Here is a 222,716-nt window from a genome sequence, read left to right on the forward strand (position 1 = left end):
CTTCGGTTTGATAGATGTCCGCGCCTTCGGCGTATTTCACGACCGAGGTGAAGGCCTGCCCCGGCGCGGGGGCCAGCGTGGTCATCCAGTACTTGTCGGTAAAGCCGACCCAGCCGTTGCTTGTGACCTGCGTCACTTCGGCGCGGCCTTCCCGGTCCACCGGGTCGAGTTCGGCGATATTGTCGTATTTCAGTTCCTGCAAGGTGCCGTCGGCCATGCCGACCGCGCCTTCGTGCAGCACGAAGAAATTCTGGGTATCGGGCTGGCCATGCCGGGCGATGATGCCATAAGGGGCCGCGGTAAAGGCCGCGTCGCCGTTGTTTTGCAGGCTGTGGCCGACGGTGAACAGGTAATTGTCATCGACCTGGAAGGTGCGGCGGAAGATCTGGCCCGCGCCGTTGTCCCAGACCAATGTGACCGGCTCTCCGGGGGCCAGCACCTCGCCCGATTCCACCGACCAGACGGTCGAGGGGCCGGGCACCAGCGACGGATCGATGCCCGGACCGGGGGTCCAGCCATAGACGGCATAGTAAGGCTTGGCCGCGCCGGTCTGGATCGTATCGGTCGCGGTGGCCGAGGATGGCGACAGCAGGCGGACGTTGGGCGAATTGTCGTCCAGCGTCTCTCGGTACCGGGTCAGCAGCAGGTCGTCGATCCGCCCGCCCGCCAGAGAAATAGAGCCATTGAGCGCGGGCGTCTGGATCCGCACCCGTCCCGCCTGCGGGGCGGCATCCGCAGGGGCGGCACCCAGGTCGGCAGGCACCGTGCTGCTTTCGGGATTGGCCAGCGGCACGTCCTGGGTCTGGCTTTCCACGGCGACCGGCTGGTCCTGCGTGGGGGCCGGGGGGTCGGGCGCGAAGACCGTGTACCAGACCAAGATCACCAGGAACGACAGCACCGTCGCCAGGATCAGATTGCGGTTGTTGTCTTCCATGCCAGCACCAGCCTTCTCGCGTCCGTCGCGCCGCTTCAACAGAAGGGCCGACCAAAGGTCAAGCGGATTTGCCCGAACGGGCCAGCCCCCGCATGGGTCTGCTAGGCGTCGCGCAGGCGCGGAACCCCGTTCTGGGGCGCGGCCGGACCGCCGGGAAACAACGACGCGAAATCGAACAGATTCGGATCCAGCAGATGCGACGGGCGCACGTTCATCAGCGCCCGGAACATCACCTGCCGCCGCCCCGGCGTGCGCGATTCCCACTCGTCCAGCAGCCGCTTGACCTGCACCCGCTGCAACCCCTCCTGGCTGCCGCACAGGTCGCAGGGGATGATGGGATAGTTCATGGCGCGGGAAAACCGCTCGCAATCCGCCTCGGCCACATAGGCCAGCGGGCGCAGCACGGTCAGGTCGCCGTCCTCGTTCAGCAGCTTGGGCGGCATGGCCGCCAGCCTGCCCCCGTGGAACAGGTTCATGAAGAAGGTTTCAAGGATGTCGTCGCGGTGGTGGCCCAGGACCACGGCGGAGCAGCCTTCCTCGCGTGCCACGCGGTACAGGTTGCCGCGGCGCAGGCGCGAACACAGCGAACACATCGTGCCGCCCGGCGCGATCTTGTCGGTGACGATGGTATAGGTGTCCTGGTATTCGATCCGATGCGCCACCCCGCGTTCGGTCAGGAACTGCGGCAGAACGGTCGCCGGAAAGTTCGGCTGGCCCTGGTCCAGGTTGCAGGCCAGAAGATCGACCGGCAGCAGGCCCCGCCATTTCAATTCGTGCAGGACGGCCAGCAGCGTGTAGCTGTCCTTGCCGCCCGATAGGCAGACCAGCCAGCGGTCGCCGGGGCGGACCATGCCGTAATCCCCGATCGCGGCGCGGGTTTCGCGGACCAGCCGCTTGCGCAGCTTGCGGAATTCGGTCGAGGACGGGGCGCCCGCGAACAAGGGATGGATTTCGGTCGGCTCGTCGGTGTCATCCAGCATCGGACAGCCCTTCATGGTCGGGATCGGCGCCGGGCACCGGGTCATAGCCCGCGCCGCCCCAGGGGTGGCAGCGCCCGATGCGCCGCGCGGCCAGCCATGTGCCCCGGATGGCGCCATGCCGTGCCAGGGCATCCAGGGCATAGGCCGAGCAGGTCGGTTGGAACCGGCAGCCATGCCCGACCCAGGGCGAGGCGACCAGCCGATAGCCCCGGATCGGCAGCGCCAGCAGACGCGCCAGCGGGGTCATGGGTGAATCTTTCGTAGCGCGGCAGTCAGGTCGCGGCACAAATCCGCAAAGGGCCGCGTCACCGTGGCCTCGGGTCGTCCCACCAGCACATAATCCCAGCCGGGTCGCGCGCCCTGGGGCAAATGCAGGCGGGCGATTTCGCGCAGGCGCCGCTTGGCCCGGTTGCGCATCACCGCATTGCCGATCTTCTTTGAACAGGTGAAGCCCACGCGGAACGGGTTGCCGTCGCCACGGTCGCGCGCCTGCAACAGAAAGCCGGGCGTTCCCTGGCGCGCGGCCCGCGCCGCCGCCAGGAAATCCGCCCGTTTCGCGATCACCACGGGCATGGACATGCGAAATGCCGCCGTGCCGCCATCCACAGGTCGCGTATCAGCAACGGGATGGGGCAGGGGCGGCATGTCAAGGGCCATGTGTCGGGCGGGACCGGCCCGCCATGCGGGAATCAGGCCGACAGGCGCTTGCGGCCCTTGGCGCGGCGGCGGTTCAGCACCAGCTGGCCGCCTTTGGTCGCCATGCGGGCGCGAAAGCCGTGACGGCGCGCACGAACGAGGTTCGAGGGTTGGAAGGTGCGCTTCATGGTCAATCTCCGGGGTCGTCTTTTGCGGATGGCGGCCGACAGGTGTGGAATGACGAATTCCACCCTGCACGCGGACGCGCCGGTTGTTCGAAGCCCGCTGGATAGATCACGCCACCCGATCCGTCAACCGATAAGGTGGCAAACGGGAAAATCCGCGTCCAGTCCTTGCCGGAACCGGCAACCGATCACATTCGTTTGATGTGCAAACCGGGACCGCGGGATCGAAACACGGGTCCGAAACATGCGCATCCGTGCGCCTTGATCAAGAACAGATGCGACTGAACACGATCTCTGGCCGATTCGCCGCATTGACGATCATTTTCGTCATGCTGGCTGAAATACTCATCCTGCTGCCCGCGCTGGCCAGCTTTCGCCTGGACTATCTCTATTCTCGGCTGGAACGTGCCCAGATCGCCACCCTGGCTCGGCTGGCGTCCGACGACACGCTGGCCGACGACCTGGAATCGGAACTGTTGCAGAACGCCGGGGTCTTCAACGTGGTGCTGCGGCGCCCCGATCTGCGCCAGCTTGTTCTGTCCTCGCGCCTGCCGGGTCCGGTGGTCGAGACCTATGACCTGCGCGAGGATGGCCTGGTGCAGACGATCGACGATGCCGTGGGAACCTTGATGAACCGGCGCAACGACGTGATCCGGGTCATCGGTTCCCCGTTCAACCAGACGGACCAGTTGATCGAGATCACGATGGATACTGCATCCCTGCGGACGGCGATGATCGATTTCGGACTTCGTCTGCTGCTGCTGTCGGCGGCGTTTTCGATTCTGACGGCGATTCTTTTGAACCTGGCAGTGCAGCGGGCGGTTCTGGTGCCGATCCGGCGGGTGATCCGCCACATGGTCTCCTATGCCCAGGCGCCCGAGGATCCGCGCCATATCATCATTCCCGATGCGCGCCTGGCAGAGCTGCGCGATGCGGAAACCGCGCTGGAAGCGATGCAGAAGACCGTCACCTCATCGTTGAAGCAAAAGGAACGCATGGCGCAACTGGGTCAGGCGGTGGCCAAGATCAGCCACGACCTGCGCAACATTCTGACCACGGCCCAGCTTTTCGCCGACCGGCTGGAAGACAGCGGCGACCCCAAGGTCAAGCGCGCGGCGCCCAAGCTGGTCAATTCGATCAGCCGCGCCGTGAACCTGTGCGAAACGACCCTGGCCTTCGGCAAGGCCGAGGAGCCAGCCCCCACACTGTCGCGCTTTTCCCTGGCGCATCTGGTGGCCGAGGTGATCGAGGCCGAATCGCTGGCCCTCAAGGCCGCGCAGGTCGAATTCCTGATCGACATTCCCTCCACCCTGACCATCCGGGCCGACCGCGACCAGCTCTACCGGGTTCTGGTGAATCTGACCCGCAATGCCCGACAGGCCATCGAGGGCACCGGCCAGCCCGGCACGGTCGAGATCGGCGCGGGTGAATCCGACAGCGAATGGTGGATCCGGGTGGGCGATACCGGACCCGGCCTGCCGGACAAGGCGAAAGAATACCTGTTCAAGCCGTTCTCGGGCAGCGTTCGAAAGGGCGGCACCGGCCTGGGCCTGACCATCGCTGCGGATCTGGTGCGGGGCCATGGAGGACAGTTGAATCTGGTGCGCAGCGATGGCGAGGGCAGCGAATTCATGATCCATATTCCCCGCGATACCGTGATCCTGCCGGTGCGGCAGGCGATGGCGGCCCTGTAAAAAGAAAAAAGGAGGCGTTTTTGCGCCCCCTCCCCTTGCATCCTTTGAAACGCGGGGATAGATCACCGCCCTACGACGGACCCGTAGCTCAGCTGGATAGAGCACCAGACTACGAATCTGGGGGTCGGGCGTTCGAATCGCTCCGGGTCCGCCATTTTTCCAGCCTATTGCCAGCGTGTTGAATTCGACGGCGCGATCAGAAAATCCCGGTCAGATACAGGATGATGATGACGATGACCGGCACGCCGAGCCACCAGGCGACAAGACCTTTCATGGGAACCTCCTGAATCGATACGGTTGTCAAGGCAACGTCAGGTGATCTATTCGGTTCCGCGTCGTTCGGCCGACCTTCATGCGGCCGGTTCCATCCGCTATAGCAACGCCATGATTTATCGTGCCGGCGCCACCATCATCGAAAAGGCCCTGCGTCTGCGTGCCTTGCCGCGCGGGCAGGACGGATTGCGGCAACGGTTGGCCTTGGACGTGGCCCTCGTGCCGTCGGCCGAAATCTGGGTTCATGGCGCCTCGGTCGGGGAACTGACCTCGGCGCGGCCCGTGATCCGGGCGCTGGCGCGGACGCACCGGATCCTGGTCACGGCCAACAGCGTGACCGGGCGCGACATGGCGGCAGGCTGGGGGCTGCCCGCGCGGCTGGCCCCGCTGGACGTGCCAGGCGCTCTGGCGCGGTTTCTGGACGCGGTCCAGCCGCGCCTCCAGGTCACGATCGAGGCCGAATTCTGGCCGCTTCGTTCGCAGGCCCTTGCGGATCGCGGCATCCCCCAGGCCGTGATCGGGGCGCGCATGTCGCAACGCTCGGCCAACCGATGGGCGCGGCTGCCCCGGATGATCGGGCCGGTGCTGCGGCGCCTGACGGCCCTGTCCGCCCAGGATCCCGGCAGCGAGGTGCGGCTGCGGGCGCTAGGCCTGCCGCAAGGCGCGGGTCTGCCCCGGCTGGACCTGAAGCTGCTGTCCCCCGCTGGCGTCGTCCCGCCCGTCCCGTCGCCCGACCGCGACCGGACCGTGCTTGCGGCATCCACCCACGACGGCGAGGAGGCCGCGGTCCTGGACGCCTGGATGGCGGTCCGACAGCGCCATCCCGGCCTGCGGCTGATCCTGGCGATCCGCCATCCGCCGCGTGGCGATCAGGTGGCCGCGCTGCTGGACCGGCGCGGTGTCGTGTTCGAACGACGTTCCGCCGGCGGGGCCGGGGGCGACGTTCTGCTGGCCGACACCATGGGGGAAATGGACCGCTGGTATGCCGCCTCGGGGATCTGCCTTGTCGGCGGGTCGATGGCCGACCGGGGCGGGCACACCCCGTGGGAGCCCGCCGCCCATTGCGCGGCGATCCTGCATGGTCCCCATGTCGGCAATTTCGCCGATGCCTATGCGGCGCTGGACGGCGCGGGGGCGGCGCAGCCGGTCGATGCGGCGACGCTGACGGGGCACCTGGCGCGCCTGATCGGCGATCCGGCCGCGGCGCGGCGGATGGGGCAGGCCGCGCGCGGGGTGCTGGCGGACCGCGCAGGCGATCCCGGCGCGCTGATCGACCGGCTGCGCCAGCTTGCGGGATCGCCCCCGGATCCCAATATGGGGAATGGATGACGGAAGGGCCGAAATGATGATCCGCTATGCGCTGCGCTGTGAACAAGGGCACGATTTCGACGGCTGGTTCCGGTCGTCGGATGCTTTTGACACGATGCGGTCGGCGGGTCATGTCGCCTGCACCCGCTGCGGATCGGCGACGGTTGAAAAGACGCTGATGGCGCCGTCGGTGCCGGCGAAATCGGCCGCCAAGCCTGCCGGGAACCCGGTCGAGACGGCCCTTGCCGCCCTGCGCCAGCAGGTCGAGGCGAATTCCGATTATGTCGGACTGAAATTCGCCGACGAAGCCCGCGCCATGCACGAGGGCCGCACCGCCAGCCGCGCGATCCACGGCGAGGCCCGCCCCGAGGAGGCCCGCAAGCTGATCGAGGACGGTGTTCCTGTGGCCCCCTTGCCGTTCATCCCGCGTCAGAAAACCAACTGACGCCACGGACGTTTTCGCGGCAGCACACGCCGTCATCCCCGTTCCGCCCTTGCGGTTTCCCGGCCCCGCCCCTAAAAGCCGCGCCGAATGGCAACCCCCAGGCTGGAGGCCCGCGATGCCGCTTCTGGTGATGAAATTCGGCGGAACGTCCGTGGCCGATCTTGACCGGATCAAGAACGCCGCGGCCAAGGTTCAGCGCGAGGTCGAGCGCGGCCATGACGTCATCGTCATCGTCAGCGCCATGTCGGGCAAGACGAACGAGCTGGTCGGCTGGGTCGAACAGACCTCGCCCTTGTTCGACGCGCGCGAATACGACGCCGTGGTCAGTTCGGGCGAGAACGTGACGGCGGGGCTGATGGCGCTGACCTTGCAGGAAATGGGCGTGCCCGCGCGGTCCTGGCAGGGCTGGCAGGTGCCGATCAACACGACGGCGCAGCATTCGTCCGCGCGTTTCGTGGACATCCCGCGCGCAAATATCGACCAGAAATTCGCCGAGGGCTTCAAGGTCGCCGTCGTGGCGGGTTTCCAGGGGCTGGGCCCGGACGGGCGCATCACCACGCTGGGCCGGGGCGGGTCGGACACCACCGCGGTGGCCTTTGCCGCTGCCTTCGCGGCCGAACGTTGCGACATCTATACCGATGTGGACGGCGTCTATACGACCGACCCGCGCATCACCAGCAAGGCCCGCAAGCTGGACCGGATCGCCTTCGAGGAGATGCTGGAACTGGCGTCCCTTGGCGCCAAGGTGCTTCAAACCCGGTCGGTCGAACTGGCCATGCGCTACAAGGTGCGGCTGCGCGTGCTATCCTCGTTCGAGGATACGGACGAACATTCGGGCACGCTGATCTGTGCCGAGGAGGAAATCATGGAATCGAAAGTCGTCAACGGCGTCGCCTCGTCGCGCGACGAGGCCAAGATCACCCTGGTCACGGTCGAGGATCGGCCCGGCATTTCCGCCGCCATCTTCGCGCCGCTGGCCGAAGCGGGCGTGAACGTGGACATGATCGTCCAGAACATTTCGGAAAAGGATTACGAGGACCATCCGGGGTCGGTGACGGACATGACATTTTCGGTGCCCATCAACCAGGTCGAACGCGCCAAGCGCGCGATGGAGGACGCCAAGGCTGCCGGCCATATCGCCTATGACGAACTGGTCGTGGACACCGAGGTCGCCAAGGTCAGCGTGGTGGGCATCGGGATGCGCAGCCATGCGGGCGTCGCCGCGCGCATGTTCAAGGCGCTTGCCGATGAAAACGTCAACATCAAGGTCATCGCCACCAGCGAGATCAAGATTTCGGTCCTGATCGACCGGAAATACATGGAACTGGCCGTGCAGGCGCTGCATGATGCCTTTGGCCTGGAAGCGGCCTGACAGGCCTTGACGGCTCCGCCCAGGGGCAAGAGGGGTCATCGAAAAGCAGGGCGGGCAGGCGATGCAAGACCGAAAGGACAGCGACTCTCGCAAGTTGCTGCAACGGTTGAAGGAAATCCTGGGAGCTCCCGGCGGCGGCCAGGACCGGCTGGATCAGATCACCCATCACATCGCCGATTCGATGGGTACGCAGGTCTGTTCGATCTATCTGTTCCGCGATGCCAGCACGCTGGAACTGTGCGCGACCGAAGGGCTGCGTCCCGAATCCGTCCACCGCACCCGCCTGCGCCTGGGCGAGGGGCTGGTGGGCCGGGTGGCGCGCGCCGGGCGCAACATCAACACCGCCGAAGCGCCGTCCGAACCCGGTTTCCGCTTCATGCCCGAAACCGGCGAAGAGGTGTTTCCCAGCTTCCTGGGGGTGCCGATCCAGCGGGTCGGGGAAAAGCTGGGCGTTCTGGTCGTGCAATGCCGCGAGGCGCGGCTGTTTTCCGAGGACGAGATCTATGGCCTGGAAGTCGTGGCCATGGTTCTGGCCGAGATGACCGAACTGGGCGCCTTTCAGGGCGGCCAGGCCGACGGGATGCCGCCCGCGCACCGCTTTCCCCTGATGATCCGGGGTTCGACCGGCCAGGAGGGTGCCGCCGAGGGACGGGTCTGGCTGCACGAGGCGCGGGTGGTGGTCACCAATCCGGTGGGCGACGATCCGGACCGGGAACTGGTGCGTCTGCACGAAGGCGTCGCCATGCTGCGCAGCACCGTGGACACCATGGTCGCCGCCGCCGACATGGGCGGCGAGGGCGAACACGCCGCCGTCATGGAAGCCTATCGGATGTTTGCCAATTCGCGCAGCTGGCTGAAGCGGATGGAGGAGGATATTCGTTTGGGCCTGTCGGCCGAAGCCGCGGTGGAAAAGGAACAGTCCGCCGCTCGCGCCCGGCTGGAAATGGCCGCCGACCCGTATCTGCGCGACCGGCTGCATGATCTGGATGATCTGTCGAACCGCCTGTTGCGCATCTTGACTGGGCAGGGGACCGATACCGGGGCGGCGATGCCTGACAACCCGATCCTAGTGGCCCGCAACATCGGTCCAGCGGAACTGCTGGAATACGGCCGCCGCCTGCGGGGGGTGGTGTTGGAGGAAGGATCGGTCGGCAGCCATGCGGCCATCGTGGCGCGCGCGCTGGCGATTCCGCTGGTGATCCATGCCCCCCGCATCACCGCCGAGGCGCTGAACGGCGACACGCTTCTGGTCGATGGCGACCAGGGCATCGTCCACCTGCGCCCCGAAGAATCGGTGCACAAGGCGTTTCTGGACAAGATCGCCATGCAGGCCGAGGCGCAGAACCGGTATGCCAGCCTGCGCAACCTGCCCGCCACCGGCACCTGCGGCACGACCATCCAGCTGTACATGAACGCGGGGCTGATGGCCGACCTTCCGTCCCTGGCCGGATCGGGGGCCGAGGGCGTGGGCCTGTTCCGCACCGAATTGCAGTTCCTGATCCGCAACCATGTTCCCCGCCGGGGCGAACTGGCCGGACTGTATCGTCGCGTGATGGACAATGCCCAGGGCAAGCCGGTGATGTTCCGCACCCTGGACATCGGATCGGACAAGGTTCTGCCCTATATGAAGCCGCAGGACGAACCCAACCCGGCGATGGGCTGGCGGGCGATCCGGGTGGGCCTGGACAAGCGGGGCGTGCTGCGGATGCAGTTGCAGGCGCTGATCCGGGCATCGGTCGGACGCCCCCTGCATGTGATGTTTCCGTTCATCGCCGACATCGGCGAATACGAGGCTGCCTATCGCATCCTGATGCAGGAACTGTCGCGCGAACAGCGTGTCGGCCATCCGATGCCCAGCGACATCCGGGTCGGCGCCATGCTGGAAACGCCGTCGATGGCCTTTGCCCCCAACAGGTTCTTCGAGATGTGCGACTTCATCTCGATCGGCGGCAACGATCTCAAGCAGTTCTTCTTCGCCGCGGACCGCGAAAACGAACGCGTGCGCCGCCGTTACGACACGCTGAGTTCGTCGTTCCTGCTGCTGCTGCGCCAGATCATCGCGCGCTGCGAGGATGCCCGCGTTCCCCTGTCCTTTTGCGGCGAGGACGCGGGCCGCCCGGTCGAGGCCCTTGCCTTCGCCGCCCTGGGGATTCGGCGGCTGTCGATGCGCCCGGCCTCTATCGGGCCGGTCAAGCACCTGATCCGCCATGTCTCGATCACCGATCTGCGCAAGGTCATCGACGACGCCCTGGATTCGGGCCAGCCCAACCTACGGCGCCTTGTGACCGAGTGGCTGGCGCGCCAATAGGCGAAAGGCCGCGACATCGGGCAGAATCCGCCTGCCAAAGACGGCGGCGCACAACCCTGGCGGGCATGGCCATCGTCGGCTTGCGCCTTGCTGCGGCACCGCGGCACACCTATAGTGAAACGGTTTTTGGCAACCATCACCCGATATGAAGCGCCGTCAATTTCTCAACGCAGCCACCGCCCTGGCCGCCGGAGGCTCGCTTGCCGCCATCCCCGCGCAGGCGCAGACCCTTACCGACCAGGCCACGCCGGCCGGGGCGGGCGATGACGATCCGCCTCCGGCGGAATCCACCGCCTTCGGCTTCGAGGAGGTCGCGTCCCTTGCGGCAGAGCGCGCCACGCGGGTCTATGAGCAGCCGGTGTCCGAACAGGTCGGCAGCTTTGCCGACCTGAACTATGACCAGTACCGCGCCATCCGGTTCCGCCGGGACCGCGATCCGCTTGCGGGCAATCCGCTGTTCGGCATGGACCTGCTGCCGCCGGGATCGATCTTCTATGAACCCGTGAACATCAGCGTCGTCCGCGACGGGGTGCCTTATCCGATCCGCTTCGACCCCTCGATGCTGGAATTCGATCCGTCGCAATTCCCGGACGGTGTCGATATCCAGACGGTGGGCGACATGGGCTGGTCCGGCTTTCGGATGCGCACCATCCTGAACCGGCCGGGCGTCATGGACGAATTCCTGGTATTTCAGGGGGCGACCTATTTCCGGGCCGTGGCGCGGGGCACGATATACGGCCTGTCGGCCCGCGGCCTTGCCATCAAGACCGGCAGCCCGGACGGAGAGGAATTCCCCCTGTTCACCGATTTCTGGATCCAGGAACCGGCGGACGGGTCCGAATGGGTCCGCATCTATGCGCTTTTGGACAGCAAGTCGGTCGCGGGCGCCTATCAGTTCGACATCAACCCTGGCGCGGTCAGCATGGTGCGCACCCGCGTCGCGTTGTTCCCGCGGGTGGATTTGCAGAACACCGGGCTTGCGCCGCTGACCTCGATGTTCTGGTTCAGCCCGGCCAGCCGCCGCGAGGTGGACGATTACCGCCCCGCCGTCCATGACAGCGACGGGGTGCAGATGCACACGGGCGCGGGGCAGGCGCTGTGGCGGACGCTGGGCGCGCACAAGACGCTGCAAATGTCGTCCTTCGTGGACAACAATCCGCGCGGCTTCGGTCTGATCCAGCGCAACCGCGATTTCGCCGATTACGAAGACCCCGAGGCGCTGTATCATCTGCGCCCCTCGGCCTGGATCCAGCCCGAGGACAACTGGGGCGAGGGCGAGGTGCGGCTGGTCGAGATCCCGGTCGAGAACGAGTTCAACGACAACATCGTCACCTGCTGGGTTCCCAAGGAACCCTTGGCGCGCGACAGGCGCCACGATTTCCGCTATCGCCTGTCTTTCGCCCCGCTGCCTGCCAACGACCTGCCCCTAGCCAAGGTAGTGCAGGCCCGGACGGGACAATCGATCAATTCCCAGGCGGCGCGCAGCATCATCGTCGATTTCGACCTGTCCCTGTTTTCCGACGCGCTGCCTGAATCCAGGGTCACGACATCGGCCGGAAACATCGTCCACGCTTATCTGAAACCCTTGCCGCAACAGGGCGTGCTGCGTCTTGCGTTGGAATTCGAACCGGGCGACGCAACCCTGGCGGACCTTCAGGCCCTGCTGACCAGTCCCGACGGCGTCGCCCAAAGCGAAACCTGGCTGGCCCGCTGGACCGCATGATCGCGATGGACCAGCCTTCCGAAGCCCTGGCGGCGATTCCGGCGACACCGCCCGAATCGCCCCTGGCCATGCCGGTGCAGGATTTCGGCGCGCGGCCCCGTCAGGCCTTTGCGCGGCACCGCAACGGCGGGCGGGTCTGGATGGCGCGGCTGGTGGCCTTTGGCGGCATGGCGGTCATCGCCGCCATTGGCTTTTTGCAGATGCTGCGAACCTTTGGCGACGACCCGACGCCGATGCAATGGGCGCTGCTGGTGCTGTTCGTGCCGACCTTCGCCTGGGTGGGATTTTCGTTCTGCAACGTGCTGGCGGGGCTGTTCGCATCCGATCCGACAACGCCCGACGGCCCCAACGATGCCCGCGTGGCGGTCGTCATGCCGATCTATCACGAGGACGCGCAGAAAAGCATCGGCCTGCTGACCGCCCTGGCGCGTGAGCTTGAGCGCGAGGGGATGGCCCATCGGGCCGAGATCTTCGTGTTGTCCGACAGCCGCGATCCGGCGATCGCGGTCAACGAAACCCTGGTCATCGACGCGGCCCGCCGCCTGTCGCCCCTGCCCATCTGGTATCGCCGCCGCATCACCAACGAAGACCGCAAGACGGGCAACATCGGCGAATTCATCCGCCGCTGGGGCGGGCGCTACGATCAGATGGTCGTGCTGGACGCCGACAGCATCATGACCGGCGCGACGATCCGCGACCTGTCCGCGCGCATGGCCGCCGATCCCCGGCTGGCGCTGATCCAGACCATGCCGATCCTGGTGGGGGGCGAGACGATCTTTGCCCGACTGACCCAGTTCGCGGGCCGCGTCTATGGCCCGATGATCGCGCGCGGCGTGTCGGCCTGGTCGGGCGATACCGGCAATTTCTGGGGCCACAACGCCATCATCCGCCTGGCGGCCTTTGCGGGGGCCTGCGGACTGCCGCGCCTGCCGGGCAAGCCGCCCTTTGGCGGCACCATCCTGTCGCATGATTTCGTCGAGGCCGCCGCCCTGTGTCGCGCGGGCTGGAAGGTGCGGCTGGACCATGACCTGCGCGGCAGCTTCGAGGGCTGCCCGCCGACCCTTCTGGACATGGCCGCCCGCGAACGCCGCTGGGCGCAGGGCAATCTGCAACATTCGCGCCTGTTCGGGATGCGCGGCGCGCGGGCCATCACCCTGGCCCATTTCGCCATCGGCATCCTGGGGTTCGCCATGAGTCCCCTGTGGCTGGCCCTGATCCTGGTGGGGCTGGTCCTGTCAGCGACGGTGCTGCTGTCCACGCCCGAATATTTTCCGACCGCCTATCAGCTGTTTCCCGACTGGCCGGTCTTCGACGCGCGGCGCATGTTCTGGCTGTTCGTGGCGGCCATGGCGCTGTTGCTGCTGCCCAAGCTGATCGCCACCTTTCGCGCCTGGATGCGTCCGCTGGCGCGGAATTCGGGTGGTCCGGTCCGCATCTTTGCCAGTTCCCTGTTCGAAATCCTGCTGTCCGCGCTGATCGCCCCGGTGCAGATGCTGATCCAGACGCGCCAGATCTATGACATCCTGCGGGGGCGCGACAGCGGCTGGAACGCGCAAGTCCGCGCCGGGTCCATGCCGGATTGGAATGTCGTGATCGCGCGGCACTGGGTGCATGTGCTACTGGGCATCGGAACAGTGGTCGTGTTGGCGCAGTTCTCGCCCGCGCAGCTGATCTGGCTGTCGCCGATTCTGGCCGGGCTGATCCTGTCGCCCGTGACCTCGCGCTATTCTGCCAGTCCGATCTTCGGGCGCTGGGCGCGGATGCGCGGCCTGCTGGTCACGCCCGAGGAACGCGATCCCCCCGCGATCCTGTCCGAGGCGAACGCAGTGGTCCGCTCCATGCCCCGCCCGCTGAAGGGTTCGGACGGCCTGCTGCGGCTGGCCGACGAGGCCGGAGCGATCGACCGCCACATCGCGCTGCTGCCCGTCGATCCCGACCTGCCCCAGGACAAGCGTCTGGCCCGGATCACGGCCGGCGCCAAGATCGCCCATGCCGAAACCCGGTCCCAGGCGCTGGGCTTTCTGACCCGCGACGAAACCGACGCGCTGGTTTCCGATCCGGCCCTGTTGCGGCAATGGAGCGTTCTGGCTTCATGAACCGGCTTATCGCCCTGGACATGCTGCGCGGCTATGCGCTGGTCTGCATCATGCTGGACCACATGCCGGTTTCCGAACTGCGCTGGTTCACGCTGGCCAACTTCGCGATCTTCGATGCGGCCGAACTGTTCGTGCTGCTGTCGGGCTTTCTGGTCGGCATGGTCTGGCAGTCGGTCGAACGCAAGGAAGGCCGCCGCGCCGCCCAGTGGCGGTTTGCCCGCCGCGCGTTCGAAGTATGGCGCGCGCTGGTCTTTGGCGGCCTGCTGATGGCGCTGGTATCGGCCGGGCTGCTGGCGCTGGACATGGACCACACGGCGATCTGGCATCAATACGCCGTCTGGGTGCTGGAAAATCCGCTGGGCTTCTTTGGCGTGCTGGCCAGCATGTGGTTGCAGCCGAACCTGCTGGACGTGCTGGCGGTCTATGTCATCCTGCTGGCATCGGTCCCGCTGACGATACCGCTGCTGCTGCGTTATCCGCTGGGCTTTGCGGCGGCATCCTTTGTCCTGTGGTGTTTCGCGCCAGTGCTGAACGCCTTTGTGCCAAACCACCGCCTGGGCGGATTGCTGTTCAATCCTTTCGGCTGGCAGATGCTGTTCTTTTCCGGCATCGCGATGGGGCTGTTCCGGCGACAGGTCATGCCGGTCCTGATGCAGCACAGGCGATTGCTGACGATCCTGTCGGCAGGCATGTTCCTGTTCGGAACCGCCATCATCGTCGGTGCCAAGATCGGCGAGCCCGCGCTGCCCTTCCGCGACGCGCTGCGCCTGATCTATGGCGGAGAGATCGGCAAATGGGATCTGGACGGCACGCGCTACATGGCGATCATGGGCGCAAGCTGGCTGGTTGCCGTTCCTTTGGCCGGCATCATGGAGCGCATGGCGGCAAGCCGCCTGGGCGTCGCCTTGCAGCAGATCGGGCGCGGCGGGTTGTTCTCGTTCCTGGCCTGCGTGCTGCTGTCGGTCCTGGGCGATGCGTTCCAGATGAATCCCGCAGGCCAGGGCATCGCGCGGCGCATGGCGGTCGATGTCTGGGCCATTCTGGCGCTGTGGTGGATTTCGGTATTGTGGCTGACCTATGGCGCGCCGTGGCAGGTATCGATCCGGCTGCGCAGGCAGGCCAAGGCCTGATCCGCGGCGATACGCCCTGATCGAAGGGGAAGGATGGAGGCGGGTACCGGAATCGAACCGGTCTTCACGGATTTGCAATCCGCTGCGTAACCTCTCCGCCAACCCGCCGGAGCCTCGCGTTTGCTAAGGTTTTCGGTCGTGGGGGTCAAGGGGGTTATCACTCCTGTTATCACTTTCACGTTCTGGCCCTGTTCCGTTCTTTGTCAGGGCCGCTTGGCGCGGGCTTGCTTGGCCCGCATGATCTGCCGGGCTTCCCCGGCATACATTCGCACCATCGCCTTGGTGGCATGTCCGCTGTAGGACATGATCTCGTCGTCGTCGCAGCCTGCCCAAGCCAGTTCCATGACGCCCCGGTAGCGCAGGGCGTGAAGGTCATAGGCTTCCAGGTTCAGCCGCCGCCGCTCGGCCAGCATCACCTCGGCCATGCGCCGATAGTCCATGCGGCTGCCGTCCTGCTTGGTGATGATGTGGCGGGCGGGCAGGGGGGCGAAGGGTAGGGCCGCTTTGGCCGCGTCCAGCGCCGCCTTCAATGCCACCGTGCAGGGCAGGACCAAGGCCACATCTGTCTTGTTCTGGCGCAGGCGCAGCGTTCCGTCGCCTGTCGGGTCATAGTCGCCCCAGGTGAAGCCTACCCAATCGCTGGGCCGCTGGACGCTGCCTACGCCAATCTCGAAGATCAGCCGTTCCAGCGGTCCAGCCTCGGCCCGCCATTTGGCGACGGCAGCATCAGGCCAAGGGATGTGCGGTTGCTTCCGGTCCTTCGGCACGGCCAAGCGTTCGATGCCCTTAGCCGGGTTATCGTTCATCCAGCGCCGCCGAATCACCTCTTTCGCGATCATGCTGATGGCAACGGGGATATAGTTGGCGAAGCGGACGCGGTGCTTGTTCTTGTCCATTGCCGCGTAAATGTCCGCCTGCGTCAGCCGTGCCACATCGCGCTTGCCGATCTTGTCGATCAGGTAGGTCAGCACGGGTTCAAGGTCTTGGCGATAGCGGACGGACTTCGCGGCCCAACGATCCGACTCGCGAAGGATCTGGATCGCAGCAGCCCAGGACCGCTTGGCCTCTGCCTTTTTGCCGGTCATGACCTCCCAATACTGGCGGTCGAATTCTTCGGTGTTCTCGGGGGCGGTGAAGCGATGTAGGTATTTGCCGCCACGGTAGAAATAGAGGAAGCCCGGCTTCACCTCGCGGACATAGGGCTTGCGGCCTGCTTTCCTCACCAGCTGATCCCCCCGTCAATGGCTTCGCCGCGCCCGATGGCGCGCAGATCGTCAGCGTTCCAACGGACTAGGCCGGGGGCTATCTCGCGACCACGCGGCAGATGCCCATCCGCGACCAGCGCCCGAAACTCGCAGGGCTTCATGTCGAGAAGCGATGCCGCAGTTTTTTCGCTGGCCCAGAGGGGCAATGCCTTGGTCATGTGGATCAATCCTCACCAATCACGGACGCAGCTTCTTCGATCGCATGGACGATCCGGCCGCGCAGGTAGTGGAAGTTGAACACCTCGACGCTGACCACATCGGGATCGAGGTTGCTAAAGCCGCGCAGGTGCTGCTCCTTCACATCGAAGTCCGGCAACAGGTAGCCTTCGCGATACTGGCCCTTCTCTGCATCACCGTCATCAAACGCTGTTTTGACGATGTAAACCTGATCTGCCTCTGGATACTGACGCAGAAAGTCACGGACAGAGCAGGCTTTGCTTCCGGCCATCTTTGCGCTCATACCGCCGTCTAGGAACCGCTGATAAAGGCGCAACGCGATGATGTCGTTTACATCAAAGCTGCGGGCCCGCCCCGGCGTCGTCTCGGGGGCACATGGATAGAAGCCTGCGTGAATGGCCTCGTTGAAGCGGTCGGTTTTTACACCGGCGATGGTGCAGGCCAGCTTAGTCGCTGCCTTAAAGCGGGTTGTTTTAGGGAATTCAGTCATAGCGCACCTCTTGCGTTTTCCCAAAGGTAGCACACAAATTGGGATTTGCAATAGGTGTAATTGATTTTTTCAAGAGGTCGCCCGCGACTGGGCTGATCGCGGGCGGTCTGTATCATGCCGCTTCCCCTTCTAGGCCAAGCTCCTCTAAGGAAATTGCTTCGCCGCGCCGGTATCGTTCAAAATGATCGGTCAATCGGTCGAGGCACTGTTGCAGCGTGATCTGCCGCTCGGCTAGTGCCTTCACAGCGCCGTGGAAAATTAGTTTCTCCACCTCGTCCATTTCGGCCATGAGCGTCAAAAATTCATGTTCCTTGTCGTCCCGCGTAGTAGGGCGAAGGGTATCATTCGCGCAGGCGCGTTGTTCGGTCATCATCATTTCCTCCAATGGTTAGGCCGTCGCGGCCTCTTGACGCTCCATCCGTTCGCGGACGGCGCGGATCACTTCGCTGTTCTGGCTCGAACCATTGAGCCGGGCTTGATCCGACAGCCATGCCTTCACATCGGCGGGGAAGCGGATCGGCAGTTGCTTCATTTCTGACATAGCAGTCCTCGATACCAGCACAATGCTATAACAGCATAGTGCTGGTATTGCGTCAATGGTAAAAAGTAGCATTGTGCTGGCATGTGATAGCGTGGGGACTACATGTCTAAGCCGCCAGCCCGTGAGCAGGCCCAGGTCAACATTCGGATGCCTGATGATCTGCGCGACCGGATCAAGGCCGCCGCAGATGCAAACAATCGCAGCATGAATGCTGAAATTGTAGCTTCGCTTGATGAAGCATACCCGGCAGGACCAAGCGAATTTGATCTGGCGTTAGCAGCGACAATGAAAGATGGCGTGTCCAGGCGGGCTACATTTGCGGGCAGCTTAGTCGTCTTAGAACGTAGCGACGGCGGGGTGTCCATAAGACGAGAGGATGGGCAGCCGTTTGTGCCAATGTCTGGCTGACCTAAAAAGGTTGGGCCGAGTCTTATAGTGAGCCGCCGCTTGTAACGCCTGATGAGGAAGCCGCCAAGCGGCTTAGGCTGTTGTGGCAAGGTGTTGCACGCACTTAGCTTTAACGAAATTTTAAGGCACAGATGCAAAATTTGTCTATCTCAAATAGATAAGGAACGAATCAAATTTGAGGTTATTATGAGTGATGTAAGTCCAGGACGGCTTTACTACTATGCTCTGAGGTCTGAAGCGAGAAGCCGTGTACAGACTGCTCTGAATGCTAGGATCCTTCGTGAGCCAGGAAGCCTAGCGCGGTTCGACCGCCTGACCTTATCCTCAATTTTGTCGCCTCAGATGCCTAGTTCCCTAGAGTTTGCCTCTACTGAATGGCCAAAGCACTATGGGGAAACAACTTTCATGGGCTTTTCAAAGAGTTGGGCAGACATTGTCATGCCTGCGTATCAAGATCCAGAAATTTTTGACTTGGCAATTTGGCAAGAAGTTGAGGGGGTTCAAACGCTTGCGGCGCTTGCGCTAGGCAGTCCTTCTCATGCTCGAACTCACCTTACTGTCAAGTGGGTGGAACGTTACTATGGGCGTACTTATGTACAGGGCCGGGTGCTGATGATTGTGTTGGCGTGTGCTGAGGAGTATGCGAAACTTCTTGGGTCAGAGAGAGTTCTAATCAAAGACCCACTTGCGCCGCACAAGTACGAACGATACGGCTATAGAAGCTACCGGCACCCTTACGTGCCACATGGTGGCAATTATTTGGCAAAGGAACTGTGACCATGGCAGACGAGACGAAAATCGCCTCGCTCCCGGTGATGAACGAGAGCATTCAGGCCGAACTTCAGGCCGCGTTCGCGCGCATTCAAAGTGTCCCTGTCAGCCGCACTCTGATTGATCTGGTAGATGCTGACCTCTGGCTTAACGGTGTGGATGGTCCCATTGAAGCGGGGTCTGACCAAGTTGATGCCTTGTTGGATGGCTTTGACCAGCCCCATGCGATGATTGCCTAACAGGCAACATAAATCAGGTTTTTAGCCCCGCCTAGTGCGGGGCTTTTTCTTTGTTATGCAAAGCGGAGCCGGGCGCGCAGTTCCCCTGTGCCATCCCGGCCCCTGTCCCTCTACGGAGGGGATGCCCTTGCTCGGGCATGTGACAAGCCCCGGTGTCGCCGTGCCTGCCCGCGCCGCGCCCCCAGAAAGAAAAGGCCGCGCCTTGACGGGGTTTAGGCTCCCAAAAGCCGGGCACTCGCCGTCTAATCCCAGATGCTTCGCGGTGGACATGATCCGCAGGGCGCATCCCGGCCCTATGCTTGTGCCAGCATTGCCAGCGTTCGCCGCCCTTGATCCGGGCGGGGATCCTCTTGGATTTCAAAGGTCCGTCCATCCACCTTCACGCGCCATTCGGAGGTGATGGCCCGCGCCTGGACAGAGTGCCGGATGGTGATGATGGCCGGGTTTTTCGACTGCAACCGCGCCTGCATGACGGCCTCGGAGCCGCGCAGATACAGGACATGCGCCGCCAGGGTGAACCGCAGGATCCAGTCCTGCACGATCATCCCGTCATCGTCCCTATCTTCGACAGGCTCATAGAAGGCGGCAATCCGGTTCAGATCGGCTGCGGTCGGGGTTTCCATCAGTCTGCCCAATCAATGAATTGCAGCGCGTCCTTGACGGTCGCGTCGTCAAGCCCGGCCTCTTTCGCCTGCGCCATGGCTTGCAGCATCGCGCTAAAGGCCCGCGCCTTGCCGCCGTGGTCAAAGGCTTGCATCGGCCTAACAGCGTCGATTGCCACGGGTGCGCCTAGCTTCTCGGTCGCTTCCTCGGCCATCAGATTGCAAATCGGTTGCAACACAAGCTGCGCCAGGTGCCGCTGCGCCTCGCGCACAAGCGGCCCGGTCGTGGCGGGGTTGTGCAGGCCGGGCAGGATGCCGAACGCGCCGAAGATCGCGCCCTTGGCATCGGTCAACAGTCGGTCGGCCAGGGTCTTGGACAGGTCAGGGCTAAGCTGATCCGGTGACTTGCCGATGTTCGGGTTCATGCCCGCCGCCGTCGCCTGCGCCACGCCCTCGATCACCAGAGCCGCCCCACGTCGCCCCCGGAAGCTGCGCCGCATTTCGGCCATGTCATCCGCGCTGCCCTCGGGAACGGGGATAATCTGTGAACCGATAGGCGCATCCTGGTAAACGTCGCGCAAGGCGGTTTCGATGGCTTCCAGAAGCTGCGCCGACAGCTTGGCCCGGCCAAGGGGTGCAGAGCCTGCCCAGGGGGTGACAGCATCGCAGCCAATGCGGAAGTGCAGCACCTCGCCCGCCAGCACGGTTTCATTCCGTCCGCCGCCGATTTCTGGCAATCCCACGCGATAGGCGCGCGGCATTCCGTAGCGGGTCGATATGTCCCAATCGGTCGCCGGGATCAGCCGGTCACGGATCAGGAAAAGGCATTCGCCCCGCAAGGCCAGGGCGCGGGCGGTGATCGCCATGCTGCGCCGGTCTAGCAGGTCAGTGCCGGTCACATCAGCCAGGGACAACCCGGCTTCCCAGAGGCTAACTGAAGTCTGCACAGCCGCTGTCACCTCGCCCAGGCCGGATGCGCCGGAAATCCAAGCCTCGCGGGCTGCCATGAGCGATGCGGTATAGCCCGGTTGGATGGCGCGGGTTTCAACCGTTGCCGCCTCCAACGGTTTGCGCCGGAATAGATCCATAAAGCCCATCAGACCCTCCAACGGTTCAGGTGATAGGCCGGACCGCGATAGGGCAGCCGGTCCCAATGGGTTTCCCATGCCCGCGCCTCGATCTGCGCCGCAGGATAGGCAGGCCGGGTGACGGCCGATAATTCAAAGAGCGCCGCGCGGGTGATGGTGCGCAGGACGCCCGCGCCCCGCCGTTCGATCCGTTCCCCCTCGGGGGTGACGCGGAACCCAGGCGACAACCCACGGATCAACCCACTGGCATGGGCTGCCAGGAAGTCGCGCGCCCAGGTCGTGCCGCCGTCAATCTCGGCCTCGATCGTCAGCGCGTCGTCGCTGTCGCGCAGGGACAGGTTGCCCGCCGTGGTCGATGCCAGCGGGCGGTTGTAGTCGTGACCGGATAGTAGGTGGATTTCGCCGCCTTCCTCGATCCGGTCAGCAAAGGCGCGCGGGGCGATGACTTCACGCCGCCCCGGTGCCAGTTCAGTTTCCGCGCCATAGGGGAACGTCGCCCGCAGGCGGGTTGCCCCGCCGTCGCTGCGCAGTTCCAGTGCGCCGAGTGACGCCCCCCACAGCATCAGGGTTCACCAATGCCGGTCAGGATGCGGGTCTGCATCCCGCGCGGGACGGTGAAATCAGCCGTCACAAGCCCGGTCAGCACCAGCTGGCCCGAGTGCGCCTTGGTGTAGGGATCGCGGATCAGGTCAACGCCGCCCCAGATGCCCAGATAGCCCGGCGCGATGCCTTGCACGGTCGCGGTCATGATCGCGGTTTCTGCCGGGATCACGTTCGAGATTGCCGGGGTGCCGACATGCTTGGTCAGGCGGTCCCATTCCGAAACAGCCGTGCCGGTGATCAGCGCGTCGTCCAGTTCGGCCCAGATCGCCGGGTCAAAGCCCAGGTTCACCTGATTGGCTGCCGTGATAGCGTTGTCCTGCATGAACGCCACGATCTGCGCCCGGAAGGCTGCCCAGGTCGCGGTTGCACCAACGGCGGTCGAGGGGATGCCATAGGTTGCCGCGCCGGGGATCATGCCCAGAGGTTCGCCAGCCGTGCCGCTGCCGTTCACGACAACCCGGTCCAGTTCCGCGCCGATGGCCGCGTTCATGTCGCGCCGAATGGCCTGTTCCAGACCCTCGCCGGCCTGTTTCAGCGCCTTGCGGCTGATGACCATTTGAGCGCCCCCGGTATGATCCGGGTTCAGGCTGCGTTCGGAGGTGTCGAAAGCGGAAGGCCCGCCCACGTTGCCAAGTTCGGTCGTCTGCCAGCCGAAGATGGCGCCAGCGGTCGCCACGGGAAAGGCCAGTTCGCCCGCCGTGATGTTGATCCGCTGGATCCCGAGACGCTCGGCAACCGAGTTCGGGAAAATGCGGTCGATGATCGGGCGGATCGTCTTGGGGTTCGGCACGTCAGCCGCGACGGTTTCGCCCGCACGGGTTTCCAGAGCCGCCAGGGGGATCGGGATGCCCTGATAGCCGCCTTTGGCGCGCAGTTCCTGCACAACCTCGGCAGTCGCGCCAGAGAGCGCCCGGCCTTCGTCCAGCGACAAGGCCACCTGGCGCAGTTCAAAGCGCCCAATCAGTTCGGCAAACTCGCGGTCGGAGCGGGTTTCCAGATCGGCCCCGGCCTGGCGCCGTTCGGTATCCTCGGCAATCAGCGCCGCGCGATACTTCACCTCATTGTTGCGGTATTCACCGTCCAAGGTTTCCATCTGGCGGGTTTCGTCCTCGGTCGGGCTTTCCTTGCCGACCAGGCCAGCGAGAGCCTGCCGGATTTCCGACTGGCGACGGCTGATTTTCACACTATCCAGCATTTCGATTTCCTCATGTTGCCGGGTTGGGGTTTGTCGCCAGATCGGCAACGAGTTGCCCCCAGGCTTGCCGCTCGGGGGTGATGATCGGCGCGGGATGCCCGCACTCGATCCGGGTTTTTTTCGTGTGGCAGGAAGGGCAGCGGCTGGCGCAATTCGCCGGGTCAAAGGCCAATTCGGGATGCGTCCGCACGGGCTTTTCATGGTCGATTTCCAGCCGCCCGCGCCGGGTGCCGCAGTCCACGCAAGCCCATCCGTCCCGTTCCAGCACGATATGGCGCAGAACCTGCCAGCGTTTGGTGGAGGTCACGCGCTTTGAATGCCGGTGCCAGTCGCGCATCATGCCCATGCAACCCTCGCTTTTCGCAGGGGTGCCGCCTTGCGCCGCTGGCCCTCGGCAACTGCCAGGATGGAGGCTGCGATTGCGTCAATGCGGCCCAGGCTTCGCGCCTTGGTCAGCTTGGCGTTCATGGCGTCATCGACCACGACAAGCGCGTCAGCCGCCGCAGAGCGCAGCAGCAGGGACGCCGTAACCTGCACTTCACCGTCAAAGACAGCCTTGCGGAAGCCTTCCACGTCCTGCCCGCCATCGCGGAAGCCTTGCCCCCGAAAGACGACAGGAACGCGGATGCCTGCCGCTGTCAGAGCGTCCAGCAGTTCGGCTTGGCGGTATCGGTCACAGACAAGCGCCCGCACGTCTGCGCCCTGAACCAGATCGTCCCAGACTTGCCGCAGCCAAGGCCCGACTTGCACAGTGCTTTCGCCGGTCGTCAGCAGTTCGCCACGCTCGGCCATCGTGACATAGCGGTCCTTCACGCCGTCAGCTTCGCCACGATCCGCAAGGCCGGGTTTCTGGGGGAATGCCCCCTGAACCTCCAGACGGCCTGTTAGCGGCCAATACAGCGCCACGGCGGACATGCTGCGGCTGCCGCCAAGGTCCAGGCCAATGATGCAATCGCCGTCGCGCGCCGGAAGGTCTGTCACCTCGCAAGCCTGCCATTCGTCAGCCGTCACAAGCTGCGCCTTGCCCACGTCCGAGACGCGTTGATTAAGCGAGTAGAGCCGGAAGCCGGTCAGAGCCTGCCCGCCCCGCTGGATCGCCACACGGGCTTGATCTTGCAGCCATTGCAGGGACGGGCCGATGCCATGTTCCGCGCCGGGGTTCGCAGCCTTGATGCCGTCCAGGTCGTCGGCAGGCTGGCCCAGAGGTGCGCGGCATTCGATGATGAAGGAATGAGGCGGGGGATTGTCCAGCATCTGCGAAAACGGGTGTGTGTCGTCGCTTGCAGAAGTCGAGATAACGATAGTCTTGGCCCGCCGCTTGCCTGCCGAAGTCTCTAGCGCCGCGTGAAGCTGCATCCCCTTGTCGGGGTGCCAGTGTCCAAATTCATCCTCGATGATGAGCGTCGGAGACAGGCCCAGAAGGTTCTTGGCATCCGCAGCCACAGCCCGGATCATGCCGCCGCCGTTGCCGTCATAGCTGATTTCCAGCCGGGGTGCCTGCCGAAAGGTGAACAGCGCCTGTTCTTCCTCGGGCAGTTGCAGAACGATGGCCTGCACATATTCCCAGGCAATCCGCGCCTGTTCCTTCACACGGGCCGCGATAATCACCTGCCGCCTTGGCTGATCGTCAGACACGCCCATCAGGTGCGCCAGGGCCAGAGCCGCAGACAGCATCGACTTGCCTTGCCCCCGGCCAACGGAAAGCATCGCCGTCATTGTGTCCGGTGCCAGAACGCCCCGAATGAAGTCCTCTTGAAAGGGTGCCAGGCTGAAATTCTGCCCGTGCAACGGCCCCTCGGGGATCCGCAGGGACCGGATGAAGTCCAGCGTTTTGGCCGCTGGATCGTCAGAACGCGCGCGAAGAACAGTCCGCCGCCGGTCCTTAGGCTTTGCGGAAGTCCGGGCATTGGGACCAGATGCAGCCTGCCCCTTGCGCCCCTTCGCCTTGGTCGCTGCCGCCGTCACACCGCCACCCTGCGATAGCGGGCTGCGATGCGGGACGCTGCTAGTGATAGCCCCTGCGCGGCCTCGGCATCGCCGCGCACGTCATAAGTCCGTAGCGTCTGATCCATGATCGCCAGTTGCAGGTCAGCCGGGATGCTGTCTGCCGTATCCCCAAAGCCCGCCTCATAGACCACGACAGCAGCGCCGCGCATATCATCGGGCAGGTGCAGCACGGGATAGCGCCCGCCGGTCAGGCCAGTGACCAGAGGCAGCCCGTCCACCGTCACTGTTGCATCGGACAGGGCAGGACCGCAGGGCAGGGGGATAGCCTCGCCCTCAGCTTCAACTGTTACAGTGATCAACTGCCGCAGCAGGGCCAGTTCCGAATGCGCCTCAATCTCACGGGCAGCGGCGCGGGCCATCATCGCAAGCGCCGCGTCGTCGTGGGTGCCGTCAACGCGGACATGGTTCTTCACCGCGTTCAGGTCGAACGGGTCAGCCGTGGCGATTGGGGTGCGAGTGTAACGCATGATCTGCTTGTCCTCGGTTTGTTCTAGTGTAGTCTAGTTGCGAATGGTTCGCAACTGTGCGAGAGGCAATAGCCGGTCCCCGCTACTGTCCCCCCGACATGCAGAGGACAGACATTCGGCTTCCTCGATCCGTATCCACGCGATGCCCGATGACGGGGGCCAGCCGCTGTCCCGCAGGCTTTGATCCTGCCCCGGTGGGATGCCTCCCTGTCCGGTCCCCGGTCAGCTTCCTTGCCGCATTGGCTTGGTCCCATGCCGGTGGGTTAAGTGTCGCGTTTCTGGCAGGGCCTAGAATGTGCCGGTGTCCTGCCGGGTTGGGGTAGTCCCCGGATCGTCATTCCCCGCTGATTTCGCTCGGCGGTCAGAAGCTAGGGCGGATGGTGGAATATGCCCGGCTCATGGTCCGGTCTGCTTCGATGGATTGAAGCCCCCGCGCCGCGCCCGTGACGCGGGGGCAGGGGTTTGTCAGTCCTCGATCAGCGGGAAGTCGTCAGTGCCGTCGAAGTCGCCACGGTCCCGATAGACCTCGTTCACCATGCGCATCATCAGCGCATGTTGCTTGGGGCTAGGCTTCCAGTTCCTGCGCTTGGACTGCTTGGCGATGGACAAGGCGAAGCCCCTTGCCCATTCGTCCTTTGCCGCCTTGCAAACGGTCGGCCAGGACCACATCAGTTCGTCAACCGATGGCAGGGTTTGCGTGTTCATGCCGCTGCCCTCCGATTGATATGTTCGAGGAAGGCAATCTGATCGCGCCCGCTCATGGCCTCATAGCAGGCCAGGGCATAGGCTTTCAGTTCGGCGCGGCTGGCCCAGGCTGCCCAATCTCGGGCTGATGCCATGATGCCCATAAAAGGGGGCAGGGGATCGCCGGGCCGCATGGCCTCGATGAACCGTTCCATCAGCGGGATGCGGTCGCGCGGGTCGCAGGCCAGAACGGCCTCCATCAAGGATCTTGCCGCCGACTCGCGTTGAATGTTAAGATCAACCCATTCCAGCCAGGAATGCAGATCAGCCCCGGATGCGCCCGCCAGCGCGCCGGGGTTTTCGTTTGTGTCGATTTCAAGGCTGGAAAGGCCGTTATCACGTTCACCGCCCGTTCGCGGTTTGTCTTGATAACGATTTTCAGGGAAGCGGTTGATTTGGCGGGAAACCAGCGGGGCTTTGCAATCCGCTGCGTAACCTCTCCGCCAACCCGCCGCCGGTAAGGTCCGCATGGCATAAAGGATCGGCCAACCGCTTGCAAGACGGGAACGTGCGGCGTTGCCCGCGCCCTGGAATCGTGCGAATAAGCCATAGAACAGCTTGCAGAGGTTCCCCGAAATGAGCGATTTCGCCGCGCGGCGCACCATGATGGTGGACACCCAGGTGCGCCCGAACGACGTCACCAAATTCCCCGTGATCGAGGCCATGCTGGCCGTCCCGATGGAGGATTTCGTGCCCCCGTCGCGCCGCGCGGTGGCCTATTCGGGCGAAAACCTCGACTTGGGTGGCGGCCGTGTCCTGCTGGAACCTCGGACCTTGGGAAAGATGATCGACATGCTGGATCTGCAACCCGACGATCTGGTTCTGGATCTGGGTTGCGGTTATGGCTATTCGTCGGCGGTCCTGGCGCGTCTGGTCCAGGCCGTGGTCGCCTTGGAAAGCGACGCCGACATGGCGGCCGAGGCCGAGCGCCGGCTCGGCGAGGGGGGCGTCTTCAATGTTGCCGTTCTGAACGGACCTCTGGTTCAGGGTGCGCCCGAACAGGGACCGTATGATGCCATCCTCATTGGCGGCGGGGTCGAGGATGTGCCGCAGGCCATCCTGGACCAGTTGAAGGACGGGGGGCGGATCGCCGCGCTGTTTCTGGAAGGCGTCCTGGGCATCGTCAGGATCGGCCATCGCATCAATGGGCGCGTCAACTGGCGCTATGGCTTCAACGCCCAGGCCCCGCTGCTTGCGGGATTTGCGCGCGAACGGGGATTCGCCCTATGACCAGCTTGCGCCGTTTTGCGGGTGTCGCCGCCCTTGCGCTGACCGTGTTCGGAGGCGGGGCTGCGGCGGCCGAGTCGCTGGCCGACACGATGGTCGCGGCCTATCGCCATTCCGCGCTGATCGAACAGAACCGCGCCGTTCTGCGGGCCGCCGACGAAGACGTGGCGGCCGCCATCGCCCAGTTGCGCCCGGTGGTGGATTGGGTGGCCAGCCACAACGTCAGCCGCAGCGAAGGGCTTGCCGGATACACCACGGCGCGCTCGACCTCGTTGCAGATCGGCGCGCAGATGACGCTGTATGACTGGGGCCGGGGGCAGCTTGCCATCGACGGCGCCAAGGAACAGGTGCTTGCCACGCGACAGGGTCTGGTGGCCGTTGAACAGGACATCCTGCTGGCGGCGACGGTGGCGTTTTTCGGCATCAAGCAGGCGACCGAGCGTGTCGCCTTGCAGCAGAATTCGGTCGAGGTTCTGTCCCGCGAACGCCAGGCGGCCCAGGACCGTTTCGACGTGGGCGAGATCACCGTGACCGACGTGGCGCTGGCCGATGCCTCGCTTGCGGCAACGCAGGCGGCGCTTGCCTCGGCCCAGGGGGATCTGGAGATCGCGCGCGAAGGGTATCGTGCGGCGACCGGCCGTTTTCCGACCGGCCTGAACCCGCCGCCGCCGCTGCCCCGTCTGCCCGCCTCGGTCGACGAGGCGCGGGCCATCGGGCAGCGCAACCACCCGCTGATCGCGCAGGCACAGCGCCAGGCGGCGGCGGCCGAACTGGGCGTCGCGGCGGCGGCGGCCGAACGCAATCCGACCCTGACCGGCAATCTTGGGGTCGGCGTGACGCGCAGCCCGCAAACCCAGCTTGGCGGCGATTACGAAAACCGCAACAGCGCGTCGGTCGGGTTGGAGTTGAGCCAGACCCTGTATTCCGGCGGACGTCTGCCCGCCGCGCATCGCCGTGCCATGGCACAGCGCGACCAGGCCCGTTCCGCATTGCTGAACGTGTCCCGCCAGATCAGCCAGCAGGTCGGCGAATCCTGGGCCAACATCGACGTGGCGCGCGCCCAGATCGGCGCCATTGACGAACAGATCTCGGCCGCCCAACAGGCCTATGACGGCGTGCGCGAGGAGGCGTCGCTGGGCGCGCGGACCACGCTGGACGTGCTGGACGCGGAACAGTCGCTGCTGGAGGCGCGGGCCGACAAGATCACGGCGGAAGCCAACCTGCAATTAGCACATTATCAACTTCTGGCTGCTATGGGTCGTCTTACGGTAGAACACCTGAACCTGGGGATTCCGACCTATGACCCTTCGCAATACTACAACGCCGTGCGTGACGCGCCTTATACCAGCAAACAGGGCGAAAGCCTTGATCGCGTGCTTCGCGCCCTCGGACGCGACTGATGCCCTGAACGACGGGGGCATCCATGGCTGATCCCCGCCTTTCCCAGAATGCCGCGCGCCTTTCGGAAGAAATCGGCGACGTGCTGTCCGCCATTCGCCGGATGATCGCCGACGATGAGGCGCTAGCGGCGGCCCATGCTCCTGCCCCCTCGGACGGCGCCGGACTGGTTCAGGACGACGCGGGGGAATTCCTGGCCCGCCGCTATGGCGGCAACGCCGCCCTGGCGCGGCGGATGGTCGAATCGGCGGGCCGCCCGGCGCTGAACGTCGTTCCCGCCGCGGCCGTATCATCCCTGCGGCCCGACGCGGAACAGCCGATGGCCAAGCCGGAGGCGCCGAAACCCTCGGGCTGGCGCGCCGGAACGCACCCTGCGGCAAGCGGATCCCGCATGACGACGGACCTGAAACCGGCGGCCGTCCCGACAAAATCCGGCGCAGCGATTGCGGATATTGCCGACGATGGCGACGATTTCGCCGAGGCGTTCGACTGGAAAGCCCGAATGCGCCCCGAATCGGACATGCCGATCGTCGCGGCAGAAGCCAAATCTGCCGAACAACGCCAGTCCGGCTGGGTGCTGCCGCCCAAGCCCGTTCGGATCGATCAGGTTGCCCAGCTGGCCGCCGAGGCCGAGGCGTTCGACGCGGACGCGCAGGCCCAGGCGATGATCGGCGGCACCGACCATGGCATTCGCGACCTGGTGCGCCGGATGGTGCGAGAGGAACTGAACGGAGAGTTGGGGCAGAAGTTTTCGGCCAACCTGCGCGCGGTCATCCGCCGCGAGGTTGCGGCCGCGATCGATGCGCAGATGGACCGATTCTGACCTTGCATCGGGCAGCGCCGGGAACGCGCGCTGCCCGCAACCGCCGTCAGGCGCGCGCGCCCTGCAATGTCTTGGCCCACCACGTCAATTCATCCAGCATCGACTTCAGCGATCCTTCCAGATTGCCCTCGATCTCGGACATCGGGGCATTGGCGCCCAGCGGGGAAACCTTGAAGAAATCGCCTGCCGCGATATGGACCGCGTTGCGCAGCGGCACCATCTGAAGCTCGATCCCGATCAGCCGCAGGTGTTCCAGCGCGCGGGCGCCGCCCAGGCTGCCATAGGCCAGGGCGCCGAACGGTTTGCGATTCCATTCCTTGTAGGCCTGGTCCAGCGCGTTTTTGAGCGCCCCGGTGATCGAACGGTTGTATTCCGCGACCACAAAGACAAAGCCGTCAAAGCCCGCCAGCTTTTCCTGCCAGGCCACGGCATCAGGATCGCTGGACGGCATCCACAGGTTGGACGCGGGTTCGTTGAAAAAGGGCAGGTTCTGGTCGCGCAGGTCGATCAGTTCGAACTCCAGCTCGGGGTGGTCCTTGACCTTGTCCATCAGCCAGCCCGTCGGCTTGTCGGCAAAGCGGGTGTCGCGGGTGGAGCTGATGATGACGCCGATGCGGGGTTTGGTCATGTCGGATTGTCCTTTCAGAATGACTGCGCCAACCCTAACGCCGTTCGCACGACTTGGATCAGCGGTTTTTCATGGCGCGACCGCACAGGCATACCCGTGTTTTCGCACAACGGTCTTGCCTGACCCGCCTCGCGATGGTCTACCGATCCCATGAAAAAGTCCGACAACCCCGCCGACCCGTTCAAGAAGGCCCTGTCCGAGGCGACGCGCGCCCTGGCCGACGATCGCGACCTGAACGTGACCTTCAGCGCCGATCCGTCGGGCGTGGCGGGCGATACGATGCGGCTTCCGCAGGTCAGCCGCCGCATGGGCCGGGACGAGGTGTTGCAGGCCCGCGGGACCGCGGACGCGCTGGCGATGCGGATGCGCCACCACGATGCGGCGACCCATGCCCGCTTTGCCCCCGCCGGTCCCATGGCGCGCGAGCTTTATGAAGCCATGGAAACCGCACGCTGCGAGGCGCTTGGTGCACGCGACATGCCGGGCGCCTTGTCCAACATCGACGCCCGCATCGGCGCGGATGCGGACAAGAAGGGCTATGGCCAGATCAAGGCGCCCGCCGACGCGCCCCTGGCGGTCGCCGCCGGATACATCGTGCGGGAGGCGGCGACGGGCCGCGCGCTGCCCGGCGGCGCGCAGCATGTGGCCGACCTGTGGCGTCCCTTCGTGGAACAGCAGGCGGGCGGGTCGCTGTCCCATGTCAACGATGTGCTGGCGGATCAGGCGGCGTTTTCGCGCCTGTCGCGGCAAGTCATCAGCGATCTGGGCTATGGCGATCAGTTGGGCGACGATCCCGACCAGCCCGAGGAGGACGACGCCGACGAAAACGCCGAACAGGACGAGGAAGCGGGCGATAACCAGTCGCGCGACCAGGACGACAGCGAGGATACGGACGCATCGGCCGAACGGTCGCAGGATCAGCAGCAGGACGAACGGCAGGCCCAGGTCAGCATGGACGACCAGTCCGACGAGGAACTGACCGACGAGGCCGAGATGCCGGAATCGGAGACCCCGCCGGACCTGCCGCCCCCGGTCAGCGAGGCGAGCGCCGATTACGCGGTCTTTGCCCAGACCTGGGACGAGGAAATCCGCGCCGAGGATCTGGCCGATCCGGCCGAACTGGAACGGCTGCGCGCCTATCTGGACAAGCAGTTGGAACCCCTGCGCGGCGCGGTGTCGCGGCTGGCCAACAAGTTGCAGCGTCGCCTTCAGGCCCAGCAGAACCGCAGCTGGGAATTCGACAAGGAGGAAGGCGTTCTGGATGCGGGCCGTCTGGCGCGCGTGGTGGCGAACCCGACGACGCCCCTGTCCTTCAAGGTCGAGAAGGACACCGAATTCCGCGACACGGTGGTCACGCTGCTGATCGACAATTCGGGATCGATGCGCGGCAGGCCCATCAGCATCGCGGCGATCTGCGCGGACGTCTTGGCCCGCACCCTGGAACGGTGCAGCGTCAAGGTGGAGATCCTGGGTTTCACCACCCGCGCCTGGAAAGGCGGGCAGGCGCGCGAAGCCTGGTTGCAGGCGGGACGGCCCGCTCAGCCGGGGCGTCTGAACGACCTGCGCCACATCATCTATAAACCCGCCGATGTGCCCTGGCGACGGGTGCGGCCCAACCTCGGGCTGATGATGAAGGAAGGCTTGCTCAAGGAAAACATCGACGGCGAGGCGCTGGAATGGGCGCACAAGCGTCTGGTGCGGCGGACCGAGGCGCGCAAGATCCTGATGGTGATTTCCGACGGGGCGCCGGTGGACGATTCGACCCTGTCGGTCAATCCGGCGAATTACCTTGAAAAGCACCTGCGCGACGTGATCGCCATGGTAGAGAAAAAGCGCATGGTCGAACTGCTGGCCATCGGCATCGGCCATGACGTGACGCGGTATTACGAACGCGCGGTGACGATCACCGATGCCGACCAGCTTGCCGGTGCGATCACCGAACAGCTGGCCGCGTTGTTCGACGCCGATCCGCGCAAGCGCGCGCGGGCCTTGGGGATGGTGGCGCGCCGGGTGTGATTCCCGCGTTCCGCGGTCGCTTCTTCCCCACCCCCCGAGGATATTTCAGGGAACAAGATCAGGCAGGACGGCACGCAGCTTGCCGACGCTGCCGGGTTGCCAGCCAAGCGTGCGCAGCCGGTCGCATCGCTGGATGCGCAGCGGTGTCGGATCGGCGCGGACGGGCAGGGGATGGGGGCAGCCGGTCAAGGCCCGCACCTCGGCCAGCAGGTCGTGGCGATCCAGGATCAGGTCGCCGCAATTGACCTGTGCGGGCGGATTTGGATCGGCCAGCAGCAGCAGGATCGCGGCGGCAAGATCGTCGCCGTGAACCTCGGTCGCGACGCGGGGCGGGATGGGGCGGCCCGCCAGATAATCGCCGAACAGGCCGCGCCATTTGCCGGCAACTCCGTAAACGCCGGTTGCGCGGATTGCCGTGCCCTTGACGGGAAGGCTTGCAAGATGGGTTTCGGCCTCGGCCTTGACCCGGCCGTACAGGTTGGCGGGCCGGGCGGGCAGGTCGTCGGGCAGCACCATTCCGGGGGGATGACCATCATGGACGGCGCGCGACGACAGAAAGACGACCCGGCCGACGCCGTCCCGGACAGCCGCGTCGAACAGGCGGCGGGTGCCGTCGCCGTTCAGGCGCAGGAAGGTTTGGGGGTCGTCGCCCTCGCCCCCGCGATAACGACCGGGCGCATGGGCAAAGGCGCAATGGACCAGGGCCTCATGGCCCCCCAGGTCAGGAGCATCGCCCAAGTGAAATCCGGTGCTGCGGTCCAGACGCGTGACCTGATGCCCGGCCATTTGCGCCGCGCGCAGCACGAAGCCGCCGACGATGCCCGAGGCGCCGGTCAGGGCGATGCGCATCAGGCGGCCGGACGGGCCTGCGCGGCAAGGTCGGGGACCGGCTGGCCTTCGGCGATGGCACGCCACAGATCGATCAGCGGGCGCAGCGCGTGAACCTTGTCGTGATCCTGCCACGGCTTTTCGTATTGGAAATGCAGGATGCGGATGTCTTCCCAGCTCCACAATTCGGGCATGTTGATCCAGACGTATTGCAGCATGTTGTGATGGATCGACAGCCCGTGCCAGTCGGGGAAATAGTCTTGCAGGAACGTCTGGTCGGTGCGCCGCCAGAACACGCCCGGCCGGTCCAGATGCGCCATCATCGTGTTGAAGGTGCGGATGTCGGGCCGCGCCGTGAAGACGCCCGAATTCATGCGGTGAAACCCGTCCAGCCCGTCATACACATTCGGCGCGGCGCAGAATTCCGGCAGGTCGAACAGCTTTTCCACCGATCGCAGCACCACCGCATCGGCGTCGATGAACACGCAGCGTTCGTAATCCAGTTGCCACAGCCGCAGCTTGACGAAATTGTCCAGGGGCGTGTGGAAATCGGGCTTGCCGCCCTGGGTGAAGGCCGCGCGCTTGTGCAACGCGTCGCGGGCATGGGTGCGGTCGAACTGATGGGACGTGGGCAGAAGATCCGCAGCGATCAGCCGGGCACCGTGGACGCGCAGCCGCGCCAGATGGGCGGGCAGCAGCCCGCGATGCATCACCACCAGGTCGGCGCGCGTGCCGGTCAGACGCAACGACCGCAGCAGCGCCTCGGCCCCCGGCAGGTAATCGGGGTTCGTCACCAGCGTCACATAGGCGCGATCGGACCGTGCTGATGTTTCGGCCCGCAGGCCGTCGGGCAGGGGGGTGGCGCCGCCATGCGGTGCGGTCGGGTACAGCGGCGAAATCCGGGTCGTGTCCATCGGGTATCCTGGGGCAGGCGAAACAAGTCTGGCAGCGGTTCGGCGCGACGATATGGCGTTTTTGTGAACCGTTAATGACAGAACGCACGGGGCTTTGCCAAGGTTCAACGACAGGCTAACCTGCCTGCGACAGCCAAGGAAACGATCATGAGCCTGCCAGACCCGCTTTGCGACCGCCTGCGTGGCATCCTGGGAACACGTTTGTCCCAAACGGCGGCGGACCGCGATCACCATGCGCAGTCGGAAAGCTTTCACCGATCGCCCCCGCCCGACGCCGTGGCCTGGCCAGAGACGCCCGAGGAGGTGGCGGCGATCCTGGCGGCCTGCAACGACGCACGCGTGCCGGTGGTGGCCTGGGGAACCGGAACCTCGCTGGAGGGACACGCGCTGCCGGTGCGCGGGGGGCTTTCGCTGGATCTGTCGCGGATGGACGAGGTGGTCGGGATTCGGCCCGAGGACAGGCAGGCCAGCGTCCAGCCCGGCGTCACGCGCGAGGCGCTGAACCGCGAGCTGCGCGCGACGGGGCTGTTCTTTCCGGTCGATCCCGGCGCCAATGCGTCCCTGGGCGGGATGGCCGCGACACGGGCCAGCGGCACGACGGCGGTGCGGTATGGGACGATGCGCGACAATGTGCTGGGCTTGCAGGTGGTGCTGGCCGACGGGCGCATCATCCGCACCGGCACGCGGGCGGCGAAATCCAGCGCGGGTTACGATCTGACCGGGCTTTTCGTGGGGTCCGAGGGCACCTTGGGCGTCATCACCGAACTGACCCTGCGCCTGCATGGCCAGCCCGAGGAGGTGGCGGCCGCCCTCTGCGCCTTTGAGACGCTGGATCAGGCCGTCGAATGCGTGGGCGCCACGATGCAGTCGGGCATACCCATGGCCCGGATCGAATTCGTCGATGCGGCGTCCGCGCGGGCCTTCAACCGCCATTCGGGCAGCGCCTTGCGGGAACAGCCGCACCTGATGATCGAATTCCACGGCAGTCCGGGTGCCGTTCAAGAGGACGCGGCCCGGTTCGGCGACATCGCCGCCGAATTTGGCGCCCAGGATTTCGACTGGGCCACCACCGCAGAGGATCGCGCCCGGCTGTGGCGGATGCGTCACGGCGCCTATCATGCCTGTCTGGCGCTGCGTCCCGGCGCGTCCGGGCTTGTCACCGATGTCTGCGTGCCGATGTCGCATCTGCCGGCCGCCGTCGCGGCCGCCACGGCGGACATTGCGGCCGAGGGGCTGATCGGCCCGATCCTGGGCCATGTCGGCGACGGCAATTTCCATTCGCTGCTGCTGGTCGATCCGGCCAATGCCGACGAAATCGCGGCGGCCAAGCGCGTCGCCACCCGCATGGCCGAACGCGCGCTGGCGGTGGGCGGCACGATCACCGGCGAACATGGCATCGGCATCGGCAAGCGCGGGCTGATGCGCGCGCAGCACGGCGACGGCTGGCAGGTGATGGGACAGGTCAAGGCCGCTCTGGATCCCCATGATATCCTCAACCCCGGAAAGCTGGTACCGGACAGGAACTAGGCCCTGTCTCCCGCCGTTGCCTTGCCAAGTTCTACGGAGAAAGCCCATGTCCCATAACGACAACAACGCAGAGCGTTCCGCCAGCCGCCACAGGCCTGCCCTGATCGCCATTGCCGTCGCCCTGCTCGTGGCGCTGATCGCCTTTCTGGTCTTCATGCCGGGAACGGACGAACAGAACGAAGGCATCGCCACAACGCCGCCCCCCGCCGACACGCCGATCACCGATGCCGAGGGGCTTGAAGAAGGCCAGCCCACCGCCGTCGCGCCCGAAGGCCAGCCCGCGCCGGGCGATGCGGTGGAAGGTCAGGCCGCCCCTGCCAACAACTGACCTCGCAGGTCCGCGCATCTTGCCACCCCGGCCCGACAAGGCCGGGGTCGTTCCTGCCGGTTTGACGCACTCGTGACCGTCACATCCGGATGACTTTTCCTCACGCCCTTGCGATAAGCGGTCCAAAGGGCGCGCCAAGGCGCCCGCGGCAGGATCAAAGGGGCAGGATGCGGATTTTCGGCAAATTTCTGATGGGGCTGATGCTGGTGCTGGCGGTTGCCTGTTCACGCACCCCCGAACGCGGCGGGTATCGCCCGGCACCCGGTCCGGGCGCCAACCCGCAGTTGGGCGATTCGGCACCGCATTCCTGGGACGGCCGCGGCCCTTATGGCCAGCAGGTCCATGGGATCGACGTGTCCCGCTGGCAAGGCGACATCGACTGGGACCGGGTGCGGGGGGCAGGGATCAGTTTTGCCTTCATCAAGGCGACCGAGGGCGCCGATCACTACGACCCCAGCTTCCAGCGATACTGGAGAGAAACCGCGGCGGCGCGCATTCCCCGCGGCGCGTATCATTACTTCTATTTCTGCCGCTCGGGGGCCGAGCAAGCGGCATGGTTCATCCGCCAGGTGCCGCGCGAAATCGGGTCGCTGCCGCCAGTGATCGACCTGGAATGGACCAACTCCCAGACCTGTCCCTATCGCCCCCCCGCGCAGGACATAAAGCGTCAGGCCTCGATCTTCATGGACATCGTCGGGCGGTATTACGGTCAGCGGCCGATCATCTATACCACCGTCGATTTCTATCGCGACAACCGGCTGGGCGACATGCAGGCCGAATTCTGGCTGCGGTCGGTGGCGAACCATCCCAGCGTGCCCTATCCGGGGCAGCGGTGGGCGTTCTGGCAATATACCGGCACCGGCATCGTTCCGGGCATTCGGGGCGATACCGACCTGAACGCCTTTGCCGGAACCCGCGCGGATTGGGTCCGATGGTTGCAGGCCCGACTGACGCGGTAAGGCCACGGTTCTGGCTGGGCGTCGAATTCACGGCGCTGTATGGCGCGGCCCCCTTGGCCATGGCGCTGTTCATGCCGGGCCACCTGCTGTTCGCGGCACTGGCCGTGTTTTCCCTGATCGGTCTGCTGCTCTTGTGGCGGACCGGCGGTTTCGGCTGGCGGTCGCTGGTGCGCGGCTGGCGCCGGACCCCGGTGGCCGAGGTCGCGGGCATCGTCCTGGCCGTCCTGATCGCCGGTGTCGCCATCCTGTGGATTGCCCATCCCCAGCGGTTGTTCGACATGCCCCGCAACCGGCCCGAAATGCTGGCGGTGATCTGGGTCTTTTACCCGTTCCTGTCGGCGCTGCCGCAAGAGCTGGTCTTTCGCCCGCTGTTCTTTCACCGCTATGGCGCGCTGCTGCCCGCGGGGCAGGGGGCGATCGCCTTGAACGCGGCGGTCTTTTCCTTTGCGCATCTGATGTACTGGTCCTGGATCGTGGCGGCGATGACCTTCGTCGGCGGCTGGATCTTTGCCCGCGCCTATCTGCGCCACGGCTTTCCGGCGGCCTGGATCCTGCACGCAGTGGCGGGCAACGTGCTGTTCGCCGTCGGCATGGGCGCTTATTTCTGGACCGGCAACGTGGTGCGCCCGTTCTGACCGGTTGACTTCCCAGCCCCGCCACGCTTGATGCAGGGCGGATTATTCGGGGAACGACCATGCACGCCTATCGCAGCCATACCTGCGGCGATCTGACCGCCGCCCATGCGGGCGAAACCGTCCGCCTGTCGGGCTGGGTCCACCGGGTCCGCGACCATGGCGGCGTGCTGTTCGTGGACCTGCGCGACCATTACGGCATGACGCAGGTGCTGGCCGACAGCGACAGCCCTGCCTTCGCCGCCATGGACAGGCTGCGCGCGGAAACCGTGGTGCGCATCGACGGCCGGGTCAAACTGCGCGATGCGTCGCTGGTCAACGCCAAGCTGCCCACGGGCGAGATCGAGGTCTATGCCACCGATCTGGAGGTTCTGGGACCGGCGGACGAACTGCCCCTGCCGGTCTTCGGCGACCAGGAATACCCCGAGGAAACGCGGCTGGCCTATCGCTTCCTCGACCTGCGCCGGGAAAGCCTGCACGACAACATCATGCTGCGGAGCAAGGTGATCCGGTCGATCCGCAACCGCATGTGGGATGGGGGCTTCACCGAATTCCAGACCCCGATCATCACCGCGTCGTCCCCCGAAGGCGCGCGCGATTTCCTGGTGCCGTCGCGCCTGCATCCGGGCAAGTTCTATGCCCTGCCGCAGGCGCCCCAGCAGTTCAAGCAGCTCATCATGGTGGCGGGCTTCGACAAGTATTTCCAGATCGCGCCGTGTTTCCGCGACGAGGATCCGCGCGCCGACCGCAGCCCGACCGATTTTTACCAGCTGGACCTGGAGATGTCCTTTGTCGAGCAGGAGGATGTCTTCGCGGCGATCCAGCCGGTGATCCAGGGGGTGTTCGAGGAATTCGGCAAGGGCCGCCCGGTCGATGCCGACTGGCCGCGCATCCCCTATGCCGAGGCGCTGCTGAAATACGGCAGCGACAAGCCCGACCTGCGCAACCCCATCGAGATGCAGGTGGTCAGCGAGCATTTCCGCGGCTCGGGCTTCGGCATCTTCGCCAAGCTACTGGAGCAGGAAGGGACCGAGGTTAGGGCGATCCCCGCGCCGGGCGGCGGGTCACGCAAGTTCGCGGATCGGATGAACGCCTTCGCGCAGCGCGAAGGATTGCCGGGGATGGGCTATATCTTCTGGCGTAAACGCGGTGACTTAGGTGAAGAGAAGCAGCATGAAGTTTCAACTCAACTGAAAGAATTTTTCGAAGCCAAGATTGCCCAGCAGCAGGGCGATGACACGCTTTGGTCTGAGTATGTCAATAACTACGCTACTACCGACTTCTTAGATCAGCCTGCACTCGAGCAGGCGATTAGATCATGCGTTCAGTCGGGTGATGATGTCAGGCTTAATCTCTTGCGTGGTGCATATCTATCCGGACATGAGGCAGCAGGCCCAATTGCAAAGGCTCTTGGCCCGGAAAAAACAGAGGCGATCCGCCAGCAGCTTGGCCTGGGCGAGGGCGATGCCGTCTTCTTCCTGGGCGGCAAGCCCGAGCAGTTCGAGGCCGTCGCGGGCCGCGCCCGCAACGAGATCGGGCGCGAACTTGGCCTCACGCAGGAAAACCAGTTCAAGTTCGCCTGGATCGTCGATTTCCCGATGTATGAGAAAACCGACGACGGCCGGATCGACTTCAGCCATAACCCGTTTTCCATGCCGCAGGGCGGGCTGGATGCGCTGAACGGCGATCCCTTGCAGGTGAAGGGCTACCAGTACGACCTCGCCTGCAACGGTTATGAACTGATTTCCGGCGCCATCCGCAACCACAAGCCCGAGATCATGTTCAAGGCCTTCGAACTGGCGGGCTATCCGGCCAGCGAGGTCGAAAAACGGTTCGGCGGCATGGTCAAGGCCTTCCGCTATGGCGCGCCGCCGCACGGGGGTTGCGCCGCCGGCATCGACCGGATCGTGATGCTGCTGGCCGACGAGGCGAACATCCGCCAGGTCATCATGTTCCCGATGAACCAGCGGGCCGAGGATCTGATGATGGGCGCGCCCAGCGAGCCCACCAACGACCAGTTGCGCGACCTGCGCCTGCGGCCCCTGCCGAAGGAATGATCGATCCGCTCCAGCCCCCGGCGCAGGCCGCGTCGGGGGCGCGGCTTGCGATCACAGGCTGGCGACGCGGGACAGCCGTTCCTGCACCAGGCCGCTGATCCGCGCCAGATCGCTGGCCAGGGCATGACCGGCATCGCGGTCGCGTTGCAGGGCGGTGGCCGCGGCCTCCAGCACCGGGTCATGGGCGGACCGGGCGATTCCCGCCAGGAAATGCGCGATGTAATCGACCGCCGCCGTGTCCTGGGCGCTTGCCAGGATTTCGGCGACATGGGCCAGATCGTCGCGCAGGCCCGAAGGGTCGGGTTGGATCACGTCGTCCGGCAGGATCCGCAGGCCGTGGCCCCGCATCTCGACCGGCAGGGCCGACAGGATCGTCTGCTGGAACATCGCCAGGCTTTCGATGGGTTTGGCCAGAAACCCGTCCGCCCCCGCCGACATTGCCAGATGCGCCAGGTCGGGGTCGCCCGAAATCCCCAGCAGCACCTGCACCCGAGGTTCGGTCCCGGCGATCTGCCGGATCAGGTCGGCGCCATTGCCGTCGGGCAGGCCCAGATCGACGATCACCACCGCCGGGCGATAGGTTTGCAGATGCCGCGCCGCCGACCGCAGGCAATCCGCACGCCGGATCCGTGCGCCCGACCGCAGGCACAGCAGACGCACGGCTTCGCTGGCGAACCGCGAATCTTCGACCACAAGAACGGTCAGCCCGGTCAGCGGGCGGTTGGGCAGCGATACCCGCCACATGGGCAAAGCATCGACCACGTCGGATGCGATGTCGTTCTGCATGCCATTTCCCCTTGCCGATGTTTCCCTCTCAGTTAGCGGGCGATTCGCTAAGAAGCGGTTAACGCCGCAGGGTTTTCCTTTCGTCCCGGACGCGAAGGCCCTAGAACACCGCAAAACCGGAGGACATGATGATCGGACGTCTCAATCACATTGCCATTGCGGTTCCCGACCTGGCCGCGGCGCAGGCGCAGTATGCCGGGACGCTGGGGGCCAGGGTGGGCGCGCCGCAGGATGAACCCGACCATGGGGTGACGGTGGTCTTTATCGAGTTGCCCAACACCAAGGTCGAACTGCTTCATCCCCTGGGCGACGACAGCCCGATCAAGGGGTTTCTGGACAAGAACCCCTCTGGCGGGATCCATCACATGTGTTTCGAAGTGGAGGATATCCTGGCCGCCCGCGACCGTTTGAAGGCGGAAGGCGCGCGGGTGCTGGGCGGCGGCGAACCCAAGATCGGCGCCCATGGCAAGCCGGTGCTGTTCCTCCACCCCAAGGACTTCAACGGCTGCCTGATCGAGTTGGAGCAGGTCTGATGAATCTGACCGGAGGCATTGTCCTGTTTGCCGTCCTGTGGTTCCTGACGCTGTTCATCGTGGTGCTGATCGGCCAGCGCAGCCAGCAGGATGCCGGAAAGATCGTGCCCGGCACCCCGGCGGGCGCACCGGCAGATCTGAGGCTGAAGGGAAAGCTGATCTGGACGACCGCGATCACGACCGTGATCTGGGCCGCCATCGCCTATGTGATCCTGGGCGGGTTGGTCACGCGCGCGGATATCGCGAACTTTGACCGGTTGTTCCGCTGACAAGGTGGAACAGGTGCGTGAATGCCGCCGCCGCCAGCAACGGCACGGTGATGTTGACGACCGGGATCGCCAGGGCCATCGCGACCAGCACGCCCGCCATCGTCACCCGCCCTGCATTGGCCTTGCGCAGGGCGGTGGCCTGCGGTTCGTCCATGTGACGGCGCGCGGCCATCTGGAAGAATTCGCGCCCCAGCAGCCAGCCGTTCGCGCCGAACAGCAGCACGGGCGCCAACGGTCCCAGAAACGGCGTCAGGAACAGCGTCAGGACCGCCACCGCCAGCACCGCCAGCACCACGGCGACCGATTCCAGCAGCCCGTCCAGGAAATCCAGCGAGCTGCCGCGCCGGGCGGGATAGTGCATCTCCTCGACCACCTCGGCGACGCGTTCGGCGAACAGTCCGGCAAAGCCCGCCGCCACCGGCGCCATCAGGAAAAACCCCATCAGCGGAAACAGCGCCAGCGATCCCCAGGACAGCGCCGATCCGACATCCAGCGGACCGATCAGGGGCAGCGACAGGTTGCCTGGAACAAAGCTGCGGACGGCCCAGAACAGCGCCGATTGCAGAACGACGAACAGCAGGATCGTCAGCGCGACGCCCGCCAGGGCCAGCTTCAGGATGCGCGGGCGGAACAGATCCAGCCAGCCCAGGATCAGGGCGCGGGTGACGATCATTCCAGCCAGCGTGTCTTGGCCGCGATGTCGGGGCGGGGGCGTTCGGGCGGCGTCTCTCCCCGGCTGCCCAGATGCACCAGCCCGACGATGCGTTCGTGTTCCGACAGGCCGAGGTGATTGCGCCCGAAGGTTTCGTCCAGCACCGCCGGACCCGTCAGCCACGCCGCCCCCCAGCCCGAGGCGAGCGCCGCGTTGACCAGCCCCAGGCAGACCGCGCCCGCCGACAGGAACTGTTCCCAGCCCGGCACCTTGTCGCTGGCCACCGGCGCCGACACCACCGCCACGATCACCGGCGAATCGAACGCTGACGCCGCCTTGTCCGCCACGGCCTGATCCTGCCCCGACGCCAGCACCTGATCGCGCAGCACCGGCGCCAAGCGATCCAGGGCGGCCCGTTCCAGCACCACGAACCGCCACGGTTCCAGCTTGCCGTGGTCGGGGGTGCGCGCGGCCAGGGTCAGCAGGCGCAGGATCTCGGCCCGGTCGGGGGCGGGCTGGCGCAGCATCTTGGGCGGATGGGACCGGCGCGCCGCCAGGAAATCCAGCGCGGCATCGTTGCGATAGGTCATGGAAATCTCCTTTCCGCCCGTTCTTTCCGAAACCGCCGCCTCGCGCAAGCGAAGCCCCTAGCCGCGTTCGATCCGATAGTTTCCCTCGGGCAGGTTCAGGGCAAGGCGCAGTTCGGTCAATTGGTGCATCGACAGGGTGATGCGGACCAGTTCGTCGTCGGGACCGATCTGTTCGACGATGACCCGATCGTCAAAGGACAGGATCACGACATCCTCGTTCAGGGGGCCGCTGTTCGGATCGGTCTCGTCGATCAGGGTGATGACGGTGGCGTCGAAATCATGCTCGATGGTGAACATCGCGAAACTCCTTTTGTTGGGCGACATTCGCGTGATGTTCCCGCCGGGGCAAGCGGGCAGGGTTTGCACGGCATTTCGCGACAGGATAAGATCGGACCCGAACAAAGGGCAACGACCGCATCGCGAACAAGATGCGGCATCGGTCAAGGGGCGGACGATGAGGCAGGTCACAGCGATTCTGGGCGCGGCGCTTCTGGGCATGGCGGCCTGCGCACCCGCGCCGATGGATCAGGCACCCAGTCCGACCGGCCCCTATTCGGCGCCCGCACCCGCGTCCGCGCCGACCCTGACCAACGACGGCAGCCCGCAGTCCACCGCCCGCATGTTCGTGGCCGTGATGCAGCGGATGGAACCGGCGGTCGAACGCGAATGCCTGCAACGGCGCACCCAGCCGATCAACTGCGATTTCCAGTTCGTGGTGGATGACCGCCCCGGACAAGAGGCCAATGCCTTTCAGACCATCGACCGCAACGGCCGTCCGATCATCGGGTTCACGCTGTCGCTGATCGCGCAGACCCGCAACGGCGACGAGGTGGCCTTTGTCGTGGGCCACGAGGCCAGCCACCATGTCCTGAACCATCTGGACCGCAAGGCGGGCGCGGCGGCGGCGGGGGCCGTGATTCTGGGCAGCATCGCTTCGGTCTATGGCAACAATCAGGACGCGATCGAAACGGCGCAGCGAATCGGTGCGTCGGTGGGATCGCGCTATTATTCGCGGGACTGGGAACTTCAGGCCGACTATCTTGGGGCCATCATGACGCTGAACGCCGGCTTTGATCCGATCCGCGGATCGCAGTTCTTCGAACGAATCCCCGATCCGGGCGATCATATCCTGGGAACGCATCCGTCGCGCGCGGCCCGTCTGGAACAGGTCCGCCGCGCGGTCGATGATGTCCGCAGCGGTCGTGTGCGTTAGCAACGATTGCGGCGGCATTCGGCCTGTATGATATTTTTGCCACAGTCCGGCTGCGCGAAACCATTCCTTGTGGAACCCGGACCGTGAAAAATTTCACAGATCTCGGAAAACCTTCCTGAACCTCGGGCCGTTGCTGAAAATATAGTCCAAAAATGGCAAATTCGTTTGAAATCGGCGAAAACCTGTCAAAAAAAAGCTGACCAATTGGCGGAATTTTGCTTTCGTCATATTAACCATGCACATATGGTAGATATGAATTTGACGTGATGAGCGATGCCCGAGGGTGTCCGGTTGGAGATGGGAATGATCGGCGTCGTCGTTTGGAGCAGTGCGGACCGCGAAAAGGCTGTCATCTGGTGTGAGGATCATGCCGCACTGGCTTATTTGCAGGGTCGGGACAATCTGAGCCATGCCGCGTGCTGGCCGCAGCCCGGCGATCTGGTAGAGCTGGAAAGCGAAATCGTGGGCCCGCTTCGCCATGCCCGCCGCGTCACCATGCTGTCCGAACAGGAATTCCCGCACCTGCCCGCCATGCTGCGAAACAACGCCGCCCCGTCCGATTCGCATTTGCGAATCGTGTCCTCGACCTCTCATCCCGAATCGCGGGACAGGGCAACGGCCGAACCCGAACGCCGGGCGGCCGCCGCAGGCTGATTCCCGATCACATGCCCCGCGACAGGGCGGCAACACCGGTCCGGGCCAGATCGCCCAGGCCAAGGGGCCGCATTAGGTCGGCAAAGGCATCCAGCTTGGTAGGCGTGCCGACCAGTTCGAAGACAAAGCTTTCCAGCGTCGAATCAACCACATTGGCGCGAAAGATCTCGGCGATCCGCAGGGCCTCGACCCGTTTTTCGCCTTGGCCGCGCACCTTGAACAGCCCCAGTTCCCGTTCGACCGCCGGCCCCTCGACCGTCAGGTCATGGACCTCGTGAACCGGGACGATTCGGCCAAGCTGCGCCTTGACCTGGGCAATAACGGCGGGTGTGCCGCGCGTGACCAGGGTGATTCGCGACCGATGGCCGGTATGATCGATTTCCGCCACGGTCAGACTGTCGATGTTGTAGCCGCGGCCGGAAAACAGCCCGATCACGCGGGCCAGCACGCCCGGCTCGTTTTCGACCAGCACGGCCAGGGTGTGGCTTTCCTCGACCTGGGCGTTCGGGTCGCGCAGGTCATAGGCCGAATGGCTGGTCGCGCCCTTGTGGATGTTCAAAGCGTTCATGGTCCTGCCTTCATCTTGGCATAAAGGTTCCGGGGGATATGGGGGCATCGCCCCCACCGGCGGTCACACCAGCACGGCGCCTTCGGATTCGATCACGCCAAAGGTGGCGGCCTCGCCCAGCAGCATTTCGTTATGCGGCTTGCCGGACGGGATCATCGGAAAGCAGTTCTCGTGCTTCTCGACCAGCACATCCAGGATGAACGGCCCGTCGTAATCCAGCATCTGCTGGATCGCGTCGTCCAGGCCCTTGGGGTCGCGGACCACCGCGCCCTTGCAGCCGAAGGCCTCGGCCAGCTTGACGAAATCGGGCAGGCTGTCCGACCAGCTTTGGCTATAGCGTTCGCCGTGCAGAAGCTGCTGCCACTGGCGGACCATCCCAAGCCGTTCGTTGTTCAGGATGAACTGCTTGACCGGCAGGCGGAACTGCACGGCCGTGCCCATTTCCTGCATGTTCATCAGCCAGCTGGCATCGCCCGCGACGTTGATGACCAGGGCATCGGGATGGGCCATCTGCACGCCGATGCTGGCGGGCAGGCCATAGCCCATCGTTCCCAGCCCGCCCGAGGTCATCCAGCGGTTCGGCCCTTCGAAATGCAGGTATTGGGCAGCCCACATCTGGTGCTGGCCCACCTCGGTTGCGATGTATCGGTCGCGCCCCTTGGTCAGCGCCTCCAGCCGTTCCAACGCGTATTGCGGCTTGATGACCGTGTCGCTGTTCCGATAGGCCAGACAGTTCTGGGACTTCCAGCCTTCGATCTGCTGCCACCACCGGCCCAAGGCCGCGCTGTTGACCCTGCGGCCGCGCGATTTCCAGACCTTCAGCAGGTCTTCAAGAACGTGGCCGACATCGCCGACGATGGGGATGTCCACCTGGATCACCTTGTTGATGCTGGACGGGTCGATATCGATATGCGCCTTGACCGAATGCGGGCTGAAATCGGCGATGCGGCCGGTAATGCGATCGTCAAAGCGGGCGCCGACGTTAATCATCAGGTCGCAGCCATGCATCGCCAGGTTGGCTTCGTAAAGCCCGTGCATCCCCAGCATTCCCAGCCAGTTCCTGCCCGATGCCGGATAGGCGCCCAGGCCCATCAGGGTCGAGGTCACGGGAAAGCCCGTCGCATCCGCCAGTTCGCGCAGCAACTGGCTGGCACCGGGGCCAGAGTTGATGACCCCGCCGCCCGTGTACAGAATCGGACGCTCGGCCCCTTCGATCAGTTCGACCAGGCGGGTGATGGCGTTGATGTCCCCCTTGCGCACCGGCTGATAGCGGGCCGGCTCGATCTGCTTCGGCCCGACATAGGCGTCGGTCGCGAACTGCACGTCCTTCGGGATATCGACCAGCACCGGCCCCGGCCGCCCCGAGGTCGCGACCTGGAACGCCTTGTGGATCGTTTCCGCCAGCTTGCCGGTATCCTTGACCAGCCAGTTGTGCTTGGTGCACGGCCGGGTGATGCCCACCGTGTCCGCCTCTTGGAACCCGTCGGTGCCGATCATGAAGGTCGGCACCTGGCCCGACAGCACGATCAGCGGGATCGAATCCAGCAGCGCGTCCGTCAACCCGGTCACGGCATTCGTGGCGCCCGGACCGGACGTGACCAGCACCACCCCCGGCTTGCCCGTGGACCGGGCATAGCCTTCGGCCATGTGGACCGCGCCCTGTTCGTGGCGGACCAGAACATGGGTGATGTCGTTCTGCTGGAACAGCTCGTCATAAATGGGAAGCACCGCCCCGCCCGGATAGCCGAATACCGTGTCAACGCCCTGATCGCGCAGGGCTTCGACAACCATTCTTGCACCCGTCATCATTCGGGACATCGTTTCTCTCCATCACAGACAAGCCGTCGCAGGGGGAATCCCGCCAGCGCGTCGGCGCAAACTATGGACAGGGCAACGCAGGGTCAATGGGGTGGGCCGGAGAAAATGACGCCGCCAGGGCAAAATTTGTAATTTTCTTTCGCCGATCATCGGTCAAATTGCGGCAACGCGATTCGGGCGACCTGTTCGACGATCGGATCCACCGACAGGGGATGGGCCTCGTTCGAATGGTCCTCGGGGTCGCCGATGGGCTGCCAGACACCGCCCTTGTAGATCTCCAACGCGGAAAAGCGCGCCTTGTAATCCATCTTGCGGCTGCCCGGCACCCAATAGCCCAGATAGATGTAAGGCAGCTTGGCCGCCCTCGCGATCTCGATATGGTCCAGGATCAGATAGGTTCCCAGGCTGGCCGGTTGCAGGATCGGGTGGTAAAAGCTGTAGACAAGGCTGAGGCCGTCATCCAGCACGTCGGTCAGGCAGACGGCGGCCAGGAAATCGTCGCCTTGGGCCACCCGTTCGGGACGGTCGGCGCTGCACCGGTATTCGATGACGCGCGTCTTGACGGGCGTTTCCTCGATCATGGCGGCGAATTCGAAGATGTCCATGTCGGCCATCCCGCCATCCGCGTGGCGGCTGTCCAGATAGCGGCGGAACAGGTCGAACTGTTCTTCGGTCGCCCAGGCGCTGGTGGCCAGCCGACGCAGGCCCGCGTTGCGGCGCATCAACCGGCGCTGCGTGCGCGAGGGCTGGAAATCCGCCACCCGGATGCGCGCCGACATGCAGGCCACGCAGCTTTCGCAACTGGGGCGGTACAGAACGTTCTGCGACCGCCGAAAGCCTTGTCGGGACAGGGCATTGTTCAGATCGGACGCGTTGTCGCCATGCAGCGCCGTGAACAGCTTGCGTTCGGCGCGGCCATGCAGATAGGGGCAGGGTTGGGGGGCCGTGACATAGAATTGCGGCGCATGGGGCAGCGTATGGCGCATCAGCGTCGGCCCTTGTGACGGGATGTCGTTTCAGAACTGATCATGCGCCAAAAAGGATCCGTCTGCCCGGTTGTGGATTTGGACGAAAGCCTAGCAACGATTGCGTGACACGCCAAGCGGGGAAAGACCGAAAGCTTGAACGGCCGCGGCCCGCCGGGCGTTGACGGGGCAGGGGCCATGGCTAGTCTGCCCCCATGGATTTCGCCGCACGCATCGTCCGCCATCCGCTTGCCGCCGACCCCGACCGGGCGCGCCATGTCCTTGGCCGGTTTCCGCCGCTGGATCCCGCGCTTGCCGCCCTGATCGGCGGCGCGGCAGGATGCAGCCCTTATCTGGCAGGCCTTTTGCAGTCCGAATCCGACTGGCTGCCCGGCGCACTTGACCATGACGATGTGGTGGCGCGCGAAACGGCGGGTTCCGACGATCTGGACGCCGAGGCGCTGTCGATCGCCCTGCGCCAGGCCAAGCGCCGGATCGCCCTTTACGCGGCCCTGGCCGATCTGGGCGGTGTCTGGACGCTGGAACAGGTGACGGGCGCGTTGTCCGATCTGGCCGACCGCGCGGTCGATCTGGCCTTGCGGGTCCATGTCGCGCAGGAACGACGGCGCGGCAAGCTGCCCCCGTCCGACGCGGATTCGGGCGGGCTGTTTGCCCTGGCCATGGGCAAGGGCGGCGCGCGCGAGTTGAACTACAGTTCGGACATCGACCTCATCGTGCTGTTCGACGAGGCGGCCTATGACGACGCCGACCAGCACGATGCCCGCGCCGCCCTGATCCGCGCCACCCGCAAGACCGCGGCCATGCTGTCCGAGGTGACGGCCCACGGCTATGTCTTTCGGACCGATCTGCGGCTGCGGCCCGATGCGGCGGTCACCCCGGTCTGCATTTCGACCGCCGCGGCCCTGGCCTATTACGAGGCCGAGGGACGGACCTGGGAACGCGCCGCCTTCATCAAGGCGCGGGCGGCGGCGGGCAACATCGCGGCGGGCGAACGCTTTCTGCACGACCTGCGGCCCTTTGTCTGGCGCAAGCACCTGGATTTCGCGGCGATCCAGGACGCCCACGACATGCGGCTGCGGATTCGCGACCACAAGGGTTTGGGCGGACGGATGGAGATTCCGGGCCACAACATGAAGCTGGGCCGGGGCGGCATCCGCGAGATCGAGTTCTTCACCCAGACCCGCCAGCTGATCGCCGGGGGCCGCGATCCCGGCCTGCGCCAGCGCGATACCGTGGGGGGCTTGGCCGCACTGGCCGACAAGGGATGGATTCCCCGCAACGTGGCCGCCGATCTGATCGATCACTATCGCCAGCACCGCGACATCGAACACCGCATCCAGATGGTCAACGACGCCCAGACCCACAGCATTCCCAAAGAGGCCGCCGGGGTGGCGCTGATCGCCGCGATGATGGGCGAATCCGATGCCGTGGGGTGGTCGGCCCGTCTTCGGGCGCGCCTGGACCATGTGCACGATCTGACCGAAACTTTTTTCGCGCCGGCCGAGGCCAGCCAGCGTCCTTCGATCTCGCCTGAATCGCAGGCGATCATCGACCGCTGGCAGACTTATCCGGCGCTGCGGTCGGCCCGCGCGCGGCAGATCTTCAAGCGGGTCGAGCCGGAACTTCTGTCCCGCCTGGCCCGGATCGGTCACCCGACCGAGGCCCTGAGCCGGTTCGACGGCTTCCTGTCCGGCCTGCCCGCGGGCGTGCAGATCTTTTCCCTGTTCGAGGCCAATCCTCAGCTGATCGACCTTCTGGTCGATATCTGCGGCAGCGCCCCCGGCCTTGCCGCCTATCTGACGCGGCATTCGGCGGTGCTGGACGCGGTGCTGGGCGGCAGTTTCTTTTCGCCCTGGCCGGGCGCCGCGGGCCTGCGGGCGGACCTTGATCGGCTGCTGCAATCCGCGCAAACCGGGCCGGGCGGCGGATACGAGGCCGCCCTGGACGCCGCCCGCCGCTGGACGCACGAATGGCATTTCCGCGTCGGCGTCCATCACCTGCGCGGTCTGATCGATGCGGACGAGGCCGCCGTGCAATACGCCGACATCGCCGATGCCTGCATCGCCGCGCTGTTTCCCGTGACCGCCGCCGATTTCGCCCGCAAGCACGGCGCGCCGCCGGGCCGGGGGGCCGTGGTTCTGGGCATGGGCTCGCTGGGCGCCCGCACGCTGAACGCGGCATCGGATCTGGATCTGATCGTGATTTACGATGCGGCCGGCGCCGAGGGGTCGGACGGGCCGCGCCCCCTGGCCGCGCGGCCCTATTACGCGCGGTTGACCCAGGCCATGATTACCGCCGTTTCCGCCCCTACTGCCGAAGGGCGGCTGTACGACGTGGACATGCGTCTGCGCCCGTCGGGGCGGCAAGGCCCGGTCGCGACCGCCATCGAAAGTTTCGAAACCTATCAGCGGACCGAGGCCTGGACCTGGGAGCATCTGGCCCTGACGCGCGCCCGCGCGGTGGCGCGGGCCGGTGCGGGGGCCGAGGCCTTGGGCAACGATGTCGAGGCCCTGCGGCTGGCGGTGTTGCGCGGCCGGGGCACCGACGATCGGGTGCTGCCGGATCTGGCCGACATGCGCGAACGCATCTTCGCGGCCCGACCGATGGACGGCATGTGGGAAGCCAAGGTGGGTCCGGGCCGGTTGCAGGACATCGACCTGCTGGCGCAGTCCCTGGCGCTGCGGGCGGGCGATCCGGCCCGTGCGACCTTGGCGCAGTTGCGCGCCGGGCGGCGGGCCGGGCTGATCGAGGGGGCGGATGCCGACCGGCTGGCCTCGATCTGGCGATTCCTGTGGCGGTTGCACGCCTCGGGGCGGCTGCTGACCGCCAAGCCGCTGAAGATGGAGGAGATCGGCCTGGGTGGGCAGGATTTCCTGCTGCGCGAAAGCGGCGCCGGATCGATCGGCGACCTGGCGGTCCGGCTGCGCGATTTCTGCGCCGAGGCCACCGCGCTGATCGACGCGGCCTTGCCGGCGGATGCGTGCTAGGCGCTTTTCCGGACAGGAATTTCGGTGGCGATACCTTCCTCCAGGACGATGGTTTCGTGCATGGGCATCGGCATGGGCGTGGCCCTGGGCCTGCTGTCGCCGATCTGGCCCAGCACCGGCAGGGATACCGTGCCGTCGGCAGGCAGGACAACCGCGTCGGCCGCGTCATAGATGCCGTGCGCTGTCTTGTCCCAGTAAAAGGGCTTCACGACCACCTCGTAGATCGCCTTCCACCCGGCCAGGCAGCCCAGCGGGAAATACAGGTGCAGGCTGGGCACCCAAGCCATCAGATGCCGGTGCTTGTCGGCGCGCACCGCCCACATCCCTACCCCGATGGACAGCAATTCCGACAGAACGAAGGTGCCGAACAGCGCGGGGATCGCATAGCCGCCCCAGACCCCGGCCAGGGGTTCGCGCAGCGGATGGGGCAGGCCAAGGCTCAGCAGCCAAAAGCTCCACAAAACGGGGGCCAGCAGGTATTGCGACAGGCTGCCCAGGAACTGGACTTGGAAACCAATGAACCGGCGCGGCCCAAGTTCGCGCCACAGGGCGCGGGGATTTCGCATGTGGACGCCCCAGGTCATCGCATAGCCTTTCAGCCAGCGGGACCGCTGCTTGATCCAGGGCAGGGCGCGGCAGTTCGCCTCCTCGTCCGTGGTGGTGTCGATGATCCGGGTCCGCCAGCCGCGCCGGGCCAGGCGCACGCCCAGATCGGCGTCCTCGGTCACGTTCCAGGCGTCCCAGGCGCCGACCTGTTCCAGCGCGTCGCGGCGGAAGAACAGCGTGGTCCCGCCCAGCGGCACGACCAGTCCCATCCGCGCGACGCCGGGCAGGATCACCCGGAACCAGGCGGCGTATTCGATGGTAAAGCAGCGCGCCAGCCAGTTGGTGCGCGGATTGTAGTAATCCAGCGCCCCTTGCAGGCAGGCCACATCGGGGGCCGCGAAATGGAACCCGCGCGCAACCTTGTGCAACTGGTCGGGATCGGGCCGATCCTCGGCGTCCCAAACGCCAATGATCGCGCCGCGGCAAAAGTTCAGGGCATAGTTCAAGGCGCGCGGCTTGGTCTGGACGGGGCCATTCGGAACCTCGACCACGCGCAGCCAGCCGGGCAGGCGCGCGTTTTGCAGGGCGTTGCGTGTCACCCGGTCGCTGGCCTCGATCACCAGCAGGACGTCCATCAGTTCGCGCGGGTAATCCAGCCGCGACAATCGGCCCACCAGCTTGCCCGCGACATCGCTTTCGCGGAACAGCGGAACCATGACCGAGATCACGGGCAGCGGCCCGGTCATCTCGGCCCGCGCCGTCCTGCCGCTGGCCAGATCGTCGGCCAGGGCACGATCTTCGGCATGGACCCGGCGGGTGGCCAGGACGGCCAGCAGCTTCAGCGCGCTTTGCGCCAGCAGCGACACCGTAGCCCACAGCGTCAGCAGCGACAGCACCGCGACCGGGACCAGCCACAGACCCAGGGCCAGCCCGGCCATGGCGCCCAGCGCGATGCGGCCGGTTCGCGCCTCGTTCCGGGACCGGCAGGATTCAGCGGCAGGCACACGCATTTCGGCGTGTCGGATCATGGCGATGCGGCGCGAGGCGAGGATCGCGGCCTGAATGTCATCCTCGTTGCACAGCAGCATCCGCACCTGCCCAAAACTTGCGGGAAGGGCTGGGATCAGATCGGCGAACAGTTCAGGACGGGCGGTGGCGATCCAGGTGACGCCGCCGATGCGGCGCCAGGGCAGGATGGCCTGGGCCAGGCAGACATCCGCGCCTACAGCATCGATCAGGCGGGGATCGCCCGGCGTCCGGGCGGGATCCAGGACAGTGGTGCGCCATTGGCGCGACAGCGCGCGCATCAGCGCATCAGACGTGACCCAGCCTTGCGACAGAAGGATCTGGCCCAGGCGGCTGTCCTGCCGTGCCCGCATCACGCTGGCCTTCAACAGGTTGCCCGGATCGACCGCGCCATCTTCCAACAGCAATTGACCCAAGGGAAGCTGGTTCCGGGGCGCCAGGGTCGGGGCCGGGGTTTCAACCCAAGGACGAACAACAAAATTTGCACTGGCCATGAACGATTCCCTGACGGATCGTCCATGGGTCGCACGAAAGCGGTTAAGAAGGCGTTAAGCGCCGGTTCGGCGATTGCGCATCGCGTCAGCGAACCGCCGGAACAGATACAGGCTGTCCTGCGGTCCCGGCGCGGCCTCGGGATGGTACTGGACCGAAAAGACGGGCTTGTCCTGAACCCGGATGCCGCAGTTGCTGCCGTCGAACAGGCTGACATGGGTTTCGACCACGCCCGCGGGCAAGGTCTGGCTGTCCACCGCGAAGCCGTGGTTCATGGATGTGATCTCGACCTTGCCCGTTTCCGTGTCGCGCACGGGATGGTTCGCGCCGTGATGGCCGTGGCCCATCTTGACGGTCCGCGCCCCCAGCGCCAGCGCCAGCATCTGGTGGCCCAGGCAGATGCCAAAGATCGGCATGTCGCGGTCCAGCAGCCCCTGGATCATCGGCACCGCATAGGCGCCGGTGGCCGCTGGATCGCCGGGACCGTTCGACAGGAACACGCCTTCGGGATCATGGGCCATCACTTCCTCGGCCGTGGCGGTGGCGGGCAGGACGGTCACATCGGCGCCATAAGCCACCAGCGACCGCAGGATGTTGCGTTTCGCGCCGTAATCCAGCGCCACGACCTTGAAGGGCTTGTCTTCGGGTGAGGTTCCGAACCCCTTGCCCCATTCCCAGGCGCCCTGGTCCCAGCGATAGCTTTGGCGGCAGGTCACGTCGCGGGCCAGATCCAGCCCGACAAGGCCGGTCCAGTCGCGTGCCCGTGCGATCATCGCGGCAATGTCGAACGTGCCGTCGGGGTCGTGGGCCAGGACCACATGGGGCGCGCCCTGTCGGCGGATCGCGCGGGTCAGGCGGCGGGTATCCACGCCGCCCATGCCGATGCGCCCGCGACGCGCCATCCAGCCGGCCAGATCGCCCGCCGCCCGCCAGTTCGACGGATCGGTCGGATCCCAGCGCACGACGATGCCGCTGGCTACGGGGTCGGGGGCCTCGTCATCTTCCGGGGTGATGCCGGTGTTGCCGATATGGGGAAAGGTGAAGGTCACGACTTGGCTGGCATAGGACGGATCGGTCATGATCTCCTGATAGCCGGTCATGGCGGTGTTGAAGACCAGTTCGGCCACCACCTCTCCGGGCGCGCCGAAGCCCTGGCCATAGAAGACGGTTCCGTCGGCAAGCGCGAGGCAGGCGGTCGGTTTGTTGGCCATGGCACGAAACCCTTTGTCTGAAACCTGCCGGTGAATAGGGGGCAGGGCGGGCAAGGTCAAGAAGCCGCCCCGACTTGATTTGGGCGCGGCATTGGACTAGATCGCATCCTTTCGCGACCAGAGGAACGACCATGGACCTGCGAGCCACGCTGCAAGCCGCCACCAAGGACGCCATGAAGGCCAAGGACAGCGCCCGGCTGTCCACCCTGCGCCTGATCGGCGCGGCCATCAAGGACCGCGAGATCGCGGCCCGCGTGGGCGATGGCGACGGCACGCTGAACGATGGGGATCTGATCGCCATTCTGTCGAAGATGGTCAAGCAGCGTCAGGAATCGGCCAAGGCCTACGAGGAGGGCGGACGCCTGGAGCTGGCGCAGAAGGAAGAAGCCGAAATCGGCGTGATCCAGGAGTTCCTGCCCCGGCAGCTGTCCCAAGCGGAAACCGCGGCCGCCGTCGATGCGGCGATCGGCGCCCTTGGCGCGACCGGCATCCGCGACATGGGCCGCGTGATGGCCGAACTGCGCGACCGTCATGCCGGGCAGATGGATTTCGGGGCGGTCGGACCGATGGTCAAGGCCCGTCTGCTGAACTGAATTGCCCAAAGCGCGTTGGTAGGCAGGAGGTATCCGCCATGCCCGCCACGTCGAAAGCCCAGCAGAAAGCCGCAGGCGCCGCCCTGTCCGCCAAGCGCGGCGACACAAAGGTCAAGGATCTCAAAGGCGCGTCCAAAGAGATGTACGACAGCATGAGCGAAAGCCAGCTGGAGGAGTTCGCCGGGACAAAGCACGCCGGCAAGCCCGAGCATGTCCAAAGGGACTGATATCAGCGCAGGCTGGCCAGCCGGCGTTGCAGATCGTCATGCAGGCTGCGCCGTTCATCGGGCGTCAGAAAGACGCCAAGCTCGATTTCCCGCTGACCGTCGGTGAGGGTCAGATAGGCCTCTACCGGGCCGCGCCGCAGCGCCGCCCGCAACCAATAGCTGTTGGTGGTCCATTCGCGCATGGCCCCGCCCGGATCGCGGCGGATCACCTGTGCGGTCTTGCGGTCCAGCAGCAACTCCTCGGTCGTTTCGCCCTGCCGGTAGCTGCGCTGGATTGCATACCATACCCCTCCGATCACCAGCAGGCCAAAGGGCAGCAGGCCCCACAGGACTGCCGTGCCCAGCATGGCTATCAGCGGCAACGCCATGAATGCGGCGGTCAGTCCGATGAACCAGACGAACCCCTTGCGCGGCAACGACTGATAGGGCCACAGCCGCAGCCGATACGACAAGGCCCCGGAGCGATCCGGGGCCGTATCGTGCCATTCGTAGGGCATCAGTGGGCGCGGCTGTGGTCCCAGTCCTCGCGCTTGGGCAATTGCTCGAACGTGTGTTCGGGCGGGGGCGAGGGCAAGGTCCATTCCAGCGTGTCGGCGTATTCGTTCCAGTAGTTGTTCTCGGTCACGCGTTTTCCGGCGAACAGGGTATAGAACACCACGCCGATGAAGAACAGGAACGAGGCGAAGGACAGATAAGCGCCCAGCGAACTGATGTAGTTCCAGTAGGCGAATTCGACCGGATAGTCGATATAGCGGCGCGGCATCCCCTGGCGGCCCAGGAAATGCTGGGGGAAGAAAGTCAGGTTGGCGCCGATGAACATCATCCAGAAATGCAGCTTGCCCGCCCATTCGGGATACTGGCGCCCTGACATCTTGCCGATCCAGTAATAGATGCCCGCAAAGATCGCGAAGACCGCGCCCAGCGACATCACATAGTGGAAATGCGCCACGACGTAATACGTGTCATGATACACGCGGTCCAGCGGCGCCTGCGACAGGACCACGCCGGTCACGCCGCCCACGGTGAACAGGAACAGGAAGCCGAAGGCCCAGAGCATCGGCGTCTTGAACTCGACCGAGCCGCCCCACATCGTCGCGATCCACGAGAAGACCTTGATGCCCGTGGGCACAGCGATCGTCATCGTGGCCAGCATGAAATAGGACTGCTGGGTCAGCGACATGCCGACGGTGTACATGTGATGCGCCCAGACGACGAAGCCCAGCACCCCGATCGCCGCCATCGCCAGGACCATCGGCAGATAGCCGAAGATCGGCTTTTTCGAGAAGGTCGAGATGACGTGGCTGATGATCCCGAAGCCTGGCACGATGATGATGTACACCTCGGGGTGGCCGAAGAACCACAGGATGTGCTGGTACAGGATCGGATCGCCGCCGCCGGCCGGGTTGAAGAAGTTCGTGCCGAAGTTGCGGTCCATCAGCAGCATGGTGATGGCGCCGGCCAGCACCGGCAGGGCCAGCAGGATCAGCCAGGCGGTGATGAACACCGACCAGGCGAACAGCGGCACCTTGAACAGCGTCATGCCGGGGGCGCGCATGTTCAGGAAGGTGGTGATGATGTTGATCGCCCCCAGGATCGAGGACGCGCCCGACACGTGGACGGCGAAGATCGCCAGATCCATCGAATAGCCGGCCTCGGTCGTGGACAGCGGGGGATACAGAACCCAGCCCACGCCCGAACCCATCTGGTCCGAGCCGCCCGGCGCCAGCAGCGAAGCGATGCCCAGGGCCACGCCCGCCACATACATCCAGTAGGACAGGTTGTTCAGGCGCGGAAAGCTCATGTCCGGGGCGCCGATGTGCAGCGGCATGAAATAGTTGCCAAAGCCCCCGAACAGCGCCGGAATCACCACGAAGAACATCATCAGAACGCCGTGATAGGTAATCATCACGTTCCACAGATGGCCGTTGGGCGTGCATTCCGCCGTCGCGTCGGCGATGAAGCGCGCGCCCTCCAGGCACATGTACTGCACGCCGGGGCTTTGCAGTTCCATCCGCATGTAGACGGTGAAGCTGACCGAGATCAGGCCCACGATCCCTGCGGTGAACAGGTACAGAATGCCGATGTCCTTGTGATTGGTGGACATGAACCATCGGGTGAAAAACCCACGTTGGTCGTGATGGTCGTCGTGGCCATGAACGGCTGCGTCTGCCATACCCGAACTCCCTCAGATACAGTGATCCGGTCCGGCAGACCGGCAATTGCTTTGGGCCGTTCTAGACCAGCCGTGCCGACCCGGCAATGCCCTAAAGGACGGCGCAGGCGCAGCGTTTGGTCGCAGGCGCCACACGCCGAGGTTGCGTGTCAGCGATAGACCAGCACCGGAATCTTCGAATGCGTCAGGATCTTCGCGGTCTGGCTGCCCATCACCGCCGCCGCCACGCCGCGCCGCCCATGAGAGGCTATCGCAATCAGGTCGCATCCGTCGGCAAGGGCGGCGTCGATGATCGCCCGAGAGGGGTTGTCGTGCCAGAGGTGGCGGGTCTGCACCGACACCCCCGCCGCCGATCCCTTGTCGCAGGCGGCCTTCAGGATCTTTTGCGCATGAGCCGTGGCATCGCTGTCATAGCTGGCGCGGGTGCCTTCCACCTGCATCGTGCCGGTGCTGAGAATATGAAACGGTCCGGTCACGGTAACGACCGTCACGTCGGCGTTCGTCGCCCCCGCCAGGGCAATGCCCTTGTCCACCGCCTGCGTCGCAAGATCCGACCCGTCGGTCGGGATCAGGATATGCCTGAACATCGTCGTCCTCCGATGATGCGACCGTGCGAAGGGGTGGCGACGGCCGGGTTGCGGGGACAGGGTGGCATGGGGCCGGACATGCCGGAATGATCTGAATCAAGCGGGGCCGGTCCCATCGGACCGGCCCCGTATCGGCATCGGGCGCGGCCTGCGTTATTGTGCCGCAGGCGAGGCGCTGGCCAGGTAGGCGGCGATATCGGCCTGCCCCTTGTTCAGCTTGAAGGTCATCTTCGTGCGCGCCGACGAATCGCCGGTCTTTTCCTGAACGAACTTGTTGGGGTCGGTGATGTAGGCCGCCAGATCCTCGGGCGTCCAGACCTCGCCCGAGTCCTTGAGCGCGATCAGCGCGTCGGAATAGTTGTAGCCTTCCTGGCTGCCGGCCGGCCGGCCCATCACGCCGTACAGGTTTGGTCCGACCGCACCGCCCTTGACCACATCCTCGCCTTCGGGCGACTGGATCATGTGGCAGGCTTTGCATTTGCGGAATTCTTTCTCGCCAGCGGCCGCATCGCCGGCTTCCTGCGCCAGGACGGGTGTGGCCAAGGCGGCACTCAACAGGGCGCCGATGATCGCAAATCTCATTACTTTCCTCGCTTTTCCAACAGGATTGGAAATCCCGCAGGATTTTTACAAGGAAGATCGAGCATTTGCCAGCCGTCAGAAGGTCGCATTCGACAAATGTGATGGGCCGAAGATGGCGTCGAACCGGTGGCGCAGGGCCAGATCCAGATCCGTCATGCCGACGGGCAGGCCCAGATCGATCAGGCTGGTGACGCCGTGCCCGCTGATCCCGCAGGGCACGATGCCCGCATAATGGGACAGGTCGGGTTCGACGTTGATGGCGATGCCGTGAAAGCTGACCCAGCGGCGCAGCTTGACCCCGATGGCCGCGATCTTGTCGTCACGGACGCTGCCGTCGGGCAGGGGCGCCTTGTCGGGACGCGGCACCCAGACGCCCACGCGCCCTTCGCGGACCACGCCGGCCACGCCGAATTCGGACAGCGCGGCGATGACCCAGGCCTCCAGCCTGCCGACGAAGGCGCGCACGTCGCGGCCGCGCCGGTTCAGATCCAGCATGACATAGACGATCCGCTGGCCCGGCCCGTGATAGGTGTATTGCCCCCCCCGCCCGGCGGCATGGACGGGAAAGCGCGCGTCCAGCAGGTCGGCGTCCCTGGCGCTGGTGCCTGCGGTATAAAGCGGGGGGTGTTCGACCAGCCAGACGGCCTCGGCCGCGCGGCCGTCATGGATCGCGGCCACCCGCGCCTCCATCACGGCCAGGGCCGCGTCGTAATCGGTCAGCCCGTCCGTCGTGATCCAGTCCACCATGGATGCGGTCTGGACCGGCGCGCGGGGATCGTCAAGCGGGCGCACAGAAACCCCCTTTTCAATCCCACCGGCCTCGGCTATCACCCGCCGCACTGCCCGGATGCGGTCGTGGCGGAATTGGTAGACGCGCAGCGTTGAGGTCGCTGTTCCTTAACCGGAGTGGAAGTTCGAGTCTTCTCGACCGCACCATCCTTCCCTTACATCGTCATCGTGGCAAAATCGGGCGCAGCCCATTGCGGAACGAGGATGCGATGAAGATTGCCGTTGCCGGTCTCGGCTATGTGGGTTTGTCGAACGCGGTGCTGCTGGCGCAGCATTCCACGGTGGTGGCGCTGGACATCGACGAGGCCCGCGTGGCGGCCGTCACTGCCCGCCAAAGCCCCATCGAGGATGCCGACATCGTCCGTTTCCTGGCGGAACGTCCGCTTGACCTGACCGCGACCACCGAAGCGCGGCTGGCGCTGTCAGGCGCCGATTTCGTGATCGTCGCCACGCCCACCAATTACGATCCGCGCACCAACGGGTTTGACACCACCTCGGTCGAGGCGGTGATCGCGCTGGCCCGCCGCCACGCCCCCACCACGCCGATCATCGTCAAGTCCACGGTTCCGGTGGGCTTCACCAGTCGCCTCCGGTCCGAGACCGGGTTCAACGGCATCATCTTCTCTCCCGAATTCCTGCGCGAGGGGCTGGCGCTGCACGACAACCTTTATCCCAGCCGCATCGTGGTGGGTGACAAGGGCGAGGCCGCGCGCCGGTTCGCGGATCTGCTGGCCAGGGGCGCGATCGCCCAGGACGTCCCGGTCCTGTTCACCGATTCGACCGAGGCCGAGGCTATCAAGCTGTTTGCCAACACGTTCCTGGCGATGCGCGTGGCCTATTTCAACGAACTGGACAGCTATGCTTTGATGCACGGTCTGGATCCGCGCGCCATCATCCAAGGCGTGGGGCTGGATCCGCGCGTGGGCGATTACTACAACAACCCGTCCTTCGGGTATGGCGGATACTGTCTGCCCAAGGATACCAAGCAGTTGCTGGCGAATTATTCGGCGGTGCCGCAGAACCTGATCGCGGCCATCGTGGAATCGAACCGCACGCGCAAGGATTTCATCGCCGACCAGATCATCGCCCGCAATCCCCGCACGGTGGGGGTCTATCGCCTGGTGATGAAGGAAGGGTCGGACAATTTCCGCGACAGCGCCATCCAGGGGATCATGAAGCGGATCAAGGCCAAGGGCATCGCCTGCGTCGTCTATGAACCGGCGCTGGACGCCGACGATTTCTTTCATTCGCCGGTCGAACGGGATCTGGACGCCTTCAAGGCCAAATCCGACCTGATAATCGCCAACCGCCGCCACGACGACCTGGCCGATGTCGCGGACAAGCTGTTCACCCGCGACCTGCTCCAGCGCGACACCTGAGCGCCGATGACGCCCGGCGCTCGCATATCGGCCGCGATCGAGGTTCTGGACCGCATCCTGGCGGGCCAGCCTGCCGAACAGGCGCTGCTGCGGTGGTCGCGCGCCAGCCGGTTCGCGGGATCGGGCGATCGGGCGGCGGTGCGCGATCTGGTGTTCGACGCGCTGCGCTGCCGGACCAGCCATGCGGCCCTTGGCGGCGCGCTGACCGGACGGGGCCTGATGATCGGCGGGCTGATTGCCGCCGGGCGTGATCCAGGAACGCTGTTCACGGGCGAAGGTCATGCGCCGCCGCCCCTGGCCCCGGACGAAGGGAACGGTTCCGCGGATGGCCGGTCCGATATCCCCGACTGGATCCGGCCGTTGTGGGATCGGTCCCTGGGGGACCAGGCGGCCGCGGTGGCGCAGGCGATGCGGCATCGGGCGCCCGTCTGGCTGCGGGTCAATATGGTCAAGGCCACGCCGGCCGAGGCGGTTGCGGTTCTTGGCGACGATTCCATCGCCGCCGTGCCCGATCCGCGTCTTCCGACCGCCCTGAGGGTGATGGAAAACGAACGCCGCCTGACGCAAAGCCATGCCTATCGGAACGGGTTGGTCGAATTGCAGGATCTGTCGCCGCAACTGGCCTGCGCGGCTTTGCCGGTCGGGCCGGGGATGCGCGTTCTGGATTATTGCGCAGGCGGCGGCGGCAAGAGCCTGGCCATCGCCGGGCAGGCGGACGGCCTGATTCTGGTGGCCCATGACGCCGATCCCGCCCGGATGCGGGATCTGCCGCGACGGGCCGAACGGGCAGGGGTCAAGGTGCACATCGATTCCTCTCCATCGGGCAGTTTCGATCTGGCGATCGCCGACGTGCCCTGTTCGGGTTCGGGAACATGGCGCCGCGCGCCGGATGCCAAGTGGCGCCTGACGGACGCCGACCTTTGCGCCCTGCTGTCGGTCCAGGCGGCGATCCTGCGCAAGGCGGCGGCGCGGGTCCGTCCGGGGGGGCATCTCGCCTACATGACCTGCTCGGTTCTGGACGCGGAAAACGACGGTCAGGTGCGGGCGTTCCTGGGCGATGACCCCGGTTTTTCGCAGATGGCACGTCATCTGTGGACGCCGCTGGACGGCGGCGACGGGTTCTTCCTGTCCCTGCTGGTCCGCAGATGAGGCTCTGCCGGGCCATTAACGCTATCTTAAGGTCTGTGCCGCTATCCAGAATCCTTGACAGCATGAAAAGGGCTTGGCGCATGACGTTCGGGGATACGCAATCGGCCTTGTCGCGCAACGCCGCAGTGGCGCTGCCCTTGCTGATGTTTCCGGTGGCGGTTTCGGCCATTGTCGCCCTGGCGGCACCGCAAAGCAATTATGGCGCCGTGGCCCTGGTGGTCGGAACGGTCGCGGTGGCCTGGTATATCCTGGGCGGCGTCATCTCGCTGGGGTATGTTCTGGACCGGCTGGCGGCGCGGCGGGCGCTGGCCGCGATCCGGCACGAGGTCGCGGCGGCACCCGATCCGGTCTGGATCTGCGATTCCGACGGGCTGGTGATGATGCAGAACGATGCATCCCGCACCGGCTTCGGCGATATCGCGGGCCAGAACATCCTGCGCGTGATGTCTGAACTGCGGGCCGACGCGGCCGAGGATCTGGCGGCGCTGGTGCGCCGCGCGGGCTATGCGGGCTGCGCCGATCTGGCGCTGGGGACGGGCGATACGCTGACTGTCAGCCGGGCCGAGGATGCGCCCCTGCAGATCTGGTCCTATCATCGCCAGGGCGCCGCGATCCCCCCGTCCCCGATCGACGATGACCCCCAGGACGCCGACGATTTCGAGGCTATACCCGTGGCCCTGCTGCGCATCACGCCCGGCGGCCACATCCGCCGCGCCAATGCCGCCGCGCGCAGGCTGCTGGGCAATCGCCTGCCCGAGGGGTCCGAGCCTGTGCATGTCGGTACCCTTCTGGACGGGCCGGGCCGGGCCATCGGCGAATGGATCGCCGAAACCCATGCCGCGCGCCGCACCGAAAGCCGGGGCGAGGTGTTGCGCCTGCGGTCCCCCGACGATGCCGCCAGGGAACAGCATTTCCAGGTGACGCTGGCCATGGATCCGGTGGAACAGGCGGGCCTGATCGCCGTGCTGCACGACGCCAGCGCGCTGAAAACCCTGGAGGCGCAGTTCGTGCAAAGCCAGAAGATGCAGGCCATCGGACAGCTCGCAGGCGGGGTCGCGCATGATTTCAACAACCTGCTGACGGCGATCCGCGGCCATTGCGACCTGCTAATGCTGCGCCACGACAAGGGCGATCCCGATTATGCGGATCTGGACCAGATCGGACAGAACGCCAACCGCGCCGCCGCCCTGGTGGGCCAGCTCTTGGCCTTCTCCCGTCGCCAGCAGCTGAAGCTGGAAACGCTGGATCCGCGCGACGTGCTGGCGGAACTGACCCATCTTCTGAACCGCCTGGTGGGGGAAAAGATCACGCTGACCATTACTCACGACCCGGTTCTGCGCGCGATCCGCGCCGACAAGCGGCAGTTGGAACAGGTCATTATGAATCTGGTCGTGAATGCGCGCGACGCGATGACGTCGGGCGGCACCATCGAGATCTGCACCGATGTCGAACGGATCGGCGGGGATGGCTCGCGCGGCAAGGTGTCCCTGCCCAAGGGCGATTATCTGCGCATCCGCGTCACCGACGAGGGCTGCGGCATCGAGCCGGCCCTGCTGGACAAGATCTTCGAGCCGTTCTTCACCACCAAGCGCGTGGGCGAGGGCACCGGGCTTGGCCTGTCCACGGCCTATGGCATCGTCAAGCAGACCGGCGGCTATATCTTCTGCGACAGCGAGGTCGGCAAGGGCACCTGCTTCTCGCTGTATTTTCCGGCCCAGGCAGGAAGGGCGCCGGCAGCCCGTCCCGCTCCGGCCCCGGCCCCCGTTCCCCATTCCGAACGTCGCGCGACCGTTCTGCTGGTCGAGGACGAGGCGCCCGTCCGCGCCTTCGCCGCCCGCGCCCTGCGCCTGAAGGGCTATGACGTTCACGAGGCCGCCAGCGCCGAGGAGGCCTTGTCCGTGCTGGAAGGCACGCTTGCCGTGGACATCTTCGTGACCGATGTCGTCATGCCCGGCATGGACGGCCCGACCTGGGTCCGCATGGCCTTGCAGGACCGGCCCGGAACCAGGGTGATCTTCGTATCCGGCTATACCGAGGACATCTTCGGGGAGGGCCATGCCCCGATCGAGAACGCGACCTTTCTGGCCAAGCCCTTTACCCTGAACGAACTGGCGCAATGCGTCGCCCGGCAATTGCAGGATCCGCCGCGCCGCCCGGATGCATGAACGGTTTGTTAAGGATTGATCGTTCAGCATGGTTAAGAAAATGCGAATCGCGGCAGCGGTTTGCGCTTGAAAAGAGTGGTCCGAACGCGCATCTATCCACAGGAACAAGAAGTGAACATCAACCTCCGGGGCCGGCCGATTGCCGTGTCGGCCGGGCTGTGAAATAACGGTGAGGACATATGGCACAGGCGAGCATCTTCGACATGAACGACAAGCGAAGCGCGGACAAGCAGAAGGCGCTGGACAGCGCCCTTGCCCAGATCGAACGCCAGTTCGGCAAGGGTTCGATCATGAAGCTGGGCAAGGACAATCCCGTGGCCGAGATCGAGGCGACCTCGACCGGATCGCTGGGCCTCGACATCGCCCTTGGCATCGGCGGGCTGCCCAAGGGCCGCATCATCGAGATCTTCGGGCCGGAAAGCTCGGGCAAGACGACGCTGACGCTGCATGTCGTGGCCGAGGAACAGAAGAAGGGCGGCGTCTGCGCCTTTGTCGATGCAGAGCACGCCCTGGATCCGCAATATGCCCGCAAGCTGGGCGTGAACCTGGACGAACTGCTGATAAGCCAGCCCGACACGGGCGAACAGGCGCTGGAGATCGTGGACACGCTGGTACGATCCGGCGCGGTCAGCCTGGTCGTCGTGGATTCGGTCGCGGCGCTGACGCCGAAATCGGAAATCGAAGGCGACATGGGCGACATGCAGATGGGCAGCCAGGCCCGCCTGATGAGCCAGGCGATGCGCAAGCTGACGGCCAGCATCGGGCGCAGCAACTGCATGGTGATCTTCATCAACCAGATCCGCATGAAGATCGGCGTCATGTTCGGAAACCCGGAAACGACGACCGGCGGCAACGCGTTGAAATTCTATGCCTCGGTCCGGTTGGACATCCGCCGCACCGGCGCCGTCAAGGACCGCGACGAGGTGATCGGCAACACCACCCGCGTCAAGGTCGTCAAGAACAAGGTCGCGCCGCCCTTCCGCCAGGTCGAATTCGACATCATGTATGGCGAAGGCATCAGCAAGGTCGGCGAGTTGATCGACCTTGGCGTCAAGGCCGGCGTGGTCGAGAAATCGGGCGCCTGGTATTCCTATGGCGACGAGCGGATCGGCCAGGGGCGGGAAAATGCCAAGCAGTTCCTTCGCGACAACCCCGACCGGGCCAATGAGATCGAGGACAAAATCCGTGCCAGCCATGGCCTGGAGTTTGGGGTCGAGCCGGGCGAGGATGAAAGCCTGACCGAAGAATGATCGCACCCGCAGCATGATGGGAAAGGGGCGCGCCAAACGGCTGCGCCCCTTTTCCCCTGCCGATCGGTCTAGAAGATGAGGGACAGGATCCCGATCACCACCAGCAGGCCGATGATGAAGATGATGCCGACGGTTCCGCCGATGAATTTGAGCATGTGAATTTCTCCTTCTGTGCAGGGGTAACGGACGCTGCCGAAACTTGTTCCGTATCCGTCGCCGGGGCATAGCCATCGCTGGACAGGGCGTCGCGTGCCCGATAGACCAAGCCGGCCCGGTCCCATCCGGTTCGCGATCCAGCTATGAAGGCCCGCCATGCCCAGTCTGAACGACATCCGATCCACGTTTCTCGGCTTTTTCGAGCGGAACGGCCATCGCGTCATCGACTCGTCACCGCTGGTGCCACGCAACGACCCGACGCTGATGTTCACCAATTCGGGCATGGTTCAGTTCAAGAATCTGTTCACGGGGGTGGAAACCCGCGACTATAAACGTGCGACCACCGCGCAAAAATGCGTCCGCGCGGGCGGCAAGCACAACGACCTGGACAACGTGGGCTATACCGCGCGGCACCATACGTTCTTTGAAATGCTGGGCAATTTCAGCTTTGGCGACTATTTCAAGGAACAGGCCATCCCCTATGCCTGGGAACTGCTGACCAAGGATTTCGGGATTCCCAGGGACAAGCTGCTGGTCACTGTCTATCACACCGACGACGAGGCCGTGAGGATCTGGAAAAAGGTTGCCGGTCTGCCGGACGACCGGATCATCCGCATTCCGACCAGCGACAACTTCTGGCAGATGGGACCGACCGGACCCTGCGGTCCCTGCACCGAAATCTTCTACGACCACGGCGACCACATTTGGGGCGGCCCGCCGGGTTCGGCCGATGAGGACGGAGACCGCTTCATCGAGATCTGGAACCTTGTCTTCATGCAGAACGAACAGTTCGCGGACGGGTCCATGCGCGCGTTGGACATGCAGTCGATCGACACCGGCATGGGGCTGGAACGGATCGGCGCGCTGTTGCAGGGCAAGCACGACAACTATGACACCGACCTGATGCGGTCTCTGATCGAGGCGTCGGCCAATGCCACCAGCAGCGATCCCGACGGACCCGGCAAGGTGCATCATCGGGTGATCGCCGACCATCTGCGGTCCACCAGCTTTCTGATCGCGGACGGGGTGATGCCCAGCAACGAAGGGCGCGGCTATGTCCTGCGCCGGATCATGCGCCGGGCGATGCGGCACATCCACATGCTGGGCGCGCAGGATCCCGTTATGCACACGCTGGTGCCTGCCCTGGTCCGCCAGATGGGCGCGGCCTATCCCGAACTGGCCCGCGCGCAGGCCATGATCCAAGAAACCTTGCGCAGCGAGGAGACCCGGTTCCGCCAGACGCTGGACCGGGGCCTGCGCCTGCTGGACGACGAACTGTCGCGCCTGCCCGATGGCGCCAACCTGCCCGGAGAGGCGGCGTTCAAGCTGTATGACACCTACGGCTTTCCGCTGGACCTGACGCAGGACGCGTTGCGCGAACAGGGCCGGTCGGTCGATACGGCCGGCTTCGACGCCGCCATGGCCGAACAGAAGGCCAAGGCCCGCGCGGCCTGGTCGGGGTCGGGCGAATCCCGCGACGCCGCCATCTGGTTCGAGTTGGCGGAAAAGCACGGTGCGACCGAATTCCTTGGCTATGACACCGAGGAGGCCGAAGGCCAGATCCTTGCCATCGTGGCCGACGGCGCCGATGCGGCCCAGGCGACCGAAGGTCAGCCGGTGCATCTGGTCGTCAACCAGTCCCCCTTTTATGCCGAAGCGGGCGGGCAGGTCGGCGATACCGGGCTGATCCGCACCGAAACCGGCGCGGCGCGCGTCACCGACACGAAAAAGGTCGCGGGGGTTTTTCTGCATGTGGCCGAGGTGACGCTGGGCACGATCAGCCGCGGCCAGGGGGCCATCCTGTCGGTCGATCGCGCCCGTCGCGGCGCCATTCGGGCCAACCATTCGGCCACCCACCTGCTGCACGAGGCGCTGCGCCGCGCGCTTGGCGATCATGTCGCGCAGCGCGGCAGCCTGAACGCGCCCGACCGGCTGCGCTTCGACTTCAGCCACAACAGCGCCGTGTCGCCCGACGAACTGGCGCGGGTCGAGGCCGAGGTGAACGACTTCATCCGCCAGAACAGTCCGGTGGAAACGCGGATCATGACGCCCGACGACGCGCGCGGACTGGGTGCGCAGGCGCTGTTCGGTGAAAAATACGGCGATGAGGTGCGCGTGGTGTCGATGGGCACCCTGGCCGACAGCGGCAAAGGTGCGGATGGCGCAACCTATTCGCTGGAACTGTGCGGCGGCACGCATGTCGTCCGCACGGGCGACATCGGCGCCTTTGCCCTGCTGGGCGACAGCGCCTCCAGTGCGGGCGTCCGCAGGATCGAGGCGCTGACCGGGCCGGCGGCCTTGGCGCATCTGCGCGCGTCGGACAGCCAGCTGTCGGAAATCGCCGGTATCCTCAAGGCGCAGGCGGGCGATGTCGTCAATCGCGTCAAGGCCCTGGCCGACGAACGCAAGGCCCTGGCCAACGAGGTCGCGCAGCTCAAGCGCCAGCTTGCCATGGGCGGTGGTGGCGGTCAGGCCGCCAAGGAGATCGGCGGCGTCCGGTTCATCGGCCGCAAAGTCGAGGGCGTTGGCGGCAAGGAACTGGGCGCATTGGTCGATGAAATGAAATCGCAGCTTGGCAGCGGCGCCGTGCTGGTTCTGGCGGAAACCGAAGGCAAGGCCACGGTCGCCGCCGGCGTGACGCCCGATCTGGTGGACCGGATCAGCGCCGTGACGCTGGTGCAGACCGCCACCGCCGCGCTGGGGGGCAAGGGCGGCGGCGGGCGGCCCGACCGCGCGCAGGGCGGCGCGCCCAGCCTTGCCGACGCCGATGCAGCGATTGCCCAGGTTGAAAAACTGATCGAGGAAACAGCATGACCGCTCTCTGGATTGCCCATGTGACCGTCACCGATGCGGACGCTTACGCAAAATACGCGCAAGCCGCCGGCCCTGCCATTGCCGCCCATGGCGGGGTTTTCCTGGCGCGGGGCGGGCGTTTCCAGCAGATGGAGGGCAACGAACGCCCCCGCAACGTGGTCGCCCGCTTTCCCAGCTTTAACGCGGCCGTTGCCTGTTACAACAGCAGCGCATACCAGGCGGCCCTGGCCCATGCCAAAGGGGCGTCCGAACGCGACCTTGTGATCGTCGAGGAAACGCCGCCCCCTGCGAAATAGTCTATGCCTGTTATCCTTTCGTGGTATTTCTGACGCAAAGACGTCGAATGCGAAGGGACAGCGCCATGTGCCGTTGGGCCGCCTATGTGGGCCAACCGATCTTCCTTGAAGATATCGTCAGCCGCCCGGATCATTCGCTGATCCGGCAAAGCCAGGGCGCGCAGCGTTGCCATACGCCCGTCAACGCCGACGGCTTCGGCATCGCCTGGTATGGTGACCGGCCTGAACCGGGGCTTTACCGCGATGTCATGCCCGCCTGGTCGGATCCGAATCTGCACAGCCTGGTTCAGCAAGTCCGGTCGGGGCTGTTCATGGCCCATGTCCGCGCCTCGACCGGCACGGCCACCAGCCGCAACAACTGCCACCCGTTCGTCGCGGGCCGGTGGAGCTTCATGCACAACGGCCAGTTCGGCGGTTATGACGCCTTGCGCCGGGACGCCGATTTCATGATCCCCGACGCCTTCTATCCCTATCGCAAGGGCGCCACCGACAGCGAGGCGCTTTTCCTGATCGCCTTGGGCGAAGGGCTGGACCGCGATCCCAAGGGGGCCATGGAGCGGGCCATCGCGCGGCTGACGGATCTGGCCGTCCGCCGGGGAATCGCGCCTTTTGTCCGGGCGGCCTGCGCCTTTTCCGACGGGCAGCGGCTTTACGCCATCCGCCATGCCAGCGACGATCATGCGCCCAGCCTGTTCCATCGCTGGTCCAGAACCCGCAATGGCCGCGCCGTCGTATCAGAGCCATTGGAGACCGATGAAGGGGATTGGACGGAAATCCCTCCGGGCAGCTTTTGCGTCTTTGATCGGGACAGGGTGACGATCCAGCCTTTCGCACCCCCTGCGCAGGCCGTCGCGGCCTGATTAGGTCTGGGCTGGCGCGGCGCGGGGGGGCGGCGGCATTGCGTCGTCGTCCGGCGACGGGGATTTGGCGGGGGGGCTGGCGACGGGGTGGTTGCTTTGCAACGGCGCGGCGGCCTGGGGCAGGACCGGAAGCGGTTCCGGTTCGCGCGCGGGCGAGGCCGCGGCGGGATATTCCGGCTGCGGCGGGCGGGCTATCGCCGCAGCGGCCGGCGTGCTGATCGTGCGGCGGAAAACCAGCAGGTTGTGATAGACGGTGCTGCGCCCCGTCAGGCCGCTGCGTTCCTCGCTGGGCAGGACATCGGCGCGCACGTATTCCCAGCCATCGCGCGCCATGCGGTTCAGCTCTCCGGTCAGCGCCACCGAATAACGGTCGGACGGGGTCTTGGCGTCTCTGGCCTTTTCCCCGCGCGTGGGGGCGGGGATGACGCGGTATTCGAACTGGCTCATGACAAGGGTTCCTTCCAGGCGGGCCGCGTTCGGCCTGCGATAACCAGAGTTGGGCGCGGCGGTTCCGCCGCAACCCGCAGGATCACGTCCCCAGTTTCCGGGCCACCAGATCGTTGACCGCCGCCGGATTGGCCTTGCCGCCCGTAGCCTTGAGAACCTGGCCCACGAACCAGCCCGCCAGTTTCGGATTGGCCCGCGCCTTTTCCACCTGGGCCGGGTTGGCGGCGATGATGTCGTCCACGGCCTTTTCGATGGCGCCAAGGTCGGTCACCTGCCTCATGCCGCGCGCGTCCACGATCTGCGCGGGATCGCCGCCCTCGGTCCACAGGATCTCGAACAGATCCTTGGCGATCTTGCCGGAAATGTCGCCCTGGGCGATCAGGTCGATGACCTTGCCCAGCTGGTCCGCGCCGACCGGAGAGGTTTCGATCGACAGCCCCTCGCGGTTCAGCCGCCCGAACAGCTCGTTGATGACCCAGTTCGCGGCCTGCTTGCCGTCCCGGCCCCCCGAATTGCCGCCAGCGACCACGGCTTCGAAGTAATCCGCGTTCTCGACCTCGGCCGTCAGCACGCCCGCGTCGTATTCCGACAGCCCCATGTCCTGCACGAAGCGCGCCTTCTTTTCATCCGGCAGTTCGGGCATGGACGCGGCGATGTCGTCCACCCAGGCCTGCTCGATGTCCAGCGGCAGCAGGTCGGGATCGGGGAAATAGCGATAGTCATGCGCCTCCTCCTTGGACCGCATCGACCGGGTTTCGCCACGGTCGGGATCATAGAGGCGGGTTTCCTGCACCACCGTCCCGCCATCCTCGATGATGGCGATCTGGCGGCGGGCCTCATGATCGATGGCGGCCTGGATGAACCGCAGAGAGTTCATGTTCTTGATCTCGCAACGCGTGCCCAGGTGGGAAAAATCCTGCGTTTCCTGGTACCGTTCATAGGCGCCGGGCGGGCAGACCGAGACGTTCACGTCGGCGCGCAGGTTGCCGTTCTGCATGTTGCCGTCGCAGGTGCCCAGATAGCGCATGATCTGGCGGAGTTTCGCGACATAGGCCGCCGCTTCCTCCGGTCCCCGGATGTCGGGGCGGCTGACGATCTCCATCAGGGCGACGCCGGTGCGGTTCAGGTCCACGAAGGACATGTTCGGATCCATGTCATGGATCGACTTGCCCGCATCCTGTTCCAGGTGGATGCGTTCGATGCGGACGCGGCGGGCGACGCCGGGGGCCATGTCCACGATCACCTCGCCCTCGCCCACGATGGGGTGGTAAAGCTGGCTGATCTGATAGCCCTGCGGCAGATCCGGATAGAAATAGTTCTTGCGGTCAAAGGCGCTGCGGCGGTTGATCGCGGCCTTCAGGCCCAGCCCCGTGCGCACGGCCTGGGCCACGCAGAATTCGTTGATGACCGGCAGCATCCCCGGCATCGCCGCATCGACAAAGGCCACATGGCTGTTCGGTTCGGCCCCGAACCCGGTCGAGGCGCCGGAAAACAGCTTGGCGTTCGAGGCGACCTGGGCGTGGACCTCCAACCCGATGACCAGTTCCCAGTCGCCTTTCGCCCCGGCGATGGTCTTGGGCTTGGGGGCGGTGAAGGACAGGTGGTCAAGCATCGGGAACCTCGGGGATCGTCGGGCCATTGGGCGTGTGCAGGTCTTTTAGGTCAGCGCGGCGGCGATGTCACGAGGGCGCTCGAACGCAATCGGCGCCGGTGCAAGAACCCTGGCGAATCGTCCCCTTGGCACACATGCGCGTGTGGATCGTCAACACCGGGCATGTGCGGGCGACCATAGGCGGATTTCCGACCATCGGAAATCGCAGCCTTGGCGTCTTGCCGCCGATCAATCCGGCCCGGCCTTGCGGGATTTTCCAGCCCGGCTATGGGGATGGGGGACGAAACAATCCCCCGAGGACCGGATGCGCGCTGCGCTGTTGACCCTTGCCGCCCTGGCGTTTCTGGCCGCGTGCCAGTCCACCGCGACCCCTCAAGCCGAAAGCAAGGCTGCGGTCGACGCTCAGCAGATGCAATTGGCAAGCCAGCCGCCGATGCGGTGGGGCCAGGCCGCGGGGTCGGACCAGTGGACCCAGGCCACCCTGTCGGCCCTGGACCGGGAAGGGGTGACGATCCTGTCGCGGGTGCCGGGCGACATCGATGCGTATTGCCCGAACTATGCCCAGTTGAACACCACGGGACGCAAAGCGTTCTGGGCCGGCTTGCTGTCGGCGGTGGCCAAGCACGAAAGCACCTACAACCCGCAGGCCAGCGGCGGCGGCGGGCGGTGGCTGGGCCTGATGCAGATCGCGCCGGCGACCTGGCGCAACTATGGCTGCGACGGCAACATCAAGAACGGCGGCGACAACATGTCCTGCGCCGTCAAGATCATGGCGCGGCAGGTGGGCCGGGACAATGCTGTGGCGCGCGACGGCAGCGGCTGGCGCGGCGTCGCGCGGGACTGGGCGCCGATGCGCAACGCGTCCAAACGGGCCGACATCGCCGCCTGGACCAGCAGCCAGAGCTATTGCCGGCCGCAGGCCTGATCGTCGCGGCCGCCGAATAAACAGGGCGGGGTTGTCCCCGCCCTTTGCCATGTCAGCGCAGCGCCGCCAGGATGCGCGCCCAGGACCGCGCGCCCTTGGCGAAACTGTCCACGTCGTATTTCTCGTTCGGGGAATGGATGCGGTCGTCGTCGCTGGCAAACCCGATCAGCAGCGTATCCATTCCCAGGATCCGCTTGAAATCGCCCGCGATGGGAATCGATCCGCCCGCGCCGATGAACGCCGCCTCGCGGCCCCATTCCTGGGTCAGCGCGGCCTTGGCCTGGGCGAAGGCCGGGTCCGAAATGTCCATCACGCTGGCCGGGCTGGCGCCGTGGTCGTGAAATTCGACCCGGCAATCGCCGGGAACGAAGCGGCGGACGTGATCCTGGAACGCCCGCCGAATCGCCTGGGGATCCTGCGTGCCGGTCAGGCGGAAGCTGACCTTGGCCCGCGCCGTCGCGGGCAGCACGGTCTTGAACCCCTTGCCGGTATAGCCGCCCTCGATGCCGTTGATCTCGGCCGTGGGCTGGTTCCAGACCATCTCCAGCGCGGTGCGGCCCTGTTCGCCGACCGGGGTGGACAGGCCGACGCGCGCCAGGAATTCCGCAGCGTCGAAATCCAGCGCCTGCCAGTCGCGGGCCAGTTCCGGCGGCAGGTCCGCGACGCCGTCGTAGAATCCGGGCAGGGAAATGCGGCCCCGGTCGTCTTTCAGCGCCGACAAGGCCTGCGCCAGGATCATGATCGGATTGGCCGCCAGTCCGCCGAAGGCCCCGGAATGCAGGTCGCGGTCGGCGGCATGGACGACCACCTCTTGCCCGACAAGGCCACGCAGCTGCGTGGTGATCGCCGGGCGGCCATCGGCATAGAGTCCCGTGTCGCAGATGATCGCCAGCGATGCGCGCAATTCGTCGGCATTGTCGCGCAGGAACGGCCGCAGCGAGGGAGAGCCGGATTCCTCCTCGCCCTCGAACAGCAGGATCAGATCCGACGGCAGTTCGCCATGCACCTCGCGCCAGGCCCGGAACGCCTCGACAAAGGTCATCAGCTGGCCCTTGTCGTCGGACGCCCCGCGCGCGCGGATGACGCGGCCGGACGGCGTGTCCTCGATCTGCGGATCGAAGGGCGGGCGGTTCCACAGGTCCAGGGGATCGACCGGCTGCACATCGTAATGGCCATAGAACAGCAGGGGGCGCGCGCCGCCCGCCTGCGACCGCGCGACGACCATGGGGTGGCCCGGCGTGTCGCGGACGGCAGCCTGAAAGCCAAGGCCCGCCAGTTCGTCGCGCAGCCATTCCGCGGCCCGGCGCACATCGCCCGCATGGGCCGGATCGGTCGAGATCGAGGGAATGCGCAGAAACCCGGCCAGCCGGTCCAACGCAGCGTCCAGTCCGCGATCCAGACTGTCCAGAACGGCACTCACTGTGGTATCATCGGCCATATTCATTCCTGTTTTCCGAGTGGTTTTATAGGTTTTCGAAATGGTCCTTTGGTCGCCATGCGACATTTTTGACCTGTCATATTCGGTATTTGACATGTATCAACACAAGACCGCGCGCGATCTGACAATGATTGCCCCCAGCCAGCTATGCAAGGGAACGCCCGCAATGAATTATGATGCCGCTTTGGACCAGGCCATCGGTCGGCTGCACGAAGAAGGGCGTTATCGCACCTTTATCGACATCGAACGGGTCAAGGGCCAGTTTCCCCAGGCGGTCTGGACGCGCCCCGACGGGCGGAAACAGGACATCACGGTCTGGTGCGGCAACGACTATCTGGGCATGGGGCAACATCCGGCCGTCCTGTCGGCCATGCACGAGGCGTTGGACGCGGCGGGCGCCGGGTCGGGCGGCACGCGCAACATTTCGGGCACCACCGTCTATCACAAGCAGCTGGAATCCGAACTGGCCGACCTGCACGGCAAGGAGGCGGCACTTGTGTTTTCCAGCGCCTATATCGCCAACGACGCCACGCTTTCGACGCTTCCCAAGCTGTTTCCCGGCCTTGTCATCTATTCGGACGAGCTGAATCACGCGTCCATGATCGAGGGGATCAAGCGCAACGGCGGGGCCAAGCGCGTCTTCCGGCACAACGACCTGGCCCATCTGCGCCAGTTGCTGGAGGCTGACGATCCGTCCGCGCCCAAGCTGATCGCCTTTGAGTCGATCTATTCGATGGACGGCGATTTCGGCCCCATCGCGGCGATTTGTGATCTGGCCGATGAATTCAACGCCCTGACCTATCTGGACGAGGTTCACGCGGTTGGCATGTACGGCCCGCGCGGCGGCGGCGTGGCCGAACGCGACGGGCTGACGGACCGCATCGACATCGTGAACGGCACGCTGGGCAAGGCGTTCGGGGTCTTTGGCGGCTACATTGCGGGCAGCGCGCGGATGTGCGACGCGATCCGGTCCTATGCGCCGGGCTTCATCTTCACGACATCCCTGCCGCCTGCGGTGGCCGCGGGGGCTGCGGCCTCGATCCGTTTCCTGAAGGGCGCCGAAGGCCAGCGCCTGCGGGATGCGCAGCAACTGCACGCCCGCATCCTGAAGATGCGGCTCAAGGCGCTGGGAATGCCCATCATCGACCATGGCAGCCATATCGTGCCGGTTCATGTGGGCCATCCGGTCCACTGCAAACAACTGTCCGACATGCTGTTGCGCGACCATGGAATCTATGTCCAGCCGATCAACTTTCCAACCGTCCCGCGCGGCACGGAACGGCTGCGCTTTACCCCCTCGCCGGTCCACGACCCGCGGCAGATCGACCGGCTGGTCACGGCGATGGATCGGTTGTGGTCGCATTGCGCACTCAACCGGCAGGAAATGAGCGCCTAATCAAAACGGTGGATGAACTGCTCTCGCCTGCGTGATAAACTCTCGTTAAAGAACAAAAGATATTGTCTGATTCGGCAATATCGGCATGGGCGATGAGGCAGGCGAGACATGAGCAGGCTGCGGGCTGATTACCCGGCAGAGGAAAGTTTGCAGGTGGGGGAAATGGACCATTTCCTCGATGACGACACGCGCCTTGGCGACATCATGCGGGGCGAACGGGCCACATTGGGCAAATCGCTGCTGGATGTGCAACGCGAATTGCGCATCCGTGCGTCCTATGTGGCCGCGATCGAGAACTGCGACATCACCGCATTCGACACGCCCAGCTTCGTGTCGGGTTACGTCCGGTCCTATGCGCGCTATCTGGGCATGGATTCCGACTGGACCTTTCGGCGGTTCTGCCTGGAATCGGGTTTTCAGCCGACGCATGGAATGGCGCCCACCGCCGCCGGGCCAAAGCCCGCGCGCCGCCCGTCCGATCCGGTCGATGCCCTGGCCAATCCCAAGGCGCTGTTCATCCCGCAGAAGGAGAGTTTCTGGTCCGACATCGAACCCCGCGCGATCGGCGCGGTGCTGGTGCTGATCGTTCTGGTCTGCGGCCTTGGCTATGGCGGCTGGGCGGTCCTGCAAGAAGTTCAGCGCGTGACGCTGACGCCAGGCGACACCGCGCCGGGCGTGGTGACGGCCCTGGATCCCGTCGATGGCCTGGGCATGGCCGAACCCGCGCTGGATCTGTCGGACCCGGCCGAACTGGCCGAGAACCTTCCCCAGCCCGAAGGCCTGGACCGCCTGTACCGGCCGCAAATCCTGGAAGCTCCGGTCCTGACCGCGCGCGACGGTCCGATCGCGGCCATCGATCCCGGCCTGGGTCAGGCGCCCGCCGCCGATGGCGCGGCGGTGGCGACGGCCGAGGCGGAAACCGCGACGGCCATCCAGCAGGCCCTGGCCGAGGCCGCGCAGGCCCCGTTCGGCCCGCCCATGCCGGATCAGACCGCAGCCGCGATCACGGTTGCCCCGGACGCCTCGGCGCTGGAACTGCTGGCGGCGCGGCCTGCCTGGGTCCGCGTGACCTCGGCCGAGGGAACGGTTCTGCTGGAAAAGATCATGGACGCGGGCGAACGGTTCATCCTGCCCGCGCTCGAGGAGCCGCCGGTGATGCGCACGGGCAATTCCGGCGCGATCTATTTCGCGGTCAAGGGCCAGACCTATGGTCCGGCGGCGCCCGGTCCCCAGGTCGTCAAGAACGTCAGGCTGTCACCCGAGGAGGTGACCGCCCTCTACGCCTTGGCCGATCTGAACGCCGATCCCGAACTGGCGCAGATGGTCGCGGTCGCGCAGGCGTCCCCGTCTGCGGACATGCCGGCGACGACTACCGAATAAACCGTCTGCATCCTGCGAGTGCTGGGGGATCTTGCGTCCCCCAGGCCCCCTTGCAGGATATTTGCGCCACGGCAATGCAGGCGTCATTCGCCCCAGGTCCGTTCCAGGAGGCCGATCCAGTTTTCGCTGGCGATCCTGCGGATCAGCGCATCGCCATAGCCGTGGTCCCGCATGGCGGCCAGCAGAGCGGGCAGGGCGGCGGCATCCGCCAGATCGCGGGGCATCAGCGCGCCGTCGAAATCGGATCCCAAGGCCACGCCCTCTTCGCCCAGGATCGCCAGCAGGTGATCCAGATGCCGCAGCATGGTGGAAAATCCTTCCACCGGCAGGCGGCGCCCGTCTTCGCGCAGAAAGCTGGACGCGAAGTTGAGGCCGACCAGCCCGCCGCTGTCGGCGATCAACCGCAATTGCCGGTCGGTCAGGTTGCGGCTGCTTTGGCTCACGGCATGAACGCAGCTGTGGCTGGCGACCAGGGGCGCATCGGACAGGGCTGCGACATCGTTGAAGCCCGCCTCGTTCAGGTGGGACAGATCCAGCATGATCCGCAGGGCATTGCAGTCGCGGACCAGTTGCCTGCCCGCGTCGGTCAGCCCGTCGCCGGTGTCGGGCGAGGACGGAAAGGCGAACGGCACGCCGTGGCCATAGGCCGTGGGCCGCGACCAGACCGGACCCAGCGATCGCAGCCCTGCTGCGTGCCACAGGTGCAGCCCGTCGCTGTCGGGGATGGCCTCGGCCCCCTCCATGTGCATGACGGCGGCGATGCGCCCCCCTGCCAGCGCCGCGCGGATGCCGCGGGCCGAGGTGACGATATCCAGCGTCCCCGTCCGCTCCAACGCCTTGAGCGCGGCGGCCTGGGCAAAGGCGTGGGGCAGCGCCTCGGCAAAGGGGATCGGGTCGGGCAGGGCCATGGCGAAGGGCGGATTTTCCATCAGCGCCACGGCGGCCGCGTCGTTGGGATTGAGCGGCGCGGGAATCCAGATCGCGAAGAACCCGCCGACCAGGCCGCCCGCGCGGGCGCGCGGCAGATCCAGGTGGCCGGTGCCGTCGCCGTCCAGCCAGACGGGGGGGCCGGATGCCACGACGCGTTGCAGGAAATCGTTGTGGCCGTCGAATACCGGGATCATCGGGTTCTCCTCGTGTGCTGGGGCGACCATGCACATCTGGCAGCGGCGGGCAATGGCCGCGCTTGGCGCCCGCCGCGATTCGGCCTTAGGCTGTTTGCGGCAAGCCAACGGAGACAGCCATGCCCGACATCCGCCCCGATTTCGACGGCCAGACCGTCATCACCACCTTCGAGGTAACGCCCGGCAGCGCCCACGACGTGCTGGACATGCTGACCGATGCTTGGGACCGGGTGATCCGCCGCCAGCCGGGTTTCGTGTCGGGTGCGATCCACCTGAACGACGCCCAGACCCGGATCGCCACCTATTCGCAGTGGCGCGACCGCAAGGATTACCAGGCCATGCTGCGCGAGCCCGAGATGCGCCGCCGCAACCGCGAAATCCACGGCATGTGCAAAAGCTTCGAGCCGGTGATGTACGAAGTCCAGGCCGTTTTCGACGACTGATGCTGCGGCTGCAAAAAGGCCGTGCAATCATGCGGCGGCCTCGCTAACCTTTCCAGGCGGCGACGCGGCAGGAGGGGCGATGACGGGCAGGATCATCACGGTCGCGCAGCAGAAGGGCGGATCGGGCAAGACGACCCTGGCCGTCAATCTGGCGGTCAGCCTGCATGAACGCGGCCATTCGGTCGCCCTGATCGACACCGATCCGCAGGGCAGCATGGGCCGGTGGTTCGTCGAACGGATGCAGAAGCAGGGAGAGGACGAGGCGATGGATTTTTCCACCTCGTCCGCCTGGGGGGCCAGCTACGAATCCGAAAAGCTGAAGCGGCGGTTCGATTTCGTCATCATCGACACGCCCCCAAAGATCGACAGCGACCTGCGCCCGGCCCTGCGGGTGGCCGATCTGGTGCTGGTGCCTGTGGCGACCAGCCATGTGGATCTGTGGGCGACCGAGGGCGTGCTGGATCTGGCGCGGCGGGAAAAGGCGCCGGTTCTGGTGGTCCTGAACCGCACCCGCCCCAACACGCGCTTGTCGGTCGAGGTGGCCCAGAAAGCCGCCGAACTGGGCGCGCAGGTCGCCGATACGCAGGTGGCCAACCGCGTCCTTTATGCCGAAACGCTGGGCGAGGGCGTGGGCGCCCTGGAACGTGCCCGCAGCGGACCGGCGCGCGACGAGATCGCCCGCCTGACGGACGAGGTTCTGGCCGCGATCGGCTAGACCGGCAGGATCGCCGGGCCATCCGGCGTGTCCACCCGGCGCACCGTGATGCCAAAGGCGCGGGCCAGCAGATCGTCGCGCAATACCGCGTCAACGGAACCGTCGGCCAGCACATGCCCCTCCGCCAGCAGCACCAGGCGCGAACAGAACCGCGCGGCCAGCCCCAGATCGTGGATCGAGGCAAGAACCGTGCGCCCTTCTGCCGCCAGTTCGCGAAACAGGCGCAAGCAGGCCAGCTGTTGGGCAGGATCCAGCCCGGCAATCGGTTCGTCCGCGATCAGCAGGGGCGTGTCCTGCGCCAGGGCGCGGGCGATCAGCGCGCGGTTCTGTTCGCCTCCCGACAGACGCTGGGCCGTGCGTTTGCGGTAAGGTTCCAACCCCATCCGGGCAATGGCCGCGTCGATGGCGATCCGGTCCAGGCCGCCGCGTCCGCCGCCGGGCCAAGGGATGCGGCCAAGGGCCACCAGATCCTCGACGCTGACGGGCCAGGCGATGTCGCGGGACTGGGGCAGATAGGCGGCGTGGCGGGCACGCTGGGCAGGGGGCATCGTGGCCAGGCTGGAGGTGCCCGTGCACGGGATCAGGCCAAGCGCGGTCTCCATCAGCGACGATTTGCCCGCGCCGTTCGGGCCGATCAGGCCCACGAATTCGCCGGGGTTCAGGGACAAGCTGACGCCATGCAGCACCGGGCGGTTGCGGCGGGTGACGGACAGGCCGGAAAGCCGCAGCACCATCAGACGCGGCCCCCGCTGCGGGTTTTCCAGATCAGGCGCAGAAACAGTGGCGCCCCGACGATGGCGGTCAGCACCCCCAGCTTGAGGTCGCGTTCCGGCACGATCAGCCGCACCGCGATATCGGCGGCCAGCAGCAATACCGCCCCGCCCAGCGCCGAGGCGGGCAGCAGCGCCGATGGCCGCGCGCCGACCCACGGGCGCAGGACATGCGGGACGACCAGACCCACAAAGCCGATGGCCCCGGCCACGGCGGTCGCGGGGCCGACGGTCAGGGCGATCCCAGCGATCAGCCGCCAGCGCAGCGCGACGGCGGATACCCCCAGCGATTGCGCCGCGGCCTCGCCCAGGGTTAGGGCGTCCAGGGCGCGGCGGGTGGGCAGGATCAGCGCCGCGCCCAGGACCATCGGCGGCAGGGCCAGCCAGACATGCAGCAGGGACCGGTCGGCCAGCGACCCCATCAGCCAAAACACGATCTCGTTGGCGGCATAGGGATTGGGTGACAGGTTCAGCACCAAGGCCGTGCCCGCCCCCGCCAGGGCGGATATGGCCACGCCCGCCAGGATCAGCGTCACCGACCCGCCGCGCGGCCCGGCAAGCGCCGCCAGCAGGCCGACGCCGGCAGCCGCCCCCGCCAACGCGGTCAGGGGCAAGGCCAGGGGGGTGGCCAGCGACAGGCCGGTCTGGATCGCGATCACCGCGCCAAGGGCCGCCATCCCCGATATGCCGATCAAGCCCGGTTCCGCCAGCGGGTTGCGCAGATAGCCCTGCAAGGCCGCGCCCGCCAACCCCAGCCCGGCGCCCACGACCGCCCCCAGGATCGCGCGCGGCAGGCGGATGTCGCGCATCACGATGGGCAGGGGACCATCGCCGCCCCATGCCAGGGCATGCAGGGATTCGGACATGCCAAGGCCCGCAGGCCCGGTCAGCAGCGACGCCAGGGTCAGTGCCGCGACCAGCGGCGGCAGGGCGACCGACAGCCACCTCATTCCAGGGACCGGATGGCGTCGATGACAAAGGGGATGCCGCAGATCCAGGTGCGGTCCGTCACCCGCGCCATGCCCGGCAGGGCGGCGGCCAGCGCGGGATGGTCCAGAATCGCCTCGGCCTGCGACCGGCCGGGCCATTTTGCGCCGGTAATCAACTGATCGGGCTGGGACATGACCAGCAGTTCCATGGGCAGGGGCGCGGTGGCGGCGATGCCGTGATCGGAGGCGACGTTGGCGTAACCGGCCGCATCCAGGATGGCCCCCGCCAACGTGTCCGGCCCCGAGGTGTAGCCATTGGCGTAATACAGCGCCGCGCGCCCGCGGGGAGCGGGGCGGCGCACCGCAGCCAGATCCGCATCAAAGCGGGCCAGCAAGGCGCGCGCGGCGTCCTGACGTCCCAGCAGGTCGCCCATGCGGATGATCTCGGCCCGGATCTGCGCCAGGCTTTCGGCGGGGGGCGGGGCCTCGACCCGGATTCCAAGGCCCCGCAGCATGGCCACCGTTGCGGGCGGGGTATAGGTCCCCGCGATCACGAGATCGGGGCGCATCAGAAAGATTTCCTCGGCCCGTCCGCTATTGGGGACATAGGCCGCCGCCCGGTCCGCCATCGGCGACAGGCGCGGATCCTGCGCCAGACCGCTGACCGAGATCAGTTGACCGGGCGCGGCCAGCATCATCGCCAACTGGTCGCTGCACAGATTCATCGACACCACGCGCTGCGGGGCGGCCCCGGCGGGCAGCGCGGCGGCGATCATCACCGCCGCCGCCACGACGGCCCTAGAACGACGCACGCAGCCCCGCATAGAACGCCCGCCCCGAGGTGCCATAACCCCGGACCCACTGATAATCCTCGTCAAAGACGTTCTCCAGCCGCAGATAGGCATCGGCATTGTCGCGGACAGGATGGCTGACCAGCAGATCGACGATGGTGAAATCGTCCAGGCCCGCCGTCCGACCGGCGACATGTTGCAGGTCGATCCGTGCGGTGGTGCCGGTCGCCAGGGTCGTTTCCGCCCCCAGGTTCAGGACGCGTTCAGGCACCCTGGCCCAGTCCACATCGACCTGATTGTCGATGAACGTATAGCTGGCGGTCAGCGCGTGGCCCGCGCCAAAGGCATAGCGTCCGTCGATTTCCACCCCACGGCGGCGCGCGGTCCCATCGACCTGGGCATAGCACCCGAAGGGCTGCCCGCAGGCGGTGGCGGCGAAGTCGAAGCCGATCAGGCTGTCGGCCCTCAGCCAGAAGGCCGTCGCGCGCAGATGGCTGTCGCCCCATTGCTTTTCGACGCCGATTTCATGGGTGCGGCTGGCCTCGCGCCGCAGGGTCGGGTCGCCGTAATCGCCGAACAGTTCATACAGCGACGGCGCGCGGAAGCCGTTGCCGATGGCCGCCCGGAACAGCAGGTCGCCCGGCGCGCGATAGACGGCGGCCACCCGGCCCGAGGTAAAGCCGCCAAAGCGCGAATGGTCGTCGCGGCGCAGCGAGGTGGTGATGTCGATCCGGTCGCCCAGAGCCGTGGTCGTTTCCACGAAGACGCCGTTCAGGCGGGCCTCGCCGTTGCCTTCGGATACCTCCTTTTCGGTATCGGCGCCGAACACGGCGCGGACGCCTTGGCCGATGTCGGCCGCGCCCTGCCAAGACAGCTTGGTGCGGGTGCCGGTAAAGGGGCTTTCGAATCCGTCCGAAACGCTGGTGCGGTCGATGCGATAGCGGGTCAGGGCGATGTCGTGATCGATCGCGCCGGTCGCGAACCGGGCAAAGCCGCGCAGGCCATAGCTTTCGCGTTCGCTGTAGTCGTCGCCCGGCGTGCCCGCGACATCGCCCAGAAAGTCGTCGAAGTCGCCGGTGCTGTCTTCCCAGAAACCATTGAAGCCGATGACGGCGCCGTTCTGCAATTCCTGCGCCGAATAAAAGGACAGGCGCGTCGCCTCGTAGCCGTCATCCTCGGAATTGCCGTCGTTTTCATCCAGGGCGGAAAAGCCGTCGGTGCGGACATGGCTGACCTGGAAGGCCAGATCGGTGCCATTCCGGCGCAGCGTTGCGCCATAGCTGGCCGTCAGCGTGTCATAGCTGCCGGCCTCGATCCCGAAATGATGGCGCAACCCGTCTTCGGTCGGGCGCAGCGATTGCAGCGACAGCACGCCCGCCACCGCGCGCGATCCATACAGCGCCGATTGCGCGCCGCGCAGCAGTTCCATCCGGCCGATGCCCTGGCCGATCTGCCCGCCCATGTCGTAATAGGGCTTGGTCGCGGCCGGGTCCGACACCTCGATCCCGTCGATCAATACGGGCAGGTATTGGGCCGGCGCGCCGCGCAGTTGCAGCGCCCCCAGCGTGCCCAGCGGTCCCTGCTGGCTGAGCGTCACGCCCGGCAGGCGCGTCAGGCTGCGCGACAGGGGCTGGCCTTCCAGCCCGTTCAGCGCGTCGCGGGACAGCACCGACACCGAACTGCCCGACCGGCTGAGTTCGATCGCCTCGCGGTTGGCGGTCAGGGTGATGCCGCCCAGAACATAGGGGGCCTGCGCCCCGTCCTGCGCGGCGGCAGGCAGGGCGGTCGTCAGGGACAGGGCGGCAATTAAGGTAGGCGGCAAGGTCAGGAAAAAGGGTCTGCGAGTCACGAAGGACGTCCTTCCAGAAACCCGGCGTCAGGCCGGGCGCGATGCGGTTCGACCGGGGGGATCGTCCCGACCCGGACAGCGACACCACCACGACGGAAGTTTCCGTTTCCGGCGCGCCCCTCGCGCGCCGTCAGGGTGATCGCGTTCGGCAGGTCTCCTGACTTGCGGGTCGTCGCTTGGCCGGGCCTTCCCATCCCCGATGCGGGGGACAGTGGCGTTGATCCGGCCTCGCTCTCCGCTGACAGTTGCGGGGGCAGTCGCGGATTTGCACCGCGTTCCCTTTTAACCGGGGGCAAACCCGGAACCGAGGCAGGGCTGCCTTAGCTTACGGCCCTACGGTCAGGCAAGCGCAATCAGACAAGCGAGACCGCCCATTCCGGCACCGTGCGGCTGGCCGGTCCGGTGATGCGATGGTGAAAGTCGCGCGCATTGGCGCTGGCATCCAGGTTCAACTCCACGCACTCCACCCCGCGCCGCCGGGCGTGTTGGGCAAAGCCCGCCGCCGGATAGACGTTGCCCGACGTGCCGATGGCCGCGAACAGGTCGGATTGGTCAAGCGCGTTCCAGATCCGCTCCATGTGATAAGGCATTTCTCCGAACCACACGATGTCGGGGCGGGTCGCGGGACGGCCGCAGGCGGGGCAGGGATCGCCGGGGCACATCACCGGGGGCGCGGGCCAGCGATGCCCGCAGGCCGCGCACAGCGCGCCGGTCAGCGTGCCGTGCATGTGGATCACGTCCGGGCTGCCCGCGCGTTCGTGCAGGTCATCGACGTTCTGCGTCACCAGCGTCAGGTCGTGCCGCCGCGCCAGATCGGCCAGGGCCAGATGGGCGGCATTGGGCTGTGCCGCCGCGGCGTTCGCCCGACGCATGGTGTAGAAGCGGTGGACCAGCGCCGGATCGGCGGCGAAACCCTCGGGCGTCGCCACATCCGTGATCCGATGGCTTTCCCACAGCCCGTCGCTGGCGCGAAACGTGGCAAGCCCGCTTTCGGCGGAAATGCCCGCGCCGGTCAGGACGGTGATGCGCAAGCCCGCCTACCGGCAATAGGCCTCGGCCTGGCCCGCGAACCGCTTGTAGCGCGCCCAAAAGGCGTTGTCGGCATTGCTTTTCGACATCCGGACCTCTTGGGCCTGGTTCGGGTTGCGGAAAAACGACGCGGCGCGGCGCTGATCGGACCGCGACAGGGTCTGGTTCGCGACCTGTTGAATGCAGCCGCACAGGGGCGCGTTGCCCCGTGCGCGGTCGGACCGGACGCAGGCGCTGTCGATGGGGCCGGCCACGGCCAAGGGCGCGGTCATCATGATGGCCGCCGCCGCAATGACGATGCGGTTGAGCATAACACTGTCTCCTCGATTATGGTGATGCGGGGGCCGGTTGTCCCGGTCTGCGATGCCCGTCCTGCCGCGATGCTAGCAGGAAGGGACCGCCCGCTCAATCATTCGGTGTGTCGCCGGGTCAAGGCCTTGGCGCGTCAGGCGGCGGCGATCTCGTATCCCGCGGCGCGAATCGCCTCGGCCGCGCGGGCCTGGTCCAGATCCTGGACCGTGACGGTTTTCGCCGCCAGATCGACGGTGGCGCGCCCGCCTGCGTCAGCAATGGCGGCTTCGATGGCGGCCTTGCAATGGCCGCAGCTCATGCCGGGAACGGTGAAGGTCATGGCGATCCTTTCAGGAGGTTTGACAAGTCGGATGCAGCATGATCCTGCATGGCGGCAACCGCAAGACGGGGGATGCGATGATCGAGGCGATCGGGCTGGATGCCGACGACACCCTGTGGGAAAACGAAACCTTCTTTCGCGTGACCGAAGGCGAATTCGCGGCCCTGCTGGGCGATCACGCGGACGGTGCCGACATCGCCGGCCGCCTGCTGGACGTGGAACGCGCAAACCTTGCCCGATACGGTTTCGGCATCAAGGGCTTCATGCTGTCGATGGTCCAGACCGCCATCGAACTGACCGACGGGCGCATCGACGGGCGCGCCATCGGACGCATCCTGGAACTGGGACAGGACATGCTGGCCCACCCCGTCGATCTTTTGCCCGGCGTGCCGCAGGCGCTGGACGCGCTGGAGGGCCGTCGCCTGATCCTGATTACCAAGGGCGACCTGATGGACCAGGAACGCAAGATCGCCGCATCGGGCCTGGCCGACCGCTTCGACGCGGTCGAAATCCTGGCCGACAAGACGCCGGAATCCTATGCCCGCGTGCTGTTCCGCGCCGGTGTCGCGGCGGATCGGTTCGCGATGGCCGGCAATTCGATGAAAAGCGACGTGCTGCCGGTCGTGGAACTGGGCGGGCAGGGCATCTTCATTCCCCACGGCATGGCCTGGGCCCTTGAACATGCCGATGCTCCTGACCACCCCCGCGCGCACCGGCTGGACAGCATCGCGGACCTGCCCGCTCTGGTCGAACGGCTGGAGGCGCGCGATGCATAACCTTCGCGCCGCCATTCTGATGGTTGTGGCCATGGCCGCCTTTGCCGCCGAAGACGCTTTGTTGAAGGGCCTGTCGGGCGGCGTTCCCACCGGGCAGCTGCTGGCGGTCGTGGGATTTGGCGGAATGGTGGTCTTTGCCCTGTGGGTCGCCCTTGGTCCCGAGGGGATGCGTCCGCGCAACCTGCTGCGCCCGGCCGTCATGCTGCGCAACCTGTGCGAAGGCGTCTGCGCCATCACCTTTGTCACCGCGCTGGCGACCGGCGATCTGTCCGTCGCATCCGCCATCCTTCAGGCGCAGCCCCTGCTGATGACGCTGGGGGCCGCGCTTTTCCTGGGCGAACAGGTGGGCTGGCGCCGCTGGCTGTCCATTGCCGCGGGTTTTGTCGGCGTCCTGATGATCGTCAAGCCCGGCACGGCGGCGTTCGAATTCAGTTCCGTCCTGGCGATCATCGCCGTGATGACGCTGGCTGTCCGCGACCTTGTGACCCGCCGTCTACCGCCCGAGGTCGGATCGGGCCTGCTGTCCGCCGGGGCCTTCGGATCCATGGGGATCGCCGGGCTGGCGCTGATGATTCTGGGCGGGCAAGAGGGCGTGGCGCCGTCTGCGGGGCAGGGGGCGCTGATGGCCGCGACGCTGGGTTTCGGCATCGCGGGCTACATCACCATGGTCATCGCCACCCGCATCGCGGAAATCGCCGTGATCGCGCCGTTCCGGTATTCGCGCCTGCTGTTCGCGCTGCTGCTGGCGGTGACGATCTTCGGCGAACGCCCCGATGCCCTGACCCTGGCCGGGGCCGCGCTGATCGCGGGCGCAGGCATCTATTCCATGTGGCGCGAAGCGCGGCTGCGGCGCGCGCGTCTGGTCGCCGCATAGGCGCAGATCCCCCTTCCCGCGCAGCCCGCGCCCTTGTATAGCCCGGCCATGACCGAGCTTTCCCTGATCCGCAATTTCTCGATCGTGGCCCATATCGACCACGGCAAATCCACCTTGGCCGACCGGCTGATCCAGTCCACGGGCACCGTCGCCGACCGCGATATGAAGGCCCAGATGCTGGACAGCATGGACATCGAACGCGAACGGGGCATCACCATCAAGGCCAACACCGTCCGCATCGTCTATCCCGCGCGCGACGGCCGGACCTATGTGCTGAACCTGATCGACACGCCGGGCCACGTGGACTTTGCATACGAAGTCAGCCGGTCCATGCGCGCGGTCGAAGGGTCGCTGCTGGTCGTGGACGCCAGCCAGGGGGTCGAGGCGCAGACGCTGGCCAACGTCTATCAGGCCATCGACGCGGGCCACGAGATCGTGCCCGTTCTGAACAAGATCGACCTGCCCGCCGCCGAACCCGAGCGCGTCAAGGACAACATCGAGGAGGTGATCGGCATCGACGCCTCGGACGCCATTCCCATCAGCGCCAAGACCGGCCTCGGCATCCCCGAGGTACTGGAGGCCATCGTCACCCGCCTTCCCGCCCCCAAGGGCGACCGCGACGCGCCGCTCAAGGCGATGCTGGTGGATTCGTGGTACGACGCCTATCTGGGCGTGGTGGTCATGATCCGCGTCATGGACGGGGTGATCCGCAAGGGCGACCTGGTGCGGATGATGCAGACGGGCGCGGTCTATGGCATCGACAAGCTGGCCGTGCTGACGCCGCAGATGGTGGACATCCCCGAACTGGGGCCGGGCGAGATCGGCGTCTTCACCGCATCCATCAAGCAGGTCCGCGACACCCGCGTGGGCGACACCATTACGCACGAGAAAAAGGGCGCCGACGTGGCCCTGCCGGGCTTCAAGCCCGCGCAGCCGGTGGTGTTCTGCGGCCTGTTCCCCGTGGACGCCAACGATTTCGAGGCCCTGCGCGACGCCATCGAAAAGCTGGCCCTGAACGACGCCAGCTTCAGCTATGAGATGGAAACCTCGGCCGCGCTGGGCTTCGGTTTCCGCTGCGGCTTTCTGGGGCTGCTGCATCTGGAGGTCGTGCGCGACCGTCTGGAACGCGAATACGACCTGGACCTCATCACCACCGCGCCGTCCGTGGTCTTCAAGCTGCACATGCGGGATGGAGAGGTCCGCGACCTGCACAACCCCGCCGACATGCCCGACCTGACCCATGTGGACCACATCCAGGAACCGCGCATCAAGGCCACGATCATGGTGCCCGACGAATACCTGGGCGACGTGCTGAAGCTGTGTCAGGACCGCCGGGGCATCCAGCTGGACCTGACCTATGCGGGCAGCCGCGCGATGGTCGTCTATGACCTGCCGCTGGCCGAGGTCGTGTTCGACTTCTACGACCGCCTGAAATCCGTGACCAAGGGCTATGCCAGCTTCGATTACCAGATCAGCGAATATCGCGAGGATTTCCTGGTCAAGATGTCGATCCTGGTGAACGACGAACCCGTGGACGCCCTGTCGATCATGGTCCACCGCGACCGCGCCGAGGCGCGCGGCCGGGTGATGGTGGAAAAGCTCAAGGAACTGATCCCCCGGCACATGTTCAAGATCCCGATCCAGGCGGCCATCGGCGCGCGGGTGATCGCGCGCGAGACGTTGAGCGCGATGCGCAAGGACGTAACGGCCAAGTGCTATGGCGGCGACGCGACGCGGAAGAAAAAGCTGCTGGAGAAGCAGAAGGCCGGCAAGAAGAAGATGCGCCAGTTCGGGAAGGTGGAGATCCCGCAGACGGCGTTCATTCAGGCGTTGAAGATGGAATGAGGAAATGAGCAGCACGGATATAATTGCGCTTGCAAATACAATTTCTGCTGAACGAAACGCTGCTGTTATAGTTTATAGTGGTAGAATAGATACGGAAGGATTCGGAAAGCTTTTAGAAGCCCTTCAAATCTCCGAAGCGCAACCGCAAAGAGAAAATGTTCTTCTAATCCTTACTACTAATGGTGGGTTAGCTAACGCCGCATACCAAATCGCACGCTTGCTCCAGCAATCATTCACAAAATTTGAAGTCTTCGTCCCGTCGTACTGCAAAAGTGCAGGCACCCTGATCACGTTGGGGGCCCACAGCCTTATAATGGAAGTTATCGCTGAGCTTGGGCCTTTAGACGTGCAGCTGTTTCAGAAAGATGAAATAGGACAGCGGCGTTCTGGCCTGATTCTGCGAAATGCGTTTGATGGATTGTCTCAAGAGACAATGCAAACGTTTGAGAAGATCATGCTGGGGATTAAAATAGCGAGTGTGGGTACGGTTAGCTTCGAAACAGCATCTCGCATTGCAGCTGCTATTGCGTCGCAAGTGATGGCTCCTGTTTACGCCCAAATCAGCCCTGAAGCCCTCGGGAACGACCTAAGGGATCTCAACGTTGCTACGCAGTATGGACAACGTTTAGTAGCTGATGGGAAAAATGCCAAACCAGGTGCCGTTGAGGCACTTGTTCATAGCTATCCTGCTCACGATTTCATCATTGATGGTGAAGAAGCCAAGCTATTGTTCGAATCGGTGGAGTCACCAGATGTTAACCTTTCGAAGCTTATGCAGTCTTTAGGGTCGTTGGTTTATTCCGTGCAAAATCCGCAGTTGGTGATACGCTTGGATAGAGAGAAGGGAGAAAATACCGATGAATCAAAGGTCACAGAAGAGGACGAGAAAAGTCTCTCCATCAAGGCCGAACCAGCCGAAAACAGTGACTTGGTTGTCGGACGCGAAGGTGAGAGGCAGTGCGATCCGACAAGAGGCTCAAGTAGCGAGAGCAGAATCGGAGAGCTTAGCAAGGGGGGAAATGCCGAAGCGTGATCTCATCCACACTCGTGCTGTTGCACCTATGTTATCGTTCTAACTTGCAACCATAGCAAGCGTAGGGTGCGTGCTTGCACGCACCACTTCCTTGCTACCCGCGCAATGGTGCGTGTAAACACGAACCCTACAAGTTGCGCTTCGTTCCGACTGTTGGTCCGGCTTGATGCCCGCGCCCCCGACTTCCGCCCTGTGATCGCATGGTGCGTGTGAACACGCACCCTACGCCACCTTTCCGGCGGCGTTGTCTCGGCGGAATGACGAATACGGCCAATCCTCAGGCCGTTCCGCGAACCCGTGCTTCACCGGGTTCCACCAAGAATACCGCATGTGCGCCGCGTGACCTCGTCATTGCGGATGTGATGCTTGTAAAACCGCCGCTGCAAGATGCCGCGTTCCTGCCGGAACACATGGCTGTCGCGCAGCGGTCCCGCCGGCAGACCGCGAGAAAACCGCGCCGTGATCGCGCCCCATCGCACCGAACAATCGCAATCCCATCCGGCAGCCGCCAAAGGCATTGCAGGTGATCCGGCAGCACCACACACGCCTCGAACCTGGACGGCCGTTCCGCTGTCGCGGCGCGGGCATTCGAATGAATAAAAACAGACGCATTTCCGGCGCCATCCGCGAGGCCCCTCGTGATACCGTGGGATCCTGTCGTTTAACGAGGATGCCATGACCGCCCGCACGCCCGCCCTTTCCGCCGCCGCAGCAAACCCTGCGCATCACGCCGCCATCCAGAACTCTCTGGACACGGTGCGCGAAACCCTGGGGATGGAGGTCGCCTATCTGTCGGAATTCGTGGACAGCCGCGCGGTCTTTCGCGCCGTCAGCGCGCCGGGGCTGGAAGCGATGATCCAGCCCAGCCAAAGCATGGATATCCGAGAGGTTTACTGCAAGCACATCATCGACGGCAACCTGCCGCGCCTGATGCCGGACACCAGCGTTCACAAGATCGCCACCGATCTGCCGATCACACAGATGATTCCCATCGGCAGCCACCTGTCCGTGCCCGTCCATCGCCCAGATGGCAGCGTCTTTGGCATGTTCTGTTTTCTTAGCCGCCACCCGCGCCCCGATCTGAACGACGACGCGCTCGATCTGGTGGAAACCCACTGTGCGATGGTCACGAACCGGCTGGACAGCATCGGCTCTCAGGCCGCCTGATCCCGATATCCGTTCGTCGGGCGGCCGGGCGGGAATGCGCGGCCTCCCATGCGCCGCGCGTTCCATCACTGGCGCTATCGGCCGGATTTGCCGCCGGGCAGCCACATGCCCATCCAGGCGTCCATCCAGGACCGTTGCCAGTCGTTCATCATCTGGGTCTGCATCCTGCTCATCTCGGCCAGCATCTGACCGCGCGCGGCGCCGGTCATGCTGTTGGTGGCCGACAGCCAGGCGCTCATCCATGGGTTTTTCATGCTGTTATCCTCAAAGGGTATGTCAGACCTGACGCCCGACCGATGAATGGGTTCCCGAAAAACGTCGTTCAATCCCAAGGCGGGACGATGATCCGGCAATAATTGCCTGCCGCCATCGCCACGGAGACAGACCCGTCACGCGGCCCCGCGCCGAATTGGGACAGGCCCGAACCGGGTGCCTGCCGGGCTGGATCCAATGTAAAGACGATGCCTTCCCCGGCGCCGCGCGGCTCTGGCGATGCGCGCCACAACCGGGTTCGCCCCGGCAGGCCCAAGGCGCGTTGTGCAAAGTCGCCCGCCGCACACCAGTAATCGGTATCGCCGCGTTTGACCTCGTGCAGGACAGCGATTTCGGTGGGATTAAGCTGGGTGGCGGTCATGCCGTTCTGTGCCGTGAACGCGGCCGCAGGCAACGGCAGCAACGTCATCATCGCCAGAATGATGGTACGCATCCGCCCCGTTCCCTGTATCGTTTCCCCGATCCTGACAACGCCCGGCATTCCCTTGTGACGGGCCTTGTTGACTGGCTTTGGGGGGCAGGACATCGGACGGATCCTCCAAGGCATACAACCGAACGGTCCATGCCAGGCTGGGCAGAGGCGGCCCGCCAGGACCGCCTCTGGCACGTCACATTGCCTCGGCGCTTTCCTGCTGGATCACCTGGCCCGCGGTCGATACGTCCTGACCGAAACCCTGCGCGGTCTGGCAACCGGCAAGGGTCAGCATCGCAAGGATCGCGCCAAGGCCGATAAGGGTCTTCTGCATCCGTCCTTCTCCTTTGTCATGATCTGCGCACCGAACGCCGTTCCCCGCGCCCGGTTCCGCCGTCAGAACGCCACCCCCGACCACAGGGCGACATTGGCATAGGGCGTGCATTCGCCCGTGCGCACGATAGCGCGGGCATCGCGGGTCAGGGCCTTGAACGTGTCATGGTCCACGGTGCCGGTCTGGCCCAGGGCGCGGGCGCGCAGGTCGCGGGCCAGGCCGGCCGAAGCCTCGCTGGCCCAGGCAGATCGTTCCACCGTCAGTTCGGCCAGCACGGCATCCAGCACGTCGAAGAACCGGGGCACGCCGCGCGTGACGGCCAGGTCGATGCAGCGCACCCCCGGCGGCACCGGCAACCCCGCGTCGCCGATCACCAGCAGGTCGCCATGACCCATCGCCGCCACCAGGCCGGACAGTTCGGAATGCAGCAAGGGGGTGCGTTTCATCGCTCAGCCTTCGGGAAGGGTTTCGGAAAGATAGCGGATCATGTTGGTCCCCATGATCTTGGTGATCTGCGCATCCGTCAGGCCCGCATCCAGCAGCGCCTGGGTCAGGGCCGCCAGGTTGGCCGCGTCAAAGGGCACCCCCACCGACCCGTCATAGTCGGACCCCAGCGTGACCTGATCCTCGCCCACCAGGGCAATGGCTGCGACGATGGCGCCGGCGATGTCGGACGGTGTCTCGCCGCAGACCACATCGGCCCAGAAGCCGAGGCCGATCATGCCACCCTTGGCGGCGATCGATCGGATCAGGTCATCGTCCAGGTTGCGACGGCTGCCGCAATGGCTGCGGATTCCGGTATGGGACAGGATCGGGCGCGAAACGGAGATGGCCAGCACGTCCTGCACCATCCGGGGCGAGGCATGGGCAAGATCGATCACCATGCCGCGTGCGATCATGCCGTCCACGACCTGACGCCCGAAATCCGACAGCCCGGCGCCGGTGCCGCCTTCGCCGTGCAGGCTGCCGCCCAGTTCGTTGTCAAAGAAATGCGTCAGGCCCAGCAGCCGGAAGCCCGCATCATACAGCACGTCCAGGTTGGCAATGTCGCCTTCCAGTGGATGCGCGCCCTCGGACCCCAGCACCGCGCCCAGCACGCGCCGCCCGCCCGCCCGCGCGTCCAGCACCGCTTGCAGGTCGTCCCGCGTGCGGATCAGGCGCAAGCGGTCGGGCGCATCCTCGGCCGCCCGAGCCAAGGCCTCGGCCTGCACCAGGGCGCGCTCGCGGAGCGAGAACCAAGACCGCACGGGGCGCAACTGGCCCATGAACAAGGGCGTGATGTTGTCGGGGGCCTCGGCGCTGTTCTGGTCGTAATTCTGGCCGCGCGGGCTTTTGGTGACGGTGGTGAACACCTGCACGGCGACATTGCCGTCCAGCAGGCGCGGCACGTCCGTATGGCCCCGGTCGGCGCGGTCCAGGATGTCGCGGTCCCACAGCAGCGCGTCGGAATGCCAGTCGGCGATCGCCAGCCGGTCATGCAGCGCCTGCGCCCGCTCGGTCACCGGCCAGCCCTGGGCGGGCATCCGCAGCGGGTTCAGCGCCCGTTCGACATAGCCCGGCGCAAGGATGAAGAACGCCCCCGCCGCCAGAACGAACAGGATCGCAATGCCCGCGAGGATGCGTTTCCGCATTCCTGCCTCAGGCTTCCAAGGCTTCAAGCTCGTCGATGAAGCCTTCGATCATCGACAGGCCCTTGTCCCAGAATTCCGGGTCCGAGGCATCCAGCCCGAAGGGCGCCAGCAATTCCGAATGGTGCTTCGATCCGCCCGCCGCCAGCAGGTCGAAATACTTGGCCTGGAAATCCGGCAGTCCGCCTTCATAGGCCGCATACAGCGCATTCACCAGCCCGTCGCCGAAGGCATAGGCATACACGTAGAAGGGCGAATGCACGAAATGCGGGACATAGGTCCAGAACGTCTCGTATCCCGGCATGAACGCGAACACCGGGCCAAGGCTTTCGTGCTGGACCGCCATCCACAGCGCGTTGATGTCGTCGGGGGTCAGTTCCCCTGCCGCCCGCGCCGCGTGCAGGCGACATTCGAAATCGTAAAAGGCGATCTGGCGGACGACGGTGTTTATCATGTCCTCGACCTTGCCGGCCAGCAGCGCCTTTTTCTGCACGGGATCGGTGGTCCGGGCCAGCAGGGCGCGAAAGGTTAGCATCTCTCCGAACACCGATGCGGTTTCGGCCAGCGTCAGCGGGGTGGACGACAGCAACTCGCCCTGGCCCGCCGCCAGCCGCTGATGGACGCCGTGGCCCAGTTCATGGGCCAAGGTCATCACGTCGCGCGGCTTGCCCAGATAATTCAGCATCACATAGGGATGCACGGTCGTCACGGTCGGGTGGGCGAATGCGCCCGGCGCCTTGCCGGGCGTGACGGCGGCGTCGATCCAGCCTTTGTCGAAAAACGGTTCGGCCAGTTCCGCCAGGCGCGGCGAAAAGCCCTCATAGGCGTCCAGCACGGTTTCCCGCGCCTCGTCCCAGCCGACCATCTTGTCGGATGCGGTCGGCAGGGGGGCGTTGCGGTCCCAGATCTGTAACCTGTCCAGCCCCAGCCACCTTGCCTTCAAAGCGTAATAGCGATGCGACAGGCGCGGATAGGCGGCGGTGACGGCGTTGCGCAGCGCCTCGACCACCTCGGGTTCGACATGGTTGGACAGATGGCGGCCGTGCTGGGGTGTGGGCATCTTGCGCCACCGGTCCTCGATGGCTTTTTCCTTGGCCAAGGTGTTGTGGATGCGGGCGAACAGCTTGACGTTCTTTTCGAACACGGCGGCCAGGGCGCGGGCCGCGGCCTCGCGCCGGGACCGGTCGTGGTCGGTCAGCAGGTTCAGCGTGGCCTCCAGGCCCAGCGTCTCGCCCTCTACGTCGAATTCCAGGGCGGCGGTGGTTTCGTCGAACAGCCGGTTCCAGGCGGCGGCGCCGACCACGGATGCGTCGTGCAGGAACTGTTCCAGTTCGTCCGACAACTGGTGCGGCCGCATGGCGCGCATCCGGTCGAACACGGGCTTGTAGCGGGCGGGACCGTCGGGCGCGGCAAACACCGCATCATAGGCCGCGTCGGGAATGCGGTTGAATTCCAGGCTGAAGAACACCAGCGGCGTGGTGATGTCGGTGATGCGCCCTTGCAGGTCGCCCATCATCTTGGCCCGCGCCGCATCGGTGGTGTTCTGGTAATACCGCAGTCCCGCATAGGACATGATCCGCCCGGCGGTGATGTCGATGCGCTGATAGGCCTCGATGCAGGCCAGCATCTCGGCCGGGGACAGATCGGCCAGGTTGCCCTGATAGCGGGCGGCGAAATCCGCGACCTCGGTTTCCAGCAGGGCGATGTCGGCGGTTAGTTCGACCGAATCCGGCGCGGGATACAGATCGGTCAGATCCCAGGCGGGAAGATTGCCAAGGTCGCCGCCCACGGTCGGGTCAGCGGCGTCGAAGGTCGGTTGTCCTGCCATGGGGGATCCTTTCCGTGCTTGCGTCCCAGATGTAACCGGCAGGGGCCGGGACGCAAGGCCGCGCGGCCCCTACAGCGTCACAAAACCGGGCGCGTGTCGGATCGGGCTGCCCTTGGGCAGATCGCCGATCATCTGCAAGGCCAGACCCGCATAGGGCGAGGAAAGGTCCGCGTGCTTGAAGCCCAGCGGCCCGTAATAGGACGGCGCCCCCAGCACGACGACCGCCGCCGCGTCGGCCCAGGTCACGGCCCCATGCACCAGGGCCGCGCCGATGCCCAGGCGCTGCGCCTTGGGCGCCACCGACAGCGGGGCAAGCGCGAAGGCCGGGCCGTCCGCGCCCAAGGGCGACAGGGCGACATGCCCGGCCAGGGCGCCGGCCGCATCGGCCACCAGCGACAAGGCCAGGTCGCCGTCCTGGCGCAGCTTGCGCACGATGCGTGCTTCGTCATTGCCGCCAAAGGCATCGCGCATCAGGGCGTCGATGGCATCCAGATCGTTGCGGGTTTCATGCCTGATGACCGGAATCACGTCATGGCGCTGAAAGTCACGCCCGATGCCCGTGCTCTGCCGCCCCCATTCGCTGTCTTTGGTCCGCGCGGCATGGGCCGCGAAGGCGTCGGCATCGATGAACAGTTCGGACAGGTTCCAGATCAGGGGATCCTCGTCCTGCCACAGGTCGAAACGCAGGCAGCCGGGTTCCTCGCGGCTGAGCCGGCTGTGTTCGGGCAACAGCGCCAGCGCCGTCATCATCTGGTCCGCATCCTGACAGATCAGCCGCCCGGTCAGACCGACCATCGGCGCGGGCAGGGCGATCGGCGTTCCCCCGGCATCATGGTGATGGCGGGGGGCATGGTGATGGCCGCAGGCGCAGGTCATGATGATCCTTTCGGGCAACAGGAAACAAGGAACGTGCCGGGCTTAACGGTCGATCATTCCCACTCGATCGTGCCCGGCGGTTTCGAGGTGATGTCATAGGTGCATCGGTTGATGCCCTTGACCTCGTTGATGATGCGGGTTGCCGTCTCGCCCAGGAAATCGTGGGTGAAGGGATAGTAATCCGCCGTCATGCCATCGACCGACGTGACCGCCCGCAGCGCGCAGGCATAGTCATAGGTGCGCCCGTCGCCCATCACGCCCACCGTGCGCACGGGCAGGATCGCCACGAAGGCCTGCCAGATGTCGTCATACAACCCATGCCTGCGGATCTGGTCGATGAAAACGGCATCGGCCTTGCGCAGGATGTCCAGTTTCTCGCGGGTGATCTCTCCGGGACAGCGGATGGCAAGGCCGGGGCCGGGAAAGGGATGGCGGCCGATGAATTTGTCCGGCAGGCCCAGCTCGCGGCCAAGGGCGCGCACCTCGTCCTTGAACAGTTCGCGCAGCGGCTCGACCAGCTTCAGGCCCATCTTTTCCGGCAGGCCGCCGACATTGTGGTGCGACTTGATCGTAACCGACGGCCCGCCCGAAAAGCTGACGCTTTCGATCACGTCGGGATACAGCGTGCCCTGGGCCAGGAATTCGGCCCCGTCGATGCCGGATGCGTAACGCTGGAACACGTCGATGAACAGCCGCCCGATGGTCTTGCGCTTGACCTCGGGGTCGCTGACCCCCTCCAGCGCGCCCAGGAACAGGTCGCTTTCGTCGGCATGGATCAGCGGGATGTTGTAGTTGTCGCGGAACATGGTCACGACTTCCTCGGCCTCGTTCAGGCGCAAAAGGCCGTGGTCCACGAAGACGCAGGTCAACTGGTCGCCGATCGCCTCGTGGATCAGGACGGCGGCAACGGAACTGTCCACGCCGCCCGACAGCCCGCAGATGACCTTGCGGTCGCCGACCTGTTCGCGGATCTTGCGGATCGCCTCGTCGCGGTATCCGGCCATGGTCCAGTCGCCGGTAAAACCCGCCATGCGGACAAAATTTTCCAGCATGATGCGGCCGTTCGGGGTGTGATGCACCTCGGGGTGGAACTGGACGGCATAGAAGCGGCGCGCCTCGTCCGCGATCATCGCGAAGGGCGCGCCCTGCGAGGTGCCGATCACCGCGAACCCCGGCGCAAGGGCGGTCACGCGGTCGCCATGGCTCATCCAGACTTCTTCGCGGCCCGTGTCGAACAGGCCCGCGAAGATGCCGTCGTTCTTGTGGCCGGCGGCGGGCGCGATGAAGGCGCGGCCGTATTCGGCGTGATGCCCGGCCTCGACCGCGCCGCCCAGCTGTTCCATCATCACCTGTTGGCCATAGCAGATGCCAAAGACCGGCACGCCCAGGCCGAACACCGCCTGCGGGGCGCGGGGGCTACCCGCGCGCGTCACGCTGTCCGGGCCGCCCGACAGGATCACGGCCTGCGGGTCCAACCCGCGCAGGATATCGTCGGTCAACAGGTTGTAGGGGTGGATTTCACAAAAGATGTTCAACTCGCGCAGGCGGCGCGCGATCAGCTGCGTGACCTGGGATCCGAAATCGATGATGAGAAGGCGCTGATGCTGGGTCATGGGTTGCGCTTTAAGCGCGCCCATGCCGCCGCGCAAGGGATTCGGGGGGCGGAACCCCGTCTTGCAGCCATGCGTTTTCAACCGCATCGCCCGAGGTTTTCATGTCCGTCTTCCGTCATTTCGCCGCCGCCGCCAGTCTGGCCGTGCTTGCCGCCTGCCAGCCGGGGATCGGATTGGAGATGCCTTGGGGGCGCGCCGCCGCCCCGGCGGAACAGTCGCTGGCCGCGCAATGCGCCGTCAACCCCGCCATCGTCGCCCGGCTTGACGGCGCCGTCAACGCCGCCCGGCAGGCCGAAGGCAAGAGAGTGCTGGACAGTGCCCCGCTGCTTGCCCAAGCCGCCCAGAGCCACGCCTGCGACATGGCGCGAACCGGGCGCGTCGATGTCGAAGGCTCGAACGGGTCCAGCGTTGTGGATCGGGCGCGTGCCTTGGGGTATCCGGCCTGCGGGGTGGTCCAGCTTGTCGCCCGCAGCGACAGCCCGGCCATGGCCGTCATGGCCTGGATGGGCGGCGAGGCGCAGCGGACCGAGCTTCTGGGCCAGACCAGCCGCCAGGTGGGCAGCGGTTTCGCCCCAGGACCGGACGGGCAGGGCTATTACAGCGTCGTGCTTGGCAATGACTGCGGCTGAAAAGGGGCCGTTCAGCCCCTTTGCTATTTTTCGGGCACCAGGCCGCGCGGGGCAAAGCGCAGCACCAACAGCAGGACCAGCCCCATGGCGATGAACCGCATGTGCGGCGCGCTGCCCAGAAGATGCGCCTTGATGTCGCCGTCGGGCAGGGGGCCGACCAGGACGCCGATCAGGTTCGGACCCCAGACCTCGACCTTGATCCACAGGAACCAGATCAGGATCGCGCCCAGCACCGATCCCCAGTTGTTGCCGGATCCGCCGACGATCACCATCACCCAGATCAGGAACGTATAGCGCAGCGGGTTGTAACCGTTGGGCGCCATCAGCCCGTCCAGCGTTATCATCATCGCCCCCGCGATGCCGATCACCGCCGATCCCAGAACGAAGATTTGCAGGTGGCGGGCGGTCACGTCCTTGCCCATCGCCTCGGCCGCGACCTCGTTGTCGCGGATGGCGCGCATCATCCGCCCCCAGGGCGATTTCAGCGCAAGCTGCGCCAAAAGGATGATCGCCAGCAGCACCACCAGGAACAGCGACAGGTAGCACAGCTTGACCCAGATGCCCGACGCCTCGGCCACCCCCAAACCCCAGCGCCCGGCAAAATCCACAAAGGCGGGGTTCTGCTGCAAATCGATCTCATAAGGCACGGGGCGCGGGATCGAGGCGACGTTCTTGACGCCGCGCGCCAGCCAGTCCTCGTTGCGCAGGACGGCCACGATGATCTCGCCGATGCCTAGCGTGGCGATGGCCAGATAGTCCGACCGCAGCCCCAGCGCGACCTTGCCCACGGCCCAGGCGGCGGCTGCGGCAAAGGCGCCGCCCACCAGCCAGGACAGCAGGACCGGCAGGCCCAGCCCGCCGATGTTTCCGGTGCGGGCGCTGTCATTGGCCTCGATCGCGGAAACGGCGGGGTCGAACAGCCAGCGATAGGCGACAAAGCCCGCGATCAGCACTAGGGCCACCGCCCAGGCGCGGCGGGTGCGGGTATAGACGATCTTGGCCAAGGCCAGCGTGCCCAGGCCCACCAGCAGCGACCCGATCAGGCGCGGCCCGCCCGCGGCCCATGCGCCCTCGACCGGGGGCAGGGACACCAGCACCGGGGCCAGCCCGCCGATGGCCAGAAAGCCCACCACGCCGGTGTTGAACAGCCCGGCATAGCCCCATTGCATGTTCACCCCAAGCGCGGTGATGGCCGAGATCAGCCCCATGTTCAGGATCGCCAGCGCGGTGTTCCAGGATCCCGAAAACAGGCCGTTGCGGACCGTGCCCTCCAGCACGAACAGGATCGCCAGGACCGCGAACAGGATGGGCGCGCGCCAGGGGCTGGATGCGGCGGCTTGACGGTTGGATGACATGGCGGATCCCCCTTACACCGACTTGCCGCGGAACAGCCCGGTCGGGCGGAACAGCAGAACCACGATCAGGATGACGAAGCTGACGGCGAATTTGTATTCGGTCCCCAGCAGTTGCAGCAGCCCGCCGGGTTCCCAGCCGGGGAACAGGTATCCCGCGACCTTGACCCAGGGGTATGTTACCGCGACCTCGGAAAAGGCCACCAGGAATCCGCCCGCGATCGCGCCGACCGGACTGCCCAGGCCCCCCACGATGGCGGCGGCGAAGATCGGCAGCAGGATCTGGAAATAGTTGAAGGGCCGAAAGGACTTGTCCAACCCGTAGAGCACGCCGGCAATGGTCATCAGCGCGGCGGCGATGATCCAGGTCAGGCGCACCACGCGTTCGGGATCGATGCCCGACAGCAGCGCCAGATCTTCGTTGTCGGAATAGGCGCGCATGGCCTTGCCCGCCTTGGTGCGGTTCAGGAACCAGAACAGCGCCGCGCAGACGATCGCCGTGACCACCACCGTCAGCGCCTGGGTGGATCGCAGGGCCAGTCCTTCGGCCAGGCCGGACCATTCGCGGAAATCGCGGACCGCGATGATGAAGCGCGCGCCGTCGTCGAAACGCTGTTCATCCACGCCGATGACCAGCCGCGTCAACCCGTTCATCACGAACATCACCCCGACCGAGGCCATCACGAAGATGATCGGCGCGGCCTTCTGGACGCGATAGAACCGGTACACGGCGCGGTCGGTGCCCAAAACCAGCAGCGCCGTGGCGGCGATGCCCACCGGCAGGGCCAGCAGCGCCGTCGGCAACGGTCCCAGGGATATGCCCAGCGACTGCATCCCCCAGGTGGTCAGGATCGTGATGGCGGTGCCAAAGGCCATCGTGTCGCCATGGGCGAAGTTGGAAAACCGCAGGATGCCATAGATCAGCGTCACCCCCAGCGCGCCAAGCGCCAGTTGCGCCCCATAGGCGGCGGCAGGGATGAAGACAAAGTTCAAAAAGGCCACAAGGGCGTTGAGGATGTCCACGTTTCAGCCCCCCAGGAAGGTTCGGCGGACCTCGGGGTCGGCCAGCAGGGCCTCTCCGGTGTCGGTATAGCGGTTGGCGCCCTGGACCAGGACATAGCCGATGTCGGCGATCTCCAGCGCCTGACGGGCGTTCTGTTCGACCATCAGGATGGAAATGCCGGTGCGCGCGACCTCGATGATGCGGTCGAACAGTTCGTCCATGACGATGGGGCTGACCCCGGCGGTGGGTTCGTCCAGCATCAGAAGCTGCGGCCGGGTCATCAGCGCGCGGCCCACGGCGACCTGCTGGCGCTGGCCCCCGGACAGTTCGCCCGCCGCCTGACGGCGCTTTTCGGCCACGGCGGGGAACAGGTCATAGACCTGCGCCAGGGTCTGGCGCACGTCGTCGTCGCGGATATAGGCGCCCATTTCCAGGTTTTCCTCGACCGTCATGGTCGGGAAGATGTTGTGGGTCTGCGGCACGAAGCCCATGCCCTTGCGCACGCGCTCCTGCGGCGACAGGGCGGTGATGTCCTGACCGCCCAGGGTCACGCGGCCCTCGCGCAGGGGCAGCATTCCGAAGACGGCCTTCATGGCGGTGGATTTGCCCGCGCCGTTGGGGCCGACGATCACGGCGATCTGGCCCTGGTCCACGGTCAGGGTGCAGCCGTGCAGGATGTCGGCCTTGCCGTATCCGCCGCGCATCGCCTGGGCCGACAGGAAGGGCTGCGTGGTTTGCGGTTGGGACTGGATCACAGCGCACCCCCCGCGGCCTTGACCTTGTTCTTCAGGCCGGTGCCCAGATAGGCCTCGATCACGTCCTCGTTCTGCATGATGTGGGCGGCGTCGCCCTGGGCCAAAACTTTGCCCGCCGCCATCACGATCACCGGGTCGCACAGCCGGCCGATGAAATCCATGTCGTGTTCGATGACGCAAAAGGTATAGCCGCGCTCACGGTTCAGCCGCACGATGGCGTCGCCGATGGTGCCCAGCAGGGTGCGGTTCACGCCCGCGCCCACCTCGTCCAGGAACACGACCTTGGCATCGACCATCATCGTGCGGCCCAACTCCAGCAGCTTTTTCTGCCCGCCCGACAGGTTGCCGGCCTTTTCGTGGGTCAGGTGGCGGATGGTCAGGAAATCCAGAACCTCGTCGGCGCGGCGGCGCAACTCGGCCTCCTCGCGCTCGATCCGGCCGCGTTGCAGCCAGGTCTTCCAGATCGTCTCGCCCGATTGGGCGCCGGGCACCATCATCAGGTTCTCGCGCACGGTCATCGACGAAAACTCGTGCGCCAGCTGGAAGGTGCGCAGCAGGCCCTTGTGGAACAACTCGTGCGGGGGCAGGCCGGTAATGTCCTCGCCATCCATGAAGACGCGGCCCGACGTGGGCGGCAGCACGCCCGCGATCACGTTGAACAGCGTCGATTTGCCCGCGCCGTTCGGTCCGATCAGCCCGGTGATCGATCCCGTCTCGATGGTGACGCTGGCGCCATCGACGGCGCGGAAGCCGCCGAAATGCCGGTGGAGGTCTTCGACCCGTATCATTTCCGTACCCCGTCTTCACGCCATTGGTGAAGTGTGACCGCATTCAGCGGCTTTTGTCATGAAAAATGGCCCGGCAACCGCACAGGCTGCCGGGCCGTATCATGTCCCGTGTCTCAGCGATAGCCGACGACGGTCATTTCGCCGTTGTCGAAGGACACCTCGCGATAGACGCCTGCGGTTTCGCCCGCGCCCACCATCTCGATGGAGGAGGCGCCGACATAGTCGATGTCGCCGCCGCCGTTCAGGATCTCCAGCCCCTTGGCCAGTTCACCCGGCAGGATCTTTTCGCCCGGCTCGTTGGCGACATCCATGACGTTGTTCTTCCAGACGTTGGGATCGCTGGACTTGGCGGCGGCCATGGACAGCAGCATCAGCGCGGCCGCGTCATAGGCCTCGGCGGAATAGGCGCTGGAGCCGTCGAAGCCGGCTTCTTCGGCCATCGCCAGGAACTTTTCGCGGCCCTCGCCCTCGGCCGCGGGGTTCTGGCCGAAACTGCCGCTGATCTCGTCGCCAAAATTGTCGACCAGGGCCTGGCCCACCATGCCGTCGGGGAACACGAAGGTTTCGAAGGCGCCGGTGTCCAGCGCCGCGCGCACCACGCCCGAACCGCCCTGGTCCACATAGCCCACGACCACCAGCGCATCGCCGCCCGCCGCCGCCAGGGCCGCGACCTCGGCCGAATAGTCGGCCTTGCCGTCGTCATGGGCGGAATTGACGGTCACGGTGCCGCCCTTTTCGGTGAAGGACGCGGCAAAGGCGTCCGCTAGGCCCTTGCCGTAATCGTTGTTGGTATAGGTGATGGCGGCGTTCTGGATGCCCTTTTCCATCATGATCTCGGCCATCACCTCGCCCTGGCGGGCGTCCGACGGCGAGGTGCGGAAGAACAGGCCCTGATCCTCGATGGTGGACAGCGCGGGCGACGTGGCCGAGGGCGAGATCATCACCACGCCGTTGGGCACGGCGACGTTCTGCAAGGACGCGATCGCCTCGCCCGAACACATGCCGCCGACGATTCCCTTGACCCCTTCGGCGGTAATCAGGCGTTCCACGGTGGCGGTGGCCGCCGCGGCGTCGATGCAGGTGGAATCCCCCTGGACGGGAACAACGGTCGAACCGTCCAGCAGCAGGCCGGAATCGCTGACCTCCTTCATGGCCAGTTCGGCGCCCGAGGCCATGCCCGGCGCCATGGATTCCAGCGGGCCGGTAAAGCCCAGCGACATGCCCATCTTGATTTCTTCGGCGCTGGCGGCACCGGCCAGCAACGCCCCGGCGGCGGTGGCCAGAAGAAGCTTTTTCATGTGATTGTCTCCCCGTTGGAACAATGTCCTGCGCGACAGGTTAGAAGCGCCTTTTGCAAAAGAAAAGCAGGATATTGCGGGAAAACCCTGCCTTTTCGGGCGGGTGACGCGGGGTCAGCGCCAGCCCAGGCGATCCCGGCGGCGCCCCAGGAACAGGCCGGGCAGGGTTGTCAGCAACCATCCCAGGACCAGCCCGATGCCGGCCGCCCACAGGCCCGCAACCGTCACGGGCACGGCAGGGCGAAAATCGCCCCAGGTCGCGGCCAGGGTTTCCGTGTCGCGCAGCCGATGCGGCAGCAGCATCCGTTCCAGCGGCCCTGCGATGCGCAGCATCTGCAAATCCGCGCGCGCCCGGTCCAGGCGAATGAAAACGTCGCGCATGTTGGACTGGTGTGCATCGCGGAAGGCGCTGCCGGACAGGTCGTCCAGGGCCTGATCCCGCGTCAGGCCCGCACCCTCGGCGCTGGCGTCAAATTCGGCGGCCATGCGGGCCAGCGCATCGACCTGTCCGCCCAGCCGCTGGACATACTGGTCCGAAAAGGCCGGGAATTGCGACAAGGCGGCAGCAAAGCACACCGCCACCGCCAGCCGCAGCATCCCGATCATTTGTCCTGCACCGTCAGGCCCAGCACGGGCGCATAGATCTGTTCCAGCCGGGCGATGGCGTCCTTGGGCGACATCTCCTCGGTTTCGCCGGTGCGGCGGCTGGTCAGTTCGACTTTGTTCGCCGCCAGCCCGCGCGGCCCGACGGTGATCCGCCAGGGCAGGCCGATCAGATCCATGGTGGCAAATTTCGCCCCCGCCCGGTCGTCGCGGTCGTCGTACAGCGGGTCCATGCCGCGCGCCTGCAATTCCGCATAGATCGCGTCGCAGGCGCTGTCGGTGGAATTGTCGCCCTGTTTCAGGTTGACGATGCCCACGTGGAACGGGGTCACGCCCTCGGGCCAGATGATGCCGCGGTCGTCGTGGCTGGCCTCGATGATGGCGCCCAGCAGGCGGGACACGCCGATGCCGTGGCTGCCCATTTCGACCGGCACGCGGGCGCCGTCGGGACCGACGACGGTGGCGCCCATGGCCTCGGAATACTTGGTGCCGAAATAGAAGATCTGGCCGACCTCGATCCCCCGCGCGGTGCGGCGGCGTTCTTCCGGCACCTGGGCGAAGACCGCCTCGTCATGGGTCTCGTCGGTGCGGGCATAGCGGCTGGTGAACTCCTCCAGCACGGCCTGGCATTGTTCGACGCTGTCATAATCGATCTGCCGATCGCCGAAGGTCAGGTCGGTGATCTGGCTGTCATAGAACACCTCGGATTCGCCGGTGTCCGCCAGCACCAGGAATTCATGCGTGTAATCGCCGCCGATCGGCCCGCCGTCCGCGCGCATCGGGATGGCCTGCAAGCCCATCCGTTCATAGGTCCGCAGATAGCTGACCAGATGCCGGTTATAGGCGTGCAGCGCCGCGTCCCGCGTCAGGTCGAAGTTGTAGCCGTCCTTCATCAGGAACTCACGCCCGCGCATCACGCCGAAACGGGGGCGGATCTCGTCGCGGAACTTCCACTGGACGTGGTACAGCGTCAGGGGCAGATCCTTGTAGCTGTTCACATGGCTGCGGAAGATGTCGGTTATCATCTCCTCGTTCGTGGGACCGTACAGCAGGTCGCGCTTGTGGCGGTCCCGGACGCGCAGCATCTCCTCGCCGTAATCGTCATAGCGGCCCGACTCGCGCCACAGGTCCGCCGGTTGCAGCGTCGGCATCAGCAGGGGGATGTGGCCCGCGCGGCCCTGTTCCTCGTGGACGATCCGCTCGATGCGTTTCAGCACCTTGTATCCCAGCGGCAGCCAGGAATAGATGCCCGCGGCCTGCTGCTTTATCATGCCCGCGCGCAGCATCAGCCGGTGGCTGACGATCTGCGCCTCTTTCGGGTCTTCCTTGAGGACGGGCAGGAAATAGCGCGACAGACGCATGAGGATACCTTCCTTCGTTTGCCGCTTCGTGTAGGGCAAAGCGGGCGGCCGGGGCAAGATGGCTGATGGACGGCCATTCCCCCGGCGTTTAGGCTGTGCGCGAAAAGGGGGATCCTGATGTCCGCGCCCGTTTTCCTGCCTGGCTGGTTCCCGCAGCATGATTGCGCCGTGATCGTCGCCTGCGATGCGGCCTATCTGCCCTATGCCGCCGTCGTGGCGCGGCAACTGGCCGACGGCGCGCCCGCCTGCGACGTGCTGATCGGATCGCCCGACCCGCTGGATCTGCCCCATGTCCTGCGCGGGGCGGGCATCGGTCATGTCGCGGCCCGGATGCCGCTGATCGAATCCGTCCTGCCGCTGGACGACCGGCGCAGCCTGGCGGCCTATATGGGGGTGTTCCTGGCATCGGCCCTGGGCGGCATCTATCGCCGGATACTGGTTCTGGACGCGGACATCCTGTTCGAACGGGGCGATCCGGCGCGGCTGATGGCGGCCGGCATGGGCGGACATGCGGTGGCGGCGGTGCGGGACAACCGCCAATGGCGCAGTCCGGCCAAGCGGGTGCCCGATTTTCGCCGGCTGGGCTGGGCTGCGGCGCCCTATTTCAATTCCGGCGTGGTCATGTACGACCCCGACAGCTGGGTCGCGCAGGATCTACCCGCCCGCTGCGCCGCCTTTGCCCGCCGGCACCTGAAGGGCCTTGGCCGAGACCAGGCATTGCTGAACGGAACCCTGCACGGCGACTGGGCCGAGATCAGCCCGTTGTGGAACTGGCAGTTCACCTGGGCGTCCAGCCATCTTGCCGCGATGGCCGATCCCTGCCTGGTCCATTTCATCGGCCCGGTAAAACCGTGGCTGGACCGGTCCGAAGGAATCGTGCCGATGCGGTGGCGAATGCCCTATGGCGCGTTTCTGGCCGACCATTTCCCGGCGGCCGCGCGGCCAGGCCGCCCCGGAATCCGCCACTGGCCGGGACGGCGCCACCTGGGACGCAGCCTGCTGCGCCAGTGGCGGGCCTCGGCGCCGATGCTGGATTACCTTGGCCGCTTCGCCGACGAATACACGCTGCTTGATCCGCGCTGATCCCGCCCGGTCGTCATGGGTTCTTGCAAGTCGTCCTGCGACGGGTCAGACAGAAATCAAACCCCCCGGAGGCAGGATGCGCATACCGATACACAAGCAGTTGATGTGGTGGGGCATCGCGGCGGTGACGCTGTTGCTGGCGATGTGGCTGCTGGGCAATGCGATCCTGCCGTTCATCCTGGGGGCGGGCGTGGCCTATCTGCTGGATCCGGTGGCCGACCGGCTGGAACGCGCGGGTTGCAGTCGCGTCATGTCGGTGGTGGTGATTACCGTGGCCGCCGTGCTGGTCTTTGTCGGGGTCGTGCTGCTGGTCGTGCCGGTGATGCTGCGGCAGGCGACCTCGCTGATCGAGACCGCGCCCGCCATGCTGGAACAGGGCCGCCTGTTCCTGTCCAACCGCTTTCCCGAACTGCTGCCCGCCGACGGCGACATCGGCACGGCCCTGACCGACCTGGGCGCAAGCATGGGCGAACAGATGGGCACCCTGGCCTCGCGCGTGCTGTCGTCGGTGGGCGGCATCATCAGCGCCATCGCGATCCTGGTCATCGTGCCGGTGGTGGCCTTCTATCTGCTGCTGGACTGGGACCATCTGGTCGAACGGGTGGACACGCTGCTGCCGCGCGAACACGCCCCCACCCTGCGCCGCATCGCGCGCGAGATCGACGAGGCTTTGTCGGGCTTTGTCCGGGGGCAGGGGCTGGTCATGCTGATCCTGGGGACATGGTACGCCATCGGGCTGATGATCGTGGGCCTGCCCTTCGGGTTCTTCATCGGCGTGATGGCGGCGCTGCTGTCGTTCATCCCCTATGTGGGCGTGCTGATCGGCGGGGCCACGGCCATCGGGGTCGCGCTGTTCAGTTTCTGGGGCGATCCGCTGTGGATCGGGCTGGTCGTCGCGATCTTTGCCATTGGCCAGGTGGTCGAGGGGAATTACCTGCAACCCAAGATCGTCGGCCACCATGTCGGCCTGCATCCGGTCTGGCTGCTGCTGGCCTTGTCGGTCTTCGGGATGCTGTTCGGTTTCGTCGGCATGGTCATGGCGGTGCCGCTGGCCGCCGCGCTGGGCGTGGTCGGCCGTTTCCTGACGCAGCGGTATCAGGACAGCGCGCTGTTCACCGGCCAGGCGCTGCCCCCCGATCCCGGCCAGCCCATGCTGGTCGAGATCGTGCCCCCGGGCACCGTCGCCAATTCCATCCGCGAGGCGCGCATCCGCGCCGACCAGAACCGCGCCCTGGACCAGATCGCGATGATGCGCGAGGAAATCGCCCGCAGGCATCCCGAAGCCCAATAGACCGATGGCCACGACATCCCGCCAGTTGACGCTGGATCTGACAACCGCCCCGGCCCATTCGCGCGGCGATTTCCTGCCCGCCCCGGCGAACCGCGCCGCCCTTGCCGCCCTGGATGCGCCGCAGGACTGGCCGCAGGGGCGGATGCTGCTGATCGGGCCGGAAGGCGCGGGCAAATCGCATCTGGCGGCCTTCTGGGCGGCGGAAAACGGCGCCCGGCGGTTGAAGGCCGCCGCCCTGCGCCCGGATGCCGCCGACGGGCTTGCCACCGAAGGCGGCGCCCTTGTAATCGAGGACGCGGACCGCGCGGGCCGGGCGGCGGGGGCCGAACAGGCGCTGTTCCACCTGTGGAACCTGTGCCCGCCGCGCGACTGCCTGCTGATGCTGACCGCGCGCACGCCGCCGCGCGACTGGGGCCTTGTGCTGCCCGACCTGCGGTCGCGCATGGACGCGATGCCGCAGGTCCGGCTGGGGCCGCCCGACGAATCCCTGCTGGCCGCCGTTCTGGTCAAGCTGTTCGCCGACCGCCAGCAGGCCGTGCCCGCCGACCTGATCGACTGGCTGGTGCTGCACATGCCCCGCGACCTGGGGCTGGCCCGCCGGCTGGTCGCCGCGATGGACCGCGCGGCCATGGCCGACAAGCGCCCGATCACGCGCCGCATCGCCGCCGAACTGCTGGACGGCCTGTCGGAGCCTGATCCATGATATACCCGCCATCCCCAAGGCCAGGACCATGACGCAAGCAGATTTCCTTCGAACCCCGTTCCCCGAGCCGCAGGACCTGCCCGGCGGCGTTCCCCAGAACGGCGCGCGGTTCTTCAACCGGGAAATAAGCTGGCTGTCCTTCAACTGGCGCGTCCTGGACGAGGCGCGCAACCCGCGCGTGCCTTTGCTGGAACGGTTGCGCTTCGTGTCGATCAGCGCCACCAACCTGGACGAATTCTATACCGTCCGCGTCGCGGGCCTGCGCGAACTGGTGCGCGAGGGGAACGCCACACCGTCCGACGACGGCCTGACGCCCGCCGAACAGCTGGCGATCATCAATTCCGACGCCCGCCGCCTGATGGGCGCGCAGCAGGGCGTCTGGAACCGCATCCGCCGCGAGATGGAGGAGGCGGGCATCGTCATCCTGTCCCGGTCGCGCCTGACGCGGGCCGAGGAGGAGTTCCTGCACGACCATTTCGAACGCAAGGTGTTTCCGGTCCTGTCGCCCCTGGCCATCGACCCGGCCCATCCGTTCCCCTTCATCCCCAACGCCGGTTTCTCGCTGGCGCTGGAACTGGCGCGCGAACGGGACGGCCAGCAGATGCAGGCGCTGCTGCCCATCCCCGCGCAACTGACCCGCTTCATCCCCCTGCCGGGGGGCGAACGGTTCCTGCGGCTGGAGGATTTGTTGCTGATGCACCTGTCCAGCCTGTTCCCCGGCTATCGCGACGTGGGCCATTGCGCGTTCCGCGTGCTGCGCGACAGCGACCTGGAGGTCGAGGAGGAAGCCGAGGATCTGGTCCGCGAATTCGAGACCGCCCTGAAACGCCGCCGCAGGGGCAGCGTGATCCGGCTGAAGATCACGCGCGGGGCGCCGGACCGTTTGCGCCGCCTCATCATGGACGAGCTTGAGGTCAGCCCCGACGAGGTGATCGAGGTCGAAGGGCTGCTGGGGGTGGCGGATCTGTCCGAACTGGTGCTGGACAAGCGCCGCGACCTGCTGTGGCCGGCCTTTACCCCCCGCGTGCCCGAACGCGTGCAGGACCACGACGGCGATTTGTTCGCAGCCATGCGGCAAAAGGACATGCTGCTGCACCACCCCTATGAAACCTTTGACATGGTGGTGCGCTTTCTGGCCCAGGCCGCGCGCGACCCCGACGTGCTGGCGATCAAGCAGACGCTGTACCGCACCAGCCGCGACAGCCCCATCGTCGATGCCCTGTGCGAGGCCGCCGAATCCGGCAAGTCGGTCACGGCCCTGGTCGAACTCAAGGCCCGCTTCGACGAGGCCGCGAACATCCGCCAGTCCCGCCGCCTGGAGCGGGCGGGGGCGCATGTCGTTTACGGCTTCGTGAACTACAAGACGCACGCCAAGATCAGCACGGTGGTGCGGCGCGAAGGCGACAACCTTGTCACCTATACCCATTACGGGACCGGCAACTATCATCCGATCACCGCGCGCATCTATACGGATCTGTCGCTGTTCACCTGCGATCCGGCGCTTGGCCGCGACGCTACCAAGATCTTCAACTATCTATCGGGCTATGTGCAGCCGGCGGGGCTGGAAAACATCTCGATCTCGCCCATCGACCTCAAGGACCGGCTGCTGTCCCTGATCGCGCGCGAGGCCGAACTGGCCCGACAGGGCCGCCCCGCCGCGATCTGGGCCAAGCTGAATTCCCTGATCGAAAAGGACGTGATCGACGCGCTGTACGCGGCCAGCGCGGCAGGCGTGAAGATCAGCCTTGTCGTGCGCGGCATCTGCGGGATCCGGCCCGGCATCCGGGGGCTGTCGGACAACATCCGCGTGAAATCCATCGTCGGGCGGTATCTGGAACATTCGCGCATCGTCTGTTTCGGCAACGGCCACGGATTGCCGTCGAAGCGCGCGCGGGTCTTCATCAGCTCGGCCGACTGGATGGACCGCAACCTGAACCGCCGCGTCGAAACCCTGGTCGAATGCGTGAACGACACCGTCAAGGCCCAGATCGTCAGCCAGATCATGGCCGCCAACATGGCCGACGAGGCGCAAAGCTGGCTGTTGCAACCCGATGGCCGGTTCGTGCGCTATCTGCCCGAAGGACGCGACGACCTGTTCAACTGTCACCGCTTCTTCATGGACCACCCGTCGCTGTCGGGGCGGGGCACGGCGGGGGCCGGGGACGTTCCGGCGCTCACCCATTCGAACGATTGACGCCCCGGCCGGGCCGGGTCATTAACGGCGCGATGCGAAAGGCAGGAGTGGCGGCGATGAACGGCTTGCGGACGACCACCGGCCAGAAGGTCGAACCTTTCGGCAAGATGTTCGAAAAACTGCCAAAGCGCGCCCTGTCGCGCGTGGGCGTGGTCGATGTCGGCTCGAACTCGATCCGGCTGGTGGTGTTTGACGGCGCGGCACGCTCGCCCGCCTATTTCTACAACGAAAAGGTCATGGCCGGGCTGGGCGCCAAGATGGCCCAGACCGGCCGCCTGAACCCCGAGGGGGTCGAGCGCGGGTTTGCCGCCCTGCAACGCTTTGCGGCCTTGGCCCGCGGCATGGACATCGAACCCCTGACCTGCGTGGCCACCGCCGCCGTGCGCGAGGCCGAGGACGGCCCCGCGTTCCAGGCCCGCGTCGAACGCGAGATCGGCATGAAGATGTGGGTCATCGACGGAGAGGAGGAGGCCCGGCTGTCCGCGCAAGGCGTGCTGCTGGGCTGGCCCGACGCCAGGGGCCTGGTCTGCGACATCGGCGGCAACTCGATGGAACTGGCCGAGGTCGCGGACGGCCAGATCGGCCGGCGCGTGTCATCGCAACTGGGACCGTTCCGGTTGCAGCAGGTGTCCGGCGGCAAGGATGGACTGCGCAAGTACATCAAGAAGACCATGGGCGATCTGGCCCGCGTGATGGGTACGGACCACGAACGCATCTATCTGGTCGGCGGCAGCTGGCGCGCCATCGCCCGGCTGGACATGGAGCGCGTGTCCTATCCCATGACGGTTTTGCACGAATACCGTATGACGCCGCAGGCCGTGGCCGACACGGTGTCCTGGATCGGCGACAGCGACCTGAACGACCTGCGGGGCCGCGTCGATATTTCCTCCTCGCGCATGGAACTGGTGCCGCTGGCTTCTCAGGTCCTGTCGCAACTGGTGGAAACCTTTGCGCCCTCGGAACTGGCCGTGTCCAGCTATGGCATCCGAGAAGGGCTGCTGTACGAACAGATGTCCGAAGGCCTGCGCAAGCGCGACCCGCTGATCGAGGCCGCGCGGTTCACGGAACGCCAGATGGCCCGGATGCCGGGGTCGGGCAAGAAGCTGTATCAGTTCCTGCAACCCGTGTTCGGGGACGTGCCCCCCGAACGCGACCGCCTGATCCGCGCCGCCTGCCTGTTGCACGACACAAGCTGGCGCGCCCACCCCGACTATCGGGCCGAGGCCTGTTTCGACAACGTGACCCGCGCCAACATGGCCGCGCTCTCCCACCCCGAACGGGTGTTCCTGGGCCTGGCGCTGCTGCACCGCTACAAGAACAGCCGCGCCGGGTCGCCCATGGCGCCCCTGTTCAAGCTGCTGACGGACGATCAGATCGGCGATGCCGAAATCCTGGGCAAGGCGATGCGCTTTGGCGCGATGCTGGCCCTGGACGATCCGGCCGATGCGGGCAGGCTGACCCTGGACGGCGGGCAGTTGCTGCTGGACCTGACACCCACCGGCCGCAAGCTGATGGGCGAGGTTGCCGCGGCGCGTTTCAAATCCCTGTGCGGGGCCTTGGGCGTGGACGGCGTCGTCAGCGGCTGACCGCCGCGGCTACAGCGGCTCCTCCTCGGGGGCGGCGCCGATCGTGACGGCGCCTTCGACATAGATGTCGTCGCCCGCAAAGCCCGATTCCTGCCCGCCGCCATCGCCGGTCCAGTCCTCGTCCGGTGCCGAGGCGCCGGGATCGTCGTCCGGCTGGACCCGGCCCAGGGGTTGCGCCACCCAGCCATCGGCGCAAAAGGTGCTGCTCGCGTTCGGGGTGCAAGCCTGCGCGGACCCGTTCAGCCCGGCGATGACCCAGAACAGGACCGCGACGACACGAATCATTGATTTCCCCTGCGACCCTGCTGCCGGTCTGGATAGCAGGCAATCGTCAAGGCAAGGTTAGCAGGGCTTCGCAGACCGTCCCGGACCGCAATGCGGTCGGGCAACGAAAAAGGGCGCCCCGAGGGACGCCCTTTCTGCCGCAGGGACAGGGATGATTACATCATCCCGCCCATGCCGCCCATGTCGGGCATGCCGCCGCCGCCCTGGCCCTTCGGCTCGGGCTTTTCGGCGATCATGGCTTCGGTGGTAATCAGCAGACCGGCGACCGAGGCTGCGTCCTCCAGCGCGGTGCGCACGACCTTGGCCGGGTCGATCACGCCGAACCGGAACATGTCGCCATATTCTTCGGTCTGCGCGTTGAAGCCAAAGGTCTTGTCGTCGGATTCGCGCACCTTGCCGGCAACCACGGCGCCGTCGACGCCGGCATTTTCGGCGATCTGGCGCATCGGAGCCTCGAGCGCGCGGCGCACGATGGCGATGCCCGCTTCCTGGTCGCTGTTGGCGGCCGTCAGGCCTTCCAGGGCCTTGCCGCCCTGAACCAGGGCCACGCCGCCGCCGACGACCACGCCTTCCTGCACGGCCGCACGGGTCGCGTTCAGCGCGTCGTCCACGCGGTCCTTGCGCTCTTTCACTTCGACTTCGGTCATGCCGCCGACGCGGATGACGGCAACGCCGCCCGCCAGCTTGGCCACACGCTCCTGCAGCTTTTCCTTGTCATAGTCCGAGGTGGTTTCCTCGATCTGCTGACGGATCTGGCTGACGCGGGCCTCGATCTCGGACTTCTCACCCGAACCATCGACGATGGTGGTGTTGTCCTTGTTGATCGTGACCTTTTTCGCGCGGCCCAGCATGTCGATGCCGACGTTTTCCAGCTTCATGCCCAGATCTTCGCTGATGACCTGGCCGCCGGTCAGGATCGCGATGTCCTGCAACATGGCCTTGCGCCGGTCGCCAAAACCCGGCGCCTTGACGGCCGCGATCTTCAGGCCGCCGCGCAGCTTGTTCACGACCAGCGTGGCCAGGGCCTCGCCTTCCACATCCTCGGCAACGATGACCAGCGGCTTGCCCGACTGGATCACGGCTTCCAGCAGCGGAACCATCGGTTGCAGCGAGGACAGCTTCTTTTCGTGCAGCAGGATGTAGACGTCTTCCAGATCGGCGATCATCTTGTCGGGGTTGGTCACGAAATAGGGCGACAGATAGCCGCGGTCGAACTGCATCCCCTCGACGACTTCGACCTCGGTCTCCATCCCCTTGTTTTCTTCGACGGTGATGACGCCCTCGTTGCCGACCTTCTGCATCGCGTCGGCGATGAAGCGGCCGATATTGGCCTCGCCGTTCGCCGAAATCGTGCCGACCTGGGCGACTTCGTCGCTGTCGGTCACGGGACGCGAGGCGGCCTTGATGGCTTCCACGACCTTCAGGGTCGCAAGGTCGATGCCGCGCTTCAGATCCATCGGGTTCATGCCGGCGGCGACCGCCTTCATGCCTTCCTTGACGATGGCCTGGGCCAGGACCGTGGCGGTGGTGGTGCCGTCGCCGGCCTCGTCATTGGTGCGCGAGGCCACTTCGCGGACCATCTGCGCGCCCATGTTCTCGAACTTGTCGGACAGTTCGATTTCCTTGGCGACGGTCACACCGTCCTTGGTGATGCGCGGGGCGCCAAAGGATTTGTCGATGACGACGTTGCGGCCTTTCGGACCCAGCGTCACCTTCACGGCATCGGCCAGGATGTTGACGCCTTTCAGCATCCGGTCGCGGGCGTCCGTGTTGAACTTGACTTCTTTCGCAGCCATTTGAATCTCCTGAATTTATGATTGAAAGAATGCGATCAGGCGATGACGCCCAGGATGTCGCTTTCCTTCATGATCAGCAGCTCCTCGCCGTCGATCGTGACTTCGGTGCCCGACCACTTGCCGAACAGCACGCGGTCGCCCGCCTTGACCGAGGGGGCGATCAGTTCGCCCGAATCCTTGCGCGCGCCTTCGCCGGTCGAGATGACCTCGCCCTCGGCGGGCTTTTCCTTGGCGCTGTCGGGGATAATCAGGCCGCCCTTGGTCTTTTCGTCCGACTGGACGCGGCGGACCAGAACGCGGTCATGCAAAGGGGTGAATGCCATGGTGAACACTCCGTGTTTCAGGTTGCAGTGTTGCGGTGTTGGCACTCGGGGCAAGTGAGTGCCAATGGCGGTGATCTAGGGCATGGGGTGGGGGTCTGTCAACGGCGGGCTGTCGCAAAAATTTGTCCCGGCCGCGGGTGGCCAACAGGGCGGGGCTGTGCCAGCCTTTCGGCGGCAGAGTGCGGGAGACTGGAAAATGCGTGTCCTTCTGGCAGGATTTCTGACGCTGTGGGGCGCTGCCGCGACCGCGTCCGAATGCGTGGGCACCAATCTGTTCGATGCCATGACTCCCGCCCAGCGGTCCGAGATCGACGCCGCGGTGGCCGATGTTCCCTTTCACAAGGGGCTGCTGTGGCGCGCCAGCCGGGGCGATCGGTCGATCACGCTGGTCGGCACCTATCATTTTGGCGATCCGCGCCATGATGCGATGATGGCGCGGCTGGAACCCCTGATCGCCCAGGCGGCCACGGTTCTTGTCGAGGCAGGCCCGGTCGAGGAACGGAAACTCTCCGAAGCCCTGGCGGCCGATCCCGCGTTGATGGCCGATCCGACCGGGCCGACTTTGCCCGAACGGCTGAGCGGCCGGGACTGGGCGCTGCTGTCGGCCGCGATGGCGGACCGCGGCACGCCTGCCGTCGTCACCTCGACGCTGCGGCCCTGGTATGTGGCGATGATGCTGGGGATCAGCCCCTGCATGATGCGGCAGATGGCCCGCGACGGCGCGCAGGGGCTGGACCGCCGCCTTGTCGACCGAGCCGTGGATCTGGATGTTCCCGTCCGGGCGCTTGAACCCTGGGACACCGTCTTTTCCCTGTTTCGCGGCCTCACCCCGCAGCAGGAGATCGGGATGATCCGCGCGGCGCTGCCCGCCGCCGCTTATGCCGACGATTATGCCGTCACGCTGACCGACGCCTATTTCGCGGGCGACATCTGGGCGATCTGGGAATTCGGCCGGTTCGATGCCTATCGCAATTCGGGGCTGTCGCGCGGTCAGGTCGATGCGCAGATGGATCTGGCGAAGGCACGGCTGATGGACGGGCGCAACCGGGCCTGGATCGCGCCGCTGACGCAGGCCGCGACGGATGCGGCCCGGCAGGGCAGGGGGATCGTCGCGGGGTTTGGCGCGCTGCACCTGCCCGGCGACGGGGGCGTTCTGCGTCTGCTGGAAAAGGACGGCTGGTCCATCGAACGGCTGGACGGCTGATCCTTACCGGCCGCCCAGCACCGACAGCGCCTGCTGCTGCCCGCTTTTGACAAAGGTGATGCGGCTGTCGCCGATGTCGGTGATCGTGCCGCCGTTGATCCGGTCGCCCAGCCGCAGAGTCAGCACCCGCCCGTTCGACAGGCGCACCAGGGCGCGGCTGGCCTTGCCCGCACCGATGGTGCCGATGATCTGGGTGCGGTTGATCTGGATGCCGTCCTTGACGGTCGCCGCAGTTCCGGCGGTGGTGGGCGTGCGCCCGTCGGGAATGCTGGCCACGACGTCGGGTTCGTCCTCGGCCTCGGGCGGGGCATAGCGCTGCTGGCGGGATGCGGCGGCGCGGGCCTCGGCCTCGGCCTGGGCGCGGGCGCGGGCTTCGGCGGCGGCGCGGGCCTGTGCCTCGGCTTGGGCGTCGGCGGCGGCGCGGGCACGGGTGCGGGCTTCCGCCTGGGCCTGCAATTCGGCATCCAGGCGGCGCTGTTCCGTCAGGGCGGCTGCCTCGGACTGGGCCTGGGCCGCGGCGCGCAGATCGTCGGGCGTGGGCGCCAGCGGGGCGGCGGCGACGGCGGCGGCCACCGCGGCGGCTCCGGCGCCCGCCGCGCGGCGTGGCGGGACCGCAGATGAACGAAGCGCCGTCAAAGCGACGGCGCCGGATGGAAAGGACGGTTCTGAAACGGCTGCCGCAACGGCCTGCTCGATGGCGCCGCGCGACAGGCTGGCATTGCCGGGGCCAGGGTCGCCTCGGGCGGCTGTCTGCGATCTGCCGGGACGGGCGGCGGGCCGGGCCGATCGGCCAAGCCCCGCGGCCGATGGCGCGGGGCCGCGCGGCGCGTCCGCCACGGCCGCGGCCACCGCGTCCCGGACCGCGCGCTGCGAGGGGGCGGCGATCGCCACCGGCTTGCGGATCGGACGCGCCTCGGCAAGGCGGATCACCGCACCGCGTTCCGCATCGCTCAGCCCCGTGGCCCCTGCCTGGGCCGTACGCAGATCGCGCAGCAGCTTGGTCAGATCGCGCGCTTCCGTCGCCGTCAGGCGGGTCGGCTGGTCCTCCTCGCGGCGGCTGCCTTCTTCGATCCGGCTTTGCCGGTCGGGACGCGACGGGGGCCGCGCCGAGGATACGGCGGGCCTGACGGCGGGAACCGACGCCGCCGCCGGACGGGCCGCCCGTGTGATCGAGGCGGGCCGTTCCGCGGGCCGCCGCACCGAAGGAACCGTTTGCTCGGCCTGTGCGCGTTCCCGATAGGGCGGGGGATTGGCCGGGACTGCCGGGCGTGCATCGGTGCGGACCGGGGCGGCCGCCCGGACGGGTGCCACGCGCGGCGGACGGGCCGACGTGGCCAGCGACCGCGCCGCGGCGGTTGCCGCCGGGGACGCCGCCGGCGCGGCGACCTGGGCGGCCGGCGGGGCGGCCGGCGCAGGGGTTTCGGCAGGCTCGGCCACAGCCGCCCGCGATGCGTCGGACAGACCGTTCCCCATCGTGGCGGCACGGGTCGGCGCCTGCGCGGCTGCGGTTGCAGTTGCGGGCGGTGGGGCATTCAGCGCCTGGCCCAGCGGATCGTCGCCCTGCGCGGCGGCGGCTGCGGCGGGAGCGGGCGCGGGCAGGGCGCCCGCAGGATCGGCAGCGGCCTCGGCAACGGCATCAGGCGTCCGAGACGGGACAGACGGGGTCGCGTCACCCGTTTCCATCGGCCGGGGTGTCGCCGCCGGACCGGGCGAGGCAGGCGCGGCCGGTTGTTGCGCACCGATGGTCGCCGTTTCGGCCGCCGGTTCCGCCACCGCCGGCGGGGCAACGGTTCCTGCCGAGGCGGCGGGCGGGGTTGCGGCGGCATTGGTCGCGGGGGCCGGGGCGGACAGGATTTCCACTGGCTGGGGGGTGGGCACGGTCGCCGCGACCTGGGCCGGGGTCACGGCCTCGTCCGAGGGGCGGGCACCAAAGAAAGCCAGCACTACCAGCAGGCCCAGGACCAGCAACCCCATCATCATCGGCAGGCGGCCCGGATCAAGTTGCCGCAGCCGGGCCAGCAAGGCCGGGACGGGCGCTTTGCCGTCGGCTGCGGCATCACGGCCCGCGCGGGCCGCGCGGGCGCGGTCGTGCACGGCCTGGGCGCGCGGCGGCATCGGCCGGGGGGCGGCCGGGGCTTTGGAATCGCCATGCCGGATCACGCCCGGAGCAGGGGCCGCGACGGGGGCCGTAACGGGGGCCGCGACGGGCGCCGCAGCCAAGGCGGGCCCCGCATGTTCCACGGGCGATTCTACCTCAGGTTGCGGATCGGCATGGGGCAGGATCACATGCGGCACGATGCGGGACACGACAGGGGCCGCCCCCTGCGGGGCGGGCGCCGCCGGGGCGATCGGGTCGGACAGGACCGGATCGGTCACGCGGGCCTGGGTCAGGTCCGGTTCGCTGAAGGGTTGGCGGGTGAAACGGTCGTCGGCCAGACGGCTTTGCCCGAAATCCGGCTGGCCGTCGAAACGGCCGTCATCGGGGCGCGAGACGAAGCCCGACGGGCGGAACCCCTGGGCACGGGCAAAATCCTCGGCCTCCTCCAGCGTGCGGCGGGCGACGGCGGCGACGCGCAGGGTTTCAATGTCGCCGTTTTCGGACGGGCACCAGTCGAAGGCCAGTTCGTCGGCCGCGTAAGGCGTCATCGACTCCAGCGCGCGGGCGATGGCGGTGGGTGTGTCGGACCCCACCGGCACGGTCAGGACGGTATACAGAACCTGGTCGTCGGGAATCACCAGAACCGTGTCCAGGGCGCCCGGCACCACGCCCGCCCCGTCGCGCAGGGCGGCAAGGCGGGCGGTCATCTCTCGGCCGGCGAACGGGGCCTGTCCCAGCGGACGCCAGCCGTGCCCGTCGCGATGTTCCAGAAGAACCGCCTCGGACGTGAAGCTCATGGCGAATTCGGGCGGTGCGATATGTCTGTTCATGGGTTGGATCACTGCTCGGATTACGATCGCGTGTTGTGGGTCCGCGACTTGGTGGGATTGCGCCAGATCTACCGGAAATTGCGGGACGGGGAAAGACAAACTGGCGCAGCCGTGAACGGATTTGCGTTGAACCTTGCCCGTGGTGGCGGTGTTAGATGCGAAACGGGAATTTTCGCAAAAAGGACGGCACCATGATCCAGATTTCGCGCGGGCTGACACGGGCCGCCCTTGCCGCATCGACCGTTCTGGCGCTGGGCGCACCGGCGATGGCGATGCACGGAAAGGGCGGCCAATCCATGTGCCGCCCCGGCATGTCGCGCCTGACGGTGACGGGCCAGGGCGAGGCACGGGTCGCACCCGACATGGCCTCGATCCAGTTGGGGGTGACGACCCAGGCCGCCAGTGCGGCCGAGGCGATGGCCCGGAACGCTGAACGCCAGACCGCCGTGATCGCCGCGCTGCGCGACGCCGGGATCGAGCAGGCCGACGTGCAGACCTCGGGGCTGAGCCTCAATCCGGTGATGGATTACGGCGAAGGCCGGGCGCCGACCGTGACCGGCTATCAGGCCAGCAACATGGTGACGGTCCGGGTCGCCGACGTGCCCCGCCTGGGCGAGGTGCTGGATGCCATCGTCGCGGCCGGCGCGAACGAGATCAACGGCATCAGCTTCACCCGCGACGACAGCGCCGCCACCGAAGACGAGGCCCGCCGCGAAGCCGTCGCGGATGCCCGGCGCAAGGCCGAGGTTCTGGCCGAGGCGGCGGATCTGACGCTGGGTCCGGTTCTGGTGCTGCGCGATTCCCCCGCCCCGGAGGGTCCGCGCCCGATGATGATGGAAGCGCGCGCGGCGTCGGATTCGGCGGGCGTCCCCATTGCCGCAGGCGAGGTGGCGATGACCGCCATGGTTGAAATGCAATTTGCCCTGACCGGCCAGGATTGTGGCCCGATGGGCGGCAAGGGCCGCCATGGCGGCGACCATGGCCGCATGGAACAAGGCGCTCCGGCGATGCCGGACAACGGCGCCCCGGCCCCGATGCCGCATCACGGCGCGCCCGATCCGACGGGCGGCGGCGCCCAGTTGCCGCCCGGCCATCCGCCCGTTCCGGGCATGGAAGCCCCCTCCCTCGAGGGGGAACCCGCGTCCCCTTCGTCCCCGCCTGCATCCGACAGCGACCCGGCAGCCACCGCGCCGGGCGATCTGCCGCCGCCGCTGGGCACCGATACCGGCGCCCCCGAACCCGACGAACCCGTGGTGCCCCTGGGCGATGACCCGGCAGGGGGGGATGCCCCGGCGGCGCCGCCTGCCGGGCAGGCCCCGTCGAACTGAACGGGCGATCGGACGGGGGGCCGTCAGGCCCCCTGCCTCAGGCGACCGCCGCCGCCAGGGCCTGATCCAGGTCGGCGATCAGATCGGCCGGATCCTCGATCCCGATGGACAGGCGCAGCAGGTCGGGGGCCGCCCCGGCGGCGCGCTGCTGTGCCTCGGTCAATTGCCGGTGCGTGGTCGATGCCGAATGGATGACCAGCGACCGCGCATCGCCCAGGTTCGCCACATGGCTGAACAGCTTCAACGCGCCCACCAGCTTGACCGCCGCGTCATAGCCGCCCTTGACCGAAAACGTGAACAGCGCCCCCGCGCCCTTGGGATACAGCCGCTGCGCCGTCGCGTTCCAGGGCGAGGATGCCAGCCCGGCATAGGTCACGGCGGTCACGCGCGGATCGTTTTCCAGCCAGTCCGCGACGGTCTGCGCGTTTTCGACATGGCGGGCCATGCGCAGGCCCAATGTCTCGATCCCCATCAGCGTGTAATGGGCGCCCTGCGGGTTCATGGTCATGCCCAGGTCGCGCAGCCCGATGGCGATGGAATGGAAGGTAAAGGCCGCCGGGCCGAAGGTTTCGTGGAATTTCAGCCCGTGATAGGCGGGTTCGGGGTCAGACAGGCTGGGAAACTTGCCGGACGCCGACCAGTCAAAGGCACCGCTGTCCACCACGGCGCCGCCCGTCACCGTGCCGTTGCCGGTCATGTATTTCGTCAGGCTGTGGACGACCAGGGTTGCCCCCATCCCAAGGGGCTTGCACAGATACGGGGTGGCCAGCGTGTTGTCCACGATCAGCGGGATGCCTGCGGCGTCCGTGATCCCGGCCACCGCCGGGATGTCGGTGACATAGCCGCCCGGATTGCTGATCGATTCGCAGAACACCGCGCGGGTGTCGCCGTCGATGGCGGCAGCCAGGGCGTCCAGGTCGTCGAAATCGACGAACTTGGCCGACCAGCCGAACCGCCGGATCGTGTGGCTGAACTGCGTGACCGTGCCACCGTACAACCGGGTCGAGGCGACGATGTTGCGCCCCGGCGCCATCAGCGGAAACAGCGCCATGATCTGCGCGGCATGGCCCGACGAACAGCAGACCGCGCCCGCGCCGCCTTCCAGCGCGGCGACGCGGTTCTGCAACGCGCCGACGGTCGGATTGGTCAGGCGGGAATAGATATAGCCGACCTCTTGCAGCCCGAACAGGCGGGCGGCGTGGTCGGTGTCCCTGAAGACATAGGATGTCGTCTGATAGATCGGCACCTGCCGTGCGCCGGTCGCGGGATCGGGCGCGGTCCCGGCATGGATCGCGGTCGTGTCAAAGCCCTGTGTCATCGTGCCCCCCTTTGGCCGTCTTGGCGCAAAGTCTAGGCCGACGGGGCTAAGCCTCGCAACGTCAAAGAAATCCTGATGGCGGGGCTTGGCCGCAGACCCTTCTACAGGGGCCGGTTATAGCGGATGAAGGGCGTGCGCACGCCGACCCGGTCATACAGCGTCCGCCCCGCATAGTTGAATTCCTGGGTCAGCCAATAGACGCGCGGACGGCCCGCCGCATCGGCCGCGGCATAGACCCCTTCGATCAGGGCGCGCGCCACGCCCCGGCCTCGTGCCTGGTCCGCGGTGAACAGGTCTTGCAGATAGCAGACGCCTTCGGGAAACCACATGTGCGGATGAAAGACGTAATGGGTCAGGCCCAGCAACCGGCCGTCCTCCTCGGCCACTAGACCGTGAAAATCATCCGGCCTGTCCGCCGCAAGCCGGTCGAACACCGCGTCGAAGAAATCCTGCGGCAGGTCGGGGCGATCGTAGAACCGGTGATAGCCGTCATAGAGATGCTGCCACTGTTCCCTGTCCTGGGCGGCCAGGGGACGGACGATCATCGCTGTCTCCGTGCCATGAAGGCCAGCTTTTCGAACAGGGCTACGTCCTGTTCGTTCTTCAACAGGGCGCCGTGCAGGCGGGGCAGCATGGTGTGCGGTTCGCGGTGCAGATCCTCGGGCGCCAGATCCTCGGCCAGGATCAGCTTCAGCCAGTCCAGCAGTTCGCTGGTCGATGGCTTTTTCCTAAGCCCCGGCGTGTCGCGCAGATCGAAAAACTGGTGCAGGGCCTGATCCAGCAGTCCGCGTTTCAGGCCGGGATAATGGACATCGACGATGGCTCGCAGGGTGTCGGCATCGGGAAAGCGGATGTAATGGAAGAAGCAGCGGCGCAGGAAGGCGTCCGGCAGATCCTTTTCGTTGTTCGACGTGATGACGACCACCGGGCGATGCGCGGCCCGGATCGTTTCCCCTGTCTCGTAAACGTGAAATTCCATCCGGTCCAGTTCCTGCAACAGGTCGTTCGGGAACTCGATATCGGCCTTGTCGATCTCGTCGATCAGCAGGACGACCTTCCGCGGCGCCTCGAACGCCTGCCACAGCTTGCCCTTGCGGATATAGTTCGACACGTCATGAACCCGCTCATCGCCCAGCTGGCTGTCGCGCAGACGGGACACGGCATCGTATTCGTAAAGGCCATTCTGCGCTTTGGTCGTTGATTTGACGTGCCATTCGATGATCGGCAGATCCAGGCTGGCGGCGATCTGCCGGGCCAGTTCCGTCTTGCCGGTTCCCGGTTCCCCCTTGACCAGCAACGGCCGCTCCAGCGTCACGGCGGCGTTGACCGCCATCGCCAGGTCGGGCGGGGCGACGTATCGGTCGGTGCCGGTGAACTGCATGAAAACTCTCCTTTCGGGTGAACCGCTTGGCTGAAGGCAACGCACAGGATCATTTGTGTTCAATCTGTCGTCGTTTCGCCTAGTGACAAGCAGGACGTCATACTTTAAGGGGGCGCGCAAGGTGTCGGTTTCCGTTCCAGCCCGGCGCCGCCGGAGAGAGTTTATGAAAGCCCAGACCTTTCTGCCCCAGGACTATCGTCCCGCCGAGGATGAGCCGTTCATGAACGATCGGCAGCTTGAATACTTCCGCCGCAAGCTGGAAACCTGGAAGCAGGAACTGCTGGACCAATCCGCCGAAACGCTGGAAGGGCTGCAAGACAGCGCCCGGTCCGTTCCCGATCTGGCCGACCGCGCGTCCGAGGAAACCGACCGCGCCCTGGAACTGCGCACCCGCGACCGCCAGCGCAAGCTTGTCAGCAAGATCGACGCCGCCCTGCGCCGGATCGAGACCGGTGAATACGGCTATTGCGAGAGGACCGGCGAACCGATCAGCCTGCGCCGGCTGGACGCCCGCCCCATCGCCACCATGACGCTGGAAGCGCAGGAGCGTCACGAGCGCCGTGAACGGGTCCATCGCGACGATTGACGCCCCATGACCGGCGCGCTGAACGGTCGCCCGGTCGTCATCGTCGGCGGCGGCGTCGCGGGCCTGACCGCTGCCCTTGCGCTGCGGCAGCGTGGTGCCGACGCGACCGTGCTGGAACGTGCGCCCGCCTTGGCCGAGGTCGGGGCAGGGCTGCAACTCTCTCCCAATGCGATGCGGGTTCTGGATGCCCTGGGCCTTGTCCCGGCGCTTGACGCCGTGTCATTGCCCAGCCGTGCGGTGCGGCTGCGCGATGCGCAGGGGGCGGATGTCGTGCGGCTGGATCTGGCCCGCCACCGGCCGGGCGCCCGTTTCCGTTTCATCCACCGGGCGCGGCTGATCGAGGTGCTGGAGCAGGCGGCACGGCAGGCCGGGGTGCGGATCCATCTGGCACAGGACATCGCGGCGCCCCCCGATGCGCCGCTGCTGATCGGCGCTGACGGCCTGCACAGCCGTATCCGCGCTGCCCTGAACGGGCGCGAGGTTCCCTTTTTCACCGGCCAGACCGCCTGGCGCGCGGTGATCGCGGATGGCGATCAGACCCCCGAGGCGCAAGTCTTCATGGGGCCGGGCCGCCATCTGGTCAGCTATCCGCTGGCGGGGGGACTGCGCAACATCGTGGCGGTCCTGGAAACCCGCGACTGGCAGGACGAAGGCTGGTCGCGCCCCGACGATCCCGTCAACCTGCGCGCAGCCTTCGCGGGTTTCCGGGGGCCAGTGCCCGCTTGGCTGGCACGGGTGGACCGGGTCCATGTCTGGGGCCTGTTCCGCCACCCGGTCGCGTCCCGCTGGCAGGATGGCCGCATGGCGATCCTGGGCGACGCTGCCCATCCGACGCTGCCGTTCATGGCCCAGGGGGCGTGCATGGCGATCGAGGACGCCTGGACTCTGGCCGCCTGCCTGGATGAGGCGCCGGACCAGACCGCCGCCCTTGCGCGCTGTGAAACCCTGCGCATTCCCCGCGCGACGCGCATCGTCGCGGCGGCGAACGACAACGCGCGCAATTATCACCTGACCGGGCCGAAACGGCTGGCCGCCCACGCGGCCCTGCGGATCGGAGGCAAGGTCGCGCCAGGGGCGATCCTGTCACGCTTCGACTGGATCTACGACTTCGATCCGGTGGCGGAAAAGCCCTGAACCCTTTGCCTTGGCAAAAATATCCTGCGGGGGTCCGGGGGCGCAAAGCCCCCCGGTATGCCTCAGGCCGCCTTTTCCACCGCAGCGACGATCCCGTCCACGACCTCGCGCAGGACAGTTTCGTTCTCGGCCTCGGCCATGACGCGGATCAGGGGTTCGGTGCCGGACTTGCGGATCAGGACGCGGCCGGTCCCCGCCAGACGCGCCTCGGCCTCGGCGATGACCGTGCGGACCTCGGTTGCCGACAGCGGATCGGCACCGGCGGCATAGCGGACGTTCTTCAGCATCTGCGGCACCGGGTCGAACTGCGCGGCAAGGCGGCTGGCGCTGTCGCCCGTGTCGGCCATCGCGGCCAGAACCTGCATGGCGGCGATCAGCCCGTCGCCGGTGGTGGCGTAATCGGTCATCACGATATGGCCCGACTGTTCGCCGCCCAGGTTGAAGCCCCCTTCGCGCATCCGTTCCACCACATAGCGGTCGCCGACCCTTGTGCGTTCCAGCCGCAGGCCGCGCCCGGCCAGGAAATGCTCCAGCCCCAGGTTTGACATCACCGTCGCCACCAGGGCATTGCCGCGCAGCCGTCCCTGTTCTGCCCAGCGGGCGGCCATCAGCGCCATGATCTGATCGCCGTCGGCCACGCAGCCCTTTTCGTCGACGATGATGACCCGGTCGGCGTCGCCATCCAGGCTGATGCCCAGATGCGCGCCATGGGCCAGGACCGCGGCCGCGCAGGCCTCGGGATGGGTCGATCCGACGCCCGCGTTGATGTTGAAGCCGTCGGGCTTGACGCCCACCGGGATCACCTCGGCGCCCAGTTCCCACAGCACGTCGGGGGCGGCGCGATAGGCCGCGCCGTTGGCGCAATCGATCACCACCCGCAGCCCGTCCAGCCGCTGGCCCGCCGGAAAGGTCGTCTTGGCGTATTCCACATAACGCCCGCGCCCGTCGTCGATGCGCTTGGCCCGGCCGATGTTGGCGGGCTGGGCCGGGGCGATGTCGCCCGCGACGATGGCTTCGATGGCGGCCTCGGCCTCGTCGGACAGCTTGAAGCCGTCGGGACCAAAGAACTTGATGCCGTTGTCTTCCGCCGGGTTGTGGCTGGCGGAAATCATGATGCCCACATCCGCCCGCATCGACCGCGTCAGGTATCCCACGGCGGGGGTCGGCACCGGACCCAGCAGCAGCACGTTCATTCCGGTGCTGGTCAGCCCCGCCGTCAGCGCGTTTTCCAGCATGTATCCCGACAGGCGCGTGTCCTTGCCGATCACGACGCGGTGCGCGCTGTCGTCGCCCGCGCGCCGGAAATACCGCCCCGCCGCCGCGCCCAGCCGCAGCGCCATGTCCGCCGTCATGGGATGGGTGTTGGCGCGGCCCCGCACGCCGTCCGTTCCGAACAAGCCTCTGCTCATCGTTCTGCCTTTTCGTCGTTATTGACGGCCTGCCACAGCCGCATTGCCTGAATCACGTCGCGCACATCGTGAACGCGGTGAATCTGCACCCCCTGGGTCATCGCCGCAAGGGTCAGCGCCACGGTGCCGGGCGCCCGACCGGCGGGATCGTCCGCCTTGCCGATAGCGCCGATGAACCGCTTGCGCGACACGCCCAGCAGGATCGCGCAGCCCAAACCGTGATACAGCGAAATCCGCCGCAGGATGGCCAGATTGTGCGCCTGGGTCTTGCCGAAACCGATGCCTGGATCGACGACGATCCGGGCGCGGGGGATGCCTGCCGCCTCGGCCCGCCGGATCCGCGCGTCAAGCGCGTCATAGACGTCCAGCAGCACGTCGCCATAGCGCGGATCGTCCTGCATGGTGGCGGGCAGTCCCTGGGCGTGCATCAGGCAGACCGGGATCTGCGCCTGGGCCACGAGGGGGGCAAGGTCCGGGTCGAAGTCGAACCCCGACACGTCGTTGACCATTGCCGCCCCGGCATCCAGCGCGGCCCGCGCCACGGCGGCCTTGCGGGTGTCGGCGGAAACGGGGGCGCTGCCGGACAGCGCGCGGATTGCCGGAACGATGCGGTCGATTTCATCGGGCACCGGCACCTCGGCCGCGCCGGGGCGGGTGGATTCGCCGCCGATGTCCAGAATGTCAGCGCCATCCCCGATCAGCTGTCGGCCATGGGTGGCGGGGTCGTACAGCCCGCCGTCGGAAAAGCTGTCGGGCGTGGCGTTGACGATGCCCATGACGCGCGGCCGGTCCAGCGGCAGACCGACCAGATCGGCGCGGGGCGCGGTCAGCGCGGCCAGCACCGGCGCCGGAACGTCGTCGCCGATCCGGGGGGGCCGGCCGCGTTCCAGAACCTCGACCTGCGAAAACCGCGCCCATCCTCCTGCAAGAAGGTGACGGCCATGGGAAATGGGAAGGGGACGATAATAAAGCGTCATTCCGCCCCCCCGTCGACACGACCGACCTGCGCGGCCAGCCCATCGGGCGGAAAGGGCAGGGCGGCGGCTGTCGTGAAATCGACACGCTTCGCCCGCAGGCGCGCGGCTAGCCAGAAGGCCAGGGCGCCGGCCTCGACCGGGACAGCCGGGGCTTCGACCGCCAGACGCGCGGGCGCCCAGACCACAGGGCGTTCGTCATGGATGGCGGCGTCCAGTTCGGTCCGGGTCTCGGCGACCTCAAGCCCCAGAACGCCGGCCAGGCCCCATGCCGCCTGATCGAAACCCAGCAGGGCGATGCGCCGGGCGTCGCCGCCCGAAGGCAGCGGCCGGACAGGATCATGGGGCAGGACGATGACCCCCCCCGGCGGCAGAACCGCCGGACGGCCGACGACGATCCGCACAGGCCAGTGTTGCGCCGCGACCGCCACCCGTCCCGCGTCGCGACGGATGGTGATGCCCAGGGCGCCCGGTCCGCGATCCAGCTTTTCCACCGTGACCGTGATGGCGGCGGCCTGGGGATGGGCCAGAACCTCGGCCGCAATGCGTTCGGCCAGGGTCTCGACCAGATTATAGCGTTGATCGGCCAGGGCTGCATCGACCGCTTGGACCAGCACGTCATAGGACAGGATCCGGTCGACCTGATCGTCCCCGGCATCCACCGGGTCGCGCAGATCGACGGTCAGCGCAAACCGCAGGCGCTGTTCGTGTCCGCGTTCGGACTGAAAGGCGCCTATGTCGGCCTGGAGGATGTGGTCGCGCAGGTGGATGCGGTCGGGCTGGATCATGCCAGCCATTCACAGCAAATCCGCGCGGCAGGCAAGCCCGGCCTAGTTCGACGCGACCCGCTGGCCCCCCGGACGATAGAAGATGTGCTGTCCGATCTGCACGGTCCGCTGGAACCGGCGCGACCAGGAGGGGCGGACGGCGGGGGTGTGGAAATAGGTGGCGCCGCCGGTCAGGATGCGGGGCGCGCCGGCCAGGGCGTTGCGGGCGATGTCGCGCGCGCGCAGATAGGCGGACTTGTTGCGGATCGGCTTGGCCCCGCCGATGGTATAGCTGAACTGGCTGGGCTGGTTCACCACCCCGCAAACCGACGACGCGAACTGGTTGCTGTCCACGCGGTTCAGGATCACCTCGGCCACGGCCTGCTGGCCACGCGCGCTTTCGCCCCGCGCCTCGAAATAGATGGCCTCGGCCATGCAGTTCAGGTCGCGTTCGTTGAACCGGCCGCGTTCGGTGCGGGCCGTGCTGGCCAGAAACAGGTTCGCATCGGAATTTTCGGCGACGGCGGGGATTTCCGTCTTCACAGGTTCGTCACCCGTGTATAGAAGCGGCGTCGGACGGGCCGCCTGTCGCGTGGCCTGCGCCGCGCCGAACAGCCCGCCATCCGAGGAGAACAGGGATCCGTTGCCGGCGCTGGCGTTTGCGGCATTAAGGGTCAGGGCGGCGGCGCACAGGCAAAGAGGCGCCATCCGCTGAAGCAGCGTTTTCATATCGTTTCCTATAACCGGACCGGATGGACAGGTCGTTAAGATCACGGCGCTTCCAGGGCAGGTGGGCGCCGCAGCGATCGGTGGAATGATTACGGTTTTAGCGTTCCACGCTGCCATGGAACTTTTCCGTCAGATGCCAGGATCCGGCAAAACCGGCCTTTTCCGGCAGCATCTTGCCGACATCCGGCGGCCCGACCGGCGGAATCTGGCAGAATAACAACTGTCGGGCGTATAGGGGGCGGACCGCAACACGCTGTCCAGACGCGATTTATTCGCAGGACGGCGTGGCGAATCGATCAGCCTTCCTCGTGGCGCCGGCGCGCGCGCAGGGCCGATTGGGCCGCCGCCAGCCGGGCCACGGGCACCCGGAACGGCGAACAGGACACATAGTCGAAGCCCGCATCGTGGCAGAATGCGATCGATTCGGGATTGCCGCCGTGTTCGCCGCAGACCGAGATGGTGATCCCCGGATGCTGCTGGCGCGCGCGCTGCGCGCCGGTCAGCAACAGCTCGCCCACGCCGTCCTGATCCAGGCAATGGAACGGATCCTCGGCATAGACGCCCTGGCCGACATAGGTGCCCATGAATCGGCCCGCGTCGTCGCGCGACAGGCCATAGGTCATCTGCGTCAGGTCGTTCGTGCCAAAGGACAGGAACGCGGAATGGGCCGCGATGTCGCCCGCCCGCAGGCAGGCGCGCGGCGTTTCCACCATAACCCCCAGGCGATAGGCAAAATCGGCATGACGGTCGTTCCGGACGGCGGCGGCGACCGCGTCGATGCGGTTCTTGACCAGCTCGACCTCTCGCATGGCGCTGACCAGGGGGATCATGATTTCCGGCACGACCGGATCGCCCTTGCGGCTGGCCTCGACCGTGGCCTCGAAGATGGCGCGGGCCTGCATGTCATAGATCTCGGGGACGGTGATCCCCAGCCGCACCCCGCGCATTCCCAGCATCGGGTTGAATTCGGTCAGCGCCTCGACCCTTCGGGTCACGTCGGACAAGGGCAGGTCCAGGGAATCGGCCAGCTCGCGCAGGCCTTCGCGGTCTTGGGGCAGGAATTCGTGCAGGGGGGGGTCGAACAGGCGGATGGTGACGGGCAATCCGGCCATGATTTCGAACAGCGCGGTGAAATCCTGGCGCTGCATGGGCAGGATGCGATCCAGGGCCAGGCGGCGGTCCTGGGGGCTGTCGGCAAAGATCATCTCGCGCATGGCGGGCAGGCGGTCGGCGTCGAAGAACATGTGTTCGGTGCGGCACAGGCCGATGCCCTGCGCGTTGAAGCGCCGCGCGGTCATCGCGTCCTCGGGCGTGTCGGCGTTGGCGCGCACGCCGATGCCGCCGGCCGCGTCAGCCCAGTCCAGAAGCTGGGCGAAGTTGTCGTCGAGCGCCGGTTCCAGCAGCGGCACGCGGCCCGCCAGAACCTCGCCCGAGGATCCGTCGATGGTGATCTCGTCCCCCTCGCGCAGGGTGGCGCTGCCTGCGCGGAGGGTCCGATGGCGCGTGTCGATGCTGATTCCCGTGGCGCCGACGATGCAGGGCAGGCCCATGCCGCGCGCGATCACCGCCGCATGGCTGGTGGTGCCGCCGCGTTCGGTCAGCACGCCGACGGATGCGTGCATCCCGCGAATGTCCTCGGGGACGGTTTCGCGCCGCACCAGGATGCAGGCCTCGTCGCGCGCCGCGGCCGCCTGGGCTGCGGCGGCGGTAAAGACGATGCGCCCGGTCGCCGCGCCGGGGCTGGCGTTGATGCCGCGCGCGATGACGTCGCGCGGCGCGCGCGGATCGACCTGCTGGTGCAGCAGATCCGCCAGCGCGCGGGGTTCGACCCGCATCACGGCCTCGGATTCCGGGATGATGCCGTCGCGCGCCATCGCCACGGCGATGCGCACGCTGGCGCGAGAGGTCCGCTGGACGCGGGTGGCGTCGATGATCCAGACCCGGCCATCCACGACCACAAACTCGATCTGCATTTCCTCTCGCAGCCGTTCGCGGGCAGCGACGCCGAACCGGATCAGGTCGGCAAAGACCTCGGGCGCGGATTCCTCCAGCGATGGGCCGCGTTCGTCGCGGGTCAGGAACTGCGTCTCGGCCCCGGCGCCTTCGGCTCCGCCGTGATGCTGGCGCTTGAACCGGCCCGTGACGCGCGGGGTGCCGGTCACGGAATCGACGAACTGGATGCTGCCCGATCCGCACAGGCCCGGCCCCAGCCCCAGGGCCATCTGCTGCACCACCAGCCCCAGCGGCGCGTCGGGGGGGGCGCCCTTGGCCTGCCGCAGCAGGCGGGCGGTGGGGCCGTCCCAAGCCCGCGCCATGGACCGCAGCACCTCGGCCAGCTGGGCGGCGGGATCCTGGGGGAAATCCTCGTCCGTCTCGTCGCGATAGCATTGCAGCGCCTCGGCCAGGGCATTGTCGCCGTCTTGGGCGAACATGTCGGGGTCAAGGCGCGCGATGTGGATGGCATAGCCCTGGACAAAGCGGCGATACAGCGTGTCGGCATTGGCCTGGCCGATCCGGTGGGCCAGCCGGTCGCGGGTACGATCGTTGATGCCCACGTTCAGAACCGTGCCCGGCCCGCCCCAGTCGGGCATCATGGCCGAAGGGCGGACGCTGACCAGTCGGTCGCCTTGGGCGAACAGATCGGCCAGCTTGGCCAAATCGACCGGCCTGCCCGTGGCAATGGCCTGCACCGATTCGGAGGGGATGGCAAAGCTGCGCGGCACGGGCAAGCGCATCCGGACCAGCCGTTGCAGGCATTTCGCGCGCCAGCCATGACAGGCGCGTTCCACCCCGGCCGAGGGGGTGATTTCGGTCACGTCGGGAAGGTCGCGCGGTTCCATGACGCGCGAACGATAGGCGCGCCACCGTCGATGCTGCAAGTGCGAAAAGAACGGGGGGCCTTGGCCCCCCGTCCATGTGGCCTATTCGACGATCGTGACCTTGGACATGTAATCGGGCGCCTCGACCGTGCCGTTGGCGTTCGCGTCGCCCATCTTGATCTGGGTCAGCACGTCCCAGCCTTCGACCAGTTGACCCACGACGGTATATTGCCCGTCAAGAAAGGTCGCCGGGGCCAGATCGATGAAGAACTGGCTGTTGGCGCTGTTCGGATCCTGCGCGCGGGCCATGCCCACCGTGCCCGCCTGGAACGAGACATCGTTGAACTCGGCTTCCAGGTCGGGCAGGTCGGATCCGCCCATGCCGGCCATGGCCGCACTGGCGCCGCCCTGTTTGCCGTGTTCGACATCCCCGGTCTGCGCCATGAAGCCGTCGATGACGCGATGGAAGACCACGCCGTCATAGGCGCCCGCCTTGGCCAGTTCGACCAGGCGCGCGACATGGTTCGGCGCCTTGTCGGCCAGCAGGTCCAGCGTGATGGTGCCCTTGGGGGTGCCGTCGGCGGCCGCCACCTCGATCACCATGTTCGGTCCGGGGCCGTCCTCGTGCGCGGGTGCCGGAACCTGGGCCTGCGCGGCGGATGCCGCCAGCAGGGCGGCGGGGATCAGCGCCTTACGCATCGGCGGCCACCTTGACCGAGATCATGCGGTCGGGATTCGCCGGCGGCTCGCCCTTGGCGATCTTGTCCACATGCTCCATCCCCGAGATGACCCGGCCGTAAACGGTGTACTGGCCGTTCAGGAAATGGTTGTCCTTGAAGTTGATGAAGAACTGGCTGTTGGCGCTGTTGGGGTTCTGCGACCGCGCCGCCCCCAGGGTGCCGCGTTCATGGGGCAGCTTGGAGAATTCGGCCGGAAGATCGGGAAGGTCCGATCCGCCCGTGCCCGAACGGCCGGGGTTGTAGCCGTTTTCCATGTTGGCGTGCTGCACGTCGCCCGTCTGGGCCATGAAGCCATCGATCACGCGGTGAAAGGCGACGTTGTCGTATTTCCCGGCTCGGGCCAGTTCCTTCATGCGCGCGGCATGTTTGGGCGCCACATCGGACAGCAGTTCGATGACCACGGGGCCATCCTTCAGTTCGATGATGATGGTGTTCTCGGGATCCTTGATCTCGGCCATGCGGCCCTCCTTTGCCACGTTCGGTCCCTGATCTAGGGCTTTGCAGCCCCAAGGGCAACGCGCAAACCCCTTCACGCCGCGATCACCGTTATGCGACTGTTGACGCCGCTGCCCCCATGCGGGACAAGCCGATACCGAAGCCCCCATGCCCGAAAGGACGACGCGATGGCCGATTTCAAGACGATCGATGATCTGGACATGGACGGCAAGGTCGTCCTGACCCGCGTGGACGTAAACGTTCCGGTCGAGGACGGCCGTGTGACCGATGCGACGCGGATCGAAAAGATCGTCCCCACCGTCAAGGACATCCAGGCGCGGGGCGGCATCCCCGTGCTGCTGGCGCATTTCGGCCGCCCCAAGGGCAAGCGCGTCGAGGCCATGAGCCTGAAACAGATCGTGCCCGCGCTTGAGGCGGCGTTGGAACAGCCCGTGGTCTTTGCCGACGACTGCATCGGCGGCCCGGCCAAGCGGGTCGTGGCCGGGCTGAAGCCGGGCGATGTGGCGCTGCTGGAAAACACCCGGTTCCACGAAGGCGAGGAAGCGAACGATCCGACCTTCGCGGCTTCGATCGCGGCATTGGGCGGGGTCTATGTGAACGACGCATTTTCGGCGGCCCATCGCGCCCATGGGTCCACCGAAGGGCTGGCGCGCCTGCTGCCGTCCGGCGCGGGGCGGCTGATGGAGGCGGAACTGAAGGCGCTTGACGCGGCGCTGGGCACGCCGCAGCGCCCGGTGATGGCGGTCGTCGGCGGGGCCAAGGTGTCCACCAAGCTGGATCTGCTGATGAATCTGGTGGACAAGGTCGATCACCTGGTGATCGGGGGCGGCATGGCCAACACATTCCTGGTGGCCAAGGGGGTCGAGGTCGGCACGTCGCTGGCCGAACGCGACATGGCCGACACCGCCCGGCAAATTCTGGAAAAGGCGGACCAGGGCGGCTGCGTGATCCATCTGCCGCTGGACATCGTGGTGGCGCGCGAATTCAAGGCGGGCGCGGAATCGCAGGTTCTGCCGGTCGATCAATGCCCGGCGGATGCGATGATCTTGGATGCGGGTCCGGCGACCGTGGATGCGTTGCGCACCGCCCTGGCGGGTTGCAAGACGCTGATCTGGAACGGCCCCCTTGGCGCCTTCGAGATCGAGCCGTTCGACCGCGCCACCAACGCGGCGGCGCAGGCGGCCGCAGGATTGACACGCGACGGCAGGCTGATCTCGGTCGCGGGGGGCGGCGATACGGTCGCGGCCCTGAACAAGGCGGGCGTGGCGGGGGATTTCACGTTCCTCTCGACCGCCGGAGGGGCGTTCCTGGAATGGATGGAGGGCAAGGAACTGCCCGGAGTCGCTGCGTTGAAAGACACCGCGCACCACTGACAACGACAGGGGGGCGCTCGCGCGCCCTCTTGCGGTCTGACGACCGCAATTCACCCCCGAGGATACTTGCGTGAAGAAGAATCAGCCGCGCAGGCCGGTGCGTTTCAGCAGTCCCCGCCGCTTGGCCTCATCATAGTAGCCGCGCGAATACCACATGACGGTTTCGTCGGGATCACCGTTCGCCACCATCCAGGCCCCGCGCAGATATCGGACGCCATAGCGCAGGTTGGTATCGGCATCCAGCAAGGCGGCGGGCGAACCGCGATGGCCCATGGTGCGGGCGGTTTGCGGGTTCAACTGCATCAACCCGTAATACGGACCATTGCGCGCGCCGGGCCGGTGCTGGGATTCCCGCAGGATGATCCGCTGCACGATGGCGGGCGGCACGTCATAGTGATCGGCCCAGAAGTTGATGCGCGACCGCAGCTGCGGCGTTTCGTTGGGGTAAAGCCCGTTGCGTCCAAGCCCGCCGGGCAACTGCCGGTCGTCTCTGCCCCCACCGCCGCAAGCGGCAAGGGCCAGCGTCGCCAGGATCAGGCCCCGGCGGCCCGAATCAGGCATGGATCGCCCCGTCGCCGCAGGCCAAGGCCGCCTCGCGCACCGCTTCGGATGTGGTCGGATGGGCGTGGCAGGTCAGCGCCAGATCCTGTGCGGCGGCGCCGAATTCCATCGCCACGCAGACCTCGTGGATCATTTCGCCCGCATTCGGGCCGATGATGTGGCACCCCAGGATCCGGTCGGTATCCGCATCCGCGATCAGCTTGACGAAGCCGTCGGCCTGCATCATCGCCTTGGCCCGCGCATTGCCCATGAAGGGGAACTTGCCGACCTTGATCTTGCGGCCATCGGCCTTGGCGGCGTCCTCGGTCAGGCCGACATTGGCGACCTCGGGGGTGGTGTAGATCACGCCGGGGATGATGCCGTAATCCACATGGCCATGCTTGCCCGCGATGATCTCGGCGACGGCCGTGCCCTCGTCCTCGGCCTTGTGGGCCAGCATCGGGCCGGGAACCGCGTCGCCGATCGCATGGATGCCCTTGACGCTGGTCTGCCAACGGTCGTCCACCTGGATGAAGCCGCGATCAGTCATCTTCACGCCCAAGGCGTCAAGGCCAAGACCTTCGGCATAGGGGCGGCGGCCGGTGGCGACCAGCACGACCTCGGTTTCCAACGCCTGCGCGCTGTCGTCCTTGCGCAGGGTATAGTGGACCTTGGCCCGGCCATCGGCCGTGTCGACGCCCGACACGGCGGCGCCCAGGATGAAGGACAGTCCCTGCTTTGCCAGGATCTTCTGGAACTGCTTCTGCACCTCGGCGTCCATGCCGGGGGTGATGGCATCCAGATACTCGATCACCGTGACCTTGGTGCCCAGGCGCGCATAGACCGATCCAAGTTCCAGCCCGATGATGCCCGCGCCGATCACCACCATGGATTTCGGGATCTTCGGCAACGCCAGGGCGCCGGTCGAATCCACCACCAAGCCGGCGTCGTTGTCCACCGTCACCCCTTTCAGCGACGACGGGACCGAGCCGGTAGCGATCACGATGTTCGTTGTCTCGTGGATCGCGTCGCCGACCTTGACCCTGCCCGGCGCCTCGATCACGGCCCAGCCTTTCAGCCAGTCGATCTTGTTCTTTTTGAACAGGAACTCGATGCCCCTGGTGTTGCCGCCGACCGTCTCGGCCTTGTAGTCCTGCATCTTCTGCCAATCGACCGTCACATGGGCGCCCATCAGGCCCATCTTTTCGAAATTCTCGTGCGCCTCGTGCGCCATGTGGCTGGCGTGAAGCAGGGCCTTGGACGGGATGCAGCCGACGTTCAGGCAGGTGCCGCCCAGGGTTTCGCGCCCCTCGACACAGGCGACTTTCATCCCCAGTTGCGCCGCGCGGATGGCGCAGACATAACCGCCCGGCCCGGCGCCGATCACGATCAGATCATAGGTGGACATGGCTTGTTCCTTCTTGTCCCTCGTGGGCCGCGACCTAGACCAGCGCGGCCAGTATCATCAACATCGTCGCCGCGAAGCCTATGCCCCAGATGGCCGAGCGCCAGGGCACCCAGCCAAGGACATAGGCCGGGACATACAGGATCCGCGCGGCAAGATAAATCCAGGCGCAGGCGGCGGTCACGCCGCTGGCCTGTCCGCCCAGCGTCACGACGACCACCGCCAGCGTGAACAGGGTCAGCCCTTCGAAATGGTTGTTCAGCGCGCGTTGCAAGCGCCCCGCTGTCCCCGTCAGATGGGGCGGCTTGTCGCGCGGCCCCATGGCGACCTTGGGGCCGACCTGAAGATTGGCGGCAACGGAAAACGCGGCGAACTGCATGGCCTGCAACAGCGCCGCCAGCGTCAGGACGGTCAGTTCGGTGGTCATCATCTCAGGCGGTTTCCAGAAAATGGAAGTCCGTCGCGCTGACCCCGGCCTGCGCGTCGAACGCCGCGGCACCGCCCGACAGATAGGCCCGCGCGGCCTTGGCGTCGTTCACCTGATACAAGGCCCAGGAATTGCGGTCGTCCTCGCGCCACAATTGCAGCAGCGAAAGGCCGTTCATACCCCGATCCTCGGCATCGGCATCAAAGGCGGCGCGGAAGGCGGCAGGGTCGGCGATGGTGTAATGGGCGATCAGTTGCATGGGCTGTTCCTTTGACGGGAATGGCACCGCCGTGCGCGCGGCGGTGCCAGCGATCTCACAAATCCATCAACAACCTGCGCGGATCCTCCAGCGCCTCCTTGACGCGGACCAGGAAGGTCACGGCGCCCTTGCCGTCCACGATCCGGTGGTCATAGGACAACGCCAGGTACATCATCGGCCGGATCACGATCTGGCCGCCCATGACCATCGGACGGTCCTGGATCTTGTGCATTCCCAGGATGCCCGACTGCGGGGGATTCAGGATGGGCGACGACATCAGCGAGCCATAGACCCCGCCGTTCGAGATGGTGAAGGTGCCGCCCTGCATTTCCGCCATGGTCAGCTTGCCGTCGCGGCCCTTGGCGCCCAGGTCGGCGATTTCCTTTTCGATCGCGGCAAAGCCCTTTTGATCCGCGTCGCGCACGACCGGGACCACCAGGCCCGACGGGGTGCCCACGGCCACGCCCATGTTGACGTAGTTCTTGTAGACAACCTCGGTGCCGTCGATCTCGGCGTTGACCTCGGGGACTTCCTTCAGGGCGTGGCAGCAGGCCTTCACGAAGAACGACATGAAGCCCAGCTTGACCTTGTGCTTCTTTTCGAAGGCGTCCTTGTATTCGGTGCGCAGCCCCATGATGCCGCTCATGTCGGCCTCGTTATAGGTCGTCAGCATCGCCGCCGTGTTCTGCGCGTCCTTCAGGCGCCGCGCGATGGTCTGGCGCAGGCGGGTCATCTTGACGCGCTCCTCGCGCGCGGCATCCTCGGCCGGGCGGGGGGCCGCCGGGGCTGGGGCGGCAGGCTTGGGTGCGGACTGCGCCTTGGCCACGTCCTCCTTCATCACGCGGCCGTCGCGGCCCGAACCCGTGACCTGATCGCGGCTGACGCCCTTTTCGGCCATGGCCTTTTTGGCGGACGGGGCGTCCTCGATGTCCGTGCGGGGCTTCATCTCCTCGGGTCCGGCACCGGGAGAGCCGACATCGCCGGCGCTTGTGCCATCCTCGGCCCCCGAGGCCGATCCGACCGGCGCAGCCTTGGCGCCCGCATCCTCGGACTTGTCCGGGGCGGGCGTGGTCGCGCCACCGGCGGCGCCTTCGGTGATGATCGCCAGGCGTGCCTTGGCATCGACGGTCGCGCCTTCGGGGGCCAGGATTTCGGCCAGGACGCCGGCGGCGGGGCTGGGAACTTCGACCGAAACCTTGTCGGTTTCCAGTTCGCACAGCATCTCGTCGGCGGCGACGCGATCGCCGGGCTTCTTGAACCAGGTGGCCACGGTCGCCTCGGTCACGCTTTCCCCAAGCGCGGGCACCATCACGTCCACGGTCTTGCCGCTCATGTCATTCTGTCCTTCCGGGGTCTTCTGGGCCGTTTCGGGTCCGGCCTGCGGTTGTTCCTTGGGGGCCGGGGCGGTGCCCGCCTCGTCGATTTGGGCCAGCAGGGCGTCGGGGCCGACGGTGTCGCCTTCGGCCGCGACGATCTCGGCCAGCACGCCGGCGGCGGGGCTGGGCACCTCGACCGTGACCTTGTCGGTCTCCAGTTCGCACAGCATTTCGTCCAAGGCCACAGCGTCGCCCGGTTTCTTGAACCAGGTGGCGATCGTCGCCTCGGTGACGGATTCGCCCAGGGCGGGCACGCGGACTTCGGTGGGCATCGTCTTATCCTTCAAGCGACAAGGCTTCGTTCACCAGGGCTTCCTGTTCGGCCTTGTGGCGCGAACCCAGACCCGTGGCGACCGAGGCGGCGGCGTTGCGGCCGACATAGCGGGCGCGGTTGTGGCGCGCGCCCAGCCGGTCGAGGCACCATTCCAGGTAAGGCTCGACAAAGCTCCACCCGCCCTGGTTCTTGGGCTCCTCCTGGCACCAGATCACCTCGGCATCCTTGAAGCGGGCCAGTTCCTTGACCATCGACTGCGCGGGGAAGGGATAGAACTGTTCCAGCCGCAGCAGATAGATGTCGTCGATCCCGGCCTCGTCGCGGGCTTTCAGCAGGTCGTAATAGACCTTGCCCGAACAGATCACGACGCGGCGGATGCGGTGATCGGGCACCAGCGTCACGTCAGACGATCCGCGCTGGGCATCGTCCCACAGCACCCGGTGGAAATAGCTGCCGGTCTGGAAATCCTCGGCCCGGCTGACGGCTTTGGGGTGGCGCAGCAACGATTTCGGCGTCATCAGCACCAGCGGCTTGCGGAACCGGCGGTGCATCTGGCGGCGCAGGATGTGGAAATAATTGGCGGGGGTCGTGCAGTTGGCGACGATCCAGTTGTCCTCGGCGCACATTTGCAGGAACCGTTCGAGGCGCGCGGAACTGTGTTCCGGTCCCTGGCCCTCGAACCCGTGGGGCAGCAGCATCACCAGGCCCGACATGCGCAGCCATTTCTTTTCGCCGCTGCTGATGAACTGGTCGAACATGATCTGCGCGCCGTTGGCGAAATCGCCGAACTGCGCTTCCCACAGCACCAGGGCGTTCGGTTCGGCCAGCGAATAGCCGTATTCAAAGCCCAGAACCGCGTATTCCGACAGCATCGAATCGATGACCTCGTAATGGGCCTGGCCTTCCGCGATGTGGTTCAGGGGATAATAGCGATCCTCGGTCCTTTGGTCGATCAGCGACGAATGCCGCTGGCTGAAGGTGCCGCGCGTGCTGTCCTGCCCGGCTAGACGCACGGTCTTGCCTTCCAGAACCAGCGATCCGAAGGCCAGGGCCTCGCCCGTGGCCCAGTCGAAGCCCTCGCCCGTGTCGAACATCTGGCGCTTGGCCTCCAACAGCCGGCCCACGGTCTTGTGCAGGTTGTAGCCCTCGGGAACGGTGGTCAGCGCGCGGCCCACCTGGGCCATCGCCGAAGCGTCGATCCCGGTTTCGCCCGACACGTATTCGGCGCCCTCGCGGTCCAGGCCCGACCACTTGCCGTCCAGCCAGTCGGCCTTGTTGGGCTTGTAGTTCTTGCCGACCTCGAACTCCTCGTTCAGGTGGTTCTGGAAGGCGGCCTTCATGTCCTCGATCTCGCCCTCGGGGATCAGGCCGTCGGCGACCAGACGTTCGGTATAGAGTTGCAGCGTGGTCTTGTGGCCCTTGATCCGGGTGTACATCGCCGGGTTGGTGAACATCGGCTCGTCGCCTTCGTTGTGACCGAAGCGGCGATAGCAGATGATGTCCAGAACCACGTCCTTGTGGAATTTCTGCCGGAACTCGATGGCCACGCGGGCGGCATGGACCACGGCCTCGGGATCGTCGCCGTTCACATGAAAGATCGGCGCCTCGACCATCAGGGCGATGTCGGTCGGATAGGGCGAGGTGCGGCTGAAATGCGGCGCGGTCGTGAAGCCGATCTGGTTGTTCACCACGATATGGATGCAGCCGCCGGTGCGATGGCCCCGGATGCCGGACAGTTGCAGGCATTCGGCCACGACGCCCTGGCCCGCGAAGGCCGCGTCCCCATGCAGCAGGATCGGCAGGACCGAGGTGCGGTCGTGGGTGTCGCCCAGCTGATCCGATTTCGCGCGCGCCTTGCCCAGCACGACCGGATTCACGGCCTCCAGGTGGGACGGGTTGGCGGTCAGCGACAGGTGGACGGTGTTGCCGTCGAATTCCCGATCGCTGGACGCGCCGAGGTGATATTTCACGTCGCCCGAACCGTCCACATCCTCGGGCTTGAAGCTGCCGCCCTGGAATTCGTGGAAGATCGCGCGATAGGGTTTGGACAGCACGTTGGCCAGCACCGACAACCGGCCCCGATGGGGCATCCCTACGACGATTTCCTTGACCCCCAGGGCGCCGCCGCGCTTGATGATCTGTTCCATCGCCGGGATCAGCGCCTCGCCCCCGTCAAGGCCGAACCGCTTGGTGCCCATGTATTTGACATGCAGGAACTTTTCAAAGCCCTCGGCCTCGACCAGCTTGTTCAGGATGGCGCGGCGGCCTTCCTGGGTGAACTGGATTTCCTTGCCATAACCCTCGATCCGCTCTTTCAGCCAGAAGGCTTCCTCGGGGTTGGAGATGTGCATGAACTGGATCGCGAAGGTGCCGCAATAGGTCCGCTGCATCAGTTCGGTGATCTGGCGGATCGACGCGATCTCCAGTCCCAGCACGTTGTCGATGAAGATCGGACGGTCCAGGTCGCCGGGGCCGAAGCCATAGGTGGAGGGGTTCAATTCGCCATGATCCGGCACGGTGCGCAGGCCCAGCGGGTCCAGGTTCGCATGCAGGTGGCCCCGAATCCGATAGGCGCGGATCAGCATCAGCGCGCGGATCGAATCCAGCACCGCCTGGCGCATCTGGTCCTCGGTCAGGCCGACGCCCCTTTCCTCGGCCTTGGCGGCGATCGTCTTCATCGCGGCGGTGGCCTCGGTCCGCGATGCCTGGGGCCATTCCCCGGTCAGCGCGGCGGTGTTGTCGTCCGACGGGACCGGCGGCCAGTCGGCCCGCTTCCAACTGGCGCCGCCGGCCTCGCGGGCCGCATCCTCTCCGGCGTCGCCCAGACTGCGGAAAAAGGCGTCCCAGCCCGCATCGAACGCCTGCGGGTTCTGCGCCCACTGGCCGTAAAGCTGTTCGATATAGGCGGCATTGTGCCCTTGCAGAAAGGACGAATCATGAAAGTCGGCGTTGTCGGGTTGTTCGGTCATCTGATCTCGCGTCCTTGACGCCATGGAGAAACGGGTTTTGCCGCGTCAGGCGGCGGTGCAGGTGACGATCATCATCTGGACGCCGGGCATGGCGCTGCCCGCGCCCGGCGCGTTGGTGCGGCTGCCCGCCACGTCGCGGCCCGCCCCGCGGCACAATTGCGCGGGCGCGGCACTGATCTTGCCCGCGTCGGTCTGGGCCGGGCGGAACAGCACGGTGAACCGGCTGTCGGCATCGCCGGTGATCGCGATCACGGATGCCTGGTGCAGCCCGCTGCGCCCGTCGACCGGACCGGATGCGACCGGCGGCACGGGGGGGGCGGGAACCGGCGGGGCCACGGGCACGACCGGAACCACGGCACGCGGCACCGCCGGGGCGGCGGGCACGGACGGGGGCGGGGCGACCGGGACCGGCGCGGTGGCGGTCTGGACGCATCCGGCCAGCAATCCGGCGGCAAGGATGGCGGTCAGTCGGGGCAGGGACGGGATCGTGCGGACAGGAAGGAAAGACATGGATGGCCTCAGGCACAGAAGATGTCGATGATGGCGGCGCCGGGATCGGCCAGCGGATCGATGCGCGGCACGCGTTCGATCCGCGCGACGGGACGCCGTTCCAGACCGCACAGCGCGCGCGCCGCGCCCTGATCGGCCCCGGCGGGCGCGCGGGCGGGGTGATAGATCAGCCGCCAGCCGAAATCGCGCCGCGCCACGGTGCGGACCGATTCCGGGGGCAGGGTGCTGGCCTGGTGCAGGTTGGTCATCGCCGGAATGCCGCCGCGCAGGATGTCGTCGGTAGGAGCGCGGTCGCAAGCGGCCAGCGTCAACAAGACCAGGCCCGCAGGCGCGACCCATCCGCCGATCCGGGCAAGACCGCGGATGGTCGGAAAGGCTGCGGCTGGCTGCGGCTGATGGTCCACGTCATACCCTTGGCTTGGCCCGCGCCCCAACGCCAGGGGCACGGGCTGTTACATCCGTCACGAACAGGTGACGGTCATCCGTTGCACACCGCCGCTGGCATATTGGGGCGTGGTCGTGTCGACCGGATCGGCCGTGAACACGGTCGATGCGGTGTTGGCGCAGATCGTTGCGGGGGCTGCGGCCACCTGTTCGGCCGTCACCGCGTCGCCGCGATAGAACACCGTGTACTGGCTGCCGGTCCGGGTCACGCCGACCACGGCATCGGCGGGCAGGCCGGTCGCCGCGCCCAGGGCCTCGGTATCGACCGCGCTGGTGGTGACAGTGGTTTCGACGCGGGTGATCGGCTCGGGCGCGCAGGCCCCCAGCACAGCAGTCGAGGCGATGACGGCAGCGGAAAGCATCTTCATCTTGATTCTCCTGTTGTTACGAGCAGAGCAGGTGCTCAACCGGGGGAACGCGCGCCGCGCAGGCCGGGTTCAGTGTCAGCCCCTGATGGCCTTCAGCACGGCCTCGCCCAGGCCCGCCGGGCTGTCGGCCACGACGATGCCCGCGCGCTTCATCGCCTCGATCTTGGATTCCGCGTCGCCCTTGCCGCCCGACACGATGGCGCCCGCATGGCCCATGCGCCGGCCGGGAGGGGCGGTGCGGCCGGCGATGAAGCCCGCCGTGGGTTTCCACTTGCCCTTGGCCTTCTGCTCGGCCAGGAACTCGGCCGCTTCCTCCTCGGCCGAACCGCCAATCTCTCCGATCATGATGATCGAGGTGGTTTCGTCGTCGTCCAGGAACATCCGCAGCACGTCGATATGCTCCATCCCCTTGATGGGATCGCCGCCGATGCCCACGGCGCTGGACTGGCCCAGGCCCACGTCCGAGGTCTGCTTGACCGCTTCATAGGTCAGCGTTCCCGACCGCGACACGACGCCCACCGACCCGCGCCGGAAGATGGACCCCGGCATGATGCCGATCTTGCATTCGTCCGGCGTCATGATGCCGGGGCAGTTCGGCCCGATCAGGCGTGATTGCGACCCTTGCAGGGCGCGTTTCACCCGCATCATGTCCAGCACCGGGATGCCCTCGGTGATACAGACGATCAGTGGGATCTCCGCGTCGATGGCCTCCAGGATCGAATCCGCCGCGAAGGGGGGCGGGACATAGATCGCGGACGCGGTGGCCCCGGTTTTCGCCACGGCCTCGTGGACCGAGTTGAAGACCGGCAGGCCCAGGTGTTCGCTGCCGCCCTTGCCGGGCGTCACGCCGCCGACCATCCGCGTGCCATAGGCGATCGCCTGTTCGGTGTGGAAGGTGCCCTGGGATCCGGTGATCCCTTGGCAGATGACTTTGGTGTCTTTGTTGACGAGAACGGCCATTAACCCAAATCCTTATTTGTTTTCTGCTGCAAGCAGCAAGGTGCCGCGCATGAAGCCCATGTCTTGATCGGGAAGCACCGCAATCCGCACAGCAGAGCCTTTGAATACTCCGTCCCAAGCCACGCCTGCTCGCATTGCCGTATTCTCCAGCGGAATCTGCTCCGCTTGGGTGGCTTGCAGCCACGGCTGGGCTAGCTGCACACCTTGATCCGCCGTCATGTTCTTAAAAGATACGCCACAACCTGTGTGTCGCGAGGCTGGTGTCGTTGCAAAGGCTACGAGGCGGCGATCATCCTTGCTGAGAATGCGATACCCCGACACTATTCCTTCGAACCTGTAGCCTTTTTCTTTAAGCCCATCCTGGAAAGCCTTGCTGTCAGGCATCGTGGCTTGGCAAAGCCGGACCACTTCTGAGGAGCTTGCCATAAGCGACATGCCATCATCGGCCGGTCCAGATAACGCCTCGGTGGTGTTTACTGCCGCGCTGGAGACGGATGCGGACTGCGACGGCGCGCCGTCGCAAGCGGCCAGCAAGACGGCGCAAGTAGAAGCAGCAAATATGAAGGACAGCTTCACCCCTTCACCGCCTTCACGATCTTTTCCGCCGCGTCCGACAAATCATCCGCCGGAATCACGTTCAGCCCGCTATCGCGGATGATCTGCTTGCCCAGATCCACGTTCGTGCCCTCAAGCCGCACGACCAGCGGAACCTGCAAGCCGACCTCCTTCACGGCGGCGATGATGCCTTCCGCGATGATGTCGCAGCGCATGATGCCGCCGAAGATGTTGACCAGGATGCCTTTGACGTTCGGATCGCTGGTGATGATCTTGAAGGCTTCCGTGACCTTCTCCTTGGTGGCGCCGCCGCCCACGTCCAGAAAGTTGGCGGGTTCCGCGCCATACAGCTTGATGATGTCCATCGTGGCCATCGCCAGGCCCGCGCCGTTCACCATGCAGCCGATCTCGCCGTCGAGCGCGATGTAGTTCAGGTCGAACTTCGACGCGGCCAGTTCCTTGGGGTCTTCTTCGGTCTCGTCCCTCAGCGCCATGATGTCGGACTGGCGGTACAGCGCGTTGTTGTCAAAGCCCATCTTGGCGTCCAGGCACTTGATCTGGCCTTCGGGGGTGACGATCAGCGGGTTGATCTCCAGCATCTCCATGTCGCGCTCGATGAACATGCGATACAGGTTTTTCACCAGTTGGACGCACTGCTTGACCTGACCGCCGGTCAGGCCCAGGGCGAAGGCCACGCGGCGGCCGTGAAAATCGGACAGCCCCGACGCCGGATCGACGCTGAAGCTGACGATCTTTTCGGGCGTGTGGGCGGCCACCTCCTCGATGTCCATGCCGCCCTCGGTCGAGGCGACGAAGCTGACGCGGCTGGTCTGGCGATCCACCAGCAGCGCCAGATACAGCTCGCGCGCGATGTCGCTGCCGTCCTCGATATAGATGCGGTTGACCTGCTTGCCCGACGGGCCGGTCTGGTGGGTGACAAGGGTGCGGCCCAGCATCTGGCGGGTCAGTTCCTCGGCCTCGGCCACGGATTTCGCCAGACGGACGCCACCCTTTTCACCGGCAGCGGCTTCCTTGAAGCTGCCCTTGCCGCGGCCGCCCGCGTGAATCTGCGCCTTGACGACCCACAGCGGGCCGTCCATCTCGCCCGCCGCCGATTTCGCCTCGTCGGCCTTCATCACCACGCGGCCATCGCTGACGGGCGCGCCATACTGACGCAGCAGCGCCTTGGCCTGATATTCGTGGATGTTCATCCTGACCCCCTTTTTCGGTTCGACGGATTTTGCGGCGTCTTGCCACATCCCGAGGGGTGCGGGAAAAGGATTTTGCAGGAAAAGATGCCAAAGCCGCACGAACCTTCATAATGTGATCACAGCTTTTGGCGCCGTGATCACATTGCGCGGAATGGTAAGATTCGCTTGACGATTCAGCCTGCGACGCGTTTGCAGGCCAGGCTGTCCCCGGTGCTTTCGGACAACCAGCTTATCTGGTTGTCGTTCTGCGATTGCACCTGGATCACCGCGCCGTCATCCAGCGTCATCGTCGTCACCCGGTTCTGGGTCGAAAAACCGCGGATGGTCATCGGCGGGGCGTCGGCCGACGGCTGATAGGTTTCCGGCGTAAAGGTCATGGTCGTGGTCCCGCAATCCCAGCGTCCCATGAAGGGCAACTGGTCGGTGGGACGGGGGCTGGTGGGGGGCGCCTGGCAGGCGGTCAGGAACAGCGCAGCGAAAAGGGCAGGGGGCAGGACGGTCCGGTTCATGGTCGCCTCGGGTTGCGTTGAAACCCCGCGATGTTAGACCGGAAGTTGAAAAACGCATAACATCAAATGCAAGGGCGCGCCCGTGACGGACGCGCCCTTCGGATGCGCACGACCGATCAGTTCAGCGAGCCGTCGATGCCCTTGCAGGCCGCGACCAGGCCATTCACCGCATCGACCGACTTGGTGAACATCGCCTGTTCGTCGCCGTCCAGGGCGATGTCGATGACCTTTTCCACGCCGCCCGCGCCGATCACGGTGGGCACCCCCACATACATGCCGTTCAGGCCATAGGCGCCGTCCACCCAGGCCGCGCAGGGCAGCACGCGCTTCTGGTCCTTGAGGTAGGCTTCGGCCATCTCGATCGCCGCCGTCGCGGGGGCATAGAAGGCGCTGCCGGTTTTCAGCAGGCCGACGATTTCCGCGCCGCCGTCGCGGGTGCGCTGCACGATGGCGTCCAGTTTCTCCTGCGTGGTCCAGCCCATCGTGACCAGATCCGGCAAAGGGATGCCCGCCACGGTCGAATAGCGCGTCAGCGGCACCATCGTGTCGCCGTGCCCGCCCAGAACGAAGGCGGTGACGTCGCGCATCGACACGCCGAATTCCAGCGACAGGAAATGCCGGAAGCGGGCAGAATCCAGCACGCCCGCCATGCCGCAGACCTTTTCGCGCGGCAGGCCCGAGAATTCGCGCAGCGCCCAGACCATCGCGTCCAGCGGGTTGGTGATGCAGATGACGAAGGCGTCGGGGGCGTGTTTCGCGATGCCCTCGCCCACCGATTTCATGACCTTGAGGTTGATGCCCAGCAGATCGTCGCGGCTCATCCCAGGCTTCCTCGGCACGCCCGCCGTGACGATGCAAACGTCGGCGCCCGCGATGTCGGCGTAATCGTTGGCGCCCTTCATCGCGGCGTCGAAACCTTCGGACGGACCCGACTGGGCGATGTCCAGTGCCTTGCCCTGGGGCGTGCCCTCGGCGATGTCGAACAGGACAACGTCGCCCAGCTCCTTCATCGCGGCCAGATGCGCCAGCGTGCCGCCGATCTGCCCCGCGCCGATCAGTGCGATTTTGGGTCGGGCCATGGAGTACCTCCGATTGACTTGGATGATTGTTGCCGGGGTGGTTACGGGGTCGCCGAACGAATCGCAAGCCTTCGCCGCCGCGCCGCCGCACTGTTGGCGCTGACACTTGCAAAGCGCGGCGCGCGCGCGCATCCATGCCGCGGACCAGGGGGGGTGGCGATGCCGGAACTGACGATCGGGGGCTGGATCCTGGCCGTAATCGCCGCGATGTCGGTCGGCCTTGCCAAGGGCGGGCTGGCGATGGTCGGGCTGATATCGGTGCCGATCCTGTCGCTGGTCATGTCGCCCGTGCAGGCGGCGGGGCTGATGCTGCCGATCTATGTGGTGTCGGATCTGGGCGGGCTGATCGCCTTTCGCCGCAACTTCGACCTGCGGGTGCTGTCCACCGCGCTGCCCGGCGCCATCGCCGGCATTGGCATCGGCTGGGCGGGGGCGCAGGCCGTTCCCGTCGAGGGGGTGACGCTGATCGTGGGCGCCGTGGGGCTGATCTTTGCCCTGAATGCGCTGATACGGCCGCATCTGTCGGCGCAACGGCGGCAGCCGAGCCGCCTGCGCGGCACGGTCTGGGGGCTTTTGTCGGGCTATACCAGTTTTGTCAGCCATGCGGGCGCGCCGCCCTGGCAGGTTTATGTCCAGCCGCTGCGTCTTCCGGCGATGATCTATGCCGGAACGACGACGTGGTTCTTTGCCATCGTGAACTGGATCAAGCTGATCCCCTATGCCGCCCTGGGCCAATTGTCGCCCGCGAACCTGTGGGGCGCGGCGGCCCTGATGCCCGTGGCGCTGCTGTCCGTCTGGGCGGGCCTGCGGCTGGTCAGGATCATTCCCCAGAAGCTGTTCTACACGCTGATTACATGGGGACTGCTGGCGGTGTCGCTGCGGCTGATCTGGCAGGTTTTGGCCTGATGCCGCAGCGCAGCAATTTTGTGCTTGCCAAATCTGACGCGGCGCTGCACCGTCACGCAACAATATTGCGAGGAATGGCCATGGAGCGTCCCTATCGTTCGGTTCTGTACATTCCCGCCGCCAATGCGCGCGCCATGGAAAAGGCCCAGACCCTGCCTGCCGACGCGATCATCTTCGATCTGGAGGATGCCGTGGCGCCGGGTGAAAAGCCTGCCGCGCGGGATGCCCTTGCCGCGGGGCTGGCGAACGACTATGGCCGCCGCGCGCGGATCGTGCGGATCAACGGGCTGTCAACCGAATGGGGGCAGGACGACGCCCGCTTTTGCGCCGGGCTGGACGCCGATGCCGTGCTGATCCCCAAGGTGGACGGCCCCGCCGACCTGGACCGGGTGGCGGATCTGATCCCCGATCTGCCGCTGTGGGCGATGATGGAAACGCCTTTGGGAATGCTGAACGCCGCCGCCATCGCCGCCCATCCCCGGCTGGAGGGGATGGTGATGGGCACGAACGACCTGGCCAAGGAACTGGGTAGCCGCTTTCGGCCGGATCGCCTGCCGATGCAGGCGGGGCTGGGCCTGTGCCTGCTGGCGGCGAAAGCCCATGGCAAGGTGATCGTGGACGGCGTTTTCAACGCTTTCAAGGACGAAGACGGGCTGCGCGCCGAATGCGAGCAGGGCCGCGACATGGGCTTTGACGGCAAGACCCTGATTCATCCCGCCCAGCTTGCCATCGCCAATGACACCTTTGCCCCGACGGATGCGGAAATCGACCTGGCCCGCCGCCAGATCGACGCCTTCCAGGCTGCGGCGGCCGAAGGCAAGGGCGTCGCCGTGGTGGACGGCAAGATCGTCGAAAACCTGCATGTCGAAACCGCCCGCAAGACGCTGGACCGGGCCAAGGCGATTGCGGCCATGGCCGGTTAGGGGCAGGGTGGCGCACACGACATCCAGCGAAAGGAAAGCCAGATGGTTCTGCTGATTTCGGGCGTGGCCCTGTGGTGGGCGGCGCATCTGTTCAAGCGCATGGCCCCCGAACGCCGCGCTGCCTTGGGCGACAAGGGCAAGGGGCTGGTCGCGGTTCTGCTGATCCTGTCCGTGGTGCTGATGGTCATGGGTTATCAGCGGGCTGGCGGCCCGGTCTGGTGGGGACCGTCGCCCGCCCTGGTGGGCATCAACAACCTGCTGGTTCTGCTGGCCTTCTACCTTTATGCCGCCGACGGCATGAAGACCCGAGTCACCGCCTGGCTGCATCACCCGCAGCTGACGGCGTTTTCGCTGTGGGCCGTCGCGCATCTGCTGGTGAACGGGGATCTGCCGTCGTTCATCCTGTTCGGCGGGCTGCTGGTCTGGGCGCAGGTCGAAATCGTGCTGCTGAACCGCGCCGGGGCATGGAAACGGCGCACCGGGCCGTTCCCCGTCCGCAAGGAGATCATGGCGGCCGTCGGCGCAGTCGTCGTCATGCTGGTCGTGGGGCTGATCCACGGCTGGGCCGGACCCTGGCCATTCGGAGGTTGACGTGACCACCCTTTACCGCTGCATCACCGAGGATGATACGTCCCGCTTTTGCCACCGCGTCAGCGAGGCCTTGTCAAAGGGCTGGTCGCTGCATGGCGGCCCGACGATGGCCTGGGATCCCGTCCAGGGCGTGATGCGCATGGGCCAGGCCGTCACCAAGCAGGTTCAGGCCGACTATCACCCCGACATGAAGTTGGGGAGCCAATGACCAAGACCAATCCCGGCCGTTTCTTCGAGGATTACCGGCTGGGCCAGGTGATCCGCCACGCCGTTCCCCGCACCGTGGCCGAGGGCGAACGGGCGCTGTATCACGCGCTGTACCCGGCGCGCCATGCGCTGTATTCCAGCGACGAATTCGCGGCGAACTGCGGGCTGGAAAGCAGCCCGATGGACGACCTGCTAGCGTTCCATATCGTCTTTGGCAAGACGGTGCCCGATGTCAGCCTGAACGCAGTGGCGAACCTCGGCTATGCCCAGGGCCGCTGGCTGGCTCCGGTCTGGCCGGGCGATACGCTGCGGTCGGAATCGCAGGTGATCGGCGTGAGGCAGAACAGCAACGGCCAGTCGGGCGTGGTCTGGGTGCGGACGCGCGGGCTGAACCAGAGGGACGAACCCGTGCTGGACTATGTGCGCTGGGTCATGGTGCGCAAACGCGACGCCGATGCGCCCGCGCCCGAAACCGTCGTGCCCGACCTGGCCCCGGTCGTCGCGCCCGCCGATCTGGTGATCCCCGAGGGCCTGGATTTCACCGGCTATGACTTCGATCTTGCCGGGGAACCGCATCGCTGGGGCGATTACCGGGTGGGCGAGACGATCGACCACCTGGACGGCGTCACCATCGAGGAGGCCGAGCACATGCTGGCCACGCGCCTGTGGCAAAACACCGCCAAGGTGCATTTCGACGCCACCCACCGCGACGATGGCAGGCGGCTGATCTATGGCGGCCATGTCATCAGCATGGCCCGCGCGCTGTCCTTCAACGGGCTTGCCAATGCGCAGATGATCGTGGCGCTGAACGCAGGCGCCCATGCCAACCCGTGCTTTGCGGGCGATACGGTGCGCGCCTGGTCCGAGGTTCTGGACAAGGCCGAAACCGACGCGCCAGGCGTCGGCGCGATCCGCCTGCGGCTGGTGGCGACCAAGGGCGACAGCGGCGATCATGCCTTGAAGGACGGCAACGGCCGCTATCGCCCTCAGGTGTTGCTGGATCTGGATTACTGGGCGCTGATCCCGATCTAGAATCCCGTTGCGCGGCAGCGCAGCATCGGCTTTGTGATCACGGGCGCGATTTGCGTGATCACAAAGTCCCGATTGCGCGGAAAATCGATCGCGCGTCTGGTATCTGCGGATGACAGATGCGACAAGACTCGACAGAACACACGCCAATCGCCAGCCCGCAAGGCCAGCCCAGTGCCTGCGACGGGTTCATGCCAGAACCGACAAAGGAGCGCCGCATCATGGCCGATGTGAACCGGGGCAACCGGCCGCTTTCCCCCCATCTCCAGGTCTATCGCCTGCCCGTGGCGGCCGTCGCGTCGATCCTGACGCGGATCACCGGACACGCGCTTGTCGCCGGGATCGTGCTGCTGGTGTGGTGGCTGGTCGCCGCCGTCAGCGGACCGCGCGCCTTTGCCGCCGCCGACTGGGTCGTGCGGTCCTGGATCGGCTTTGTCGTGCTGACCGGATCGGCCTGGGCGCTGTGGTTCCACACCCTGTCCGGCATCCGGCACCTGTTCTATGACGCGGGGGTCGGCCTGATGGTGGACGAGGCGCGGAACGCAAGCTGGGCCATCATCATCGGATCGGTCGTGCTGACGCTGATCTCGCTGATCCTGTTCTTCTTCGTGTGAGGGCCAAGGACACCATGCGCTACATCACCCCCCGCAAGGCGGCACAGGGCCTGGGTTCGGCCCACAGCGGCACCCAGGATCACTGGTTCCTGACCGTCACGTCCTGCGCCCTGGTCCTGCTGACCCCGGCTTTCCTGCTGGTGATCGGCCGGGCCATCGGCCTGCCGCATCTCGATCTGGTGGCCTATTTCGGGCGTCCCTATCCGGCGCTTATCACGGCGCTGTTCATCGTCGTGGGCATGATGCATTTCATCAAGGGCACCCGGATCATGATCGACGACTATTTCCAACACACGGCGCGCAAGGTGGCGATCATCGTTTCGGTGGTCTTTTCCTGGGCGGTCATCGCGGCGGCGGTATTCGCGCTGGCCAGGATGACGCTGGCCACCGTCGCGATCTGAGGGGCATCATGGCTGCTTACGACATTCATACGCATGATTACGACGTGGTCGTTGTGGGCGCTGGCGGCGCGGGCCTGCGCGCGACGCTGGGCATGGCCGAACAGGGCCTGCGCACCGCCTGCGTGACCAAGGTCTTTCCCACCCGGTCCCACACCGTCGCCGCCCAGGGCGGCATCGCCGCATCCCTGTCGAACATGGGACCGGACAGCTGGCAATGGCACATGTACGACACCGTGAAAGGGTCGGACTGGCTGGGCGACACGGACGCGATGGAATACCTGGCGCGCGAGGCGCCCAAGGCCGTCTACGAGCTGGAACATTACGGCGTTCCGTTTTCCCGCACGGAAGAAGGCAAGATCTATCAGCGCCCCTTCGGCGGCCACACCACCGAATACGGCGAAGGGCCCCCGGTGCAGCGCACCTGCGCGGCGGCCGACCGCACGGGCCACGCGATCCTGCACACGCTGTATGGCCAGTCCCTGAAGAACAACGCGGAATTCTTCATCGAATATTTCGCCATCGACCTGATCGTGACGGACGGCGCCTGCACCGGCGTGGTCTGCTGGAAACTGGACGACGGCACCATCCACGTCTTCAACGCCAAGATGGTGGTGCTGGCCACGGGCGGCTATGGCCGCGCCTATTTCAGCGCCACGTCCGCCCATACCTGCACCGGCGACGGCGGCGGCATGGTGGCGCGCGCGGGCCTGCCCTTGCAGGACATGGAATTCGTGCAGTTCCACCCCACCGGCATCTATGGAAGTGGCTGCCTGATTACCGAGGGGGCGCGGGGCGAGGGCGGATACCTGACCAACAGCGAAGGCGAGCGGTTCATGGAACGCTATGCCCCGACCTACAAGGATCTGGCCTCGCGCGATGTCGTGTCGCGCTGCATCACCATCGAGATCCGCGAGGGTCGCGGCGTCGGTCCCGACAAGGACCACATGTTCCTGAACCTGATGCACCTGCCTCCCGAGGCCCTGGCAGAACGCCTGCCCGGCATCAGCGAATCCGCCAAGATCTTTGCGGGCGTGGACGTGACCAAGCAGCCGATCCCGATCCTGCCCACGGTCCATTACAACATGGGCGGCATTCCCACGAACTATTGGGGCGAAGTCTTGGCGCCGACCGCCGAAAACCCCGATGCGATCTTTCCCGGCCTGATGGCCGTGGGCGAGGCGGGCTGCGCGTCCGTCCACGGCGCCAACCGGCTGGGGTCGAACAGCCTGATCGACCTGGTGGTCTTTGGCCGCGCCGCCGCCATCCGCGCGGGCCAGGTGATCGATCGCGAAGGCCATATCCCGGAAACCAATCAGGCCCAGGTGGACCAGGCGCTGGCGCGTTTCGACGGATTGCGCCATGCCGATGGCGCCACCCCCACGGCGGACCTGCGGCTGGACATGCAGCGCACCATGCAGGCCGACGCGGCGGTGTTCCGCACCGACAAGACCCTGGCCGAGGGCGCCCAGAAGATGACCGCCATCGCCGCGCGGATGGACGACATCCGCGTCACCGACCGGGGGCTGATCTGGAACACCGACCTGATGGAAACGCTGGAACTGACCAACCTGATGCCCAATGCCCTGGCCACCATCGTCGCGGCCGAGGCGCGCAAGGAAAGCCGCGGCGCCCATGCCCACGAGGACTGGCCCGAGCGGGACGACGCCACCTGGCGCAAGCACTCGCTTGCATGGGTGGACGGAAACGCGGTTAAACTGGATTACCGCCCCGTTCATCTGGACCCTTTGACCAGGGAAGAAGATGGCGGGATCGACCTGAAGAAGATTGCTCCCAAGAAAAGGGTTTATTGATGCGTTTCCAGACTTACGCCGCACTGGGTCTTGCCGCCGCCGCCCTGGCGGGCTGCGTGGCCCCGGTTCCGCCCGCGACCACCGTGACGACCCCGCCGTCGGCCGTGGTGACGACGCCCACGGTGCTTGACGCGGCCTCGCGCCAGGTGGCCCGCACCGTCATCAACGCCGAGATGGAAAAGCGCCTGCCCGGCGCCAACGTCGCGCCCTATACCGATTGCGTCGTCAACAACGCCACCACGGCGGAACTGATCGACATCGCCCAGGCCTCGCGCGCGGGTGTTTCGGGCACGGCGGACAGCGTGGCGGCCATCGTCTCGCGCCCCGCGACCACGCAGTGCATCGCCGCGGCGGCCCGCACGGCGTGATGGGATGCGCGCGCGGGCGGGACACATGGCCTTGGCTCTGATCGGGATCGTGGCCGCCTGCGGCCCGGTCCCGGTCGAACAGGCCGAACTGACCTGCCTGCGCGACGCGGAACTGGCCCAACGCCCGCGCACCAACGTCGCCGTCGGCATCGGCACCGGTTTCGACGGCGATACCCGCGGCTTCGGCAGCGTGTCGGTCGATCTGTCGGGCGACTATCTGATGGGGCGCGATCCGTCCCAGGTCTATGACCGCTGTGTGCAGCGCCGGTCGGGCCAGCCGCCGCGTCGCCCGCTGGCCGACCAGCCGGGCTGGACGGGCTGAATCATGGCGGGCGTGGAAAAGGGGCAGGGGGCACGGCGGCTGATCGTTCACCTGGGCGTTCAGAAGACCGGCAGCACCGCGATCCAGCGGCATCTGCGCCGCAACGCCGATGCGCTGGCGGGCCATCTGGTGATCCGCACGCCCGAGGAAGGATCGCCCATGCGCCCCCTGGGCCGGGCGGCCATCGGTTACAGCCTAGCGCCCGACGCGGATCGCGCGCAGGCGCTGCGTCTGGCGTTTCGCGCGGTGCTGGACACGCTGCCCGGCAAGGGCCTGCCCGTGCTGGTCAGCCACGAGAACCTGGCCGGCGCGATGCCCGGAAACGGGGGCGAGACGCGGCTTTATCCGGCTCTGCCGCAGATCGCCGCGCTGCTGATGGCCGAGGCGCAGGATTTCGCCGTGGATTTCGTGGTTTACACGCGCAACCAAAAGGCTTGGCGTCCGTCGGTCTGGGCGCAGGCGGTGCGGACCGACGGTTATCGCCGCAGCCTTGTTGAATTCGAGGCCGAGACCGCCGATCTTCCCGGATGGGGCGATCTGATCCGCCGCCTGGGGGCACAGGTCGGCGTGACCCGCTTCAAGCTGGAGGACGAGATGCATCCGACACGCCCCGGCCGGCAATTGTTGCGCCATGTCGGGCTGGCCGACGCCCTGATCGACACGCTGGAGCCGCTGGACGGACCGGCCAACAGCCGCCTGAATGGCGGGGCCACGGAATTCCTGCGCAGGCTGAACGGCCTGTCGCTGAACCCCAATGCGCATGGCAAGGTCGTCGATCTTGTCGCGCGCACCGGACATCTTTTCACGGCGCAAGCCGAAGGCACTTCCTGAGAGGAGCACCCCATGGTCCAGTTCACCTTGCCCAAGAACAGCCAGATCCGGGTCGGCAAGACCTGGCCCAAGCCCGAGGGCGCGACCAACGTGCGCAAGTTCGTCATCTATCGCTGGGATCCGGATACCGGGGAAAACCCGCGCCTTGACACCTATTTCGTCGATACCGACAAATGCGGGCCGATGGTTCTGGACGCGCTGATAAAGATCAAGAACGAGATCGATCCGACCCTGTCCTTTCGCCGGTCCTGCCGCGAGGGGATCTGCGGATCCTGCGCCATGACCATCGACGGCGGCAACCATCTGGCCTGCATCTATGGCATCGACGAGGTCAAGGGCGATGTGTCGATCTATCCGCTGCCGCACATGCCGGTGGTCAAGGATCTGGTGCCGGATCTGACGCATTTCTATGCCCAGCACGCGTCGGTGAACCCCTACCTCATCACCAAGTCGCCCACGCCCGGCAAGGAATGGAAGCAGTCGATCGAGGACCGCAAGAAGCTGGACGGGCTGTATGAATGCATCCTGTGCGCGTCCTGTTCCACCGCCTGCCCGTCCTATTGGTGGAACGGCGACCGTTATCTGGGACCGGCCGCGCTGCTGCACGCCTATCGCTGGATCATCGACAGCCGCGACGAGGCCACGGGCGAGCGGCTGGACGAGTTGGAGGATCCCTTCAAGCTGTACCGCTGCCACACGATCATGAACTGCACCAACACCTGCCCCAAGGGGCTGAACCCGGCCAAGGCGATCGCGTCGATCAAGCACATGATGGTCGACCGGATGGTGTGATGTGCGTCCCGCGATAACCGGGGGCTTCGCGCCCCCGGACCCCCGCGGGATATTTGTGTGAAGAAGACGGGGCCAGAGCAGGAAGGCTTCGGCCCTTTCGCGTTGAAGGATGGGGTTGGTCAGCCTTCGACCTTGGTGAAGTCGGCGATCTGCCGGCCTGCGGCGCGGATGCGGTGCAGCAGGTTCAGGCGGTTGCGGCGCACGATCTGGTGGTCGGTGTTGACCTGAACGGTGTCGAAGAATGCGTCGATGGGCGCGCGGAGATGGGCGATGGCGGTCATGGCTGCGGGGAAGTCTTCCGTCGCGATGGCCTGCTTGATCGCCGGTTCGGCGGTCTCGAGGGCGGCGAACAGAGCGCGTTCCTGTTCGGTTTCCGCGAACTTCGCGTCGGCGCCGAAGCTGTATTCGACGCCGTCCTTTTCCTCGGCCTGCGCCAGGATGTTTCCAGCGCGCTTGAGGCCCTGGGTCAGGTTCTTGCCGTCGTCGGTTTGCAGCATGGCGTTCAGCGCCGTGGCACGACGCGCGACCAGCACGAGGTCGTCATTGCCGGGCTGCGCCAGCACGGCGTCGATGATGTCGTGGCGGATGCCTTGGTCGCGGAGATAGACCTTGAGGCGGTCGTGGAGGAAAGAGAGGAGGTCATCAATCAAAAGCCGACTGGCTTGATTTTCCACAAAACTAAATCGACCAAAATATGCTTCCGCAACCTGTCTCGCCTGCTCAATTGATACGATTCGCGTAGTATTTTCTTGTTTCTCAAGAATTTGATTCAAGTGCCAAACTTCACCCTCATCTAAGGCATTAAGTTCTGCGATCGTAGCTTCGGCAGCTTCATAATCTTTTAAGAGCTTTTGTGTAAGTTCTTTCACACCAGATTTGTATTCTTGCCCAATTGAAATACCTCGCGCTTCAAATAGAATATCACGAAGCGTAAATCGCGTATTGTTTTCAAGAGCCAATCTGATAACGCCCAAAGCCGCGCGACGGAGTGCAAAGGGATCCTTCGATCCCGTCGGCTTCTCATCAATCGCCCAGAACCCCGTTAGCGTGTCGATCTTGTCGGCCAGTGCCACCGCCACCAAAACCGGCGCGGTCGGCACATCATCAGACGGGCCAAGCGGCGAGTAGTGGTCGCGGGCGGCGTCGGCTACGGCGTCAGCCTCACCCGCAGCAAGCGCGTAATACCGGCCCATGGTGCCTTGCAGTTCGGGGAACTCTCCGACCATGGCGCTGCGCAGGTCCAGTTTTGCCAGGCGCGCGGCCTGTTCGGCCTGGTCCGGGTCAGCACCGACCAACGGCGCGATCTCTCGCGCCAAGGCGGCAATCCGTTCAATCCGGTCCGCCTGCGAACCCAACTTGTTGTGGAAGGTGACGGATTTCAGCCCCTCGGCCCATGCCTGCATCCCCGCCTTCGCCTCGCGCAGGTCGTTCTGCCAGAAGAACGCCGCATCCGACAACCGAGCCGCCAGAACCCGCTGGTTTCCGGCCAGGATCGTGGCGCCGTCGTCCGGGGTCTCGATGTTGGCGACCGTTACAAAGCCCTCGATCCGGCCGGTTTTCGGATTGCGGGCCGAGAAAAACTTCTGGTGTTCCTTCATCGAGGTTTGCAGCACCTCGGGCGGCAGGTCCAGGAAACGTTGCTCGATCACGCCCATCAGGGGGACGGGCCATTCGACAAGGCCCGCAACCTCGGCCAGCAGGGCGTCGTCGGCGACGATCTCCCATCCCCGCGCGAAGGCGAGGTTTCCGGCGGCCTGGCGGATCGCATCTTCGCGCTCATGGCTGTCGAGGATCACATGGGCGCGGCGCAGTTTCGCGGCATAGTCATCGAAACCGGTGACGGTGAAGGCGTCGGGGGACAGGAAGCGGTGGCCGCGCGTGGTGTTGCCGGCCGCGATGCCCTCGACGGTCAGGGGGACCACGGTGGAACCCGCCTCGTCCGACAGCAGGCAGAGAATCGAATGCAGCGGGCGCACCCACCGCAGGGTGCCCGCGCCCCAGCGCATCGACCTGGGCCAGGGGAAATTGCGGATGGTGCTGTCCAGCACCTCGGCCACGATGTCGGATGCAGGGCGGCCCGCGCGTTCGATCACCGCGAACCAGACCTGGCCCTTCTTGTCGTCGCGCGCTGTCAACTGATCGCGGGTCAGGCCGGTCGAGCGCAGGAAACCCTCCAGCGCGGCGTCGGGGGCGTCGGTGCGCGGCCCTTTGCGTTCCTCGCGCGTGGTCGGGCTGTTGGCCGTCAGCCCCTCGACCGTCAGCACCAGGCGGCGGGGGGTAGAGAATGCCCCGGCAGAGGCATAGGTCAGCCCGGCGCCAACCAGCCCGTCCGTCACCAGTCTTTTCAGATCCTGGCGGGCGCGGGCCTGCATCCGGGCGGGGATCTCCTCGGAAAACAGTTCGATCAGCAGGTCGGGCATCAGTCCATCACTCCGCGTTCCGGGGTCTTGTCGTTGTATTGGTGCCAGCCATAGACGCGGCCGTCGGGATAGATCGCCAGCACCCGGTCCACGTCGGGGCGGATTTCGGACTGGGACAGGACGGCTTGGGCGGCACCGGATTCCAGATCCTCGGTCAGGCGGCCATAGTCGAAGCAGTCAAACCAGCCGGGGGTGCCCAGCGGCGTCGCGCCTTGGAACGGGACGGGATCGACGGGGGGCGCGGCCAGCACCGCGCAGGCCCGCCAGCGCAGCGGGGAATTGTCGGCGTCGATGCCCTGAAAGCCGGTCACGGGCAGGGTTTCCGGGCCGCTGGCGGTCTGCACCGTGATCGTTTCGGCGGCGGGCAGACGGTTGTAGAAATGGTATTCCTGCAAATACCACAAGCCGCCGCCCGCGATCACGCCGATGGCCGGCAGGCCGATGCCGATGATCTTGCCGTTCATGTCCGGGCCTCCTCGGTCGTGACGAACAAGTCGGCGCAGCCCTTGGCCAGGGCGCGGACGCGGCCGATATAGGCCTGGCGTTCGGTGACGCTGATGACCCCGCGCGCATCCAACAGGTTGAAGATGTGGCTGGCCTTGATCGCCTGGTCATAGGCCGGGTGCGCCATCGGGATGGTGCGGCCTGCGCCGTCCACCGGGTCGGCGGCCAGGATGCGGGCGCATTCGGCCTCGGCGTCCTTGAAGTGGTCGAACAGCATCTGCGTATCGGCCTGATCGAAATTCCAGCGGGAATATTCGCGTTCGGTCTGGCGGAAGACGTCGCCATAGGTCAGCGGAATGGCTGCATCGGGGTCGTTGAAGGGCATGTCCATGACGTGTTCCACGCCCAGCACATACATCGCCAGCCGTTCCAGCCCATAGGTCAGCTCGCCCGACACGGGGCGGCAGTCGTGGCCGCCGACCTGCTGGAAATAGGTGAACTGGCTGACCTCCATCCCGTCGCACCAGACCTCCCACCCCAGGCCCCAGGCGCCGAGGGTCGGGGATTCCCAGTCGTCTTCCACGAAGCGGACATCATGGACCATCGGGTCCAGGCCGATGGCGCGCAGGCTGCCCAGATACAGGTCTTGCAAGCCGGGCGGCGACGGCTTGATGATGACCTGATACTGGTAATAGTGCTGCAAGCGGTTCGGGTTTTCGCCATAACGCCCGTCGGTCGGGCGGCGCGAGGGCTGGACATAGGCCGCGGCCCAGGCCCGTCCGCCCAGGGCGCGCAGCGTGGTGGCGGGATGAAATGTGCCCGCGCCGACCTCCATGTCATAGGGTTGCAGGATGGCGCAGCCTTGGGCCGCCCAATAGGATTGCAGGCGCAGGATCACCTCCTGAAAGCTGCGTGGTCGGTTGGGGCTGGTCATCGGGGCCGTCCTTTTGCATAGATCGGTCTGGGCTTGCGGCCTTCTAGGCGGGGCGGGGAACAGGGTCAATAAAGGCCATCAGCTTGAAGGGGACGGCAATGCGGCGACTGGCTTTCTTGGTGATGGCGGCGGGATTGCCGGCGGCGGCATGGGCGCAGGACGCCGTGATCCGCATCGAGGCCAAACGGGCGGGCGACCTATCCCAGGCGGCGGCCCGATGGGCCGAACGGTTTGACGATGTGGTGACCTTCCCGCTGCCGCGCGGCTGGACGGCCATCGCCATCGGACCGCTGACGCCCGAGGAAGCGGAGCGACGGGTCGGCGCGCTGAAAGAGGCCGGGCAGATCCCGCAGGACAGTTTCGTGGCCGTGCCGGGCGCGGATGTGGCGCTGACCCCGGTGGGCGAGGGGGCCGGGGCACAGCCTGCGCCGACCGAGGCCGTGCCCGAGGTTGCCGAACCCGCCGCCCCGCAGCCCGACCTGCCCGCGCCGGGCGCCTATATCCGGCTGCAAGCCGTGCAGGCGCGGGCCGATGCCGATGCCGCGCTGGCCGAATGGCGCCGCGCTTTCCCCGAGTCGGGGCTGGCGGCGCTGCCGAACGGCTGGTTCGGGGTGACGCTGGGACCGCTGGATCCTGCCGCCGCCGATGCCTGGCTGCGGGTCTTCAAGTCCGGCGATCTGGTCCCGAACGATGCCTTTGTGGCGGATGCCGCCGACCTTGGCCCGGTGATCCAGGCAGGCGAGGCACCCGCCCTGCCCGCGCCCCCCGCATCCGCCGCCGCCATGCCGCCGATGGATCAGGTGCAGCGCGCGCTGCGGTGGGCGGGGGTCTATGACGGAGAGATCGACGGCCGGACCGGACCCCGCACCCGCGAGGCCATCGCCGCCGAAATCCTGGCCAGCCGGACATCCACCGATCCCGGCACCGCCATGGCCGACCTGATCGCCCGCCGCGACGCCTGGCGGGCCGAAATGGGGCTGGACACGCTGGACGATCCGGCAACTGGCCTGTCCCTGCTGGCGCCGATGGACCGGCTGGCCTTCGACCGGACGGAACGCGCGCTGTCGATCTATGGTCCCAGGGACGGATCCGGCGCGGCGCTGATCCTGTTCAGCCAGCCCGGCGGACAACAGGAACTGCTGGATCTGTCGGGGCTGGTGACGGCCCTTGGCTGGGTGCCCCAGCCTGTCCGCACGATCCAGCCGGGCTATATCCTGCTGGAGGGCGCGAACGACGCGCATATCGGCCGCGCCGAAGGCTGGGTCCGCGACGGCCGGGCCGAGGGCTTCGTGCTGATCTGGCCTGCGGCGGACGCGCAGGGCCAGGCACGGATCGCGGCCGAAATGTCGGACAGCCTTGCGCGCAAGGGGCCGGCGGCGAACGATCCGGCCGCACCGCCCGCCTTGCCCGGTCAGGACAACCCCTAACCCCGCCAGAACCGCGGCAGCAGCAGGACCAGGACCGACACCAGTTCCAGCCGGCCCAGGTACATGCCCAGGGTCATCAGCCATTTGGCGCTGTCGGGGAATTCGGCGATGGAGCCGTTGGCGGTGATTTCCGGACCCCAGACGGGGCCGATGTTGGCGATGGCGGTCCAGGCGGCGGTCAACGCCGTGCGGGGGTGCAGCCCGGTCAGCGACAGCCCCACGATCAGCAGGCCAAAGGTCAGCATGAACAGCGTGAAGAAGGCCATCACCGAATCGATCACGTCCTGGCTCAGCGGGCGCCCTTCGTAGCGCAGGGCATAGACGCGGTGCGGCGAATGCATCCGCCGCAATTGCGCCTTGACCGCCTGGAACAGCACCAGATAGCGGAACACCTTGACCGAACAGCCGGTCGATCCGGTGCAGCCGCCGATCAGCCCGCAGATAATCAGGATCGCCAGCGGCAGATGCCCCCATTCCAGCACGTTGGTCGAGGCAAAGCCGGTCCCCGAAAAGGTCGAGACCACGTTGAAGACGGTTTCGCGCACGATCTCGGCAAAGGTGCCCTGTTGCCGGACCACCACGATCCGATAGATCAGGATAAGGGCGCAGGCATAGCCGATCCAGCGCAGATAGGCGCGGATCTGCGCGTCCCGCCAGATCGGCGTGACCTGCCCGTGCATCGCCTGCACCAGCCGGATGAAGGGGATCGACGCCAGAATCATGAAAAACGACCCTGCCCATTCCAGCGGACCCAGAAAGGCGCCGAAGCTGGCATCGTAATTGGAAAACCCCCCGGTCGACACGGTGCCGAAGGCCTGCACGATGGCATCGAAGCCGTTCATGCCCAGCAGCAGATAGGTCACGGTGCAGAACCCGGTCAGCATCACATAGATGCGGGTCATCTCGGCCGCGATCTCTCCGGCGCGGGGCAGGATCTTGCCCAGCGTATCGAAGCCCTCGGACCGGAAGAACTGCATCCCGCCGACCTTCATGATGGGCAGAAACACCATGGCGACGACGACAATGCCCAGCCCCCCGATCCAGTGCAACAGGGCGCGCCACAGATGCGTGCCCCTGGGCAGGTCGTCCAGATTGGGAAAGGCCGTGGTGCCGGTGGTGGTCACGCCCGACATCGCCTCGAAATAGGCGTCGACAAAACCGGCATCGGGCTGGCCCAGCACAAAGGGCAGGGCGCCGAACAAGGGCAGCACCGCCCACAGCCCCGAGGTCAGCAGGAACGCCTGCTGGATCGACAGGCTTTTGTAATCGCCCCAGGTCGCCACCGAAATCAGCGTGCCCGCCACGACGGTCAGGGCGCCGGATTGCAGAAACACGACCCAGTGCGGATTGCCCTGCCACCAGTCCACCAGCATCGGAAACACCATCGCAACCCCCAGGGTCACGATGATCTTGCCGATCGGATGGGCCACGGGGCGAAGGTCGATCATGCTGCCTGCTTGCCCCGCCTGCCGGTGGCCGTCAAGCAGGCTGCGGGCGCCCCCGATCCGCCCGGTTGATCCGCCCGACCCACAGGGCGGCCCCCAGCAGCGCGACGGCCGCCGCCAGCGCCACCGCGCCGGTGGCCTGGTCGAATGCGCCGTTGGCAATCTCCAGCAGGCGTCGCGCCTGGTCCGGGGGCAGGGTGGGGGCCAGCAGCAGCGCCCCGTCCAGAGAATCCGCCGCACCGGCTTCGAAACCCCGGCCCGCAGCCAGGAACGCCGCGCTGTAGATCCCCGCCATCAGGCTGCCCAGGATCGCGATTCCGAAGGCGCCGCCCAGTTCATAGGACACCTCCTCGATGGATGCGGCCATGCCCGCCCGGTTCGCGGGCGCGTTCAGCATGATGGCCGACGATGCGGCGGTCATCGCCGCGCCGATGCCCGCGCCGAGAACGGCAAATCCCGCAAGCTCGGCCCCCGCATGGCCCAGGCCCAGCCAATAGATCAGGACGCCCGTCCCGCTGACCGCCAGGGCGACGGCCAGCAAACGCCCCGCAGCCACGCGCGCCAGCATCAGCCCTGCCACCGGCCCCGCCACGAAGGCCGCCAAAGGAACCGGCAGGATGTACAGGCCAGCCTGGAGGGGCGACAGGCCATCGACCAGTTGCAGCCGCTGGGTGATCGCAAGCTGGACCCCCAGCAGGGCTGCCGCCGAAACGACCGCCCCGATCACCCCGCCCGCAAAGCGCGGATCGCGGAACAGCGTCAGGTCGATCATCGGATCGGCATGGCAGCGCAGGCGGCGCAGGAACAGCGCCAGCGCGGCGGCTCCGATCAGCGCGGACGCGACCATCACGACGGCCGAGGGCTGGGGCTTGGCAATCTCCTTGATGGCCAGCGTCATGCCGACAAGGCCCACCAGAATCTGCGCCGACCCCAGCGGATCGAAGGGGTGATGGCCATGCGCCCCGCCCGCAGGCACCAGCAGCGCCGCCAGCACAAGGGCCACCGCCACCACCGGCAGGTTGACCAGGAACACCGCGCCCCAGTGGAAATGCTCCAGCAGCGCGCCGCCGATCACCGGCCCGAACGCCGCCCCGCCCGAGGCGACCGCCGCCCAGATGCCGATGGCAAGCGCACGCTGGCCGGGGTCGTCGAAGGTGTGGCGAATGATCGACAGCGTTGCGGGCATCATCGCCGCCGCCCCCACGGCCAGGCCCGCGCGCGCCGCGATCAGCAGGGCCGACGACGGCGCGAACCCCGCCGCCAGCGAGGCCGCGCCAAAGATCACCAGCCCGATCATGAACATCCGGCGGTGCCCGTAACGGTCGCCCAACGCCCCCGCGCCGGGCAAAAGCCCCGCCACCACCAGAGAATAGACGTTGACGATCCACAGCTTTTCGGTAGCCGACGCGTCCAGGTCGCGGGTCAGCGTGGGCAGCGCCGTGTAAAGCACCGTCATGTCCACGACGATCAGGAACAGCGCGCTGGACACGATGCCCAGCACAAGCCAGGGGGAACGGGCGGTCATGGTTCACCGGACAATGAAGCGCGACGGGGTGGCGAGTCGCTCGGGGTTAGTTTAAATACGATCGTATGGAAATGAAAGGGGCGTGATGGCAAGGCCACGCAGCATCGACCGCGACAGGCTGCTGGACGCGGCCGAGGAGATCGTCCGGCGCCAAGGCGCGGCGGCGCTGACCATCGACACGCTGGCGCGGGCCTGCGGGATCACCAAGGGTGGCGTGCAATACGCCTTTGGCACCAAGGACGACATCATCAACGCGATGTTCGACCGGTGGAACCGGGATTACGACGCAAAATTTTCGGCAGCCGCAGGCGATGGCGCGGATCCCCTGCGCCGCCTGCGCGCCCATGTCGCCGCGACCCGAGAGGCGGACGAGGTGTCGATGTCCAAGGCCGCAAGCCTGATGGCCGGGCTGATGCAGACGCCGGAACACCTGGCCTCGACGCAAGGGTGGTATCGGGAACGGCTGGCGGGGCTGGACGCCGACAGCCCCGAGGGACGCCGGGCGCGGCTGGCCTTCTTTGCCTGCGAGGGGGCGTTCCTGTTGCATTTCCTGCGCTTCATGCCGCAGGGGGACGCCGAATGGCAGGCGGTGTTCGACGACATCGCCGGATTGCTGGATCCGTCGGCCTAGCTGTTCGGATCCTGATAAACGCCGGTGGCCTTCAGCGTATCGACGACCTCCTTGGGCATGTAGGTTTCGTCGTGCTTGGCCAGCAGGTCGCGGGCCTCGAACCGACCGTCGCGGTAATAGCCCTTGGCGATGGTGCCCTGGCCTTCGCCGAACAGGTCCGGGCGGGGGTCGCGTCCGACATAGCTGACGGGGATTTCCGCCGCGCCGTCGGTGATGACGAAATCGAATTCCACCCCGTCGCGGTTGACGACCGAGCCTTCCTTGACCAGCCCGCCCAACTGGAAATACTCATCCGGGTCGGGCGCCGTGTCGGCCACCTGCGTGGGCGAGCGATACAGGTTGATGCCGTCGCGAAAGCCATAGCCGATCAGCACCACCGCGATCAAAAGCGCGACCGTGGTCGCCGCGATCACCTGGATGCGGCGGCGTTTCTTCAGGGATTTCATGCCAGCCATGCCGATGCCCTCATGCTGCCTCGAACCGGATCGGGCGGCGCAGGAACTGCGTGGCCTTGCCCGACACGCGAACCGGATCGCCGGTCGTCAGGTTCCTGGATTGCGTGCCCGGCCCCAGGAATTCGGGCCTGCGGTGCAGATAGTCGGCCAGGCTTTCGGCGACCAGCCCGGCCTGGCTGAACACCGTCACCCTGGGACCAAGCGCCCGCTGGAATGCGTCCTGGACCAATGGATAATGGGTGCAGCCCAGCACGGCGGCCTCGGGGTGGGGCATCCGGCGCAACAGCGCCTCGACATGGGATGCCACAAGCGCCTCGGCCAGGATTTCGTCGCCCATCTCGATGGCGTCCACCACGCCGCCGCAGGGCTGCGCCTCGACATCGACGCCCACGGCGCGAAAGGCCAGTTCCCGCTGAAAGGCGCGGCTGGCGACGGTCGCGGGGGTGGCGAACAGGGCGACGTGCTTGACCGCGACCTCGCGCGGGGGGGAATTGTCGCCCCAGCGGCGTTCGGTCAGCGCCTCGATCATGGGGACAAAGACGCCCAGCACGCGCTTGTCGGCGGGCAGCCATTTTTCCTGCATCCGCTTCAGCGCGGCGGCAGACGCGGTGTTGCAGGCCAGGATCACCAGATCGCAGCCTTCCTGCCACAGCCGTTCCACACCCGCGCAGGTCAGGTCGAAGATGTCGTCGGCGTCCCGCACGCCATAGGGGGTATGCTTGTTGTCGCCCAGATAGACCAGCGGCAGATCCGGCAGGCGCGCGGCGATGGCCTGATGGACCGTCAGCCCGCCCAGCCCCGAATCAAAGACGCCTACTGCCATGCTGCCACCCCGTGCCTGCCCCGCGAGGCGCCTTTCTAGGACGCATCGCGGTTCTTGGAAATGACCTTGATCGGGTTGTCACCGAAAGGTGGTCATTCCGCGGCCTGTTGCAGGGGGGCCTGACCGCTGCGGAATTGGGCCAGCAATTCGGCCCGGCGGACCGCCGCGACCGCCGCCGCCTGTTCCTTGACCGGGCCGAAGCCGCGCACGGTCAGGGGCAGTTCGGCCAACTCGATGGCGACGGGCAGGGTGGCGTCCGTCACCTTGGCCAGCACCTCGCGCATGTCGCGTTCGTATTCGCGGATCATGGCCCGTTCGTGGCGGCGTTCGGCGGTATGGCCGAAGGGGTCGAAGGGCGTGCCGCGCAGGCCCTTCATCCGGGCCAGCACCTTGAAGGCCGTCAGCATCCAGGGACCGAATTCGCGTTTCTTGGGGCGTCCCTCGGCCGTCTTGCCGGACAGGATCGGCGGGGCCAGATGCAACGTCAGCTTCGTATCGCCGTCCCACTGTTCCGCGACCTGCCGGGCGGTGGTCAGGTGCAGCCGCGCGACCTCGTATTCGTCCTTGTAGGCCAGCAGCTTGTAGTATCCGCGCGCGACGCTTTCGCGCAGGGGGGCGGGCGCCGCATCGACCAGCTTGCGGAACCGCCGGGCCAACCGCTGGCCCTGGTATCCGATCAGCCGCGCCTCGCGATAGGCGATGGGATCGGGGGGAAGCTGCGTCACCGGGGCGGGCTTGCGGGTCTGGTCGGGAAAGGCCATGGCCCAGCGGCCGATCTGGAAGGCGCGCAGGTTTTCCGCGACCTTGGCGCCGTTCAGCCGGATCGCCTCCTCGATCGCTCCAAGGCTCAGGGGCAACAGACCCTGCTGCCAGGCCGCGCCCAGCACCAGCATGTTCGAGTATATCGAATCCCCCAGCATCCGCAGCGCCAGGTCGTTGGCGTCGAAGAACGCCACCCGGTCGCGCAGCCGCGCCTGAAGCGACAGCTTCAACTGGTCGGACGGCACCCGGAAATCGCGGTTCAGGGTAAAGTCGCCGGTGATGATCTCGTGGTCGTTGACCACCGCGCCGGTGCGGCCGCTGGTCATCAGGCCGATGGTCTTGGCCCCCGCCGTCACCACCAGATCGCCGCCGATGATGCAGTCGGCCTCGCCCACCGCGACGCGGATGGCGCTGATGTCCTCGGGGCGGTCGGCCAGGCGCAGGTGGATGTGGACCGCGCCGCCCTTTTGGGCCAGGCCCGCCATTTCCATCATGCCCGCGCCCTTGCCGTCGATATGGGCGGCCTGGGCCAGCACCGCGCCGATGGTTACGACCCCGGTGCCGCCGACGCCGGTGATGACGACGTTATGGGTGCCGCTGATCGCGGGCAGGGCGGGGGCGGGCAGGTCGGGAATGTCAAAGGATTCCGCCTTGGGCTTGCGCAGCGTGCCGCCTTCGACCGTCACGAAGCTGGGGCAGAATCCTTTCAGACAGGAATAATCCTTGTTGCACGACGACTGGTCGATCTGGCGCTTGCGGCCCAGTTCGGTGTCCAGCGGCACGATCGACACGCAGTTCGACTGCACGCCGCAGTCGCCGCAGCCCTCGCAGACCTCGGGGTTGATCCAGACGCGGCGGTCGGGGTCGGGGAAGGCGCCCTTCTTGCGGCGGCGGCGTTTTTCGGCGGCGCAGGTCTGGATGTACAGGATCGCGCTGACGCCCGGCGTTTCCGCCAGATCGCGCTGGACGGCCATCAGTTCGGCCCGTTCCTCGAACCGCAGGCCCGTCGGGAACTGCTTGCGGTCAACGTCTTCCTTTTCGTCATAAACCACGACCAGGGGCTTGACGCCCATCGCCACCAGCTCCTCGGCGATCTGCTGCGCGGTCAGGCCCCCTTCGTTCGGCTGGCCGCCGGTCATCGCCACGGCGTCGTTGAACAGGATCTTGTAGGTGATCGTGGTGCCCGCCGCGATGGCCGCGCGGATCGCCAGCGATCCCGAATGGTTATAGGTGCCGTCGCCCAGGTTCTGGAACACATGCTTGGTCTTGCTGAACGGCGCCTCGCCGACCCAGTTGACGCCCTCGCCGCCCATGTGGGTGAACCCGGTGGTTTCCCGGTCCATCCACTGCACCATGTAGTGACAGCCGATCCCCGCATAGGCGCGGCTGCCCTCGGGCAGCTTGGTCGAGCTGTTGTGCGGGCAGCCCGAACAGAACCACGGCGTCCGCGTGGCGATTTCCGGGGCGTTGTCGGCCCGGCGCACCTCGGCCAGACGCGTCAGGCCCGCCTTGATGTGGTCGGTGCCGCGGCCCTCCTCGATCAGGATTTCGCCGATCTTCTGGGCGATCATCACAGGGTCCAGCGCATAGCGGGTGGGAAACAGTTCCGCGCCGGTGCGGTCGTGCTTCCAGCCGTGGACGCGGCGGCCGTGGCGGTTGTCGAAGATCGCTTCCTTCAACTGGACCTCGATCAGCTTGCGCTTTTCCTCGACGCAGACGATCAGTTCCAGCGTTTCGGACCATTCCTGGAACGACTTCATGTCCAGCGGCCAGGTCTGCCCGACCTTGTAGGTGGTCAGACCCAGCCGTTCGGCCTCGTCCTCGTCGATGCCCAAAAGCGACAGGGCATGGACCAGATCCAGCCAGTTCTTGCCCGCCGCGACGAAACCGATCCGGGCGCCCGGCTTGCCCCAGACCTTGTGGTCGATCTTGTTGGCGCGGGAAAACGCCTCGGCCGCCCAGCGTTTGTAATCGATCATCCGCGCCTCGGACGCGACGGGCGTGTCGTGCAGCCGGATGTTCAGCCCCCCGTCGGGCATGGCGAACTGCGGGGCGACAAAGGACAGCCGGAACGGATCGCCGTTGACGACGGATGTCGCCTCGACCGTGTCCTTCATGGTCTTCAGCCCCGTCCAGACGCCCGCGAACCGCGACAAGGCAAAGGCGTAAAGGCCGTAATCCAGGATTTCCTGCACGCCCGCCGGCGACAGCACCGGGATATAGCGGTCGATCATCGCCCAGTCGGACTGGTGCAGCACGGACGAACTTTCGCCGGTATGGTCGTCGCCCATCGCCATCACGACGCCGCCATGGGGCGATGTGCCCGCCATGTTGGCGTGGCGCATCACGTCGCCCGAACGGTCCACGCCCGGCCCCTTGCCATACCACAGCGCGAAGACGCCGTCGTATTTCCCCTCGCCGCGCAACTCGGCCTGCTGGCTGCCCCAGATGGCGGTCGCGGCCAGATCCTCGTTCAGGCCGGGCTGGAACAGGATGTTCGATTCCCCCAGCCGCTTGCCTTCGCGCATCATTTGCAGATCGACACCCCCCAGCGGCGATCCGCGATAGCCGGTGACGAAACCCGCCGTGTTCAATCCAGCCGCCTTGTCGCGCGCCGCCTGCATCAGCATCAGCCGCACCAGGGCCTGCGTGCCGTTCAGCAACACCTGCGGTTTCGTCAGATCGAAGCGGTCGGCTAGCGAGAATTCTTGCTTGCTCATGTCGGGGTCTCCTCCACCTTGCCGCATTATAGGTCAGGTTTGCTGACCGACAAAGGAAAAAAGGTCGCAGCCGCTTTCTCTTGCCGGAATGCTGCATTCCGGTTAGGTCTGCAAAAAACGCATGGCAGACGCCGCAGGATTGTAACAGCATGGACTGGGACAAGCTCAGAATCTTTCACGCTGTCGCGGATGCGGGCAGTCTGACCCACGCGGGGGATACGCTGCACCTGTCCCAGTCGGCCGTCAGCCGGCAAATCCGCGCGTTGGAGGAATCGCTGGGCACGACCCTGTTCCACCGCCATGCGCGAGGACTGATTCTGACCGAACAGGGCGAACTGCTGTTCGATGCCACATCGTCGATGGCGCGCAAGCTGGACACGGCATCGGCGCGCATCCGCGACAGCGAACAGCATGTGTTCGGCGAATTGAAGGTCACGGCCACGGTTGGGTTCGGGTCGCTGTGGCTGGCGCCGCGCCTGGTCAAGCTGTACGAGAAATACCCCGATCTCAAGATCGACCTGATGCTGGAAGAACGCCTGCTGGATTTGCCCATGCGCGAAGCGGACGTGGCCATCCGCATGAAGGAACCCAGCCAGTCCGACCTGATCCGCCGCCGCCTGCTGAACATCCGCATGCGCCTTTATGCCACGCAGGACTATCTGGACAAGGCAGGGGTGCCCCGGACCATGGCGGATCTGTCCCCCCACCGGCTGATCTGCCAAAAGCCTGACCAGCCCCAGGTCGCGGCGGGCGCGCGGCTTGTTCAGGAAATCATGGCCCAGAACATCGGATCGACCCTGACGGTGAACAACTACTTTGGCGTCTTGCAGGCGGTATTGGCAAAGCTGGGGATCGGCGTTCTGCCCGACTATCTGACCGCCGACCACAAGCAGCTTGTCCGTGTTCTGCCCGACGTCGAATCCGGCGAGGTTCCGGTATTTCTGGCCTATCCCGAAGAACTGCGCCAGACCCGGCGCGTGGCCGTGTTCCGCGATTTCGTGCTGGAGGAAATCCAGGATTATCGCCGCCGTCAGAGCGAGGCCTTGCTGACCTGACTTGACCGCCCGCGGGCAGGCGCGGCGCCGCCGGACCAGCCATCCCTGCAAGCCATTCCCCGCCTGCATGTCCGCTATGCGGCCTGTGCAGCGGGAAAGACCTTGAACGGTTCACGGCCTGCCCATAAATCGGGCGTAGAAGGCGATGATCCGCGTAATCGCGCGTCACCTTCTACCTCCCTGTTGGACTTGGGCCGGGCCTTGTGCCCGGCTTTTTTTTGGCCCTGCGGTCCGGGCTGTCCCTTCCCATGCCGCCTGCCACGCCATAAAAGGCGCCAGACACCCCGGCAGGAAGGCACCGCGATGCATGAACCGACGATCACACCCGACCTGATCGCCGCGCACGGGCTGAAGCCCGACGAATACGACCGCATCCTGGACATCATCGGCCGCGAGCCGACCTTTACCGAGCTTGGCATCTTTTCGGCCATGTGGAACGAGCATTGTTCCTACAAGTCGTCCAAGAAATGGCTGCGCACCCTGCCGACGACCGGCCCGCAGGTGATCTGCGGTCCGGGCGAAAACGCGGGCGTGGTGGACATCGGGGACGGGCAGGCCGTGGTGTTCAAGATGGAAAGCCACAACCACCCCAGCTACATCGAACCGCATCAGGGCGCCGCGACCGGCGTGGGCGGCATCCTGCGCGACGTGTTCACCATGGGCGCGCGGCCCATCGCCGCGATGGATGCGTTGTCCTTTGGCCGTCCCGAACATCCCAAGACCGCGCATCTGGTCAAGGGCGTGGTGGAAGGCATCGGCGCCTATGGCAACGCCTTCGGCGTGCCGAACGTCGGCGGAGAGGTGCGTTTCCACCGCAGCTATGACGGCAACTGCCTGGTCAATGCCTTTGCGGCGGGCCTGGCCGATGCGGACAAGATCTTCTATTCGGCCGCGTCGGGCATCGGGATGCCGGTGGTCTATCTGGGCGCCAAGACCGGCCGCGACGGCGTGGGCGGCGCGACCATGGCATCGGCCGAGTTCGACGACACGATCGAGGACAAGCGCCCCACGGTTCAGGTCGGCGATCCCTTTACCGAGAAATGCCTGCTGGAAGCCTGCCTTGAACTGATGCAGACGGACAGCGTCATTTCCATTCAGGACATGGGCGCGGCGGGGCTGACCTGTTCGGCGGTCGAGATGGGCGACAAGGGCGGACTGGGCATCAAGCTGATCCTGGACGCCGTGCCGCAGCGCGAGACGAACATGACGGCCTATGAGATGATGCTGTCGGAATCGCAGGAACGGATGCTGATGGTCCTCAAGCCCGAGAAGGAAGCCGAGGCCCGCGCCATCTTCGAGAAATGGGATCTGGATTTCGCCATCGTGGGCGAGACCATCGCCGAGGACCGCTTCCTGATCCTGCACGGCAACGCGGTCAAGGCCGACCTGCCGCTGTCCAAGCTGTCCTCATCCGCGCCGGAATACGACCGGCCTTGGGTGGAAGCACCCGCCGCCGGTCCCGCGCCCGACCTGCCCGCGATCACGCCGATCCAGGCGCTGCGGGCGCTGATCGGATCGCCGTCCTATGCCCACAAGGGTTGGGTCTGGGAACAATACGACACCCAGGTCGGCGCCGACACCATCCGCCGCCCTGGCATGGACGCGGGCGTGGTGCGCGTCCACGGCACGAACAAGGCGCTGGCCTTCACCAGCGACGTGACGCCGCGCTATGTCAAGGCGAACCCCTTCGAGGGCGGCAAGCAGGCCGTGGCCGAAGCCTATCGCAACCTGTCCGCCGTGGGCGCGCGACCGCTGGCCACGACCGACAACCTGAACTTCGGCAACCCCGAAAAGCCCGAGATCATGGGGCAGCTGGTGGGCGCCATCAAGGGCATCGGCGAGGCTTGCGCCGCGCTGGATTTCCCGATCGTGTCGGGGAACGTGTCGTTGTATAACGAAACCGACGGCAAGGGTATCCTGCCCACCCCCACCATCGGCGGCGTGGGCCTGATCGACGATCTGTCGGACCTGATCGCTGGCCTTCCGGATGACGGTGACGTGGCGATTGTCATCGGCGAAACGCGGGGCCATCTGGGCCAGTCGGCGCTGGCCGCCGAGGCCTTCGGGATCGAGGAGGGCGACGCGCCCCCGGTCGATCTGGCGGCGGAACGCAAGCATGGCGAATTTTTGCGCGCCAACCGCGCCCATGTGGTCTCTGCGACCGACCTGTCCGACGGCGGGCTGGCCCTGGCCGCGTTCGAGATGGCCGAGGCCGCGGGCATCGGCGTGCGTCTGGACAGCGGCGACCTCGCGCGGTTGTTCGGAGAGGATCAGGCCCGCTATCTGGTCGCCTGTTCGCCCGACGGCGCGGCGGCGCTGCTGGCGGCCGCTGACGCTGCGGACGTGCCGGCCGCGCAGGTCGGCACCTTTGGCGGCATGGCCGTGCAGATGGGCGATGACGCAGGCGATCTGGCGGAATTGTCGGACCTCTATCGCAACGCCTTTGCGCGGGCGATCCGGGGCGACATGCCGGATCACGCATGACGCTCCGCGCGCCCTCGGGCTATGCCGCCATCATCACCGCCGCCGGCCGCGGCAGCCGCGCGGGCGGGGGCGAGCCGAAGCAGTGGCGCGCCCTGTCCGGCCGCAGCGTGCTGGCGCGGTCGCTGGAGGCCTTTGCGGGCTTCGACCGCGTGGTGCTGGTCGTCCATCCCGACGACATGGCGCGCGCCATCCATGATTTCGTGGGTGGAATCACCATCGTGACCGGGGGCGAAACCCGCGCGGCCAGCGTCAGGGCGGGACTTCAGGCGCTGGACGGGCAGGCGACCCATGTGCTGATCCACGACGGCGCGCGCCCTCTGGTCAGCGATGCGGTGATCGGGGGCGTCATCGACGCGTTGCAGGCTGGCGCCCATGCGGCGGCCCCGGCCTTGCCCATCACTGATGCGCTGTGGCGGGGCGAAGACGGCACCGTGGCCGGCACCGCCCCGCGCGACGGTCTTTACCGCGCGCAGACGCCGCAGGGTTTTTCCCTGGACCAGATATCCCTTGCGCATCGCCTGAATCCCGAAAACGCCGCCGACGATGTGGAACTGGCGTTGAAGGCCGGAATCCCGGTTGCGATCACGCCGGGGTCCGAGGACAATCTGAAGATCACCTTTCCCGCCGATTTCGCGCGGGCCGAACGCATCCTGGGGATCGCGATGGATATTCGCCTTGGCAACGGCTATGACGTCCACGCCTTCGGACCGGGCGATCACGTCTGGCTGTGCGGCGTGCAGGTGGCCCATGACGCGGGCCTGGTGGGCCATTCCGATGCCGATGTCGGAATGCATGCGCTGACCGACGCGATCTATGGCGCCCTGGCCGAGGGCGACATCGGCCGCCACTTTCCGCCCAGCGATCCCCAATGGAAGGGCGCCGACAGCGCGATCTTCCTGCGCCATGCCGCCGGCCTGGCCCGCGAACGCGGCTTCACCGTGGGCAATGCCGACGTCACCCTAATCTGCGAAGCCCCCAGGATCGGTCCCCATGCCGCCGCCATGCAGGCCCGCCTGGCCGAGATCATGGACGTGGATCCGGCCCGCATCAGCGTCAAGGCCACCACCTCGGAACGGCTGGGCTTTACCGGGCGGCGCGAGGGAATCGCGGCCATCGCCACCGCCGCTCTGATGGGGGCGTGAGGATGGACCGCCTTCTGGCCACCTGGTTCTATGCCGGACTGCTGCGCCCCGGCCCCGGCACCTGGGGATCGGCCGTTGCGGTCGCGATGGGGGTGCTTTTGCACCGCGCCGGGCATTTTCCCCTGTTGGCCCTGGCGACCGGACTGGTCATCCTGCTGGGGTTCTGGGTCGTGCCGCGCTATACCGCCGGGATGACCGACCCCGACCGCAGCGAGATCGTCATCGACGAGGTGGCGGGACAATGGCTGGCGCTGATGGCGCCGTCGTTCGGGTTCTGGTCCGCGGGCCTTCCGGCCGACAGCTTTCCCTATCCGGGCTGGGTCGCGGCCTTTCTGTTCTTCCGGCTGTTCGACATCTGGAAACCATGGCTGGTCGGCCGCGCCGACCGCCGGCACGACACGGCGGGGGTGATGCTGGACGATCTGTGGGCGGGGATCTTTGCCGCGCTGGCGACGATGGCGGCGGCGGCCGTCGCCCATGGGGTGCTGATGTGACGCTGGCCGCCGAAGTCCTGGACGCCGCCCGCGCGCGGGGCGTGATGATCGCCACCGCCGAAAGCTGCACCGGCGGGCTGATCGCGGGCGCCCTGACCGAAGTGGCGGGATCGTCCGATGCCGTGGACCGGGGCTTTGTCACCTATTCCAACGCCGCCAAGCAGCAGATGCTGGGGGTCCGGCCGGACACGCTGGTTGCCCATGGCGCGGTCAGCGAACAGGTCGCCGCCGAAATGGCATCGGGCGCCCTGCGCCATTCGGGCGCCGGAATCGCCGTCGCCGTCACCGGGATCGCCGGACCCGGCGGGTCGGAACACAAGCCCGAAGGACGGGTTTGCTTTGGCATCGCGCAACCCTTTGGCACCCGGACCGAAACGGTCGAATTCGGCGCGATCGGGCGGCACCAGGTCCGCGCGGCGACGGTGGACCATGCGCTGCGGATGCTGCTGGACGGCCTGAGCGGCTGGCAACGCCCGCAAGGTTAACGGCCGCTTAACCGGACCGGCGCACCCTTTCGGCCTGATCTTGCAAGCTGGGGGTGCCATGCCAAGCGTTGAGGAAATCGCAGCGCAGATTGTCGCGCGCGAAGGCGGTTACGTGAACGACCCCGACGATCCGGGCGGGGCCACGAATTACGGCGTGACCATCGGGACGATGAAGACCCTGGGTCTGGATCTGAACAAGGACGGGCGCATCGACGCCGAGGACGTCAAGGCGCTGACCCGCGCACAGGCCCAGCAGATCTTCGTCGAACACTACTTTCGCCGTCCCCGGCTGTCCGACCTGCCCGATGCGGTCCAGGCCAGCGTTTTCGACATGTATGTGAACGCCGGCGGCAACGCGGTGAAGATCCTGCAACGGCTGGTCGCGCGCATGGGATTTGCGGCCAGTGCCGATGGCGTCGTCGGACCCCAGACCATCGCGGCGGCGCGCGATGCGGCCGCCGCCGCCCCGGCCCATCTGGCCGATGCCTATGGAATCGCCCGTCGCAACTATTACTATTCCCTGGCCGATCAGCGTCCCGCCAGCCGCAAATACGCCCGCACCAGGGCGGGCGGCAAGGGAGGCTGGATCACGCGGGCCGAGGAGTTCGTCAGTCCCCGCTATCACCTGACCGAGGCCGAGCATCGCGAAAGGACCGCCAAATGGGCATGATCGACCGCTTCATCGGCCTGGGCCAGGGCGTCACCGCCCTGGGCAGCGCCGCGACCGGCGTGGCCGAAGTGTTCACCCAGAACGCCACCCGGCGCATGGAACTGGACGAGGAAGCCTATGCCCGCGCCATCAACGAATTCGGGCAGGAATTCCAGGCCAGCCGGGGCGGACTCTTCGACGGCTTCGTGAACGGCCTCAACCGGCTTCCGCGTCCGCTTCTGGCGCTGGGGACAATGGGATTGTTCGTCTATGCCATGGTGGAGCCGCAGGGGTTCGGTCTGCGGATGGTGGGCTTGCAGCAGGTGCCCGAGCCTTTGTGGTGGCTGCTGGGCGCCATCGTCGGCTTTTATTTCGGCGCACGAGAAGCGCATTACTTTCGCGGCCGCGTGTGGCCCAGCCAAAAGGCCACCGTCACCACCACGCAGCAGGTCGCAGCCACGACCGCGGTGCGTCCGGATGACGATTTCGCCGACAACGCCGCGTTGCGCGACTGGGTGACGACCCTGCGCGGCTAGGCCGCCGTCTGGCGACACGCAAAACTGAACGCTGGATCGAAAGGGGGGCTTTCCCCCCCTTTTTCATGGCCCTATGCTTGCCGGGCATCAAGGGATCTTTGCCATGACAGCAGAATTCGGCCATTTCGCCCTGATCCTCGCCTTTGCGGTGGCGCTGTATCAGATGGTGGTGCCCCTGATCGGCGCCTCGAAAGGCTGGGGGGGCTGGATGGACAGCGCCCGACCGGCCGCCGTGGCGCAGTTCCTGCTGACCGGCCTGTCCTTTGCATGCCTGACGGTGGCCTTTGTCACGTCCGATTTCTCGTTGAAGCTGGTTTACGAGAATTCGCACACGGCCAAGCCGATGATCTACAAGATCAGCGGGGTCTGGGGGAACCACGAAGGATCCATGCTGCTGTGGGTTCTGATCCTGTCGCTGTTCGGTGCCGCCGCGGCCGTGTTCGGAACCAACCTGCCGCCCGCGCTGCGGGCGCGGGTTCTGGCGGTGCAGGCGTCGATCGGGGCGGCGTTCTATGCCTTTATCATCTTTACCTCGAACCCGTTCCTGCGGCTGGCCAGCCCGCCTTTTGACGGGCGCGACCTGAATCCGCTGTTGCAGGATCCCGGTTTGGCCTTTCATCCGCCCTTCCTGTATCTGGGCTATGTCGGCCTTTCGATGGCCTTCAGCTTTGCCGTCGCCGCCCTGATCGAGGGGCGCGTGGACGCGGCCTGGGCACGATGGGTGCGGCCCTGGACGCTGGCCGCCTGGATGTTCCTGACCTTCGGCATCGCCCTGGGCTCGTGGTGGGCCTATTACGAGCTGGGCTGGGGCGGCTTCTGGTTCTGGGATCCGGTCGAAAACGCCAGCTTCATGCCTTGGCTCCTGGCCGCCGCCCTCCTGCATTCGGCCATCGTGGTCGAAAAGCGCGAGACGCTGAAAAGCTGGACGATCCTGCTGGCGATCATGGCGTTTGGCTTTTCGATGATCGGCACATTCATCGTGCGGTCCGGCGTCCTGACATCCGTGCACAGCTTTGCCAGCGATCCGGCCCGAGGCGTCTTCATCCTGGGCATCCTGACGGTGTTCACCGGCGGCGCGCTGACGCTGTATGCCGTGCGCGCGCCGCAGATGACGGCCAAGGGCGTCTTCGCCCCCGTCTCGCGCGAGGGAGCCCTGATCCTGAACAACGTCCTGCTGGCGGTCGCGGCCTTTGTGGTCTTCATCGGCACGATGTGGCCCCTCGTGGCCGAGATGCTGTGGGGCCGCAAGCTGTCGGTCGGACCTCCGTTCTTCAACAAGGCCTTTACGCCCTTCATGATCGCTCTGGCCCTGGCCCTGCCGCTGGGGGCGATCCTGCCGTGGAAGCGGGGGTTGCTGGGCCGGTCCTTGCAGCCGTTGCGCGGGGCCTTGCTGCTGGCGGGGTCGGTGATGGCGCTGGTGTTCGCGGTCTCGACCGGCCGTTCGGCGATCGCGGTGATCGGCGCGGGCCTGGGCGCATGGATCGTCTTTGGCGCGGTGGCCGAACTGATCCACCGCACCGGGCAATCGGGGTGGTCGCGCTTGCTGCGTCTGCCCCGCGCCGACTGGGGAAAGGCCACCGCCCATGCGGGCCTTGGCGTCACCTTTATCGGCATCAGTCTGCTGACCGCCTGGCAGGTCGAGGATATCCGCGTGGCCCAGGTCGGCCAAACCTTCCGGGTGGCCGATTACGACATCACCCTGGCCAGCGTCGACGAGGTCCAGGGGCCGAACTACATCTCGACCACGGCGACCATGCAGGTCGCCCGCGATGGCCGTCCTGTCGCGACCCTGCAACCCGAAAAGCGCGTCTATCCCGTCCAGGCCATGCCCACCACCGAAGCCGCGATCGACAACGGCTTTTTCCGGGACATCTATCTGGTGATCGGCGATGCGCAGAAAGACGGGGGATGGGCCGTGCGCACCTATGTCAAGCCCTTTGCCAACTGGATCTGGGCCGGCACGATCCTGATGGCGCTTGGCGGGATCATCAGCCTTTCCGACCGGCGCTATCGCGTGGCGGCGGGGGTGCGGCGCGTATCCCCCGCGGCGGTCCCCGCGGAATGAGGCAGGTTCTTCTGCTGCTGGCGTTTCTGCTGCCGTTTGCGGCGCTTGCCGTGCAGCCGGACGAAATGCTGCCCGATCCGGCGGCCGAGGCGCGCGCGCGGGCCATTTCGCAATTGTTGCGCTGCCCGGTCTGCCAGGGCGAAACCATCGATGAATCGAACGCCCCCATCAGCCGCGACCTGCGCCTGTATGTGCGCGAACGCATCGTGGCGGGCGACAGTGACGACCAGGTGATCGATGCGGTGGTCGACCGTTTCGGCGAATTCGTGCTGTTCCAGCCGACCGCCCAGGGCACCAACCTGGTTCTGTGGATGGCGGGACCGGTCATGGCGGTGCTGGCCCTGTTGCTGGCCTGGCGTTTCCTGCGCATCCGCGCGGCCGCCCGTCCCGAAACGACGGTTGCGCTGGACCAGGAAGAAAGCGACCGGCTGGAGCAGATCATGCGCGACTGACGCGGGGTCGCGCTTTCCCGTGCCGGCATTTCGGTCATGATGCCTTGGAAAAGGGGGACCGCCATGACCTATGAAACCATCCAGTTCGCCAGGGACGGGGGTGTGGCCACGCTGACCCTGAACCGTCCGCAGGTGATGAACGCGCTGAGCAGCCGGATGCGGGCCGAGATTTGCGACGCCGTGTCCACCCTTTCTGGCGACGTGCGTTGCCTGGTCATCACCGGGGCGGGGCGGGGCTTCTGTTCGGGCCAGGATCTGACCGACCGGGCGGCGGCGGCCGATCTGGAAGGCACGCTGCGCGACGAATACGAACCCATGCTGCGGGCGATCCGGGCCTGCCGCGCGCCGGTGATCGCGGCGGTCAACGGGGTCGCGGCGGGGGCGGGGGCGAACCTTGCCCTGGCCGCCGACGTGGTGATCGCCGCCGAAAGCGCGACGTTCATCCAGGCCTTCGCGCGCATCGGGCTGGTCCCCGACGCAGGCGGGACGTTCATCATCCCGCGCGCCGTTGGCGCCGCCCGCGCCATGGGCATGATGCTGTTCGCCGAACCCGTGACCGCGCGACAGGCCGCCGACTGGGGCCTGATCTGGGACGTCTTGCCCGACGAGGCTTTCACCGACGGCGTCGCCGCCCGAGCGCGCCGTCTGGCCGAGGGACCGACCGCCGCCTATCGCGCCATCCGCGAGGCGGTCGAGGCCTCCTTTGGCAACAGTCTTGACGCGCAGCTCGCGCTCGAGGCGCGGTTGCAGGGCCAGGCGGGACGCAGCGCCGATTTCGTCGAGGGCGTGACCGCATTCCTGGAAAAGCGTCCGGCGCGATTCAGCGGCCAGTGATTACGTTAACTGCGCGAAACGCGGCGCGTGGCCCAGGTTGTCGAAGAACGGCACCGTGTCGGGCACCGGCAGGGGCGCGTCGTGGGGCAGATCCGCGATCAGGTCCGCCAGCTCGGCCAGCACGACTTCGGTGATAAAGGGCAGATCCAGGGCACGGGCCTGCGCCACGGGCACCCAGTGCAGGTGCGAAAGCTCGTCGCAGGCGCGGCTGAAATCGTCCGGGTCGGTGGCCAGACAGGCCGCGTCGGCGGCAAAGAAACGCGCGTCGAAGCGGCGCGGGCGGCCCGGCGGCGTGATCGCCCGGAACAGATAGACAAGCGCCGAGGCGTCGGGGGCAAGCCCCGCTTCGGCAAAGCCGGGCAGGGCACATCGACCGGGACGGCCGATCAACTGGCCGGTTTCCTCGGCCAGTTCGCGCAGCGCCGCTGCGGCAATGGCGTCGGGATCAGGCGCTGTTCCGGGCCGCGGCTGCTGGGCCAGGCGGCGGCGATGCGGCTGGGCCAAGGGTGCAGCCAAGAAAACCGATGCGTCGGCGGCATCGACCGCGCCGCCCGGAAAGACGTATTTCGACGGCATGAAGGCCGCCCCGGCGCCGCGCATCCCCATCAGGACCGACACCTCGGCCCTGCGCCTGCGCAACAGGATAACCGTCGCCGCATCCCGGATGGGCGTGGCGTCCGGGCCGGTCACGATGCCAGGGACGGCGCGGTGCCAAAGCCGTGCATCCGCCGCGCCCATTGCAGACCGACGAAGGCGCCCTTGATGCGCGGCAGCAGCAAGAGCGACAGGACGACGGCGCCCAGGCCAAAGGTCCAGATCATTGTCATCGCCGACGGTCGCCAGGCGACATAGCAGGCCAGCAGCAGCGGCGCGCCCAGATGCGATACCAGCAGGATCGTCAAATAGGCCGGTCCGTCATCGGCCCGCTGGTGGTGCAGCGCCTCGTTGCAGGCGGGACAATGATCGGCCACCTTCAGAAAGGACCGAAACAGCCGGCCTTCGCCGCAGGCGGGGCAGCGGCCTATGGTGGCGCGCAGCATGGCCTGACCGGTCGGGCGTTCGACAGGGTTGCCATAGGCGGGGTCATGGGACATGGCATCTCCGACAGCGCATGAGGGGCGTTGGTGACGCCAATCTAGGGGCTGCGGGGGGCGGTTGCCAGACCTGTCTCGCCCGGCGCCGCCGCAGGATTGTCGCACCCCCCCTTAGTGGGCGGGCTGCATGGGCGCTATCAGAACCTGGTTCCGGCCCAGCGACTTTGCCGCGATCATGGCGCGGTCGGCACGTTCAAGGGCTATTTCGGCCAGGACATCGGGACGGCTGATGTAAAAGGGCGCCTGTTCCAGTGCCACGCCGACCGACAGCGTGACCTGCACCTGTCCCCCGCCGGACACGCGCGGCAGCAGGGTCGGACGGGTTTCGACAGCGCGGCGGATGTCCTGGGCGATGCGATGGGCTTCGGTTTCGGTGGTGTCGGCCAGGACGACCAGGAACTCCTCTCCTCCCAGGCGGGCGGTCATGCCGCGCCCTGCGACCACGCTTTCCACCCGGCGCGCGACATCGCACAGCACGGCGTCGCCCGCCGCATGGCCGAAATTGTCGTTGATGGTTTTGAAGCGGTCCAGATCCAGTGCCATCACCGCAAAGCCGGACTGCTGGCGCATGGCGCCGCGCGCGATCTCGACCAGTTGCGGCACGGCATAGCGGCGGTTGTAAAGGCCAGTCAGCGGATCGGTCATGGCCCAAGCCATGTTGCGCTTGACCTCCTCGCGACGGCTGTCGGCGCGGCGCTTGCGGTCCAGCTGGTTGCGCAGGGCCAGGGCTGCGATTTCGGCGTTGTTTTCCCCGGCCGGATCCAGGGGAAGAACCTCTCCTGCGCCCAGGTCCAGGGCAATGGCGCACAGTTCCTCGCGCTCGGGCGCGACCAGGACGGCAAAGCCCGCCTCTTTCGATCCATTGCGGGACCGCAGTTCCGACAGCAGCCGCAGCCCGTCGCCCTTGCGGTCGATGTCGGCGGCGATGATGTAGAGGTCCGCGCCGTCCCCCTGGGCTGCCGCGCTGAGCGTCTCGTCAGGGCTGGAAATGGCGAATCGGCAGTTCAGGCGCGGTTGCAGGATATGGCGCCAGCGTTGCGCCCGCGCGGGTTGGTCGGCCACCAGAACCACATTGCCCGACGGGGCGGGCGCAAAGCCCCCGGCGGCCTCGGCCATGGCGAATTGCGGGGCATCGGTTTCGGAATCGCGCAGCAGGCCGCGCACCCGTGCCAGCAGCATCTGCTCCTCGACCCGCGGATCCAGAACCGCCGAGGCCCCCGCCTCCAGCGCATCGACCCGACGCTGGCCGTCGGCCAGGGCCAGAACGGGCGTGCGGGGCCGTTCCACCGACACCATGCGAAAGAAATCGGCCAGCGGCAGTTCCGTGAACCCCATGCCCAGCAGGATCAGGTCCGGGTGGCCCAGCCGCAGTTGCGACAGCAGTTCGTTCACGGTCGCGGCGGCCAGCACGTCATAGCATGCCCCCGAAAGCCTGACCTTAAGGCTGATCCGGCTTGTCGCGCTGCTTTCCGCAATGAGGATACGCGCAGTCATGATAACGCCCCCCGTTCCGGCGACCTTTCGTCAAAATGACATTGATTCCTTAATAAAGAGTTTCCAGACAAAGGGCTTGCGAACTCCAACCAAAGGCCTGCGATGACATATACGCGAGAATCCGCCCAAGAGCTTGCGACCGCCGTTCTGCTGCATCTGGCGGAACGGCCCGACCTGATCCAAGACTTTCTGGGCCAGACTGGGCTGGATGCCGGTGCTCTGCGCAAGGTCGCCACCAGCCCCGACATCGCGCTGCATGTCCTCGACTATGTGCTGGAGGACGACCGGCGCGTCCTGGACGCCGCCCGCGACGTGCAGGTCGCGCCCGGCGATCTGATGCAGGCCCGGACGGCGCTGGCCGGTCCGGGAAGCTATGGCTGGGAGGTTTGACTTTGCGATTTCTTCACCTTTTGCCCTTACGCAGGGCGGCGGAGGTGACGCATGGACGATCTTGTCAGCCGCGCAATCGAAAAATTCCTGCGCGAGGAACCGACCCTGGGCTGGGTCGAGGCGGGCTTGCTGCCGCCCGGCCAGATGCTGCACGAGGCTGCCTTGCGGTCCGGCAAGCCCTTCGACGAACTTGTCGAGGATCTGGGCGCCTGGATGGTCCGCCAGGATGAAATCTGGCGTCTGTTGCGGTTTTGCGGGCAGGACTTCCTGGATTTCCTGCTGCGGCTTGACGAACTTCCCGAACGGATCCGGCTGATCTCGGATGATGTGAACCTGCCCCAGATCGCCTTGTCCCGCAGCCACGACGGCCTGCTGTGGGTCACGGTGTCGGATGGGCCGCCAGGATGGACCGCGTTTCTCAGCGGGCTTTTGCGGGCCATGGCCGACGATTACGGCGCGCTGTGCGTCATCACGCGGACCGCGGACGGCATCTGCATCGACGTGCCCGATTCGGCCTTTGCCGAGGCGCGAACCTTTCGCCTGTCGCCACGGGCCAGCCTCGGATGACCCATGCCCTGACCCTGCCGCAGGCGGCGCTGGATCTGCTGATGCCCATGCATCTTTGCCTGGGCGACGACGGAACGATCCATTTTGCCGGCCCCACGATGCGCAAGCTGATGCCCGCCGGCGCCCAGGTGATCGAGGACATCTTCGTCGAGGCCAAGGGCGTCGAAACCGGCTGCGTGATGTCGTTCGTCCGTGCCGCCCATCCCGCGCAGCGCCTGTCCCTGCGCCTGCGCCACCATCGGCAACTGTTGCTGCGGGGCCATGCCGTGGCCCCCGGATTCGGAGGTTTGCTGCTGAATTTCGGCTTCGGCGTTTCGCTGTCGGACGCGGTCGCGGTTTTCGGCCTGACAGAGGGGGATTTCGCGCCCGCGGAACTGGCGCTGGAACTGATGTTCCTGCAAGAGGCGAACCGCGCCATCCAGGGCGAACTGGCGCGCTTTAACCGTCACCTGATGCTGGCCCGGCAGGACGCCGAACGCGAGGCGCATACCGATTCCCTGACCGGGCTTTTGAACCGCAGGGGGCTGATGGCGGCGATGCGCAATGCCCTGGACCCCCGCACCCCGCAGGCCTTTGCGTTGGCCCATCTGGATCTGGACAACTTCAAGGGCGTCAACGACCGGTTGGGCCACGCGGCCGGGGACAGGTTGCTGTGCGACGTAGCCCAGGTTCTGGGCCGCGTCACCCGCAGCCGGGATCACGTCGCGCGGATCGGCGGCGACGAATTCGTCCTGGTCCTGGGCGGGTCATGGTCCTGCCAGGCGTTGATGGCGATCGGGACGCGGATCGTGCAGGGGATCGAACACACCTCGCCCGGCGGCTGCGCCGTCTCGGCCAGCGTTGGCGTGGTGCTGTCGGCAGGCTATGGGCCGGACGACATCGACCAGATGCTGAACGATGCCGACGTGGTGCTGTATCAATCCAAGCGCGCGGGCAAGGGCCGTGTCACCGTGGCGCCGCTGCCCGACGGCGGACTGCTCAGGCCGCTTGCAGCGCCGCGATGATCGCGCCGAAATCCGCAGCCTTGAGGCTTGCCCCGCCGACCAGGGCGCCATCCACATCGGAAAGGGCAAAGATCTGGGCCGCGTTGCCGGGCTTGACGCTGCCGCCGTACAGCAACCGGACCTGCGCGGCATCGCCGATCCTGCCGCCCAGCCGTTCGCGCATCAGGGCATGAACCTCGGCGATCTGGTCAAGGGTGGGCGTCCGCCCCGTGCCGATGGCCCAGACCGGCTCATAGGCGATGACGGTATTGGCCGCCGTCGCACCCTCGGGAATCGATCCGTCAAGCTGCGAGGCGATGACGGCCAGCGTTTGATCCGCATCGCGCTGCGTCTCGGTTTCGCCGACGCAGATGATCGCGATCAGGCCCGCGGCATGGGCGGCTGCGGCCTTGGCCGCGACAACCGCATCGGTTTCCCCATGGTCGGCGCGGCGTTCGGAATGGCCCAGGATGACATGGCTGGCCCCGGCGTCCTTCAACTGAACGGCCGAAATGTCGCCGGTATGCGCCCCTGCCAGGTCCGCATGACAGTCTTGCCCGCCCAGCGCCACCCGCGCGCCGCCCGCCCGTTCCTTCATCGGATGCAGCAGCACCGCCGGGGGACAGACCAGCACCTCGCAGGATGGCGCGGGATGGGCCGCGATCAAGGCATCGATCTCGGCCAGCGATGCCAGATCGCCGTTCATCTTCCAGTTTCCAGCAGCCAGTTTGCGCGGTGCCATGCCGTCCTCCGTTGATTTGACAACGGCTTAAGCGACCGGGCAGGGCCTTCGCAACGGTGAAAGCGCCGATGGGCGCATCAGCCGCCCGTGCGGGTTCCTTCCAGAGGCTCGAACCGAACCGATTCGCCGCAGCCGCAGGCATCGGTCACGTTGGGATTGCGGAACCGGAACCCGGATTCCAGCAAGCCGTCCTCGAAATCGATCTCGGTCCCGAACAGGAACATCTGCGCCTTGGGGGCAATGACCACGCGGGCCGCGCCCTGTTCCACGATCTCCTCGTTCGGTTCGGCCGCCTGGACCAGGTCCATGGTGTATTCCATGCCCGCGCAGCCGCCCTTCTTCAGCCCGATCCGCAGGCCAAAGGCGTTTTTTCCCGTCATCAACCGGGCGATCTGCTGTTCGGCCGCCGAGGTGATCGTGACCGGGACCGATCCGGGAATGGCAAACATGACGCAATCCTTCTGTTGCCCTGCCAAGATAGCCATGCGCCGCGCGGCCATCAAGGCGCAGGCCCTTTGGCTTGGATCAAATATCCCACAGGGGGTCCGGGGGACGTGAAGTCCCCTGGCGACCGCCGCCGAAAGGCGGCCTACATGAAGCCCAGCTCCAGCCGCGCCTCGTCGGACATCATGTCCATGCCCCATTGCGGCTGAAAGGTCATTTCCACATCGACCTGCTTCACGCCGGGGATCGCCTCGACCGCATCCGCGACCCAGCCGGGCATTTCGCCCGCGACGGGACAGCCCGGCGCGGTCAGCGTCATGACGATGCGCACCTCGTCCTGCGAATTGACGGCGATGGTGTAGATCAGCCCCAGATCGAAGATATTGACCGGGATTTCCGGGTCATAGACAGTCTTGCATGCCTCGACGATGCTGTCGTACATCGGATGGTCGGTGGATGATGGCGCGATCAACGGGGCGCCTTCCTGCAAGTCGGTCATGGCATGTTCCTGTCAGGTGCATCCCGATATATAGGCGCATCCCCCCATCAGGTCCAGTGACCGGGCCGCATTGCGAAGCCCGTCCGCAGCGGCTAGACACGCGCGGTTCCAGCGACAGGTGGCCCCATGAGCACGCGTTTCCGATTCACCCTTGGCGCCACCGACGGCCGCGCCCGCACCGGCACCATCCACACGCCGCGCGGGACCATCCGCACCCCCGCCTTCATGCCCGTGGGCACCGCCGCCACGGTCAAGGCGATGCTGCCGGAATCGGTGCGCGCCACCGGGGCCGACATCCTGCTGGGCAACACCTATCACCTGATGCTGCGACCCGGCGCCGAACGCATCGCGCGGCTGGGGGGGCTGCACCGCTTCATGAACTGGGACCGGCCGATCCTGACCGATTCCGGTGGTTTCCAGGTGATGTCGCTGGCCGCCCTGCGCAAGCTGACCGAGGATGGCGTGACCTTTTCGTCCCATATCGACGGGTCGAAACACATGCTGTCCCCCGAAACCAGCATGGAGATCCAGCGCCTGCTGGGCAGCGACATCGTGATGTGCTTTGACGAATGCCCGGCGCTGCCCGCGACCCCGGACGACGTGGCCAAATCCATGCGCCTGTCGATGCGCTGGGCGCAGCGGTCGCGTGACGCCTTCGGCGACCGGCCGGGACACGCGCTGTTCGGCATCATGCAAGGGGGCGTCACCCCCGAACTGCGCCAGGAATCGGCAAGCGCCCTGACCGCCATCGGATTCGACGGCTATGCCATCGGCGGCCTTGCCGTGGGCGAGGGGCAGGAGGCGATGTTCGGTGTCCTGGACTATGCCCCCGGTTTCCTGCCGGCCGACAAGCCGCGCTATCTGATGGGCGTGGGCAAGCCCGACGACATCGTGGGCGCGGTGCAGCGCGGCATCGACATGATGGATTGCGTGCTGCCCTCGCGGTCGGGCCGCACCGGGCAGGCCTGGACCCGGCGCGGACAGGTCAACGTCAAGAACGCCCGCCACGCCGACGATCCCCGCCCGCTGGACGAAGACTGCACCTGCCCCGCCTGCACCGGTTATTCCCGCGCATATCTGCACCATGTCTTCCGCGCGGGCGAGATGATTTCGGGGATGCTGCTGACCTGGCACAACCTGCATTACTTTCAGGAACTGATGGCCGGGCTGCGCGGTGCCATAACCGAAGGGCGGCTGGACGATTTCGTCGCCGATTTCCATGCGTCGCGGGCGGGGGGCGACATTCCGCCGCTGTGACCTGTCAGGCATCCTGACCAAAAACGCTTTCCAAAGGCACGACTTGCCCCTATCCGTTGCGGATTGGCGGACGAACCGCCGGGCATGAAAGACCCCCATGAGCGACGACATCACCACCATCACCCGGACCGACGACCTTGCGCTGTTCTGCGAGACCGCCAAATCCGCCCCCTATGTCACCGTCGATACGGAATTCCTGCGCGAACGGACCTATTGGTCCAAGCTGTGCCTGATTCAGCTTGCCCTGCCCCCCGCATCCACCCCCAAGGATCAGGGCGGAGAGGCCGTGCTGGTCGATCCCCTGGCCGAAGGGCTGTCGCTGGAGCCGCTTTACGACCTGTTCCGCCACGGGGGCACCGTCAAGGTCTTTCACGCCGCCCGCCAGGATCTGGAAATTTTCTTTCACGACGCCGGTCTGTTCCCCCAGCCGCTGTTCGACACCCAGGTCGCCGCGATGGTCTGCGGTTTCGGCGAACAGGTTGGCTATGAAACCCTGGTGCGGCGGATCGCGCGGGCCAACCTGGACAAGTCGTCGCGGTTCACCGATTGGTCGCGCCGCCCCCTGTCGGACGCGCAGGCGGCCTATGCCCTGGCCGATGTCACCCATCTGCGGGTGATTTATGAATTCCTGTCGGCCGAACTGCGCAAGAACAACCGCGAAAGCTGGCTGGCCGAGGAGATCGCGGTCCTTGAGGATCCCGAAACCTATATCACCCGCCCCGAGGAAGCCTGGCTCAAGGTGCGCACCCGCACCAATTCGCCCCGCTTCCTGGCGATCCTGCGCGAGCTGGCGCGGTTCCGCGAAGCCTATGCCCAGGACCGCGACATTCCCCGGTCGCGCGTCTACAAGGACGATGCGATGATCGAGGTCGCCTCGACCAAGCCGCTGACCGAAGCCGACCTGTCCCGGTCCCGCCTGCTGCTGCGCGAAGCCCGCAAGGGAGAAATCGCGAACGGGATCCTGGCGGCAGTCAAGGCGGGGATCGAAGCCAGGGATCTGCCCCAGCCCAGGGACGAGGAGCCGGGCCGGCCGGGCAATGCCGCGCTGTCGGATCTGCTGCGGGTGCTGCTCAAGGCCAAGGCCGATGCCTCGGGCGTGGCGCCCAAGCTGATCGCGTCGTCCGCGGAACTGGACGCCATCGCTCAGGGCGACCGCGACGTTCCCGCCCTGAAAGGCTGGCGGGCCGAGGTGTTCGGCCAGGACGCCCTGCGCCTTGCGGGCGGGGAAATCGCCCTGTCCGCCAAGGGCGGCATGGTGCGCGTCGTGCCGGTGGGCTGACCGGGATGCCCGCGCCGCTGACCTTGACCCGTCCGTGGCCCGAAGACGTCCCTGACATCGCCGATGCCCTGTCGGACTGGAACGTGACCCAATGGCTGACCGCCGTGCCCTGGCCTTATCGCCAGACGGACGCGGCCGCCTTTGTCGCCGGGGCGGGGCTTGACGAACACGCCATCCGGCAGGGCGGCCGCCTTGTCGGCATGGTGCGGGCGTCGGGCAGTTTCGGCATCTGGCTGGCCCCGGAAGCGCAGGGCAGGGGAATGGCCGAAAGGGCGGCGGTTCTTGCCCTGTCGCGCCGTTTCCATCGCGGCGCTACGGTGGTCGAGGCGAACCACCTGCACGGCAACCGCCGCTCTGCCGCGCTGCTGACGCGGCTTGGGTTTCGCCCGGTCGGCGACATGATGCTGTGGTCCCAGCCCCAGCGGCGGCATCTGCCCGCCGCGGCGCTGCGGCTGACGCGCGCCGATTTTGCAGCCCGTCATGGCATCGCCCTGGTGACAGACCGGCTGATGATCGAACCCTTTCGGCACGGGGATCTTCCCGACCTGCACCGCATCGCGACGATGCCCGATGTCGCGTCGAAGCTGCTGCTGTTTCATCCGGCGATGACCCCCGACCAGATGGCCCCGCTGTTTCTGTCCGACGGCCTGCTGCCGCCCATGCGGCTGACGGTGCGGCATCAGGGCGGGGTGGCGGGATCCATCGGCATCAGCGCGGGCGATCCCGCGCGGGTGTTCTATTTCCTGGACCCGGCCCTGTCGGGAAAGGGCCTGGGCGAGGAGATGGGCCGCGCCTTCCTGGCCGAGATCGTCGCCCGCTTCGATCCGCCCGAACTGCTGGCGGATGTGTTTCTGGACAACCAGCCGTCGCGGCGGCTGTTGAAGAACCTTGGTTTTCAACGCGAGGAAGACGGGATGCTGTCGTCGGCCGGTCGCAGCCAGCCCGCGCCCGCCGCCCTGTATCGCTGGCGCAAGCGGTCCCGGCCCTAGACGCTCAGGTCTTGCTGGCGCCGGTGGGCCGGGTCGCTTCGGGCAGCGGGATCACCCGGAACCGGGCACGTCGCGATTCCGGGCTGTCGGTCCTGGCTGGCGACGGTTCGCTGGCCGTCAGGGTCAAGGGCTTGACCGGCGCCGGATCCCGGCGCGACGCCCGCCGGTCGGCATCGAAGGCCGAGGCGGTCGGGGCGACCGTCTTGCCGCCGTCGATGATCGGCAGCACCTCGTCGCCGATCAGGTCGAACCGACGCGGCGCCACGCCGATCTGACCCTCGGCGATGATGCAGCCCAGGGCGCGGGTCACGTCGCCCAGGTCCGACGACAGGGGCAGCAGAAGCATCTGCGCGTTCAGTTCCGGCCGGGCGTAATCCGCGGGCGACCGCAGCGTCATCTGTGCCAGCTGGGGCGCGCGGAACACGGATTCCAGCACGTCCGACAAGCGGCCCCGCGAACTGGTGTTGGCCAGCGAACAGAAGGCCATGCCGCGAACCTCCATCCCCATCAGGTCGATCAGCTGCTGGCCCGCCAGACGGAACCGCGCCGCGCCGGGGGCGATGCGTTCCAGGATGAAGGCGTGGTCCAGGGCGCGGCGGATGCCCTGCGGCTGGACGTCGGACCGCGCCGGAACCCCCCGGCCGCGCCGCAGGCTGTCCCAATAGGCGCGCATGTCGGCCAGGATCCGGGCGGGCTGCATCGGGTTGAAGTCGGCCAGGTGCAAGACCTGCGCCTTTCGATCCGCCAGAGGCGAATGCGACGTGCCGTCGTTCTGACATTCCGACAAAGCCGTATCCTCGTCACCGATGCGCATCCCGATGACGCGGATGCACCATTTACGCCAAACACTCCAAGGTCATGATAAGCAAAGTTTCGGCCCCTGCCGAGTCGTTTTCCTAACGAATGATTAAGACTTTCATGCAAATGCCATGGAACCGTGCGCGAATGCCGGGGTCTTGACCGTCCGCCACCGCTGGTCCATCCCGCCGTTCAGGACACGAAGGACAATGCCCATGGACCGCACCGGCCTGCTCATCATCTTGTCATCGCCATCGGGGGCGGGCAAATCGACGCTGGCGCGGCGGCTGATGGACTGGGATCCGTCGCTGCGGTTTTCGGTGTCGGCCACCACGCGTCCGCCGCGACCGGGGGAAATTGACGGGCACCATTATTACTTTACCACCCCCGGCGCCTTCCGCCAGATGGCCGAACAGGGGCAGATGCTGGAACATGCCGAGGTGTTCGGACACCTGTACGGCAGCCCGCGCGTCCCGGTCGAGGCCGCGATGCGCGACGGGCGCGACACGCTGTTCGACGTGGACTGGCAGGGGGGCCAGCAGATCCGCGCATCCGCCCTGGGCGGTCACGTCGTGTCGATCTTCGTGCTGCCGCCATCGCTGCCCGAACTGGAACGGCGCCTGCGGGCGCGCGGACAGGACAGCGATGCCGTGATCGCCGGGCGGATGGAGAAAAGCCGTTCGGAAATCAGCCACTGGGCGGAATACGATTATGTCCTGGTCAACGACGACCTGGATCGGACCGAACGGGACTTGCGCGCCATCGTGACCGCCGAACGCCTGCGCCGCGACCGGCAGGGGGGGCTGGGCCGTTTCGTCAAGCATCTGATGGAGGAGCACGCGTGATCTGGGAACTGGATGGCATCGCCCCGCGCATCGCGGCGAATGCCTGGGTCGCGCCCGATGCGCAGGTGATCGGCGATGTCGCGCTGGAGGAGGAGGCCTCGGTCTGGTGGGGCGCCGTGCTGCGCGGCGACGGAGAAGGGATCCGCGTCGGCCGGGGCAGCAACATCCAGGATCTGTGCGTCCTGCACACCGATCCCGGCTGTCCCCTGACGGTCGGTGCGAACTGCACCGTCGGTCATCGCGCGATCCTGCATGGCTGCGCGATCGGTGACGGGGTGCTGGTCGGCATGGGCGCCACGATCCTGAACGGCGCCCGCATCGGCACGGGCGCCCTGATCGGGGCGGGCGCCCTGATCGCCGAAAACAAGGAAATCCCGCCCGGCGCCCTGGTCGTGGGCGCACCCGGCAAGGTGGTGCGGATGCTGGATCAGGCCGGACGGGACATGCTGCTGCAATCGGCGGCGCGCTATCGCGTCAATGCCGCCCGGTTCCGCGCCGGGCTGCGGCAGGCCGGCGGATGACCACCGTGCAACGCGTGGCATCCGACCTGCTGGACGGCGTGCCCGTACCGATGCTGGCGGTCGACGGGCGCGCGCGCACCATCGCCGCCAACGCCGCCGCTGCCGCGCTGTTCGGGGGGGATCTGCTGAACCGGCCCTTTGTCACCGTGCTGCGGCACCCGGCGGTCGTGACGGCGGTCGAATGGGTGCTGGACCCCGACCGCCATCCCGTGCCCCCCGCGGATCCTCTGCTGCCGGCTCCGTCCCCCGGCGTGGTCAGGCTGGGCGCGGTGATCGGCGCCGACGGGCGCGACATCACGGCCGAGATCACGGTGGCCCGGCTGCCGCTGGCCCTTGGCCGGGGCGCGACCATCGCCGTGCTCGACCGGTCCGAGGCCGAGGAGGCCGAACAGATGCGGCGCGATTTCGTGACCAATGTCAGCCACGAGCTGAAGACGCCATTGACCGCGATGATCGGTTTCATCGAAACCCTGCGCGGCCCCGCCCGCGACGACGCCAAGGCGCGGGACCGATTTCTGGACATCATGGAACGCGAGGCCGCGCGGATGAATCGGCTGGTCAGCGACCTGCTGTCGCTCGGCCGCGTCCAGGCCGAGGAACGACGCCGTCCCGCAGGCCAGGTCGATCTGCCGCTGCTGCTGCGCCGGGTGCTGGCGACCATGGACCAGGCGGCCCGGGCAGCGGGCGTGACGGTCGAAACCCGCGCGATTGATGGCAGCCAGCGGATCCCCGGCGATTCCGACCAGTTGGTGCAGGTGTTCCAGAACCTGATCGAGAACGCGATCAAGTATGGCGGGTCGGGCGGCCATCTGGGCGTCAGCCTGCGCCGCATCGACCACGAGCCGCTTCTGCGCGGTCCCGCCTGGGCCGTCGAGATCCGCGACAAGGGCGAAGGAATCGAGGGGATGCACCTGCCCCGCCTGACCGAGCGTTTCTATCGGGTGGACGCCCACCGGTCCCGCGCCCAAGGCGGCACCGGCCTGGGCCTTGCCATCGTCAAGCACATCGTGAACCGCCATCGGGGCCGCCTGCGCATCGACAGCGCGCGGGGCCAGGGCAGCGCCTTCACGGTGATCCTGCCCGAGGGGGCGGGCCGAGGGTGAGGGCTTTTGCCGTGGCAGGCTGCCTTTCCCTGTCCTATAACCGTCCCGACGCCCTTGGACAGGAGGCCCCGATGACCCGGCACCCCGAACCCGATCCCGCCAAGCTGGCCGCCGCGCGCGCCGCCGTGGCCTTGGTGCAGGACGGCATGAAGCTGGGGCTGGGGACCGGATCGACCGCCAGCGTCATGGTCCGTGTCCTGGCGGACCGCGCGCGCGCCGAGGGGCTGCGGCTGCGCTGCGCCGCCACGTCCCTGGCCACCTGCGAACTGGCCGAAAGCCTGGGCCTGTCCATCGAAAGCCTGGATCGGATCGGCTGGCTGGACATGACCATCGACGGCGCCGACGAGATCGATCCCGACCTGCATCTGATAAAGGGCGGCGGCGGGGCGCATCTGCGCGAAAAGATCGTCGCGGCCGCCAGCAAGCGGATGGTGGTCATCGCCGATCCGGCCAAGGTCGTCGAACAGCTGGGCGTCTTTCCCCTGCCGGTCGAGGTCGTGCAGTTCGGCTTTGAAACCACCCGGACGCTGATCCGCCGCGCCTTGACCGATCTGGATTTGGGCGACCGGGACGTGCTGCACCGCCTGAAAGGCAGCGATCCCTGGGTGACGGACGAGGGGAACTGGATCCTGGACCTGCATCTGGCCTGCATTCCCGATCCGGTCGCCCTGGCCCGCGCCCTGTCGGCCATTCCCGGCGTGGTCGAACACGGGCTGTTCCTGGGCATGTGCCAGCTTGCGATCATCGGCAAGCCCGACGGCACCGTGATCTGCCTGGACCGCAACGAGGGACTGGATGCCGACCTGCTGGCCCATGAAGGGGACGGGCTGTGAGCTTTGACCTTGATCTGTTCGTGATCGGCGGCGGTTCCGGGGGCGTAAGGGCCGCGCGGATCGCGGCGGGCGAACACGGCGCCCGCGTCGCCCTGGCCGAGGAAAGCCGCATGGGCGGCACCTGCGTGATCCGCGGCTGCGTGCCCAAGAAGCTGATGGTCTTTGCCAGCCAGGCCGGACTGATGGCCGACGAGATGCGCGGCTATGGCTGGTGCGATGCGCAGGCGGGACGGTTCGACTGGACCGTGTTCCGGCAGAAACTGGACGCCGAACTGACCCGGCTGGAAATGATCTATACCGCCAACCTGGAAAAGGCGGGGGTCGAGATTTTCCATCAGCGCGCCACCATCGTCGATCACCACACCGTCGCCTTGGCCGACGGCACCACCAGGACCGCCAAGCATATCCTGATCGCCGTCGGGGGGCGCCCCGCCCTGCCGGGCATTCCGGGGCAGGAACTGGGCCTGATTTCCGACGACCTGTTCCTGATGGAATCCCTGCCGCGCCGGGTGCTGCTGGTCGGCGGGGGGTTCATCGCCTGCGAGTTCGCGACCATCCTGGCGGGTTTGGGGTGCGAAACGGTGCAGGTCTATCGCGGCGACGCGGTGTTGCGCGGATTCGACCGGCAGGCCCGCGACATGGCCACCCTGCAACTGAGCGCGATCGGCGTCGATCTGCGCCTGAACGTCAACCCGACCGGCCTTGAACGGTCCGGCGACCGCATCGGCGTCACGTTCAACGACGACAGCCGCGACGACTTCGACGCGGTCATCTGGGCCACGGGGCGCGACCCCCATACTGGCGGTCTGGGGCTGGAAAACACCGGCGTCCACCTGCGCCCGAACGGCGCCATCGTCGTGGACGAGTGGTCGCAGACGGCGGTGCCGTCGATCTTTGCCGTGGGCGACGTGACCGACCGGGTGAACCTGACCCCCGTGGCGATCCGCGAAGGCCATGCCTTTGCCGACACGATGTTTGGCGGGCGCGCGCGCAGCGTGACGCACCATAACATCGCCAGCGCCGTCTATCTGCGCCCGCACGAGGTCGCGTCCGTCGGCCTGACCGAGGAACAGGCCTGCGCGCGGGGCGACGTGGACGTCTATGCGACAGTCTTTCGGCCCATGCGGTCGATGTTCGCGGGCAGCGATGCCAGGATGATGATGAAGCTGCTGGTCGATCCCGACACCGACCTTGTGCTGGGCTGCCACATCTTCGGCCCCGATGCCGGAGAGATGATCCAGCTGGCAGCCATTCCCATCACCCTGGGCGCCACCAAGGCCGATTTCGACGCGACCATGGCCGTGCATCCCACCGCGGCCGAGGAACTGGTGACGATGCGCCAGCCCGCGCGGCGGCATCGGCTGGCGGTTTCTGCACAGGCTGCAACCGCCTGACAATTGCGACAGATCGGCGCGGTCGGGGGGCGTTCGGGTTGACATTTCCCCCCGTCGCACCAGTTTTCAGGCAACGGAATTCCGAAGAAGAAAGAAGGACGACGGATGGCAAGTCAGGGCCCATGGGGCGGCGGAAGCGGCGGAGGAGACGACGAGGATCGCGGCAAGCAGCCCTCGAACCGCCCCTGGGGACAGCAGCAGCCGCCAAAGGGGCCGCAGCGGCCCGGCGGCCCGCAGCAGATGCCCGAGATCGAGGAACTGATGAAGAAGGGCCAGGAACGCCTGCGCGTCCTGATGGGCGGGCGCGGCAGCGGCAACGGCCCGAACGGCGGACCGCGTAGGCCCCAGGGGCCGTCGGGCTTGCAGCTGAATCGATCCACCCTGACCATTGGCGGTCTGGTCCTGGTCGCCTTGTGGGCATTCGCCAGCTTCTATCGCGTCCAAACCAACGAACGCAGCGTCGAATTCCTGTTCGGCCGCGCCGTGGCGGTGGGAAGCGAGGGCCTGAATTTTGCCCCCTGGCCCATCGTCACCGCCGAGGTCATTCCCGTCACCAACGAACGCGTGACGGAAATCGGCACCGGCGCCCAGGGCGAAATGGACAATGGCCTGATGCTGACCCGCGACCAGAACATCGTGGACATGGAATATCAGGTGGTCTGGAACATCTCGGATCCTGAAAAATACCTGTTCAACCTGGCCGATCCCGCCGACACCATGCGGGCCGTGGCGGAATCCGCCATGCGCGACATCATCGCCCGCAGCGAACTGGCGCCGATCCTGAACCGCGACCGGGGCGCCATCGCCACCGACCTGCGCGAGGCGACGCAGCGTACGTTGGACGCCTATCAGTCCGGTATCAACGTGGTTCGCGTCAACCTGGCCCGCGCCGACCCGCCCGGAGAGGTGATCGACGCCTTCCGCGAGGTCCAGGCTGCCCAGCAGGAACGCGACCGGCTCGAGAAAGAGGCGGACGCCTATGCCAACCGCGTCCTGGCCCAGGCCCGCGGTGATGCGGCCCAAGCCCTGGAACAGGCCGAGGCTTATCGTGCCCAAGCCGTCAACACCGCCCAGGGCGAGGCCGCGCGGTTCAATTCGATCTACGAGGAATATGTGAAGGCGCCCGAGGTCACGCGACGCCGCATGTACCTGGAGACCATGGAGGGCGTGCTTGGCGGCGTGGACAAGATCATTCTTGGCGAAGGCATGGACGGGCAGGGGTCGGGCGTCGTGCCCTATCTGCCGCTGGACCAGTTGCGCCGTTCCGGCACCAATGCCGACACCAATCCGAATGCCGGGGGGACCAATTGATGGTGCGTAAACGATCCATTGCGGGAACGCTGGCCATTCCGTTCCTGATCGTGGTCGGCGTCCTTGCGGCATCGTCCCTGTTCATCGTGGACGAACGCGAAAAGGCGCTGGTGCTTCGCCTGGGCCGGGTCGTGTCCGTGCAAGAGGAGCCGGGCCTGGGCTTCAAGGTGCCGTTCCTGGACAACGTGGAAAAATACGACGCCCGCATCCTGGGCCTGCCTACCACGCCGCTGGAGGTGACGCCCCTGGATGACCGCCGCCTGGTGGTCGATGCCTTTGCGCGCTGGCGCATCACCGATGTGGTCCGCTTCCGTCAGGCCGTGGGCACCGGCGGCATCCAGACCGCGCTTGGCCGGTTGGAGCCGATCGTCAGCACCTCGATCCGCGAGGTTCTGGGTTCTGTGCCCTCGACCCAGGTGCTGTCGGACGACCGGACCGCGCTGATGAACCAGATCCGGGACGAGGCGCGGGCCAATTCCGAAGGGTTGGGCGTCGAGATCATCGATGTGCGCCTGACGCGCACCGATCTGCCCGAACAGAACCTGAATGCGACCTATGCCCGGATGCGCGCCGAACGCCAGCGCGAGGCTGCCGACGAAATCGCCCGCGGTGGCGAGGCCGCGCAGCGGGTTCGCGCCGCCGCCGACCGCACGGTGGTGGAACTGACCTCGGAAGCGCAGAAGCGGGCCGAGATCGTCCGGGGCGAGGCCGATGGCCAACGGAACGCGATCTATGCCGACGCCTTTGGCCGCGATCCCGAATTCTTTGCCTTCACGCGGTCGATGACGTCGTACGAACGGGCACTTCGGGGGGAAAACAGCACCATGGTGTTGCAGCCGGATGGCGAGTTCTTCAACTATTTGCGCGATGACGGCGCGAGCCGCGCCAATCCGCCGACGACCCCGGTTCCCGCAGGCAATTCGGCGCAGAACGCCGCCGTCGAACCCCCCGCGCCCGAGGAAGGGCTGGTGACGCCGACCGTCACCGACCGCGAAGGCAACCGCCTGGGCGAAAGCGCGGGCGTCACCCTGACGCCGGTGCCCGAAAGCCTGACCACGCCGCCGCAGGACGCCGAAAGCGTGCCGATGCCGGCCGTGGGAACGGGGGACGCGGCCGATGCGGCCCCATCGGCGCCTGCCGACGCCCCCGTGGATCAGGCCCCGGAACCGCAGCCCCAGGCCGAGCCGGAACCGCCGGCGGCACAAAACTGACCGCATGAACACCACCGGGCGGATGGCAGGCATCCGCCCTTTCTGACATAATTGTCACGATCAGTTCACTGTCCGAGAGCGTGGTTTATTTGCAACGCCGCCCTATTTCTTTTTGGTATCACTGGCGGTCTCCGGCCATGTCAGGACCGGCACTGCGAAAGATGAGGACATCCGCATGAAGACGCTTTCTCCTCGGCACCTTTTGACTGCCTCGGCCTTGGCCGTGACCGTCGGCCTTGGTTTTGCCGCCGCGCAGGACGCGCAGCCGGAAATTTCGCCCGAGGCCAGCCAGCAGGCACAAGAGGCGGCGAACAACAACGAACCGCTGTCGGTTCCCGAAACCGCCACGTCCCAGGTCATGCCCCAAAGCTTTGCCGACCTGGTCCAGAAGGTCGCCCCGGCGGTCGTGAACATCACCACCAGCGCCGTGGTGGCCCAGCCGACCGGCGGTCCCCAGGGCGGGCCGAGCTTTCCCGAAGGCAGCCCGTTTTCCGACCTGTTCCGCGACTTCGGCTTTCCCGGAATGCCGGGCGAGGAAGGGCCGCGCGGCCCCCGGATGCCCCAGCGGTCGAACGCGCTGGGATCGGGCTTCGTCATTTCGGCCGATGGCTTCATCGTCACCAACAACCACGTCATCGATGGCGCGGACGAGATCGAGATCGAGTTCTATTCGGGCGAAACCCTGCCCGCCGAGGTGATCGGCACCGATCCCAACACCGACTTGGCCGTTCTCAAGGTTGAAAGCAGCGATGCGCTGCCCTTCGTGGAGTTCGGAAATTCCGACGACGCGCGCGTGGGCGACTGGGTGCTGGCGCTCGGCAATCCGCTGGGACAGGGTTTTTCGGCCAGTTCGGGGATCGTGTCGGCCCGCAACCGCGAGTTGTCGGGCACCTATGACGATTACCTGCAAACCGACGCCGCGATCAATCGCGGCAATTCCGGCGGGCCGCTGTTCAATCTCCAGGGCGAGGTGGTGGGCGTGAACACTGCCATCCTGTCGCCGAACGGCGGATCGATCGGCATCGGGTTTTCCATGGCGTCCAATGTGGTGTCCAGCGTCGTGGAGCAACTGCGGGAATTCGGCGAAACCCGGCGTGGCTGGCTTGGTGTCAAGATCCAGGACGTGACCCCCGACATGGCCGAGGCGCTTGGCCTTGCCGCCGAATCGGGCGCCATGGTGACGGATGTCCCCGAAGGTCCGGCGCGCGAGGCCGGAATGCTTGCGGGCGATGTCATCACCAATTTCGCCGGATCCGAGGTCGAGGATACCCGGACCCTGGTCCGCCGCGTGGCCGAGGCGCCCGCGGGCGAACCTGTGGACGTGGTCGTGCAGCGCAGCGGCGGTCCGGTCACGCTGTCGGTGACGCTGGGCCGCCGCGAAACCGCCGAAGGCATGGGCGACCCGTCGGGTCCGGCTGAACGGGACGTTGCGCCCCAGCGAGTTCTGGGCATGTCGCTTGCGCCGTTGACGTCGCAAATGGCGCAGGAGATGGACCTGCCCTCGGACAGTCAGGGGCTGGTGGTGCAAGAGGTCGATCCGGCCAGCGAGGCCGCCGAAAAGGGCTTGGCCCCCGGAGACATCATCACCGAGGCGGGCCAGCAGCCTGTGATGTCGGTGGGCGATCTGAACGACCGCATCGACGAGGCGCGCGAGGCAGGCCGCAAGTCGTTGCTGGTGCTGGTGCGCCGTGGCGGCGAACCGCGCTTCGTGGCGCTTCCGGTCGGCCAATCCTGATCGCCGGAACGATTCGAAAGGGGGCGGTCCGGCCGGACCGTCCCCTTTTCATTGCAGGATGGATGGCCTATCTGCCCCCTGCACAGCAAAGGACAAGCAGCCATGGCCCGCATCACCTATATCGAGCATAACGGAACCCGGCACGAGGTGGACGTGAAGCCCGGCATGACGGTGATGGAAGGGGCGCGCGACAACGGCATCCCCGGTATCGACGCCGATTGCGGGGGCGCCTGCGCCTGTTCGACCTGCCATGTCTATGTCGATCCCGCCTGGTCCGACCAGATCCCCCCCAAGGATCCGATGGAGGAGGACATGCTGGACTTTGCGTGGCAGCCCGATCCGGAACGGTCGCGCCTGACCTGCCAGATCAAGGTAACGGATGCCTTGGACGGCCTGGTCGTGCAGATGCCCGAACGCCAGATCTGATCGGACATCCTGCCGCCAGGATGTCCGCTGTGGATTCTGCCCGTCTCTAAGGCGTCAGCCAATGGGACAAATCCCGATTCATTCTGTCCTGAAGCCCAAGAACGTCGTCCCTGTAGATCGACCCCAGTTCCGCCTGGACCGCCGGGCTGAGGCGGGGCAGTGTCACGTCATAGGAATGTCGGGATGCGTTTTTTTCCTTGGTATTGACGCTGAAATTCAGGTTCCCGGCCGTCAGATCGGATTCTAGGCGAAGGTCTTTCATGATCCGCGACACGAGGTTTTCCGGTTCGGCGGCAATGTCGTCGTAAGGATAGATGTTTATGTCCGAGAAATGGGAATCAAAATGCTGAAGGATGTGGAAATATCTTCCAAGTTCGACCATCATCAGATCGTTCGAGACGGTCTCGATGATCGTGGTGGTCGGAAGCCTGCCTTGCAGCATGTGGTGGGTGTAACACGACAGATAGCGTTCCACAGGGTTTCGAACCAGCAAGATCAACGGAATATCGCCAAGGCCTGATCTTATCCGCGCCGCGATGTCCATGCCCCTCGAGGGCGGCCGAAAGTAGTGCGGAGTGCTTTCATACCAGTATGTCGCATCGTCCGTGTCGGGAAAATGGCCCAGATACCCTTCGAATGAGCCAAGGGTTCTCTGGTTCCAGTAATTGACCTCTTTTGGTGTGCTGCCGCTGAAATGACGGGACTTGTTCAGGGCATAGTGCAACCATGTGGTGCCGCATTTTTGCGCGCCGATAATCAGCAGGTTGGGCTTTTTATGCTTGGGGGTGCCGGTCATTTCGTCTCCTCCAGGATTAAAAATGAATGTTCTGCGAACGGGATCGTAAAATTTGGGGTGCGCGGCAGCGCCTTGCCTGCCATCCGGGCTATCCCAGCATCGCCAGCGCCTGGCGCAGGTCGATGGCCCCGTCGTAGAGGGCGCGGCCCGAAATCGCGCCGGCGATGACGCCCGTGTCCGACAGCGCCCGCAGGTCGTCCAGCGACGATACCCCGCCCGAGGCGATCACGGGAATGCCGACCGCGCGGGCCAGCGCCTCGGTCGCGGGGACGTTCGGTCCATGCATGGCCCCGTCGCGGTCGATGTCGGTATAGACGATCGCGGCCACGCCCGCGTCCTGGAACCGGCGGGCCAGGTCGGTGGCCGTGACGTCGGTTTCGGTTGCCCAGCCGCGGGTGGCAACACGGCCTGCGCGCGCGTCGATGCCGACCGCGATCCGGCCTGGAAAGGCCGCCGCTGCCTGCCGCACCAGGTCGGGGTTCTCGACGGCCACGGTTCCCAGAATCACGCGGGTCAGGCCCTTGGACAGCCAGCCCTCGATGGTCGCCATGTCGCGGATGCCGCCGCCAAGCTGGACCGGGATGCGGACCGCCGCCAGGACCGCCTCGACCGCCGCGGCATTTACCGGCTGGCCCGCAAAGGCGCCATTCAGATCGACCAGATGCAGCCATTCGGCCCCCGCGTCCTGAAAGCCGCGCGCCTGCGCCGCCGGATCGGTGCCGAACACGGTCGCCGCCTCCATGTCCCCGCGCAGCAGGCGGACGCAGTTGCCGTCCTTCAGGTCGATGGCGGGGTACAGGATCATGGCAGTCTCCGGGTTTCGCGGTGGTGTTTCTTTGCCACGCGGACGGGCGGAACGGAAGGCCGGGCCGCGACCTCACGTCATGCTTGCCCGAATCCGGACTGCCCCGCAGCATCCGCCCACCATCCCAGGACCGAAGGTCATCATATGCGCCACATCATCGCCGCCGCCATCCTTGCGCTGGCAGGCACCGCCGCCGCCGCCGATCCGATCGAAGGAGTCTGGCAGACCCAGCCGGACGAGGGATCCTTTGCCCATGTCGTCATCAGCCCGTGCGGCGGGGCGTTCTGCGGCACGATCAGCCGCACGTTTCAGGGAACGGCGGAATTCCAGTCGCCGAACCTGGGTCGCCAGATCGTCATCGACATGGCCCCGCAGGGCGGCGGCAACTATGCGGGCCGGGTGTGGCGGCCGGCCAACGACAGGATCTATATCGGCAAGGCCAGCGTGCAGGGCGACCGGATGAGCCTGTCGGGCTGCGTCGCGGGCGGGCTGATCTGCAAAAGCCAGACCTGGGTGCGTGTGCCGTAAGGCGCAACCCGAACCGACGCGGCGGCGTTCCCCGGCGAACCTTTTTCGCCAGGGAACGCATCATGCCGGTAATCACCACGAACGACGGGACGGATCTTCATGTCCGGGACTGGGGGCAGGGCCGCCCGGTGGTCCTGATCCACGGCTGGCCGCTGAACGCGGACAGTTGGGAATACCAGGCCGTGAAACTGGCCGAGGCCGGATACCGCGTCGTCAGCTATGACCGCCGCGGCTTTGGCCGGTCCGGCCAGCCCTGGAACGGCTATGACTATGATCGGCTTGCCGATGACCTTGCCCATGTGATGGACAGTCTGGATCTCGAGGATGTCACGTTGGTCGGCTTTTCCATGGGCGGAGGAGAGGTCGCGCGTTATATGTCCCGCCACGGCGGCGGCGTATCGCAAGCGGTCTTCGTGTCGTCAGTCGTTCCGGGAATGCTGAAATCCGACAGCAATCCAGACGGCATCACGCGCGATCTTCTGGAACAGATCCAAGCCGGCCTGCGCAAGGATCGCCCGGCCTTCCTGTCGGATTTCTTCAAGGACTTTTATGGCCAGGGGCTGATGTCCGGGGTCAGCCAGCCGATTCTCGACTGGACCCTGGACATGGCGATGTTGGCCAGCCCGCGCGCCACGCTGGAATGCGTGACGGCATTCGGCACGACGGATTTTTCGGACGATGTGTCCAAGATCAACGTGCCGACGCTGATCGTCCACGGCAAGAGCGACAAGACGGTCCCCATCGACGCCACCGCGCGCCGGTTGGCCAGGATGCTGCCGAATGCGCAACTGCTGGAATACGGCGGGGCGCCGCACGGGCTGACGGCCACCCACGCCGATCAATTGGTCGAGGATCTGCTGACGTTCCTGCGAACGGCCTGAACGCGCTATGCCGTCCGCCACTGCGACACGCAGGGGATCTTGTCGCGGTCGCAGCGGTCGGCGTATTTGCGGGCGATTTCCTGGACCTCGGCCAGCAGGCCGTCGGCCAGCCTGATCGGGTCCAGCCCCAGGCCCAGGAACCGGTCGTTGGCGACGTGCAGGTCGTTCTCGTCCGCCTCGTTTCGGGGGTTCTTGAGGAACGCCACCTCGACCCCGGTCTGATCGGCGATCATCTTCGCAAGATCGCGGACGCGGTGGGTTTCGGTCATCTGGTTCAGGATGCTGACCCGGTCGCCCTTGGCGGGCGGGTTCGTCAGCGCCAGATCGATGCAGCGGCAGGTGTCCTGGATGTGGATGAAGGCGCGGGTCTGGCCGCCCGTGCCATGCACCGTCAGCGGATAGCCGATGGCCGCCTGCATCAGAAAGCGGTTCAGCACCGTGCCGTAATCCCCGTCGTAATCGAACCGGTTGATGAGACGGTCGTCCATCCGGGTTTCCTCGGTCTGGGTGCCCCAGACGATGCCCTGGTGCAGGTCGGTGATCCGCACGCCATCGTTCTTGTTGTAATAGAAAAAGAACAGCTGATCCTGGGTCTTGGTCATGTGATAGATCGATCCCGGATTGGCGGGATACAGGATTTCCTGCCGGTGGGGTCCGTTTTCGGTGTCCACCACCACGTCCAGATAACCTTCGGGAATCTTCATACCCGCCGTGCCGTAACCATAGACCCCCATTGTGCCCAGGTGGACCAGATGGATGTCCTGGCCGGACTCGACAATGGCCGCCAGCACGTCGTTGGTGGCATTGAGGTTGTTGTTGACGGTATAACGCTTGTGCCAGCTGGATTTCATCGAATAGGGCGCGGCGCGCTGTTCGGCGAAATGGATCACCGCGTCGGGGCGTTCGGTCTGCAACAGGGTCAGCAGGCGGTGGTAGTGTTCGCCCACCGTAAAGTGTTCCACCCGGATCGTGTGGTTGGTCAGGTCGTGCCAGGCGCGCACGCGTTCGCCCAGCGGGCGGATGGGCGTCAGGCTGCCGACCTCGAGTTCCACGTCGATCTTGCGGCGCGACAGGTTGTCCACGACGATGACGTCATGGCCGCGCGCCGACAGGTGCAGCGCGGTCGGCCAGCCGCAAAAGCCGTCTCCGCCCAGAACGATGATCTTCATGAAACCGCCTTTGATACGACCGCGTTTTGCCGCCTTTTAGAATGCCGGCCGGGCGGACGCCATAGCTGCCACGCGGCTGACACACAGCCGTCGCAAAGGCCGGCTCGGGCAAAGGGCGCGTCAGCCCCGCGGATCGATCAGCCGGGCCAGGACGGCGTCGCGGGTGATGCAGCCGCCGCCCTGGACGGGCAGGGCGGTGCGATCCGCCAGCAGGCCCATGACCTGCCGCACCGGCATGTCGCGGGGAACAGGATCACCGGCCGCGTCGCCCGGCTGAGCCACGTCGGCGGCGGTTAGCACGCCCAGCGGGTTCATGTGGGCCACGAAATCGGCGACATAGCCGTTGACCGGATTGGCGATGATGTCGCGCGCGGTGCCGATCTGGACGATGCGGCCCCCCTCCATCAGGGCGATTCGGTTGCCCAGCTTGAACGCCTCGTCCAGATCGTGGCTGACAAAGATGATCGTGCGCTGCGTCTTGGCCTGCAATTCCAGCAATTCGTCCTGAAGCCGCGCCCGGATCAGGGGATCCAGCGCGCTGAAGGGTTCGTCCATCAGCAGGATCGGCGCCTCGGTCGCGAAGGCGCGGGCCAGGCCCACCCGCTGTTGCATTCCCCCCGACAGATCGCCCACCTTGCGTTCGGCCCAGTCGGCCAAGCCCACGGTTTCCAGCTGCCGGTCCACGCGGGCCTTGCGGTCGGCCACCGGCATCCCGGCCAGTTCCAGCCCCAGGCCCACGTTCTCGCGCACGGTGCGCCAGGGCAGCAGGCCGAACTGCTGGAACACCATCGCCACATGGCGCAGGCGGATGTCGCGCAGCGCGCGCTTGCCCGCGCCGCTGACGGAAATCATCTTGCCGCCGTCCCAGACCCGAACCTCGCCCCGGCAGACGTCGTTCAGGGCGTTCACGGCGCGCAGCAGGGTGGATTTGCCCGACCCGGACAGGCCCATCAGCACCAGGATCTCGCCCTGGCGGACGTTCAGGGAACAGTCGTGGACGCCCAGAACCTGTCCGGTGGCCGTCCGAATCTCGGCCCGCTCCTTGCCCTGGTCCATCAGGGGCAGGGCGGCTTCGGGATGGTCGCCAAAGACGATGCTGACCCGGTCGAATTCGACGGCATTGGGTGAGTCGGTCATTTGCGTCCCTCCATCCGCAGCATCCGGTCTAGAAGAATGGCGACAACCACGATCACGAAGCCCGATTCGAACCCCAGCGAGGTGTTCACGCTGTTCAGCGCCCGGACCACCGGAACCCCCAGGCCGGACGCCCCGACCAGGGCCGCGATCACGACCATCGACAGCGACAGCATGATGGTCTGGTTCAGCCCGGCCATGATCTGGGGCAGCGCGCTGGGTAGTTCGACCTTCCACAGAAGCTGGCGCGGGGTGGCGCCAAAGGCGGTCGCGGCCTCGACCAGGGCGGGCGGGGTCGAACTGATGCCAAGCTGCGTCAGCCGGATCGGCGCCGGCAGCACGAAGATCACGGTGGCCAGCAGGCCCGGCACCATGCCGATGCCGAAGAACACGATGGCCGGGATCAGATAGACGAAGGTGGGCAGCGTCTGCATCAGATCCAGCACCGGCCGCATCCAGGCGTACAGGCGCGGGCGGTGCGCGGCGGCGATCCCCACCGGCACGCCGATCGCCATGCAGACCAGGCAGGCGGCCAGCACCAGGGTCAGGGACTGCATCATCTCGTCCCAATAGCCCTGGTTCAGCACGAACAGCAGGCCCAGGGCCACCAGCAGGCAGGTCTTCCAGTTGCGTTGCAGCAGCCAGGTCAGCGCCATGGCCAGCAGGATGAACAGCAGCGGGTGCGGCGCCTGAAGCGCCGCCAGGATGCCCGCGATCAGCCATTCCAGAACCCCCGCGATGGTGTTGAACAGCCCCGCCGCATTGGCGTTCAGCCAGTCGAAGACTCCCTTGGCCGTCCGTCCGACGGGAATCTTGTTGTCGGTGACAAGCGCCGTCAGCTGCTCCATTCGGTGTTCCTTGGTTGGATGTGGTTGCCTGCGGCGGGGCGGGGGATCAGCCGGACAGCGCCTCGATCAGGGCGGCCTGCGCGTCGTTGCCGTCCACGGTGGTCACGCCGTCCAGCCAGGGGGCGGCGGCATCGGGATTGGCCGTCAGCCAGTCCTTCGCGGCCTCCATCGGATCCTGGCCGTCGTTCAGGATCTTGCCCATCACCTCGTTTTCCATGGGCAGGGTGAATTCCAGGTTTTGCAGGAACTTGCCCACGTTCGGGCATTCCGCGACATAACCCTGGCGTGTGTTGGTGCGCACCTCGGCCCCGCCCAGATCGGGGCCGAAAACCTCGTCCCCGCCGGTCAGATAGGTCATGGCGAACTGGGCGTTCATCGGGTGGGGTTCCCAGCCCAGGAACACCACCGGCTGGCCTGCGGCATCGGCGCGGGCCACCTGCGCCAGCATTCCCTGTTCGCTGGATTCGACCACCTCGAAGGTGCCCAGCCCGAACTTGTCCTCGGCCACCATTTCCAGCAGCAGGCGGTTGCCGTCGTTGCCCGGCTCGATGCCATAGATCTGGCCGGACAGCGCGTCCTTGTTTTCGGCGATCTTGCTGAAATCCGTGATGCCCAGGTCGGCGCCCGCCTTGTTGGTGGCCAGCGTGTATTTCGCGCCCGTCAGGTTGGTGCGCACCGTGTCGACCGTGCCCGCGTCGCGATAGGGGGCGATGTCGGCCTCCATCGTGGGCATCCAGTTGCCCAGAAAGATGTCCACGTCGTCGGTGGACAGCGCCGTATAGGTGACGGGCACCGACAGCAGCTTTGTTTCGGTTTCATACCCCAAGGCTTGCAACACCGTCGAGGCGAGGGCCGTCGTCGCGGTGATGTCGGTCCAGCCGACGTCGGACAGGACCACCTGGCGGCAATCCTCGGGTTCGGCGGCGGCAAGCGGTCCGGCAAGGATCGCACCAAGCACCAGAGATGTGGTCAGGCGAAAACGGATCATGCAAGGCTCCCTGTTCTTGATTGGTCAGTCAATTAAAGATAGACAGGCCCTGAATAGCAACCATCTTCTGCAAACAGGTGCCGCATTGCCCAAGATCGGGGCCGAGCCTATCCGAAAAGCCGCGTTAATCAACGCCACGATCTTCGAGATCGGGCGCGCGGGTTCGCTGGACGTGACCGTGGCGCAGATCGCCCGGCGCGCGGGCATGTCGCCGGCGCTGGCGCATCATTATTTCGGATCCAAGGAACAGATGTTCCTGTCGGCGATGCGTTACATCCTGCGCACCTATGGCCGGTCGGTGGTCGAACGCCTGCCGGGCCACGGGCGGCGCGGGCGCCTTGACGCGATCATCCAAGCCAGTTTCGCCCCCCAGAATTTCCAGCGCGAAACCGTCAGCGCCTGGATCAATTTCTATGCCTTGGCGCTGATAAACCCCGAGGCCGGGCGCCTGCTGCGCGTTTATCACCGCAGGCTGCGGTCGAACCTGATCCTGGCGCTGCGGCCCCTGACCGACGATCCGGCACGGATAGCCGAAACCCTGGGGGCGCTGATCGACGGGGTGTATCTGCGCACCGTCCTGATGCGCGGCGACGTGGATGCCAAGGCCGCCATCACCCTGATCTCTGATTATCTGGACGAGGCCCTGCGATGACCCTTGACGCCCAACCCGCGGCCAGCCTGTTCATCGACGGCGGCTTTGTCGAAGGCGAAGGCGCGGCGCTGCCGGTGCTGTATCCCTTTACCGGCCAGGAAATCGCATCGCTGCGCGAGGCGTCCGCGAATCAGGTGGCGCTGGCCTGTCGGGCGGCGGCCCGCGCGCAACCCGCATGGGCGGCGATGGCGCCCGCCGACCGGGGCCGCGTCCTGTCGCGGGCCGCCGCGATCATCCGCGACCGCAACGACGACCTGTCCCGGCTGGAAACGCTGGACACCGGCAAGCCGATCCAGGAAACGCTGGTGGCCGACTGGGCGTCGGGCGCGGCGGCGCTGGAATATTTCGGCGGGCTGGCGGCGACCGTGACCGGCCAGATGATTCCGCTGGGCCGCGACTGGGCCTATACGCGGCGCGAGGCCCTGGGCGTCTGCGCGGGCATCGGCGCCTGGAACTATCCCAGCCAGATCGCCTGCTGGAAGGCCGCGCCCGCGCTGGCCATGGGCAACGCGATGGTCTTCAAGCCGTCCGAGGAAACGCCGCTGGGCGCCCTGAAGCTGGCTGAGATCCTGCTGGAGGCGGGCGCCCCGCCGGGCGTCTTCAATGTCGTGCAGGGACGTGGCGATGTCGGTGCGGCGCTGGTGACGGATCCGAACGTCGCCAAGGTTTCGCTGACCGGATCGGTGCCTACGGGCCGTCGCGTCTATGCCGCCGCCGCCGAGGGGATGCGCCATGTGACGATGGAGCTTGGCGGCAAGTCGCCCCTGATCGTGTTCGACGACGCCCGCCTTGACGATGCCGTGGGCGCGGCGATCCTGGCGAATTTCTATTCCTCGGGGCAGATCTGTTCCAACGGCACGCGGGTGTTCCTGCAACAGGGCATCGCGCAGCGGTTCCTCGATCGGCTGGCCGAGCGGCTGGCGCAGGTCCGCACCGGCGACCCGCTGGACCCGGACACGCAGTTCGGCCCGATCATCAACCCGGCGCAGGCGGACAGGATCCGCGCGGCCATCGCGGCAGGGCAGGACGCCGGCGCGCGGCTGGTCTGCGGCGGCGCGGGCGAGGGGGCCTTCATTCCCCCCACCGTCTTTGCCGATGCCACCGACGACATGACCATCACCCGCGACGAGATCTTCGGCCCGGTGATGACCACGCTGTCCTTTGCCGACGAGTCCGAGGCCGTGGCCCGCGCGAACGCCACAGGCTTCGGCCTGGCGGCAGGCGTCTTTACCCAGGATCTGACGCGCGCCCATCGGGTCGTCGCGGCGCTGGAGGCGGGCACCTGCTGGATCAACGCCTACAACCTGACGCCGGTGGAAATGCCCTTCGGGGGCATCAAGCTGTCGGGCCTGGGCCGCGAGAACGGCACCGCCGCCATCGAGCATTATTCGCAACTCAAAACCGTCTATGTCGGCATGGGCGCCGTCGAGGCGCCGTATTAGGGGGATCGTCATGACCGCAGATTACGTCATCGTCGGCGCCGGGTCCGCCGGCTGCGCGCTGGCCTATCGCCTGACCGAGGCCGGGCACAGCGTCACCCTGATCGAATACGGCGGCAGCGATATCGGCATCTTCATCCAGATGCCGGGCGCGCTGTCCTATCCCATGAACATGCCGCGATACGACTGGGGATTCGCCAGCCAGCCCGAACCGCACCTGGGCGGGCGCAGGCTCGCCACGCCGCGCGGCAAGGTGCTGGGCGGGTCGTCGTCCATCAACGGCATGGTCTTCGTGCGCGGCCATCGCAAGGACTACGACCACTGGCGCGACAGCGGCGCGTCCGGCTGGGGCTATGACGACGTGCTGCCCTATTTCAAGCGGATGGAAACCTGGCACGGCGGCGTGTCGGAATGGCGCGGCACCGACGGGCCGCTGCACGTGACGCGCGGCAAGCGGCGCAATCCGCTGTTCAACGCCTTCATCCAGGCGGGCCAGCAGGCGGGCTGGCCCTATACGTCTGATTACAACGGCGAAAACCAGGAAGGCTTCGGCCCGATGGAGGCGACCATCTGGAAAGGCCGCCGCTGGTCCGCCGCCAATGCCTATCTGCGCCCGGCGCAAAAGACCGGCCGCCTGACCGTGATCCGCGCCTTTGCCCGCCGCATCCTATTCCGGGACCGGCGCGCCTGTGGCGTCGAGATCGAGCGCGGCGGCCGGATCGAGGACATCCGCGCGGGCCGCGAGGTGATCGTCTCGGCCAGTTCGATCAACACGCCGAAACTGTTGATGCTGTCGGGAATAGGCCCCGCCGACCACCTGCGAAGCCACGGCATCACGCCGCTGGCCGATCGTCCGGGCGTCGGCGCGAACTTGCAGGACCATCTTGAAATTTACATGCAATACAAGGCGTTGAAGCCGATCACGCTGTACACCTATTACAACCTGCTGGGCAAGGGCCGGGTGGGTGTGGAATGGCTGCTGCAAAAGACCGGGCTGGGGGCGTCGAACCAGTTCGAAAGCTGCGGGTTCATCCGGTCTTCGGACGCGGCGGATTATCCCGACATCCAGTATCATTTCCTGCCGCTGGCCGTGCGCTATGACGGCAAGGCGGCGGCGCAGGGCCATGGCTTTCAGGCCCATGTCGGCCCGATGCGGTCGAAATCGCGCGGCACGGTACGGCTGACCTCGGCCGATCCGGCCGCGGCCCCGGACATCCGCTTCAACTACATGTCCCATCCCGACGACTGGGCCGAATTCCGCGCCTGCGTGCGCCTGACACGGCAAATCTTCGACCAGCCCGCCTTTGCCGAATACCGGGGCGATGAAATCCAGCCCGGCGCGGCGGTCCAGACCGACGACCAGATCGACGCCTTCATCCGCGACCATGCCGAATCGGCCTATCACCCCTGCGGCACGGCCCGCATGGGGGCGGCGACCGACCCGATGGCCGTGGTCGATCCCGACCTGCGGGTGATCGGGGTCCAGGGGCTGCGCGTCGCCGACAGCTCGGTCTTTCCGCGCGTGACCAACGGCAACCTCAACGGCCCCTCGATCATGGTCGGCGAAAAGGCGGCCGACCACGTCCTGGGCCGCCTGGCCAGCCCCGACAGCGACCGGATGGCGGCCGAATAGGCGCTTTCGTCCCTATTGAAGCATTCCCGCCAGAGGCTTGGGCGCCCGCCGCCCGGATCAGCCCTTCCCGTCGCGCGCGGCGGCGATGGCGGGTTCCAGCCCGTCGGCGGGCATTCCCCGCAACAGCGTGTCGCCGATGACGAAGGTGGGCGTGCCCATGATCGCCATGCGTTCGGCCAGCTGCCGGTTGTCGCGCAGCACGGCCGAAACGGAGTCCGTGTTCATCGTGTTCAGAATCTCGTCCGCGTCCACGCCGATGTCGCCGGCGATGGTGCGCAGCGCCTCGGGCGAGGGCGCGCCGCGCAGGGCCATCAGGGCGTGATGGGCCTTGACATAGGCGTCATCCCCGCCGATCTGCTTGACCGCAACCGCAAATCGGGACGAGGTTTCGCTGTCCTGTCCCAGGATCGGAAATTCCTTCAGGATCAGCCTGATATTTCCGTCTGACGCCACGGTGTCCTGGACCTGCTGGTTGAACTTGCGGCAATAGCCGCAGCGATAGTCGATGAATTCCACCATCGTCACATCGCCGTCAGGGTTGCCGCCGACCCAGCTGTAACCATCCTCGAAGATGGCATCGCGGTTTGCGGCGATCAGGGCCACGTCGTTTTCGACCTCGGACGCGGCGCGGCGTTCTTCCAGCACGTTGATGGATTCCACCAGAACCTCGGGGTTGGCCATCAGGTATTCGCGCACGGCCGCCCCGAAGGCGGTCTTTTCGGCGTCCGACATCGCGCCGATCTCAAAGGACAGGGCGGGGGTCGCGGTCATCAGCAGCGCAGCGATCAGGCGTTTCATCGGCATCCTCGTGACAGGTTTTCACGAAGCTTGGCGCGTGAACGCGCCCTTGGCAAGAAAGCCGCCGACAAAGCTGCGTGACCGGCGCCCGTCCCAAGGGGCTTTTCGGACACGTCCTACGCGCGTAAGACAGCACAAAAAGGCAAAAGGCCCCCGAGGAGAGCAATGAGGACATCCGCCCGCGGACAGGTCGATCCGTTTATCGTCATGGACGTGATGGAGGCAGCGAGCCGCGCCGAAGCCGCAGGCCGCCACATCATCCATATGGAGGTCGGACAACCCTCCACCCCCGCGCCTGCCGGTGCCCGCCGCGCGCTTGCCGCCGCCTTGGAACAGCCGCTGGGCTATACGGTCGCCCTGGGCCTGCCCGCGCTGCGCCAGGGCATCGCGGATCTGTATCGCCGCTGGTACGGGGTCGATCTGGACCCGGCCCGCGTGGTGGTGACGCCGGGCAGCAGCGGGGCGTTCATCATCGCGTTTTCGGCGCTGTTCGACGCCGGCGACCGGGTGGCGATGGGCTATCCGGGCTATCCCAGCTATCGCCAGATCCTGCGGGCCATGTCGCTGGACCCGGTGGGCATCCCGACCCGCCCCGAGGATCGGTATCAGCCGCGCCCCGACGATCTTCCCGATGGCTGCGCGGGGCTGATCCTTGCGTCCCCCGGCAATCCCTCGGGCACGGTGCTGCGCACGGACGAACTGCGGGCGCTGTCCGATGGGGCGCGGGCGCGTGGCATGGCGCTGATCTCGGACGAGATCTATCACGGCCTGTCCTATGGCGACCGCTGCCATTCCGCGCTGGAGGTGACGGACGAGGTGTTCGTCATCAACTCCTTCAGCAAGTATTTTTCCATGACCGGCTGGCGGCTGGGCTGGATGGTGGTTCCCGAAAGCCATGTCCGCACCGTTGAACGGCTGGCGCAGAACCTGTTCATCTGCCCGCCCCATGCCAGCCAGGTGGCGGCCCTTGCCGCGCTGGACTGCATGGACGAAGCCGACGCCAACCTGGCCGTCTATGCCGAAAACCGCCGCCTGATGCTGGACGGTTTGCCCCGCGCGGGTTTCGACCGCATCGCGCCGCCCGAGGGGGCGTTCTATATCTATGCCGACGTATCCCACCTGACCGACCATTCGCCCAGTCTTGCCGCCGAGATCCTTGACACGGCGGGCGTCGCGGTCACGCCGGGGCTGGACTTTGACCCCGACCGGGGCGCCCGGACCTTGCGGTTCTCCTATGCCCGCGCGACCGCCGACATCGCCGAAGGACTGCGCCGCCTGCAAGGGTTCATGGCCGCACGATGAAAGGGCTGGCGCTGATCCTGGCCCTGCTGCTGGCGGTGCCCGTCTGGGCCGTGGAACCGGCGCGGCTGGATCCGGGCGGATCGGCCCTGGTCGCGACCGGGCGCGGATGGGGCGGGCCAAAACCGCTGGAACTGCGGCTGGCCCTGACCAGGCCCGTGCCTTTCCGCGCCTATCTGGTCGCCGATCCGATGCGGCTGGTCGTCGATCTGCAAGGCGCCGATCTGGGACTGGCGCGCCCGCAGGATCTGTTCGGCGCCGACCTGGCCCCGGCGATCCGCTGGGGCCGGGATCGTCCCGGCTGGTCGCGGGTGGTGGTCGAACTGCCCGGTCCTTACCGCATCGACCGCGCGGGCCAGCGGGCCGGTCCCGCAGCGGCGCAGATCACCGTGGCCCTTGCGCCGGTCGATCCCGACGATTTCGCGCCCCGCGCCTCGGCCACCGCCGCGCTGCGGGGTCTGCCCGAACCGGCCGACATTCCGCAGCCCGCGCCCGACGACCGCTTCACGGTCATGCTGGATCCGGGCCATGGCGGGTTCGATCCCGGCGCCTCGGCCGAAGGCGAAAGCGAGGCGAACCTGGTCCTGGTCTTTGCCCTGGAACTGCGCGCCGCGTTGCAGGCGCGGGGCGTGGACGTGCAGATGACGCGGCAGGACGACCGTTTCGTGGCCCTGGAACGGCGGGTGACGGCGGCGCGGCAGAAACGGTCGGATCTGTTCATCTCGCTTCACGCGGATGCGCTGCCCCAGGGGCAGGCGGCGGGGGCCACCGTCTATGTCTGGAATCCCGCCGCCGACAGCCGGGCGGCGGAACAGTTGACGCTGCGGCACGGGCGCGACGACCTGCTGGCGGGAACCGACCTGACCGGCCGCGATGACGCCCTGACCGGCGCCTTGATGGATTTCGCCCGCACCGACACCCAGCCCCGATCGGAAAGTTTCGCCCGCTGGCTGACATCGCGGATGGCGCTGCTGGGGATCGGAATGCACGGACGCCCCGTCCAGGGGGCCACCTATTCCGTCCTGAAATCGCCCGACATCCCGTCGGTGCTGCTGGAACTGGGCTTTATCTCGGATTATGACGACCGCGCGAACATCCTTGACCCGCAATGGCGAGAGCGCATGGTCCGCGTCATCGCCGAGGCGATCGTCGGCTGGGCGCGCGACGAGGCCGTGCGGGCATCCATGCTGCGCCAATAAGGGCGCGGTCGCCCAGTGTTGTTTTGACCGGGGCAGGGTGCGCCGCTATAGGGGGACGATTCCTTGAAAGGCCCTTGTCCTTGCTGCGCAGCATCCTGTCCTTTTTCGGCGCCATCTTTTCGTGGTTCGTCACCGCCAGCTTCTTCATCGCGCTGACGGTGGGGGCGATCTTCTGGATCTATTCGCGCGACCTGCCCAGCCACGAGACCCTGGCGCAATACACCCCCAAGACCATCAGCCGGATCTATTCGGGCGAGGGCATGCTGATCGACGAATTCGCCGAGGAACGCCGCCTGTTCGTCCCCGTCGAGGAGATCCCCGATCTGGTCAAGCACGCCTTCATCAGCGCCGAGGACAAGAATTTCTACAGCCATCCCGGCTATGACGTGCGCGGGATCGTCGGGGCGGCGTATCAGGCCGTGGCCTCGGGCGGGTCGTCCGTGCGCGGCGCGTCCACGATCACGCAGCAGGTGATGAAGAATTTCCTGCTGTCCTCGGACCGCAGCGTCGAACGCAAGGTCAAGGAACTGATCCTCGCGTCCCGGCTGGAACGCACGCTGTCCAAGGAACAAATCCTTGAATTGTATCTGAACGAGATTTTCCTGGGGCAGAACAGTTTCGGCGTGGCCGCCGCGTCCCAGACCTATTTCAACAAGTCGCTGACCGAACTGGCCCCGCGCGAGGCCGCGATGCTGGCCGCCCTGCCGCAGGCGCCGGGCCGGTATCATCCCGTCGCCGCCAAGGATCGCGTGACCGAACGGCGCAACTATGTCCTGCGCGAGATGTGGCAGAACGGCTATATCACCGAGGCGGTCTATCAGGCCGAGGCGAAGCTGCCGCTGAAATCGGTGCAGAACGGCGATTACCCCTCCTTTCGCCAGCAGTTGCCGCCGCGCGATTACTTTACCGACGAAATCCGCCGCCAGCTGTCGCTTGAATTCGGGCAGGACGAGTTCTTTGGGGGGGGCCTGACGATCCGCGCCACCGTGGACCCAGACTTGCAATCGGCCGCCGCCGACGCCCTGCGCGCGGCGCTGGAGGATTACGACCGGGGCGCCGGCGTCTGGCGCGGCACGGGCGAGACGGTCCCCGCAGACCAGTTGGGCAGCGAGGCCGCATGGCGCGGCGCGCTGTGGCAGGCCAAGGTTCCTCGCGACATTCCCGGCTGGCGTCCCGCCGTGGTGCTGGAACTGGGCGACAGCGACGCGCGCATTGGCATCGAGGGGATCGAGGAAGACGCCGACGGCCACTGGATCCCGGCCGAGGACGTGCAATGGGCGCGCAAGCGCGGGCCGGACAGCCGCCTTGGCCCGCGCGCGCAGGTCGCGGGCGATCTGGTCGCCGTGGGCGACGTGGTGCTGGTCCGGGCAATGACGCGCGACGGCGACGGCGGCTTCATCCGCTGGACCCTGCGCCAGATCCCCGAGGTTCAGGGCGGGTTCATGGCCATGGACGTGAACACCGGCCGCGTGATGGCGATGCAGGGCGGGTTCAGCTACCAGTCCTCGGTCTTTAACCGGGCGACGCAGGCGCAGCGCCAGCCGGGGTCGTCGTTCAAGCCCTTTGTCTATGCGGCGGCCTTGGACAACAACTATACCCCCGCCACCATCGTCGTGGACGAGCCGATCACGCTGAACACGCCGTTCGGGTTGTGGGAACCCAAGAACTCGACCGGCAAGACATACGGCCCCACGCCGCTGCGCACCGGCATCGAGATGTCGCGGAACCTGATGACCATCCGCATCGCCCAGGACATCGGGATGGAACGCGTGGCGGAATATGCCGAACGCTTCGGCGTCTATGACGACCTGAAACCGTTCCTGGCCAACGCGCTGGGGGCGCAGGAAACCACGCTGTTCAAGATGGTCGCGGCCTATGCGATGTTCGCCAACGGCGGCGAACGGGTGGAGCCGACGCTGGTGGACCGCGTGCAGGACCGGCGCGGGCGCACCGTCTATCGCCACGACCAGCGCGTCTGCGAAACCTGCGGCCAGCAGGCGCTGCCGGCGGGGCAGGGTCCGGTGATCGACACCAACCGCGAACGGGTGATGGACGCCGTGACCGCCTATCAGCTGACCTCGATGCTGGAAGGCGCGGTCGAACGCGGGTCGGGCAACAAAGTCGATCTGCCGGTGCCGATCGCGGGCAAGACGGGCACCACGAACGATGCCAAGGACGTGTGGTTCATCGGCTATTCCAGCAACATCGTTGCAGGCTGCTATCTGGGATACGACCAGCCGCGCACGCTGGGCCGGAACGCCTATGGCGGGACGCTGTGCGTGCCGGTGTTCCACGCCTTCATGCGCAAGGCGGTGGCCGAATTCGGCGGCACCGATTTCGCGGTTCCGCCGGGCGGCTATTGGGTCAAGATCGACCGCACCACCGGCCAGCGGCTGTCGGACAGCGCCACCGGCCCCAATGTCGTGGCGGAATATTTCCGCGACGGCACCGATCCCGACTGGGGTTCGCCGCTGATCGTGTCGGGCTTTGGCGACGGTCCTGTCGCCCTGCCGTGGGAGGCGGGCGCCGGATCGGGGTCGGGCACGTCGATCACCACCTCGACCGGGGAACGCCGGGTGATCCCGCGCCAGACCGATTTCGGCACCATGTCGTCGGGCGGACTTTACTGAGGGACGTGGCTCAGCGGTCGTCCCGCGTCGCCGGGGGCCGTTCCGCCGGGGCCTTTCCCCGGTGCTTTTCATGCGCGGGCGTGCTGATGATCCGCACCATCCACAGGATCACCACCGCCAAAGCCGTGCCCATCACGGCCAGCAAGCCGTCGCCCGTTCCGGATGCCAGACCGACCGCCCCCGCCAGCCACATCGACGCGCCGGTCGTCACGCCGCGCACGCTGCCGCCGCTGAAGATGATGGAACCGGCGGCCAGAAAGGCCACGCCCGCCGTCACCGCCTCGATCAGGCGCAGGGGGTCGATCTGCAAGGTGTCGCTTCCGCCTGCGGGGAAATGCGTCAGTTCCATCGCGACGATGGTGAACATCGCCGCCGCCAGGGAAATCAGCATATGCGTGCGCAGCCCCGCCGCGCGGGCACTGATTTCGCGTTCCCAGCCGATCAGCGCGCCCAGACCCACAGCAAGGACCAGCCGCATGACGACCACGGGCAGGGGAATGGATTGCAAGGGCTGGAACAGGTCAAGAAGGTCGGACATGGCGGCAACGTGGCGGTTTCGTGACAGGAAAGTCAATGCCGGTTGCCCCGCGGCAACGGCCCCGTCCGGCCCCGACCCTTGCCCGGCGGCGTCCGCCGCGCTATCACCCCGGACCTGACGCCAGCCCAAGGATTCCGCCCATGCGCGCCGAGACGCAGTCCATCATCGAATCCATCAAGCGATCCCTGACCCTGCTGGGACAGCGGATGGATTGGCAGACCGCGCCCCACCGGTTGGAGGAGATGAACGCGATGATCGAGGCGGGCGACCTGTGGTCCGATCCCGCCCGCGCGCAAAAGCTGATGCGCGAACGCCAGGCGCTGGTGGATGCCCTTGAAACCTATCGGCGCATCGACGGCGACCTGTCGGCCAACGCCGAAATGGTGGAACTGGCCGAGGAGGAAGGCGACGCCGACCTGGTGGCCGAGGCCGAGGCCAACCTGAAGGCGCTGGCCGAACTGGCCGCGCAAAAGGAACTGGAAGCCCTGCTGAACGGCGAGGCCGACGGCAACGACACCTTCCTGGAAATCAACGCGGGCGCGGGCGGCACCGAAAGCTGCGACTGGGCATCCATGCTGGCGCGCATGTATGTCCGCTGGGCCGAGAAGAAGGGCTACGAGGTCGAGCTGCTGTCTGAAACCGCAGGGGACGAGGCGGGCATCCGCAGCGCCGCCTACAAGATCAGCGGCCACAACGCCTATGGCTGGCTGAAATCGGAATCGGGCGTGCACCGGCTGGTGCGCATCAGCCCTTATGACAGCGCGGCGCGGCGGCACACGTCGTTCAGTTCGGTCTGGGTCTATCCCGTGGTGGACGATAACATCGAGATCGACATTCCCGACCGCGACATCCGCATCGACACCTATCGGTCGTCGGGCGCGGGCGGGCAGCACGTCAACACCACCGATTCCGCCGTGCGGATCACCCACCTGCCCACCAACATCGTCGTCACCAGTTCCGAAAAGTCCCAGCACCAGAACCGCGCCAACGCCATGGCCGCGTTGAAGGCGCGCCTGTACCAGATGGAACTGGACAAACGGAACGCCGAGATCAACGCCCAGCACGCCGCCAAGGGCGACGCCGGATGGGGCAACCAGATCCGCAGCTATGTCCTGCACCCCTATCAGATGGTCAAGGATCTGCGCACCAGCGAGGAAACCAGCGACACCCAAGGCGTTCTGGACGGCGATCTGGACGCCTTCATGGCCGCGACGCTGGCCCTGGATGTCGCGGGCAAAAGCCGGGCCGAGGCGAACGCCGCCGACTGATCCCCGGTGCGGATGCAACGCCCGCACCCCGATGGATTTGACGCGGTTTCCCGCTATGCTGCACATGCAAAAGAGCGGGGGCGGCAATGGATGAAAAACGGATCAACCTGGCCTTGCAGGGCGGCGGCGCACATGGCGCATTCGCCTGGGGCGTGCTGGACCGGCTGCTGGACGAGGACTGGCTGACCATCGACGCGATCAGCGGCACCTCGGCCGGGGCATTGAACGGGGCGGCGCTCAAGGGCGGACTGTCGCGCCATCCGGGCGCTGCGGGTCGCCGCGCCGCGCGCGAGAACCTGGATTTCCTGTGGGCGCAGGTCGGGCAGCGCAGCGACAACCGGATCGTGCGCTGGATGCATTCGATGTTTCCGGCCCCGCAGGGCATGGACCGGCTGACCGAACTGTTCTCTCCCGCCGCCTGGCTGGATGGCCTGACACGGATCTTCAGCCCCTATGACTATGGCCCGTTCTATGTGAACCCGCTGGCCCCGGTGCTGCGCGATCTGCCCCATCCCGATTTCAGCAACGCGCGCGGTCCGCAACTGTTCGTGGCGGCGTCCAACGTACGGACGGGACGGATCCGGGTGTTCACCAACGCGGCGGCGACGGCGGATGCCGTCATGGCGTCGGCCTGTCTGCCGAACCTGTTCCGCGCGGTCGAGATTTTTGATCCCGACACCGGCAAGGCCGAGGCATTCTGGGACGGCGGCTTCACCGGAAACCCGGCGCTGTTTCCCCTCTATGCGCCGCGGTTTTCGCGCGACATCGTGATCGTGAACATCAACCCGCTGCTGCGCGACGGCATCCCCCGCACCCCGGCCCAGATCGCCGACCGGGTGAACGAGGTCAGCTTCAACGCATCGCTGATGGCCGACCTGCGGGCCATCAACTTTGTCAAGAAGCTGTTCGCCGAGGATCGGTTGCAGAACCGGGTGATGAAGAATCCGCTGATCCACATGATTCTGGACGACGTGCTGATGAACGACCTGACCGCGCGGTCCAAGCTGATGCCTGCGCCGGGCCTGCTTGCGCGGATGAAGCTGGCAGGCCAGACCGCCGCCGATGGCTTTCTGCGCGACCACGCGGACGCCCTGAACCTGCGGGACACGGTGGATCTGCCGGCCCTGTTCGCGGGATCGGGGATCGTAGGATAGCCAAGGCGCGGACCAGTCAAGTTCCCGCTGGCCATTCCCCCCACCGGCCGCTAGAAGACAGCCCGGCGGGCGGTTAGCTCAGTTGGTAGAGCGCCTCGTTTACACCGAGGATGTCGGGGGTTCGAGTCCCTCACCGCCCACCATCTTTCAATAGCTTAGCGGATTGTCGGGGTTTCGTGTGCGGGAATCCGGGACCGTCGCGCGGCGCTTTTTCCGGGCGATGCTTCTTTGCGGGACGATCGGAATTTTCCGCTTGCACCCCGCCGCGCTCCCTCCTATAGACCCCGCACGCGGCGTCGAAAGACGACGCGGACCTCCGGTGGGGCCATAGCTCAGTTGGTAGAGCGCTTGAATGGCATTCAAGAGGTCAGGGGTTCGACTCCCCTTGGCTCCACCAAGATTCAACGTCATTGCAAGCCTTTGAGTTTTCCTCATGAGATGGGGGAAAGCAAAGCCCGGCGATGTCCCGGCACGGTGGCGCCAGAGGGAAGCCCGCTGGTGGCCAGGCATTGGGCGACCGGATGTCATCTCGATGGTCCTGCCGACACCTCTGCGGTTCAGCACGGCAATGGACGGCAGCGTGCCCCGATCCACGGGAAGAACCGGAGAAGATCTTCCGGTCTCGGGCCGGACAGGGTGCATGGCTTCGGCGGCCAGCCGGGCTGCTTGGTCGCCTCGGCGCCTTTGTCGCGCATCCATTCCTCGGGCCGATGACACGTGTCGCCCTGCACGCATCAGTGCTTTTTCAGGCAGGACCAAACATGCCCCCGGATCGGCGTCGCTGTTTCACTGTTGGCGAAAGGAATGTCCATCAGCTTTGGCGGCCTTTGCAATTTCCATTGTATCAGGAAAGACGGCAGGGCCGCGTCGCGCCGTCACGCCCGCAACACGAACGCATAGGCATCGCCCGCGCGGGCGACCGTGCCGATCCCGCCCTGCGGCAGATGATATCCCAGGATCGTCCAGCCTTCCTCGGCAAGCCGCGCGAGCGTGGCCCGACGCGTCCGCGCGGCAAGCGCCGGGTCATGGTCGGTCGCAGCACCCAGATCGGGCCGGGCAAAGCCCGCCAGCATGGTCACGAAATCGCCGGTCACGAACAGGCCTTCGGCGGGCGTGCCGACGGCAAAGGACATGTGGCCCGGCGTGTGGCCCGGCGTCATCACCGCACGGATGCCGGGCAGCACCTCGGCCCCGTCCGCGAACCGCTCGACGCGGCCGCCCAAGGCGGTCAGCCGCCGGATCGCGCCTGCGGCGAAGGACTGTCGGTCCGCGCCGATGGTGTCGATGGTCGCGGGGTGGGTCCAGTATTCGAATTCGACCTCGCCCATCCTGTGGGCGGCCTTGGCGAACAGCGGTTCGTCGAAATCGTCCAGCACGCCCCACAGATGGTCGGGGTGGCCGTGGGTGAAGATCACGTCCGTCACATCCTCGGGCGCGACGTCGATGGCGGCCAGGGCATCGACCAGGGTTCCCGCCGTCGGCATGAAATCGGATCCCGATCCGACGTCGAACAGAACCACCCGATCCGCCTGGCGCAGCAAGGTCACGTTCAACGGGCTGCGCAGCACCGCCTGCGGATCGATGTCCAGGCTGCGCAGCAGATCGCCGCGCTCGGCCTCGGGGATCATGGAAAAGGCAAAGTCGGACGGAAATTCGATATGACCGTCCGACACGCTGTCGATGCGCAGGCCGCCTGCGGTCAGCGTGGTGACGGCCCAGCCGCGCAGGGGCGCAAGCGGCAGCACGGCCGCCGACATCAGCGCGGCGGCACGGGTCAGGAAAAAGCGGCGGGCAACAGGCATGGCGGTTCCTTTCCTGGCAAGGATCATGGCGGATTCAGCGGGACAGCAGATCCTGAATGTCGCGCCCGGTGTCGGGTCCGCCCGCCGCCGCCCATTCCAGCACCCTCAGCGTGTCGTCGGCGTCCATGACGCCGGGGATCACCGCCATGGCCGCGCGGGCCACGTCGGTGTCGGGGGGCAGGGAAGGGGGCATCAGGATCAGCGTCGGAGTCAGCGGCACGCCCCATTTGGCGGCGGCGCGCTTTTCGGTCAGGATCTCGCCATCCGTGTCGGTCAGTTCGGTGGCCCCGAACAGATCGATCTGGATCACGTCGAACCGGTCGCGGATCAGGCGGTCGATGCGCGGATCGGTCAGCACCTCGTTGTGCAGCCGGGCGCAATAGATGCAGCCGCGCTGTTCCACGATCAGCAAAAGACGGCGGCCCGCGTCCGCGGCCTCCTGGTTGTCCTCGGCCAGATCCTTGAAGCTGGTCTTCAGCCAGTCCGGCTTGTGCAGGCCGTCGTCGCCCAGGGGTACCGGACCCGCAAGGACCGGATGCGCCGCAAGCGGCAGGACAAGGGCCAGGGCAAGATGCAATCGTGTCATCGCGTTGTCGCACTCCAATCCATGGCGCCCACCATCACGGCGGCGATCCGGTTCACCCCGTCCGTGGCGATAAGGGCCGCGAACAGGATCAGCATGACCCCCATGACCCGTTCGACCATGCCCAGCATCCGCTGATGGCGTGCCGCCCAGTCCATGAAGGGCCGCGCAAAGAACGAGATCAGTATAAACGGAAAGGTCATCGCCAGCCCATAGACCAGCAGCAGCGCCGCCCCCAGCGCCAGGCTGTCCTGCGCCGATGCCATGAACAGGATCGCCGCAAGCGCCGGTCCCGCGCAGGGGGTCCAGCCGAACCCGAAGGCCAGCCCCATCGTATAGGCGCCTGCCAGCGTCGCCGGATCGCCCGTCGATTCGATCCGTGCCTGACGATACAGGAACGGGATGCGGATGACGCCCAGGAAATGCAGGCCGAACAGGGCAAGGACCGCCGCCGCCACCCAGGACAGTTCCGCCCGCCAGCGCGAGAACGCCGATCCCATGGCCGTGGCGCCCAGCCCCAGCATCACGAAGATCGTCGTCACCCCCAGCGAAAAGGCGATGGCGCCCATCACCAGCCGACGCCGCGCCCGCGGATCCATTCTGCGCGATTCGCGCAGTTCGCCGATCGAGATGCCGGCCAGATAGCACAGATAGAACGGCACCATGGGCAGGATGCAGGGCGACAGGAACGACAGCAATCCGGCCAGGGCAGCGCCGCCAAACGAGATTTCGGGCATCGGCAACCTTCCGGCAAGACCGCGCGGCTCGGGCAATCCCTTGTCGCCATGCTTGCAATGACATTTTATATCATCATATTGGAATACGTATCATCATCCGTCAATGCGGTTCCCGATGGCCATGACGCTGAATCCTGCCCGTTTCCGTGTTGCCGCCATGGCCGCAGCCGTGGTCTTGCTGTGGGCGATGGCCGCGACCGCGGCGGTCGCGCAATTCCGGTTGCTGATGTTCGAACAGGACGGATGCAGCTATTGCCGGCGATGGAACGAGGACATCGGGCCGGCCTATCCCAAGACGGCCGAAGGCAGGGCCGCGCCCTTGCACCGGCTGGACATCAGGGCGCCCCTGCCGCCTGCCGTGACGCTGACCGGCCGGCGACCGGTCTTTACCCCCACCTTCGTGCTGTTGTCCGACGGAACCGAGGTCGGCCGCATCGAGGGTTATGCCGGCGACGAATTCTTCTGGGTTCTGCTGGACCGCATGTTGCGGGACGCGGGCTGGCAGGCGCCCGCGCCCGCCGCTGGCCCGGCTTCCGGCCCGGATCGTCCCGGCCCTTGACCTTTACGCCTACCCAATCAGGAGCGACCCATCATGACCGAGACAGCAATTTCCAGGGCGTGCGGCGCGCTTTTGGCGCTCTGCCTGGCGCAGGGGCCGGCGGTTGCACAGGATGCCTTGCCGTCCGGCGCCGGCGCGGCCTATGTCCGCACCATCGAAGGATCGTTCGACGATGTCACCTTTGCCGTCGAACAGGCCATCACGAACGAGGGGCTGGTGATCGACCTGACCAGCCATGTCGGCGACATGCTGGCCCGCACCAAGGAGGACGTGGGCGGTGCCAAGGATCTGTTCACGCAAGCCGACATCTTCAGCTTCTGTTCGGCCACGGTGTCGCGTCAGGTGATGGAGGCCGATCCGACGAACATCCAGCACTGCCCCTATTCGATCTTTGTCTACGAAACGGCGGACGCGCCCGGCACGGTCGTCGTCGGCCACCGCACCTATCCGGGCGAGACGATGAAGCCGGTCAACGAAATGCTGACCCGGCTGGTCGATACCGGGGCCGAATAGGGGGCCGAGTAGGACGGTTTTCCCGGCCGGGCGGCACGGTTACAGATCCTCGGACAGCAGCAGCCGTTGCAGGCCCACCCAGGCCCCGGCGGCGATGGCCAGCAGCGTGACCGGCCCCGACCATGCCAGCAGGGCGGTGGCGGTCAGTCCCTGCCCGATGGTGCAGCCCATGGCGATCACCCCGCCGACCCCCATCAGGATGGCGCCGCCCAACTGGCGGCCCAGTTCGCGCGGATCGTCGCAGGCCTCCCACCGGAAACTGCGCCGCCACAGCGACCCCATGATGGCGCCGGCCAGCGTGCCGAACACCAGACCGACCGAGAATGACGGCTGCGTGCCCGTGGCCGTCATCAGATAAAGGATCGTCCGCCCGACCGGCGCGGTAAAGGACGGACCCTCGACGGGAACGGCGTCCATGCTGGTTTCGGCAATCCGAAACGTGCCGATCAAGGCCAGCACGACCGAAAGCCCGACGCCTGCGGCGCAGATCACCGTCAGGGGCGACTGGCGCACCCGAGGATGGCGGATCCCCGCCGCGACCAGCCCCAGCCCCAGGGCGGCGGCCAGCCAGGCGGGATCAAGCCCCGTCAGCGCCGACAGCGCCTCGCCGATGCCGGCCCGCCCTGACTGTTCGGTCTGCGGAAAGACGAAAGCCCGCACGGGCGCCAGCGGCCCTGCCAGC

Annotated in this window: 225 protein-coding genes, 5 tRNA genes and 1 riboswitch (2 of these 231 running past the window's edge); of the genes, 111 read left to right on the forward strand and 119 right to left on the reverse strand. The window is 66.4% G+C overall.

The genetic code is table 11. The annotated features are described in order from the left end of the window. From yidC to rpmH, 5 genes are all read right to left on the reverse strand, one after another. Window positions 1–934, reverse strand: partial view of a membrane protein insertase YidC gene (gene yidC / locus CHB77_RS01230; RefSeq protein ID WP_089386358.1) — the 5' portion only. The gene continues 902 nt to the left of window position 1, outside the view; 934 of the gene's 1,836 nt are visible here — the first part of the coding sequence; its start codon is at window positions 932–934; its stop codon lies beyond the left edge, outside the window. A gap of 101 nt (window positions 935–1,035) precedes the next feature. Next, on the reverse strand, window positions 1,036–1,914 hold the full coding sequence (ttcA, locus tag CHB77_RS01235; protein ID WP_089386359.1) for a tRNA 2-thiocytidine(32) synthetase TtcA: 879 nt from the start codon (window positions 1,912–1,914) through the stop codon (window positions 1,036–1,038). Then, window positions 1,904–2,161, reverse strand: coding sequence for a membrane protein insertion efficiency factor YidD (gene yidD, locus CHB77_RS01240; RefSeq protein ID WP_089386360.1), 258 nt, complete (start codon window positions 2,159–2,161; stop codon window positions 1,904–1,906). The genes ttcA and yidD overlap by 11 nt, the downstream gene beginning before the upstream one ends. Further along, a complete protein-coding gene (rnpA, locus tag CHB77_RS01245; RefSeq protein WP_342351767.1) occupies window positions 2,158–2,571 on the reverse strand; it encodes a ribonuclease P protein component in 414 nt (137 codons plus the stop codon). The genes yidD and rnpA overlap by 4 nt, the downstream gene beginning before the upstream one ends. A gap of 32 nt (window positions 2,572–2,603) precedes the next feature. Then, complete coding sequence (gene rpmH / locus CHB77_RS01250; protein WP_089386361.1) at window positions 2,604–2,738, reverse strand: 50S ribosomal protein L34; 135 nt, start codon at window positions 2,736–2,738, stop codon at window positions 2,604–2,606. Window positions 2,739–3,010: 272 nt separating this feature from the next. On the opposite strand from rpmH, the gene CHB77_RS01255 reads away from it, so the two are divergent. From CHB77_RS01255 to opgC, 9 genes are all read left to right on the forward strand, one after another. Beyond that, the gene (locus CHB77_RS01255; protein ID WP_089386362.1) at window positions 3,011–4,429 is read left to right on the forward strand and encodes a sensor histidine kinase; all 1,419 of its coding nucleotides are present in this window, start codon (window positions 3,011–3,013) and stop codon (window positions 4,427–4,429) included. Window positions 4,430–4,506: 77 nt separating this feature from the next. Beyond that, window positions 4,507–4,583: transfer RNA gene (locus CHB77_RS01260), tRNA-Arg, on the forward strand. Window positions 4,584–4,744: 161 nt separating this feature from the next. Beyond that, complete coding sequence (locus CHB77_RS01265; protein WP_242626496.1) at window positions 4,745–6,031, forward strand: 3-deoxy-D-manno-octulosonic acid transferase; 1,287 nt, start codon at window positions 4,745–4,747, stop codon at window positions 6,029–6,031. Between the two features lie 16 nt (window positions 6,032–6,047). Continuing rightward, window positions 6,048–6,455 carry a DUF1178 family protein gene (locus CHB77_RS01270; protein ID WP_089386693.1) on the forward strand — a complete coding sequence of 136 codons (408 nt, stop codon included), beginning with the start codon at window positions 6,048–6,050 and terminating at the stop codon, window positions 6,453–6,455. Window positions 6,456–6,570: 115 nt separating this feature from the next. Then, the gene (locus CHB77_RS01275; RefSeq protein ID WP_089386363.1) at window positions 6,571–7,827 is read left to right on the forward strand and encodes an aspartate kinase; all 1,257 of its coding nucleotides are present in this window, start codon (window positions 6,571–6,573) and stop codon (window positions 7,825–7,827) included. Window positions 7,828–7,888: 61 nt separating this feature from the next. Beyond that, a complete protein-coding gene (ptsP, locus tag CHB77_RS01280) occupies window positions 7,889–10,135 on the forward strand; it encodes a phosphoenolpyruvate--protein phosphotransferase (RefSeq protein WP_089386364.1) in 2,247 nt (748 codons plus the stop codon). 145 nt (window positions 10,136–10,280) lie between these two features. Continuing rightward, complete coding sequence (locus CHB77_RS01285; RefSeq protein ID WP_089386365.1) at window positions 10,281–11,858, forward strand: OpgD/OpgG family glucan biosynthesis protein; 1,578 nt, start codon at window positions 10,281–10,283, stop codon at window positions 11,856–11,858. Between the two features lie 5 nt (window positions 11,859–11,863). After that, window positions 11,864–13,954: a glucans biosynthesis glucosyltransferase MdoH gene (mdoH, locus tag CHB77_RS01290; RefSeq protein WP_242626495.1), complete on the forward strand. Its 2,091-nt coding sequence runs from the start codon at window positions 11,864–11,866 to the stop codon at window positions 13,952–13,954. Next, window positions 13,951–15,084 (forward strand): OpgC domain-containing protein, encoded by a 1,134-nt coding sequence (opgC, locus tag CHB77_RS01295; RefSeq protein ID WP_089386367.1) that lies wholly within the window; start codon window positions 13,951–13,953, stop codon window positions 15,082–15,084. The genes mdoH and opgC overlap by 4 nt, the downstream gene beginning before the upstream one ends. A 34-nt stretch (window positions 15,085–15,118) precedes the next feature. Here opgC and CHB77_RS01300 read toward each other — a convergent pair. The 6 genes from CHB77_RS01300 to CHB77_RS01325 all read right to left on the reverse strand — a co-directional run bounded on the left by CHB77_RS01300 (window position 15,119) and on the right by CHB77_RS01325 (window position 17,548). After that, window positions 15,119–15,192 (reverse strand) — tRNA-Cys (locus CHB77_RS01300). 95 nt (window positions 15,193–15,287) lie between these two features. Beyond that, entirely contained in the window at window positions 15,288–16,307 is a 1,020-nt protein-coding gene (locus tag CHB77_RS01305) for a tyrosine-type recombinase/integrase (protein ID WP_089386368.1), read from the reverse strand. Continuing rightward, a complete protein-coding gene (locus tag CHB77_RS01310) occupies window positions 16,304–16,507 on the reverse strand; it encodes a hypothetical protein (protein WP_089386369.1) in 204 nt (67 codons plus the stop codon). Before CHB77_RS01310 ends, CHB77_RS01305 begins: the two co-directional genes overlap by 4 nt. A gap of 5 nt (window positions 16,508–16,512) precedes the next feature. Continuing rightward, complete coding sequence (locus tag CHB77_RS01315) at window positions 16,513–17,016, reverse strand: hypothetical protein (RefSeq protein WP_089386370.1); 504 nt, start codon at window positions 17,014–17,016, stop codon at window positions 16,513–16,515. 112 nt (window positions 17,017–17,128) lie between these two features. Beyond that, complete coding sequence (locus CHB77_RS01320; RefSeq protein WP_131023290.1) at window positions 17,129–17,386, reverse strand: hypothetical protein; 258 nt, start codon at window positions 17,384–17,386, stop codon at window positions 17,129–17,131. An 18-nt stretch (window positions 17,387–17,404) separates the two neighbouring features. Beyond that, entirely contained in the window at window positions 17,405–17,548 is a 144-nt protein-coding gene (locus tag CHB77_RS01325; RefSeq protein ID WP_242626494.1) for an Arc family DNA-binding protein, read from the reverse strand. Between the two features lie 111 nt (window positions 17,549–17,659). On the opposite strand from CHB77_RS01325, the gene CHB77_RS01330 reads away from it, so the two are divergent. The 3 genes from CHB77_RS01330 (at window position 17,660) to CHB77_RS01335 (ending at window position 18,975) form a co-directional block, all read left to right on the forward strand. Continuing rightward, entirely contained in the window at window positions 17,660–17,965 is a 306-nt protein-coding gene (locus tag CHB77_RS01330) for an Arc family DNA-binding protein (protein ID WP_089386373.1), read from the forward strand. A gap of 405 nt (window positions 17,966–18,370) precedes the next feature. Then, window positions 18,371–18,742, forward strand: coding sequence for a hypothetical protein (locus tag CHB77_RS17935; RefSeq protein WP_131023289.1), 372 nt, complete (start codon window positions 18,371–18,373; stop codon window positions 18,740–18,742). Window positions 18,743–18,744: 2 nt separating this feature from the next. After that, window positions 18,745–18,975: a hypothetical protein gene (locus tag CHB77_RS01335; RefSeq protein ID WP_089386374.1), complete on the forward strand. Its 231-nt coding sequence runs from the start codon at window positions 18,745–18,747 to the stop codon at window positions 18,973–18,975. Between the two features lie 293 nt (window positions 18,976–19,268). On the opposite strand, the gene CHB77_RS01340 is transcribed toward CHB77_RS01335, so the two are convergent. From CHB77_RS01340 to CHB77_RS17940, 9 genes are all read right to left on the reverse strand, one after another. Next, window positions 19,269–19,598 carry a phage head closure protein gene (locus tag CHB77_RS01340; RefSeq protein ID WP_089386375.1) on the reverse strand — a complete coding sequence of 110 codons (330 nt, stop codon included), beginning with the start codon at window positions 19,596–19,598 and terminating at the stop codon, window positions 19,269–19,271. Then, entirely contained in the window at window positions 19,598–20,674 is a 1,077-nt protein-coding gene (locus CHB77_RS01345; protein ID WP_089386376.1) for a hypothetical protein, read from the reverse strand. The genes CHB77_RS01340 and CHB77_RS01345 overlap by 1 nt, the downstream gene beginning before the upstream one ends. Further along, window positions 20,674–21,228, reverse strand: coding sequence for an HK97 family phage prohead protease (locus CHB77_RS01350; RefSeq protein WP_089386377.1), 555 nt, complete (start codon window positions 21,226–21,228; stop codon window positions 20,674–20,676). Before CHB77_RS01350 ends, CHB77_RS01345 begins: the two co-directional genes overlap by 1 nt. After that, the gene (locus CHB77_RS01355; protein WP_089386378.1) at window positions 21,228–22,463 is read right to left on the reverse strand and encodes a phage major capsid protein; all 1,236 of its coding nucleotides are present in this window, start codon (window positions 22,461–22,463) and stop codon (window positions 21,228–21,230) included. Before CHB77_RS01355 ends, CHB77_RS01350 begins: the two co-directional genes overlap by 1 nt. A gap of 10 nt (window positions 22,464–22,473) precedes the next feature. Beyond that, complete coding sequence (locus tag CHB77_RS01360) at window positions 22,474–22,809, reverse strand: HNH endonuclease (RefSeq protein WP_089386379.1); 336 nt, start codon at window positions 22,807–22,809, stop codon at window positions 22,474–22,476. Then, a complete protein-coding gene (locus tag CHB77_RS01365; RefSeq protein WP_278185002.1) occupies window positions 22,800–24,428 on the reverse strand; it encodes a terminase large subunit domain-containing protein in 1,629 nt (542 codons plus the stop codon). The genes CHB77_RS01360 and CHB77_RS01365 overlap by 10 nt, the downstream gene beginning before the upstream one ends. Next, window positions 24,425–24,937: a head-tail connector protein gene (locus CHB77_RS01370; RefSeq protein WP_089386380.1), complete on the reverse strand. Its 513-nt coding sequence runs from the start codon at window positions 24,935–24,937 to the stop codon at window positions 24,425–24,427. The genes CHB77_RS01365 and CHB77_RS01370 overlap by 4 nt, the downstream gene beginning before the upstream one ends. Before the next feature lie 465 nt (window positions 24,938–25,402). After that, a complete protein-coding gene (locus CHB77_RS01375; protein WP_089386381.1) occupies window positions 25,403–25,642 on the reverse strand; it encodes a hypothetical protein in 240 nt (79 codons plus the stop codon). Continuing rightward, on the reverse strand, window positions 25,639–26,298 hold the full coding sequence (locus CHB77_RS17940; protein ID WP_131023288.1) for a hypothetical protein: 660 nt from the start codon (window positions 26,296–26,298) through the stop codon (window positions 25,639–25,641). Before CHB77_RS17940 ends, CHB77_RS01375 begins: the two co-directional genes overlap by 4 nt. Here CHB77_RS17940 and CHB77_RS01385 point away from each other — a divergent pair. The 3 genes from CHB77_RS01385 to CHB77_RS01395 are packed head-to-tail and all read left to right on the forward strand — an operon-like array spanning window position 26,258 to window position 29,129. Then, window positions 26,258–26,911 (forward strand): protein-L-isoaspartate O-methyltransferase family protein, encoded by a 654-nt coding sequence (locus CHB77_RS01385; RefSeq protein WP_089386383.1) that lies wholly within the window; start codon window positions 26,258–26,260, stop codon window positions 26,909–26,911. The genes CHB77_RS17940 and CHB77_RS01385 overlap by 41 nt on opposite strands. After that, the gene (locus CHB77_RS01390) at window positions 26,908–28,308 is read left to right on the forward strand and encodes a TolC family outer membrane protein (protein WP_089386384.1); all 1,401 of its coding nucleotides are present in this window, start codon (window positions 26,908–26,910) and stop codon (window positions 28,306–28,308) included. The genes CHB77_RS01385 and CHB77_RS01390 overlap by 4 nt, the downstream gene beginning before the upstream one ends. 23 nt (window positions 28,309–28,331) lie before the next feature. Continuing rightward, the gene (locus tag CHB77_RS01395; protein ID WP_089386385.1) at window positions 28,332–29,129 is read left to right on the forward strand and encodes a hypothetical protein; all 798 of its coding nucleotides are present in this window, start codon (window positions 28,332–28,334) and stop codon (window positions 29,127–29,129) included. Window positions 29,130–29,175: 46 nt separating this feature from the next. On the opposite strand, the gene CHB77_RS01400 is transcribed toward CHB77_RS01395, so the two are convergent. Further along, window positions 29,176–29,757: an NADPH-dependent FMN reductase gene (locus CHB77_RS01400; RefSeq protein ID WP_089386386.1), complete on the reverse strand. Its 582-nt coding sequence runs from the start codon at window positions 29,755–29,757 to the stop codon at window positions 29,176–29,178. A 150-nt stretch (window positions 29,758–29,907) separates the two neighbouring features. Here CHB77_RS01400 and cobT point away from each other — a divergent pair, with 150 nt between their 5' ends. Then, complete coding sequence (gene cobT / locus CHB77_RS01405) at window positions 29,908–31,773, forward strand: cobaltochelatase subunit CobT (protein ID WP_089386387.1); 1,866 nt, start codon at window positions 29,908–29,910, stop codon at window positions 31,771–31,773. A 45-nt stretch (window positions 31,774–31,818) separates the two neighbouring features. Here the strand turns inward: cobT and CHB77_RS01410 are convergent, their stop codons facing one another. Together CHB77_RS01410 and CHB77_RS01415 are read right to left on the reverse strand one after the other, a co-directional pair. Then, on the reverse strand, window positions 31,819–32,622 hold the full coding sequence (locus CHB77_RS01410) for an NAD-dependent epimerase/dehydratase family protein (RefSeq protein WP_089386388.1): 804 nt from the start codon (window positions 32,620–32,622) through the stop codon (window positions 31,819–31,821). Then, window positions 32,622–33,515 carry a glycosyltransferase gene (locus CHB77_RS01415; RefSeq protein WP_131023287.1) on the reverse strand — a complete coding sequence of 298 codons (894 nt, stop codon included), beginning with the start codon at window positions 33,513–33,515 and terminating at the stop codon, window positions 32,622–32,624. Before CHB77_RS01415 ends, CHB77_RS01410 begins: the two co-directional genes overlap by 1 nt. 147 nt (window positions 33,516–33,662) lie before the next feature. On the opposite strand from CHB77_RS01415, the gene CHB77_RS01420 reads away from it, so the two are divergent. The 5 genes from CHB77_RS01420 (at window position 33,663) to aspS (ending at window position 39,018) form a co-directional block, all read left to right on the forward strand. Continuing rightward, window positions 33,663–35,042 (forward strand): FAD-binding oxidoreductase, encoded by a 1,380-nt coding sequence (locus CHB77_RS01420; protein ID WP_089386389.1) that lies wholly within the window; start codon window positions 33,663–33,665, stop codon window positions 35,040–35,042. Window positions 35,043–35,088: 46 nt separating this feature from the next. After that, window positions 35,089–35,370: a hypothetical protein gene (locus CHB77_RS01425; protein WP_089386390.1), complete on the forward strand. Its 282-nt coding sequence runs from the start codon at window positions 35,089–35,091 to the stop codon at window positions 35,368–35,370. Window positions 35,371–35,537: 167 nt separating this feature from the next. Continuing rightward, window positions 35,538–36,329, forward strand: a complete 792-nt coding sequence (locus CHB77_RS01430) for a glycoside hydrolase family 25 protein (RefSeq protein ID WP_089386391.1) — start codon at window positions 35,538–35,540, stop codon at window positions 36,327–36,329. Then, entirely contained in the window at window positions 36,302–36,964 is a 663-nt protein-coding gene (locus tag CHB77_RS01435) for a type II CAAX prenyl endopeptidase Rce1 family protein (RefSeq protein WP_089386392.1), read from the forward strand. Before CHB77_RS01430 ends, CHB77_RS01435 begins: the two co-directional genes overlap by 28 nt. Window positions 36,965–37,023: 59 nt before the next feature. Continuing rightward, window positions 37,024–39,018, forward strand: coding sequence for an aspartate--tRNA ligase (gene aspS / locus CHB77_RS01440; protein ID WP_089386393.1), 1,995 nt, complete (start codon window positions 37,024–37,026; stop codon window positions 39,016–39,018). Window positions 39,019–39,069: 51 nt separating this feature from the next. Here aspS and CHB77_RS01445 read toward each other — a convergent pair whose 3' ends face one another. Beyond that, window positions 39,070–39,804 carry a response regulator gene (locus CHB77_RS01445; RefSeq protein WP_423212862.1) on the reverse strand — a complete coding sequence of 245 codons (735 nt, stop codon included), beginning with the start codon at window positions 39,802–39,804 and terminating at the stop codon, window positions 39,070–39,072. Between the two features lie 128 nt (window positions 39,805–39,932). Here CHB77_RS01445 and mce point away from each other — a divergent pair, with 128 nt between their 5' ends. Then, entirely contained in the window at window positions 39,933–40,337 is a 405-nt protein-coding gene (gene mce / locus CHB77_RS01450) for a methylmalonyl-CoA epimerase (RefSeq protein ID WP_089386697.1), read from the forward strand. Then, the gene (locus tag CHB77_RS01455; RefSeq protein ID WP_089386394.1) at window positions 40,337–40,606 is read left to right on the forward strand and encodes a DUF1467 family protein; all 270 of its coding nucleotides are present in this window, start codon (window positions 40,337–40,339) and stop codon (window positions 40,604–40,606) included. Before mce ends, CHB77_RS01455 begins: the two co-directional genes overlap by 1 nt. Here the strand turns inward: CHB77_RS01455 and CHB77_RS01460 are convergent. From CHB77_RS01460 to CHB77_RS01470, 3 genes are read right to left on the reverse strand one after another with little or no spacing between them, the layout of a single operon-like run. Continuing rightward, a complete protein-coding gene (locus CHB77_RS01460) occupies window positions 40,563–41,279 on the reverse strand; it encodes an EI24 domain-containing protein (RefSeq protein ID WP_242626492.1) in 717 nt (238 codons plus the stop codon). The two genes, CHB77_RS01455 and CHB77_RS01460, sit on opposite strands and share 44 nt — an antisense overlap. After that, on the reverse strand, window positions 41,276–41,848 hold the full coding sequence (locus CHB77_RS01465; RefSeq protein ID WP_089386395.1) for a nitroreductase family protein: 573 nt from the start codon (window positions 41,846–41,848) through the stop codon (window positions 41,276–41,278). The genes CHB77_RS01460 and CHB77_RS01465 overlap by 4 nt, the downstream gene beginning before the upstream one ends. Before the next feature lie 57 nt (window positions 41,849–41,905). Further along, the gene (locus CHB77_RS01470; protein WP_089386396.1) at window positions 41,906–42,145 is read right to left on the reverse strand and encodes a hypothetical protein; all 240 of its coding nucleotides are present in this window, start codon (window positions 42,143–42,145) and stop codon (window positions 41,906–41,908) included. A gap of 157 nt (window positions 42,146–42,302) precedes the next feature. On the opposite strand from CHB77_RS01470, the gene CHB77_RS01475 reads away from it, so the two are divergent. Next, window positions 42,303–43,061 (forward strand): M48 family metallopeptidase, encoded by a 759-nt coding sequence (locus CHB77_RS01475; protein WP_089386397.1) that lies wholly within the window; start codon window positions 42,303–42,305, stop codon window positions 43,059–43,061. Between the two features lie 273 nt (window positions 43,062–43,334). Further along, window positions 43,335–43,715 carry a hypothetical protein gene (locus tag CHB77_RS01480; RefSeq protein ID WP_131023286.1) on the forward strand — a complete coding sequence of 127 codons (381 nt, stop codon included), beginning with the start codon at window positions 43,335–43,337 and terminating at the stop codon, window positions 43,713–43,715. Window positions 43,716–43,722: 7 nt separating this feature from the next. Here CHB77_RS01480 and ilvN read toward each other — a convergent pair whose 3' ends face one another. From ilvN to CHB77_RS01495, 3 genes are all read right to left on the reverse strand, one after another. Next, window positions 43,723–44,283, reverse strand: coding sequence for an acetolactate synthase small subunit (gene ilvN / locus CHB77_RS01485; RefSeq protein ID WP_089386399.1), 561 nt, complete (start codon window positions 44,281–44,283; stop codon window positions 43,723–43,725). Between the two features lie 63 nt (window positions 44,284–44,346). Beyond that, entirely contained in the window at window positions 44,347–46,101 is a 1,755-nt protein-coding gene (locus tag CHB77_RS01490; protein ID WP_089386400.1) for an acetolactate synthase 3 large subunit, read from the reverse strand. 146 nt (window positions 46,102–46,247) lie between these two features. Further along, window positions 46,248–47,087, reverse strand: a complete 840-nt coding sequence (locus tag CHB77_RS01495; protein WP_089386401.1) for an arginyltransferase — start codon at window positions 47,085–47,087, stop codon at window positions 46,248–46,250. A gap of 194 nt (window positions 47,088–47,281) precedes the next feature. Between CHB77_RS01495 and CHB77_RS01500 the strand changes: the two genes are divergently transcribed. Then, the gene (locus tag CHB77_RS01500) at window positions 47,282–50,074 is read left to right on the forward strand and encodes a [protein-PII] uridylyltransferase family protein (RefSeq protein ID WP_089386402.1); all 2,793 of its coding nucleotides are present in this window, start codon (window positions 47,282–47,284) and stop codon (window positions 50,072–50,074) included. Here CHB77_RS01500 and CHB77_RS01505 read toward each other — a convergent pair. Both CHB77_RS01505 and carA read right to left on the reverse strand, forming a co-directional pair. Further along, entirely contained in the window at window positions 50,071–52,140 is a 2,070-nt protein-coding gene (locus tag CHB77_RS01505; RefSeq protein ID WP_089386403.1) for a glycosyltransferase, read from the reverse strand. The genes CHB77_RS01500 and CHB77_RS01505 overlap by 4 nt on opposite strands. A gap of 54 nt (window positions 52,141–52,194) precedes the next feature. Then, window positions 52,195–53,349 (reverse strand): glutamine-hydrolyzing carbamoyl-phosphate synthase small subunit, encoded by a 1,155-nt coding sequence (gene carA / locus CHB77_RS01510; RefSeq protein WP_089386404.1) that lies wholly within the window; start codon window positions 53,347–53,349, stop codon window positions 52,195–52,197. 131 nt (window positions 53,350–53,480) lie between these two features. Between carA and CHB77_RS01515 the strand changes: the two genes are divergently transcribed. Both CHB77_RS01515 and CHB77_RS01520 read left to right on the forward strand, forming a co-directional pair. Next, window positions 53,481–53,942, forward strand: coding sequence for a GatB/YqeY domain-containing protein (locus CHB77_RS01515; RefSeq protein WP_089386405.1), 462 nt, complete (start codon window positions 53,481–53,483; stop codon window positions 53,940–53,942). A 38-nt stretch (window positions 53,943–53,980) separates the two neighbouring features. Further along, on the forward strand, window positions 53,981–54,169 hold the full coding sequence (locus tag CHB77_RS01520) for a DUF3008 family protein (RefSeq protein WP_089386406.1): 189 nt from the start codon (window positions 53,981–53,983) through the stop codon (window positions 54,167–54,169). Between the two features lie 2 nt (window positions 54,170–54,171). On the opposite strand, the gene CHB77_RS01525 is transcribed toward CHB77_RS01520, so the two are convergent. The 5 genes from CHB77_RS01525 to lipB all read right to left on the reverse strand — a co-directional run bounded on the left by CHB77_RS01525 (window position 54,172) and on the right by lipB (window position 58,258). Then, window positions 54,172–54,666 carry a DUF2244 domain-containing protein gene (locus tag CHB77_RS01525; protein WP_089386407.1) on the reverse strand — a complete coding sequence of 165 codons (495 nt, stop codon included), beginning with the start codon at window positions 54,664–54,666 and terminating at the stop codon, window positions 54,172–54,174. Next, window positions 54,666–56,342 (reverse strand): cytochrome c oxidase subunit I, encoded by a 1,677-nt coding sequence (locus tag CHB77_RS01530; RefSeq protein ID WP_089386408.1) that lies wholly within the window; start codon window positions 56,340–56,342, stop codon window positions 54,666–54,668. The genes CHB77_RS01525 and CHB77_RS01530 overlap by 1 nt, the downstream gene beginning before the upstream one ends. Window positions 56,343–56,491: 149 nt before the next feature. Continuing rightward, window positions 56,492–56,929, reverse strand: coding sequence for a universal stress protein (locus tag CHB77_RS01535; protein WP_089386409.1), 438 nt, complete (start codon window positions 56,927–56,929; stop codon window positions 56,492–56,494). A gap of 153 nt (window positions 56,930–57,082) precedes the next feature. Then, window positions 57,083–57,511 (reverse strand): c-type cytochrome, encoded by a 429-nt coding sequence (locus CHB77_RS01540; protein ID WP_089386410.1) that lies wholly within the window; start codon window positions 57,509–57,511, stop codon window positions 57,083–57,085. A gap of 75 nt (window positions 57,512–57,586) precedes the next feature. After that, window positions 57,587–58,258 carry a lipoyl(octanoyl) transferase LipB gene (lipB, locus tag CHB77_RS01545; RefSeq protein ID WP_089386699.1) on the reverse strand — a complete coding sequence of 224 codons (672 nt, stop codon included), beginning with the start codon at window positions 58,256–58,258 and terminating at the stop codon, window positions 57,587–57,589. A gap of 102 nt (window positions 58,259–58,360) precedes the next feature. Between lipB and CHB77_RS01550 the strand changes: the two genes are divergently transcribed. The 5 genes from CHB77_RS01550 (at window position 58,361) to recA (ending at window position 64,243) form a co-directional block, all read left to right on the forward strand. After that, window positions 58,361–58,447: transfer RNA gene (locus CHB77_RS01550), tRNA-Leu, on the forward strand. 62 nt (window positions 58,448–58,509) lie between these two features. Continuing rightward, window positions 58,510–59,679 (forward strand): nucleotide sugar dehydrogenase, encoded by a 1,170-nt coding sequence (locus CHB77_RS01555; RefSeq protein WP_089386411.1) that lies wholly within the window; start codon window positions 58,510–58,512, stop codon window positions 59,677–59,679. A gap of 6 nt (window positions 59,680–59,685) precedes the next feature. After that, window positions 59,686–60,828 carry an RsmB/NOP family class I SAM-dependent RNA methyltransferase gene (locus CHB77_RS01560; RefSeq protein WP_089386412.1) on the forward strand — a complete coding sequence of 381 codons (1,143 nt, stop codon included), beginning with the start codon at window positions 59,686–59,688 and terminating at the stop codon, window positions 60,826–60,828. Between the two features lie 80 nt (window positions 60,829–60,908). Beyond that, window positions 60,909–62,993 carry an ATP-binding protein gene (locus CHB77_RS01565; RefSeq protein WP_089386413.1) on the forward strand — a complete coding sequence of 695 codons (2,085 nt, stop codon included), beginning with the start codon at window positions 60,909–60,911 and terminating at the stop codon, window positions 62,991–62,993. A gap of 179 nt (window positions 62,994–63,172) precedes the next feature. After that, entirely contained in the window at window positions 63,173–64,243 is a 1,071-nt protein-coding gene (gene recA, locus CHB77_RS01570; RefSeq protein WP_089386414.1) for a recombinase RecA, read from the forward strand. 68 nt (window positions 64,244–64,311) lie between these two features. Here the strand turns inward: recA and CHB77_RS18250 are convergent, their stop codons facing one another. Then, window positions 64,312–64,575, reverse strand: coding sequence for a small membrane protein YohP (locus CHB77_RS18250; protein WP_165456172.1), 264 nt, complete (start codon window positions 64,573–64,575; stop codon window positions 64,312–64,314). Between CHB77_RS18250 and alaS the strand changes: the two genes are divergently transcribed. The 3 genes from alaS (at window position 64,556) to CHB77_RS01585 (ending at window position 68,369) form a co-directional block, all read left to right on the forward strand. Then, window positions 64,556–67,213, forward strand: coding sequence for an alanine--tRNA ligase (alaS, locus tag CHB77_RS01575; RefSeq protein ID WP_089386415.1), 2,658 nt, complete (start codon window positions 64,556–64,558; stop codon window positions 67,211–67,213). The two genes, CHB77_RS18250 and alaS, sit on opposite strands and share 20 nt — an antisense overlap. After that, window positions 67,210–67,509, forward strand: coding sequence for a DUF1330 domain-containing protein (locus CHB77_RS01580; protein ID WP_089386416.1), 300 nt, complete (start codon window positions 67,210–67,212; stop codon window positions 67,507–67,509). Before alaS ends, CHB77_RS01580 begins: the two co-directional genes overlap by 4 nt. Window positions 67,510–67,574: 65 nt before the next feature. Continuing rightward, window positions 67,575–68,369: a class II glutamine amidotransferase gene (locus CHB77_RS01585; protein WP_089386417.1), complete on the forward strand. Its 795-nt coding sequence runs from the start codon at window positions 67,575–67,577 to the stop codon at window positions 68,367–68,369. On the opposite strand, the gene CHB77_RS01590 is transcribed toward CHB77_RS01585, so the two are convergent. Beyond that, window positions 68,370–68,816, reverse strand: coding sequence for a DUF4177 domain-containing protein (locus CHB77_RS01590; protein ID WP_176430298.1), 447 nt, complete (start codon window positions 68,814–68,816; stop codon window positions 68,370–68,372). 82 nt (window positions 68,817–68,898) lie between these two features. Beyond that, on the reverse strand, window positions 68,899–70,428 hold the full coding sequence (gene gatB, locus CHB77_RS01595; RefSeq protein WP_089386418.1) for an Asp-tRNA(Asn)/Glu-tRNA(Gln) amidotransferase subunit GatB: 1,530 nt from the start codon (window positions 70,426–70,428) through the stop codon (window positions 68,899–68,901). A gap of 304 nt (window positions 70,429–70,732) precedes the next feature. On the opposite strand from gatB, the gene CHB77_RS01600 reads away from it, so the two are divergent. Beyond that, the gene (locus tag CHB77_RS01600; protein ID WP_089386419.1) at window positions 70,733–71,353 is read left to right on the forward strand and encodes a transglycosylase SLT domain-containing protein; all 621 of its coding nucleotides are present in this window, start codon (window positions 70,733–70,735) and stop codon (window positions 71,351–71,353) included. 52 nt (window positions 71,354–71,405) lie between these two features. Here CHB77_RS01600 and CHB77_RS01605 read toward each other — a convergent pair whose 3' ends face one another. Beyond that, entirely contained in the window at window positions 71,406–72,791 is a 1,386-nt protein-coding gene (locus CHB77_RS01605; protein ID WP_089386420.1) for a M20/M25/M40 family metallo-hydrolase, read from the reverse strand. Window positions 72,792–72,957: 166 nt separating this feature from the next. On the opposite strand from CHB77_RS01605, the gene hemA reads away from it, so the two are divergent. Together hemA and CHB77_RS01615 are read left to right on the forward strand one after the other, a co-directional pair. Continuing rightward, entirely contained in the window at window positions 72,958–74,187 is a 1,230-nt protein-coding gene (gene hemA, locus CHB77_RS01610; RefSeq protein ID WP_089386700.1) for a 5-aminolevulinate synthase, read from the forward strand. Between the two features lie 108 nt (window positions 74,188–74,295). Further along, window positions 74,296–75,567: a helix-turn-helix domain-containing protein gene (locus tag CHB77_RS01615; protein ID WP_089386421.1), complete on the forward strand. Its 1,272-nt coding sequence runs from the start codon at window positions 74,296–74,298 to the stop codon at window positions 75,565–75,567. A gap of 83 nt (window positions 75,568–75,650) precedes the next feature. Here the strand turns inward: CHB77_RS01615 and CHB77_RS01620 are convergent, their stop codons facing one another. Beyond that, window positions 75,651–76,691 carry a dipeptidase gene (locus CHB77_RS01620; RefSeq protein WP_089386422.1) on the reverse strand — a complete coding sequence of 347 codons (1,041 nt, stop codon included), beginning with the start codon at window positions 76,689–76,691 and terminating at the stop codon, window positions 75,651–75,653. Between the two features lie 119 nt (window positions 76,692–76,810). Here CHB77_RS01620 and CHB77_RS01625 point away from each other — a divergent pair, with 119 nt between their 5' ends. Both CHB77_RS01625 and parA read left to right on the forward strand, forming a co-directional pair. Beyond that, complete coding sequence (locus CHB77_RS01625) at window positions 76,811–77,134, forward strand: antibiotic biosynthesis monooxygenase family protein (RefSeq protein WP_089386423.1); 324 nt, start codon at window positions 76,811–76,813, stop codon at window positions 77,132–77,134. Between the two features lie 79 nt (window positions 77,135–77,213). Continuing rightward, entirely contained in the window at window positions 77,214–77,849 is a 636-nt protein-coding gene (gene parA / locus CHB77_RS01630) for a ParA family partition ATPase (RefSeq protein ID WP_089386424.1), read from the forward strand. Here the strand turns inward: parA and CHB77_RS01635 are convergent. The 7 genes from CHB77_RS01635 to CHB77_RS01665 all read right to left on the reverse strand — a co-directional run bounded on the left by CHB77_RS01635 (window position 77,846) and on the right by CHB77_RS01665 (window position 83,848). Next, window positions 77,846–78,586: an ABC transporter ATP-binding protein gene (locus CHB77_RS01635; protein WP_423212868.1), complete on the reverse strand. Its 741-nt coding sequence runs from the start codon at window positions 78,584–78,586 to the stop codon at window positions 77,846–77,848. The two genes, parA and CHB77_RS01635, sit on opposite strands and share 4 nt — an antisense overlap. Then, window positions 78,583–79,569 (reverse strand): FecCD family ABC transporter permease, encoded by a 987-nt coding sequence (locus CHB77_RS01640; RefSeq protein WP_089386426.1) that lies wholly within the window; start codon window positions 79,567–79,569, stop codon window positions 78,583–78,585. Before CHB77_RS01640 ends, CHB77_RS01635 begins: the two co-directional genes overlap by 4 nt. After that, window positions 79,566–80,360: an ABC transporter substrate-binding protein gene (locus tag CHB77_RS01645; protein ID WP_242626491.1), complete on the reverse strand. Its 795-nt coding sequence runs from the start codon at window positions 80,358–80,360 to the stop codon at window positions 79,566–79,568. The genes CHB77_RS01640 and CHB77_RS01645 overlap by 4 nt, the downstream gene beginning before the upstream one ends. After that, window positions 80,347–82,188: a TonB-dependent receptor plug domain-containing protein gene (locus CHB77_RS01650; RefSeq protein WP_089386428.1), complete on the reverse strand. Its 1,842-nt coding sequence runs from the start codon at window positions 82,186–82,188 to the stop codon at window positions 80,347–80,349. Before CHB77_RS01650 ends, CHB77_RS01645 begins: the two co-directional genes overlap by 14 nt. A gap of 130 nt (window positions 82,189–82,318) precedes the next feature. Then, window positions 82,319–82,512: riboswitch (cobalamin riboswitch) on the reverse strand. Window positions 82,513–82,541: 29 nt separating this feature from the next. Further along, complete coding sequence (locus tag CHB77_RS01655; RefSeq protein WP_089386429.1) at window positions 82,542–83,219, reverse strand: NAD-dependent deacylase; 678 nt, start codon at window positions 83,217–83,219, stop codon at window positions 82,542–82,544. A 6-nt stretch (window positions 83,220–83,225) separates the two neighbouring features. Beyond that, window positions 83,226–83,528 (reverse strand): hypothetical protein, encoded by a 303-nt coding sequence (locus tag CHB77_RS01660; RefSeq protein ID WP_089386430.1) that lies wholly within the window; start codon window positions 83,526–83,528, stop codon window positions 83,226–83,228. 134 nt (window positions 83,529–83,662) lie between these two features. Continuing rightward, the gene (locus tag CHB77_RS01665) at window positions 83,663–83,848 is read right to left on the reverse strand and encodes a cation transporter (RefSeq protein ID WP_089386431.1); all 186 of its coding nucleotides are present in this window, start codon (window positions 83,846–83,848) and stop codon (window positions 83,663–83,665) included. A gap of 38 nt (window positions 83,849–83,886) precedes the next feature. Here CHB77_RS01665 and CHB77_RS01670 point away from each other — a divergent pair, with 38 nt between their 5' ends. The 5 genes from CHB77_RS01670 to CHB77_RS01695 all read left to right on the forward strand — a co-directional run bounded on the left by CHB77_RS01670 (window position 83,887) and on the right by CHB77_RS01695 (window position 89,543). After that, on the forward strand, window positions 83,887–84,624 hold the full coding sequence (locus tag CHB77_RS01670) for an HAD family hydrolase (RefSeq protein ID WP_242626490.1): 738 nt from the start codon (window positions 83,887–83,889) through the stop codon (window positions 84,622–84,624). Then, on the forward strand, window positions 84,617–85,498 hold the full coding sequence (locus CHB77_RS01675; RefSeq protein ID WP_089386432.1) for a DMT family transporter: 882 nt from the start codon (window positions 84,617–84,619) through the stop codon (window positions 85,496–85,498). The genes CHB77_RS01670 and CHB77_RS01675 overlap by 8 nt, the downstream gene beginning before the upstream one ends. A 48-nt stretch (window positions 85,499–85,546) precedes the next feature. Further along, on the forward strand, window positions 85,547–87,343 hold the full coding sequence (lepA, locus tag CHB77_RS01680) for a translation elongation factor 4 (protein WP_089386433.1): 1,797 nt from the start codon (window positions 85,547–85,549) through the stop codon (window positions 87,341–87,343). Between the two features lie 4 nt (window positions 87,344–87,347). Next, window positions 87,348–88,376, forward strand: coding sequence for an SDH family Clp fold serine proteinase (locus CHB77_RS01685; protein WP_089386434.1), 1,029 nt, complete (start codon window positions 87,348–87,350; stop codon window positions 88,374–88,376). A gap of 675 nt (window positions 88,377–89,051) precedes the next feature. Then, on the forward strand, window positions 89,052–89,543 hold the full coding sequence (locus CHB77_RS01695) for a GAF domain-containing protein (protein ID WP_089386436.1): 492 nt from the start codon (window positions 89,052–89,054) through the stop codon (window positions 89,541–89,543). A gap of 74 nt (window positions 89,544–89,617) precedes the next feature. On the opposite strand, the gene CHB77_RS17950 is transcribed toward CHB77_RS01695, so the two are convergent. The 8 genes from CHB77_RS17950 to guaA form a co-directional block, all read right to left on the reverse strand. After that, entirely contained in the window at window positions 89,618–89,797 is a 180-nt protein-coding gene (locus CHB77_RS17950) for a hypothetical protein (RefSeq protein WP_131023285.1), read from the reverse strand. Window positions 89,798–89,865: 68 nt separating this feature from the next. Beyond that, window positions 89,866–90,249, reverse strand: a complete 384-nt coding sequence (locus CHB77_RS01700) for a hypothetical protein (protein ID WP_089386437.1) — start codon at window positions 90,247–90,249, stop codon at window positions 89,866–89,868. A 175-nt stretch (window positions 90,250–90,424) separates the two neighbouring features. Beyond that, entirely contained in the window at window positions 90,425–90,562 is a 138-nt protein-coding gene (locus tag CHB77_RS17955) for an entericidin EcnAB (RefSeq protein ID WP_131023284.1), read from the reverse strand. A gap of 62 nt (window positions 90,563–90,624) precedes the next feature. Next, window positions 90,625–91,008 carry a D-ribose pyranase gene (gene rbsD / locus CHB77_RS01705; protein ID WP_089386438.1) on the reverse strand — a complete coding sequence of 128 codons (384 nt, stop codon included), beginning with the start codon at window positions 91,006–91,008 and terminating at the stop codon, window positions 90,625–90,627. A 3-nt stretch (window positions 91,009–91,011) separates the two neighbouring features. Continuing rightward, entirely contained in the window at window positions 91,012–92,193 is a 1,182-nt protein-coding gene (locus tag CHB77_RS01710; protein ID WP_089386439.1) for a dipeptidase, read from the reverse strand. 7 nt (window positions 92,194–92,200) lie between these two features. Next, entirely contained in the window at window positions 92,201–94,018 is a 1,818-nt protein-coding gene (locus CHB77_RS01715) for a M3 family oligoendopeptidase (RefSeq protein WP_089386440.1), read from the reverse strand. Window positions 94,019–94,087: 69 nt separating this feature from the next. Continuing rightward, window positions 94,088–94,894, reverse strand: a complete 807-nt coding sequence (locus CHB77_RS01720) for a GNAT family N-acetyltransferase (protein WP_089386441.1) — start codon at window positions 94,892–94,894, stop codon at window positions 94,088–94,090. Window positions 94,895–94,947: 53 nt separating this feature from the next. After that, the gene (gene guaA, locus CHB77_RS01725) at window positions 94,948–96,507 is read right to left on the reverse strand and encodes a glutamine-hydrolyzing GMP synthase (protein ID WP_089386702.1); all 1,560 of its coding nucleotides are present in this window, start codon (window positions 96,505–96,507) and stop codon (window positions 94,948–94,950) included. 101 nt (window positions 96,508–96,608) lie between these two features. Here guaA and CHB77_RS01730 point away from each other — a divergent pair, with 101 nt between their 5' ends. Further along, window positions 96,609–97,136, forward strand: a complete 528-nt coding sequence (locus CHB77_RS01730) for a CAP domain-containing protein (RefSeq protein WP_089386442.1) — start codon at window positions 96,609–96,611, stop codon at window positions 97,134–97,136. A 23-nt stretch (window positions 97,137–97,159) separates the two neighbouring features. Here the strand turns inward: CHB77_RS01730 and CHB77_RS01735 are convergent, their stop codons facing one another. The 7 genes from CHB77_RS01735 to proS form a co-directional block, all read right to left on the reverse strand. Next, on the reverse strand, window positions 97,160–98,491 hold the full coding sequence (locus CHB77_RS01735) for a branched-chain amino acid ABC transporter permease (RefSeq protein WP_089386443.1): 1,332 nt from the start codon (window positions 98,489–98,491) through the stop codon (window positions 97,160–97,162). Between the two features lie 12 nt (window positions 98,492–98,503). Then, window positions 98,504–99,511 (reverse strand): branched-chain amino acid ABC transporter permease, encoded by a 1,008-nt coding sequence (locus CHB77_RS01740; protein WP_089386444.1) that lies wholly within the window; start codon window positions 99,509–99,511, stop codon window positions 98,504–98,506. Between the two features lie 3 nt (window positions 99,512–99,514). Beyond that, window positions 99,515–100,195 carry an ABC transporter ATP-binding protein gene (locus CHB77_RS01745; protein ID WP_089386703.1) on the reverse strand — a complete coding sequence of 227 codons (681 nt, stop codon included), beginning with the start codon at window positions 100,193–100,195 and terminating at the stop codon, window positions 99,515–99,517. A 47-nt stretch (window positions 100,196–100,242) separates the two neighbouring features. Continuing rightward, entirely contained in the window at window positions 100,243–101,034 is a 792-nt protein-coding gene (locus tag CHB77_RS18855; protein ID WP_089386445.1) for an ABC transporter ATP-binding protein, read from the reverse strand. A 113-nt stretch (window positions 101,035–101,147) separates the two neighbouring features. Beyond that, entirely contained in the window at window positions 101,148–102,332 is a 1,185-nt protein-coding gene (locus tag CHB77_RS01755; RefSeq protein WP_089386446.1) for an ABC transporter substrate-binding protein, read from the reverse strand. Window positions 102,333–102,446: 114 nt separating this feature from the next. After that, the gene (locus CHB77_RS01760) at window positions 102,447–102,938 is read right to left on the reverse strand and encodes a DUF2937 family protein (RefSeq protein ID WP_089386447.1); all 492 of its coding nucleotides are present in this window, start codon (window positions 102,936–102,938) and stop codon (window positions 102,447–102,449) included. Beyond that, window positions 102,935–104,296 carry a proline--tRNA ligase gene (gene proS, locus CHB77_RS01765; RefSeq protein ID WP_089386448.1) on the reverse strand — a complete coding sequence of 454 codons (1,362 nt, stop codon included), beginning with the start codon at window positions 104,294–104,296 and terminating at the stop codon, window positions 102,935–102,937. Before proS ends, CHB77_RS01760 begins: the two co-directional genes overlap by 4 nt. A 117-nt stretch (window positions 104,297–104,413) precedes the next feature. Here proS and CHB77_RS01770 point away from each other — a divergent pair, with 117 nt between their 5' ends. The 5 genes from CHB77_RS01770 to CHB77_RS01790 all read left to right on the forward strand — a co-directional run bounded on the left by CHB77_RS01770 (window position 104,414) and on the right by CHB77_RS01790 (window position 111,153). After that, the gene (locus CHB77_RS01770) at window positions 104,414–105,379 is read left to right on the forward strand and encodes a glycosyltransferase family 8 protein (RefSeq protein ID WP_089386449.1); all 966 of its coding nucleotides are present in this window, start codon (window positions 104,414–104,416) and stop codon (window positions 105,377–105,379) included. Window positions 105,380–105,455: 76 nt separating this feature from the next. Then, window positions 105,456–106,670, forward strand: coding sequence for an AI-2E family transporter (locus tag CHB77_RS01775; protein WP_089386450.1), 1,215 nt, complete (start codon window positions 105,456–105,458; stop codon window positions 106,668–106,670). 4 nt (window positions 106,671–106,674) lie between these two features. Beyond that, a complete protein-coding gene (locus CHB77_RS01780) occupies window positions 106,675–107,373 on the forward strand; it encodes a P-loop NTPase family protein (protein ID WP_089386451.1) in 699 nt (232 codons plus the stop codon). 28 nt (window positions 107,374–107,401) lie between these two features. Beyond that, window positions 107,402–109,567: an RNA degradosome polyphosphate kinase gene (locus tag CHB77_RS01785; RefSeq protein WP_089386452.1), complete on the forward strand. Its 2,166-nt coding sequence runs from the start codon at window positions 107,402–107,404 to the stop codon at window positions 109,565–109,567. A 56-nt stretch (window positions 109,568–109,623) separates the two neighbouring features. Beyond that, window positions 109,624–111,153 (forward strand): Ppx/GppA family phosphatase, encoded by a 1,530-nt coding sequence (locus tag CHB77_RS01790; protein WP_089386453.1) that lies wholly within the window; start codon window positions 109,624–109,626, stop codon window positions 111,151–111,153. 9 nt (window positions 111,154–111,162) lie between these two features. Here CHB77_RS01790 and CHB77_RS01795 read toward each other — a convergent pair whose 3' ends face one another. From CHB77_RS01795 to CHB77_RS01805, 3 genes are all read right to left on the reverse strand, one after another. Continuing rightward, on the reverse strand, window positions 111,163–111,438 hold the full coding sequence (locus CHB77_RS01795) for a hypothetical protein (protein ID WP_089386454.1): 276 nt from the start codon (window positions 111,436–111,438) through the stop codon (window positions 111,163–111,165). Between the two features lie 155 nt (window positions 111,439–111,593). After that, window positions 111,594–113,234, reverse strand: coding sequence for a chaperonin GroEL (gene groL / locus CHB77_RS01800; protein ID WP_089386455.1), 1,641 nt, complete (start codon window positions 113,232–113,234; stop codon window positions 111,594–111,596). A gap of 35 nt (window positions 113,235–113,269) precedes the next feature. Beyond that, complete coding sequence (locus CHB77_RS01805; protein ID WP_089386456.1) at window positions 113,270–113,557, reverse strand: co-chaperone GroES; 288 nt, start codon at window positions 113,555–113,557, stop codon at window positions 113,270–113,272. Between the two features lie 196 nt (window positions 113,558–113,753). Here CHB77_RS01805 and CHB77_RS01810 point away from each other — a divergent pair, with 196 nt between their 5' ends. After that, on the forward strand, window positions 113,754–114,761 hold the full coding sequence (locus CHB77_RS01810) for a TraB/GumN family protein (protein WP_089386457.1): 1,008 nt from the start codon (window positions 113,754–113,756) through the stop codon (window positions 114,759–114,761). A 3-nt stretch (window positions 114,762–114,764) separates the two neighbouring features. On the opposite strand, the gene CHB77_RS01815 is transcribed toward CHB77_RS01810, so the two are convergent. Beyond that, window positions 114,765–117,689 carry a hypothetical protein gene (locus tag CHB77_RS01815; protein WP_089386458.1) on the reverse strand — a complete coding sequence of 975 codons (2,925 nt, stop codon included), beginning with the start codon at window positions 117,687–117,689 and terminating at the stop codon, window positions 114,765–114,767. Between the two features lie 191 nt (window positions 117,690–117,880). Between CHB77_RS01815 and CHB77_RS01820 the strand changes: the two genes are divergently transcribed. Next, window positions 117,881–119,017 carry an SIMPL domain-containing protein gene (locus tag CHB77_RS01820; protein ID WP_165456171.1) on the forward strand — a complete coding sequence of 379 codons (1,137 nt, stop codon included), beginning with the start codon at window positions 117,881–117,883 and terminating at the stop codon, window positions 119,015–119,017. Between the two features lie 37 nt (window positions 119,018–119,054). On the opposite strand, the gene CHB77_RS01825 is transcribed toward CHB77_RS01820, so the two are convergent. The 3 genes from CHB77_RS01825 to CHB77_RS01835 form a co-directional block, all read right to left on the reverse strand. After that, the gene (locus CHB77_RS01825; RefSeq protein ID WP_089386460.1) at window positions 119,055–120,335 is read right to left on the reverse strand and encodes an O-acetylhomoserine aminocarboxypropyltransferase/cysteine synthase family protein; all 1,281 of its coding nucleotides are present in this window, start codon (window positions 120,333–120,335) and stop codon (window positions 119,055–119,057) included. A 101-nt stretch (window positions 120,336–120,436) separates the two neighbouring features. Continuing rightward, window positions 120,437–120,880, reverse strand: coding sequence for a GNAT family N-acetyltransferase (locus CHB77_RS01830; RefSeq protein WP_165456170.1), 444 nt, complete (start codon window positions 120,878–120,880; stop codon window positions 120,437–120,439). Further along, window positions 120,877–121,716 (reverse strand): AAA family ATPase, encoded by an 840-nt coding sequence (locus CHB77_RS01835; protein WP_089386461.1) that lies wholly within the window; start codon window positions 121,714–121,716, stop codon window positions 120,877–120,879. The genes CHB77_RS01830 and CHB77_RS01835 overlap by 4 nt, the downstream gene beginning before the upstream one ends. A 163-nt stretch (window positions 121,717–121,879) precedes the next feature. Between CHB77_RS01835 and dksA the strand changes: the two genes are divergently transcribed. Then, a complete protein-coding gene (gene dksA, locus CHB77_RS01840; RefSeq protein ID WP_089386462.1) occupies window positions 121,880–122,302 on the forward strand; it encodes an RNA polymerase-binding protein DksA in 423 nt (140 codons plus the stop codon). A gap of 6 nt (window positions 122,303–122,308) precedes the next feature. After that, on the forward strand, window positions 122,309–123,436 hold the full coding sequence (locus tag CHB77_RS01845) for an FAD-dependent oxidoreductase (RefSeq protein ID WP_089386463.1): 1,128 nt from the start codon (window positions 122,309–122,311) through the stop codon (window positions 123,434–123,436). A gap of 62 nt (window positions 123,437–123,498) precedes the next feature. Here CHB77_RS01845 and glmM read toward each other — a convergent pair whose 3' ends face one another. The 7 genes from glmM to CHB77_RS01880 all read right to left on the reverse strand — a co-directional run bounded on the left by glmM (window position 123,499) and on the right by CHB77_RS01880 (window position 131,332). Next, window positions 123,499–124,845, reverse strand: coding sequence for a phosphoglucosamine mutase (glmM, locus tag CHB77_RS01850; protein WP_089386464.1), 1,347 nt, complete (start codon window positions 124,843–124,845; stop codon window positions 123,499–123,501). Continuing rightward, on the reverse strand, window positions 124,842–125,822 hold the full coding sequence (gene folP / locus CHB77_RS01855; RefSeq protein WP_089386465.1) for a dihydropteroate synthase: 981 nt from the start codon (window positions 125,820–125,822) through the stop codon (window positions 124,842–124,844). Before folP ends, glmM begins: the two co-directional genes overlap by 4 nt. After that, entirely contained in the window at window positions 125,819–126,616 is a 798-nt protein-coding gene (locus CHB77_RS01860) for a dihydroneopterin aldolase (protein WP_089386466.1), read from the reverse strand. The genes folP and CHB77_RS01860 overlap by 4 nt, the downstream gene beginning before the upstream one ends. Before the next feature lie 33 nt (window positions 126,617–126,649). Further along, window positions 126,650–127,315 (reverse strand): cell wall hydrolase, encoded by a 666-nt coding sequence (locus tag CHB77_RS01865; protein ID WP_165456169.1) that lies wholly within the window; start codon window positions 127,313–127,315, stop codon window positions 126,650–126,652. 296 nt (window positions 127,316–127,611) lie between these two features. Continuing rightward, the gene (locus CHB77_RS01870) at window positions 127,612–130,155 is read right to left on the reverse strand and encodes a putative PEP-binding protein (protein ID WP_089386467.1); all 2,544 of its coding nucleotides are present in this window, start codon (window positions 130,153–130,155) and stop codon (window positions 127,612–127,614) included. Between the two features lie 81 nt (window positions 130,156–130,236). After that, window positions 130,237–130,833, reverse strand: coding sequence for a peptidylprolyl isomerase (locus tag CHB77_RS01875; protein WP_089386468.1), 597 nt, complete (start codon window positions 130,831–130,833; stop codon window positions 130,237–130,239). Then, window positions 130,826–131,332, reverse strand: a complete 507-nt coding sequence (locus tag CHB77_RS01880; RefSeq protein WP_089386469.1) for a peptidylprolyl isomerase — start codon at window positions 131,330–131,332, stop codon at window positions 130,826–130,828. Before CHB77_RS01880 ends, CHB77_RS01875 begins: the two co-directional genes overlap by 8 nt. A gap of 165 nt (window positions 131,333–131,497) precedes the next feature. Here CHB77_RS01880 and CHB77_RS01885 point away from each other — a divergent pair, with 165 nt between their 5' ends. Further along, window positions 131,498–132,703, forward strand: coding sequence for a phosphoglycerate kinase (locus CHB77_RS01885; RefSeq protein WP_089386470.1), 1,206 nt, complete (start codon window positions 131,498–131,500; stop codon window positions 132,701–132,703). Window positions 132,704–132,784: 81 nt separating this feature from the next. On the opposite strand, the gene CHB77_RS01890 is transcribed toward CHB77_RS01885, so the two are convergent. From CHB77_RS01890 to mdh, 14 genes are all read right to left on the reverse strand, one after another. Next, entirely contained in the window at window positions 132,785–133,264 is a 480-nt protein-coding gene (locus tag CHB77_RS01890; protein ID WP_089386471.1) for a transglycosylase SLT domain-containing protein, read from the reverse strand. Then, window positions 133,257–134,651: a dihydrolipoyl dehydrogenase gene (lpdA, locus tag CHB77_RS01895; RefSeq protein ID WP_089386472.1), complete on the reverse strand. Its 1,395-nt coding sequence runs from the start codon at window positions 134,649–134,651 to the stop codon at window positions 133,257–133,259. Before lpdA ends, CHB77_RS01890 begins: the two co-directional genes overlap by 8 nt. A 34-nt stretch (window positions 134,652–134,685) precedes the next feature. Continuing rightward, the gene (locus tag CHB77_RS01900) at window positions 134,686–135,075 is read right to left on the reverse strand and encodes an MAPEG family protein (RefSeq protein WP_089386706.1); all 390 of its coding nucleotides are present in this window, start codon (window positions 135,073–135,075) and stop codon (window positions 134,686–134,688) included. A gap of 4 nt (window positions 135,076–135,079) precedes the next feature. Then, entirely contained in the window at window positions 135,080–135,334 is a 255-nt protein-coding gene (locus CHB77_RS01905) for a hypothetical protein (protein ID WP_089386473.1), read from the reverse strand. Window positions 135,335–135,389: 55 nt separating this feature from the next. Beyond that, window positions 135,390–136,982, reverse strand: a complete 1,593-nt coding sequence (odhB, locus tag CHB77_RS01910; protein ID WP_089386474.1) for a 2-oxoglutarate dehydrogenase complex dihydrolipoyllysine-residue succinyltransferase — start codon at window positions 136,980–136,982, stop codon at window positions 135,390–135,392. A gap of 4 nt (window positions 136,983–136,986) precedes the next feature. After that, complete coding sequence (locus tag CHB77_RS01915; protein WP_089386475.1) at window positions 136,987–139,953, reverse strand: 2-oxoglutarate dehydrogenase E1 component; 2,967 nt, start codon at window positions 139,951–139,953, stop codon at window positions 136,987–136,989. A gap of 45 nt (window positions 139,954–139,998) precedes the next feature. Further along, a complete protein-coding gene (locus CHB77_RS18255) occupies window positions 139,999–140,463 on the reverse strand; it encodes a hypothetical protein (RefSeq protein ID WP_165456168.1) in 465 nt (154 codons plus the stop codon). An 8-nt stretch (window positions 140,464–140,471) separates the two neighbouring features. After that, window positions 140,472–140,867, reverse strand: coding sequence for a hypothetical protein (locus CHB77_RS01930; RefSeq protein ID WP_089386478.1), 396 nt, complete (start codon window positions 140,865–140,867; stop codon window positions 140,472–140,474). Between the two features lie 57 nt (window positions 140,868–140,924). Next, a complete protein-coding gene (locus CHB77_RS01935) occupies window positions 140,925–141,275 on the reverse strand; it encodes a hypothetical protein (protein ID WP_089386479.1) in 351 nt (116 codons plus the stop codon). Window positions 141,276–141,350: 75 nt separating this feature from the next. Beyond that, window positions 141,351–142,235: a succinate--CoA ligase subunit alpha gene (sucD, locus tag CHB77_RS01940; protein WP_089386480.1), complete on the reverse strand. Its 885-nt coding sequence runs from the start codon at window positions 142,233–142,235 to the stop codon at window positions 141,351–141,353. A gap of 12 nt (window positions 142,236–142,247) precedes the next feature. Then, window positions 142,248–142,811, reverse strand: coding sequence for a hypothetical protein (locus CHB77_RS01945; RefSeq protein ID WP_089386481.1), 564 nt, complete (start codon window positions 142,809–142,811; stop codon window positions 142,248–142,250). Further along, window positions 142,808–144,001, reverse strand: coding sequence for an ADP-forming succinate--CoA ligase subunit beta (gene sucC / locus CHB77_RS01950; RefSeq protein WP_089386482.1), 1,194 nt, complete (start codon window positions 143,999–144,001; stop codon window positions 142,808–142,810). The genes CHB77_RS01945 and sucC overlap by 4 nt, the downstream gene beginning before the upstream one ends. 173 nt (window positions 144,002–144,174) lie before the next feature. Further along, a complete protein-coding gene (locus tag CHB77_RS01955) occupies window positions 144,175–144,510 on the reverse strand; it encodes a hypothetical protein (RefSeq protein ID WP_089386483.1) in 336 nt (111 codons plus the stop codon). Window positions 144,511–144,626: 116 nt separating this feature from the next. Then, window positions 144,627–145,589 carry a malate dehydrogenase gene (mdh, locus tag CHB77_RS01960; protein WP_089386484.1) on the reverse strand — a complete coding sequence of 321 codons (963 nt, stop codon included), beginning with the start codon at window positions 145,587–145,589 and terminating at the stop codon, window positions 144,627–144,629. Window positions 145,590–145,748: 159 nt separating this feature from the next. Between mdh and CHB77_RS01965 the strand changes: the two genes are divergently transcribed. From CHB77_RS01965 to CHB77_RS02020, 12 genes are all read left to right on the forward strand, one after another. Then, complete coding sequence (locus CHB77_RS01965; RefSeq protein WP_089386485.1) at window positions 145,749–146,495, forward strand: sulfite exporter TauE/SafE family protein; 747 nt, start codon at window positions 145,749–145,751, stop codon at window positions 146,493–146,495. 80 nt (window positions 146,496–146,575) lie between these two features. Continuing rightward, window positions 146,576–147,418 carry an HpcH/HpaI aldolase/citrate lyase family protein gene (locus CHB77_RS01970; RefSeq protein ID WP_089386707.1) on the forward strand — a complete coding sequence of 281 codons (843 nt, stop codon included), beginning with the start codon at window positions 146,576–146,578 and terminating at the stop codon, window positions 147,416–147,418. A 42-nt stretch (window positions 147,419–147,460) separates the two neighbouring features. Further along, complete coding sequence (locus CHB77_RS01975) at window positions 147,461–148,009, forward strand: NnrU family protein (RefSeq protein WP_089386486.1); 549 nt, start codon at window positions 147,461–147,463, stop codon at window positions 148,007–148,009. 1 nt (window position 148,010) lies between these two features. Then, window positions 148,011–148,217 (forward strand): DUF1737 domain-containing protein, encoded by a 207-nt coding sequence (locus CHB77_RS01980; protein WP_089386487.1) that lies wholly within the window; start codon window positions 148,011–148,013, stop codon window positions 148,215–148,217. After that, on the forward strand, window positions 148,214–149,248 hold the full coding sequence (locus CHB77_RS01985; RefSeq protein WP_089386488.1) for a MaoC family dehydratase: 1,035 nt from the start codon (window positions 148,214–148,216) through the stop codon (window positions 149,246–149,248). The genes CHB77_RS01980 and CHB77_RS01985 overlap by 4 nt, the downstream gene beginning before the upstream one ends. Before the next feature lie 218 nt (window positions 149,249–149,466). After that, the gene (gene sdhC, locus CHB77_RS01990; RefSeq protein WP_089386489.1) at window positions 149,467–149,859 is read left to right on the forward strand and encodes a succinate dehydrogenase, cytochrome b556 subunit; all 393 of its coding nucleotides are present in this window, start codon (window positions 149,467–149,469) and stop codon (window positions 149,857–149,859) included. A 14-nt stretch (window positions 149,860–149,873) separates the two neighbouring features. Next, window positions 149,874–150,260 carry a succinate dehydrogenase, hydrophobic membrane anchor protein gene (locus tag CHB77_RS01995; protein ID WP_089386490.1) on the forward strand — a complete coding sequence of 129 codons (387 nt, stop codon included), beginning with the start codon at window positions 149,874–149,876 and terminating at the stop codon, window positions 150,258–150,260. A gap of 8 nt (window positions 150,261–150,268) precedes the next feature. After that, a complete protein-coding gene (gene sdhA / locus CHB77_RS02000; protein WP_089386491.1) occupies window positions 150,269–152,071 on the forward strand; it encodes a succinate dehydrogenase flavoprotein subunit in 1,803 nt (600 codons plus the stop codon). Continuing rightward, window positions 152,071–152,439: a hypothetical protein gene (locus CHB77_RS02005; RefSeq protein ID WP_176430299.1), complete on the forward strand. Its 369-nt coding sequence runs from the start codon at window positions 152,071–152,073 to the stop codon at window positions 152,437–152,439. Before sdhA ends, CHB77_RS02005 begins: the two co-directional genes overlap by 1 nt. Before the next feature lie 25 nt (window positions 152,440–152,464). Beyond that, window positions 152,465–152,761, forward strand: coding sequence for a hypothetical protein (locus tag CHB77_RS02010; RefSeq protein WP_242626489.1), 297 nt, complete (start codon window positions 152,465–152,467; stop codon window positions 152,759–152,761). A gap of 3 nt (window positions 152,762–152,764) precedes the next feature. Then, on the forward strand, window positions 152,765–153,592 hold the full coding sequence (locus CHB77_RS02015; RefSeq protein ID WP_089386493.1) for a hypothetical protein: 828 nt from the start codon (window positions 152,765–152,767) through the stop codon (window positions 153,590–153,592). Between the two features lie 12 nt (window positions 153,593–153,604). Then, window positions 153,605–154,384, forward strand: coding sequence for a succinate dehydrogenase iron-sulfur subunit (locus tag CHB77_RS02020; RefSeq protein ID WP_089386494.1), 780 nt, complete (start codon window positions 153,605–153,607; stop codon window positions 154,382–154,384). A 119-nt stretch (window positions 154,385–154,503) separates the two neighbouring features. Here the strand turns inward: CHB77_RS02020 and glyS are convergent, their stop codons facing one another. Both glyS and CHB77_RS02030 read right to left on the reverse strand, forming a co-directional pair. Beyond that, window positions 154,504–156,804 carry a glycine--tRNA ligase subunit beta gene (glyS, locus tag CHB77_RS02025; RefSeq protein WP_089386495.1) on the reverse strand — a complete coding sequence of 767 codons (2,301 nt, stop codon included), beginning with the start codon at window positions 156,802–156,804 and terminating at the stop codon, window positions 154,504–154,506. Further along, window positions 156,804–157,226 carry a DUF6446 family protein gene (locus CHB77_RS02030; RefSeq protein WP_423212867.1) on the reverse strand — a complete coding sequence of 141 codons (423 nt, stop codon included), beginning with the start codon at window positions 157,224–157,226 and terminating at the stop codon, window positions 156,804–156,806. Before CHB77_RS02030 ends, glyS begins: the two co-directional genes overlap by 1 nt. Before the next feature lie 4 nt (window positions 157,227–157,230). On the opposite strand from CHB77_RS02030, the gene CHB77_RS18860 reads away from it, so the two are divergent. Next, window positions 157,231–157,290 carry a hypothetical protein gene (locus CHB77_RS18860; RefSeq protein ID WP_423212866.1) on the forward strand — a complete coding sequence of 20 codons (60 nt, stop codon included), beginning with the start codon at window positions 157,231–157,233 and terminating at the stop codon, window positions 157,288–157,290. Here the strand turns inward: CHB77_RS18860 and CHB77_RS02035 are convergent. Beyond that, on the reverse strand, window positions 157,265–158,182 hold the full coding sequence (locus tag CHB77_RS02035; RefSeq protein ID WP_089386497.1) for a glycine--tRNA ligase subunit alpha: 918 nt from the start codon (window positions 158,180–158,182) through the stop codon (window positions 157,265–157,267). The genes CHB77_RS18860 and CHB77_RS02035 overlap by 26 nt on opposite strands. A 98-nt stretch (window positions 158,183–158,280) precedes the next feature. Here CHB77_RS02035 and CHB77_RS02040 point away from each other — a divergent pair, with 98 nt between their 5' ends. Further along, window positions 158,281–159,609: a peptidoglycan-binding domain-containing protein gene (locus tag CHB77_RS02040; RefSeq protein ID WP_089386498.1), complete on the forward strand. Its 1,329-nt coding sequence runs from the start codon at window positions 158,281–158,283 to the stop codon at window positions 159,607–159,609. On the opposite strand, the gene CHB77_RS02045 is transcribed toward CHB77_RS02040, so the two are convergent. After that, window positions 159,606–161,057: a TrkH family potassium uptake protein gene (locus tag CHB77_RS02045; protein WP_089386499.1), complete on the reverse strand. Its 1,452-nt coding sequence runs from the start codon at window positions 161,055–161,057 to the stop codon at window positions 159,606–159,608. The genes CHB77_RS02040 and CHB77_RS02045 overlap by 4 nt on opposite strands. A gap of 31 nt (window positions 161,058–161,088) precedes the next feature. Then, window positions 161,089–162,579 (reverse strand): MFS transporter, encoded by a 1,491-nt coding sequence (locus CHB77_RS02050; protein WP_089386500.1) that lies wholly within the window; start codon window positions 162,577–162,579, stop codon window positions 161,089–161,091. 85 nt (window positions 162,580–162,664) lie between these two features. On the opposite strand from CHB77_RS02050, the gene CHB77_RS02055 reads away from it, so the two are divergent. Further along, window positions 162,665–163,210 (forward strand): TetR/AcrR family transcriptional regulator, encoded by a 546-nt coding sequence (locus CHB77_RS02055; RefSeq protein ID WP_089386501.1) that lies wholly within the window; start codon window positions 162,665–162,667, stop codon window positions 163,208–163,210. Here CHB77_RS02055 and ccmE read toward each other — a convergent pair. The 3 genes from ccmE to CHB77_RS02070 form a co-directional block, all read right to left on the reverse strand. Then, a complete protein-coding gene (gene ccmE / locus CHB77_RS02060) occupies window positions 163,207–163,656 on the reverse strand; it encodes a cytochrome c maturation protein CcmE (protein ID WP_165456184.1) in 450 nt (149 codons plus the stop codon). The two genes, CHB77_RS02055 and ccmE, sit on opposite strands and share 4 nt — an antisense overlap. Window positions 163,657–163,675: 19 nt before the next feature. Beyond that, complete coding sequence (locus CHB77_RS02065; RefSeq protein ID WP_089386503.1) at window positions 163,676–164,488, reverse strand: glutamate racemase; 813 nt, start codon at window positions 164,486–164,488, stop codon at window positions 163,676–163,678. Between the two features lie 92 nt (window positions 164,489–164,580). Further along, entirely contained in the window at window positions 164,581–167,970 is a 3,390-nt protein-coding gene (locus tag CHB77_RS02070; RefSeq protein ID WP_089386504.1) for an indolepyruvate ferredoxin oxidoreductase family protein, read from the reverse strand. Window positions 167,971–168,119: 149 nt separating this feature from the next. Between CHB77_RS02070 and CHB77_RS02075 the strand changes: the two genes are divergently transcribed. The 10 genes from CHB77_RS02075 (at window position 168,120) to CHB77_RS02120 (ending at window position 178,166) form a co-directional block, all read left to right on the forward strand. Beyond that, window positions 168,120–169,025: a LysR family transcriptional regulator gene (locus CHB77_RS02075; RefSeq protein WP_089386505.1), complete on the forward strand. Its 906-nt coding sequence runs from the start codon at window positions 168,120–168,122 to the stop codon at window positions 169,023–169,025. 303 nt (window positions 169,026–169,328) lie between these two features. After that, a complete protein-coding gene (gene purL / locus CHB77_RS02080; protein WP_089386506.1) occupies window positions 169,329–171,509 on the forward strand; it encodes a phosphoribosylformylglycinamidine synthase subunit PurL in 2,181 nt (726 codons plus the stop codon). Beyond that, window positions 171,506–172,651: a bifunctional 2-C-methyl-D-erythritol 4-phosphate cytidylyltransferase/2-C-methyl-D-erythritol 2,4-cyclodiphosphate synthase gene (locus tag CHB77_RS02085; RefSeq protein ID WP_089386507.1), complete on the forward strand. Its 1,146-nt coding sequence runs from the start codon at window positions 171,506–171,508 to the stop codon at window positions 172,649–172,651. The genes purL and CHB77_RS02085 overlap by 4 nt, the downstream gene beginning before the upstream one ends. After that, window positions 172,648–173,145, forward strand: coding sequence for a phosphatidylglycerophosphatase A family protein (locus tag CHB77_RS02090; RefSeq protein ID WP_423212861.1), 498 nt, complete (start codon window positions 172,648–172,650; stop codon window positions 173,143–173,145). Before CHB77_RS02085 ends, CHB77_RS02090 begins: the two co-directional genes overlap by 4 nt. Next, complete coding sequence (locus tag CHB77_RS02095) at window positions 173,142–173,630, forward strand: CinA family protein (RefSeq protein WP_089386509.1); 489 nt, start codon at window positions 173,142–173,144, stop codon at window positions 173,628–173,630. Before CHB77_RS02090 ends, CHB77_RS02095 begins: the two co-directional genes overlap by 4 nt. Before the next feature lie 58 nt (window positions 173,631–173,688). After that, a complete protein-coding gene (locus CHB77_RS02100; protein WP_089386510.1) occupies window positions 173,689–174,300 on the forward strand; it encodes a holin-associated N-acetylmuramidase in 612 nt (203 codons plus the stop codon). After that, on the forward strand, window positions 174,291–174,815 hold the full coding sequence (locus tag CHB77_RS02105; protein WP_089386511.1) for a holin family protein: 525 nt from the start codon (window positions 174,291–174,293) through the stop codon (window positions 174,813–174,815). Before CHB77_RS02100 ends, CHB77_RS02105 begins: the two co-directional genes overlap by 10 nt. 103 nt (window positions 174,816–174,918) lie before the next feature. Then, window positions 174,919–176,880 (forward strand): heme lyase CcmF/NrfE family subunit, encoded by a 1,962-nt coding sequence (locus tag CHB77_RS02110; RefSeq protein WP_089386708.1) that lies wholly within the window; start codon window positions 174,919–174,921, stop codon window positions 176,878–176,880. Beyond that, complete coding sequence (locus tag CHB77_RS02115; protein ID WP_089386512.1) at window positions 176,877–177,332, forward strand: cytochrome c-type biogenesis protein; 456 nt, start codon at window positions 176,877–176,879, stop codon at window positions 177,330–177,332. Before CHB77_RS02110 ends, CHB77_RS02115 begins: the two co-directional genes overlap by 4 nt. 63 nt (window positions 177,333–177,395) lie before the next feature. Further along, the gene (locus CHB77_RS02120; RefSeq protein ID WP_089386513.1) at window positions 177,396–178,166 is read left to right on the forward strand and encodes an enoyl-CoA hydratase-related protein; all 771 of its coding nucleotides are present in this window, start codon (window positions 177,396–177,398) and stop codon (window positions 178,164–178,166) included. Here the strand turns inward: CHB77_RS02120 and CHB77_RS02125 are convergent, their stop codons facing one another. The 3 genes from CHB77_RS02125 to CHB77_RS02135 form a co-directional block, all read right to left on the reverse strand. Then, a complete protein-coding gene (locus CHB77_RS02125; RefSeq protein ID WP_089386514.1) occupies window positions 178,167–178,904 on the reverse strand; it encodes an NUDIX hydrolase in 738 nt (245 codons plus the stop codon). Further along, window positions 178,853–179,260, reverse strand: a complete 408-nt coding sequence (locus CHB77_RS02130) for a DUF983 domain-containing protein (protein ID WP_089386515.1) — start codon at window positions 179,258–179,260, stop codon at window positions 178,853–178,855. The genes CHB77_RS02125 and CHB77_RS02130 overlap by 52 nt, the downstream gene beginning before the upstream one ends. A gap of 111 nt (window positions 179,261–179,371) precedes the next feature. Next, the gene (locus tag CHB77_RS02135; protein WP_089386516.1) at window positions 179,372–180,754 is read right to left on the reverse strand and encodes a diguanylate cyclase; all 1,383 of its coding nucleotides are present in this window, start codon (window positions 180,752–180,754) and stop codon (window positions 179,372–179,374) included. 102 nt (window positions 180,755–180,856) lie between these two features. Here CHB77_RS02135 and CHB77_RS02140 point away from each other — a divergent pair, with 102 nt between their 5' ends. From CHB77_RS02140 to CHB77_RS02150, 3 genes are read left to right on the forward strand one after another with little or no spacing between them, the layout of a single operon-like run. Beyond that, the gene (locus CHB77_RS02140; RefSeq protein ID WP_089386517.1) at window positions 180,857–181,144 is read left to right on the forward strand and encodes a DUF3572 family protein; all 288 of its coding nucleotides are present in this window, start codon (window positions 180,857–180,859) and stop codon (window positions 181,142–181,144) included. A 51-nt stretch (window positions 181,145–181,195) separates the two neighbouring features. Then, a complete protein-coding gene (locus CHB77_RS02145; RefSeq protein WP_089386518.1) occupies window positions 181,196–181,711 on the forward strand; it encodes a heme NO-binding domain-containing protein in 516 nt (171 codons plus the stop codon). After that, complete coding sequence (locus CHB77_RS02150; RefSeq protein WP_165456167.1) at window positions 181,708–182,715, forward strand: GGDEF domain-containing protein; 1,008 nt, start codon at window positions 181,708–181,710, stop codon at window positions 182,713–182,715. Before CHB77_RS02145 ends, CHB77_RS02150 begins: the two co-directional genes overlap by 4 nt. On the opposite strand, the gene tpiA is transcribed toward CHB77_RS02150, so the two are convergent. The 3 genes from tpiA to CHB77_RS02165 form a co-directional block, all read right to left on the reverse strand. Then, window positions 182,690–183,436 carry a triose-phosphate isomerase gene (gene tpiA, locus CHB77_RS02155; RefSeq protein WP_089386520.1) on the reverse strand — a complete coding sequence of 249 codons (747 nt, stop codon included), beginning with the start codon at window positions 183,434–183,436 and terminating at the stop codon, window positions 182,690–182,692. The two genes, CHB77_RS02150 and tpiA, sit on opposite strands and share 26 nt — an antisense overlap. Window positions 183,437–183,513: 77 nt before the next feature. Continuing rightward, window positions 183,514–183,885 (reverse strand): HesB/IscA family protein, encoded by a 372-nt coding sequence (locus tag CHB77_RS02160; RefSeq protein WP_089386709.1) that lies wholly within the window; start codon window positions 183,883–183,885, stop codon window positions 183,514–183,516. 140 nt (window positions 183,886–184,025) lie between these two features. Next, window positions 184,026–184,379 carry an SUF system Fe-S cluster assembly protein gene (locus tag CHB77_RS02165; protein WP_089386521.1) on the reverse strand — a complete coding sequence of 118 codons (354 nt, stop codon included), beginning with the start codon at window positions 184,377–184,379 and terminating at the stop codon, window positions 184,026–184,028. A gap of 126 nt (window positions 184,380–184,505) precedes the next feature. Here CHB77_RS02165 and tgt point away from each other — a divergent pair, with 126 nt between their 5' ends. The 3 genes from tgt to CHB77_RS02180 all read left to right on the forward strand — a co-directional run bounded on the left by tgt (window position 184,506) and on the right by CHB77_RS02180 (window position 187,904). Beyond that, entirely contained in the window at window positions 184,506–185,636 is a 1,131-nt protein-coding gene (tgt, locus tag CHB77_RS02170; RefSeq protein WP_089386522.1) for a tRNA guanosine(34) transglycosylase Tgt, read from the forward strand. A 109-nt stretch (window positions 185,637–185,745) separates the two neighbouring features. After that, window positions 185,746–186,915, forward strand: coding sequence for a ribonuclease D (gene rnd / locus CHB77_RS02175; RefSeq protein ID WP_089386710.1), 1,170 nt, complete (start codon window positions 185,746–185,748; stop codon window positions 186,913–186,915). A 5-nt stretch (window positions 186,916–186,920) separates the two neighbouring features. Next, a complete protein-coding gene (locus CHB77_RS02180; protein WP_089386523.1) occupies window positions 186,921–187,904 on the forward strand; it encodes a GNAT family N-acetyltransferase in 984 nt (327 codons plus the stop codon). A gap of 4 nt (window positions 187,905–187,908) precedes the next feature. Here the strand turns inward: CHB77_RS02180 and CHB77_RS02185 are convergent, their stop codons facing one another. Beyond that, window positions 187,909–188,691, reverse strand: coding sequence for a PAS domain-containing protein (locus CHB77_RS02185; RefSeq protein WP_242626488.1), 783 nt, complete (start codon window positions 188,689–188,691; stop codon window positions 187,909–187,911). Window positions 188,692–188,917: 226 nt separating this feature from the next. On the opposite strand from CHB77_RS02185, the gene gmk reads away from it, so the two are divergent. From gmk to CHB77_RS02230, 9 genes are all read left to right on the forward strand, one after another. Beyond that, entirely contained in the window at window positions 188,918–189,547 is a 630-nt protein-coding gene (gene gmk, locus CHB77_RS02190) for a guanylate kinase (RefSeq protein WP_165456166.1), read from the forward strand. After that, window positions 189,544–190,068, forward strand: coding sequence for a gamma carbonic anhydrase family protein (locus CHB77_RS02195; protein WP_089386526.1), 525 nt, complete (start codon window positions 189,544–189,546; stop codon window positions 190,066–190,068). The genes gmk and CHB77_RS02195 overlap by 4 nt, the downstream gene beginning before the upstream one ends. Then, window positions 190,065–191,171, forward strand: coding sequence for a sensor histidine kinase (locus tag CHB77_RS02200; protein ID WP_089386527.1), 1,107 nt, complete (start codon window positions 190,065–190,067; stop codon window positions 191,169–191,171). The genes CHB77_RS02195 and CHB77_RS02200 overlap by 4 nt, the downstream gene beginning before the upstream one ends. A 71-nt stretch (window positions 191,172–191,242) precedes the next feature. Further along, the gene (gene rpiA / locus CHB77_RS02205) at window positions 191,243–192,004 is read left to right on the forward strand and encodes a ribose-5-phosphate isomerase RpiA (protein ID WP_089386528.1); all 762 of its coding nucleotides are present in this window, start codon (window positions 191,243–191,245) and stop codon (window positions 192,002–192,004) included. Further along, window positions 192,001–193,398, forward strand: a complete 1,398-nt coding sequence (gene gorA, locus CHB77_RS02210; protein ID WP_089386529.1) for a glutathione-disulfide reductase — start codon at window positions 192,001–192,003, stop codon at window positions 193,396–193,398. Before rpiA ends, gorA begins: the two co-directional genes overlap by 4 nt. A 105-nt stretch (window positions 193,399–193,503) precedes the next feature. Then, complete coding sequence (gene hflK / locus CHB77_RS02215; RefSeq protein ID WP_089386530.1) at window positions 193,504–194,709, forward strand: FtsH protease activity modulator HflK; 1,206 nt, start codon at window positions 193,504–193,506, stop codon at window positions 194,707–194,709. After that, window positions 194,709–195,920: a protease modulator HflC gene (gene hflC, locus CHB77_RS02220; RefSeq protein ID WP_089386531.1), complete on the forward strand. Its 1,212-nt coding sequence runs from the start codon at window positions 194,709–194,711 to the stop codon at window positions 195,918–195,920. Before hflK ends, hflC begins: the two co-directional genes overlap by 1 nt. Window positions 195,921–196,095: 175 nt before the next feature. Beyond that, window positions 196,096–197,655: a Do family serine endopeptidase gene (locus tag CHB77_RS02225; RefSeq protein ID WP_089386532.1), complete on the forward strand. Its 1,560-nt coding sequence runs from the start codon at window positions 196,096–196,098 to the stop codon at window positions 197,653–197,655. 102 nt (window positions 197,656–197,757) lie between these two features. After that, window positions 197,758–198,081 carry a 2Fe-2S iron-sulfur cluster-binding protein gene (locus CHB77_RS02230; RefSeq protein WP_089386533.1) on the forward strand — a complete coding sequence of 108 codons (324 nt, stop codon included), beginning with the start codon at window positions 197,758–197,760 and terminating at the stop codon, window positions 198,079–198,081. Window positions 198,082–198,127: 46 nt separating this feature from the next. On the opposite strand, the gene CHB77_RS02235 is transcribed toward CHB77_RS02230, so the two are convergent. Both CHB77_RS02235 and hisA read right to left on the reverse strand, forming a co-directional pair. Continuing rightward, the gene (locus tag CHB77_RS02235; protein WP_089386534.1) at window positions 198,128–198,877 is read right to left on the reverse strand and encodes a sulfotransferase family protein; all 750 of its coding nucleotides are present in this window, start codon (window positions 198,875–198,877) and stop codon (window positions 198,128–198,130) included. 88 nt (window positions 198,878–198,965) lie between these two features. Next, on the reverse strand, window positions 198,966–199,682 hold the full coding sequence (gene hisA / locus CHB77_RS02240; protein ID WP_089386535.1) for a 1-(5-phosphoribosyl)-5-[(5-phosphoribosylamino)methylideneamino]imidazole-4-carboxamide isomerase: 717 nt from the start codon (window positions 199,680–199,682) through the stop codon (window positions 198,966–198,968). A gap of 144 nt (window positions 199,683–199,826) precedes the next feature. Between hisA and CHB77_RS02245 the strand changes: the two genes are divergently transcribed. Then, complete coding sequence (locus CHB77_RS02245; protein ID WP_089386536.1) at window positions 199,827–200,210, forward strand: DUF2147 domain-containing protein; 384 nt, start codon at window positions 199,827–199,829, stop codon at window positions 200,208–200,210. Window positions 200,211–200,272: 62 nt separating this feature from the next. Continuing rightward, entirely contained in the window at window positions 200,273–201,091 is an 819-nt protein-coding gene (locus CHB77_RS02250; RefSeq protein WP_089386537.1) for an alpha/beta fold hydrolase, read from the forward strand. 5 nt (window positions 201,092–201,096) lie between these two features. Here CHB77_RS02250 and CHB77_RS02255 read toward each other — a convergent pair whose 3' ends face one another. The 4 genes from CHB77_RS02255 to choX all read right to left on the reverse strand — a co-directional run bounded on the left by CHB77_RS02255 (window position 201,097) and on the right by choX (window position 205,230). Next, complete coding sequence (locus CHB77_RS02255; RefSeq protein ID WP_089386538.1) at window positions 201,097–202,260, reverse strand: NAD-dependent epimerase/dehydratase family protein; 1,164 nt, start codon at window positions 202,258–202,260, stop codon at window positions 201,097–201,099. A gap of 120 nt (window positions 202,261–202,380) precedes the next feature. Further along, window positions 202,381–203,397 carry a choline ABC transporter ATP-binding protein gene (gene choV / locus CHB77_RS02260; protein ID WP_089386539.1) on the reverse strand — a complete coding sequence of 339 codons (1,017 nt, stop codon included), beginning with the start codon at window positions 203,395–203,397 and terminating at the stop codon, window positions 202,381–202,383. Further along, on the reverse strand, window positions 203,394–204,242 hold the full coding sequence (choW, locus tag CHB77_RS02265) for a choline ABC transporter permease subunit (RefSeq protein WP_089386540.1): 849 nt from the start codon (window positions 204,240–204,242) through the stop codon (window positions 203,394–203,396). The genes choV and choW overlap by 4 nt, the downstream gene beginning before the upstream one ends. Before the next feature lie 46 nt (window positions 204,243–204,288). Next, window positions 204,289–205,230, reverse strand: a complete 942-nt coding sequence (gene choX, locus CHB77_RS02270; protein ID WP_089386541.1) for a choline ABC transporter substrate-binding protein — start codon at window positions 205,228–205,230, stop codon at window positions 204,289–204,291. A gap of 85 nt (window positions 205,231–205,315) precedes the next feature. Between choX and betI the strand changes: the two genes are divergently transcribed. From betI to betA, 3 genes are read left to right on the forward strand one after another with little or no spacing between them, the layout of a single operon-like run. Further along, a complete protein-coding gene (gene betI / locus CHB77_RS02275) occupies window positions 205,316–205,882 on the forward strand; it encodes a choline-binding transcriptional repressor BetI (protein ID WP_089386542.1) in 567 nt (188 codons plus the stop codon). After that, window positions 205,879–207,324, forward strand: coding sequence for a betaine-aldehyde dehydrogenase (gene betB, locus CHB77_RS02280; RefSeq protein ID WP_089386543.1), 1,446 nt, complete (start codon window positions 205,879–205,881; stop codon window positions 207,322–207,324). The genes betI and betB overlap by 4 nt, the downstream gene beginning before the upstream one ends. A 10-nt stretch (window positions 207,325–207,334) precedes the next feature. Then, entirely contained in the window at window positions 207,335–208,954 is a 1,620-nt protein-coding gene (betA, locus tag CHB77_RS02285; RefSeq protein WP_089386544.1) for a choline dehydrogenase, read from the forward strand. A 57-nt stretch (window positions 208,955–209,011) separates the two neighbouring features. Here the strand turns inward: betA and CHB77_RS02290 are convergent, their stop codons facing one another. After that, entirely contained in the window at window positions 209,012–209,752 is a 741-nt protein-coding gene (locus tag CHB77_RS02290) for a DsbA family protein (protein WP_089386711.1), read from the reverse strand. A gap of 165 nt (window positions 209,753–209,917) precedes the next feature. Between CHB77_RS02290 and CHB77_RS02295 the strand changes: the two genes are divergently transcribed. The 3 genes from CHB77_RS02295 (at window position 209,918) to CHB77_RS02305 (ending at window position 214,880) form a co-directional block, all read left to right on the forward strand. Then, window positions 209,918–211,054: a pyridoxal phosphate-dependent aminotransferase gene (locus CHB77_RS02295; RefSeq protein WP_089386545.1), complete on the forward strand. Its 1,137-nt coding sequence runs from the start codon at window positions 209,918–209,920 to the stop codon at window positions 211,052–211,054. Further along, window positions 211,051–212,250 carry an N-acetylmuramoyl-L-alanine amidase gene (locus CHB77_RS02300; protein ID WP_089386546.1) on the forward strand — a complete coding sequence of 400 codons (1,200 nt, stop codon included), beginning with the start codon at window positions 211,051–211,053 and terminating at the stop codon, window positions 212,248–212,250. Before CHB77_RS02295 ends, CHB77_RS02300 begins: the two co-directional genes overlap by 4 nt. 80 nt (window positions 212,251–212,330) lie before the next feature. Then, window positions 212,331–214,880, forward strand: a complete 2,550-nt coding sequence (locus CHB77_RS02305; protein ID WP_089386547.1) for a penicillin-binding protein 1A — start codon at window positions 212,331–212,333, stop codon at window positions 214,878–214,880. A 10-nt stretch (window positions 214,881–214,890) separates the two neighbouring features. Here CHB77_RS02305 and CHB77_RS02310 read toward each other — a convergent pair whose 3' ends face one another. Beyond that, window positions 214,891–215,418 carry an MgtC/SapB family protein gene (locus tag CHB77_RS02310; protein WP_089386548.1) on the reverse strand — a complete coding sequence of 176 codons (528 nt, stop codon included), beginning with the start codon at window positions 215,416–215,418 and terminating at the stop codon, window positions 214,891–214,893. A 140-nt stretch (window positions 215,419–215,558) separates the two neighbouring features. On the opposite strand from CHB77_RS02310, the gene prfB reads away from it, so the two are divergent. The 4 genes from prfB to CHB77_RS02330 all read left to right on the forward strand — a co-directional run bounded on the left by prfB (window position 215,559) and on the right by CHB77_RS02330 (window position 218,237). Further along, window positions 215,559–216,686 (forward strand): peptide chain release factor 2, encoded by a 1,128-nt coding sequence (prfB, locus tag CHB77_RS02315; protein WP_089386549.1) that lies wholly within the window; start codon window positions 215,559–215,561, stop codon window positions 216,684–216,686. Between the two features lie 86 nt (window positions 216,687–216,772). Beyond that, the gene (locus CHB77_RS02320; RefSeq protein WP_089386550.1) at window positions 216,773–217,840 is read left to right on the forward strand and encodes a patatin-like phospholipase family protein; all 1,068 of its coding nucleotides are present in this window, start codon (window positions 216,773–216,775) and stop codon (window positions 217,838–217,840) included. 67 nt (window positions 217,841–217,907) lie between these two features. Then, window positions 217,908–217,983: transfer RNA gene (locus CHB77_RS02325), tRNA-Val, on the forward strand. Between the two features lie 178 nt (window positions 217,984–218,161). Continuing rightward, window positions 218,162–218,237, forward strand: a tRNA-Ala gene (locus CHB77_RS02330). 478 nt (window positions 218,238–218,715) lie between these two features. On the opposite strand, the gene CHB77_RS02335 is transcribed toward CHB77_RS02330, so the two are convergent. Genes CHB77_RS02335 through CHB77_RS02345 form a run of 3 tightly spaced genes read right to left on the reverse strand, consistent with a single transcriptional unit; the run spans window position 218,716 to window position 220,962 of the window. Continuing rightward, the gene (locus CHB77_RS02335) at window positions 218,716–219,642 is read right to left on the reverse strand and encodes an MBL fold metallo-hydrolase (RefSeq protein ID WP_089386551.1); all 927 of its coding nucleotides are present in this window, start codon (window positions 219,640–219,642) and stop codon (window positions 218,716–218,718) included. 34 nt (window positions 219,643–219,676) lie between these two features. Next, window positions 219,677–220,228: a SoxW family protein gene (locus tag CHB77_RS02340; RefSeq protein WP_089386552.1), complete on the reverse strand. Its 552-nt coding sequence runs from the start codon at window positions 220,226–220,228 to the stop codon at window positions 219,677–219,679. Further along, complete coding sequence (locus tag CHB77_RS02345; protein ID WP_089386553.1) at window positions 220,225–220,962, reverse strand: cytochrome c biogenesis CcdA family protein; 738 nt, start codon at window positions 220,960–220,962, stop codon at window positions 220,225–220,227. The genes CHB77_RS02340 and CHB77_RS02345 overlap by 4 nt, the downstream gene beginning before the upstream one ends. 115 nt (window positions 220,963–221,077) lie before the next feature. Between CHB77_RS02345 and CHB77_RS02350 the strand changes: the two genes are divergently transcribed. Next, on the forward strand, window positions 221,078–221,521 hold the full coding sequence (locus CHB77_RS02350) for a thioredoxin domain-containing protein (protein ID WP_242626487.1): 444 nt from the start codon (window positions 221,078–221,080) through the stop codon (window positions 221,519–221,521). A 33-nt stretch (window positions 221,522–221,554) separates the two neighbouring features. Further along, window positions 221,555–222,034, forward strand: coding sequence for a DUF302 domain-containing protein (locus tag CHB77_RS02355; protein ID WP_089386554.1), 480 nt, complete (start codon window positions 221,555–221,557; stop codon window positions 222,032–222,034). Window positions 222,035–222,073: 39 nt separating this feature from the next. Here CHB77_RS02355 and CHB77_RS02360 read toward each other — a convergent pair whose 3' ends face one another. Further along, a protein-coding gene (locus CHB77_RS02360) for a YeeE/YedE family protein (protein ID WP_089386555.1) crosses the window boundary here: on the reverse strand, window positions 222,074–222,716 show its 3' portion. Its footprint extends 404 nt past the window's final position; the window shows 643 of its 1,047 coding nt (coding positions 405–1,047); its start codon lies off the right edge, out of view; it ends in the stop codon at window positions 222,074–222,076.

The sequence above is a fragment of the Paracoccus sediminis genome (assembly GCF_900188295.1).
Lineage (GTDB): Bacteria > Pseudomonadota > Alphaproteobacteria > Rhodobacterales > Rhodobacteraceae > Paracoccus > Paracoccus sediminis.

Coding starts and splice junctions, on each gene's coding strand:
- CHB77_RS01340 (WP_089386375.1), bottom strand. CDS start 19,598: ATGGAAACCCCGACCGCAGCCGATCTGAACCGGATTGCCGCCTTCTAT.
- CHB77_RS02335 (WP_089386551.1), bottom strand. CDS start 219,642: ATGCCTGTTGCCCGCCGCTTTTTCCTGACCCGTGCCGCCGCGCTGATG.
- CHB77_RS01675 (WP_089386432.1), top strand. CDS start 84,617: ATGCATAACCTTCGCGCCGCCATTCTGATGGTTGTGGCCATGGCCGCC.
- CHB77_RS01320 (WP_131023290.1), bottom strand. CDS start 17,386: ATGACCGAACAACGCGCCTGCGCGAATGATACCCTTCGCCCTACTACG.
- CHB77_RS01370 (WP_089386380.1), bottom strand. CDS start 24,937: ATGCGTTACACTCGCACCCCAATCGCCACGGCTGACCCGTTCGACCTG.
- CHB77_RS02140 (WP_089386517.1), top strand. CDS start 180,857: ATGACATATACGCGAGAATCCGCCCAAGAGCTTGCGACCGCCGTTCTG.
- CHB77_RS01660 (WP_089386430.1), bottom strand. CDS start 83,528: ATGCTCAACCGCATCGTCATTGCGGCGGCGGCCATCATGATGACCGCG.
- alaS (WP_089386415.1), top strand. CDS start 64,556: ATGCCCAGTCTGAACGACATCCGATCCACGTTTCTCGGCTTTTTCGAG.
- CHB77_RS02015 (WP_089386493.1), top strand. CDS start 152,765: ATGGCGGGCGTGGAAAAGGGGCAGGGGGCACGGCGGCTGATCGTTCAC.
- CHB77_RS02230 (WP_089386533.1), top strand. CDS start 197,758: ATGGCCCGCATCACCTATATCGAGCATAACGGAACCCGGCACGAGGTG.
- CHB77_RS02300 (WP_089386546.1), top strand. CDS start 211,051: ATGAAAGGGCTGGCGCTGATCCTGGCCCTGCTGCTGGCGGTGCCCGTC.
- aspS (WP_089386393.1), top strand. CDS start 37,024: ATGCACGCCTATCGCAGCCATACCTGCGGCGATCTGACCGCCGCCCAT.
- CHB77_RS02065 (WP_089386503.1), bottom strand. CDS start 164,488: ATGGCAGTAGGCGTCTTTGATTCGGGGCTGGGCGGGCTGACGGTCCAT.
- rpiA (WP_089386528.1), top strand. CDS start 191,243: ATGACCCGGCACCCCGAACCCGATCCCGCCAAGCTGGCCGCCGCGCGC.
- folP (WP_089386465.1), bottom strand. CDS start 125,822: ATGACGCTTTATTATCGTCCCCTTCCCATTTCCCATGGCCGTCACCTT.
- glyS (WP_089386495.1), bottom strand. CDS start 156,804: ATGCCCGACCTGCTGATCGAACTGTTTTCCGAGGAGATCCCCGCCCGG.
- ttcA (WP_089386359.1), bottom strand. CDS start 1,914: ATGCTGGATGACACCGACGAGCCGACCGAAATCCATCCCTTGTTCGCG.
- sucD (WP_089386480.1), bottom strand. CDS start 142,235: ATGGCCGTTCTCGTCAACAAAGACACCAAAGTCATCTGCCAAGGGATC.
- CHB77_RS01815 (WP_089386458.1), bottom strand. CDS start 117,689: ATGAACAGACATATCGCACCGCCCGAATTCGCCATGAGCTTCACGTCC.
- betA (WP_089386544.1), top strand. CDS start 207,335: ATGACCGCAGATTACGTCATCGTCGGCGCCGGGTCCGCCGGCTGCGCG.
- CHB77_RS01495 (WP_089386401.1), bottom strand. CDS start 47,087: ATGCGCCATACGCTGCCCCATGCGCCGCAATTCTATGTCACGGCCCCC.
- CHB77_RS02135 (WP_089386516.1), bottom strand. CDS start 180,754: ATGACTGCGCGTATCCTCATTGCGGAAAGCAGCGCGACAAGCCGGATC.
- CHB77_RS01350 (WP_089386377.1), bottom strand. CDS start 21,228: ATGCTGTGGGGGGCGTCACTCGGCGCACTGGAACTGCGCAGCGACGGC.
- CHB77_RS01525 (WP_089386407.1), bottom strand. CDS start 54,666: ATGCCCTACGAATGGCACGATACGGCCCCGGATCGCTCCGGGGCCTTG.
- CHB77_RS01600 (WP_089386419.1), top strand. CDS start 70,733: ATGCGCGCTGCGCTGTTGACCCTTGCCGCCCTGGCGTTTCTGGCCGCG.
- CHB77_RS01590 (WP_176430298.1), bottom strand. CDS start 68,816: ATGAGCCAGTTCGAATACCGCGTCATCCCCGCCCCCACGCGCGGGGAA.
- CHB77_RS01615 (WP_089386421.1), top strand. CDS start 74,296: ATGAGCAGGCTGCGGGCTGATTACCCGGCAGAGGAAAGTTTGCAGGTG.
- CHB77_RS01860 (WP_089386466.1), bottom strand. CDS start 126,616: ATGGCTGGCATGATCCAGCCCGACCGCATCCACCTGCGCGACCACATC.
- CHB77_RS01745 (WP_089386703.1), bottom strand. CDS start 100,195: ATGCGCGGCGGATACGGCAAGGCCGACATCCTGCACGGCTGCACCCTG.
- CHB77_RS02100 (WP_089386510.1), top strand. CDS start 173,689: ATGCCAAGCGTTGAGGAAATCGCAGCGCAGATTGTCGCGCGCGAAGGC.
- rbsD (WP_089386438.1), bottom strand. CDS start 91,008: ATGAAACGCACCCCCTTGCTGCATTCCGAACTGTCCGGCCTGGTGGCG.
- CHB77_RS02340 (WP_089386552.1), bottom strand. CDS start 220,228: ATGACACGATTGCATCTTGCCCTGGCCCTTGTCCTGCCGCTTGCGGCG.
- CHB77_RS01255 (WP_089386362.1), top strand. CDS start 3,011: ATGCGACTGAACACGATCTCTGGCCGATTCGCCGCATTGACGATCATT.
- CHB77_RS01955 (WP_089386483.1), bottom strand. CDS start 144,510: ATGAACCGGACCGTCCTGCCCCCTGCCCTTTTCGCTGCGCTGTTCCTG.
- tgt (WP_089386522.1), top strand. CDS start 184,506: ATGAGCACGCGTTTCCGATTCACCCTTGGCGCCACCGACGGCCGCGCC.
- CHB77_RS01430 (WP_089386391.1), top strand. CDS start 35,538: ATGCGGATTTTCGGCAAATTTCTGATGGGGCTGATGCTGGTGCTGGCG.
- lipB (WP_089386699.1), bottom strand. CDS start 58,258: ATGGTGGACTGGATCACGACGGACGGGCTGACCGATTACGACGCGGCC.
- CHB77_RS01665 (WP_089386431.1), bottom strand. CDS start 83,848: ATGACCTTCACCGTTCCCGGCATGAGCTGCGGCCATTGCAAGGCCGCC.
- CHB77_RS18250 (WP_165456172.1), bottom strand. CDS start 64,575: ATGTCGTTCAGACTGGGCATGGCGGGCCTTCATAGCTGGATCGCGAAC.
- CHB77_RS01310 (WP_089386369.1), bottom strand. CDS start 16,507: ATGACCAAGGCATTGCCCCTCTGGGCCAGCGAAAAAACTGCGGCATCG.
- CHB77_RS02250 (WP_089386537.1), top strand. CDS start 200,273: ATGCCGGTAATCACCACGAACGACGGGACGGATCTTCATGTCCGGGAC.
- ptsP (WP_089386364.1), top strand. CDS start 7,889: ATGCAAGACCGAAAGGACAGCGACTCTCGCAAGTTGCTGCAACGGTTG.
- CHB77_RS01390 (WP_089386384.1), top strand. CDS start 26,908: ATGACCAGCTTGCGCCGTTTTGCGGGTGTCGCCGCCCTTGCGCTGACC.
- choW (WP_089386540.1), bottom strand. CDS start 204,242: ATGGAGCAGCTGACGGCGCTTGTCACCGACAACAAGATTCCCGTCGGA.
- CHB77_RS01395 (WP_089386385.1), top strand. CDS start 28,332: ATGGCTGATCCCCGCCTTTCCCAGAATGCCGCGCGCCTTTCGGAAGAA.
- CHB77_RS02290 (WP_089386711.1), bottom strand. CDS start 209,752: ATGAAACGCCTGATCGCTGCGCTGCTGATGACCGCGACCCCCGCCCTG.
- CHB77_RS01505 (WP_089386403.1), bottom strand. CDS start 52,140: ATGGCCAGTGCAAATTTTGTTGTTCGTCCTTGGGTTGAAACCCCGGCC.
- CHB77_RS01935 (WP_089386479.1), bottom strand. CDS start 141,275: ATGAAGATGCTTTCCGCTGCCGTCATCGCCTCGACTGCTGTGCTGGGG.
- CHB77_RS01625 (WP_089386423.1), top strand. CDS start 76,811: ATGCCCGACATCCGCCCCGATTTCGACGGCCAGACCGTCATCACCACC.
- CHB77_RS01540 (WP_089386410.1), bottom strand. CDS start 57,511: ATGAGATTTGCGATCATCGGCGCCCTGTTGAGTGCCGCCTTGGCCACA.
- CHB77_RS01325 (WP_242626494.1), bottom strand. CDS start 17,548: ATGAAGCAACTGCCGATCCGCTTCCCCGCCGATGTGAAGGCATGGCTG.
- sdhC (WP_089386489.1), top strand. CDS start 149,467: ATGGCCGATGTGAACCGGGGCAACCGGCCGCTTTCCCCCCATCTCCAG.
- CHB77_RS02120 (WP_089386513.1), top strand. CDS start 177,396: ATGACCTATGAAACCATCCAGTTCGCCAGGGACGGGGGTGTGGCCACG.
- CHB77_RS02040 (WP_089386498.1), top strand. CDS start 158,281: ATGCGGCGACTGGCTTTCTTGGTGATGGCGGCGGGATTGCCGGCGGCG.
- CHB77_RS02150 (WP_165456167.1), top strand. CDS start 181,708: ATGACCCATGCCCTGACCCTGCCGCAGGCGGCGCTGGATCTGCTGATG.
- CHB77_RS02105 (WP_089386511.1), top strand. CDS start 174,291: ATGGGCATGATCGACCGCTTCATCGGCCTGGGCCAGGGCGTCACCGCC.
- CHB77_RS01520 (WP_089386406.1), top strand. CDS start 53,981: ATGCCCGCCACGTCGAAAGCCCAGCAGAAAGCCGCAGGCGCCGCCCTG.
- CHB77_RS01345 (WP_089386376.1), bottom strand. CDS start 20,674: ATGGGCTTTATGGATCTATTCCGGCGCAAACCGTTGGAGGCGGCAACG.
- CHB77_RS01885 (WP_089386470.1), top strand. CDS start 131,498: ATGGCCGATTTCAAGACGATCGATGATCTGGACATGGACGGCAAGGTC.
- CHB77_RS01730 (WP_089386442.1), top strand. CDS start 96,609: ATGTCCGTCTTCCGTCATTTCGCCGCCGCCGCCAGTCTGGCCGTGCTT.
- CHB77_RS01640 (WP_089386426.1), bottom strand. CDS start 79,569: ATGAGGTGGCTGTCGGTCGCCCTGCCGCCGCTGGTCGCGGCACTGACC.
- CHB77_RS01695 (WP_089386436.1), top strand. CDS start 89,052: ATGACCGCCCGCACGCCCGCCCTTTCCGCCGCCGCAGCAAACCCTGCG.
- CHB77_RS01805 (WP_089386456.1), bottom strand. CDS start 113,557: ATGGCATTCACCCCTTTGCATGACCGCGTTCTGGTCCGCCGCGTCCAG.
- CHB77_RS02110 (WP_089386708.1), top strand. CDS start 174,919: ATGACAGCAGAATTCGGCCATTTCGCCCTGATCCTCGCCTTTGCGGTG.
- CHB77_RS02010 (WP_242626489.1), top strand. CDS start 152,465: ATGGCCTTGGCTCTGATCGGGATCGTGGCCGCCTGCGGCCCGGTCCCG.
- groL (WP_089386455.1), bottom strand. CDS start 113,234: ATGGCTGCGAAAGAAGTCAAGTTCAACACGGACGCCCGCGACCGGATG.
- CHB77_RS01810 (WP_089386457.1), top strand. CDS start 113,754: ATGCGTGTCCTTCTGGCAGGATTTCTGACGCTGTGGGGCGCTGCCGCG.
- CHB77_RS02130 (WP_089386515.1), bottom strand. CDS start 179,260: ATGTCCCATGACCCCGCCTATGGCAACCCTGTCGAACGCCCGACCGGT.
- CHB77_RS02180 (WP_089386523.1), top strand. CDS start 186,921: ATGCCCGCGCCGCTGACCTTGACCCGTCCGTGGCCCGAAGACGTCCCT.
- CHB77_RS01770 (WP_089386449.1), top strand. CDS start 104,414: ATGTCCGCGCCCGTTTTCCTGCCTGGCTGGTTCCCGCAGCATGATTGC.
- CHB77_RS02035 (WP_089386497.1), bottom strand. CDS start 158,182: ATGACCAGCCCCAACCGACCACGCAGCTTTCAGGAGGTGATCCTGCGC.
- CHB77_RS02355 (WP_089386554.1), top strand. CDS start 221,555: ATGACCGAGACAGCAATTTCCAGGGCGTGCGGCGCGCTTTTGGCGCTC.
- CHB77_RS02125 (WP_089386514.1), bottom strand. CDS start 178,904: ATGGGCGCGGCGGATGCACGGCTTTGGCACCGCGCCGTCCCTGGCATC.
- CHB77_RS01415 (WP_131023287.1), bottom strand. CDS start 33,515: ATGGACACGACCCGGATTTCGCCGCTGTACCCGACCGCACCGCATGGC.
- CHB77_RS17955 (WP_131023284.1), bottom strand. CDS start 90,562: ATGCAGAAGACCCTTATCGGCCTTGGCGCGATCCTTGCGATGCTGACC.
- CHB77_RS01565 (WP_089386413.1), top strand. CDS start 60,909: ATGACGTTCGGGGATACGCAATCGGCCTTGTCGCGCAACGCCGCAGTG.
- CHB77_RS02320 (WP_089386550.1), top strand. CDS start 216,773: ATGGATGAAAAACGGATCAACCTGGCCTTGCAGGGCGGCGGCGCACAT.
- CHB77_RS01355 (WP_089386378.1), bottom strand. CDS start 22,463: ATGCTGGATAGTGTGAAAATCAGCCGTCGCCAGTCGGAAATCCGGCAG.
- CHB77_RS01820 (WP_165456171.1), top strand. CDS start 117,881: ATGATCCAGATTTCGCGCGGGCTGACACGGGCCGCCCTTGCCGCATCG.
- CHB77_RS01870 (WP_089386467.1), bottom strand. CDS start 130,155: ATGGAACCGCGCGACCTTCCCGACGTGACCGAAATCACCCCCTCGGCC.
- CHB77_RS02145 (WP_089386518.1), top strand. CDS start 181,196: ATGGACGATCTTGTCAGCCGCGCAATCGAAAAATTCCTGCGCGAGGAA.
- CHB77_RS02350 (WP_242626487.1), top strand. CDS start 221,078: ATGGCCATGACGCTGAATCCTGCCCGTTTCCGTGTTGCCGCCATGGCC.
- CHB77_RS01995 (WP_089386490.1), top strand. CDS start 149,874: ATGCGCTACATCACCCCCCGCAAGGCGGCACAGGGCCTGGGTTCGGCC.
- hflK (WP_089386530.1), top strand. CDS start 193,504: ATGGCAAGTCAGGGCCCATGGGGCGGCGGAAGCGGCGGAGGAGACGAC.
- CHB77_RS01875 (WP_089386468.1), bottom strand. CDS start 130,833: ATGCGTAAGGCGCTGATCCCCGCCGCCCTGCTGGCGGCATCCGCCGCG.
- CHB77_RS02045 (WP_089386499.1), bottom strand. CDS start 161,057: ATGATCGACCTTCGCCCCGTGGCCCATCCGATCGGCAAGATCATCGTG.
- CHB77_RS01475 (WP_089386397.1), top strand. CDS start 42,303: ATGAGGCAGGTCACAGCGATTCTGGGCGCGGCGCTTCTGGGCATGGCG.
- guaA (WP_089386702.1), bottom strand. CDS start 96,507: ATGACCCAGCATCAGCGCCTTCTCATCATCGATTTCGGATCCCAGGTC.
- CHB77_RS01270 (WP_089386693.1), top strand. CDS start 6,048: ATGATCCGCTATGCGCTGCGCTGTGAACAAGGGCACGATTTCGACGGC.
- cobT (WP_089386387.1), top strand. CDS start 29,908: ATGAAAAAGTCCGACAACCCCGCCGACCCGTTCAAGAAGGCCCTGTCC.
- glmM (WP_089386464.1), bottom strand. CDS start 124,845: ATGAGCAGAGGCTTGTTCGGAACGGACGGCGTGCGGGGCCGCGCCAAC.
- CHB77_RS01985 (WP_089386488.1), top strand. CDS start 148,214: ATGACCAAGACCAATCCCGGCCGTTTCTTCGAGGATTACCGGCTGGGC.
- CHB77_RS01500 (WP_089386402.1), top strand. CDS start 47,282: ATGGATTTCGCCGCACGCATCGTCCGCCATCCGCTTGCCGCCGACCCC.
- rnpA (WP_342351767.1), bottom strand. CDS start 2,571: ATGGCCCTTGACATGCCGCCCCTGCCCCATCCCGTTGCTGATACGCGA.
- CHB77_RS01735 (WP_089386443.1), bottom strand. CDS start 98,491: ATGTCATCCAACCGTCAAGCCGCCGCATCCAGCCCCTGGCGCGCGCCC.
- CHB77_RS01970 (WP_089386707.1), top strand. CDS start 146,576: ATGGAGCGTCCCTATCGTTCGGTTCTGTACATTCCCGCCGCCAATGCG.
- CHB77_RS01490 (WP_089386400.1), bottom strand. CDS start 46,101: ATGTCCCGAATGATGACGGGTGCAAGAATGGTTGTCGAAGCCCTGCGC.
- CHB77_RS02235 (WP_089386534.1), bottom strand. CDS start 198,877: ATGACCGGCACCCCCAAGCATAAAAAGCCCAACCTGCTGATTATCGGC.
- CHB77_RS01785 (WP_089386452.1), top strand. CDS start 107,402: ATGACGCAAGCAGATTTCCTTCGAACCCCGTTCCCCGAGCCGCAGGAC.
- CHB77_RS01795 (WP_089386454.1), bottom strand. CDS start 111,438: ATGATTCGTGTCGTCGCGGTCCTGTTCTGGGTCATCGCCGGGCTGAAC.
- CHB77_RS01435 (WP_089386392.1), top strand. CDS start 36,302: ATGGTTGCAGGCCCGACTGACGCGGTAAGGCCACGGTTCTGGCTGGGC.
- CHB77_RS01825 (WP_089386460.1), bottom strand. CDS start 120,335: ATGACACAGGGCTTTGACACGACCGCGATCCATGCCGGGACCGCGCCC.
- CHB77_RS01760 (WP_089386447.1), bottom strand. CDS start 102,938: ATGATCGGGATGCTGCGGCTGGCGGTGGCGGTGTGCTTTGCTGCCGCC.
- CHB77_RS01460 (WP_242626492.1), bottom strand. CDS start 41,279: ATGATCGTCACCCGCGCCCTGATCCTGGGCTGGCTGGATCTGTTCCGC.
- CHB77_RS01710 (WP_089386439.1), bottom strand. CDS start 92,193: ATGCGGAAACGCATCCTCGCGGGCATTGCGATCCTGTTCGTTCTGGCG.
- sucC (WP_089386482.1), bottom strand. CDS start 144,001: ATGAACATCCACGAATATCAGGCCAAGGCGCTGCTGCGTCAGTATGGC.
- CHB77_RS01330 (WP_089386373.1), top strand. CDS start 17,660: ATGTCTAAGCCGCCAGCCCGTGAGCAGGCCCAGGTCAACATTCGGATG.
- CHB77_RS01410 (WP_089386388.1), bottom strand. CDS start 32,622: ATGCGCATCGCCCTGACCGGCGCCTCGGGCATCGTCGGCGGCTTCGTG.
- CHB77_RS02055 (WP_089386501.1), top strand. CDS start 162,665: ATGGCAAGGCCACGCAGCATCGACCGCGACAGGCTGCTGGACGCGGCC.
- CHB77_RS02005 (WP_176430299.1), top strand. CDS start 152,071: ATGCGTTTCCAGACTTACGCCGCACTGGGTCTTGCCGCCGCCGCCCTG.
- CHB77_RS01830 (WP_165456170.1), bottom strand. CDS start 120,880: ATGATCGTCCGTCCCCTGGCCGCCCAGGACAGGGAACAGTGGCAGCAT.
- CHB77_RS01400 (WP_089386386.1), bottom strand. CDS start 29,757: ATGACCAAACCCCGCATCGGCGTCATCATCAGCTCCACCCGCGACACC.
- CHB77_RS02310 (WP_089386548.1), bottom strand. CDS start 215,418: ATGTCCGACCTTCTTGACCTGTTCCAGCCCTTGCAATCCATTCCCCTG.
- CHB77_RS01555 (WP_089386411.1), top strand. CDS start 58,510: ATGAAGATTGCCGTTGCCGGTCTCGGCTATGTGGGTTTGTCGAACGCG.
- CHB77_RS01465 (WP_089386395.1), bottom strand. CDS start 41,848: ATGACCTATCGCAACGATGCCGCGCTGGATTTCCTGGCGGCGCGCCGG.
- hflC (WP_089386531.1), top strand. CDS start 194,709: ATGGTGCGTAAACGATCCATTGCGGGAACGCTGGCCATTCCGTTCCTG.
- CHB77_RS01835 (WP_089386461.1), bottom strand. CDS start 121,716: ATGCAGTTCACCGGCACCGACCGATACGTCGCCCCGCCCGACCTGGCG.
- CHB77_RS02295 (WP_089386545.1), top strand. CDS start 209,918: ATGAGGACATCCGCCCGCGGACAGGTCGATCCGTTTATCGTCATGGAC.
- CHB77_RS01715 (WP_089386440.1), bottom strand. CDS start 94,018: ATGGCAGGACAACCGACCTTCGACGCCGCTGACCCGACCGTGGGCGGC.
- CHB77_RS01900 (WP_089386706.1), bottom strand. CDS start 135,075: ATGACCACCGAACTGACCGTCCTGACGCTGGCGGCGCTGTTGCAGGCC.
- CHB77_RS01285 (WP_089386365.1), top strand. CDS start 10,281: ATGAAGCGCCGTCAATTTCTCAACGCAGCCACCGCCCTGGCCGCCGGA.
- choV (WP_089386539.1), bottom strand. CDS start 203,397: ATGACCGACTCACCCAATGCCGTCGAATTCGACCGGGTCAGCATCGTC.
- CHB77_RS01455 (WP_089386394.1), top strand. CDS start 40,337: ATGAATCTGACCGGAGGCATTGTCCTGTTTGCCGTCCTGTGGTTCCTG.
- CHB77_RS01420 (WP_089386389.1), top strand. CDS start 33,663: ATGAGCCTGCCAGACCCGCTTTGCGACCGCCTGCGTGGCATCCTGGGA.
- CHB77_RS17950 (WP_131023285.1), bottom strand. CDS start 89,797: ATGAAAAACCCATGGATGAGCGCCTGGCTGTCGGCCACCAACAGCATG.
- CHB77_RS02160 (WP_089386709.1), bottom strand. CDS start 183,885: ATGTTTGCCATTCCCGGATCGGTCCCGGTCACGATCACCTCGGCGGCC.
- lpdA (WP_089386472.1), bottom strand. CDS start 134,651: ATGTCCACCTATGATCTGATCGTGATCGGCGCCGGGCCGGGCGGTTAT.
- CHB77_RS02245 (WP_089386536.1), top strand. CDS start 199,827: ATGCGCCACATCATCGCCGCCGCCATCCTTGCGCTGGCAGGCACCGCC.
- CHB77_RS02255 (WP_089386538.1), bottom strand. CDS start 202,260: ATGAAGATCATCGTTCTGGGCGGAGACGGCTTTTGCGGCTGGCCGACC.
- CHB77_RS02020 (WP_089386494.1), top strand. CDS start 153,605: ATGGTCCAGTTCACCTTGCCCAAGAACAGCCAGATCCGGGTCGGCAAG.
- CHB77_RS01890 (WP_089386471.1), bottom strand. CDS start 133,264: ATGCCTGATTCGGGCCGCCGGGGCCTGATCCTGGCGACGCTGGCCCTT.
- CHB77_RS02165 (WP_089386521.1), bottom strand. CDS start 184,379: ATGACCGACTTGCAGGAAGGCGCCCCGTTGATCGCGCCATCATCCACC.
- CHB77_RS01700 (WP_089386437.1), bottom strand. CDS start 90,249: ATGCGTACCATCATTCTGGCGATGATGACGTTGCTGCCGTTGCCTGCG.
- CHB77_RS01375 (WP_089386381.1), bottom strand. CDS start 25,642: ATGAACACGCAAACCCTGCCATCGGTTGACGAACTGATGTGGTCCTGG.
- CHB77_RS02200 (WP_089386527.1), top strand. CDS start 190,065: ATGACCACCGTGCAACGCGTGGCATCCGACCTGCTGGACGGCGTGCCC.
- mdoH (WP_242626495.1), top strand. CDS start 11,864: ATGGACCAGCCTTCCGAAGCCCTGGCGGCGATTCCGGCGACACCGCCC.
- prfB (WP_089386549.1), top strand. CDS start 215,559: ATGCGCGCCGAGACGCAGTCCATCATCGAATCCATCAAGCGATCCCTG.
- CHB77_RS01535 (WP_089386409.1), bottom strand. CDS start 56,929: ATGTTCAGGCATATCCTGATCCCGACCGACGGGTCGGATCTTGCGACG.
- tpiA (WP_089386520.1), bottom strand. CDS start 183,436: ATGGCACCGCGCAAACTGGCTGCTGGAAACTGGAAGATGAACGGCGAT.
- parA (WP_089386424.1), top strand. CDS start 77,214: ATGACGGGCAGGATCATCACGGTCGCGCAGCAGAAGGGCGGATCGGGC.
- CHB77_RS01965 (WP_089386485.1), top strand. CDS start 145,749: ATGCCGGAACTGACGATCGGGGGCTGGATCCTGGCCGTAATCGCCGCG.
- CHB77_RS01360 (WP_089386379.1), bottom strand. CDS start 22,809: ATGGGCATGATGCGCGACTGGCACCGGCATTCAAAGCGCGTGACCTCC.
- CHB77_RS01480 (WP_131023286.1), top strand. CDS start 43,335: ATGCCCGAGGGTGTCCGGTTGGAGATGGGAATGATCGGCGTCGTCGTT.
- CHB77_RS02345 (WP_089386553.1), bottom strand. CDS start 220,962: ATGCCCGAAATCTCGTTTGGCGGCGCTGCCCTGGCCGGATTGCTGTCG.
- choX (WP_089386541.1), bottom strand. CDS start 205,230: ATGATCCGTTTTCGCCTGACCACATCTCTGGTGCTTGGTGCGATCCTT.
- CHB77_RS01560 (WP_089386412.1), top strand. CDS start 59,686: ATGACGCCCGGCGCTCGCATATCGGCCGCGATCGAGGTTCTGGACCGC.
- CHB77_RS02225 (WP_089386532.1), top strand. CDS start 196,096: ATGAAGACGCTTTCTCCTCGGCACCTTTTGACTGCCTCGGCCTTGGCC.
- mce (WP_089386697.1), top strand. CDS start 39,933: ATGATCGGACGTCTCAATCACATTGCCATTGCGGTTCCCGACCTGGCC.
- CHB77_RS02050 (WP_089386500.1), bottom strand. CDS start 162,579: ATGACCGCCCGTTCCCCCTGGCTTGTGCTGGGCATCGTGTCCAGCGCG.
- CHB77_RS18255 (WP_165456168.1), bottom strand. CDS start 140,463: ATGTCTTTCCTTCCTGTCCGCACGATCCCGTCCCTGCCCCGACTGACC.
- CHB77_RS01790 (WP_089386453.1), top strand. CDS start 109,624: ATGAACGGCTTGCGGACGACCACCGGCCAGAAGGTCGAACCTTTCGGC.
- proS (WP_089386448.1), bottom strand. CDS start 104,296: ATGCGTCTGTCGCGCTATTTCCTGCCCGTCCTCAAGGAAGACCCGAAA.
- sdhA (WP_089386491.1), top strand. CDS start 150,269: ATGGCTGCTTACGACATTCATACGCATGATTACGACGTGGTCGTTGTG.
- opgC (WP_089386367.1), top strand. CDS start 13,951: ATGAACCGGCTTATCGCCCTGGACATGCTGCGCGGCTATGCGCTGGTC.
- CHB77_RS01275 (WP_089386363.1), top strand. CDS start 6,571: ATGCCGCTTCTGGTGATGAAATTCGGCGGAACGTCCGTGGCCGATCTT.
- CHB77_RS01515 (WP_089386405.1), top strand. CDS start 53,481: ATGGACCTGCGAGCCACGCTGCAAGCCGCCACCAAGGACGCCATGAAG.
- dksA (WP_089386462.1), top strand. CDS start 121,880: ATGAAAGCCCAGACCTTTCTGCCCCAGGACTATCGTCCCGCCGAGGAT.
- CHB77_RS01775 (WP_089386450.1), top strand. CDS start 105,456: ATGCGCATACCGATACACAAGCAGTTGATGTGGTGGGGCATCGCGGCG.
- CHB77_RS01915 (WP_089386475.1), bottom strand. CDS start 139,953: ATGACCGAACAACCCGACAACGCCGACTTTCATGATTCGTCCTTTCTG.
- lepA (WP_089386433.1), top strand. CDS start 85,547: ATGACCGAGCTTTCCCTGATCCGCAATTTCTCGATCGTGGCCCATATC.
- CHB77_RS01445 (WP_423212862.1), bottom strand. CDS start 39,804: ATGCAGAACGACATCGCATCCGACGTGGTCGATGCTTTGCCCATGTGG.
- CHB77_RS01425 (WP_089386390.1), top strand. CDS start 35,089: ATGTCCCATAACGACAACAACGCAGAGCGTTCCGCCAGCCGCCACAGG.
- CHB77_RS01530 (WP_089386408.1), bottom strand. CDS start 56,342: ATGGCAGACGCAGCCGTTCATGGCCACGACGACCATCACGACCAACGT.
- gatB (WP_089386418.1), bottom strand. CDS start 70,428: ATGCTTGACCACCTGTCCTTCACCGCCCCCAAGCCCAAGACCATCGCC.
- rpmH (WP_089386361.1), bottom strand. CDS start 2,738: ATGAAGCGCACCTTCCAACCCTCGAACCTCGTTCGTGCGCGCCGTCAC.
- CHB77_RS01845 (WP_089386463.1), top strand. CDS start 122,309: ATGACCGGCGCGCTGAACGGTCGCCCGGTCGTCATCGTCGGCGGCGGC.
- CHB77_RS01755 (WP_089386446.1), bottom strand. CDS start 102,332: ATGAAAAAGCTTCTTCTGGCCACCGCCGCCGGGGCGTTGCTGGCCGGT.
- CHB77_RS01685 (WP_089386434.1), top strand. CDS start 87,348: ATGAGCAGCACGGATATAATTGCGCTTGCAAATACAATTTCTGCTGAA.
- CHB77_RS01470 (WP_089386396.1), bottom strand. CDS start 42,145: ATGTTCACCATCGAGCATGATTTCGACGCCACCGTCATCACCCTGATC.
- recA (WP_089386414.1), top strand. CDS start 63,173: ATGGCACAGGCGAGCATCTTCGACATGAACGACAAGCGAAGCGCGGAC.
- CHB77_RS01580 (WP_089386416.1), top strand. CDS start 67,210: ATGACCGCTCTCTGGATTGCCCATGTGACCGTCACCGATGCGGACGCT.
- gmk (WP_165456166.1), top strand. CDS start 188,918: ATGGACCGCACCGGCCTGCTCATCATCTTGTCATCGCCATCGGGGGCG.
- ccmE (WP_165456184.1), bottom strand. CDS start 163,656: ATGAAATCCCTGAAGAAACGCCGCCGCATCCAGGTGATCGCGGCGACC.
- CHB77_RS01720 (WP_089386441.1), bottom strand. CDS start 94,894: ATGACCTGCGCCTGCGGCCATCACCATGCCCCCCGCCATCACCATGAT.
- carA (WP_089386404.1), bottom strand. CDS start 53,349: ATGGCCAACAAACCGACCGCCTGCCTCGCGCTTGCCGACGGAACCGTC.
- CHB77_RS02070 (WP_089386504.1), bottom strand. CDS start 167,970: ATGAGCAAGCAAGAATTCTCGCTAGCCGACCGCTTCGATCTGACGAAA.
- yidD (WP_089386360.1), bottom strand. CDS start 2,161: ATGACCCCGCTGGCGCGTCTGCTGGCGCTGCCGATCCGGGGCTATCGG.
- hisA (WP_089386535.1), bottom strand. CDS start 199,682: ATGATCCTGTACCCCGCCATCGACCTGAAGGACGGCAACTGCGTCCGC.
- CHB77_RS01975 (WP_089386486.1), top strand. CDS start 147,461: ATGGTTCTGCTGATTTCGGGCGTGGCCCTGTGGTGGGCGGCGCATCTG.
- CHB77_RS01780 (WP_089386451.1), top strand. CDS start 106,675: ATGGCCACGACATCCCGCCAGTTGACGCTGGATCTGACAACCGCCCCG.
- mdh (WP_089386484.1), bottom strand. CDS start 145,589: ATGGCCCGACCCAAAATCGCACTGATCGGCGCGGGGCAGATCGGCGGC.
- CHB77_RS01880 (WP_089386469.1), bottom strand. CDS start 131,332: ATGGCCGAGATCAAGGATCCCGAGAACACCATCATCATCGAACTGAAG.
- CHB77_RS01585 (WP_089386417.1), top strand. CDS start 67,575: ATGTGCCGTTGGGCCGCCTATGTGGGCCAACCGATCTTCCTTGAAGAT.
- hemA (WP_089386700.1), top strand. CDS start 72,958: ATGAATTATGATGCCGCTTTGGACCAGGCCATCGGTCGGCTGCACGAA.
- CHB77_RS01315 (WP_089386370.1), bottom strand. CDS start 17,016: ATGACTGAATTCCCTAAAACAACCCGCTTTAAGGCAGCGACTAAGCTG.
- CHB77_RS18855 (WP_089386445.1), bottom strand. CDS start 101,034: ATGATACGGGTCGAAGACCTCCACCGGCATTTCGGCGGCTTCCGCGCC.
- purL (WP_089386506.1), top strand. CDS start 169,329: ATGCATGAACCGACGATCACACCCGACCTGATCGCCGCGCACGGGCTG.
- CHB77_RS01605 (WP_089386420.1), bottom strand. CDS start 72,791: ATGGCCGATGATACCACAGTGAGTGCCGTTCTGGACAGTCTGGATCGC.
- CHB77_RS01865 (WP_165456169.1), bottom strand. CDS start 127,315: ATGAAAACGCTGCTTCAGCGGATGGCGCCTCTTTGCCTGTGCGCCGCC.
- ilvN (WP_089386399.1), bottom strand. CDS start 44,283: ATGAACGCTTTGAACATCCACAAGGGCGCGACCAGCCATTCGGCCTAT.
- betB (WP_089386543.1), top strand. CDS start 205,879: ATGACCCTTGACGCCCAACCCGCGGCCAGCCTGTTCATCGACGGCGGC.
- odhB (WP_089386474.1), bottom strand. CDS start 136,982: ATGCCCACCGAAGTCCGCGTGCCCGCCCTGGGCGAATCCGTCACCGAG.
- CHB77_RS02075 (WP_089386505.1), top strand. CDS start 168,120: ATGGACTGGGACAAGCTCAGAATCTTTCACGCTGTCGCGGATGCGGGC.
- CHB77_RS01385 (WP_089386383.1), top strand. CDS start 26,258: ATGAGCGATTTCGCCGCGCGGCGCACCATGATGGTGGACACCCAGGTG.
- CHB77_RS01335 (WP_089386374.1), top strand. CDS start 18,745: ATGGCAGACGAGACGAAAATCGCCTCGCTCCCGGTGATGAACGAGAGC.
- CHB77_RS01620 (WP_089386422.1), bottom strand. CDS start 76,691: ATGATCCCGGTATTCGACGGCCACAACGATTTCCTGCAACGCGTCGTG.
- CHB77_RS01905 (WP_089386473.1), bottom strand. CDS start 135,334: ATGCAACTGATCGCCCATTACACCATCGCCGACCCTGCCGCCTTCCGC.
- CHB77_RS17935 (WP_131023289.1), top strand. CDS start 18,371: ATGGGCTTTTCAAAGAGTTGGGCAGACATTGTCATGCCTGCGTATCAA.
- CHB77_RS02115 (WP_089386512.1), top strand. CDS start 176,877: ATGAGGCAGGTTCTTCTGCTGCTGGCGTTTCTGCTGCCGTTTGCGGCG.
- CHB77_RS02085 (WP_089386507.1), top strand. CDS start 171,506: ATGACGCTCCGCGCGCCCTCGGGCTATGCCGCCATCATCACCGCCGCC.
- CHB77_RS01670 (WP_242626490.1), top strand. CDS start 83,887: ATGATCCTGCATGGCGGCAACCGCAAGACGGGGGATGCGATGATCGAG.